Origin of the sequence: Pseudomonas sp. EA_5y_Pfl2_R50, from assembly GCF_963970475.1 — a bacterium.
Classification (GTDB): Bacteria; Pseudomonadota; Gammaproteobacteria; order Pseudomonadales; family Pseudomonadaceae; genus Aquipseudomonas.
On the sequence record NZ_CAXAPT010000002.1, the window covers coordinates 458,839 to 622,972 of the forward strand.

At 60.8% G+C, this 164,134-nt stretch carries 139 protein-coding genes and 1 pseudogene (1 of these 140 cut by a window edge); 60 read left to right on the forward strand and 80 right to left on the reverse strand.

The genetic code is table 11. The features are described 5' to 3' along the window. Positions 1–619, reverse strand: the 5' portion of a protein-coding gene (locus tag AACY19_RS05260) for a LysR family transcriptional regulator (RefSeq protein ID WP_339448619.1). 278 nt of this gene lie to the left of the window's left edge; 619 of the gene's 897 nt are visible here — the first part of the coding sequence; its start codon is at positions 617–619; its stop codon lies off the left edge, out of view. Positions 620–782: 163 nt separating this feature from the next. Here AACY19_RS05260 and amaB point away from each other — a divergent pair, with 163 nt between their 5' ends. From amaB to AACY19_RS05300, 8 genes are all read left to right on the forward strand, one after another. Beyond that, positions 783–2,273, forward strand: coding sequence for an L-piperidine-6-carboxylate dehydrogenase (gene amaB / locus AACY19_RS05265; RefSeq protein WP_339448621.1), 1,491 nt, complete (start codon positions 783–785; stop codon positions 2,271–2,273). A gap of 90 nt (positions 2,274–2,363) precedes the next feature. Further along, positions 2,364–3,647 (forward strand): L-pipecolate oxidase, encoded by a 1,284-nt coding sequence (gene amaA, locus AACY19_RS05270; protein ID WP_339448623.1) that lies wholly within the window; start codon positions 2,364–2,366, stop codon positions 3,645–3,647. Between the two features lie 367 nt (positions 3,648–4,014). Further along, entirely contained in the window at positions 4,015–5,148 is a 1,134-nt protein-coding gene (locus tag AACY19_RS05275) for an ABC transporter substrate-binding protein (protein WP_339448625.1), read from the forward strand. A gap of 241 nt (positions 5,149–5,389) precedes the next feature. Continuing rightward, positions 5,390–6,304, forward strand: a complete 915-nt coding sequence (locus AACY19_RS05280) for an ABC transporter permease subunit (RefSeq protein WP_095047314.1) — start codon at positions 5,390–5,392, stop codon at positions 6,302–6,304. A gap of 3 nt (positions 6,305–6,307) precedes the next feature. Next, a complete protein-coding gene (gene livM, locus AACY19_RS05285) occupies positions 6,308–7,609 on the forward strand; it encodes a high-affinity branched-chain amino acid ABC transporter permease LivM (RefSeq protein ID WP_339448631.1) in 1,302 nt (433 codons plus the stop codon). Further along, positions 7,606–8,478 (forward strand): ABC transporter ATP-binding protein, encoded by an 873-nt coding sequence (locus AACY19_RS05290; RefSeq protein ID WP_339448633.1) that lies wholly within the window; start codon positions 7,606–7,608, stop codon positions 8,476–8,478. The genes livM and AACY19_RS05290 overlap by 4 nt, the downstream gene beginning before the upstream one ends. Next, positions 8,475–9,191, forward strand: coding sequence for an ABC transporter ATP-binding protein (locus AACY19_RS05295; protein ID WP_339448635.1), 717 nt, complete (start codon positions 8,475–8,477; stop codon positions 9,189–9,191). Before AACY19_RS05290 ends, AACY19_RS05295 begins: the two co-directional genes overlap by 4 nt. A gap of 750 nt (positions 9,192–9,941) precedes the next feature. Beyond that, positions 9,942–10,706: an SDR family oxidoreductase gene (locus AACY19_RS05300; RefSeq protein WP_339448637.1), complete on the forward strand. Its 765-nt coding sequence runs from the start codon at positions 9,942–9,944 to the stop codon at positions 10,704–10,706. Between the two features lie 92 nt (positions 10,707–10,798). On the opposite strand, the gene AACY19_RS05305 is transcribed toward AACY19_RS05300, so the two are convergent. The 7 genes from AACY19_RS05305 to AACY19_RS05335 all read right to left on the reverse strand — a co-directional run bounded on the left by AACY19_RS05305 (position 10,799) and on the right by AACY19_RS05335 (position 15,954). Then, the gene (locus tag AACY19_RS05305) at positions 10,799–11,932 is read right to left on the reverse strand and encodes an AGE family epimerase/isomerase (protein ID WP_339448638.1); all 1,134 of its coding nucleotides are present in this window, start codon (positions 11,930–11,932) and stop codon (positions 10,799–10,801) included. A gap of 193 nt (positions 11,933–12,125) precedes the next feature. After that, on the reverse strand, positions 12,126–12,698 hold the full coding sequence (locus AACY19_RS05310) for a HupE/UreJ family protein (RefSeq protein WP_339448639.1): 573 nt from the start codon (positions 12,696–12,698) through the stop codon (positions 12,126–12,128). Between the two features lie 27 nt (positions 12,699–12,725). After that, complete coding sequence (ureG, locus tag AACY19_RS05315; RefSeq protein ID WP_339448641.1) at positions 12,726–13,340, reverse strand: urease accessory protein UreG; 615 nt, start codon at positions 13,338–13,340, stop codon at positions 12,726–12,728. Positions 13,341–13,351: 11 nt separating this feature from the next. Next, positions 13,352–14,026: an urease accessory protein UreF gene (locus AACY19_RS05320; RefSeq protein WP_339448643.1), complete on the reverse strand. Its 675-nt coding sequence runs from the start codon at positions 14,024–14,026 to the stop codon at positions 13,352–13,354. Then, the gene (gene ureE / locus AACY19_RS05325) at positions 14,023–14,523 is read right to left on the reverse strand and encodes an urease accessory protein UreE (protein WP_339448645.1); all 501 of its coding nucleotides are present in this window, start codon (positions 14,521–14,523) and stop codon (positions 14,023–14,025) included. The genes AACY19_RS05320 and ureE overlap by 4 nt, the downstream gene beginning before the upstream one ends. Positions 14,524–14,740: 217 nt before the next feature. Continuing rightward, positions 14,741–15,373 (reverse strand): TetR family transcriptional regulator, encoded by a 633-nt coding sequence (locus AACY19_RS05330; RefSeq protein WP_339448647.1) that lies wholly within the window; start codon positions 15,371–15,373, stop codon positions 14,741–14,743. 155 nt (positions 15,374–15,528) lie between these two features. Beyond that, positions 15,529–15,954 carry a hypothetical protein gene (locus AACY19_RS05335; RefSeq protein WP_339448649.1) on the reverse strand — a complete coding sequence of 142 codons (426 nt, stop codon included), beginning with the start codon at positions 15,952–15,954 and terminating at the stop codon, positions 15,529–15,531. Between the two features lie 380 nt (positions 15,955–16,334). Here AACY19_RS05335 and AACY19_RS05340 point away from each other — a divergent pair, with 380 nt between their 5' ends. Then, positions 16,335–18,410 carry an AsmA family protein gene (locus AACY19_RS05340; protein WP_339448651.1) on the forward strand — a complete coding sequence of 692 codons (2,076 nt, stop codon included), beginning with the start codon at positions 16,335–16,337 and terminating at the stop codon, positions 18,408–18,410. Between the two features lie 116 nt (positions 18,411–18,526). Here AACY19_RS05340 and AACY19_RS05345 read toward each other — a convergent pair whose 3' ends face one another. Together AACY19_RS05345 and AACY19_RS05350 are read right to left on the reverse strand one after the other, a co-directional pair. Then, the gene (locus tag AACY19_RS05345; protein WP_339448653.1) at positions 18,527–19,060 is read right to left on the reverse strand and encodes a ferritin-like domain-containing protein; all 534 of its coding nucleotides are present in this window, start codon (positions 19,058–19,060) and stop codon (positions 18,527–18,529) included. Positions 19,061–19,149: 89 nt separating this feature from the next. Beyond that, positions 19,150–20,079 (reverse strand): LysR substrate-binding domain-containing protein, encoded by a 930-nt coding sequence (locus AACY19_RS05350; protein ID WP_339448655.1) that lies wholly within the window; start codon positions 20,077–20,079, stop codon positions 19,150–19,152. 109 nt (positions 20,080–20,188) lie between these two features. On the opposite strand from AACY19_RS05350, the gene AACY19_RS05355 reads away from it, so the two are divergent. Both AACY19_RS05355 and AACY19_RS05360 read left to right on the forward strand, forming a co-directional pair. Continuing rightward, entirely contained in the window at positions 20,189–20,827 is a 639-nt protein-coding gene (locus AACY19_RS05355; protein WP_339448657.1) for an FMN-dependent NADH-azoreductase, read from the forward strand. A 129-nt stretch (positions 20,828–20,956) separates the two neighbouring features. Beyond that, positions 20,957–21,835: a triacylglycerol lipase gene (locus AACY19_RS05360; RefSeq protein ID WP_339448659.1), complete on the forward strand. Its 879-nt coding sequence runs from the start codon at positions 20,957–20,959 to the stop codon at positions 21,833–21,835. A gap of 114 nt (positions 21,836–21,949) precedes the next feature. Here the strand turns inward: AACY19_RS05360 and AACY19_RS05365 are convergent, their stop codons facing one another. Continuing rightward, the gene (locus AACY19_RS05365; RefSeq protein ID WP_339448661.1) at positions 21,950–22,837 is read right to left on the reverse strand and encodes a DMT family transporter; all 888 of its coding nucleotides are present in this window, start codon (positions 22,835–22,837) and stop codon (positions 21,950–21,952) included. A gap of 96 nt (positions 22,838–22,933) precedes the next feature. On the opposite strand from AACY19_RS05365, the gene AACY19_RS05370 reads away from it, so the two are divergent. The 3 genes from AACY19_RS05370 (at position 22,934) to AACY19_RS05380 (ending at position 25,448) form a co-directional block, all read left to right on the forward strand. Beyond that, entirely contained in the window at positions 22,934–23,728 is a 795-nt protein-coding gene (locus AACY19_RS05370; protein WP_339448663.1) for an AraC family transcriptional regulator, read from the forward strand. Between the two features lie 63 nt (positions 23,729–23,791). Further along, complete coding sequence (locus AACY19_RS05375) at positions 23,792–24,097, forward strand: PsiF family protein (protein ID WP_339448665.1); 306 nt, start codon at positions 23,792–23,794, stop codon at positions 24,095–24,097. A gap of 337 nt (positions 24,098–24,434) precedes the next feature. Further along, the gene (locus tag AACY19_RS05380; RefSeq protein ID WP_339448667.1) at positions 24,435–25,448 is read left to right on the forward strand and encodes an AI-2E family transporter; all 1,014 of its coding nucleotides are present in this window, start codon (positions 24,435–24,437) and stop codon (positions 25,446–25,448) included. A gap of 137 nt (positions 25,449–25,585) precedes the next feature. Here the strand turns inward: AACY19_RS05380 and AACY19_RS05385 are convergent, their stop codons facing one another. Beyond that, positions 25,586–26,860: an Hsp70 family protein gene (locus AACY19_RS05385; protein ID WP_339448669.1), complete on the reverse strand. Its 1,275-nt coding sequence runs from the start codon at positions 26,858–26,860 to the stop codon at positions 25,586–25,588. Between the two features lie 292 nt (positions 26,861–27,152). Between AACY19_RS05385 and AACY19_RS05390 the strand changes: the two genes are divergently transcribed. From AACY19_RS05390 to AACY19_RS05400, 3 genes are all read left to right on the forward strand, one after another. After that, positions 27,153–28,103 carry a DnaJ C-terminal domain-containing protein gene (locus AACY19_RS05390; RefSeq protein ID WP_339448671.1) on the forward strand — a complete coding sequence of 317 codons (951 nt, stop codon included), beginning with the start codon at positions 27,153–27,155 and terminating at the stop codon, positions 28,101–28,103. A 23-nt stretch (positions 28,104–28,126) separates the two neighbouring features. Continuing rightward, the gene (locus tag AACY19_RS05395; RefSeq protein ID WP_339448673.1) at positions 28,127–28,432 is read left to right on the forward strand and encodes a chaperone modulator CbpM; all 306 of its coding nucleotides are present in this window, start codon (positions 28,127–28,129) and stop codon (positions 28,430–28,432) included. Positions 28,433–28,632: 200 nt separating this feature from the next. Further along, complete coding sequence (locus AACY19_RS05400; RefSeq protein WP_339448675.1) at positions 28,633–33,900, forward strand: NEL-type E3 ubiquitin ligase domain-containing protein; 5,268 nt, start codon at positions 28,633–28,635, stop codon at positions 33,898–33,900. A gap of 54 nt (positions 33,901–33,954) precedes the next feature. Here AACY19_RS05400 and ureC read toward each other — a convergent pair whose 3' ends face one another. From ureC to cbiE, 20 genes and pseudogenes are all read right to left on the reverse strand, one after another. Further along, positions 33,955–35,655 carry an urease subunit alpha gene (gene ureC / locus AACY19_RS05405; RefSeq protein WP_339448677.1) on the reverse strand — a complete coding sequence of 567 codons (1,701 nt, stop codon included), beginning with the start codon at positions 35,653–35,655 and terminating at the stop codon, positions 33,955–33,957. 123 nt (positions 35,656–35,778) lie between these two features. Next, positions 35,779–36,084, reverse strand: coding sequence for an urease subunit beta (locus AACY19_RS05410; RefSeq protein ID WP_339448679.1), 306 nt, complete (start codon positions 36,082–36,084; stop codon positions 35,779–35,781). Continuing rightward, positions 36,081–36,617: a GNAT family N-acetyltransferase gene (locus AACY19_RS05415; RefSeq protein ID WP_339448681.1), complete on the reverse strand. Its 537-nt coding sequence runs from the start codon at positions 36,615–36,617 to the stop codon at positions 36,081–36,083. The genes AACY19_RS05410 and AACY19_RS05415 overlap by 4 nt, the downstream gene beginning before the upstream one ends. A gap of 4 nt (positions 36,618–36,621) precedes the next feature. Continuing rightward, positions 36,622–37,155 (reverse strand): GNAT family N-acetyltransferase, encoded by a 534-nt coding sequence (locus AACY19_RS05420; RefSeq protein WP_339448683.1) that lies wholly within the window; start codon positions 37,153–37,155, stop codon positions 36,622–36,624. Positions 37,156–37,164: 9 nt separating this feature from the next. Next, positions 37,165–37,467 (reverse strand): urease subunit gamma, encoded by a 303-nt coding sequence (gene ureA / locus AACY19_RS05425; protein ID WP_007915951.1) that lies wholly within the window; start codon positions 37,465–37,467, stop codon positions 37,165–37,167. A 224-nt stretch (positions 37,468–37,691) separates the two neighbouring features. Next, positions 37,692–38,531 (reverse strand): urease accessory protein UreD, encoded by an 840-nt coding sequence (locus tag AACY19_RS05430; protein WP_339448686.1) that lies wholly within the window; start codon positions 38,529–38,531, stop codon positions 37,692–37,694. A 43-nt stretch (positions 38,532–38,574) separates the two neighbouring features. Beyond that, complete coding sequence (urtE, locus tag AACY19_RS05435) at positions 38,575–39,273, reverse strand: urea ABC transporter ATP-binding subunit UrtE (RefSeq protein ID WP_339448688.1); 699 nt, start codon at positions 39,271–39,273, stop codon at positions 38,575–38,577. A gap of 109 nt (positions 39,274–39,382) precedes the next feature. Next, positions 39,383–40,252 (reverse strand): urea ABC transporter ATP-binding protein UrtD, encoded by an 870-nt coding sequence (urtD, locus tag AACY19_RS05440; protein ID WP_339448690.1) that lies wholly within the window; start codon positions 40,250–40,252, stop codon positions 39,383–39,385. After that, positions 40,249–41,328, reverse strand: coding sequence for an urea ABC transporter permease subunit UrtC (gene urtC, locus AACY19_RS05445; protein ID WP_339448692.1), 1,080 nt, complete (start codon positions 41,326–41,328; stop codon positions 40,249–40,251). The genes urtD and urtC overlap by 4 nt, the downstream gene beginning before the upstream one ends. After that, positions 41,328–42,830, reverse strand: coding sequence for an urea ABC transporter permease subunit UrtB (gene urtB / locus AACY19_RS05450; RefSeq protein WP_339448694.1), 1,503 nt, complete (start codon positions 42,828–42,830; stop codon positions 41,328–41,330). Before urtB ends, urtC begins: the two co-directional genes overlap by 1 nt. 231 nt (positions 42,831–43,061) lie before the next feature. Then, the gene (gene urtA, locus AACY19_RS05455; protein ID WP_339448696.1) at positions 43,062–44,327 is read right to left on the reverse strand and encodes an urea ABC transporter substrate-binding protein; all 1,266 of its coding nucleotides are present in this window, start codon (positions 44,325–44,327) and stop codon (positions 43,062–43,064) included. A gap of 331 nt (positions 44,328–44,658) precedes the next feature. Beyond that, positions 44,659–46,035 carry a PepSY-associated TM helix domain-containing protein gene (locus AACY19_RS05460; protein ID WP_339448698.1) on the reverse strand — a complete coding sequence of 459 codons (1,377 nt, stop codon included), beginning with the start codon at positions 46,033–46,035 and terminating at the stop codon, positions 44,659–44,661. A gap of 137 nt (positions 46,036–46,172) precedes the next feature. Next, the gene (locus AACY19_RS05465) at positions 46,173–48,293 is read right to left on the reverse strand and encodes a TonB-dependent copper receptor (RefSeq protein ID WP_339448700.1); all 2,121 of its coding nucleotides are present in this window, start codon (positions 48,291–48,293) and stop codon (positions 46,173–46,175) included. An 84-nt stretch (positions 48,294–48,377) separates the two neighbouring features. Next, positions 48,378–48,836: a DUF2946 domain-containing protein gene (locus tag AACY19_RS05470; RefSeq protein WP_339448702.1), complete on the reverse strand. Its 459-nt coding sequence runs from the start codon at positions 48,834–48,836 to the stop codon at positions 48,378–48,380. Between the two features lie 21 nt (positions 48,837–48,857). After that, entirely contained in the window at positions 48,858–49,337 is a 480-nt protein-coding gene (locus tag AACY19_RS05475) for a copper chaperone PCu(A)C (RefSeq protein ID WP_339448705.1), read from the reverse strand. 48 nt (positions 49,338–49,385) lie between these two features. Continuing rightward, complete coding sequence (locus AACY19_RS05480; protein WP_339448707.1) at positions 49,386–49,784, reverse strand: DUF2946 domain-containing protein; 399 nt, start codon at positions 49,782–49,784, stop codon at positions 49,386–49,388. A 97-nt stretch (positions 49,785–49,881) separates the two neighbouring features. Next, positions 49,882–50,080, reverse strand: a pseudogene (locus AACY19_RS05485) (addiction module antidote protein). Positions 50,081–50,111: 31 nt separating this feature from the next. Continuing rightward, positions 50,112–50,891, reverse strand: coding sequence for a cobalt-precorrin-6A reductase (locus tag AACY19_RS05490; RefSeq protein ID WP_339448709.1), 780 nt, complete (start codon positions 50,889–50,891; stop codon positions 50,112–50,114). Further along, positions 50,888–51,985, reverse strand: coding sequence for a cobalt-precorrin-5B (C(1))-methyltransferase (locus tag AACY19_RS05495; protein ID WP_339448711.1), 1,098 nt, complete (start codon positions 51,983–51,985; stop codon positions 50,888–50,890). Before AACY19_RS05495 ends, AACY19_RS05490 begins: the two co-directional genes overlap by 4 nt. Beyond that, positions 51,978–53,189: a precorrin-6y C5,15-methyltransferase (decarboxylating) subunit CbiE gene (cbiE, locus tag AACY19_RS05500; RefSeq protein ID WP_339448713.1), complete on the reverse strand. Its 1,212-nt coding sequence runs from the start codon at positions 53,187–53,189 to the stop codon at positions 51,978–51,980. The genes AACY19_RS05495 and cbiE overlap by 8 nt, the downstream gene beginning before the upstream one ends. Before the next feature lie 245 nt (positions 53,190–53,434). On the opposite strand from cbiE, the gene AACY19_RS05505 reads away from it, so the two are divergent. The 9 genes from AACY19_RS05505 to AACY19_RS05545 all read left to right on the forward strand — a co-directional run bounded on the left by AACY19_RS05505 (position 53,435) and on the right by AACY19_RS05545 (position 75,138). Beyond that, on the forward strand, positions 53,435–54,100 hold the full coding sequence (locus tag AACY19_RS05505; RefSeq protein WP_339448715.1) for a hypothetical protein: 666 nt from the start codon (positions 53,435–53,437) through the stop codon (positions 54,098–54,100). Between the two features lie 139 nt (positions 54,101–54,239). Next, positions 54,240–55,055: a hypothetical protein gene (locus AACY19_RS05510; protein WP_339448717.1), complete on the forward strand. Its 816-nt coding sequence runs from the start codon at positions 54,240–54,242 to the stop codon at positions 55,053–55,055. 53 nt (positions 55,056–55,108) lie between these two features. Beyond that, on the forward strand, positions 55,109–55,771 hold the full coding sequence (locus AACY19_RS05515) for a hypothetical protein (RefSeq protein WP_339448718.1): 663 nt from the start codon (positions 55,109–55,111) through the stop codon (positions 55,769–55,771). A 144-nt stretch (positions 55,772–55,915) separates the two neighbouring features. Beyond that, the gene (cobG, locus tag AACY19_RS05520; RefSeq protein ID WP_339448720.1) at positions 55,916–57,214 is read left to right on the forward strand and encodes a precorrin-3B synthase; all 1,299 of its coding nucleotides are present in this window, start codon (positions 55,916–55,918) and stop codon (positions 57,212–57,214) included. After that, positions 57,207–57,833: a precorrin-8X methylmutase gene (locus tag AACY19_RS05525; RefSeq protein ID WP_102899398.1), complete on the forward strand. Its 627-nt coding sequence runs from the start codon at positions 57,207–57,209 to the stop codon at positions 57,831–57,833. Before cobG ends, AACY19_RS05525 begins: the two co-directional genes overlap by 8 nt. Continuing rightward, complete coding sequence (locus AACY19_RS05530; protein WP_445262286.1) at positions 57,830–58,564, forward strand: precorrin-2 C(20)-methyltransferase; 735 nt, start codon at positions 57,830–57,832, stop codon at positions 58,562–58,564. The genes AACY19_RS05525 and AACY19_RS05530 overlap by 4 nt, the downstream gene beginning before the upstream one ends. Next, positions 58,564–60,264 (forward strand): precorrin-3B C(17)-methyltransferase, encoded by a 1,701-nt coding sequence (gene cobJ / locus AACY19_RS05535; RefSeq protein WP_339448725.1) that lies wholly within the window; start codon positions 58,564–58,566, stop codon positions 60,262–60,264. Before AACY19_RS05530 ends, cobJ begins: the two co-directional genes overlap by 1 nt. Before the next feature lie 544 nt (positions 60,265–60,808). Continuing rightward, complete coding sequence (locus tag AACY19_RS05540) at positions 60,809–67,804, forward strand: TcdA/TcdB pore-forming domain-containing protein (protein WP_339448727.1); 6,996 nt, start codon at positions 60,809–60,811, stop codon at positions 67,802–67,804. A 464-nt stretch (positions 67,805–68,268) separates the two neighbouring features. Then, positions 68,269–75,138: a TcdA/TcdB pore-forming domain-containing protein gene (locus AACY19_RS05545; RefSeq protein WP_339448729.1), complete on the forward strand. Its 6,870-nt coding sequence runs from the start codon at positions 68,269–68,271 to the stop codon at positions 75,136–75,138. Between the two features lie 72 nt (positions 75,139–75,210). On the opposite strand, the gene AACY19_RS05550 is transcribed toward AACY19_RS05545, so the two are convergent. The 13 genes from AACY19_RS05550 to gcbA form a co-directional block, all read right to left on the reverse strand. Further along, positions 75,211–75,807 carry a MarC family protein gene (locus AACY19_RS05550; RefSeq protein WP_339448731.1) on the reverse strand — a complete coding sequence of 199 codons (597 nt, stop codon included), beginning with the start codon at positions 75,805–75,807 and terminating at the stop codon, positions 75,211–75,213. A 63-nt stretch (positions 75,808–75,870) separates the two neighbouring features. After that, complete coding sequence (locus AACY19_RS05555) at positions 75,871–78,648, reverse strand: hybrid sensor histidine kinase/response regulator (protein WP_339448733.1); 2,778 nt, start codon at positions 78,646–78,648, stop codon at positions 75,871–75,873. Between the two features lie 98 nt (positions 78,649–78,746). Then, positions 78,747–80,042 (reverse strand): phosphoribosylamine--glycine ligase, encoded by a 1,296-nt coding sequence (gene purD, locus AACY19_RS05560; protein WP_339448735.1) that lies wholly within the window; start codon positions 80,040–80,042, stop codon positions 78,747–78,749. A 171-nt stretch (positions 80,043–80,213) separates the two neighbouring features. Continuing rightward, positions 80,214–81,821 (reverse strand): bifunctional phosphoribosylaminoimidazolecarboxamide formyltransferase/IMP cyclohydrolase, encoded by a 1,608-nt coding sequence (purH, locus tag AACY19_RS05565; RefSeq protein WP_339448737.1) that lies wholly within the window; start codon positions 81,819–81,821, stop codon positions 80,214–80,216. Between the two features lie 83 nt (positions 81,822–81,904). Beyond that, the gene (gene fis, locus AACY19_RS05570) at positions 81,905–82,225 is read right to left on the reverse strand and encodes a DNA-binding transcriptional regulator Fis (RefSeq protein ID WP_002555375.1); all 321 of its coding nucleotides are present in this window, start codon (positions 82,223–82,225) and stop codon (positions 81,905–81,907) included. Further along, positions 82,222–83,232 (reverse strand): tRNA dihydrouridine synthase DusB, encoded by a 1,011-nt coding sequence (gene dusB, locus AACY19_RS05575; RefSeq protein WP_339448739.1) that lies wholly within the window; start codon positions 83,230–83,232, stop codon positions 82,222–82,224. Before dusB ends, fis begins: the two co-directional genes overlap by 4 nt. Before the next feature lie 185 nt (positions 83,233–83,417). Next, positions 83,418–84,686 (reverse strand): DUF3426 domain-containing protein, encoded by a 1,269-nt coding sequence (locus AACY19_RS05580; protein ID WP_339448741.1) that lies wholly within the window; start codon positions 84,684–84,686, stop codon positions 83,418–83,420. 30 nt (positions 84,687–84,716) lie between these two features. Beyond that, positions 84,717–85,595, reverse strand: a complete 879-nt coding sequence (gene prmA, locus AACY19_RS05585; protein ID WP_339448743.1) for a 50S ribosomal protein L11 methyltransferase — start codon at positions 85,593–85,595, stop codon at positions 84,717–84,719. A 193-nt stretch (positions 85,596–85,788) separates the two neighbouring features. Next, positions 85,789–87,147, reverse strand: a complete 1,359-nt coding sequence (gene accC / locus AACY19_RS05590) for an acetyl-CoA carboxylase biotin carboxylase subunit (protein ID WP_339448745.1) — start codon at positions 87,145–87,147, stop codon at positions 85,789–85,791. Between the two features lie 17 nt (positions 87,148–87,164). Continuing rightward, the gene (accB, locus tag AACY19_RS05595; protein ID WP_339448747.1) at positions 87,165–87,629 is read right to left on the reverse strand and encodes an acetyl-CoA carboxylase biotin carboxyl carrier protein; all 465 of its coding nucleotides are present in this window, start codon (positions 87,627–87,629) and stop codon (positions 87,165–87,167) included. Between the two features lie 48 nt (positions 87,630–87,677). Next, a complete protein-coding gene (gene aroQ / locus AACY19_RS05600; RefSeq protein ID WP_007914604.1) occupies positions 87,678–88,130 on the reverse strand; it encodes a type II 3-dehydroquinate dehydratase in 453 nt (150 codons plus the stop codon). A 241-nt stretch (positions 88,131–88,371) separates the two neighbouring features. Beyond that, positions 88,372–90,318 carry a methyl-accepting chemotaxis protein gene (locus AACY19_RS05605; protein ID WP_339448750.1) on the reverse strand — a complete coding sequence of 649 codons (1,947 nt, stop codon included), beginning with the start codon at positions 90,316–90,318 and terminating at the stop codon, positions 88,372–88,374. Positions 90,319–90,370: 52 nt separating this feature from the next. Then, positions 90,371–92,041, reverse strand: a complete 1,671-nt coding sequence (gene gcbA / locus AACY19_RS05610) for a diguanylate cyclase GcbA (protein ID WP_339448752.1) — start codon at positions 92,039–92,041, stop codon at positions 90,371–90,373. A gap of 324 nt (positions 92,042–92,365) precedes the next feature. On the opposite strand from gcbA, the gene AACY19_RS05615 reads away from it, so the two are divergent. The 12 genes from AACY19_RS05615 to AACY19_RS05670 all read left to right on the forward strand — a co-directional run bounded on the left by AACY19_RS05615 (position 92,366) and on the right by AACY19_RS05670 (position 103,386). Then, positions 92,366–93,514, forward strand: coding sequence for a DUF2515 family protein (locus AACY19_RS05615; RefSeq protein ID WP_339448754.1), 1,149 nt, complete (start codon positions 92,366–92,368; stop codon positions 93,512–93,514). Continuing rightward, positions 93,511–94,269 carry a hypothetical protein gene (locus AACY19_RS05620; RefSeq protein ID WP_339448757.1) on the forward strand — a complete coding sequence of 253 codons (759 nt, stop codon included), beginning with the start codon at positions 93,511–93,513 and terminating at the stop codon, positions 94,267–94,269. Before AACY19_RS05615 ends, AACY19_RS05620 begins: the two co-directional genes overlap by 4 nt. Next, positions 94,269–94,724, forward strand: coding sequence for a hypothetical protein (locus AACY19_RS05625; protein ID WP_339448759.1), 456 nt, complete (start codon positions 94,269–94,271; stop codon positions 94,722–94,724). Before AACY19_RS05620 ends, AACY19_RS05625 begins: the two co-directional genes overlap by 1 nt. Beyond that, complete coding sequence (locus AACY19_RS05630) at positions 94,703–95,209, forward strand: Hcp family type VI secretion system effector (RefSeq protein WP_339448761.1); 507 nt, start codon at positions 94,703–94,705, stop codon at positions 95,207–95,209. Before AACY19_RS05625 ends, AACY19_RS05630 begins: the two co-directional genes overlap by 22 nt. Further along, complete coding sequence (locus AACY19_RS05635; protein WP_339448763.1) at positions 95,206–95,682, forward strand: hypothetical protein; 477 nt, start codon at positions 95,206–95,208, stop codon at positions 95,680–95,682. Before AACY19_RS05630 ends, AACY19_RS05635 begins: the two co-directional genes overlap by 4 nt. A gap of 139 nt (positions 95,683–95,821) precedes the next feature. Further along, the gene (locus tag AACY19_RS05640; protein WP_339448765.1) at positions 95,822–96,889 is read left to right on the forward strand and encodes a DUF2333 family protein; all 1,068 of its coding nucleotides are present in this window, start codon (positions 95,822–95,824) and stop codon (positions 96,887–96,889) included. A gap of 3 nt (positions 96,890–96,892) precedes the next feature. Further along, positions 96,893–97,450, forward strand: a complete 558-nt coding sequence (locus tag AACY19_RS05645; protein ID WP_339448766.1) for an NUDIX hydrolase — start codon at positions 96,893–96,895, stop codon at positions 97,448–97,450. 187 nt (positions 97,451–97,637) lie between these two features. Beyond that, entirely contained in the window at positions 97,638–98,009 is a 372-nt protein-coding gene (locus AACY19_RS05650; protein WP_339448768.1) for a translation initiation factor Sui1, read from the forward strand. Positions 98,010–98,228: 219 nt separating this feature from the next. Further along, positions 98,229–100,142, forward strand: a complete 1,914-nt coding sequence (speA, locus tag AACY19_RS05655) for an arginine decarboxylase (RefSeq protein WP_339448770.1) — start codon at positions 98,229–98,231, stop codon at positions 100,140–100,142. A 231-nt stretch (positions 100,143–100,373) separates the two neighbouring features. Next, the gene (locus AACY19_RS05660) at positions 100,374–101,708 is read left to right on the forward strand and encodes a type VI secretion system Vgr family protein (protein ID WP_339448772.1); all 1,335 of its coding nucleotides are present in this window, start codon (positions 100,374–100,376) and stop codon (positions 101,706–101,708) included. Further along, complete coding sequence (locus AACY19_RS05665) at positions 101,705–102,499, forward strand: DUF4123 domain-containing protein (RefSeq protein WP_339448774.1); 795 nt, start codon at positions 101,705–101,707, stop codon at positions 102,497–102,499. Before AACY19_RS05660 ends, AACY19_RS05665 begins: the two co-directional genes overlap by 4 nt. A gap of 11 nt (positions 102,500–102,510) precedes the next feature. Beyond that, positions 102,511–103,386 carry an alpha/beta hydrolase gene (locus AACY19_RS05670; RefSeq protein WP_339448776.1) on the forward strand — a complete coding sequence of 292 codons (876 nt, stop codon included), beginning with the start codon at positions 102,511–102,513 and terminating at the stop codon, positions 103,384–103,386. Here the strand turns inward: AACY19_RS05670 and AACY19_RS05675 are convergent. Then, a complete protein-coding gene (locus AACY19_RS05675; protein WP_339448778.1) occupies positions 103,380–104,729 on the reverse strand; it encodes an MATE family efflux transporter in 1,350 nt (449 codons plus the stop codon). The two genes, AACY19_RS05670 and AACY19_RS05675, sit on opposite strands and share 7 nt — an antisense overlap. A 150-nt stretch (positions 104,730–104,879) precedes the next feature. Continuing rightward, entirely contained in the window at positions 104,880–105,173 is a 294-nt protein-coding gene (locus tag AACY19_RS05680) for a hypothetical protein (RefSeq protein ID WP_339448780.1), read from the reverse strand. A 181-nt stretch (positions 105,174–105,354) separates the two neighbouring features. On the opposite strand from AACY19_RS05680, the gene AACY19_RS05685 reads away from it, so the two are divergent. The 5 genes from AACY19_RS05685 to AACY19_RS05705 all read left to right on the forward strand — a co-directional run bounded on the left by AACY19_RS05685 (position 105,355) and on the right by AACY19_RS05705 (position 109,772). Next, the gene (locus AACY19_RS05685) at positions 105,355–105,657 is read left to right on the forward strand and encodes a MazG-like family protein (RefSeq protein WP_007914625.1); all 303 of its coding nucleotides are present in this window, start codon (positions 105,355–105,357) and stop codon (positions 105,655–105,657) included. Next, a complete protein-coding gene (locus tag AACY19_RS05690; protein ID WP_339448785.1) occupies positions 105,657–106,406 on the forward strand; it encodes a methyltransferase in 750 nt (249 codons plus the stop codon). Before AACY19_RS05685 ends, AACY19_RS05690 begins: the two co-directional genes overlap by 1 nt. Before the next feature lie 12 nt (positions 106,407–106,418). Then, positions 106,419–107,030, forward strand: coding sequence for a DUF4136 domain-containing protein (locus AACY19_RS05695; protein ID WP_339448787.1), 612 nt, complete (start codon positions 106,419–106,421; stop codon positions 107,028–107,030). Between the two features lie 54 nt (positions 107,031–107,084). Then, positions 107,085–107,642: a DUF4136 domain-containing protein gene (locus AACY19_RS05700; RefSeq protein ID WP_339448789.1), complete on the forward strand. Its 558-nt coding sequence runs from the start codon at positions 107,085–107,087 to the stop codon at positions 107,640–107,642. A gap of 141 nt (positions 107,643–107,783) precedes the next feature. Continuing rightward, the gene (locus tag AACY19_RS05705) at positions 107,784–109,772 is read left to right on the forward strand and encodes a pilus assembly protein TadG-related protein (RefSeq protein ID WP_339448791.1); all 1,989 of its coding nucleotides are present in this window, start codon (positions 107,784–107,786) and stop codon (positions 109,770–109,772) included. Here AACY19_RS05705 and AACY19_RS05710 read toward each other — a convergent pair. Together AACY19_RS05710 and AACY19_RS05715 are read right to left on the reverse strand one after the other, a co-directional pair. Then, the gene (locus AACY19_RS05710; protein ID WP_339448793.1) at positions 109,769–112,522 is read right to left on the reverse strand and encodes a PAS domain-containing sensor histidine kinase; all 2,754 of its coding nucleotides are present in this window, start codon (positions 112,520–112,522) and stop codon (positions 109,769–109,771) included. The genes AACY19_RS05705 and AACY19_RS05710 overlap by 4 nt on opposite strands. Continuing rightward, the gene (locus AACY19_RS05715; RefSeq protein WP_339448795.1) at positions 112,519–112,980 is read right to left on the reverse strand and encodes a TadE/TadG family type IV pilus assembly protein; all 462 of its coding nucleotides are present in this window, start codon (positions 112,978–112,980) and stop codon (positions 112,519–112,521) included. Before AACY19_RS05715 ends, AACY19_RS05710 begins: the two co-directional genes overlap by 4 nt. A gap of 75 nt (positions 112,981–113,055) precedes the next feature. On the opposite strand from AACY19_RS05715, the gene AACY19_RS05720 reads away from it, so the two are divergent. From AACY19_RS05720 to AACY19_RS05730, 3 genes are all read left to right on the forward strand, one after another. After that, entirely contained in the window at positions 113,056–113,526 is a 471-nt protein-coding gene (locus AACY19_RS05720; RefSeq protein ID WP_339448796.1) for a prepilin peptidase, read from the forward strand. Between the two features lie 116 nt (positions 113,527–113,642). Continuing rightward, complete coding sequence (locus AACY19_RS05725; protein WP_339448798.1) at positions 113,643–114,431, forward strand: response regulator transcription factor; 789 nt, start codon at positions 113,643–113,645, stop codon at positions 114,429–114,431. 225 nt (positions 114,432–114,656) lie between these two features. Then, the gene (locus AACY19_RS05730; RefSeq protein WP_339448800.1) at positions 114,657–115,115 is read left to right on the forward strand and encodes an EF-hand domain-containing protein; all 459 of its coding nucleotides are present in this window, start codon (positions 114,657–114,659) and stop codon (positions 115,113–115,115) included. A 602-nt stretch (positions 115,116–115,717) separates the two neighbouring features. Here AACY19_RS05730 and AACY19_RS05735 read toward each other — a convergent pair. Genes AACY19_RS05735 through cpaB form a run of 8 tightly spaced genes read right to left on the reverse strand, consistent with a single transcriptional unit; the run spans position 115,718 to position 123,168 of the window. Then, positions 115,718–115,990, reverse strand: a complete 273-nt coding sequence (locus tag AACY19_RS05735; protein WP_339448802.1) for a DUF3613 domain-containing protein — start codon at positions 115,988–115,990, stop codon at positions 115,718–115,720. 10 nt (positions 115,991–116,000) lie between these two features. Further along, positions 116,001–116,735: a tetratricopeptide repeat protein gene (locus AACY19_RS05740; protein WP_339448804.1), complete on the reverse strand. Its 735-nt coding sequence runs from the start codon at positions 116,733–116,735 to the stop codon at positions 116,001–116,003. A 22-nt stretch (positions 116,736–116,757) separates the two neighbouring features. Then, positions 116,758–117,642, reverse strand: coding sequence for a type II secretion system F family protein (locus AACY19_RS05745; RefSeq protein WP_339448806.1), 885 nt, complete (start codon positions 117,640–117,642; stop codon positions 116,758–116,760). A 1-nt stretch (position 117,643) separates the two neighbouring features. Continuing rightward, positions 117,644–118,528, reverse strand: a complete 885-nt coding sequence (locus tag AACY19_RS05750; protein ID WP_339448808.1) for a type II secretion system F family protein — start codon at positions 118,526–118,528, stop codon at positions 117,644–117,646. A 17-nt stretch (positions 118,529–118,545) separates the two neighbouring features. Next, entirely contained in the window at positions 118,546–119,811 is a 1,266-nt protein-coding gene (locus tag AACY19_RS05755; protein ID WP_339448810.1) for a CpaF family protein, read from the reverse strand. Beyond that, a complete protein-coding gene (locus AACY19_RS05760) occupies positions 119,808–120,998 on the reverse strand; it encodes a pilus assembly protein (RefSeq protein WP_339448812.1) in 1,191 nt (396 codons plus the stop codon). Before AACY19_RS05760 ends, AACY19_RS05755 begins: the two co-directional genes overlap by 4 nt. Further along, positions 120,995–122,212, reverse strand: a complete 1,218-nt coding sequence (locus AACY19_RS05765) for a type II and III secretion system protein family protein (RefSeq protein WP_339448814.1) — start codon at positions 122,210–122,212, stop codon at positions 120,995–120,997. Before AACY19_RS05765 ends, AACY19_RS05760 begins: the two co-directional genes overlap by 4 nt. A gap of 20 nt (positions 122,213–122,232) precedes the next feature. Further along, complete coding sequence (gene cpaB, locus AACY19_RS05770; protein ID WP_339448816.1) at positions 122,233–123,168, reverse strand: Flp pilus assembly protein CpaB; 936 nt, start codon at positions 123,166–123,168, stop codon at positions 122,233–122,235. A gap of 331 nt (positions 123,169–123,499) precedes the next feature. Between cpaB and AACY19_RS05775 the strand changes: the two genes are divergently transcribed. Both AACY19_RS05775 and AACY19_RS05780 read left to right on the forward strand, forming a co-directional pair. Further along, entirely contained in the window at positions 123,500–123,715 is a 216-nt protein-coding gene (locus AACY19_RS05775; RefSeq protein ID WP_339448818.1) for a Flp family type IVb pilin, read from the forward strand. A 70-nt stretch (positions 123,716–123,785) separates the two neighbouring features. Then, a complete protein-coding gene (locus tag AACY19_RS05780; RefSeq protein ID WP_339448820.1) occupies positions 123,786–124,193 on the forward strand; it encodes a response regulator in 408 nt (135 codons plus the stop codon). A 152-nt stretch (positions 124,194–124,345) separates the two neighbouring features. Here the strand turns inward: AACY19_RS05780 and AACY19_RS05785 are convergent, their stop codons facing one another. The 4 genes from AACY19_RS05785 to AACY19_RS05800 form a co-directional block, all read right to left on the reverse strand. Continuing rightward, entirely contained in the window at positions 124,346–126,016 is a 1,671-nt protein-coding gene (locus tag AACY19_RS05785) for a ShlB/FhaC/HecB family hemolysin secretion/activation protein (RefSeq protein ID WP_339448822.1), read from the reverse strand. A 133-nt stretch (positions 126,017–126,149) separates the two neighbouring features. Continuing rightward, positions 126,150–127,745, reverse strand: a complete 1,596-nt coding sequence (locus AACY19_RS05790) for a collagen-like triple helix repeat-containing protein (protein WP_339448824.1) — start codon at positions 127,743–127,745, stop codon at positions 126,150–126,152. 367 nt (positions 127,746–128,112) lie between these two features. Further along, the gene (locus AACY19_RS05795; RefSeq protein ID WP_339448826.1) at positions 128,113–128,967 is read right to left on the reverse strand and encodes a MaoC family dehydratase; all 855 of its coding nucleotides are present in this window, start codon (positions 128,965–128,967) and stop codon (positions 128,113–128,115) included. 2 nt (positions 128,968–128,969) lie between these two features. After that, positions 128,970–130,322 (reverse strand): 3-oxoacyl-ACP reductase, encoded by a 1,353-nt coding sequence (locus AACY19_RS05800; protein ID WP_339448827.1) that lies wholly within the window; start codon positions 130,320–130,322, stop codon positions 128,970–128,972. 221 nt (positions 130,323–130,543) lie between these two features. On the opposite strand from AACY19_RS05800, the gene AACY19_RS05805 reads away from it, so the two are divergent. From AACY19_RS05805 to AACY19_RS05815, 3 genes are all read left to right on the forward strand, one after another. Further along, a complete protein-coding gene (locus tag AACY19_RS05805) occupies positions 130,544–131,821 on the forward strand; it encodes an acetyl-CoA C-acetyltransferase (protein ID WP_339448828.1) in 1,278 nt (425 codons plus the stop codon). Between the two features lie 236 nt (positions 131,822–132,057). Beyond that, entirely contained in the window at positions 132,058–132,954 is an 897-nt protein-coding gene (locus AACY19_RS05810) for a PA4780 family RIO1-like protein kinase (protein WP_339448830.1), read from the forward strand. Positions 132,955–133,282: 328 nt separating this feature from the next. Beyond that, on the forward strand, positions 133,283–134,491 hold the full coding sequence (locus AACY19_RS05815; RefSeq protein ID WP_339448832.1) for an MFS transporter: 1,209 nt from the start codon (positions 133,283–133,285) through the stop codon (positions 134,489–134,491). Here AACY19_RS05815 and cueR read toward each other — a convergent pair. From cueR to AACY19_RS05830, 3 genes are all read right to left on the reverse strand, one after another. Beyond that, entirely contained in the window at positions 134,445–134,858 is a 414-nt protein-coding gene (gene cueR, locus AACY19_RS05820) for a Cu(I)-responsive transcriptional regulator (RefSeq protein WP_095122009.1), read from the reverse strand. The genes AACY19_RS05815 and cueR overlap by 47 nt on opposite strands. Continuing rightward, positions 134,855–137,248, reverse strand: coding sequence for a heavy metal translocating P-type ATPase (locus AACY19_RS05825; protein WP_339448837.1), 2,394 nt, complete (start codon positions 137,246–137,248; stop codon positions 134,855–134,857). Before AACY19_RS05825 ends, cueR begins: the two co-directional genes overlap by 4 nt. Before the next feature lie 194 nt (positions 137,249–137,442). After that, positions 137,443–137,826 carry a hypothetical protein gene (locus AACY19_RS05830; protein WP_339448838.1) on the reverse strand — a complete coding sequence of 128 codons (384 nt, stop codon included), beginning with the start codon at positions 137,824–137,826 and terminating at the stop codon, positions 137,443–137,445. A gap of 147 nt (positions 137,827–137,973) precedes the next feature. Here AACY19_RS05830 and AACY19_RS05835 point away from each other — a divergent pair, with 147 nt between their 5' ends. Beyond that, a complete protein-coding gene (locus AACY19_RS05835) occupies positions 137,974–138,171 on the forward strand; it encodes a cation transporter (RefSeq protein WP_339448840.1) in 198 nt (65 codons plus the stop codon). Between the two features lie 89 nt (positions 138,172–138,260). Further along, positions 138,261–139,463: a multidrug effflux MFS transporter gene (locus AACY19_RS05840; RefSeq protein ID WP_339448841.1), complete on the forward strand. Its 1,203-nt coding sequence runs from the start codon at positions 138,261–138,263 to the stop codon at positions 139,461–139,463. Between the two features lie 5 nt (positions 139,464–139,468). On the opposite strand, the gene AACY19_RS05845 is transcribed toward AACY19_RS05840, so the two are convergent. From AACY19_RS05845 to AACY19_RS05855, 3 genes are all read right to left on the reverse strand, one after another. Then, complete coding sequence (locus AACY19_RS05845) at positions 139,469–139,642, reverse strand: hypothetical protein (RefSeq protein WP_339448843.1); 174 nt, start codon at positions 139,640–139,642, stop codon at positions 139,469–139,471. A 151-nt stretch (positions 139,643–139,793) separates the two neighbouring features. Continuing rightward, the gene (locus AACY19_RS05850) at positions 139,794–140,807 is read right to left on the reverse strand and encodes a zinc-binding alcohol dehydrogenase family protein (RefSeq protein ID WP_339448845.1); all 1,014 of its coding nucleotides are present in this window, start codon (positions 140,805–140,807) and stop codon (positions 139,794–139,796) included. Between the two features lie 32 nt (positions 140,808–140,839). Beyond that, positions 140,840–141,133, reverse strand: a complete 294-nt coding sequence (locus AACY19_RS05855; protein ID WP_339448847.1) for a putative quinol monooxygenase — start codon at positions 141,131–141,133, stop codon at positions 140,840–140,842. A 119-nt stretch (positions 141,134–141,252) separates the two neighbouring features. Here AACY19_RS05855 and AACY19_RS05860 point away from each other — a divergent pair, with 119 nt between their 5' ends. The 3 genes from AACY19_RS05860 to AACY19_RS05870 all read left to right on the forward strand — a co-directional run bounded on the left by AACY19_RS05860 (position 141,253) and on the right by AACY19_RS05870 (position 144,746). Beyond that, the gene (locus AACY19_RS05860) at positions 141,253–142,182 is read left to right on the forward strand and encodes a LysR family transcriptional regulator (RefSeq protein ID WP_339448849.1); all 930 of its coding nucleotides are present in this window, start codon (positions 141,253–141,255) and stop codon (positions 142,180–142,182) included. 317 nt (positions 142,183–142,499) lie between these two features. Beyond that, entirely contained in the window at positions 142,500–143,234 is a 735-nt protein-coding gene (locus tag AACY19_RS05865) for an ArsR/SmtB family transcription factor (RefSeq protein WP_339448851.1), read from the forward strand. Between the two features lie 129 nt (positions 143,235–143,363). Further along, positions 143,364–144,746, forward strand: a complete 1,383-nt coding sequence (locus AACY19_RS05870) for an MFS transporter (RefSeq protein WP_339448853.1) — start codon at positions 143,364–143,366, stop codon at positions 144,744–144,746. A gap of 120 nt (positions 144,747–144,866) precedes the next feature. Here the strand turns inward: AACY19_RS05870 and AACY19_RS05875 are convergent, their stop codons facing one another. From AACY19_RS05875 to AACY19_RS05885, 3 genes are all read right to left on the reverse strand, one after another. Further along, positions 144,867–145,820 carry an adenosine deaminase gene (locus AACY19_RS05875; protein WP_339448855.1) on the reverse strand — a complete coding sequence of 318 codons (954 nt, stop codon included), beginning with the start codon at positions 145,818–145,820 and terminating at the stop codon, positions 144,867–144,869. 80 nt (positions 145,821–145,900) lie between these two features. Then, positions 145,901–146,866, reverse strand: a complete 966-nt coding sequence (locus tag AACY19_RS05880; RefSeq protein ID WP_339448857.1) for a 2-oxoglutarate and iron-dependent oxygenase domain-containing protein — start codon at positions 146,864–146,866, stop codon at positions 145,901–145,903. 144 nt (positions 146,867–147,010) lie between these two features. After that, positions 147,011–148,084: a BMP family ABC transporter substrate-binding protein gene (locus AACY19_RS05885; protein ID WP_339448858.1), complete on the reverse strand. Its 1,074-nt coding sequence runs from the start codon at positions 148,082–148,084 to the stop codon at positions 147,011–147,013. Between the two features lie 288 nt (positions 148,085–148,372). Between AACY19_RS05885 and AACY19_RS05890 the strand changes: the two genes are divergently transcribed. Further along, positions 148,373–149,464 (forward strand): calcium:proton antiporter, encoded by a 1,092-nt coding sequence (locus AACY19_RS05890; protein WP_339448859.1) that lies wholly within the window; start codon positions 148,373–148,375, stop codon positions 149,462–149,464. A gap of 123 nt (positions 149,465–149,587) precedes the next feature. Here AACY19_RS05890 and AACY19_RS05895 read toward each other — a convergent pair whose 3' ends face one another. The 3 genes from AACY19_RS05895 to AACY19_RS05905 form a co-directional block, all read right to left on the reverse strand. Further along, positions 149,588–150,946: an 8-oxoguanine deaminase gene (locus tag AACY19_RS05895; protein ID WP_339448861.1), complete on the reverse strand. Its 1,359-nt coding sequence runs from the start codon at positions 150,944–150,946 to the stop codon at positions 149,588–149,590. A 256-nt stretch (positions 150,947–151,202) separates the two neighbouring features. Then, entirely contained in the window at positions 151,203–151,886 is a 684-nt protein-coding gene (locus tag AACY19_RS05900) for an SDR family oxidoreductase (RefSeq protein WP_445262287.1), read from the reverse strand. A 25-nt stretch (positions 151,887–151,911) separates the two neighbouring features. Continuing rightward, positions 151,912–152,262 (reverse strand): MerR family transcriptional regulator, encoded by a 351-nt coding sequence (locus AACY19_RS05905; protein ID WP_339448863.1) that lies wholly within the window; start codon positions 152,260–152,262, stop codon positions 151,912–151,914. A gap of 84 nt (positions 152,263–152,346) precedes the next feature. On the opposite strand from AACY19_RS05905, the gene AACY19_RS05910 reads away from it, so the two are divergent. After that, positions 152,347–152,499, forward strand: coding sequence for a hypothetical protein (locus AACY19_RS05910; RefSeq protein ID WP_339448907.1), 153 nt, complete (start codon positions 152,347–152,349; stop codon positions 152,497–152,499). 95 nt (positions 152,500–152,594) lie between these two features. Here AACY19_RS05910 and AACY19_RS05915 read toward each other — a convergent pair whose 3' ends face one another. The 7 genes from AACY19_RS05915 to AACY19_RS05945 all read right to left on the reverse strand — a co-directional run bounded on the left by AACY19_RS05915 (position 152,595) and on the right by AACY19_RS05945 (position 160,547). Beyond that, complete coding sequence (locus AACY19_RS05915; RefSeq protein WP_339448865.1) at positions 152,595–153,521, reverse strand: ABC transporter permease; 927 nt, start codon at positions 153,519–153,521, stop codon at positions 152,595–152,597. Then, positions 153,521–154,627 (reverse strand): ABC transporter permease, encoded by a 1,107-nt coding sequence (locus tag AACY19_RS05920; RefSeq protein WP_339448867.1) that lies wholly within the window; start codon positions 154,625–154,627, stop codon positions 153,521–153,523. Before AACY19_RS05920 ends, AACY19_RS05915 begins: the two co-directional genes overlap by 1 nt. 13 nt (positions 154,628–154,640) lie before the next feature. Beyond that, entirely contained in the window at positions 154,641–156,188 is a 1,548-nt protein-coding gene (locus AACY19_RS05925) for an ABC transporter ATP-binding protein (RefSeq protein WP_339448869.1), read from the reverse strand. A 599-nt stretch (positions 156,189–156,787) separates the two neighbouring features. After that, the gene (locus AACY19_RS05930; RefSeq protein ID WP_339448871.1) at positions 156,788–157,369 is read right to left on the reverse strand and encodes an IMPACT family protein; all 582 of its coding nucleotides are present in this window, start codon (positions 157,367–157,369) and stop codon (positions 156,788–156,790) included. 7 nt (positions 157,370–157,376) lie between these two features. Next, entirely contained in the window at positions 157,377–158,027 is a 651-nt protein-coding gene (locus tag AACY19_RS05935) for a TetR/AcrR family transcriptional regulator (RefSeq protein WP_339448873.1), read from the reverse strand. An 89-nt stretch (positions 158,028–158,116) separates the two neighbouring features. Beyond that, positions 158,117–159,505, reverse strand: a complete 1,389-nt coding sequence (locus tag AACY19_RS05940) for a uracil-xanthine permease family protein (RefSeq protein ID WP_339448875.1) — start codon at positions 159,503–159,505, stop codon at positions 158,117–158,119. Positions 159,506–159,626: 121 nt separating this feature from the next. Next, positions 159,627–160,547 carry a LysR family transcriptional regulator gene (locus tag AACY19_RS05945; RefSeq protein WP_339448877.1) on the reverse strand — a complete coding sequence of 307 codons (921 nt, stop codon included), beginning with the start codon at positions 160,545–160,547 and terminating at the stop codon, positions 159,627–159,629. 138 nt (positions 160,548–160,685) lie between these two features. Between AACY19_RS05945 and AACY19_RS05950 the strand changes: the two genes are divergently transcribed. Next, a complete protein-coding gene (locus AACY19_RS05950; RefSeq protein ID WP_339448878.1) occupies positions 160,686–162,035 on the forward strand; it encodes an aspartate aminotransferase family protein in 1,350 nt (449 codons plus the stop codon). A 76-nt stretch (positions 162,036–162,111) separates the two neighbouring features. Beyond that, positions 162,112–163,605, forward strand: a complete 1,494-nt coding sequence (locus tag AACY19_RS05955; protein ID WP_339448879.1) for a CoA-acylating methylmalonate-semialdehyde dehydrogenase — start codon at positions 162,112–162,114, stop codon at positions 163,603–163,605. Positions 163,606–164,134 lie beyond the last annotated feature (529 nt).

The following is a 164,134-nucleotide window of genomic DNA, read 5'->3' on the forward strand; positions in this document are numbered from 1 at the left end:
ACCAGTCGTGCCACGCCTGCGGGCGCGAGGCATTTTGCAGCAGGACCAGATCGGTCAGTTGCGTCGGATCGTTGAACGGTGTGGTTGGCAGACTGCCCGGCGCGCACACCGGCACCAGTTCTTCGCCGAACAGCTTCAGGCATTCAGTGCCGGGCCGCGAGCCCTGACCGAAATAGAACGCCAGATCGCTGCGCCCTTGCAGCAGATCATCCGCCTCCTGTTCGTTGCATAAATCCAGATGAATAGAGGGATGACGCAAGCGCCAGCCCTTCAGCCTTGGCACCAGCCAACGGGCGCCGAAGGTCGACGGGGTAGAAACGCGTAAGACTTCGGTCTCGCCACCATAGGAGCGCAGGTAATGAGTCGACATTTCCACCTGCGTGAGGATTTTTCTTACTTCAACCAAGTACAAATCCCCGGCCGGGGTCATCTGCAAACGTCGACGCACGCGGCGGAACAACAAGTGCTGCAATAACTCTTCAAGCTGCGCGACCTGCTTGCTGACTGCGCTCTGGGTCAGGTTCAGCTCCTCGGCGGCGCGGGTGAAACTGAGGTGTCGGGTGACGGCCTCGAAGCACTGCAACGCGGTAATCGAGGGCAAGTGGCGTTTGTTCAGCATGGCCAATCCTTTTCTGGTCTTTCTGTGCGCAGCATGAATAAACGGAATGATATCTCGCGTAAAGGTCGTTTGTTGCCTGGCCATTGTGACGCTACAACTAAAGGCCTGCCCGGTCGCGAAAAAGCGTCCGCACACATTCAGTTTTTTGCTTGAGGAGTGACCCATGGTTGCCGCATTGCTTGATCGTCTAGGTGTGAGCCCGGCCCTTTATCAGAACGGCAAAGTGCCGGTGCATTCGCCCATCGACGGCAGCCGCATTGCCGCCGTCAGTTGGGAGGGCCCGGCCGAAGTCGAGCAGCACATCAGTCGCGCAGATCATGCGTTCGAGCAATGGCGCAAGGTGCCAGCCCCGCGTCGCGGTGAGCTGGTGCGCCAGTTCGGCGAAGTGTTGCGTGAGTACAAGGCTGATCTCGGCGAACTGGTTTCGTGGGAGGCGGGCAAGATCACCCAGGAAGGTCTGGGTGAAGTACAGGAAATGATCGACATCTGCGACTTCGCAGTCGGCCTGTCCCGTCAACTGTACGGTTTGACCATCGCCTCCGAGCGTCCGGGCCACCACATGCGTGAAACCTGGCATCCGCTGGGCGTGGTCGGCGTGATCAGTGCGTTCAATTTCCCCGTTGCGGTGTGGGCATGGAATACCACGCTGGCCCTGGTCTGCGGCAACCCGGTGGTGTGGAAGCCGTCGGAGAAAACCCCGCTGACCGCACTGGCCTGCCAGGCATTGTTTGATCGTGTGGTGAAGAATTTTACCGATGCGCCAGCGAACCTTTGCCAAGTGATTATCGGTGGTCGCGACGCTGGCGAAGCGCTGGTCGATGACCCACGTGTCGCGCTGATCAGCGCCACCGGCAGCACACGCATGGGCCGCGAGGTGGCGCCGAAAGTCGCCGCGCGTTTCGCCCGCAGCATTCTTGAGCTGGGCGGCAACAACGCGATGATCCTCGGCCCGAGTGCTGACCTCGACATGGCGGTGCGCGCGATTCTGTTCAGCGCCGTCGGCACGGCCGGCCAGCGCTGCACCACGCTGCGCCGTCTGATCGCTCATGAGTCGGTGAAAGAAGAAATCGTCACTCGCCTGAAAGCCGCGTACTCGAAAGTGCGCATCGGCAACCCGCTGGAGGGTAACCTGGTCGGCCCACTGATCGACAAGCACAGCTTCGACAACATGCAGGATGCGCTGGAGCAGGCGTTGAGCGAGGGCGGCCGGGTGTTTGGCGGCAAGCGCCAACTGGAAGATCAGTTCCCCAACGCCTACTACGTATCGCCGGCGATTGTTGAAATGCCGGAACAGAGCGATGTTGTCTGCAGCGAAACCTTCGCGCCGATTCTCTACGTGGTCGGCTACAGCGATTTCCAGGAAGCGCTGCGCCTGAACAATGCGGTGCCGCAAGGTTTGTCATCGTGCATCTTCACCACTGATGTGCGCGAGGCCGAGCAATTCATGTCGGCGGTCGGCAGCGACTGCGGTATCGCCAACGTCAACATCGGCCCGAGCGGTGCCGAGATTGGCGGCGCGTTTGGTGGCGAAAAGGAAACCGGTGGCGGTCGGGAATCGGGCTCGGATGCGTGGCGCGCGTACATGCGCCGCCAGACCAACACCGTGAACTACTCGCTGGAGCTGCCGCTGGCGCAGGGCATCACATTCGATTAAGCAGCCGCGAGCCTCAAGCCCCAAGCTACAAGCAGATCGGCTTGCTGCTTGTAGCTTAAAGCTTGCAGTTGCTCCGACAGGAGCTTGGCAATGCCGTTACGCGAAGAATGTCTGTGGGAAAAACTCACGCCGCAAAGGCCCGATAACACCGCGCTCAAGGGCGAAGTCAACGTCGATGTCTGCGTGATCGGTGCCGGGTTCACCGGGTTGTCGGCGGCGCTGCATCTGTTGGAAAAAGGCAAAAGCGTCTGCGTGCTGGAAGCTCATCGCGCGGGGCACGGTGGTTCCGGGCGCAACGTCGGGCTGGTCAACGCCGGCATGTGGATTCCACCGGACGAGATCGAAGCCGGTTTCGGCGAAGCGGTTGGCAGTCAGCTCAACCGCATGCTCGGGGCAGCGCCGGCGCTGGTGTTCAGCCTTGTGGACAAATACAACATTGATTGCCAGTTGCGCCGCGAAGGTACGCTGCACATGGCGCACAACGCCAAGGGCGAGGCGGATCTGCGCAGTCGTGAACAACAATGGAAGCGCCGCGGAGCGCCGGTCGAGTTATTAACCGGCAAGGCTTGCGAACACGCTACGGGCACGCAAAAAATCGCCGCCGCACTGCTTGATCGTCGTGCCGGCACACTCAATCCAATGGCTTACGTCAGCGGTTTGGCCAACGCCGTAACCGGTCTCGGCGGGCAGATGTTCGACCATTCGCCGGTCACGCGTCTTGAGCGCCAGGGTTCGAACTGGTCGGTGCAGACCGAGCACGGCGCGGTGCTCGCCGAGCAAGTGGTCATTGCCTCCAACGCCTACACCGAAGGCGACTGGACAGCGCTCAAGCGCAATTTCTTCCCCGGTTATTACTATCAGGTCGCTTCGGTGCCGCTGACCGAAGACGCCGCGCAGGAAATCCTCCCGGGCGGTCAGGGCTCGTGGGATACCCGACAAGTGTTGAGCAGCATCCGCCGCGATAAAGAAGGACGGTTATTGCTCGGTAGCCTTGGCAACGGCAATCAAAAGCCAGCCTGGTTTCTCAAAGCCTGGGCCGACCGCGTGCAGCAGCATTACTTCCCCAATCTGAAGCCGGTTGAATGGGAATGCACCTGGACCGGGCGCATTGCGTTCACCCCCGACCACCTCATGCGTTTGTTCGAACCCGCTCCGGGACTGGTCGCCGTCACTGGCTACAACGGCCGGGGCGTCACCACCGGAACGGTGGTCGGCAAAGCCTTCGCCGATTACTTGTGTGACGGCAATCCCGAGGCACTGCCGATTCCTTTTGCACCGATGCAGCCCTTGGCTGGCGTGGGCTTGCGCAGTTGCCTTTACGAGGCCGGGTTCTCGCTGTATCACGCGGGCCAGTGCCTGCGCATTGTCATTTGAGTGTTGAAATATGTTGCCAGAAGCGGCGCTTTTCGAAGCAGCGACTAGCCTGTAATGGTGCGGGTTGTAGCAGTCCCGCACCAGCAGTGTGCAGTTCGGTGACGCGAGCTGTTACAGGCTGGTTGCACGTCGTTTGGTGCCGCGGTTGCAATGATGGCGCAAGCGGGTTGCGCCTGAAAAAATAAATGGTTTCACCTTCCGCGGTTTAGACGGTTGCACGCCCAATGAAAATGGGAACGAAACAGTCGAAATAACAAGAAAGCAGCGACTTTTTGAAGAATAAAAAACCGATGGCACGGCCCTTGCTCTGAGCATTCAGTGAAGTGAAGTCGCAGTGCCAACTAAAAAAACCTTGGAGCACCACCTCATGTCCCAGACGTTTTACAAGAAAGGCTTTCTGGCCCTCGCAGTGGCTACTGCGTTGGGTGTTTCTGCGTTTGCTCAGGCTGATGTCAAAATCGGCGTAGCGGGTCCAATGACGGGCGCCAACGCGGCATTTGGCGAGCAGTACATGAAGGGGGCACAGGCGGCGGCGGACGCGGTCAACGCGGCTGGCGGCGTCAACGGGGAGAAAATCGTACTGGTCAAGGGCGATGACGCCTGCGAACCGAAGCAGGCCGTGACGGTCGCCAAGGACCTCACCAACCAGAAAGTTGCCGGTGTGGTCGGTCACTTCTGCTCATCTTCGACCATTCCAGCGTCGGAAATCTACGACGAAGCCGGGATCATCGCGATCACCCCGGGTTCGACCAACCCGCAGGTCACCGAGCGTGGCCTCAGCGCCATGTTCCGTATGTGCGGGCGGGATGACCAGCAAGGCATCGTGGCCGGCGACTACATCGTTGACGTGCTCAAGGGCAAGAAAGTCGTCGTGCTGCACGACAAGGACACCTATGGCCAAGGCCTGGCGGATGCTACCAAGGCACAGCTTGAAAAGCGCGGCGTGAAGCCGGTGCTGTACGAAGGCCTGACCCGTGGCGAAAAAGACTTCAGCACCATCGTCACCAAGATCCGTGGCGCCGGTGCCGACGTCGTCTACTTCGGCGGCCTGCACCCGGAAGCCGGCCCGCTGGTTCGCCAATTGCGTGAACAAGGCCTGAAAGACGTCAAGTTCATGTCCGATGACGGCATTGTGACCGACGAACTGGTGACCACTGCCGGCGGTCCGCAATTCGTCGACGGCGTATTGATGACCTTTGGCGCTGACCCTCGCATGCTGCCAGACAGCAAGGCCGTGGTAGACGCTTTCCGCAAGGCCGGTACCGAGCCTGAGGGTTACACCCTGTATGCCTACGCTTCGGTGCAGGCCCTGGCGGCTGCTTTCAACGGCGCGAAGAAAAACGACGGCGAAGCCGCTGCCAAGTGGCTGAAGGCCAACCCGGTGAAAACCGTGATGGGCGAAAAAGCCTGGGACGCCAAAGGCGACCTGAAAGTCTCCGACTACGTGGTTTACCAGTGGGACAAGGACGGCAAATATCACCAGCTGGAAAAACAGAAGTAAGGGCTGACGCGACCCTTTGAACTGCGCAAATCCCTGTGGGAGCGGGCTTGCCCGCGATGACGAGCTGACAGTCGACAACTGTGTTGAATGCTCTACCGCTATCGCTGGCAAGCCAGCTCCCACAAGGTCCTGTGGTGTTCGAACTGTTCGCGCTCTGACGTTGCTCCGACGTAAATCTGTATTTTTCCTAGAAGAGCCGCACATCACAGGTGTGCAGGTTCTCACTGCGTGAGATTGCGTTATGGATGGTATTTTCCTGCAGCAACTGGTCAACGGCCTGACCCTCGGGTCGGTCTATGGCCTGATCGCCATCGGCTACACAATGGTCTACGGCATCATCGGCATGATCAACTTCGCCCATGGCGAGGTTTACATGATTTCCGCTTACCTGGCGGCAATCAGTCTCGCTCTGCTGGCTTACTTTGGTATTGAATCCTTCCCGCTGCTGATGCTCGGCACGCTGATTTTCACCATCGTCGTCACGGCGGTGTACGGCTGGGTCATCGAGCGAGTCGCTTACAAACCCCTGCGCAACTCCACCCGACTGGCACCGCTGATCAGCGCCATCGGTATCTCTCTGATCCTGCAAAACTACGCACAGATCGCTCAAGGCGCCAAACAACAGGGCGTGCCTACCCTGCTGAGCGGTGCATGGCGTGTCGAGATCGGCACAGGCTTCGTGCAACTGACCTACACCAAAGTCTTCATTCTGGTGGCCGCATTCGTCGGCATGGGGCTGCTGACCTACGTGATCAAGTACACCAAGCTCGGACGCATGTGCCGTGCCACACAACAAGACCGCAAGATGGCTTCGATCCTCGGCATCAACACCGATCGGGTCATTTCCTATGTGTTCATCATCGGTGCAGCCATGGCGGCGCTGGCCGGCGTGCTGATCACCATGAACTACGGCACCTTCGACTTCTATGCCGGCTTCATCATCGGCATCAAGGCCTTTACCGCTGCGGTACTCGGCGGGATCGGTTCATTGCCCGGTGCAATGCTCGGCGGGATCATCCTCGGCATTTCCGAGTCGCTGTTCTCCGGTCTGGTCAACTCCGACTACAAAGACGTGTTCAGCTTCTCGCTGCTCGTACTTGTTCTGGTCTTCCGGCCGCAGGGCCTGTTGGGCCGTCCTCTTGTGTCGAAGGTGTAAGCGATGTCTTCAACCACTCAAAAAAACATCGATATCAAAAAAAGCCTGGTTGAGGCGGTTCTGGCCGGCCTGATTGCCCTGATCGTATTCGGGCCGATTGTCGGCGTCGTCCTCGACGGTTACAGCTTCAACCTCGAAACGACTCGTGTGGCTTGGATCATCGGTATCGTCATGGCCGGTCGCTTTGCCCTCAGCCTGTTCCTGCAAACACCCAAGGGCCTGAACATTCTCGACGGATTCGAGAGCACCGGTTCCGGTGTGCATGTGCTGCCTGCCGATCACAAGTCACGCCTGCGCTGGATCATCCCGCTGCTGATTGTGCTGGCCGTCATCGTGCCGTTTGTTTCCAACTCCTACCTGCTCGGCGTGGTCATCCTCGGATTGATCTACGTGCTGCTGGGGCTGGGTTTGAACATCGTGGTCGGTCTGGCCGGTCTGCTCGACCTTGGCTATGTGGCGTTCTACGCCATCGGTGCCTACGGTCTGGCGCTCGGCTACCAGTATCTCGGTCTGGGCTTCTGGACCGTGCTGCCACTGGCGGCGATCATGGCTGGCCTGGCAGGTTGCATCCTCGGTTTCCCGGTGCTGCGTCTGCACGGCGACTATCTGGCCATCGTGACGCTGGGGTTCGGTGAAATCATTCGCCTGGTTCTCAACAACTGGCTGTCCCTGACCGGCGGCCCGAACGGCATGCCGGCGCCGCTGCCAACGTTCTTCGGTCTGGAGTTCGGCAAGCGGGCGAAGGATGGCGGAGTGCCGTTCCATGAGTTCTTCGGCATCGCCTACAACCCGGATGTGAAGTATTACTTCATCTATGCGGTTCTGTTCCTGGTGGTACTGGCCGTGCTGTACATCAAGCATCGTCTGGTGAAGATGCCGGTCGGCCGCGCCTGGGAAGCCCTGCGGGAAGATGAAATCGCCTGCCGCTCGATGGGCCTCAACCACGTACTGGTCAAACTCTCGGCGTTCACCATCGGTGCTTCGACGGCGGGGCTGGCGGGTGTGTTCTTCGCCACCTATCAAGGCTTCGTCAACCCGACCTCGTTCACCTTCTTCGAGTCGGCGCTGATCCTCGCCATCGTTGTGCTCGGCGGCATGGGCTCGACCATCGGTGTGGTGATTGCCGCGTTCGTGCTGACCGTTGCACCGGAATTGCTGCGCGGCTTCGCTGAATATCGCGTGCTGCTGTTCGGCATCTTGATGGTGTTGATGATGATCTGGCGACCGCGCGGGCTGATCCGCATCAGCCGTACCGGGGTCACTCCACGCAAAGGTGCCATTCACTACGAGAGGACTGCGCCATGAGTGAAGTCGTACTCTCTGTTGAAAAACTGATGATGCATTTCGGTGGCATCAAGGCTTTGAGCGATGTCAGCCTGAAGGTCAAGCGCAACTCGATCTTCGCGCTGATCGGTCCCAACGGTGCCGGCAAGACCACGGTGTTCAATTGCCTGACCGGGTTCTACAAGGCCACCGGCGGCAAGATCGAACTGAACGTGCGCGGCCAGCAGACCAACGTCATCCAGTTGCTCGGCGAGTCGTTCAAACCGACCGACTTCGTTTCGCCGAAATCTTTTCTCAGCCGCATGTACTACAAAATGTTCGGCGGCACCCATCTGGTGAACCGTGCGGGCCTCGCGCGCACGTTCCAGAACATTCGCCTGTTCAAGGAAATGTCGGTACTGGAAAACCTGCTGGTGGCCCAGCACATGTGGGTCAATCGCAACATGCTCGCCGGCATCCTTAACACCAAGGGCTATCGCAAGGCTGAAAGCGAAGCGATGGACTGCGCGTTCTACTGGCTGGAAGTGGTCGATCTGGTCGACTGCGCCAACCGTCTCGCCGGTGAACTCTCCTACGGTCAACAGCGTCGCCTGGAAATCGCCCGGGCCATGTGCACGCGGCCGCAGATCATCTGCCTCGACGAACCGGCCGCCGGCCTCAATCCTCAGGAAACCGAAGCGCTGAGCGCGATGATCCGGCTGCTGCGCGACGAGCACGATCTGACCGTGGTGCTGATCGAACACGACATGGGCATGGTTATGAGCATTTCCGACCACATCGTGGTGCTGGACCACGGCATCGTGATCGCCGAGGGCGGGCCTGAAGCGATTCGCAACGACCCGAAAGTGATTGCCGCCTACCTGGGCGCCGACGAAGAGGAGCTGGTATGACGCAGCCGATCCTCGAACTCAAAGACCTCGACGTGTTCTACGGACCGATCCAGGCGCTCAAAGGGGTTTCGCTGCAGATCAACGAAGGCGAAACCGTCAGCCTGATCGGTTCCAACGGCGCCGGCAAGTCGACGCTGCTGATGTCGATCTTCGGTCAGCCAAGGGCGGCAGGCGGGCAGATTCTTTATCAGGGCGTCGACATTACCCACAAGTCATCGCACTACATCGCCTCCAACGGCATTGCGCAGTCGCCGGAAGGACGGCGGGTATTCCCCGACATGACCGTTGAGGAAAACCTGCTGATGGGCACCATCCCGATTGGCGACAAGTACGCCAAAGAGGATATGCAGCGCATGTTCGAGTTGTTTCCGCGACTGGAAGAGCGCCGCACCCAGCGGGCGATGACCATGTCCGGCGGTGAGCAGCAAATGCTCGCCATTGCCCGCGCATTGATGAGCCGGCCAAAGTTGTTGCTGCTCGATGAGCCGAGCCTGGGCCTGGCACCGATTGTGGTGAAACAGATCTTTGCGACCCTGCGCGAACTGGCGAAAACCGGGATGACCATCTTCCTCGTCGAGCAGAACGCCAACCATGCGTTGAAACTGTCGGATCGTGCGTATGTGATGGTCAACGGCGAGATTCGCCTGAGCGGCACCGGTCAGGAATTGTTGGTGAACGAGGAGGTGCGTAACGCCTATCTGGGCGGGCACTGATTCTTTGAATGTTATACACAGCCCCGGCGACGCAAGTCCCGGGGCTTTTTCATATCTCAAATCCAACACAAATCCCCTGTGGGAGCGCCAGATTCCATAATTGTGGAAAACAAATTCCCCAAGCTGCCAAAGCGCGACATATAGACGCTGCAAATGGCTGTTTTTCCACAGTTTCGACTTGTCCCCGTTTGCTGTGGAGCTGGCTGTGAATAACGTGGGTGTATCTGGCTGAAGGCCTTGTAGAACGTGGTCTGCAAGTGCATGGTTGTTTTTTGATCAGGCATTTTTGCAGAGCTGGAAGTGGTCGTTGTCAACCTTTTTGTAGAGCCGGGCAGCGCGGCAATCAATGCCTGGCAAGGCTGTGGATAAGTCTGTGATTAAACTCTGGAAAGACTTCGCTAAGGGCCGTAATGACTGGCCTCGCGCGATCACTGTGCTGACCGGGCAATCGTGCAAAATGCCATCTCCCGCACATTCGCGGCTTCAGGGTCAAGCAAAAAACTTTCTATTTCCCCCGCAAAGCCTTGTGTGGCGCGGGTTTGGGCGTTTCCAGTTGCCCCCGGAAACTGTGGAAGGGGCTGTGGATAACATGCGCGCACATGGCTACAGGCCACGGTGGCTATGGCGTTGCTGAGGTTGATTGTTTTTTGAACATCTTGTGGGTGTTGCCCGTGAATGCGCAGGCGGGCATGCTGCCTGCTGATTTTCTATTCCAAGGGCTGCCGCGGTGGCCGAAGCAAGGAGAACACGATGTCCAACACCCTGTTTATTACCGGCGCGACGTCCGGTTTTGGTGAAGCCTGCGCCCGCCGTTTTGCCGCCGATGGCTGGAAACTGGTGCTGACCGGTCGTCGTGAAGAACGCCTTAACGCGCTGTGCGCCGAGTTGTCGCAGCAAACCGAAGTACACGGTCTGGTGCTCGACGTGCGTGATCGCAAGGCGATGGAAGAGGCGATTGCCAATCTGCCGCCATCGTTCGCCAAGCTGCGTGGCCTGATCAACAACGCGGGTCTGGCGCTGGGCGTGGACCCCGCGCCGAAATGCGACCTGGACGATTGGGACACCATGGTCGACACCAACGTCAAAGGCCTGATGTACGCCACGCGCTTGCTGCTGCCGCGTCTGATCGCCCACGGTCGTGGCGCCGGCATCGTCAACCTCGGCTCCATCGCCGGCAACTATCCGTATCCCGGTAGCCATGTGTACGGCGCGACCAAGGCGTTCGTTAAGCAGTTTTCGCTGAACCTGCGTTGCGACTTGCAGGGCACTGGCGTGCGGGTCAGCAACATCGAGCCGGGGCTGTGCGAAAGCGAGTTCTCGCTGGTGCGTTTCGCTGGCGATCAGGAGCGTTACAACGCGACCTACGCCGGTGCCGAGCCGATCCAGCCGCAGGATATCGCCGAGACGATTTTCTGGGTGATGAATGCGCCGGCGCACATCAATATCAACAGCCTGGAATTGATGCCGGTGAGCCAGACCTGGGCCGGTTTTGCCATTGAGCGAAACAAGGCGTAACACCGCGCTGAGGCCCTTCGCGAGCAAGCCCGCTCCTCCATTTGGAATGCATTCCCCCGTGGGAGCGGGCTTGCTCGCGAAAGCGGTAACGGTCAGCGAAGATATTCAGCCAGGCCGTGGTAGCAGGTTGCAAGGTGATACGGCGTGGTCGACGGCATGTCCTTGCGACTGACTTCACCCAGCTCATCCCGGCACTCATGCCAGCCGCCGGCATACAGAAACCGCTGCTGCAACGCCTGCAATTGGCGCAGCACCACCGCTTCACTGCCCTGACGCAAGGTCAGCGCGCGCAGGTATTCCGCCTGCGCCCAGATTCGCTGGGTCGAATCTCTCGGGCGTCCATCGGTTTCCAGATCGAGCATCGCGCGCACCGCGCCGCAAGACTGCAGCACGCCGTATTGTTCGGTGAACGCAAACGCACGGTCCAGCGCCGTATGCAGTTTCGAACCACGCAACAGCGCGGACGATTGCAGCAGGAAATACCACTCGAACTGATGCCCCGGCTCGTACCAGTTATCCACAGAGCCGAGCGGTTTCTCCATCAACACGCCATGTTGCGGGTCAACAAAGTGCCTGTGCATGGCTGTGCATAAGTGGAGCAGCGCCTTTTGCGTGTCGGCGTCTTCCCGCACGGCCAGCGTGGCGAGGAAGGCTTCAGCCAGGTGCATCAAAGGATTTTGCAACGGACCGGTTTGCAGCGTGATCCAGTCGCGCTGCAGGCAGGCTTCGTACAAGCCATCACCGGTGGCGAAGCGGCGCCCGATGATTTCCAGCGCGGCATTCAACGTCGATTCCACCAGGGAGTCGCGAGACTTTGCCCAATAATGCGCACAGGCGAACAGGATGAATGCGTGGGTGTAAAGATCCTTGCGCTCATCCAGCGGCTTGCCTTGGGCATCGATGCTGTAGAACCAGCCGCCATGCTCGGCATCGTGGAAGTGCCGTTGCAGGGACCGGAACAACGTCGCTGCACGAACATCAGCGTTATCCACAACCCCGATCAGACCGGAAAACAGGTACAACTGCCGTGCGCAGGCCATCGCCCGATAGCGCTGCGCAGGCAAAGGCTGATGCGCGGCGTCCAGCGCTTCATAGGGCAGCGCCATGTCGGCGTTCCAGCCCGGGCCTTGCCAGAGGGGCACGATCACGTTGACGAAGTGCTGTTGCACATCGCGGAACAGGGCGGTCAATTCAGGCAGGCAGGCGGAGCGGGAAGCGTGGGGCATGGGCGGACGTCGTCACGGGCTGGGGCGATTGCGCGACATGGTAGCAGAGAGCACCGCTTGAGAGAGGCGGTGTCTGTCAGTCCGGTTTCGCGAGCAAGCCCGCTCCCACAAGGTGAACCGGTTCCATCAGAACAAATGCGTTCAAATGTGGGAGCGGGCTTGCTCGCGAAGAGGCCCTTTCAAACAATAGAGATCAACCCGCCAGCAACCAGGCACCGGTCACCGCCGATGCCGCACCCGCCAAACGCACCAACGGTGCGGCAGCCTGAGGCAAGAAACGCACCACGGCATAACCGGCGGCATGCAGCGCAGCCGTCGCTGCAACAAACCCGACCGCATACGCCCAAGGACTGCTCATGTCTGGCAGTTCCAGGCCATGCGCCACGCCGTGGAACAACGCAAACAGCGCCGTCGCGGCCACCGCCATCACCAACGGCGGACGCACCGCCAGCGCCACCGCCAGACCCAACGCCAGCACCGACGCGGCAATTCCGCTTTCCAGCGCCGGCAGCCCCAGCCCTTCAAAACCGAGCAGGCCGCCAATCAGCATGGTGCCGACGAACGTGCACGGCAGTGCCCAGCGCGCTGCGCCTTGCTGCTGCGCGGCCCACAACCCGACCGCCACCATCGCCAGCAAATGGTCGAGGCCGCCAATCGGATGGCTGATACCGGCGATCAAACCGCTGTCGCCGTGGCCGGGGTGAGCGAAGGCCAGCGCCGGTGTCATTAGAAGCGCAACCGCGCCAAGCATGCGTTTGAGTGTCATGAATAAGCTTCCTTGTTGATGAGTAAATCAGGCTGCGGTCAGCAGACCCTGGCGTTCGATGAAGGCGATGATGTCTTCCAGGCCCTGACCGGTTTTCTGATTGCTGAAGACGAACGGCTTGCCGTTGCGCATGCGTTTGGTGTCGCTGTCCATCATTTCCAGCGAGGCGCCCACCAGTGGTGCCAGATCGATCTTGTTGATCACCAGCAGATCGGACTTGCAGATCCCCGGCCCGCCCTTGCGCGGCAGCTTGTCGCCGGCCGAGACGTCGATCACGTAGATGGTCAGGTCGGACAGTTCCGGGCTGAAGGTCGCCGAGAGGTTGTCGCCGCCGGACTCCACCAGAATCAGATCGAGCCCCGCAAAGCGCCGGTTCAGTTGATCGACCGCTTCAAGGTTGATCGAGGCGTCTTCGCGGATTGCCGTGTGCGGGCAACCGCCGGTCTCCACGCCGATGATCCGCTCCGGCGCGAGGGCTTCGTTGCGCACCAGAAAATCGGCATCTTCGCGGGTGTAAATGTCGTTGGTAACCACGGCGAGGTTGTAGCGCTCGCGCAGCGCCAGGCACAGGGCCAGGGTCAACGCGGTTTTGCCGGAACCGACCGGGCCGCCGATGCCGACGCGCAGAGGTTGTGTGTTCATGGTTGTTTCTCCTAGGAGCGGAAGAGGCGGCTGTACTGGCGCTCATGGGCCATGCACGCCAGTGACAGACCAAACGCTGCGCTGCCCATGTGTTCGGGATTGATTCGGGTGGCGTCCTGCTGCGCCTGTTGCAGCAGTGGCAGCAGTTCGCTGGTCAGGCGCTGCGCCGCTTGCTGGCCCAGCGGCAAGGTTTTCATCAATACGGCCAACTGGTTTTCCAGCCAGCTCCACAGCCATGCGGCGAGGGCATCCTGCGGGCTGATGCGCCACGCGCGAGCGGCCAGCGCCCAGCACAGGGCCAGGTGCGGTTCGCTGCATTGTTCGAGAAAGCTTCGGGCGGGCGCATCAAGTTCCGGCAAACCGTTGAGCAGTTGCTGCAACGAATAGCCCATCTGCCGGCTCTCCAGATGCAACTCGCGGGTTTCGCGGCTGGCGCGATGGCTTTCGCAGAGGCTAAGCAGCTCGGCCCATTGTTCATCGGCGGCTGCCTGGCAGTGGGCGAGCAACAGCGGCGCTTCAAAACGCGAAAGATTGAGCAACAACTGATCGCTGATCCAGCGCCGGGCGCTGTCCGGGTTGTGCACGCGCCCGTTATCCACCGCCATTTCCAGGCCTTGTGAATAGCTGTAGCCGCCAATCGGCAATTGCGGACTGGCCAGGCGCAGCAGCGCCCAGGCCGGGTTCACAGGCGCACGCCGAACTGATGGAGTTTTGGCGCGTAGTTGAAGTCTTCATCGCCGTGGCGTGAATGATGGTGGCCGCCGCCATAGGCGCCGTGTTCCGGCTGGAACGGCGCTTCAACGGCTTCAACGTGGGCGCCGAGTTGTTCGAGCATGGCCTTGAGCACGTAATCATCGAGCAAGCGGAGCCAGCCATCGCCGACCTGCAGGGCGACGTGGCGATTGCCCAGGTGATAAGCCGCGCGAGTCAGCTCAAACGCGTTGGCGCAGGTGACGTGCAGCAATTGCTCAGGACGGGCACAGACTCGCACGACGCGACCGTCCTCGGCCTGCAGGCATTCGCCGTCATACAGCGGTGGCTGACCGCGCTCCAAAAACAACCCGACGTCTTCACCCTCGGCACTGAAACAGCGCAAACGGCTCTTGCTGCGCGCTTCGAAGTTCAGGTGCAATTCGGCGGCCCAGACGGGTTGAGGGTCGGTTCTGCGGTGAATCACCAGCATCGGAAAGCTTCCAGCTATGGACAATACTCAGGCTAGAGCAAGGGCCTTGCCAATTGGACGGGATGTAGGAAATCCCTGTCGGATTGGGGTGGATGTTTCAAGAAGCTGCGCAAATATGGAAGGTTTTGGTGCGTGAAGATTTTTTAATGCACCAAATCAGAGCTTTGGCACATGAGCCAATTGTGGGAGCGACGGTGTGTCAGGAATCGAAGGGGAATTACTCGGTACTGCCTAAACCCTGCCAGTGTTTGAGGCCGATAAAGATAAAGCGCAACTGCTGGGTGATCTTCGCCTGCGGAGTCAGATGCTCCGGCAGGGCTTCGGCGGGCGGGTCGATGATGTCGGGGAGGGTGGCGAAGACCGATTTGACGATCAAGTCCGCGATCACGCTCAGGCCTGCGGCATCCAGATGTTGCAGTTTGGGCATCATCGTCAGGTCAGAGGCGAGGTCGGAGCTGATGTTCTCGCGCAAGCGCCCGATGGCCTGACGCACTGGCAGCGAACCGCCGTACTGCTCGCGAGCGAGAAACAGGAATTGCGAACGGTTGGCGCTGACCACATCAAGGAAGATCCGCACCGACGCATCGATGATGCCGCCCATGACGAATTCGTTATGGCGCACCAGGCGAATGGTCTCGCGGAAGGTCTGGCCGACTTCGCTGACCAGCACCAGGCCCAGCTCGTCCATGTCGGCGAAGTGGCGGTAGAAACCGGTGGGCACGATACCGGCGGTTTTCGTCACTTCACGCAGGCTCAGGCTGCCGAATCCTCGGCCGCTTTCCATCAAGTGGCGGGCAGCGTCCATGAGGGCGTTGCGGGTCTGTTGCTTCTGTTCGGCGCGGGGCAGCATCGCAGGGTGTGTTCTTCGGCAGGACAAGCGCCGCACTCTAGCAAATCGGCTTTGTCGGCGTCGAACGGGAGGGCATGCAGTGCAAGATTTCAGCAGGACGTAAAAGTCAAAAGCCCAATCCGGTGATTGGGCTTTTTTTCCAGGCCGCCATGGGCTTAGCTCAATTTGCTGTTGCGTTCGATCACACGGTCACCACCACCTTCGGCGAGTGCTTGACCCAGTGGGGTTTTGTCGAAGCCGTCATCCGCCAGGGTCTGGCCTTGTGGAGTGCGTTCGGTACCGTCGGATGCCAGGGTCTGGCCTTGTGGGGTGCGTTCGGTGCCGTCGGATGCCAGGGTCTGGCCTTGTGGAGTGCGCTCGGTGCCGTCGGATGCCAGGGCCTGGCCTTGTGGTGTGCGATCGGAACCGTCTTGAACCAGACCTTTCTCTTCGAGGCGATCACGGCCACCTTCGGCTACGGTTTGGCTGAACACCGAGTGGCTGGATTTCACTTGTGGAGTTGCTTGATCAGCAGCTGGCAGTGCGAAAGCAGTGCTGGCTAGCATCGAGAGGGTAAGGCTGAGCAGTAATTGGCGTTTCATGATGGTTGCTCCTTGGGAGGGCGATAAAGTGGGTACGAGGGCAATGCTACTCTCGATAAGTCGATATAAAAGTTCATAAACGCAATGGTAATAATCAACAGAATTGATTGTTCTGCCGGGAGGCTCTAGATCGCGCCTTTCAGAGCATCGGTTTTGCACCGAGGTGGGTATTTTCGACCCACTTGTGCTTCGCAAAAGTGCGCGTCGCGGTAACGTTGCTCGACTGGTCGGTCAGAAATGACCCGGTTTTTCCGTCTTGACCGGTTATTCGGTTAAACCTGCGGGCCTTTTGCCAGTCACAGACTTCACAGGGGCTGTTTAGTCCACCGTTTCATCCGTGCGCCGCGATAACAAAGCGCACGTGATCAGGAGTTTTGTGCATGACGCGCATTGGAAAAATCTTCAGTTGGACCTTCGCTATCCTCGTGCTGCTACTGGCCGTGCTGGTCTTGATCATCGTGTTCTTCGACTGGAACCGGATCAAACCGCCGATCAACGCGAAAGTCTCGCAAGAGTTGCATCGACCGTTTGCCATCAACGGCAACCTCGCGGTGATCTGGCAGCGCGAGCCGGATGAGGGCGGCTGGCGCGCCTGGGTGCCTTGGCCGCACGTGGTCGCTGAAGACCTGAGCCTGGGCAATCCTGACTGGTCGAAACAACCGCAGATGGTCACGCTCAAACGTGTCGAGTTGCGTATTTCGCCGCTGGCGTTGCTGGCGCAACGGGTGGTGATTCCGCGCATTGATTTGACGGAGCCGAATGCCGACCTGCAGCGCTTGGCCGATGGCCGCGCGAACTGGACGTTCAAATTCGATCCGAAAGACCCGAATGCCGAACCGTCGAACTGGGTAGTCGACATTGGCGCCATCGGTTTCGACAAGGGCCATGTCACCCTCGCTGATCAAACGCTGAAAACCAGTCTCGATGTGTTGATCGATCCGCTGGGCAAGCCGATTCCCTACAGCGAAATCGTCGGCGACAAAGCGGCAAAAACTGCGCAGGACAAGGGCGGTGCGCCACAGGACTATGCGTTTGCCTTGAAGGTCAAAGGCCAATACCACGGCCAGAACCTCACCGGTCAAGGCAAGATCGGCGGGCTGCTGGCGCTGCAGGACGCGAGCAAGCCATTCCCCCTGCAGGCGCAGGCGAAGATCGGCGACACCCGCATCGAACTGGCCGGCACACTGACCGACCCGCTGAACCTTGGCGCGCTGGATCTGCGTCTGAAGCTGGCCGGCGCCAGCCTCGGCAATCTTTATCCGTTGACGGGTGTGACCCTGCCGGATACGCCGCCGTATTCCACCGACGGTCATCTGATCGCCAAGCTGCATGACGCGGGCGGGGCGAGATTCACCTATGAGCAATTCAACGGCAAGATCGGCAGCAGTGACATCCATGGCGACCTCACCTACGTCGCCAGCCAGCCACGGCCAAAGCTCAGCGGCGCGTTGCTTTCCAATCAGCTGTTATTCGCTGACCTCGCGCCGTTGATCGGCGCCGACTCCAATGACAAGCAAAAGGCGCGCGGCGGCGAGAGCAAGCAGCCCGCAGACAAAGTCCTTCCCGTCGAGGCGTTCAAAACCGACCGCTGGCGGGCAATGGACGCTGACGTCGAATTTACCGGCAAGCGCATCGTCCATAGCGAAAAGCTGCCGTTCAATGACCTCTACACCCACCTCAAGCTCAACGACGGCGAACTGAGCCTCGAGCCGCTGCGTTTCGGCGTGGCCGGCGGCAACCTTGATGCGCAGATTCGTCTCAACGGTCGCACCGAGCCGCTGGAGGGCCGGGCCAGGCTAACCGCGCGCAGGTTCAAACTCAAAGAGTTGTTCCCGACGTTCGAACCGATGAAAACCAGTTTCGGCGAGCTCAATGGCGACGCCGATATCAGCGGTCGCGGCAACTCGGTGGCCAAGCTTTTGGGCAGTGCCAACGGCAATCTGAAGATGTTGATCAACGACGGCGCGATCAGCCGTGAGCTGATGGAACTGGCCGGGCTCAATGTCGGCAACTACGTGGTCGGCAAGATCTTTGGCGACAAGGAAGTGAAGATCAACTGCGCTGCCGCTGACTTCGATATCAAGACCGGTCTGGCGACCACGCGGCTGTTCGTCTTCGATACCGAGAACGCGATTATCTACATCGACGGCACGGCGAACATGGCCACCGAGCAGCTTGATCTGACGGTGAACCCGGAATCGAAGGGTTGGCGTTTGATCTCGTTGCGGTCGCCATTGTATGTGCGTGGCAAATTCATCAAGCCGGATGCGGGTGTGAAGGCTGTGCCGCTGATGTTGCGTGGGGCGGGGATGGTTGCACTGGGCGTGATTGCTGCGCCGGCGGCGGGGCTGTTGGCGCTGGTGGCGCCGAGTGGCGGCGAGCCGAATCAATGTGCGCCGTTGCTGGAACAGATGAAGGCGGGCAAGGCGCCTGTGACCGTGAAACCCACTCAATAATCGGTGCCCGTAAGGGCCCCTTCGCGAGCAGGCTCGCCCCCACAGAGGACCGCATTCCTTCAGATGGAGGCGGTCGAGTGTGGGAGCGAGCCTGCTCGCAAAGGCGATTTGAAGGATTACAGGTCTTTCAGAATGTCAGCCATGTCGTCGGCATGCTCTTCTTCCTGCGCCAGGATATCTTCGAAGATCCGGCGTGTAGTCGGGTCTTTCTCGCCGATGTACTGGATGATTTCACGGTAGCTGTCGATGGCGATTCGCTCGGCTACGAGGTCTTCGTAGACCATCTCTTTCAAAGTGTTCCCGGCCACGTATTGTGCGTGGGACATTTTTGACAGCATGTCGGGGTTGAACTCCGGCTCGCCGCCCAATTGCACGATGCGCTCGGCCAGGCGGTCGGCGTGTTCGGCTTCCTGTATGGCATGTTCGAGAAACTCTTCGGCAGCTACGCTGGCTTTTACGCCGGTTGCCATGAAGTAGTGGCGCTTGTAGCGCAACACACAGACCAGTTCGGTGGCCAGCGATTCATTCAGCAAGCGCAGCACCTCTTCACGGTCGGCGCTGTAGCTCTCGGTGACCGCGCCGTTTTCGACGTGTTGCCGGGCACGGTCGCGCAGGGTTTGGACATCTGACAGGTGCAGGTCGTTGCTCATTTCAGTCTCCTGGAGGCTAATCCGATTGCGCCACGCTCTTGGGACGTGGTCGCTACCTGAACTGTGAGTAATGAGCGCTGCAAAAAGTTTTATGCGATTTCCCGCGACCTGGGCGTCAGCCCCGAAAGCCGTGCTTCTTCCCGCAACCACGCAAAAAATGCGCGTACCGGCGGGTGCCGCTCGCGCCCCGGCACACACAACGCGCTGTAACCGGCGCCATCGACCTGCACCTCGCCCTTGTACGGCATCAGCAAGCCACTGGCGACGCTTTGCGAGACCAGAATATTGCTCGCCAGCACTAGCCCTTGTCCGGCAATGGCCGCTTGCAGTGCGTAATGTTCCTCGTCGTATTCGCGGATCGCCGGCGGCTGCTTCAGCCAGTGTTCGCCGGATTTCGCACACCACGCTTCCCAGCCGTGGGCATAGAGTTTCGAGTTGTGCCAATGCACGCTGATCAACGTTGGAGTGTGCCGCGCGGCCAGCGCCACCTGCTCGGGCGAGCCGTACACGCCGAACGATTCATCGAACAGGCATACACCGTAGAGGTTCGGGTAATCGTCGAGGCTGTAGCGCAACACCAGATCGACACTGGCGTCCTGATGCAGATCGATGACTTCGCAATGGGTGTCGAGGCGCACGTTGATGTTGGGATGTTGCGCGTAAAACCGTCCCAAGCGCGGCACCAGCCACAGCGCGGCAAACGCGGCGGTGGTCGACAGCGTCAGCGTGCTGCCGCTGCGTTGCGGGCGCAGGGTGTCGACGCTTTGCGCCACCTCCAGCAACGCACCGTGCAGGCTGCGGAACAGGCGCTCGCCACCCTCGGTCAGGCGTACCTGGCGTGGCAGGCGTTCGAACAGAGCGACACCGAGCCAGTCTTCCAGCGCGCGGATCTGGTGCGAAATGGCCGTGGGCGTCACCGAAAGCTCTTCGGCGGCCGCTTTGAAACTCAGTAGTCGTGAAGCTGATTCGAAGGCGCGCAGGGCGGTGAGAGGCAGCGAGGCGAACATTGATGGCTCCATGGATGAAATGAATTCATCCCGACTGATTTTTGCTCATTTGAGAGTAGGCGGTGACGAGCTTCAAGCTGCGAACCACAAGTAGTTTGATTCTAGTACGGAGGTTTTACAGATGAGCAGGATTCTTGCAATTCATGCCAGCCCACGCGGTGACCGTTCGCACTCGCGGCGCTTGGCGGAAGGCTTTCTCAGCGCCTGGCAGGTGCGTCATCCGCAGGCGCAAGTGACTCGCCGTGAGGTCGGGCGGGCGCTGATTCCGGCGGTCAACGAAGCCTTCGTCGCTGCCGCGTTTCATCCAGAGCCTGAAGCGCGTCCGTTATCGATGCAGGCTGATCTGGCCCTAAGCGATCAACTGGTCGGCGAGTTGTCTGACCACGACCTGCTGCTGATTTCCACGCCGATGTACAACTTCAGCGTGCCCAGCGGTCTCAAGGCCTGGGTTGATCAGATCGTGCGTTTGGGCCTGACCTTCGACCACACGCTGGACAACGGCGTCGCCCGATACACACCCTTGTTACAGGGAAAAAAAGCCCTGATCGTCACCAGTCGCGGCGGTTTCGGCTTTGGCCCGGGCGGCGATCTGGAAGCCTTGAACCATGCCGATCCATGGCTGCGCACGGCGCTGGGTTTTGTCGGCATCAACGATGTCACCGTGGTCGCGGCCGAGGGCGAAGAATCCGCCGAACGCACCTTCGCGGTGTCGCTGGCCGAGGCCGAGCAACGCTTGCTCAGCCTGGCGCGGGCGTTCTAGCTGGCTGGTTTCTGGCGGGGGTGGAGGGCCTGAAGTAGGCTGGTGGTTGAGTTGTCATCATCAGGGAGGATGCTTGGCGGGCGTTTTGCACGCCTCGCATCCACTTACCGATCACAAGGATGTTTGCCCATGTCGACGCGTTATCCACTCGTTCTGGTGCCGGGCATGCTCGGGTTTATCCGGCTGATTCTCTATCCGTACTGGTACGGCATCATCAAGGCGTTGCGTCGCGGTGGTGCAACGGTGATTGCCGTGCAGGTCTCGCCACTCAACTCCACCGAAGTGCGCGGCGAGCAATTGCTGGCGCGGATCGATGAGATTCTACGGGAGACCGGTGCGGCCAAGGTCAACCTGTTCGGCCACAGCCAAGGTTCGTTGACGGCCCGTTATGCGGCGGCGAAACGACCGGATCTGGTCGCCTCAGTCACGTCGGTGGCCGGGCCTAATCACGGTTCGGAACTGGCAGATTATCTGCAACAACACTACCCCGCGGACAGCGCCAAGGGACGCCTGCTCGAGGCGCTGTTGCGTTTTGTCGCAGGGTTGATGGCGTTACTGGAGACCGGTTATCACGGGCCGAAACTGCCGGTGGACATCCACGCCTCGCACCAGTCGCTGACGACCGAGGGCGTGGCGCTGTTCAACCAGCGTTATCCCCAAGGCTTGCCGCAAACCTGGGGCGGGCACGGGCCGGAAGAGGTCAACGGCGTGCGGTATTACTCGTGGTCGGGAACGTTGCAGCCAGGCAAGACCGATCGCGGCGGCAATCTGTTTGACGGGACCAATCGCAGCTGCCGATTGTTCGCGAAAACCTTTGTGCGGGAGCCGGGGCAGTGCGACGGCATGGTCGGGCGTTATAGCTCGCATCTGGGCACGGTGATTGGCGATGACTATCCGCTGGATCACTTCGACATTGTCAACCAGTCGCTGGGGCTGGTGGGCAAAGGGGCTGACCCGGTGCGGCTGTTTGTCGAGCATGCGGCGCGGCTTGAGGCTGCAGGCCTTTAACCGCAAGACCTGGTCATCGTTCTTCGCGAGCAAGCTCGCTCCCACATTGGATCGCATTTCAACTGAAGGAATGCGCTCACCTGTGGGAGCGAGCCTGCTCGCGAAGAGGCCGGATCAGGCGACGCTTAATTTGCGGCCCAGCACGGTGGTCCAACGCTCGGACAGAATCACCCCACCCAACGTCAACAAGCCGCCCACAAGGTGGTACATCGCCAACTGCTCCTTCAACACCACCGCCGCAATCAGCGCGGTTATCAGCGGCAGCAGGTTGAAAAACAGCGTCGTCCGACTAGGCCCCAGCCGCTGCACGGCCTGCATCCACGCCAGCGGCGCCAGCATTGAAGCCAGCAGGCACGCATACAGCACCAGCGGAATGTTCTGCACGGTCAGACCGGTTTTCGGCGAGGCGGCATACAGAGGAAACAACACGACAATCGCCACCAGCACCTGCAAGTACAACAACACCAATGGCGGCAAGCGCAACTGCCATTTTTTCAGCAGGGTGCTGTAGATCGCGTAAGCCAGGGTGGCGATCAGCATCATCGCATCCCCCATGTTCACGCCGTGCTGCAGCAGCGCGCCGAGGCTGCCGGATGACACCACCACCAGCACGCCGGCGAACGACAGCACTGCGCCGACCAGTGCGCCCGCCGTCAGGCGCTGACCAAGGCTGATGATCGCCATGGCCAGCGACATCAACGGCATCAGTGACAGAATGATGCCCATGTTGGTCGCGGTGGTCAGGGTCGCGGCGAAGTAGGCGAGGCTTTGGTACACCGCCATGCCGAGCACGCCAAGCACTAAAATCCTGCCCAGGTTCGGGCGAATCTGCGGCCAGTGCGCAATCACCGCTTTGAGCATGAACGGGGTGAACAGCAAACCTGCCAGCAGCCAGCGGTAGAAACCGATCTCGGCGGGGAAAATCGCCCCGACCGCGAGTTTGTTGATCACGGTGTTGCCGGCCCAGATAAAAATCGCCAGCAGCGGAAACGCGTATTGCATGAGTTGAAACCAGTACGTTGATGAAACGCAATTATCCCTTGTCTGGATGCAGGCCTATACTTCGAACCGGACAACCTGCCACTGAAACCGGACAGCATGAACAGTAAACACATCGACCTGCTGGAATTCAGCGAGCTGCCATCGGCGGTGTACTTCCGCTACGCCGATTTCAGCGCCCACGAATTCGCCGCGCCGCATCGGCATCCGTGGGGCACGCTGGAGTACGCGGCCCATGGCGTGCTGCACATGGACGTCGACGGCAGCCGCTTCATGTCCCCGCCGCAATACGCGGTGTGGGTGCCGCCGCAGGTCGAGCACAGTTTCTACAGTCATCAACCGGTCAACTATCGGGCGGTGTGCCTTGATCCCAAGGTCTGCGTCGACCTGCCAGCGCGGGCCTGCACGCTGGCGATCAGCGATATCCTCAAGGCGATCCTCAAGGATTTTGCCGCCCGTGACGTCAAGATCCCCGAACGGGATGCTGACCAGCGTCTGGCCCAAGTGCTGGTCGACCAACTGCAACAGGCCCCCGTGCACGAGTGTTATCTGCCTTATGCGAGCAGCCCCGGTTTGCTGGCAATTCTCGAAGCGCTGCAGGCCGAGCCGGGCAGTAACCAGCCGTTGGCACACTGGGCCCTGCAGGTGCATGTCAGTGAGCGCACCCTGGCCCGGCAATTCGTGCGTGAACTGGGGATGAGTTTCGGCGAGTGGCGTCAGCGTCTGCGTTACCTCGCCGCCATCGAGGCGCTGGAAACCTCGCGCAGCGTGCAGGAAATTGCTTTCGATCTGGGTTACAGCAGCGGCTCGGCGTTTATCGCCATGTTCGCCCGCCAGGCCGGTTGCACGCCGGAGCAATACCGGCGCAGCCACCTGGATGGCAGGAAGGTGTAACAAGATTTGGCTACACTCCAGCAGAGGCCGCTCCCATCGGTGCGGCGACAAGGAGAAAACTCCATGAAGATGTTGCGTGTGCCTTTGTTGATGATTGGTTTGCTCCTGTGTTCCCAGGGTTTCGCCGCCACGGCGCAACAAAACAAGATGACCACCTGCAATGCCGATGCGACCGCCAAGAGTCTGAAAGGCGATGAGCGCAAAACCTTCATGAGTACCTGCCTCAAGGCAGCGCCAGCGGCCAACGATGGCAAGACCCTGACCCCGCAGCAGCAGAAAATGACCACGTGCAATGCCGACGCGAAAACCCAAGCCCTGACCGGCGATGCGCGCAAGGCGTTCATGAGTGATTGCCTGAAGAAAAAGTAACCTGGTTCTGTGGGGGTGTCGGGGTCGAGGCGTTCGCTTGAGATTTGCCCTCACCCTCACCCTAACCCTCTCCCAGAGGCAGAGGGGACTGACCGCGCTGTTTTCAGATATCCATCGACCTGAACTATCTGGCCGATTCTGGATTCAATGCAGCACTGGCATGTCGCCGGATTATTTCGCCACTCCTTGATCGGTTCCTTCTCCCTCCGGGAGAGGGCTAGGGTGAGGACTGGATCTCAAACCGTGCAGCAAAACCCGAAACACCGCATATACCTAGTGCTCCCCCCGGAACGCTGGCAGACTGCCCATCCTTTTACGCCGTTCGTTTTGAGGCTGTATGCCAACGTTTTCTGAGCGTCATGTAGTGTTCTGGGTCAGTTGCATCATCATTTTCGGCGGATTGCTGCTGGTGCTGCCGCTGCGCTTGTTGCCCAGTCTGTTGGCCGGACTGTTGGTCTATGAACTGGTCAACATGCTCACCCCGCAACTGCAACGGCTGATCGAAGGCCGTCGCGCCCGCTGGCTGGCGGTGGCGTTGCTGGGCACGCTGGTGGTGAGTGTGCTGGCGCTGATCTTTGCCGGTGCGATCAGTTTCCTGCTGCATGAAGCTGAAAATCCCGGGGCCTCCCTCGACAAATTCATGGGCGTGGTTGATCGCGCGCGCGGGCAATTGCCGCCGTTCATCGATGCTTATTTACCAGCCAGTGCTGCCGAGTTTCGCATCGCGATTGGCGAGTGGATGAGCAAACACCTCTCCGATCTGCAACTGGTCGGCAAGGACGCGGCGCACATGTTCGTCACGCTGCTGATCGGCATGGTGCTCGGCGCGATCATCGCTTTGCAGCGCATCCCCGACGTTACCAAACGCAAACCATTGGCGGCGGCCTTGTTCGACCGTTTGCACCTGCTGGTGCAGGCGTTTCGCAACATCGTCTTCGCACAGATCAAGATCTCCTTGCTCAACACCTTCTTCACCGGGATCTTCCTCGCGGTGATCTTGCCGTTGTTCGGGGTCAAGCTGCCGTTGACCAAAACCCTGATCGTGCTGACCTTCCTGCTCGGCCTGTTGCCGGTGATCGGCAACCTGATGTCGAACACGCTGATTACTATCGTCGGCCTGTCGTTGTCGATCTGGGTGGCGATTGCGGCGCTGGGTTACCTGATCTTTATCCACAAGCTCGAATACTTCCTCAACGCGCGGATTGTCGGCGGGCAGATCAGTGCCAAGTCGTGGGAGTTGCTGCTGGCGATGCTGGTGTTCGAAGCTGCGTTCGGTTTACCGGGGGTGGTGGCGGGGCCGATTTATTACGCGTACCTGAAGAGTGAGTTGAAGCTGGGCGGGATGGTTTGATCCGGTAGAACTGTGTTGCCTGAACTGACGCCTTCGCGAGCAAGCCCGCTCCCACATGTGACTGCATTTCAACTGAAGGAATGCGGTCAGAATGTGGGAGCGGGCTTGCTCGCGAAGGCCGTGCCGACGATTTCAGGTCAGTTCATGGCGCCGTAGCGCTTCATCGCTTCAATCGCCAAACCGCTACCAATGCTGCCAAAAATGTTCCCTTCGACATGCCGTGCATTCGGCAGCATCGCCGAGACGCTGTTGCGCAGCGCCGGAATGCCGCTCGAACCGCCGGTGAAGAACACCGTATCGACCTGTTCAACCGCGACACCCGCATCGCTCAACAGTTGGGTGACACTGCCGCGCACGCGCTCCAGCAACGCATCGATGGCCGATTCAAACAGCGCACGGGTCAGCTCAACACTCAAACCCGCCTCGATCCGGTCCAGCGGCACATGGCGGCTGTCGGTGTGGGTCAGCTGGATCTTGGTTTCTTCGACTTCCATCGCCAGCCAGTGTCCGGCGCGCTGTTCGATCAACTTGAACAGACGGTCGATGCCGCCAGTGTCTTCGATGTCGTAGCGCATGCTGCCCAGCGCCAGGCTGGATTTCTGCGAGTACACCGAGTTGATGGTGTGCCAGGTCGCCAGGTTCATGTGGTGGCTGGTCGGCATGTAGGCGCCGCTCTTCATGCGGCTGCCGTAGCCGAACAACGGCATCAGGCCTTGCAGGCTCAACTGTTTGTCGAAGTCGGTCCCGCCGATGTGCACACCGCCGGTGGCGAGGATGTCGTCGTGACGGTTATCCAGACCACGGCGCTCGGGCGACAGGCGCACCAGCGAGAAGTCGGACGTACCACCGCCGATGTCGACGATCAGCACCAGCTCTTCTTTCTCGATGGTCGACTCGTAGTCGAAGGCTGCCGCAATCGGTTCGTACTGGAAGGATACGTCCTTGAAGCCGATCTTCTTCGCCACGTCGACCAGGGTGTCTTCGGCTTCCTGGTCCGCCAGCGGATCGTCATCGACGAAGAACACCGGACGCCCGAGCACCACTTGTTCGAATTCCCGACCGGCGGTGGTTTCGGCGCGGCTCTTGAGCTGACCGATGAACAGGCCGAGCAAATCCTTGAACGGCATTGCCGTGCCGAGCACGCTGGTGTCGTGCTTGATCAGCTTGGAACCGAGCAGGCTTTTCAACGAGCGCATCAGCCGGCCTTCGTAGCCCTCCAGGTACTCATGCAGCGCCAGACGGCCGTACACCGGACGGCGTTCCTCGAGGTTGAAGAAGACCACCGACGGCAGGGTGATCTTGTCGTCTTCCAGCGCGATCATCGTTTCCATGCCGGGGCGCAGCCAGCCGACGGTGGAGTTGGACGTGCCGAAGTCGATGCCGCAGGCACGGGCTGGAGAGGCGTCTTTCATGTCTTTCGGTTCCGGTCAAAAAAACGGCCGCGCAGTGTATGTCAGTGCGCGGCAGATTCGTAGGCCGGTCATCAGCTATTTCGCGACTAGACTGGGTTGAAAGTCGCAGCTTTGCCCCAAACTTGCTGGCATGGGCCGGCAGACATGCCGGCGGTCGCAAGAACCGCCGCCCACTGCCGATAAACTTCTGTAGCGCCACCCGGTCACAACCTTGAGATCGGTCAACCTGGCACGCGCGAATCGGCGCATGCTGGCATCGGCGCGAAATCGATAACGGACGGTGACTCCTTCGATGGACTTCAAAGACTATTACAAGATACTCGGCGTGGAGCCGACAGCAGACGACAAGGCGATCAAGGCTGCCTATCGCAAGCTAGCGCGCAAATACCACCCCGATGTCAGCAAGGAAAAAGACGCCGAGGCCAGGTTCAAGGACGCCTCGGAAGCCTATGAAGCGCTGAAAAGTGCCGACAAACGCGCGGAATATGACGAACTGCGCCGTTACGGTCAGCACGGTCAGCCGTTCCAGGGACCACCGGGCTGGCAGAGCCGTGGCGGTTTTGGCGGCGGCGGTGGTGACACCGGTGACTTCTCGGACTTCTTCAGTTCGATCTTCGGCAATCGCGGCCCCGGTTTTGGTGGTGGCGAAGGTCGGCAACAACGCAGTGCTGGGCGCCGAGGGCAAGACGTGGAAATGGAACTGCCGATCTTCCTCGAGGAGACGCTTTCGAACGAGTCGAAGAAAGTCACCTTCCAGGTGCCGCAATACAACGCCAACGGCCAGCACGTCAGCAACACCAGCAAGAGCCTGAACGTGAAGATCCCGGCGGGCATCACCGACGGCGAGCGTATCCGCCTCAAGGGCCAGGGTGCACCGGGTATCGGTGGCGGGGCGAATGGCGATCTGTACCTGACCATTCGTTTTGCGCCGCACCCGAAATTCGATGTCGAAGGTGAAAACCTGATCATCACCCTGCCGCTGGCGCCGTGGGAACTGGCGCTTGGCGCCGAGGTGGTCGTGCCGACCCTGACCGGCAAGATCAATCTCAAGGTCCCGGCCGGCAGCCAGAACGGCCAGCGCATGCGCGCCAAGGGCCATGGCCTGAGGAACAAGGCCGGCGAGCGTGGTTACCTGTTCGTCCAGCTCAAGGCCGTGATGCCGAAAGCTGCGGACGACGAGGTCAAGGCGCTGTGGCAGGAACTGGCGAAAAAAGCCGCTTTCAACCCGCGAGAGAACTTCTAAATTCGACGACGGAGTAGCCCATCATGAGCAGCCCCCTGATCGTTCAACTGGACATGGCAGAATTCTGTGAGGCGGCCGATTTGTCGGACGTCTACGTGATCGAAATCGTCGAGCACGGCATCCTCGAACCTCAGGGCTCGCAGCCCCGGGATTGGCGTTTCACCGATTACGAACTGGTTCTGGCCAAACGCGCTGCCAAGCTGCGGCGCGATCTGGAACTTGAGTGGGAAGGGGTCGCCCTGGCCCTGGACCTGCTTGAAGAGGTGCGCGAATTGCGCGCCGAGAATCGCATGTTGCGCCAGCGCCTGGGGCGCTTGGTGGGCGAATGACACCTGTGTGTGAGCTGCCGCAGCGTGCCGCACGTACACAAAACGCTCCGGCACAGGCGGTATATATCTATTTTCAACTCTCTGATTTTCGAACCATCGAAGGCCTTTTGGTGCGCGCGGCCAGCAGCAATTTCGGCTTTTCTCCTGCGCCAGGGTGAATAGGCTGGTAGTTCCTTACCGGTCACCAGAGTGATGAAAAAATGACTGATTTGCATGGACGCAAATTGCCCCCGGCGGGCGCTGCCGATACTGGCGTGCACTACCGTCGCGTACACGATGCCATACCCGCCGCAATCAAGAACGCACCATTATCAAGACTGCAAGCGCTGCCGGTGTCCGGAGCACCCGCACCCGCCTGGTACAGCGCCGCACGGGCGATTGACCGGCAATTGCTCACGCAGGTGATCGACGAGCGCTGGCGTCTGCAAGGAATGCTGGAGCAGACCCAAGGCGAATGGCAGCACGACATCGAAGCCTTCGCTGAACCCCTGCTCAAGACCATGATGGATAGCCATTTCGGCCCCCTCGCGAACCTTGATCAGCTCACCGTGCAGCTTGAAATACCCAGTCCCCTGAGCGTCGGCATCGATACCGGCGCCAGTCGGGTTCGACAATCCTCGTTGTTGCACGCGGCGCTGCATAACTTCGAAGCGGCCGAGACCGTCGACGGCGCGTTTCGCAGCAGCTCGGGCATCTATCGCCGTGACGAGCGCGGCGCTCTCAGCCTGGAGCCGGCCATTGCGCTATCACCATTTGCGACGCTGTGCCGGGAGCTGGACATCGGTGGGCAGTATCAGAAACACCTCAAATCGATCCTGCTGCCCGAAAGCGCCAAGGCACAGAAAACCTTGCGCCAGGCAGCAGTGGCCAGCGAGCAGGCGGCGTTCCATCTGGCGGCGCTGATTGCGCGACTGAAGGGTGACATCAGCGACCATGCATATGGCGCGTTGAAGGGCGTGCGCGAGAGCAAGGTCGGCGTGACGCTGTATGACCAGCCGTTGCTCGCCCATCACCTGTCACTGATGGGCGTTCGCCTATCGGGCATCGTGCTGTTCAGCGCGGTGGTCGAACCGGCGCAGATCAAAGCCGAGATCGGTGGATTGACCCCGGCGCTGCTGCGCTTCTGGATTGACTGGTCGCAACGCATTCCATTGCTGCGCGGGCAGGAATATGACCAGTACAAGCTGTTGCAGGCATTTTTTGCCAACGGTGCTCAAGGTCTGAGCGATGAACTATTGCGCCGGCAGGATATTTATCAGCAAAGTCGCTTGGCCGGGCCGTTGATCGCCTATGTGCCGGAGGACCCCGAGCATCCCTTGAAAGAGTACCCGTCGCTGACCGCGTTCATGCAAGCGCTGCTGGGGCAGTTGAGAACGGCAGACTATCAGGCCTTTTTCAGCCGCTTCGTTGCGCAGAAGGACAAAGGTGTGTTCTTCACGCGGGTCAACGAGCGCCTCACCACGGTCACCTGGCGCGAGCGCGAACCCCTCGATATGGGCCCGTGGTGGCGTGAGACCGCAGCGGAAAACGCCGCAGCAGAACCCATCACCGTTGCCATTACCGGCGACCTGTGGCGGGCGCTGTTTCGCGAGCGCCGCGACAAGGCCATTGCCGATGCCCGACTGATCGCCGTGCCCACCGACGACGAAGATGCCAACGCGCGCTTCAAGCGCCTGACCGGGTATGTGTCCATCGGCTGGAACCTGTTCAATTTTGCCACGATGTGGGTGCCCGGCCTCGGCGAGGCGATGCTCGGCATCATGGTGGCGCAAATGCTCGCCGAGGTGGCGGAGGGGGTTGAAGACTGGAGCAAGGGTGACAAGGACGAGGCCTCGGCGTACTTCAACGGGGTCTTGATCAACTTCGCGCAGTTGGCGCTGATGGGCGCCGGACATGGGCTCCCCGGTGGCAGTATCGCGCCGCTCAAGGTTTCGCCGTTTGTCGAACGTCTGAAACCGGTGGACGTCGCGGGGAAGGTGCGTTTGTGGAACCCCGATCTTCGCCCCTATGAGCATGCAGTGACGTTGCCCCAGGAGGCGAAGGCCAACGCGCAGGGACTTTATCCTCACCAGGGGCGCGATCTGCTGCGCCTTGACGACAAATGCTTTGCGGTTCAGCAAGACCCGTTGACGGGCGAGCACCGTATGCTGCATCCCTCCCGCCCCGATGCCTTTCAGCCGCTGCTGGAGCACAACGGAGCGGGCAGCTGGAAAACTGAACTCGACCGACCGCTTGAATGGGATAAACGCTTGCTGCTCAGGCGTCTTGGCGCTCGCGTGGACGGGCTCTCCGATGCAACCCTCGCACAGATTCTGACCGCCAGCGGTGTTGACGAGACGCTGCTGCGCAGGCTCCACGTTGAGCACGACCTGCCCCCCGCGCTGCTGACCGATACCCTCGAACGCTTCAAGGCCGATGCCGATGCCAGCGTCTGTGCTGAACGGATTCAGGCCAGTCGCATAGACGCTGAATGGGCCGATTACGCGGTGCGCGTCATGACGCAAATGCGTGGCTGGCCGGCTGACCGGGCCATCGAGGTGTTTGAAGGGCCAGGCCTGACTGGCAAATCCATCAAGGAGGGCTACAGCGATGCAGCGCCCGACAGCACATTGCAGTTGACCTGGCCCGATCTGCTGGCCGGGAAGTTGCCCGAGCGGGTGCTCGGCTTCCTTGACGAACACGCTCAGCGAGAGCTGCTGGGCGACTGGTTTTCCGGTGATGTACCCAAGCGTACCGAAGCGCTGCGCGATCAATGGGCGGAGCAGTTCCTGGTGCGCAAAAGCCAGTTGTTCGAGCTGTTGTATCAGCGTCGGACGCGCTCGGACAAACCGTTGGTCAGCCTGCTCAAGAACGATTTTGCCCAGATATCGACTCACCAGGCAGAGGCACTACTCAAAGAGGCGCAGCCCTCGGACCTGCGTCACCTGCGCGAGAAAAAACGCGTGCCCTTGCGCCTTGCCGCCCGCGCCGCAGAGGCCGCCGAGCAACTGCGGCTGACGCGTGCCTATGAAGGCCTGTACCTCGACGCCGTGTACAGCGCCGACACCGCACGTCTGCAAGTGCACTCGCTGGCAGCCTTGCCGGGCTGGCCGGGCGATCTGCGCCTGGAAATTCGCGACTACTCATTCGATGGCGCCTTGGCCGACAGCCTTGGCCCCGCCGACGCGGCGATCCGCAAAGTGCTGGTTCGCGATGAAACGGGCCAGTACGAAGCGCGGGACGCCAGTGATCGCCATCTGCATGGACAATCCGATCTGTACGCGTCGGTACTGCACGCCTTGCCGGACGCGCAACGGGTTGCCCTGGGTTTCGATATCAATGACGCGCAGCGGTTGGCGCAGGCGATAAGGGCGCGGCCACTGGAGCGTTCTCTGTTGGCGCCAATCCTGCGCGACAATCCGAATTACAAACCGGCGTTCGACCCGGTCACCATGCGCCTGCGGGGTGGCATGCAAGGTTATGCACAGCAGGCACCGCACAGCGCCGGCTTGCAGCGCAGGGTGCAAGCACTGTATCCGGCGTTTACCGCGCAGGAGGGCGAGACTCTGCTCGCGCAATTGACGGCTGACGGCAGCACCGCGCACGACGGGCTGGCCGCTCTGGAGGCCGAATACATGCAGATGGATCGCACCCTGAAAAGCTGGGTCAAATCGCCGATGCAAGGCGGTCGTCTTACCTCGCAGGGTGAGTCGGAGTGGCTCGCCCGCACTCAGTTGTGCAAAGTCATTCGCCAATGCTGGCAACGCACGGGGCCTGAAGAATTACCCCTGGCCAATGTGATGCGCCCGCAGGCGTTGAAGCTTGAAGACATTGCGCAGATGGGCAGGCTGCTGGAAACCTTCCCGAAGCTTGAGGCGAACTTCGATCACGTCACCAGCCTGAGCATGCGCGGGCTCGGCCTGCAGGCTAAACACATGCACTTTCTCGACAGCTTCAAACAACTGCGATACCTCAGTCTGCAAGACAATCGGCTGGCGACTTTGCCGCAGGTGGTGACGGACATGCGTCATCTCACTCAGCTGTTTCTCAACGACAACCACATCGAGCTGGACGCAGCGGCGGTAGGCGCTCTCAAGCGAATGACGCGTTTGACGTCCCTGGGCTTGCGCGGCAATCCACTCAAACTCATGCCGGACATCAGCCGGATGCCCTACCTGCAAATAGTCTTGCTCGACGGCACGGGGCTCGAAACCTGGCCCACCGGGCTGTTTGCCCAGTCACGCCCGCGCAGTATTTACCTGGACCTGAGTCGCAACCCGCTGCGACGGATTCCGGACGTCGCTCCCGGTTCCTTTCGCGCCGAGTTGCTCGCCCGCAGCGTAGTCAGCCGCCATCCACAATGGATGCCGCCGGACGTTCTGGAAAAGCTCAAGTTCTACGCCGAGTCGCTCGGCATGGACCCGGAGCGGCCGTACCCACCGCGAGGGACCCTCGACAGCGTGGATTGGTCGCAGGGCATGAGCGAGAAACAATGGCAGGAACGGCAGTCGATCTGGAACGCGGTGGAAGACGAGTTCGATTCCGTGCCGTTTTTCAACGAGTTGCGCAAGCTGACGCAATCCGCCGATTTCCGTGCCGGTGGCACCTACCAGACAGAACTGACGGCCAAGGTCTGGCGCATGCTCGACGCCATGAGCCGCAACGATGAGCTGCGCATCAAGTTGTTCAACGAAGCCGCCACGCCGACTGAATGCGTCGATGGTGGCACGCAACTGTTCAATGCCATGGGCGTGCAGGTGCTGATCCACGAAGCCTATGCCCTGGCGCGAGCGGACCTGATCGAGAAAAATTTGCTGGAACTGGCACTGGGCAAATCACGCCTCGACGAACTCGGCGCCATCGCCCGTCAGCGCGTGGCGGCGCGGCTGGCCAACGGTGAGCGTTTTCGGCGCATCGACGCGCTGGGTCAGGTGGTCGGCGAGATCGATGAAGTGGAAGTGCACCTGGCTTACATGACCGATCTTGCCGGGCGTCTGAATCTGCCATGGCAGGCGCGGGGGATGCAGTTTCGCAAGATTGCCGGGGTCAGCCAGGAGATGATCGAAGCGGCGTATCAGCGCATCAAGGCACTGGAAGAAGGTGATCTGCTGACGGAGCGAATCCTCGAACAGCCGCTCTGGCGAACCTGGCTGGAGAGCACATACCGCGACGAACTGGAGGGTTTGAAGAAGCGTATCGTCAGCGCGCTGGATTTGCAGGAAGCGTTGCAGCGCAGGGTCGACAGCACTCGGTTGACGCCGCAGGAGACGGCCGGGGTCGAGGCGCAGATCAAGGCGTTGTGTCGCGAGTTGGGCAAGCCTGAAAGTGATTTCCCGCTCGGCGAGCCGATGACCGATGCGCAATATGATCAGACCCTGAAAGACATTGACCGGCAGATCACCGCGCAGATGAAAACCCTGACCCGCGAGGCGGCTGTGCGCGCCAGACTGGAGAGCTTGCGGGTGGGTGCCCAACCGCCTTCGCGCTGAAGGAAGGCCCCGCACCGTGCGTGTGGGGCCTGTTTTTTTCGTGCTGCCGGCGACTCAGAACAGGAAGTAACGCTGGGCCATCGGTAACGTCTCGGCAGGTTCGCACCACAGCAGAACGCCGTCGGCCTTGACCTGATACGTCTGCGGATCAACGTCGATATTCGGCAGGTAATCGTTGTGGATCAGGTCGGTTTTCTGCACGTCGCGGCAGCCTTTGACCACGGCGATTTTCTTCTTCAACCCGAGGCTTTGCGGCAAGCCTGCGTCCTCTGCCGCCTGACTGATGAAGGTCAGACTGGTGGCGTGCAGCGAACCACCATAGCTGGCGAACATCGGGCGGTAGTGCACCGGTTGCGGCGTCGGGATCGACGCATTGGCATCGCCCATCAGGCTCGCGGCAATCGCACCGCCCTTGAGAATCAGCGTCGGTTTCACGCCAAAGAATGCCGGGCGCCACAGCACCAGATCGGCCCATTTGCCGACCTCAATCGAGCCGACTTCGTGGCTGATGCCATGGGTGATCGCCGGGTTGATCGTGTACTTGGCGATGTAGCGTTTGGCGCGGAAGTTGTCGTTGCCTTCTCCGTCCTGGGGCAGCGGGCCGCGCTGCTTTTTCATTTTGTCGGCGGTTTGCCAGGTGCGGGTGATGACCTCGCCGACACGGCCCATCGCCTGGCTGTCGGAGCTGATCATCGAGAATGCGCCGAGGTCGTGGAGGATGTCTTCGGCGGCAATCGTTTCGCGGCGGATGCGGCTTTCGGCGAACGCGACGTCTTCGGCAATGCTCGGGTCGAGGTGGTGGCAGACCATCAGCATGTCGAGGTGTTCGTCGATGGTGTTGCGCGTGAACGGCCGCGTCGGGTTGGTCGAACTCGGCAGCACGTTAGGGAAACCACAGGCCTTGATGATGTCTGGTGCGTGACCGCCACCGGCGCCTTCGGTGTGATAGGTGTGGATGGTGCGGCCCTTGAACGCGCCGAGGGTGGTTTCGACGAAACCGGACTCGTTGAGGGTGTCGGTGTGGATCGCCACCTGCACGTCGAACTGGTCGGCGACACTCAGGCAGTTATCGATGCTCGCCGGGGTGGTGCCCCAGTCTTCGTGCAGCTTGAGGCCGATGGCGCCGGCCTTGACCTGCTCGATCAACGGTTCCGGCAGGCTGGCGTTGCCTTTGCCGGTGAGGCCGATGTTCATCGGGAAGGCATCAGCGGCCTGGAGCATGCGCGCCAGGTGCCACGGGCCCGAGGTGCAGGTCGTGGCGTTGGTGCCGGTGGCCGGCCCGGTGCCGCCACCGATCATGGTGGTGACGCCGCTCATCAGTGCTTCTTCGATCTGCTGCGGACAGATGAAGTGAATGTGCGTGTCGATGCCGCCGGCGGTGAGGATCATGCCTTCGCCGGCGATCACTTCGGTGCCGGCGCCGATGGCGATGGTCACGTCGGGCTGCACGTCGGGGTTACCGGCCTTGCCGATGGCGGCGATGCGTCCGTCCTTGAGGCCGACGTCGGCTTTGACGATGCCCCAATGGTCAATGATCAGCGCGTTGGTGATCAACGTGTCGACCACTTCGGCGGCCAGCAACTGGCTCTGGCCCTGGCCGTCGCGGATGACTTTGCCGCCACCGAACTTCACTTCTTCGCCGTAGGTGGTGAAGTCTTTTTCGACTTCGATCCACAGTTCGGTGTCGGCCAGGCGCACCTTGTCGCCGACCGTGGGGCCGAACATGTCGGCGTAGGCTTGACGGGAGATCTTCATTTCCTCGTTCCTCGGAATTGAGCTGCAAGCTTCAAGCTGCAAGCCTCAAGTAAAAGCGAATGTGCGGGCGCCACAAAACTGCTTTCTCTTGCAGCTTGAGGCTTGCAGCTTGAAGCTGCTTTTTTAGAGGTCACCCATGATCCGTCCGGCAAACCCGAACACCCGCCGATGCCCGGCGTAATCCACCAGCTCCACCTCCCGGCTCTGCCCCGGCTCGAAGCGCACCGCCGTGCCCGCCGGAATATTCAGGCGCATGCCCCGGCTGGCCGCGCGATCAAACGTCAGCGCGTCATTGGTTTCGAAAAAATGAAAGTGCGAGCCGACCTGAATCGGCCGATCGCCGCTGTTGGCGACTGTCAGGCTGAGGGTGCGACGGCCGGCGTTGAGTTCGATGTCGCCGGGCTGGATCTGGTACTGACCAGGAATCATCTGTGGGCTCCTTGCAGAATCTTGTAATAGAGAGCAGTCGGGCGATACGTGCCGTTGGGGTCACAGGCGTAATCGGGAATTTCGCCGGCACGGCTGTAGCCCAAGGCCTTGTAGAAATCTTCGGCGGGTGAGCCCGCCTCGGTGTCGAGGTAGAGCATGCCGCGTTTGTGCTTGGGCGCTTCGAGTTCCAGCGCACTCATCAATTGTTGCCCGAGACCGCGACGGCGCGCGTGTTCGCGTACCAGCAGTTTCTGCACTTCGGCGCGATTGAGACCGTTGGCCTTTTGGCACAACCCCAACTGCACGCTGGCCAGCACCTGTTCGTCCTTGACCACCACCCAGAGCAGCACGCTGCCCTTGTTCACGTTCTCTTGAACCTCATCGAAATAGGCGCGCGCCTGCGCGGCATCAAGGTCGGCCATGAAGCCGACGCTGGCGCCATAACCCACCGCGTCGAGCAGCAGATCGATCAGGCCCTGGCGATAGTGCGCAAAACTTTCGGCGTTGACGCGGCGCAGTTGGGCGGCGTTCATCGTGTCACTCCTTGTTGGCGTCAGGCGGCTCCGCGCCAGGATTGAGGGTCAGTTGCATGAAGGTCAGGTCAAGCCAGCGACCGAACTTGGTGCCGACCTGCGGCATCTGCCCGGTGATGCTGAAACCGGCGCGTTCGTGCAGTCGAATCGAGGCGGCGTTAGCGCTTTCAATGGCGGCAACCATGATGTGTTTGCCGCAGGACTTCGCTCGTTCGATAAGCGCTGTCATCAGTTGCGGGCCGAGGCCGTTGCCGCGCTGGTCGCTGCGCACATACACCGAGTGCTCGACGGTGTGGCGAAAACCGTCGAACGGCCGCCAGTCGCCGAATGAAGCGTAGCCGAGCACGCTGTTGTCGCCGTCGACGATCACCAGAATGGGATAGGCCTGGGCCTGACGGGCGCTGAACCATGCCTGACGGTTGCCGAGGTCGACAGCCTGTTCATTCCAGATCGCCGTGGTGTTGAGCACGGCATCGTTGTAGATGTCGCGGATTGCCGGCAGATCGGCATGGACGGCATCGCGAATGGAGTAAGTCATGACGCGACCTCAGACGATCGGTTGGTGGACGGTGACCAGTTTGGTGCCATCGGGGAACGTCGCTTCGACCTGAATCTCCGGGATCATTTCCGGGATGCCTTCCATCACTTGTTCGCGGCTGAGCAGGGTGGTGCCGAAGTGCATCAGCTCGGCCACGGTCTGGCCGTCACGGGCGCCTTCGAGCAGCGCGGCGGAGATGTAGGCCATGGCTTCCGGGTAATTGAGTTTCACGCCGCGGGCCAGACGCCGCTCGGCAACGAGGCCGGCGGTGAAGATCAGCAGCTTGTCTTTTTCGCGTGGGGTCAGGTCCATTGTGGGGTTCCATCAGGGCAGATTTTTGAGGTTCTTGCGGGCGCGGGGTGCCCCTTGGAGCAATCCCTCACCCTAGCCCTTTCCCGAGGGAGAGGGGACTGATCTCGGTTGTTTTCAATGGCCGGTTCAGTCAGCAGTATTCGTTCAGGCAGTTAAATTCATTTCAAACGACTCGGTCAGGCTCCCTCTCCTTCCGGGAGAGGGCGGAGGGTGAGGGTCGCTTTTCAGGTGCTCCATATTCTGGGGGATACCGCGTCGCGACCCAGCAAGGCGGGTCTGAGCAAACGCCACAAATCGATGAGCCACGCACGGGCGAGCAATGCTTCGCTGGCCAGACAACGGGCCACCAACAGCCCCGGCAATTGGGTCAGATCCCCACTTACTTCCTGGCCCAGCGAGCGGCAACGCTCCAGCAGCGGAGCGTCGATTTCCCCGGTCACCAACAATGTGGCGAACACCGGGTTGCCATCCAGCCCGATCGGCGAATCAAGCAAACCGTCATCACCGACAATGCGCTGGCGCTCATGCCATAGCAATCGACCATCACGGCGAATATCCAGGTGCGCTTGAAAATGCCCGCGATCAAAACGCTCGCCACTGGCCGGGCGACCCAGTGCCACCACGTCCCAGTAGAACAGCCGTGCATCGCCTTGAAGGTCAATCGAAGTCGTCAGCTCAGCCTGTGCAGCGCTGTAAACGATGGTTTCCTGCGGCAGCCATTCCAGCGTCCCGCCGGCAGCGACTTTCAAGTCGAGTTTTTGATAAGCCGGCCCACCCGCGCGATACCACTTCGCCGCGCCGGGGCTGGTGATCTGCGCCCAGGCGTCTGGTTCGACGCGCGCGCTGATGTCCAGCCGATCACCGCCGGCAATCCCGCCCGGCGGGTGGACGATGATGTGCTGGCAGACCTCCGGGCCTTCGGCGTACAGATGCTTCTGCACGCGCAGCGGGCCGAGGTGCCGGCGCATGACCGGGCGCGTGCAGTCGCCGAAACGGGCGTACGCGAGTTCCAGCTCGGCGTGCCAGCTCGGGGTAAACAGGGCAGGTGAAACAGTCGAATTCATGGTGTGCAATTATCGTTAGGAAGCTACAGATTAGTTCGTTGTACTAGATCGTTACCAGCCCGCGTACACCTTCGGCCTCCATATTTTCACCGCGACCTTGCTGGACGATTTCGCCCCGAGACATCACCAGGTATTGATCGGCCAGTTCCGCGGCGAAATCGTAGAACTGCTCGACCAGCAGAATCGCCATGTCGCCGCGCTCTGCGAGTTTCTTGATCACGGCGCCGATCTCTTTGATCACCGAGGGTTGAATGCCTTCGGTGGGCTCATCGAGGATCAGCAAGCGCGGACGGCTGGCCAAGGCGCGGCCAATTGCCAACTGCTGTTGCTGACCGCCGGAGAGGTCACCGCCGCGACGCTGCTTCATTTGTAGCAGCACCGGGAACAATTCGTAGATGAAACCCGGGACTTCCCTGGCTTCGCTGCCGGGAAAGCGCGACAGACCCATCAACAGATTCTCTTCTACGGTCAGGCGTCCGAAAATCTCGCGGCCCTGCGGCACATAAGCGATCCCGGCGTGAACGCGCTGGTGGGGCTTGAGCGTGGTGATCGTTTTGCCCTCCCAGTTCACCGCGCCTTCCTTGGCCGGCAGCAGGCCCATCAGGCATTTGAGCAGGGTGGTTTTGCCCACGCCGTTACGACCGAGCAGGCAGGTGACTTCGCCGACCTTCACGTCGAAAGACAGGCCACGGAGGATGTGGCTACCGCCGTAGTACTGATGAAGTTGTTGGACCTGTAGCATTGGAACTCCGTTAGTTGGGCTTCAAGCCGCGAGCTGCAAGCAAGAGCAGGGCTGTTTATGACTTTGCTTCTACTTGCTGCTTGAAGCTTGTCGCTTGCAGCTGGCCGATTCATCGGCCCAGGTAAACCTCGATCACGCGCTCGTTTTCCTGCACCTGCTCAAGTGAGCCCTCCGCCAGAACGCTGCCCTGGTGCAACACGGTGACGTGGTCGGCAATCGACCCGACAAAGCCCATGTCATGCTCCACCACCATCAGCGAATGCTTGCCGGCGAGGCTCTTGAACAGTTCAGCGGTGAACTCGGTTTCGGCGTCGGTCATGCCCGCCACCGGCTCATCGAGCAGGAGCAATTGCGGGTCCTGCATCAGCAACATGCCGATCTCGAGAAACTGCTTCTGACCGTGGGACAGCAGGCCGGCCTGACGATTGACCGAGGTGCTCAGGCGAATCGTTTCCAGCACTTCGCTGATGCGGTCCCTCTGCTCACCACTCAGCCGCGCGCGCAAACTGGCCCACACCGACTTGTCGGTTTTCTGCGCCAGTTCAAGGTTTTCAAACACGCTCAGCGCTTCAAACACCGTCGGCTTCTGAAACTTGCGGCCGATGCCGGCCTGGGCGATCTGCACTTCGCTCATCTGCGTCAGGTCCAGCGTTTCGCCGAACCACGCCTTGCCGTGGCTGGGCCGGGTCTTGCCGGTGATCACGTCCATCAGCGTGGTTTTGCCCGCGCCGTTGGGGCCGATGATGCAGCGCAGTTCGCCGACGCCGATGTACAGGTTGAGATTGTTCAGCGCACGAAAGCCGTCGAAGCTGACGCTGATGTCTTCCAGGGTCAGGATCGTGCCGTGGCGGGTATCGAGGCCCGGGCCGACGCGTTGGCCGAGGCCGATGGAATCGCGGCTGGTGCCGGCATCCTTGTTCGGTTCCACAGGAAAAAAGGCCGGTTCCAGCATGAATTCAGCGCTCGCCGTGACTCTCATTGTTCACCTCGTTTCTTCAGCAGACCGATCACGCCTTTGGGCAGGTACAGCGTCACGACGATGAACAGTGCGCCGAGGAAAAACAGCCAGTATTCCGGGAACGCCACGGTGAACCAGCTCTTCATGCCGTTGACCACGCCGGCGCCGAGCAGCGGGCCGATCAACGTGCCGCGTCCGCCGAGGGCCACCCACACGGCCGCTTCAATCGAGTTGGTCGGCGACATTTCGCTCGGGTTGATGATCCCGACTTGCGGCACGTACAACGCACCGGCCAAGCCACACAGCACTGCGCTCAATACCCACACGAACAACTTGAAACCGCGCGGGTCGTAGCCGCAGAACATCAGACGGTTCTCCGCATCGCGCAACGCCGTGAGCACCCGACCGAACTTGCTCTGCGCCAGCCGCCAGCCGATAAACAGACTCGCCACCAGCAACAACACCGTCGCCAGAAACAGCACCGCGCGGGTGCCCGGCTCAGTGATGCCGAAACCCAGAATCGTGCGGAAATTGGTGAAGCCGTTGTTGCCGCCAAACCCGGTCTCGTTGCGGAAAAACAGCAGCATGCCGGCGAAGGTCAGGGCCTGGGTCATGATCGAGAAATACACGCCTTTGATCCGCGAGCGAAAGGCGAAAAAGCCGAACACCAGCGCCAGCAATCCCGGCGCCAGCACCACCAGGCACATCGCCCAGACAAAGCTGCTGGTGCCGGCCCAGTACCACGGCAATTCGCTCCACGACAGGAAAGTCATGAACGCCGGCAGACCATCGCCAGCGGCCTGACGCATCAAGTACATGCCCATCGCATAACCACCGAGGGCAAAGAACAGACCGTGGCCCAGCGAGAGCAAACCGGCGTAACCCCAGACCAGATCCAGCGCCAGGGCGACGATGGCGTAGCAGAGGATCTTGCCGACCAGCGTCAGGGTGTACGCCGAGACGTGCAGCGCACTGTCCGGCGACAGCAGGGAGAGCAGCGGCAGGGCGATCAGCAGGGCAAGGATCACCGCGCCGACCGCCATCGTGACTTTCGGCCCGGCCTTTTGTGTGGCCGTGACTAACAGAGGCTGGTTCATCAGTCGATCACCCGTCCTTTCAGTGCGAAGAGGCCTTGCGGACGTTTCTGAATGAACAGAATGATCAGCGCGAGGATCAGGATCTTGCCGAGCACCGCACCGATCTGCGGTTCGAGAATCTTGTTGGCGATGCCCAGGCCGAATGCCGCGAGCACGCTACCGGCCAACTGGCCGACGCCACCGAGCACCACCACCAGGAACGAGTCGATGATGTAGCTCTGACCGAGGTCCGGTCCGACGTTGCCGATCTGGCTCAGCGCGACACCGCCGAGGCCGGCGATGCCCGAGCCGAGGCCGAAGGCGAGCATGTCGACACGCCCGGTCGGCACGCCGCAGCAAGCGGCCATGTTGCGGTTCTGGGTGACGGCGCGGACGTTGAGGCCAAGGCGGGTTTTGTTCAGCAGCAGCCACGTCAGCACGACGACGAACAGTGCGAACGCAATGATCACGATGCGGTTGTACGGCAGCACCAGATTCGGCAGCACTTGAATGCCGCCCGATAACCACGCCGGGTTGGCCACTTCAACGTTCTGCGCGCCGAACAACAAACGGACAAGCTGAATCAGCATCAGGCTGATGCCCCAAGTGGCGAGCAGGGTTTCCAGCGGTCGACCATAGAGGTGTCGAATCACCGTGCGCTCCAGGGCCATGCCGATTGCGGCAGTGACAAAGAACGCCACGGGCAGCGCAATCAATGGATAAAACTCGATGGCTTGCGGTGCATAACGCTGGAACATCAACTGCACCACATACGTCGAGTAGGCGCCGAGCATGAGCATCTCGCCGTGGGCCATGTTGATCACGCCGAGCAGGCCGAACGTGATCGCTAGACCGAGTGCTGCCAATAGCAGAATCGAGCCGAGGGACATGCCGCTGAAGGCCTGACCGAGGATCTCGCCGATCAGCAGTTTGCGTTTGACCTGAGCCAGGCTGGTTTCAGCGGCGGTGCGCACGTTGGCGTCTGTTTCGACGCCGGGTTCGAGCATGCCCTCGAGGCGGGTACGCGCCAATGGATCGCCGGTTTCACCGAGCAGGCGCACGGCGGCCAGACGCACGGCCGGATCGCTGTCGACCAGTTGCAGATTGGCCAGCGCCAGGCTCAGCGCGGCGTGGACGCTTTCATCTTTTTCGCCAGCGAGTTGCTGGTCGAGGAATTTCAGCTGCGCGGGTTTCGCGCTTTTCTGCAATTGCTGCGCGGCAGCCAGACGGATTCTGGCGTCGGCGGCGAGCAATTGATGGCTGGCCAGAGCGGTGTCGATCAGACCCCGCAGGCGATTGTTCAGGCGCAGGGTTTTGGCTTGGCCATCGATGGTCAGCTCGCCTTGTTGCAGGGCGTTGATCAGCTCGATACGGGCCGGATCGGGCTGCGCAGCCCAGGTTTCCAAAAGTTTGGCCTGTTGCACGGGATTGGCCGCAACGAAGTCTTCGGCATCGCCGGCGTGGGCCAGGAATGGCAGCAACAGTGCGATGGCTACGAGAAAGCGGTGTATGGCAGTGGGCATGTGTGGTGTCCTGTTCAACCGCCCCCCTCACCCTAACCCTCTCCCGGAGGGAGAGGGGACTGACCGAGGTGTCTGGACGATGTGCTGCGACCTGCGGATTCGAGCCGAACTCAGGCTTTGAAAAGCATGAAGATCGGCTCCCTTTCCCCCTCTCCCTGAGGGAGAGGGCTGGGCGGGCGGCGTTCCGATGAGGGGGAAAATCTCAAGCCCGCCTCAATGACTGAATCCGCCTCAGTTGCTCTTCACCGCATAATCCGGCTTCTTGTCATTGCCATCGATGAACGGGCTCCACGGTTGCGCGCGGATCGGTCCTTCGGTCTGCCACACCACGTTGAACTGACCGTCGCTCTGGATCTCGCCGATCATCACCGGTTTGTGCAGGTGATGGTTGGTCTTGTCCATGGTCAAGGTGTAGCCGGACGGCGCGGCAAAGGTCTGGCCGGCGAGGGCTTCGCGGACTTTGTCGACGTCGGTGGATTTGGCTTTCTCCACTGCCTGCGCCCACATGTGGATGCCCACGTAAGTGGCTTCCATCGGGTCGTTGGTCACCGCTTTGTCGGCGCCCGGCAGGTTGTGTTTCTTCGCGTAGGCTTTCCAGTCTGCGACGAATTTCTTGTTCTGCGGGTTCTCGACGGACTCGAAGTAGTTCCACGCCGCGAGGTTGCCCACCAGCGGTTTGGTGTCGATGCCGCGCAATTCTTCTTCGCCCACCGAGAACGCCACGACCGGTACCTCGGTCGCCTTCAGACCCTGGTTGGCGAGTTCTTTGTAGAACGGCACGTTGGAGTCGCCGTTGACGGTCGAGATGACGGCAGTCTTGCCACCGGCGGAGAATTTTTTGATGTTGGCGACGATGGTTTGATAGTCGCTGTGACCGAACGGGGTGTAGACCTCTTCGATGTCCTTGTCGGCCACGCCTTTGGAATGCAGGAACGAGCGCAGAATCTTATTGGTGGTGCGCGGGTAGACGTAGTCAGTGCCGAGCAGGAAGTAGCGCTTGGCGCTGCCGCCTTCTTCGCTCATCAGATATTCAACGGCGGGAATCGCTTGCTGGTTCGGCGCGGCGCCGGTGTAGAAGACGTTCGGCGACATCTCTTCGCCTTCGTATTGCACCGGGTAGAACAGCAGACCGTTGAGCTCTTCGAACACCGGCAACACCGATTTGCGCGACACCGAGGTCCAGCAGCCGAACACCACGGCCACCTTGTCCTGGGTCAGCAACTGCCGACCCTTTTCGGCGAACAGCGGCCAGTTCGACGCCGGGTCCACCACCACCGGTTCGAGCATCTTGCCGTTCACGCCACCCTTGGCGTTGATCTCGTCGATGGTCATCAGCGCCATGTCTTTGAGCGACGTTTCGGAGATCGCCATGGTGCCGGACAACGAATGCAGAATCCCGACCTTGATGGTCTCGGCGGCCTGGACGGTCCAGGTCATGCCCATCGCGGCAATGGATGCCGTGAGTGTGAAAGCCTTGATCAAACTGCGACGCTTCATTGTGCGATCTCCATGAACATTTGAAGTTTTTCTGGTTGGCAGATGCGGACGACTGAAGGGGGTTTTGCAAGGGCTGTGCCTGGTCGGGTTTTGGCAAGAAAATGTCGCGCTAGAGCGGTTTCGCTGTTGATCGCTGCACCATGAAGGAACGCACAGGAGGCGTTGGTGCATGCAGTCGCGCCAGATTGGGGCGCGATTCGCGATCACTGCAAATTCATTGTGGGAGCGGGCTTGCCCGCGAAGAGGCCGTCACAGCCAACATCAGCACTGGATGACGGCGTCCTTTCGCGAGCAAGCCCGCTCCCACTCGTTGATCAGCCTCACGCACGAATCATGAGGTGGAGGCAGACTCGGTCTGCCGGCCGATCCGCGACAGCAGCAGCCGATCCAGCAACCAGACGACCACCAGCGAAGCGCCTACCAACGGGAACACAACCGCCAGTGCCAACATGATCACCACGCCGGTTTTCCATTTCGGCAGGTCATGGCGCAGCGGTGGCACGCCGAACTTGCCCTGCGGCCGACGCTTCCACCAGATCACCACACCGCTGACGGCGCTGAGCAGAATCATCAGGCAGATCAGCAGCACGACGATCTGGTTGAAGGTGCCGAACATCTTGCCCTCGTGGAGCATCACGCCGATCTCGGTAGCGCGGGCAACGGTGCCGTAATGTTCGAAACGCACATCGGCGAGCACCTTGCCGGTGTACTGATCGACATGCAGGGTCGCATCATTGCGCGGGTCATCGGCGAACACCGCGATGGTGAACACCCCGGTGGCGGTGGTCGGCAGGGTGATGCTGTAGCCCGGTTCGACCTTGCGCTCGGTAGCGATGTCCTGCACGTCCTGCAGGCTGATGCCCGGTGCCGCCGGGCCCGCGTTGGCAACGCCGTGATTCATATGTTCGGCGTGGTCGCCGGACATTGGCATCGGCGTGTTTTCCATCGCCCATGGCACGGTCTGGCGCGTGGCGCTGTTGAGGCTGCGCGCTTCGATGTCGGAGGTCGGCACGTTGTTCCACATTGCCGCCGGGAACACGTTCCACACCTGCGCGTATTGTTTGCCCCAGAAACCGGTCCAGGTCATGCCGCTGAGCAACATCACCAGCAGCAAGGTCGCGCCCCAGAACCCGGTTACCGCATGCAGATCACGCCACAACACGCGACCGCGACTGTTCAGCCGAGGCCACAGAATGCCGGCGGCCTGACCGCGCGGCCACCACAGGAACAGGCCGGACACCACCAGCACCACGCCCCAGCCAGCGGCCATTTCGATGAGGCGGTCACCGACGGTGCCGATCATCAACTCGCCGTGGATGGCGCGGGCGATGGCTTGCAGATTCTGCTTGGCGTCCTGCTCGCCGAGGATGTCGCCGTGGTACGGATCGACGAATACGTTGAGCTCCTGGCCTGCGTTTTTCAGCACAAACTGTGCGCTGCGTTCGGCGTTGACCGGCGGCAGGTACTGGGTGATCTGGCCTTGTGGATAAGCGCTTTTCACCCGTTGCAGCAAGTCATCGGCCGGCACCGTGTGATGACCGGCCGGGACGTTGAGCAGGCTGCTGTACATCAGCGAATCGAGCTGCGGTTTGAACAGGTAAATGATGCCGGTCAGGGCCAGCATCACCATGAACGGTGCGACGAAGAGACCGGCGTAAAAATGCCAACGCCAGGCCAGGTTGTAGAAATTCGGTTTGGGCTGTTTCATCACGTGTGCTCCGCTTGGCTTGGATCTTCTGGTTATTCATTCAGGTCATTCCCTGTGGGAGCGAACCTGCTCGCGAAGGCGTTTGAATGTGCCGCCCTCTTCGCGAGCAAGCCCGTCCCCCCATGGGGGGGTGACTGTTAGAAACTCATGTCCACCTTGGTCCAGAGCGTGCGCCCCGGTTCATTGATCGCTTGCGGGTCGTTGGCCGGATAGCCGAACCCGGCGTTGCCCGCCAGGTTCAGGTGTTCGGCGTAAGCCTTGCCGAACAGGTTGTCGACGCCGCTGCTGACCTTCCAGTGCTTGTTGATCCGGTAGGCACCGTTGAGTGAGAACACGCCGAAGCCCGAACTCTTGTCGTAATCCTTGCCGACCACGTTGCCCTTGTTCTGATCGATACGGTTTTGTGCGGCAACCACCCTCCACAGTGCGCCGGCACTCCAGTTGTCTTCGCTGTAAGTGAGGCCGAAGCGTGCATCCAGCGGCGGCATTTGCGGCAGCGCCTTGCCATCGCTGCTGTTCTTGCCCCAGGCATAGGCCAGGGTCGCGTCGGCTTTCCAGTGATCGGTGAGGTTGTACGCGGCACCGAGTTCACCGCCCATGATTCGCGCGTCGATGTTCTCGGCGCGCGAGGTGCTCATGCCCATCATTCCCGGGGTGTAGTCGAAGAGGATGTAATCGCGCACCACGCCGATGTAGCCCGAGGCCCAGGCTTCGAGTTCGGCGCTCTTGTAGTTCACGCCGAAATCGAACTGAGTGGTTTTTTCCGGTTTGATCGAATCGAACGCGTTGACCGATCCTGCCGGGCCGGACTTCGGCGAAAACAGTTCCCAGTAATCCGGGAAGCGCTGTGCGTGGCCGAGGCCTGCATAAAGCGTGGTCGGGCTGTCGGCGAGGTCATGCTCGTAGCGCACGAAACCGCTGGGCAGGGTGTCGGCGCGAGTATCGTTGGCGGTCGGGTTGGCGCGGCTCATCATTCCCGAGCCGGTGGTCTGCCGGTAATCCTTGGCTGAAGCGCGGTCGAGGCGGGCGCCGCTGATCAGTCGATCACGGTCGGCGGCGTACCAGGTCATTTCGCTGAACACACCGTAGTTATGGAAATCGGCGTCTTTGCTGTACGGCTGATCCTTGTAGGTATCGATGCCCATGCCGCTGCGCTGACGGTGCTCGTTGGTCTGCGCGTCGAGGCCGGTGATCAACTGAATATCAGCCCAGCGCCAGGTGGCCTTGATCCGCGCGCCGAGGGTGCGGCGGTCGACATTGGACGCCATGGGACCTGCCATCATGCCGGTGCCGGACGGCGTGCGCAGGGTGTAGTTGTCCATCACGTGGTCGGCGTAGTTGTAGTAGACCTGCGCTTCGAGCTTCTCCAGAACATCAGTGATGTTGGATTTCTCGAAACGCAGACCAAGGCTTTCGCGCAGGAACTGCGAGCCGTCCATGCCGCGTCCGGCGTAGCGTGCTTCACCGTCGCCCTTGCCGGCGGTGAGTTCGATCAGGGTGTCGACGTCCGGGGTCCAGCCCACCGCGACGTCACCGTTCCACTTGTCGTAGCGCGAGGCGACGATGTCGTTGTTGCCGTCGCGGTAATCGTCGGAGTGCGCGCTGTTGCCGATCACACGCACGTAGCCCAACGGCCCGCCGGCAGCGGCGTCGACAACCTTGTCAAAACGTCCATGGGAGCCGGCCAGAATGCTCGCGTTCACGCGGGTGCCGAGTTCGCCGAAGCTCTCCGGTTCACGATCAAACAGCACCGTACCCGCCGACGCGCCCGGGCCGTAAAGCACGGTTTGCGGGCCTTTTATCACGGTAAGTTTGTCGTAGGTTTCCGGCGAGATGTACGAGGTCGGCGCATCCATCCGGCCCGGGCAGGCGCCGAGCATCATGCTGCCGTTGGTGAGAATGTTCAGGCGCGAGCCGAACATGCCGCGCAGCACCGGGTCGCCGTTGGTGCCGCCATTACGCACCAGGGCAAAGCCGGGAATGGTCTTCAGATAATCACCGCCGTCGCTGGCCGGCACCGGTTGGCGTGGGTCTTTGGGGTTAGTGACGATGGTCAGTGGCGAGCTCGGTGCAATCGCGGTTATCACCGTCGGAGTCAATTCCTGGTCGTGGCCGGCGTGATCATCGGCCAGCACCAGCGGGGACAGCAGGACGCCGCAAAGGATGGCGGTAGCGTGCCTGAAACGAATCCGCGATTCGTTCAAAGCGAAGGACGCCGGGGCAGCGCCCGAGCGTGGAACAGCAGCAAACCTGGACATGACAATTTCCATCAAACAGTCGTAAACGACACGGCCGGCAGCCTGAAGCTGTCTTCTCAACCGTGTGCAATCAGAGGTGCGTGTTTACGCTGCGATGGGCGGGGCGCGGCTGCGCGCGCCGGGGAAGAAAGTCTGGCGGGCATGGCCCAGACGCGGGGCGGGCGGAGTGAAGGTGTTCTGCGGCGGGATATTGAAGGCGACGAAGTCGCCACCGCCGGTCAGCGCCGGGCAATTGAAGAGCAGGCTGCAGTAGCCGCACTTCTCCCACAGCACGTGGTGCGAGGATTGGGGTGGGCAGTGTTCGGCGCTCGGTTTCGCGTCATGCCCCGAGTGATCCATGCCCGACATGTCCATCGACATGTCCATCGACATGTCCATGCTCATCGGCATCGATGTCGAGGCGTGTTGATCCATCGGCATCGACTGAGAAATCAGTGGGCCGATGAAGATCATCAACATGGCGAACAGGGCGATCCAGCTGCCGCGCGTCAGGGGGGGCGTCTGACGGCGTTGCCGCAAGGGCCTGGTGCTCAGCGGGCGCATGGGCGGAATCTGCCGCAAGGCTTACTGAGCGTGTGCGTGAGTCTGTGTGGTTTCCGGCGGTTTCTTCTGCACCGAGACTTCGACGGTAACGTCACCGGCCTTCTCGAAATGCATCGTCAGCGGGAAGCGTTTGCCGTCGCTGAGCAGGCTGCGATCGGTCGGATTAAGCAGCATCACGTGATAGGCCATCGGCGCAAACGTCACGTTGCCGCCAGCCGGAATCTCCACGCTCGGCACTTGCTGCATCTTCATCAGATCGCCCTTCATCACGTGTTCGTGCAGCTGCGCTTCGGGGGCGATGGGCGAGTCGACGCTGAGCAGGCGGTCGCCGGTCTTGCCGGTGTTGTGAATGATGAAATAGGCAGCGACCGTTGGCGCATTCGGTGGCAGTTCCTGCGACCACGGATGAGCGATTTCCAGCTCGCCGGCCTTGTATTCATGGGCATGGGCAAAGCTCGCCGGCAACAGCAGCGCAGCGATTACGATGAGTTTGTTCAACATGGCAGTTCTCCAGAACGATTTGAAACGCAGGTCAATTGCGCGAACAAATCAAACCAGAGGGGAGGCGCGGGGATTGAGACTCGGCCATTGCTGGCGCGGCGTGGGTGTTTGCAGGGTGGCGGGCGCCACGCTGCGATTGCTTTCGTAGTGGGCGAAATACAGCTGCGGCGAATGCCCCGGCAACGCTACCAGCGGCGCCGAGCCCGAGCAGCACCAGCAATGCTGCATGTTCGAATGCGTGTCTTTGAGCGGAGCTTTTTGATCGGTGGTGCCGATGTCGATCGCCACCATCTTGGTCCCGCTGCCGGTGCAGAAACTGCTCCAGAGCAATTGTTCGGCCGGTGAATTGGCCGCTTGCGCCATCGCCCCGGTCATCGGCATGGCGAGCATGTTGAACAGCACTGCAAAGCAGGCGATCCAGGCAATGGCTAGCCGGTGTCGGTTCATGGGACAGATCCGTTGGGTGGGCGATCAGGCGCGGCTATTTAGCCTGATCAGGGCCGATAAGTAAAAAAGCGTCGTGCGGTTTGGTGTCGCAGCGCCTTCACCGTGTTACGGCATGCAATCGCAAACCCAGAGCCTTCATGACTTTCATGATAGTTGCGAATTCAGGATTGCCAGTGCTACTCAGCGCTTTATCAAGACCTTCGCGGCCCAAACCTGCATCCCGCGCCACTTGTGTCACGAATCAGAACACCATCGCCTTTATCGTCGTCAAAACAGGCATCCAGACAGGCCGCCATATCCTCGGGAGTCTTGAGGTACTCGGGCGTTTCAGATCTTCAGTCGAACCCGGGACGTTGTAGGTGTGAGCTGTCCAGATGATTTGTGTACACCGGAGTTCGCGAGGGCCGCGAGAATTTCGTCGACCGAGGCGAACTCCCGGTCAACCCCCGGCAACCCCGGACGTTTCAACACAATCACCGGCACCCCACGCTCGCGCGCGACTTCCAGCTTCGGCTCGGTCGCGGTGCTACCGCTGTTCTTGCTGATCAACACATCGATCTGTCGCCGCTCGAACAGCGCGCGCTCATCCTCCAGCAGGAACGGCCCGCGTGCGCCGATCACTTCGCAGCGTGCGTTGCCGGGATAGACGTCGAGGGCGCGCAGGGTCCAGAACTGGTCGGCAGGGATTTCGTCGAGATGTTGCAACGGTTCGCGGCCGAGGGTGAACAGCGGTCGGTGGAAGGGTTTGAGGGCTGCGATCAGCTCGGCCCAGTCGCTGACTTCGCGCCAGTCATCGCCGGGTTGCGGCTGCCACGCCGGACGGCGCAAGGCCCAGCAGGGAATGCCGGTCAACCGCGCGGCGGTCGTGGCATTCTGGCTGATCTGTGCGGCATAGGGATGCGTGGCGTCGAGCAGCAGATCGATGCCCTCGTCACGAATGAATTGCGCCAGACCTTCAGCGCCACCGTAACCACCGACGCGCACCTGACAGGTCAGATCGGTCGGCACCCGGCCAACGCCAGCCAGGCTGTAAATATGCTCCGGCCCGAATGTCCGCGCGATAGCCAGCGCTTCCGTGACGCCGCCGAGCAGCAAAATCCGCTTCATGCAAAACCTCCGGCATGGCCGACAATCCCGCCCTGACGATCAATCGCAAATACCTCGACCTGGACCTGCGCCGGTACCACGCTGCGGGCGAAATTCAATGCGTGACGACAGACTTCATCACCGAGGGCGATCCCCGCCGCACTCGCCATCGCCAGCGCCTGCTGGCTGGTATTGGCCTCACGAATGCCTTGCTGCAAAACCTCATCGGCGCCAATCGCCGCTGCCCATTCGGCCAGTTGTGGCAAGTCGATACTCGAATGTCGCGAGTGCAGATCCATGTGCCCGGCCGCCAGTTTGCTGATCTTGCCGAAACCGCCGCAGAGGCTGAGTTTATCCACCGGTACTTTGCGCAGATGCTTGAGTACTGCACCGACGAAATCGCCCATTTCGATCAGGGCGATTTCCGGCAGGTTGTAGACCCGCCGCATGGTGTCTTCGCTGGCGTTGCCGGTGCACGCGGCGATGTGCAGATAACCGTTGGTTTTCGCCACGTCGATGCCTTGGTGGATCGAGGCGATGTAGGCCGCGCAGGAGAACGGCCGAACGATGCCGCTGGTGCCCAGGATCGACAAGCCGCCAAGAATACCCAGCCGCGGATTCATGGTTTTCAGCGCCAGCGCTTCGCCGCCCTCGACGTTGACCGTGACATCGAAGCCGCCGGCATAACCGGTTTCGGCGGCGAGCAGCGTCAGGTGATCGCTGATCATTTTGCGCGGCACCGGGTTGATCGCCGGCTCGCCGACGGCAAGCACCAGACCCGGCCGGGTCACGGTGCCAACACCGGTGCCGGCATTGAAACGAATCCCCGGTTCACTCAGCAGCCGCACGTGAGAATAGAGCAGCGCACCGTGGGTTACGTCGGGGTCGTCGCCGGCATCCTTGATCGTCCCGGCTTCGGCGCCGTCGTCGGTCAATCGACAGAACTCCAGACGCATCTGCACCTGCTTGCCCTTGGGCAGAACAATCTGCACCGCATCGGCCGACAGTCCGCCGAGTAACAGGCGGGCGGCGGCGAGGCTGGTGGCGGTAGCGCAACTGCCAGTGGTCAGGCCGCTGCGCAGGGGCGCAGGTTGTTCGGCGGTTTCGTCACGCATCGAGGGGTTTGACCAGATCGAGCAGGGTGATCGGCAACGCCTGACGCCAGGTGTCGAAGTCGCCGAGCGGTTGCGCCTGGGCGACATGGATACGCGTCAGTTCGCCGCCATAGCGCTCGCGCCAGTTCATCAGGGCCACTTCGCTTTGCAGCGTTACCGCGTTGGCGACCAGGCGGCCGCCGGGCTTGAGTTGTTCCCAGCAGGTGTCGAACACGCCATCACGGGTGACGCCGCCGCCGATGAAGATGGCGTCCGGGCGCTCCAGTCCGGCCAGTGCTTGCGGCGCTTTGCCGCGAATCAATTGCAGGCCGGGCACACCCAGCGCATCGCGGTTGTGTTCGATCAGTTGCTGGCGACTGTCATCGGCTTCGATCGCCAGTGCGCGGCAACTGGGGTGCGCGCGCATCCACTCGATGCCGATCGAACCGCTGCCGGCGCCAACGTCCCAGAGCAGTTCGCCGGGAGTCGGGGCGAGGCGGGCGAGGGTGATCGCGCGCACGTCGCGTTTGGTCAATTGGCCGTCATGCCGGAAGGCCGAGTCCGGCAATCCGGCGAGGCGCGAAAGGCGCGGGGCCTGTAAATCGGCCAGGCATTCGATGGCGATCACGTTGAGGTCGGCAATCGGCGGATCGTTCCAGTCATTGGCGCTGACATCAATACGCCGTTCGGCCGCGCCGCCGAGGTGCTCAAGCACCGTCATGCGACTGCCACCGAAGCCGCGCTCACGCAGTAATGCCGCGACCGCCGCCGGGCTCTGGCCGTCATTGCTCAGCAACAATAGCCGCACGCCGCTGGACAGCGCTGCATTGAGCGCCGCCAACGGCCGGGCCACCAGCGACAGGGTCAGCACGTCCTGCAACGGCCAGCCCAGTCGGGCCGCCGCCAGTGAGCAGGACGAGGGCGCGGGCAGGATCAACAGTTCATCACTGGGCAGTTGCCGGGCGAGGCTGGCACCGACGCCGTAGAACATCGGATCACCGCTGGCCAGCACGCACACGGCGACGCCACGCCGTTCCAGCACCGGGGCGAGGGAAAACGGGCTCGGCCACAGTTCACGGTCAGCGCGAATACACACCGGCAGCAAGTCCAGTTGACGCTGACCGCCGATGATCCGCGAGGCGCCCATCAGGGCTCGCCGGGCATGCTTGCCCAGCCCCTTGAAGCCGTCTTCACCGATTCCTACCACCGTCAGCCATGAGCTCATGCTGTTCCTCACCCACACGTGTATTCGTTAACCGGCGGTAATGATAACGCGGCTGCATCGTACTGACTGCTGTGTATTTTCCAGGGGCGACAGACATTTAATGTTTAAGTCGTCTGGTCTGGTCTATTCGGTTTTGTTGTTAGTTTGGTTTTGTTGTCGGATTGTTTTGTGTAGTGCGTTGTTTGCGCTGCGCAGGTCTGGCTTTTTTTGATTTTATTGGATGAGTACTGTGGTGAAGGCAAGTTATGAGTGAGATGAAGAGTCAGGAGGATGCTGTTGTAGGGAATGACGGTTCAGTGGTAATGGGCAACAACTTGTTGTTGTTTTTGCCAGGCACAGATACGCAAGACAGGAAGTTTATCAAGGACAGTCTGTGCTGGGCCGAATACCAGGCTGATCGTTATCATCATCGCCAGCGCGATCCGGCAGCATGGTTTGAAAGATACTCCGGCGAGTTGTGGTCTGTCGGCTGGAGTCTGGAACATGCGCCCGTCATTGTTGTGGACAGGCATTTTTCCGGCGATGTACTGGACGCCTGGGCGAAGTCAGTGGCCAATGAAGTAAGTCGCGTCACGGCTCAACAAATGAAACAGACATTTCAGAAGCTCGAAGATGAACCTCGCGCTGTCGATCTGGTAACAGCCAGTTCAAGCAAGTGGGGCGACTTCCGTTTTCTACCCGCGCGCCGCAACGTTCACAATGAACTGGAAATCGTGCTCAGCAATGTTCGGTTATTGAGTCTGGAATGGAACAGGAATTATTTTTTCTGGAATGTGCCGTATTCGGCCACACAGCTTGATATTCAGTCCCGGCGTTTCGTGACCACGGCCAAAGAAATAAAGAAGCACAGTGCGGCATTAAGTGAGGCAGTTGCCGAGTTGCGCTTCAGGGAAATTGAATTGTCTGTTTGAAGCGCCTGCTCATTAAGTTGGCAAGATTAAAGTTGCTCTGAAACAAGTAGAATCTGTTGTGAGTTGTGCAAGTGTTATGTGTGGTTTAGTTTTGAAGTTCGCCAAGTAGGCGACTATCTTATTGAAAGGAATCGTTGTTATGAATGATCTGTCGAACGCAGTTATGTCTAAAGCCGAACGTGTCGCGTTGTTTGAGGAGTCCCTCAAGTTTGTCAGGGAACAACCGGTAGCCCGCGCGCTGTTGGTTTCCAGCAGCGCTGACCTGCCAATCGACAAGGATGAACTCAACGCAGCCATTATGGGCACCGGTATTGCCGGTTTTGATGCGAGCATGTCCAAGCGAAGCAAGCGTATTGTAAAGAATACTTATATGTATGCGGATCTGGTTGCCTTGCTCAAGTACCCCGGTACGAACCAGAAGGAACAACGTTACAACGAGTTCATGCGCCTTATGAAACTGGCGGGTTGGTTCGCCTTCAGCCAGCCTTACAATCGATACAAGGCCGCCAGCCAGAAACTGACTATGGATAACATTGCGCTGTCGGTTCTGCATACGGCAGTGAGTGCAGCGGTCGGGCAAGGTGCGGCAGCGTTGAAAGTGCTTTCGGATGTAGCGGATTTCACCATGAACGCCTTAAAGAATGAGCCGCAAGCGTTGAAGTTGTTCGAGAACAACTCGAAGAAGGCCGAAGGCGGTAACTTTTGCATGTCGAGTGCTTTGCAGGATGACGACGGCAGCATCACGCTGGCCATCGCTGCCGTGCAGTATTTTGCAGCCGCTCAACCCACCAAAGTCCTGTTCGTCGAGTGGACCACTTCCTCCGTTGATATTTACAACGGTGCGGCGACCATGCACATGGACGAAGAAGACTACGCGATGATTGAACCCTTGATCGTCAAGGCCCTGGCTGAGCAGCGTGCCAAAGCGCTCACCTATGAATTCGGTAACGCCTGAGTGCTGTTGAAGTCAGAGACGCAAGTCTCTGACTTTTTTTCCGGGAGACACAAATGAACAAGGATGCTGGTTTCAAAACTTATATCTGTGCGGGTGCACTTATATGGGTGGCAGACGAGCTCTCGGCAGCGGATCGACTCGATAGCCTCGACGCGCTGCTCTATTGCCAGACAGTCGCCGCGCATAAAACGGCGCAATTTTCGGACAAGCAAGCATGGGCACATGCCAATAAAATGGCCATTAAGGTCACCGGCGCCATGCTGGTGGATAATCCGAATGTCAGTTTTCCCGTGTCGATGCCCGCAACGTTTACCTTGCCTGAACTGGTACAGCGGATCATGCGTCCAGTGATGCCACTGACAATGGTCGATAGCCAGGACTCGGGATGGCAGGTTCCGGCGGATCAAGCGGCGGCAGTTCTCGCCAGCGAGTTATTGCAAACCCATGTGGTGTTTCAGGAGCGATGGATACGCTTCATGTTCAGCATCGTTTCTCCGGGCGTCACCATCACCACGGCGATGATCTCCTTCGAATACGATGAAAACATTGTGAGCGCCGTGCTTGAGCAGCGTTTCAGCACTGAGAAAATCGTCGGCGATCTTTTCGTCGATGCCTATAAGGCATTCACGGAAACCGAGGATTATGACTTCTCCAGAGCGACGATCATTTCGCTGCTCGGCGCTCGGCGGCAGGAGCAGGTTATCGCGCTCGCCTAAGCCGATTCGACGTTCATGCCTGCGCCGGCCATCCGTTCTGGCGGAAGGCTTTTCATGCTGACGGGCAAAGCAGGCATAATACGCCGCCTTCGCCCATGAAGAGCGTCTTCTACACAGCCGGTCAGCCCCTTGAACGAACGCCCGATGTCCACCGCCTTACGCCCCTCGGCCTGTCCGGGGTTGCTTCGCATCGTCCAGGCGCTGGACGGCGGCATCTGCCGGATCAAACTCGATGGCGGTTCGATCAGTGCCGATCAGGCTGATGCGGTGGCCGAGGCCGCCGAGCAGTTCGCGGGCGGAGCCATCGAGGCGACCAACCGCGCCAATCTGCAGATCCGTGGCATCGGTGAGCAGTCCGCAGCGCTGATCGAGCGGCTGATCGCCGCCGGGCTTGGCCCGCGCACCGCCGCCGGTGACGACGTGCGTAACCTGATGCTCAGCCCGGCAGCCGGCATCGACCGGCAGATGCATGTCGATACTCGCACACTGGCCGGGCAGATCCTCGACACCTTGCAACGCCATCCACGGTTTCCTGAGTTGAGCGCCAAGTTCGCCGTGCAACTCGATGGCGGCGAAGCACTGGCGATGCTCGAACATCCGCATGATCTGTGGTTGTCGGCGTTCGAGCGTGACGGTGAAACCCTGTTTGCGTTCGGCCTTGCCGGCTGCCCGACGGCGCGTGCCCTCGGCGCTGTGGCGCTGGAGCACGGCCATGCGCTGGTGGTGGCGGTGCTTGAGCTGTTCCTTGACCTGGCTGATCCCGGACAGACCCGCATGCGGCATTTGCTCGACGAGTTGCCGATGCAGGACTTTCTCGAGCAACTGCGAACGCGGGTGCCGGTCAAGGCGATCAGTCAATGGCAGCGCACAACCATTGCCAGCGATCTGCACATCGGCGTTCATCCACAAAATACGTCGGGTCAGGTGTACATCGGCGCGGTGCCGGCGCTGGGTCGGCTCGATCCGGCCATGCTGCGCGGGGTCGCGAAACTGGCTCGCCAGTTCGGCGATGGCAGTCTGCGGTTGACGCCGTGGCAAAGTCTGCTGCTGCCCAATATCCGCGAAGCCGATGCCGGTGCCGTCCTCGCGGCGCTTGATCAGCTTGGCCTGCTGAGCCAGACCCGCGAGCCGCTGGCACACCTGATCGCCTGCACCGGTTCCAGCGGGTGTGGCAAAGGCCTGGCCGACACCAAGCAGGACGCGCGGCACCTGGCAACCCTGCTGACCAACGGGCTCGACGTGCACCTGTCCGGCTGCCCCCGTTCCTGCGCGGCGGCGCACCGTGCGGCGGTGACGTTGCTGGCCGTCAGTCCCGGACACTACGACCTTTATTTTCGCGATGCGACGCTGCCGGGTTTCGGCGCGTTGCACGCACGCAACCTTACTATTGAAGCGGCCGCGACCCTGCTCGCCGGCCACTCTCGGAGCTCCCTTGATGCTTGATTACATCCGCGACGGTCAGGAGATCTATCGCAACTCCTTCGCGATCATTCGCAGCGAGGCCAATCTGGCGCGTATCCCGGCCGATCTGGAAAAACTCGCGGTGCGGGTGATCCACGCTTGCGGCATGGTCGAGGCCATCGACGGTCTGCAATTTTCCGAAGGCGCCGGCAAGGCCGGGCGCGATGCGCTGGCCGCCGGTGCGCCGATTCTCTGTGATGCGCGCATGGTCTCTGAAGGCGTGACACGCGCGCGCCTGCCGGCCAACAACCAAGTGATCTGCACCCTGCGCGACGACAGCGTGCCGGAACTGGCCCGTGAGTTGGGCAATACCCGGTCGGCGGCGGCGCTGGAACTGTGGCGGCCGCACCTGGAAGGCAGCGTGGTGGTGATCGGCAATGCGCCGACGGCGCTGTTCTATCTGCTGGAAATGCTCGACGCCGGCGCCCCGAAACCGGCGCTGATTCTGGGTTTCCCGGTCGGCTTCGTCGGCGCTGCCGAATCGAAAGCCGCACTGGCCGCCGACAGCCGTGGCGTGCCGTTCGTCATCATGCAAGGCCGCCTCGGTGGCAGTGCCATGGCCGCTGCGGCCGTCAATGCCCTCGCCACGGAGATCGAATGATGCAGGCCAGAGGACGTTTGCTTGGCCTGGGCGTCGGCCCCGGTGATCCGGAACTGATTACCGTCAAGGCCCTGCGCCTGTTGCGTGAATCACCGGTGGTGGCGTACTTCGTCGCCAAGGGCAAGAAAGGCAATGCGTTCGGCATCATCGAGGCGCACCTGCAGGACGCGCAGAACCTGCTGCCACTGGTGTACCCGGTGACCACCGAAGTGCTGCCGGCGCCGCTCTCGTATGAACAGGTCATCAGCGATTTCTACGATGAAGCCGCCGAAACGGTGGCCGCGCATCTGGATGCCGGCCGCGATGTAGCGGTGATTTGTGAAGGCGATCCGTTTTTCTACGGTTCCTACATGTACCTGCACGACCGCCTCGCCAGCCGCTATGAAGCGCAAGTGGTGCCGGGCGTGTGCTCGATGCTCGGCGGCGCGTCGGTCCTGGGCGCGCCGCTGGTGTACCGCAATCAGAGTCTGTCGGTGCTTTCCGGTGTGTTGCCTCATGAGGACCTCAAGCAACGTCTGGCCACTGCCGACGCGGCGGTGATCATGAAACTGGGGCGCAATTTCCCCAAGGTCCGCCAGGTCCTCGAGGAGCTGGGGCTGGCCGAGCGTGCGCTGTACGTCGAACGCGCGACCATGGCCAATCAGAAGATCGTGCCGCTGGATCAGGTCGAACCGATGTCCTCGCCGTACTTCTCGCTGATCATTGTCCCGGGCGAACGGTGGCAAGGCTGATGAACTCTTCAAACCCGGCGATCGTCATTCTCGGTCAGGGCAGCCTGGCCACTGCCCGGCGCATTCAGCAGGTGTATCCGGCGGCGCAGATCCACGGCCTGGCCGGACGGGTCGAAGGCGCCGATCAGGTCTATCAGGCATTCGGCGAGACCCTGCGTGAGCTTTATCAGCAGGACACGCCGATCATCGCCCTGTGTGCCGCCGGCATCGTCATCCGCACGCTGGCGCCGCTTTTGCTGGAAAAAGGCGCCGAGCCGCCAGTGCTCGCCGTGGCCGAAGACGGCAGCGCGGTGGTGCCGTTGCTCGGCGGGCTGGGCGGGGTGAATGTCATGGCCCGGGACATCGCGGCCGGGTTGCAGGTGGCGGCGGCGATCACTACCAGTGGTGAGCTGCGTTTCGGCACCTGCCTGCTCAACCCGCCGAGCGGTTATACGCTGGGCGACCTGGAAGTCGGCAAACGCTTTGTTTCCGATCTGCTGGCCGGCCACAGTGTGCGCATCGAAGGCGCGGCGCCGTGGCTGGATCAGGCGCAATTGCCCGAAGATCCGCAGGCGCAGCGTTCGATTCATGTGAGCAGTGCCGCCCGTCGGGTCAGCGCCAACGAATTGTTGATCTATCCGCGCAGTGTCGCGGTGGCGGTCAATGCCGACGTCGCGGATCTGCCCGAAGCGGTTCGCGCAGCGTTGCAGCAGGCGGACGTCGCGCTGCAATCGCTGGCCTGTCTGCTGGCCGCCGACAGTGACATGGCCTCGGCGAGTTTGCGTGAAGCCGCGCTGGAACTGGGCGTGCCATTGCGGTTTGTTGCTGCCTCCAGTGACCTGCGTACCTTGGCGGCCGTTGCCTTGCCGGCAGCGCAGATCGTCAACGCGAACAACCTCGCCATCGCGATTGCCGGGCAACCGCTGGACGTTGCGCATATCGGTCGTCCGCGCGGGCGTCTCGCGGTGATCGGCCTCGGCCCCGGCGCGGCCGAACTGATGGTGCCGGCGGTCAAAGCGGAACTGGCTCGCGCGACTGATGTGCTCGGTTATGAAACCTATGTGCGCATGGCCGGCCCGTTCCGCGACGACCAGGTGCAGCACTGCACCGACAACCGCGAAGAGATGCAACGTGCCCGTCATGCTTTCCGACTGGCCGCCCAGGGGCGCTCGGTGATCGTGGTGTCATCCGGTGATCCGGGGGTGTTCGCCATGGCGGCGGCGGTGCTCGAAGCGTTGCACGAGTCAGATGACCCGACCTGGCACAGTGTCGATCTGGAAATCCTGCCGGGGGTTTCCGCATCACTCGCTACGGCCGCTCAGGCCGGAGCGCCGCTGGGGCATGACTTCTGTGTGATGTCGCTGTCCGACAACCTCAAGCCGTGGTCGATCATCGAGAAGCGTCTGGACCTGGCGGCTGAAGCCGATCTGGCGCTGGCGTTCTACAACCCGATCTCCCGTGCCCGCCCGTGGCAATTGGGACGTGCGCTGGAAATCGTCGCGCAGCACCGCGATGCGGCAACCCCGGTGGTGCTGGGGCGCGACATCGGTCGTCCGGGCCAGACATTGCGCACCACCACATTGGGCGCCCTGACGCCGGATCAGGTGGACATGCGCACCATGGTGTTGATCGGCTCGTCCACTACCTGCACCTTTCCGCGCGCCGCAGGTGGCGAGTGGGTGTACACGCCGCGTTGGTACGGCGAAAAGCCGCTGTCCTGAGCACTCGCAGCCCTTCGGGGCTGCTGTCCTTTCCGGGCGATTATTTCCGGTTTTGACCGTGTCGGATATTTCACCGGCATTTGTATGATTCGTGTCCGTTTTTCGTAAGCGGTTTCTTGTTACTTATTTCTTGTCTTGCTGAATTTCAAGTTGTATGCGGCTTCTCGAAGTTGCCATGCCTGTGTTTTCGCGTGGGCGATTGGTTTTTAATGTTTTTGTGAAATGTTTGGTGGTATTGGCCTCGGGTTACATTATTTATTAGTTCTCCTTCATCTCTGGTTTCTGAAACTTGTTGAATTTCTTGATGTTTGAGCGAGGCCTGGTGCGTCGGTAGTTTGTTTGCTTCGGAACATTGAATCTTGGAGTCTGGCAGGCTGGTTGCGCGTCTGTCGGGTACGGTGTTGTGCTGAACTCCTTAATGTTCCGGCCGGATTATCACGAACCATCGAATAGGCAGTCGGATTCAATGCAAACAATCGAGCAAAGCAGGAAGCAATTCGTTAACTTCGTCGATCTTTTCAAGTTGGAAGATCTTGAAGAGGCTTTGAAGCCCCACAAAGACAGCAGCGATTGCGAGGCGGTGCTGCGTTATTACTTCGCCTGCAAGGGGAAACTTCGCTCGCCGCAGTTGATAGAGCCCGTTGCTTTGCTCAAACAGACACTGGAGTTGATGCTGGGCGGTTTTCGCCTGCCACGCGAGAGCGCTCAGCAAACGCTTGATGCACCGAATCTGTCGCAGATCTGCGACAGGGTTGAAGACTTTGAAACGCGATTGCGCTTTGGTATCGAGCAGATCAACACCGTGCCCACGGCTGTGCCGAAAAACCTGCATTTCGTCTGGCTCGGCGGCGGCATTGGCGCGATCCAGCGCGACTATCTCAACGTGTGGCGACAGGTAATGGCCGGACAGGGCTACACGCTTAACCTCTGGTATGACAGCGATGCGTTGCTGGCGTACCAGGCCAACAAAGTGATTGTTGAGGCCGCGAAGGCGGATGCCTTGCTCAAGGCCCAGGCCGAGAACATCACCGAAACGCAATTGGCCACGCTGTACGAGGCGCGCGCGATTGTTCTCAAGCAACAAATGTTTGCCCAGATCAATGCCGCCGTTGCGCAGGGGCAAGCGGCGGATGAAGCCCGGATCGATCTGCTGAGCCGCGCCTATGGGCAGGACGCCGAGGCGCTGGAAATGCTGCGCCAGAACAATCGTGACAGCCTGTTGGCGCTGCACGGTGACGACCTGCAACTGCGGGATCTGGGCGATGCCTCGCAGCCATTGCAGTTGCAGTTGAAAGACATTTATCAGCGCGAAATCCGTCTGCGCGGCAATCTCGCCGCAGCGTCGGATGTGGTACGTGCAGAGGTCCTGTTCAATGAAGGCGGCCTCTACGCGGATGTCGACAACCTGCCGCCACTGGCGCAAAAACTGGGTGATACGGACATCAGCACCTGGGGCGTCGACGCGCGGCTGGGCGCGTTGCAGCTGTTGCTTGATCTCAACCCGACGTGGATGCCCGGGCGTGCGGGCCTGCGCAGCGGCTACCCTGCTTATCTGGATCGTATTCCCGCCAAATCGCGCGTGGCGCTGGAGACGTTTGGCCAAAGCGCGCCGCCGCTGAGCCAGGTCTTTCAGCCACCGGCCCAGACGATGGCGCGCCCCCATGAACTACGCGCCGTGACGGAAAGAGCATCGTTGAGCAACGCCTTTCTATTAGCGCATCCCGGAGCAGCGATGCTCGATGCGGTGATCAAACGCATGCGCTTCAACTATGCAGTGCTCGACGAAGTGACGAACCTGACCTTGCGCCTTGACATCGCGCCGACAAACTTTGATGTGATCACTCAGTTCGCTCGTAAAGTGCTGGAGCGCACCTATGGACCGCTCAATCAGCTGAGCATGGAAGACGATATCAACACCAGTCTTCTTGCCAGTGCCGTTGCCGGTTACTTCAGCGATGGCATACGCCTGCAGAGCGACTGGACCATCTACCTGACCGGTCCCACGGCCATGCGCGTAGGCATCGCCGATTATGAACGGCAGCACCTCACGCCTGACGCGTCGGAACGGGCGCGCGAAGAACTGCACATTGACCCACTGACGATGGTCAATCGCGCCACGGAGGAGGAGCTGGATCATTCCTGGAAAGACAACGAAACCGATGAGCACGTATGGCTGGCCAACGAACAGGCACGTTGGCGGGCGGGCCAGTACCCGACACGCTACCAGGGTGATCTGGAAGCACTGCTGATGAACCCTGGCATTGCGTTCGAGGGCGGTTGGCCGGTGATTGAAGGACGTGCGGTGTTGCTGACCGATATCTTGCAGCGTCTGGTCGACGAACTGGGGGAGCCTTTCATTCGGGCGATGCAGCACAGTGCTGATCGCTTTATCAGGTTCGACAAGCCGCTGCCGTTGAGTTTCGACGATCGTCAGGCCATCAAATCCCAACCGACCGGGGTGTTCCCACCCGCGTCGCTAAGCAGTCCGCTGACCGAGGTCATCGGTCTTGACGAAATGCTCGGGCGAATAGCCAAAGGCACCTTTCGACTGGCTCAAGCCAGTCCCCTGCAGCGTCTGACACTGGGCATGCTGCTCGGTGCGCAGGCACTGGATAACCGCAGTCTGGACGAGCTCAGCGAAGACCTCGACAACCTCGCCAACAGCGTGAGTGAACTCGGTGCGTCCAGCCGTTATGCGGTCATCGAACGGCAGATGTACAAGCGGCGCTCAGCGGCGTTCATGGCCGGAATCGAAAGTGTTCTCGATGAGCCGCCAGAACTGCCCGGCAGTGCGCTGGCCCTCAAGGAAATAGCGTTGATGCAGGCCCATACGCCCTATCAATGGGGTCGTCATGTGGCGAAGATTCGTCAGTTGGCGACTCTGGAGTACCGGGAAAAGGTCCTGGATCGGGTCGAACAGGTCCTCAACCAGTTCGACGCCAGCGCCGTCAAACTGGTGCCGCAAGATCTGCTGCTGCAAGGTCCGGGTGAAGCCCTCGGCGGGCGTTGTTACCCGCTGGCGCTGGTGATGAGCGCGGCCCTGAGCCGAGGCGAGTCGGCTTCACGACGCTTGCGCGAGCGTTTTTTCCTGACGGCCATCGAGCCCGGGCAGAACGATTCGCGGGCGTTTCTCGATGCGCTCGAGCAATTGCGCGACGTGCCCGTGAAGGAGGTCGGGACCAGGCTGGGGCGTGTCACTCTGGCCCAAGTGAGTGCTACGTTTGAGCGCTATCCGGACACCTGCACCTTGATGCTCAACTCGGACAATCACGCCATGCTTCTGGCGAAAACCGTTGATGCCGGGCAGGTGACTTTTCACTTCTATGATCCCAACTTCGGCCTGTTCGAGTTTGCTAATGCGACGATGTTCGAACAGGCGCTAAAGCATTTTTTCCTGACCCAGGGCATGGCCGGGTATTACGCCGCCTATGGCACGCCGTCGATGCCCGAATTCGATCTGATCGAGATAAGAGGGCAGGATGTGGCGGATCTCAGTGTCTCGACCGACTTCAAGGTCGCGCAGTTGCTGGAATCAGATGCGCTGCCGCAACACCCATCGTCGCGGCCGATCCGTCGACGCTTGACCAGCGCGCACGGGCAATCGTTGATCGACAACGCTCACCTGGGCCGCTGCCTGCTGGAGCTGGACAGCCGTTGGTGGGGGCAGCAGATCGCCCATGTGACAGCGCAGTTGCAGGATCTGCATGAGTCGCCGTCCCCCCTGGTGCCGGTGTTCGACACCCTGCAGGTCAGAGCCGATGGCGGTTATCAGATGAGCCTGTTCGATCCGTCGAGCGGGGACTTCGTGAGGCAGGTGGTCAGTGATGAGCACCGTCTGTTGCGGATCAAGAACTGGCTCTCGGAGCAGTTCTCCGCCCTGGCGGGAAAACCCGCAACGTTGGGCACATTGCCGGACCCTACGGACGTGAGCAGCGTGCACACCCTCAATGCCGGGTTCACCATCCAGGCTTTGATGAACGCGTTGCGCCACCGTGAAGGCGACGACCGTACCCTGACCCTTTCGGTGCGCCTGCATGCCTACGTCAATTACGCACAATTGGCCCATGGCTCGGTGGTCGATTTGCTCGGTGTTGCCAAGCTGGTCAAGACTGCCTTGAGCGAGGAACGAGTCATTGCCCGCACCTGCGCGCCGGTGGTCGGCGAAGCGCTGGGGCATGTCGCCAACGAAGGGGCTGGCGCCGTGTTGGGGCTGGCTAACGTTGGCTTCGATATCTACCAGTTGGCGACGGCGCAGAGCGACCTGGAAATAGCGCAGGTGGGCACGCAACTGGCGTTCGACGCCAGCGGCCTGGCCTTGACCGGTGCCGGTCTGGTGGCGGCTGCCACCGGTGCTGCGACCGCGGCCGCCGTGCTGGGCGGCGTGGGAGTGATATTCGGCGGCCTCGCCGTTGGTGTGTCCGCGCTTGCTCAGGGTTTCGCCAGCATTGCCCGTGATGCGCAAGCCGTCGGGTTGTTTTTCGACACCCTCCAGCACGGCGCCTATGGCGTTGGCTACCGCTTTGATGATGCGCTGAAGGCATGGGTCGTGGAGCCGTCTTCTCTGGGCATCGAATGCGTAGATCTGAAGGGCGGAGTATTAAAGTTGAGAAGCCCGAAACTGTTCAGGTTGCGCAACCACTTCGGTGTGCCCGGGTACGACCCTAAACTATCGAACGCCCTCGATATCGCTGAGCAGTTGGGTCTCCCTGACCACATCCAGCGGGTTTTGCCGGTGGGACAGCCAGTTGTGCTGCCTTGCCTGCCGCAGACATATTACGGCTATGAGTACAAGGCGTTGCCGTTCGCCTCATCGCGACACGATAGCGGTTTTGATCTCGCCCGCCGCCTGGAGAAAAAGGACCGCGACGGTAACTGGCAATTTCTGTTCTCGTTCTATTCCTTTCCGTCTCATTACATCGTCCATCGCCTGTTTCCTGCCTACCAGCCAACCGTCATCAAAGTGTTGCTGGATGCCGCTGATCGTGAGCTGGTCGTGCCTCGTCTGCCTCAGCAGTGGCAGGACCTTGTGACCTATGCGCTGACGGGCGCCGGGGCCACGTGTCGTCTCAGTCTCAGCCCCGGCGTCAAGGTCAGACTGCTCGCGCCGGAGCAGACGGCCTGCCGCTGGATAGTGACGGCCAGTTGGGTCAGTCAGGAAGACGTGAAGTTCTCCAGGAACGGCACCCTTGATCTGGGCGGAGTCGAGGTGAGATTTGCCGGCGCTGGACGCAGCGAACTGTTCATCAAACTCGCCGGCCAGCGACTGTTGCGGGTCGATCTCGACACACAAACGCTGATCCTGCTGGAAGACACCGCACCTGCTGGCCTGGATGAGTCGGCACTGCTCGAACACTACAAGGGCCTGGCTCGGGACCATCGTCTGACCCTGGCCTATACGCCCGTCCATCGTTACCTGATCCCGTTCGAACCTGCGCAAAAGCCGCGTTACACCACGGCCTGGTATGACGCCACCGAAGATCGCTTTGTCTACGTGCGCAATGAGCAAGTGGAGGGTGACAAGGCGTTGTTGGGCGCGGTCAGTGGCGGCTTTGCCTACTTCTATGAGCCGGACGGTTTCCTGGTCTGGCAAGTCGATGCGGTGAGCGGGCTGCTCAGGCATGTCTATCGTCTGCTGCAAATGCCCGGCACCGGCAAGCTGCGCCGCGTGGAGGCCGATGCCGACGGGGTGATTCATGTCGTGCAGGAATACAGGGACGCAGGTAAGGGGCCCCGGCAGTTCAACTTTCTGATCCACTCAGGGCAACTGCTACTGAGTTCGGCGACTCACGACATGAATCGAGAACTCAGTGCGAAAATGTTTGCCGATGGCATCCTGAGCGACTGGGAGCAGGCGCTGGGCAGCTACCACAAGCAATCGCTGGAGCCCAGCCGGGACGGCGTGACTACCATCGATTGGGAACCGGCCGCGTATGTCTCGGTGTGCTGGAAATTTGCGCCGGACTCAAGAGACATGGTGTGGATTCGCGAGCGCGACCGCTTGCTGATTCATCCGGTGCCGCGTCCCAAACGTGCTCGCGGCTGGGCCGACTCGATCAAGAACCTGAACGATCTGATGCTTCTGACCCTGTCGCCGGACAGCGACGTTTTCATGATTTACAACCGCCTGGCGCAACGTCTGTGCCGACTGGAGCGGACGCTGCTTGAAGGCCTCCCGCACTGGTCGCACCAGTGGGTGCAGCCGCAAGGGTTGCGCGAGGTGCTGCGCGTTGGCAGCGGTTACGTGGCGCTTACCGAAAACGGTTTGTTTTTCAATCTCAATGCTCACGGCGACCTGCAGTTTGGTGGCCTGACCGAAAAGTGGCTGCATGAGCGACCGCAATGGTGGCAGGCACTCGATGCTGTGGCGACGCAACACCCGGTGGATCATTTTGCCGTGTGCGGGTTACGCAACATGCAGGGTGAACCGCATCTGGGCGCCTGGTACGTGGACCAGCGTCTGTTGCTCAATCAGTCGAAACGCAGCGGTGATACGCGACTGCTCGGCGTGACGCCGGATAGGCGCCACGCGTGGTTGTTCGAACCTGCCAGTGGCGAACTCGGAACCCAGGCGTTCGTCGATGCTTCTTTGCTCGCCGAGGCGTTCGGCGATGGCGCCCGCCTGCTGCGCGCCGATGTGGTGCCGCCATCGCAGCAGCCGTGGGACGAATGGCGGTTTGCCGACGTGACGCTCAACGGCAGCCAGTTGCGGGGCGTCACGGTCGACGGGGTGATATTGGCGCTGGCCTTTGAGGAGAGCGAACGGATCACCGGCGTCAACCATGCCTGGGTGGCCAGGCAAGGCGAGCACCTGATTGAGGGGCTGCAACTGTTGCTGGCAGCGGACGAGCATGAAGCGTTTGTGTCGGTGGAGTCCGGGCCGGGTCGCCTGCAATGGTATGACGTGCAGAACGCGCGGCTGATCCAGGTCGCCGAACAAGACCTGCCCCCAGCGTTCAACCTGTTGGGGACCCGGCTGAAGGAGCAGGTCTTGCTGCACGATCGCATTGAGGGCTTCGTGCATGCCTTGCCCAAGGCGCGTCGCATCGGGCCGTTCGATTATCTGCAGAGAAATGCCCAGGTGCTCGTGGTCGAGGGGCACAAGCAGATGGCTGATTTGACGCCGCTGCTGCCGGACGGCGTCGATACGTTGCTGCTGCGTCTGGGGCAGGGGGCGGTGACGTTTCACCTGTCTCGAACGCTCTGGCTCAGACTCGCTTCTGTCATCGTCGATTGCCGGCATGTGGCGAGTGACGCGCTGACGATCCCCGGCAAGCTGAACTGGGCGCTGGACGCGCCGGATAAGTTGCAACTGGAAATGGTGGACGACCATTTGGTGGTAGTTGATCCGGACAGCCAGCATAGCCTGATCTTCCGCGATGCGGGCAGCGCTGATCCGCTGTTGCGCGGTGAAGTGTTCCTCGGCTTCGACGGGAAATTTTCCGTCGCGGTATCGCGATTGGTGCGCATGTTACGCGAGCGTCAGGCAACGAATCCGGTATCAACCCTACAGGCACTGCTGAGCGTCGCTGCCGATCAATGACATCGGTGATGCAAAAGCATATTCAGTCTTTACGCGGATGAAAAAGCCACGGGCAACTTGCTCGTGGCTTTTCCTGTTCAGTTGAGCTGTGCGGGAGCTTGATGAAACTTTTGTTATTGATTGGTTTTAATTGTTTTTATTGGTGGGGGCTTCAAGTGGCGCGGTGTTGTTTTTAATAAGTTTGTTGCAGTTGTTGTTATGACATGTATTGAAAGTCTTTTGATTTGAACGTTTGGCGGCTGGTTGCTAGTTTCCGCTCATTGATTCCTTGGGCGTTTTCGTAGTTATAGATTGATTGTTGCTTGCTGGGTTTATTTTTTTTCAGGGCGCGATGGATAAGTCGTTGCGACGATTGTGTGTGAGTGAAAAGTATGGGGGCTATAAAGATGGAATTGAATCATCTGGATAAGTTTAGTTTGAGTCATGAGTTTTTAAAGAACTTTAATAGAGCCGACTTGAGTTCGATGACTGCAATACTGGGCGCAGGGATGTATCAGGAACAGGCGCTGCGTTATTACGATGCGGCAGTCGCGGCGGAAAGTCTCTCTGAGCAACTGACCGCAGTGAGGCTGCTCAAAGAAAGCTTCGAAGCGGACTTTGTCGATACCTCTAATGTTCAATGGAAAAACTATCACCAGCAACTGGCCGATCATCACCAGCGCCTGACGTCGACGGTGGAGGTGATGGCAACCGGTAAACCGGTGCCGCGCGTCATGCACTTTGTCTGGGTCGGCGGCAGTGAACTCGGGCCCAACCAGCGCGATTACATGAACATCTGGCGCAAAGTGCTCGCGCCACAGGGCTACACATTCAATCTCTGGTACGACAGCGATGCGGTGCTGGCCTTCGAGATGAACCGGGTGATCCTCGACAGTGCGCGGGCGCACGCGATGGAGTCGGGTGGGGCTGAGCTGGAGAGTCAGGGGGCCTTGTCAGCGCTGATCGAAGATCGCGCTCGGGTGCTCAAGCGGCAGATGTTTGACCATCTGAATCGGCCCGAGTGGAACGCACGCGCGGATCTGGGCCGGATCGATCTGATGGTCAGGGCCTACGGCAAGGATCGCGCAACGCTCGAGGCCTTTCGCCAGAAATGCCTGGATTCGCATCGAGCCGTCGTGGGAGAAGATTTGCATCTGCGCGACGTCCGCGACACGTTCTCCGATCACTACCTCAATGATGTCTACCAGCGGGAAATCTCTCTGCGCGGCAACTTTGCCGCCGCCAGTGACGTTGTGCGGTTGCAGGCGGTGCATCTGGAGGGCGGACGTTACAGCGACATGGACTACCTGCCTCCGTTGATCGACAGGCCGGGCGGCGTGGATATAAAGGACTTCAGCGATAGCGCGAAAGTGGGGGTTTTGCAGTTGCTGCTCAACCACAATGACGCCTTGTTACCGGGGCGGGACCGGCAACGTTACGTCGACAGAACCGGAGCAATTGCGGCTGAGCATCTGGAGGCACTGCGTACATTCGCTCAAAGCCGTCCCGATGTGATGGATATCTTCAAGCCGCCGCAGGATACGCCCGTTCCAGAAGATGCCATTCGCCTTGGCGTTTCCGGAGGAAGCGGGGGGCCAAAAGAAATGAACGCGCATTTCCTGGCTCACCCTGGCAGCGGCATGACGGACTCGATCATGCAACTGATTCGCTCCAATTATGACTGCCTGCAGGAGATTGAGCGCAGGCTGCGAGCCGATGGCATTTCCTGGTCCGATGATGTGCATCTGATAAATACGACAGTCAACGTCATTGAAGAGTTTGCACAGGCGGGACGCATTCCGGAAGCTGTTCGGTTGAAACTTTCCAGTGCGATTGCCGAGTACTACCTGGACGGCATCCGCCTGGGGGCCCGAGGCACCATTGTGTTGACCGGTCCAGGGGCTGCAGTCCTTGGCGTGGACCAATACAGCAACAATCACTTGCAGCCCGTGCTGTCGGAAACCATCCGCGAGCGACTGAAGCTGTTTGAAGGCTATAACGTCTTTACCGAAGAAGAATTCATCAGCGGATGGACCGTAAACGGCACGCCCGAAGAATGGCTGGCCAAGGAAAAGGAAAAGTGGACTTCCGGCAAACTCAAGACCCGCTATACCGGCAACCTCAACGATCTGCTCAAGGAACAGACCCTGACGTTCAAGCGCGGCTGGCCGGTTGTTGAGGGACGACCGGTATTGTTGACCCCGGTGCTGCAACAGTTGCTGGAGGATCTGGGTGAACCTTTCAGGCAGGCCATGAATGACCGCTTGAGTGGCGAAGTCACCTTCCGCAAAGCGTGTTACCTGAGCTTTGATCAACGCCAGCAGATCCTCGCGCAACCAGCCGTCGAGGTGCCGGAATCGGTCGGCGCCGAAGCGCTGGGTAATCTGAACGAAGCCTTCACCCGGATCGCAAGCGGCAGGTTGCCGTTGGAGCAGTTAAGTCCTTTGCACCGCGTGGTGTTTGGAGGCCTGTTTGGTGCGCAGCGTCTGGACGACGCGGGGTTTGCCGAGGCGTGGGAGGCAACGCGGTTGTTCGTTGCCAACACCGAAGATCGCGGCATCGCCGCGCGTTATGACCAGATCGAACAGACCTTGCGCGGACGCAGTCCTTCTGCGTTCGAGGCGGGGCTCAAGGCTGCTGCGTCCAGCCCGATACGCACGCAGAATGCGTATCTGCTGAAGGCGCAGGCCCTCGTCGAGCCTTTGAGTGTGCGGCAATGGGGTGAGCACATTGCCCGTGTCGAGTCGGTGGCTAAAGCCGAATATCAGGCATCGATCCTGCAGCGTGGCGGCCCGCTCCGTGCGCGCCTGTTTCAGGCCGGCGCCGTTTCCGCCAAGCAGTTGCCGCAGGACCTGCTGTTGCATGGTGAGGGTGATCCGGGCCGGCGTTGCTATCCGCTTGCCTTAATGATGGCTGCTGCGCTGGAGCAGGGCCGAACCGCACAGCGCACCTTGATCGGCAAACTGGCCACCACCAACCTCGCACCACAAGACCCTGAAGCCCATGCATTGCTGAGGGTTCTGGATGAACTGCGCGGTGTGCGCATGGCGCAATTCGGTGAAAAGCTGGGGGCGGCCGACCTGGCGACGGTCATTCGCACGCTGGAGGCGAAATCATCGACTGCCAGCATCATGTTCAACACTCAGAATCACTCACTGCTCGTGTGCAAAGTGGTCGATTCGAACAGCGCTGCATATTTTTTCTACGATCCGAACTTCGGCGTGTACGAGTTCTCCCAGGCCGAACACTTGCAGCGCGGCATCGAAGCGGCCCTGGCAGACAAACAACTGGCCGCTCTCTACGGCGTCCTGGACGCCAGCAGCGAACAGTTCGACATGATTGTCCTCAATGGATCGAGCATCGCCGACCAGGCATTGCCTTCGCAGGTGACGGCGGGAGACCTGTTGCGCAGCGAACCGGTGGCCGGCAAGCGCACGGTTGTGCCGTGGCAACACCATGCAGCCTTGCGTTCTCGTGCCCTGTCGGAGAACGCGCGACTGGGTCGCGGTCTGGCGGAGCTGGAAGGCACGCGTCTGGCGCAGATCATTGAATCGGCCAATCGCCAGTTGTTCGCGACCCACGCCCTCGATCAGCAGAGTGTGGTGCTGTATGAAACGGTGAAGAATGCCGGCCCGGGGAAATGGACGCTGTCGCTGATCAACCGCCAAGAACCCGCAAAAGTCACCAGCGTCACCGTCGATGATCCACGTTTTCTGGAAATCAAACTCTGGTTGAGCGACCGCTTCGAGGCACTGCAAACACTCCCTGCGCAAGCCAGCCCCCATGGCCCGGAGGCGGTTCACACATTGAACGCAGGCTTCGCGATCATGGCCCTGCTGGAATTACTCAACAAAAAAAATGCAGGTGCCGAACCTTCATCGGCAACACTGGCGGTGCGCCTGCACAGTTTCGTGATGTACGGACAGCTCCTGCACGGCGTGGTGTCCGATGTCGTTTCGGTGGTCAAGCTGGTTCAACTGGCATTGCTTGATGAACGACTGATAGCGCAGGCCTCGGCCAATGCCCTGGCCCCGTCACTGGGCTCGCGGGTGCTCGGCGAGGGCGTCGGGGTGCTGCTGGCACTGGCCAACGTTGGATTTGACATCATCGAGTTGGCGACGGCGGATAACGCACCGGCCCGGACAGCGGCGGCGGTGCAGTTGAGCTTCGACGCGACGGCACTGGCGTTGAGTGCCGGTGCGGTAATCGTTGGCGGAACGTTCGCCGCAATTGCCGGACCTCTGGCGGTCATTGTCGCTGGGTTGGGCTTCGGTTTCGGCGCGCTGGCCCGTAATTACAGTCTGATCCTCGCCCAGGCGCAGCAGGTCGGCCAGTACATCTATACCCTCAAATCGGCCTACAGCGAGGGTGGTTGCCAGGTCGTTCAGGGAACACTTGAGCCCTTGCCGGATGTGGTGATCACGGGCATCGACCTGCGCGCCCGTCGCGTCAGTATGGGCAGTCAATTGCTGTTGAGCGCAGAGCGTCGAGGCTGGGGACTGCCGAGCATCCGCGCCGAAGACCAACTGCCGCCGATCAACATACGCGAGCGTTGGGACTTGCCTGGACAGAGTTCGCTGCCGCGGGATGTTCACTCGCTGATTCTACCCTGCACGCCGACCTGTACCTTCGGTATTGGCTACCAACTGATGCCCGGTGTTACCCACCGCCATGATCAGGGCTTCGACGAATTTCGCGAGCTGGAGAAAGATAGCCGAGGTCACCAGACATTCTGGTTTGATGCCTCGACACCTTTCGAGTACTGCGTTGAAAAGCTCTTCCCGAACTACCACGCGACCTTGGTCAAGGTGGTGCTGGATGAGCAATGCAGGTCGCTTCATGTACCGCAGTTACCGGTCGAGTGGCAGGGAAAAATGTCCTATGACATCGAAGCCGTGACGGGGCAGTATTCGTTGTCGCTCGCTGAGGGCGTCGCCAGCGTTCATTTGTCCACCGCCCAAGTCCCGACATCGTTGCGCTGGGTGCTGGCTGTCACCTGGGCGGATGAAGCGCAGGCCAGCGTCGAGGGGCAGCGCTTGAAGCTGGGCGCAACCGAGGTGAACTGCAGTGCCGGCAGCGAAGTTTACGTCGAACTCGCTCAGGGGCAGACATACCAGGTGGATTGGCTGACGCAGCAACTGATCCTGCTGGAGGAGGACCTGCCGGAGCATAATGACACTGCTGCCATCACCCGGCAGCTGATCCGTCTCAACCATACTCACCGTCTTGCCAGCCCATGGTTGCCGCTGCATAACTTCAAGGTGCCGTTGGCCGATCCTGATTGGCCGGTTCACACCAATGCCTGGTTTGAGAGCGCGACCGACCGCATCCTCTATGGCCGCGATCTGCCCTACGCGCTCAACGCGCAGATGCGTCTGGCTGCGGTGTTCGGCGACCAGGTGTTTCTCTATCACCCCGACCAGCCGACGCTGTGGCGAGTCGATGCGCTGACCGGCCGAGTCAGCCGGCGCTACCGCTTGTTCAACCCGTTCAAACCCTCGCAGGTAATTTCGTGCGAGGGCGTCGGCGAAGCTATCCAGGTGCTTCAGCAGGTCACCGATCTGCAGGGCAACGTTTATCAGTTCCAATACCTGGTGGATCAGGAGAAGGTCGAACTGGTCGCTATTTCCAGCACGCTGGATGCCGGTTTGGCGGTCGACTTCATGGATATCCGCTGGCAGGGTTGGGACAGGTTCTTCGAGGGTTTCAATGCCTATGAAAAGGACGGTGACGGTTCAGTCTCGATGGTCGAAGACATCCGCTCCGCAACTGCAGCAAAGTTCATTTCGATGCAGATTCATCAGAAGGACAGAACCTTCAATGCCTGGATTCGCCGTCGTGATGACTGGTTCGTGAGCGAAAACGATCTCGGTCTCCTGCATCCGCTGCTGATCGCCTCGCCACTGGACGAGGACGGCCAGAACATGGTCTTCCATGACGCTCGGATGAAAAGCTTGTACACAGTGCGGCGCAACGGGGATGCCTCGGGCGGTTCATTGTCGCTGATGCTGAAGAATGTCGACAGCGTGGTGGCAACCGCTGACGGGCACTTGGTGCAGACTACCGAGGGACTGGTGTTCGAGTTGCGCAAAGACATGCTGACGCTGCGCGCAGTGAATGAACAATGGCTGCTCAAACAGGATGATTGGCTCGACGCCCTCACGCGCGTCGTCAAGCAGCATGGGGCCGATGGTTTCGATATTTTCGGACTGTCCGATGCGGTGGCCGGGCCGCTTTCTGCCCGGTATCTGCAGGGGAAGATATTGCTGGTCGGCTCCGGGCAAGGGCGCAATCTGCAGTTCATTGCGCAGACTCCGGATAAAAACGCGGTCTGGTTGTTTGCCTCCGGTACGGGCCATGTATTGCGGCAATCGCTGCAATCACTGGAGCAAATGCGCGTGCTGTTCGGCAACGGCACCCGGCTGTCACGGCAGGGTGCACTGACGTTACCGCAGCGGGTCTGGGGCGAGTGGACGTATGCGGACGTCAGCCCGCTGGACAGCGGTTTGCAGGGGCGCACCCGTGACGGGGTCATGCTCGAACTGAAGGAGGGACAGCCGGCGCGGATCAGCGCGGTGACCAACGCGTTCGTCTCGGCCTCCCCGAATGAGCAGGCGCTGCAGCAAAGGATCGAGGGCCTGATTGAAGGTAATCTCCATGTGCCGTTTCTTCGCGCTGGCTCCCGTGGGGACAGGTTCAGTTGGTATGACACCTCGGCCCGCCGTCTGCATTCAGCCGCCGCCAGGGAAGACGGGCAGTGGGTCAATTATTTGGGCGTGCTGCAAGACAGTCGTTTCCTGATGTACGACGCCATCGAGCCGACCCTGTTCAGCAACGACCGGAAGTTCTTCACGCGGCAGATCAGCGCGCGCCGTAACGGGGCGGTGTTGGCGCTCGACAGCGCGGATCAACGCACCCGATTGCAGGAGCTGCTGGTAGATGGGGTGGAGACTGTGCTGCTCGGTTACGACCATCAGGGGATGAGTTGCACGGTGCTGACTGCCGACTGGAACCAGATGGACAGTCTGATCGTCGACCTGCCGAACTTGCAGGATGCGGAGTACATCAACGGCAGCGAGTTGCTCCTTGAAATGCGCGAGCTGGATAGTTGGCAGTTGGTGATGGCAGGCGAACACCTGGTACTGACGGACCCCGATTCCGGGCGCAGCCTGGTTCTGCGCAATGCGCAATCGCTGGGTATCACCTCCGGGCATCTGCTGAATCTGCAACTGCACCTGTGGGGCGACTATCGGTTTTTCAGAGTGTCGGAACTGATCAACGGCTGGCAACTGGCGGCCATCGACGGTGCTCCCTGTGACCTCGCCGTGGCGATGGATACCTCGAACGAAATCTGACGTTCAGGGGGGCAATCCAGAACCATGAAAAAGGCCGCGAGTGTTTTCACTCGCGGCCTTTTTCACTGTGTCTCAAGGAACCAGATAGCCCTTCACGCCGGTGAAGATGATCTGCGCTGCCAGTGCGCAGACGAACAACCCCATCAAGCGGCTGACGATCTGCAAGCCCTGATCACCGAGAATGCGCTCGATGCGGCTGGACAGATACAGCACCACGCCCACCGTGAAGCTGGCGAGGGCGATACTCATGATGGCGGTGAGTTTGTCGTCCCAGTGCGGCTGACTGACGCCCATGACCAGCAAGGCACCGATGGTGCCGGGACCGACCGTCAGCGGAATGGTCAGCGGCACGATGGTCACGTCCTGCTGCACGTTGTCGGCCTGTACCGCCGGTTTGCCCTGGGCCATGCCCAGCGCGGAGATGAATAGCACGCTGCCGGCACCGATGCGGAAGGCGTCGACGGTAATCCCGAACACATCGAAAATCACCCGCCCGAACAGGTATAGCAACACGCTGGCGATCAGCGTGGCCAGCGCGACTTTCCAGGCCAGGCGCCGTTGCTCCTTGCGCGAATAACCACGGGTCAGGCTGATAAAGCAGGACAACACGAAGAACGGGCTATAGAGCACCAGCATCTTCAGGTAAACGCTGAACAACACGTGGAGCATGGTGCAGGCTCACTGGCGAGGAAGTCGTGACGGAGTCTATCAGGCGCTACGGCGTCTGTCGGCTCAGGACGGTTGCGTCGTGGCGCGATTCTGTTGATCGCGCTGCGCGACCCAGTGTTCGATCAGTTCACGCAACTGCGACAGCTCCACGGGTTTGGCCATGTGCCCATCCATGCCGGCCTGGCGCGCGCGCTCTTTGTGTTCGGCGAGGATGTGCGCGGTGAGTGCCACGATCGGCGTGCGAGTACGCTGGTTGCTGACTTCCCAGGCACGCAGTTGCTGGGTCGCCGAGAAGCCATCGAGGATCGGCATTTCGCAATCCATCAGCACCAGGTCGTAACGCTGGGCTTTCATCGCCTGCAGGGCTTCTTCGCCATTGCTGGCGGTGTCCGGTTGCAGGTTGAGCTTGCCGAGCATGCCGCGAATCACTTTGGTGGAAATGGTGTTGTCTTCGGCGACGAGGATGCGGAAATCGCTCGGCACTTTCGCCGCCGTGGCCGCGGTGATCACTTGCGGCTGGAACACCACCTGACCCTTGTTGCGCTGGTTGAGTTCGTCCGCCAGCGTGGTCTTGAGGGTGTAGCCGGCCACCGGTTTGGCGAGGATGCGTTTGATCCCCGAGTTGCGCGCGATGATCTTGCTCGGCGCATTGCTGATGCCGGTGAGCATGATCAGCAGGATGTCGTGGTTGAGGCTCGGATCTTCCTTGATCTTGGCCGCCAGTTGCATGCCGGTCATGCCGGGCATGTTCTGATCAAGCAGCACCACATCGAAGTAATCGCGCAGGTGCGCCTTGGTGCGCAGCAGCGCCAGCGCTTCCTTGCCCGACGGCACGGCGCTGACGTTGAGCCCCCAGGCGCTGCATTGCTGCACCAGCACTTTGCGGCAGGTGTCGTTGTCATCGACCACCAGTACCCGTGCGCCTTGCAGCGGGCTGTCGAGATCGGAGGTCGGGTGTTCAAGACGATCCGGGTCCAGCGGCAGGGTCAGCCACAGGGTGCTGCCCTGACTGGCGCCGCTCTTGATGCCGAACTCGCCTTGCATCAGGCGGATCAGTTGCCGGGCAATCACCAGGCCAAGATTACCGCCCAGGCGATTGGCCGAGAGGAAGTGCTTGCTGTGCAGTTCGGCGTGCATCAGCGCCTCACGCTCTTCCGGCTCCATCGGCTGTCCGCTGTCCTGGACGGCGATGCGCAGACGGGGCTTGACGCTGCGTTCGTCGAGGGCGACGACAATCAACACTTCGCCTTCGTCGGTTTTCTTCAGGGCGTTTTCCAGCAGGCTCAGCAACGTCTGGCGCAGGCGGGTCGGGTCACCGCTGATCACCCGTGGCACTTGTGGCTGGATGAAGCTGATCAGCTCGACATTCTGTTGCTCGGCCTTGGCGCGATAGATGCTCAGGCAATCGTCGATCAATGCGTTGAGGTCGAACTGCACGTCGTCCAGTTCGATCTGCCCGGATTCGAGCTTGGAGATATCGAGAATCTCGTTGATCAACGTCAGCAGTTCGTTGCCGGCGCTGTGGATGGTTTGCACGTAATCGCGTTGCTTGACCGACAGCGGCGTGCCCAGCAACAGCTCGGTCATGCCCAGCACACCATTCATCGGTGTACGGATTTCGTGGCTGATCTTGGCGAGGAATTCGGCCTTGGCGTTGATCTCGGCATTGCTCGCGGCGAGATCGCGGCTGATGCTGAAACGGCTTTCGGTGATACTGCGCTGGCGCTCGCCAAGGGCGATGCTCATCAACAGGCCGCTGATGCAGATGAACGCCATCAGCGTCATGATCAGGCCTTGTGGCGACACCAGGGTCAGGCCCAGCAAGGCCGGGAGGATGATCAGCGTGCCGATGTTGAACACGACCATCGCGACGACGAACAGACGCGCCGGCCGGTAGCCTTTCTGCCAGTGATAGAAACCGACAAGCAGCATGCTCAGGCCGGCCAGCGCCACCAGCGCATAAGTGATGATGTTCAGCGGCAGGGTGTTGACGAACAACAGCAGCAGGCTGCAGGTCACGATGAACAGAATGTCGCCAAGCAACAGTTTGTTCAGCGGGTGCGGGCCGAGCGGAGCGAAGAAGCGGTAGGCGAACATCAGACCCGCCGGCGCGGTCAGCAGCAGTGCCAGGTAAGCACCCGGGGTCTGGATCGCGTGCCAGTTCGGCAACCACGGCCCGGCGAGATTCAGCAGCAGTAAAAGACTGAGCCCCAGCAAGCCCTCGCACAGTGCCAGCCACAGGCTGCTGCGCGACCGCGAGTAGGCGTAGCGCACCAGATTGTGCAACAGCAGCATGCCGAGGCAGCCGAACAGCAGGCCGAAGATCAGCGTCTGGTTGTGGTTGGCGGCGCTCATCACGGCCGACTGCAGGGTGATGTGCGGACGTAACTGGTGGTCGGAGACCATGCGCAGATAGACGTCCAGGGTTTTGTCGCTCTGCGGCAGCGGCAGCATGAAATCGCTGCTCGGCAGCGGCCGTTCGGCCTGCGGTTGATCGGTGCCGGTATTGCGTTGCTCGATCAGCTTGTCGCCGTCCAGCACATAGAGATTGAGGCTGGACAGGTCGGGGGCGAAGACGCGCAGCACTTGTTCGTGCTTGCCGGGCGCCAGTCTGAAGCGCAGCCACAAGGCACCCTCGGGCTCGGCAGCGGTGAGGCGGTCGAGTTCGATGGGGCTGAATTGATTGGTGTAGCGAGGAGAGCGAATGTCGCTCAGCTGCAGATTGCCCTGATCGTCAAGCAATACCGACCAGCCACTGCCTTGTGCGGCCTGAGTCGCAAGCATGCAGAGCAAGGTCAACAGCGTGACGGTGAAGCTTACGGCAATCCTGAGCCAGCTCACGGCGAAATCCCTTCGTAGGTTGATGCCAGAATATAACGATGCGCAACGGCGGAACAGCCCGGCGAGGAACGGTATCCCACGCCGGACTGAGGCACGGTTTACTGCTGGGTTTCGCCGCGTTCACGGGCAATGGCGCGGTAGCCAATGTCCTTGCGGTAGAAGCAGCCTTCCCAGTCGATGGCCGCAGCCAGCTTGTAGGCTTGCTGCTGCGCTTCGCCGACGCTTGCGCCCATGGCGGTAGCGCAGAGTACGCGACCACCGGCGGTTACCACGTTGCCATCCTTCAGCGCCGTACCGGCATGGAACACTTTGCCTTCCAGCTGTGCCGCCGCGTGCAGACCGTTGATCGCTGCGCCTTTGGCGTAGTCACCCGGGTAACCGCCAGCCGCCAGCACGATCCCGACGCTCGGGCGTGGGTCCCATTGTGCTTCGACCTTGTCCAGCGCCTGAGCCAGAGCGGCCTCCACCAACAGCACGAGGCTCGATTGCAGACGCAGCATCACCGGTTGGGTTTCCGGATCGCCGAAGCGGCAGTTGAACTCGATGACCTTCGGGTTACCGGCCTTGTCGATCATCAGACCGGCGTACAGGAAGCCAGTGTAGACGTTACCTTCCTCGGCCATGCCGCGCACGGTCGGCCAGATCACCAGGTCCATCACGCGCTGATGCACATCATCGGTGACAACCGGAGCAGGGGAGTAGGCACCCATGCCGCCGGTGTTCGGGCCGCTGTCGCCGTCGCCGACGCGTTTGTGGTCCTGGCTGGTGGCCATCGGCAGGACATTCTTGCCGTCGACCATGACGATGAACGAGGCTTCTTCGCCGTCGAGGAATTCTTCGATGACCACGCGCGAACCGGCGTCGCCGAACGCGTTACCGGCGAGCATGTCGCGCACGGCGTCTTCGGCTTCGGCCAGGGTCATGGCCACGATCACGCCTTTACCGGCGGCCAGGCCGTCGGCCTTGATCACGATTGGCGCGCCTTTTTCACGCAGATAAGCCAGGGCCGGCTCGATCTCGGTGAAGTTCTGGTAGTCGGCGGTCGGGATCTTGTGGCGCGCGAGGAAATCCTTGGTGAAGGCTTTCGAGCCTTCCAGCTGCGCAGCACCGGCGGTCGGACCAAAACAGTCCAGGCCACGGGAGCGGAACAGATCGACGACGCCGGCCACCAGTGGCACTTCCGGGCCGACGATGGTCAGGGAAACGTTCTTCTCGGCGAAGTCGGCCAGTTGCTCAAGGGCCAATACGTCGATGGCAACGTTCTCGCACTTGGCTTCAGTTGCAGTCCCGGCATTGCCCGGCGCGACGAAAACCTTCTGAACGCGAGGGTCCTGAGCCACTTTCCAGGCCAGGGCGTGTTCACGGCCACCGCTGCCAATGATCAAAATGTTCAAAGAAAGACTCCTTCGGAGAAGCTGCAAGCTATAAGCTGCAAGCAAGAGCGAATGTGTGGCTCTTAACTACAGCTTATGGCTCTGAATTAATAAGGCTGCATCTGCAAGAAAGAGCGACACATGCCTGCTCTTTCTTGCAGCTTGCAGCTTGAGACTTGTAGCTGCCGTATTTCAGTGACGGAAGTGGCGCATGCCGGTGAATACCATGGCGATGCCAGCTTCGTCGGCAGCAGCAATCACTTCGTTGTCACGCATCGAGCCGCCTGGCTGGATCACCGCGGTGATGCCGACCTTGGCCGCGTTGTCCAGACCGTCGCGGAACGGGAAGAACGCGTCCGAGGCCATCACCGAACCGGCCACTTGCAGACCGGCGTGCTCGGCCTTGATCGCAGCGATACGCGCCGAGTTTACGCGGCTCATCTGGCCGGCGCCGACACCGATGGTCTGACGGTTCTTGGCGTAGACGATGGCGTTGGATTTAACGTACTTGGCAACTTTCCAGGCGAAGATCAGGTCGTGGATTTCCTGTTCGGTCGGGGCACGTTTGGTCACGACTTTCAGGTCATCGGCGCTGATCATGCCGATGTCGCGGCTCTGTACCAGCAGGCCGCCGTTGACGCGCTTGTAGTCCCACGCCGCAGCGCGGTCAGCCGACCACTCGCCGCAGGCCAGCAGGCGCACGTTGGCTTTTGCAGCCACAATGGCGCGGGCTTCTTCGCTGACGCTTGGCGCAATGATCACTTCAACGAACTGACGCTCGACGATCGCTTTGGCGGTCTCGGCATCCAGTTCACGGTTGAAGGCGATGATGCCGCCGAATGCCGATTCGGTGTCGGTGGCGTAGGCCAGTTCATAGGCCTGACGAATGCCGCCTTCAGCGTCCGGGCTGACAGCCGCGCCGCACGGGTTGGCGTGCTTGACGATGACGCAGGCGGGTTTGACGAAGCTCTTCACGCATTCGAGCGCGGCGTCGGTGTCGGCCACGTTGTTGTACGACAGCTCCTTGCCTTGCAGTTGGGTCGCGGTGGCGATACCGACTTCGGCAGGTTTGGCCTCAACGTAGAACGCCGCGCTCTGGTGCGGGTTCTCGCCGTAGCGCATTTCCTGAGCCTTGATGAACTGGCTGTTGAAGGTGCGCGGGAACTCGCTGCGACCTTCGGTGCTCAGGGTCTCGGCAGTCTGATTCACGGTGCCCATGTAGTTGGCGATCATGCCGTCGTAGGCGGCGGTGTGTTCGAACGCCTTGAGCATCAGGTCGAAACGCTGAGCGTAAGTCAGGCCACCGGCCTTCAGGCCTTCGAGCACATTGGCGTAATCGCTGGCATTCACCACGATCGCTACGTCTTTATGGTTTTTCGCTGCTGAACGGACCATGGTCGGGCCGCCGATGTCGATGTTCTCGATGGCGGTCGGCAGGTCGCAGCCTGGCTTGTTGATGGTGGCTTCGAACGGGTACAGATTGACCGCAACCAGATCGATCGGCTTGATGCCGTGCTCGCTCATGATCGCGTCGTCGATACCGCGACGACCGAGGATGCCGCCGTGAATTTTCGGGTGCAGGGTTTTTACCCGGCCGTCCATCATTTCGGCGAAACCGGTGTAATCCGCGACTTCCACAGCGGCTACGCCGTTGTCCTGCAGCAGCTTGAACGTCCCGCCGGTGGAGAGGATCTCGACGCCCAGAGCTTCAAGCTCCTTGGCGAATTCGAGGATACCGGTCTTGTCGGAAACGCTGATCAGGGCGCGGCGGATCGGCAGGCGGGTAGTCTGGTCGGTCATCTCAATTTCCATCAAAAGCAAAGGAAGTCAGCAAAAAAGGCGACCGTTTTTTATGCGGGCGCCTTTCTGGTTTTATTGAATGCTTACAGCAGATCGTACTGCTTGAGTTTCTTGCGCAGCGTGCCGCGGTTGAGACCGAGCAGCTCACTGGCCTTGGTCTGGTTGCCCTTGACGTAGTTCATCACGCTTTCGAGCAGGGGAGCCTCGACTTCGGAGAGCACCAGGTTGTACACATCCGTGACGGACGCGCCCTCAAGGTGGGCGAAATAATTGTGCAGCGCCTTCTCGACACTCCCGCGAAGGGTCTGGCCTTCTTCGCTCGGGGTATTGAGGTGCTGTTTCAAATTCACGTTGTCGCTCACGGGTGTTGTTCCACTCACTAAAGTCTCGGTCATCATCGTCATGCGGCCACCCCTTTTTCGTCCCCTGTCAGGCTCTTGTAACGCTCGGCGAAGAACTCCCGAACGTTGGCGCATTGTGTTTCCGTACCATCCAAACGATTGAAGTGGGCGCGAAACTCCCTGGCGCCCGGCAAGGTTGCGAGATACCAGCCCACATGCTTGCGCGCAATGCGCACGCCCATCACGTCTCCATAGAAAGCGTGAAGTGCAGCCAGATGCTCTAGCAGAATGTGTTCCACCTCGACCAGTTCCGGCGCCGGCAATTTCTCGCCCGTGCGCAGGAAGTGTTCGATCTCGCGAAAAATCCATGGCCGCCCTTGAGCGGCACGGCCTACCAACAGGCCATCGGCACCGGTCGCGTCGAGGACGTAACGGGCCTTTTCTGGCGAATCGATATCGCCATTGGCAAACACTGGAATCGACACCGCCTGCTTGATCGCGGCAATCGTGTCGTACTCGGCGTCCCCTTTGTACAGATCGGCGCGCGTGCGGCCATGCACTGCCAGCGCGGTGATCCCGGCCTGCTCGGCGATTTTCGCCACGGTCAGACCGTTCTTGTTGTCGCGATCCCATCCGGTGCGGATCTTCAGGGTCACCGGCACATCAACTGCCGCCACCACGGCGTGCAGGATCTCGGTGACCAGTGCTTCGTCCTTCAACAACGCGGAACCGGCGGCCTTGTTGCAGACCTTCTTTGCCGGGCAACCCATGTTGATATCAATAATCTGTGCGCCCAGTTCGACGTTGGCCCGGGCCGCCTCCGCGAGCATCTGCGCATCGCCACCGGCAATCTGTACCGAGCGCGGCTCGGGATCGCCTTCGTGGATCATGCGCATGCGCGACTTGCGGGTGTTCCACAGGCTCATGTCGCTGGTGACCATTTCCGAGACTACAAGCCCTGCGCCCAAACGCTTGCACAGCTGACGAAAGGGCTGATCGGTGACGCCCGCCATCGGGGCGAGAATCAAGCCGTTCTGCAATGTGTATGGGCCGATGCGTACCGCCGACATAGGACTTCCCTGAAGTGGGGCCGGATCATGAGAGTTCGAAAAAGGGTTGGCATGATACCCGCTCTCGATGACCGGATAAAGGCTGAATTGAACAAAATCTGAACAGTTATTCTGTTATCGCTGACGGTTTGGTTGTGCGCGGTCCAGTCAGAAAATTGCCGTCAATGCTGAAGCAGTGAAGCGTTTCACTCGGGCGAGTGAAAATTGAGGCTGTAATTCACCGCTTTCGGACCAGGATCGAGAATATCCAGCGCGATATGGATGGGCGTTTGCGGCGGCATTTCCGCCAGTCCCTCAAGATCACCGCTGAGGTATTCGCCGGGTTTGAAGCGACGACTGGCGATCAGATGGCCATTGAGATCGGCGAAACGCAGTTCCAGCAACGGAAACGGCTGGGAGAACGTCGCGCGGTTATAGATGATCGCGTCAACCACCAGCGCGCCGCTGAATTCCGGGTGACTGCGTACCACCAGGTTGCTGCTCTTGATCCGGGCGATGTCGACCTTGGACGGCACCGTGCAGCCGATCTGCGGGCAGATGTCCTGGAACCACGGCCGGTATTGATCCTGACGTGCCAGCTCGTCGAAATGATAGGCGATGTACTGGGCGGCGAGGCCTCCTGCTGCGATCAGCACCAAGGTCAGCCACAGCAGGCGTCGGCCCCACGGCGAACGGCGTTTCTGCCAGTCGAGTTGCAGCGGGTCGTCGGTCAGATCCTGCAGGACTTCGGCGCGCACGCCGGGGTCTGCGCGGTCGCGCTTTTTGCGCAACGGCGTGATCGTTGGCAGGTCGTCGTCTTCGCTTTCGTCGCTGGCAGAAAAACGTTCGCGACGGGTATTCGGGTCGATCGGGTCATGCAGGCGCAGTTGCGGAATCGCCGGCTCGTCGTCGAGATCCACCGGCTCCAGAGAGAGCGAAGGCTCGGTGCGCTCGGATTTGACCGGCTCAGGCTCGACAATGTGCGGCTCATCTGCGGGCTCAGGCGTGCGCTCGTCGACCGGTTCGCTGAACAGGCTGCCCGGCCAGGCAGCGTCGTCCGGCTCGGGACTGTCGCGGCGGGCGCTCAGGGAGTCGGCGCGCGGGCGACCGAATTCGGTGGTCGGCTGTATTTCCCGTTGCTCAAGGCGGGCGAGTTCTTCGTCCAGATCGAGGCTGTCGAGATCCAGCTCCGAGGCGCTCCACTGCTTCTGGCTGATGACGCGGGGCGCTACAGGCTCGACAATGGGCGCCGCTTCAACGGCTGGCGGGCGTTCCGCTGGCTGGTCTGCAAAAGGCGGCGCAACGGGCGTCACCGCATCCTTGCCGGCGTGTTGCTCAAGCAGCTGTCTGGCGGCATTGAACACTTGCAGGCAGGAGCCACAGCGAACCACCCCGCGGGCCACGCTCAATTGAGCATGGCTGACACGGAAACTGGTTTGGCAATGCGGGCACTGGGTGACGAAGCTGTCGGTCATGCGGCGATCCGGATTATGCAGGCGGACATATTAGCGCCGACGGCCAGTGATGCGCACCCAGCCATCGCGATTGGCAATCGGGTCGAGATCGAAGTCCTGCGCATAAGCAGCGGCGACTTCTTCACCTTGTTCGGCGAGGATGCCCGACAGCGCCAGACGACCGCCGGACCTGACCAGCCCGGACAGTTGCGGCGCCAGCGAAACCAGCGGGCCGGCGAGGATGTTGGCGACCAGCACGTCGGCCTGAACCTGCGGCAGATCTTCCGGCAGGTACAGCGGGAACAGTTCGTCGGCGATGTTGTTGCGCCCGGCGTTATCGCGCGATGCTTCCAGCGCCTGCACGTCGATGTCGGTGCCGACCGCTTCTTTGGCGCCCAGCAGCAGGGCGGCAATCGCCAGAATCCCCGAGCCGCAGCCGAAATCCAGCACGTTGCAGTCTTTCAGGTCCTGACCGTCGAGCCATTCCAGGCACAGCGCGGTGGTCGGGTGGGTGCCGGTGCCGAACGCCAGGCCCGGGTCGAGCAGCAGGTTGACCGCGTCAGGCTCCGGGGCGGCGTGCCAGCTCGGCACGATCCACAGACGCTGGCCGAAGCGCATCGGCTGGAAACCGTCCATCCAGCTGCGTTCCCAATCCTGGTCTTCGATCACTTCGCTGTGGTGCTCGGGCAGCGGGCTGCCAGTCAGCAGCTCCAGATGCGCCAGTACCGGGGCGGCTTCGGTGCCGCCTTCGAACAGCGCCAGCAGATGCGTGTGCGTCCACAGCGGGGTGGTGTTGAGTTCCGGCTCGAAGATCGGCTGGTCTTCGGCGTCCATGAAGGTCACCGACACGGCGCCGACTTCAAGGAAAGCGTCTTCGTAGGTTTCGGCTTGTTCCGGGCTGATGGCGAGACGTACTTGCAGCCAAGGCATGGCGGGCACCTTTGAAAAAATATTGATTGCAGCCTAGCGGCCTGCGAGAAGCGCGCAAGTTTACGCGAGCGCGCAAGGTTTGTGGGAGCGGCGTTTGTAGCGCAGATGTTGTGCCGGTTTGGATCTGTGGGAGCGAAACCTGCAGAAACGACAAAGCCGCCCGAAGGCGGCTTTGTCTGGTGCGGGCTGAAGCTTAGTGCTTGTCGCCAGCCAGCTTGTGCTCGAGGTAGTGAATGTTCACACCGCCCTTGCAGAAGCCTTCGTCACGAACCAGATCACGGTGCAGCGGGATGTTGGTCTTGATCCCGTCAACCACGATTTCGTCCAGGGCATTGCGCATGCGGGCCATGGCTTCGTCGCGGGTGGCGCCGTAAGTGATCAGCTTGCCGATCAGCGAGTCGTAGTTCGGCGGAACCGCATAACCGCTGTACAGGTGCGAATCGACGCGAACGCCGTTGCCGCCTGGGGCGTGGAAATGCTTGACCGTGCCCGGGCTCGGCATGAAGGTTTTCGGGTCTTCAGCGTTGATCCGGCATTCCAGCGAGTGACCGCGGATCACCACGTCATCCTGAGTGAACGACAGCTTGTTGCCAGCGGCGATGCTGAGCATCTCCTTGACGATGTCGATACCGGTGACCATTTCCGACACCGGGTGCTCCACCTGAACACGGGTGTTCATTTCGATGAAGTAGAAACGACCGTTCTCGTACAGGAACTCGAAAGTGCCCGCGCCGCGGTAGCCGATGTCGATGCACGCCTTGACGCAACGAGCCAGAACTTCCTGGCGCGCCTGCTCGTCGATGCCCGGTGCCGGCGCTTCTTCGAGAACCTTCTGGTGACGACGTTGCAGCGAGCAATCGCGGTCGCCCAGATGGATGGCCTGGCCTTGGCCGTCGGACAGCACCTGGACTTCGACGTGGCGCGGGTTGGTCAGGAATTTTTCCAGATAGACCATCGGGTTGCCGAACGCCGCGCCTGCTTCGGAGCGGGTCAGTTTCGCCGAGGCGATCAGGTCTTCTTCCTTGTGCACCACGCGCATGCCGCGACCACCACCGCCGCCAGCGGCTTTGATGATCACCGGGTAGCCGACTTCACGACCGATGCGCAATGCCGTTTCTTCGTCTTCCGGCAGTGGGCCGTCGGAGCCTGGAACGGTAGGCACGCCCGCTTCGATCATCGCGTGCTTGGCCGAAACCTTGTCGCCCATCAGGCGAATGGTTTCGGCCTTCGGGCCGATGAAAGCGAAGCCGGAGTTCTCGACCTGCTCGGCAAAATCGGCGTTTTCCGCGAGGAAACCGTAGCCCGGGTGAATGGCGGTGGCACCAGTCACTTCAGCGGCAGCGATGATGGCCGGGATGTGCAGGTAGGACTGAGCGGCAGACGCCGGGCCGATGCAGACGGATTCGTCTGCCAGACCCAGGTGCATCAGCTCTTTGTCGGCCTTGGAGTAAACGGCGACGGTCTTGATGCCCATCTCTTTGCAGGCACGCAGAATCCGCAGGGCGATCTCACCGCGGTTAGCGATCAGAACTTTTTCCAACTTCGCAGTCATCAAAGGCTCTCCGCAGTTCAAACGATGGTGAACAGCGGTTGGTCGTACTCAACCGGCTGGCCGTCTTCGACGAGGATGGATTCGATCACACCGCTGGTTTCGGCTTCGATGTGGTTCATCATCTTCATGGCTTCGACGATGCACAGCGTGTCGCCTTTCTTCACGGTCTGGCCGACTTCAACGAAGGACGGCGAGGTTGGCGAAGATTTGCGATAGAACGTGCCCACCATCGGCGAACGGGCCACGGTGCCGTTCAGCGCTGGAGCAGCAGCGGCAGCCGGGGCGGCGGCAGCAACCGGAGCAGCGGCGGCGACAGGTGCAGCGGCCGGAGCCTGCATCGGAGCCGGCGCGTAGAACTGCTGAGCCGGGGTTTTGCTGTGACGGCTGATGCGTACAGACTCTTCGCCTTCCTTGATCTCGAGCTCGTCGATGCCGGACTCTTCCAGCAATTCGATCAATTTCTTAACTTTACGGATATCCATGAATCATCAACTCCCAAGGGTCGGTCAGGGGCGTTTAACGCTTGTAGATCAAGTCGTTGCCTGTGTTTCAAGCTGTTCTAGCGCAGCCTCCAGGGCCAGTCGGTAACCGCTGGCGCCAAGGCCGCAGATCACTCCCACCGCTACGTCGGAGAAGTAAGAGTGATGGCGGAAAGGTTCGCGTTTGTGCACGTTGGACAAATGCACTTCGATGAATGGGATGCTCACTCCCAGCAGCGCGTCACGTAATGCGACACTTGTGTGCGTAAAAGCTGCTGGATTGATCAGAATGAAGTCGACGCCCTCACCGCGTGCGGCGTGGATGCGGTCGATCAGTTCGTACTCGGCATTGCTTTGCAGATACAGCAGATGATGGCCGGCTTCACGGGCGCGGCGCTCCAGATCCTGATTGATCTGCGCCAGGGTCGTTGAACCGTAAGTACCGGGTTCGCGGGTGCCGAGCAGGTTCAGGTTGGGGCCGTGCAGCACCAGTAGGGTTGCCATCTGCGTAGTCCTTGTTATGAATGAGCAATCGTCAGAACCCGGCGACTATGCCGCAAAGACTTTGTGACTGTCCAGTTCTATGCAATAGCCAGCACGATAGGCGATGTTTGCGCGAAATATGTGACCGAGTGATTTGATCTGGTCATTTGTGGCAATGATGCGGGCCTGTTCGCGATCAGGCTCGCTTCCCCATTGGAATATTTACCCCTGCGGGAGCTTGCCTGCTCGCGCAGGCGATCTGTCAGACGCGAAAGGCCTGAACCGCGGTATGCAGTTGCCCGCCCAATACCAGCAGATTTTCGCCTTGCTCGCGTCCTTGGCCGATACGCACCAGGTTATCCCCGCCCAGTTGATGAATCCGCTCGCTGTGATCGCGAATCTCGCTGACTGCGCCGCTTTGCTGCGCCGTCACGTCGGCGATGCGGATCGCCGTGTCGGAAATGGTCTGGATCGCCCCGACAATCTTGTCCAGCGCGCCATCTGCCGCTTGTGCCTGATTGGCTGTCGCTTCGGCGTGTTCAACTTGCGCGCGCATGCCTTCGACCGATTGTCGGGCAGCGGTTTGCAGGCCGGCAATCAAGGTTTGAATTTCCGCCGTTGCGCCGGCCGTGCGTTGTGCCAGCGAGCGGACTTCTTCAGCGACCACGGCAAAACCGCGCCCCATTTCACCGGCCCGCGCCGCTTCAATCGCCGCGTTCAGCGCCAGCAGGTTGGTTTGATCGGCAATCGAACGAATCACCGTCAACACGCCGCCGATGGTGGCCGACTCTTCGGCCAGATGTTCGATCATCTGGGCGTTGCCTTGCACTTCACCGACGAGCGCATGCAGGCCGGTCAGGCTCTGGCCGATCACGGTCTGGCCATGCTCGACCGCCAGTCCGGCATGACGGCTGGCGTCTGCAGCCTGCTGCGCATCGCCGGCGACTTGCTGGATGGTGGCTTCCAGTTCGCCGAGTGAGTCGCGGATCAGCGCGGTGTCGCCGGCCTGGTGTTCGGCGCCGCTGTGCAAGTCGTTGCTCAGTTCGGCCAGGGTGCGACTGCTGCCTGCCACTTGTTCGGCATTGCCGCGAATGGTCCCGACCAGATCCACCAGATAAGCACGCAAGCGGTTCAGCGATGCTTCGATATCGTGCAGTTCACGGTTGGTTTTGCCCAGACGAATGTCGCGACTGAAATCGCCCTCAGCCCACGTCGAAAGCGCCGGGGCGAGGTTGGTCAGAGTGCGCGAGAGGCGGCGCTGCAAGGTGTCGATCAGCAACGCGATGAGCAGAATCAGGCCGATCATCACGCCCTGTAGCAGCCGCACTTCGTTTTGAATCTGGCCATGTTGTGCACGCACTACCGGTTCCAGGCCGGCGATGGCTTGCTGCACGGCGGCAATTTTCTGGTGGGTTGCCGTGCTGAGATCGGCGCGTTTCTGGATCTGATCACGGGTGCGTGTCAGCTCTGCCGGGTAGCGACCGAGCAAACTGTTGAGTTCACGTTTGAGGCCGACACCGGCGTCTTCGGCGACGGTTTTTTCAGTGCTCTCGATGCCCATCATTGCCGCGAAATCATCGCTGCCCGATTCGTTGCTGGCGACGATGCCGAGTAAGGGCAGGGCATCAATCGCCTGCGCTTGGGCACGAATGTTGTCGACCTCGCGCTCAACGTCGGCGGCCAGTTCGCTGCGGCCACTGCTGACGAGTTTGTCCCGCGCCAACGACAGTTTGCCCACATGCTGGGCGGCGGCGAGCAGCGGTGTCAGATACGTCGCATTCCCGCCGGCGTAGGTGCTGAGCTGATCGAGGCTGGCGCTCAGTTCGCGCTCGGCCTGCAACAGCAAGGCCTGTGGATCGCCCGCCAGTTTGCCGGCAGCCAGCAGGTCGGTTTTGCTGAAGTCATTAAGCTCTGAAAGGCTCGGGCGCAGGGTGTCGGCCAGCGCAGGCGGCAGTTCGGCGAGTTGTTTCTGCAAACCGTCAATGGCCAGGCCGGCGCTGCTCAGTCGCAGGGCATCGCCGCTGGCGAGGTAATCCTCGACGTTGCGCGCGACCTCATTCTGAAACTGCTGCGACAACCCCAGATAGCGCTCCATCAACAGATACGGGCGCTCGAGAGCTTTTTGCGACCACCACAGCGTGGCGCCGAGTGCGAGGCACACGGCGACCAGCAGCAGCGTATTGAGATTGGTGAGCAACTTCAGGCGCATGACGGCTACCAACGGCAGATAATGGTAAGCGCCTGAATTTATTGCGGTTCTGTTACAGGGTTATGACCGAATCAGTGGATTCAGATGAAAAAGTGGCACTTTGCTTTGAGTGTCGCGCAGTCTGCACCCGATTGCGTCCTTCACCCTTGGCGCGGTATAGCGCCTCGTCGGCCTGGCTGGCCATCATCAGGCTGTCGGAGTCATCGCGCATTTCCACCACGCCGGCACTGAAGGTGCACCACAAATCCTGTGGTTGCGCCGGGTAGTGGATTTCGGCGAAGCGCTGGCGGATTTCGTCGAGCACTTTGTGCGCAGCTTCTATATCGGTATCCGGCATGACGATGGCGAACTCTTCGCCACCGTAGCGGCCGATGAAGTCGGTCTTGCGCAGGCGCTGTTTGAGGAACAGCGCGAGGCTTTTGATCACGCGGTCGCCCATCGGGTGGCCGTGGCTGTCATTGACCCGTTTGAAGTGGTCAATGTCGAGCATGGCAAAGCTCAGCGGCTTGTTCTCGCGCCGGGCGCGGAAGGAGCAGTCTTCGAGCAATTGCAGAATGTGCGTGTGGTTGTACAAGCCAGTGAGGCTGTCGCGAACCATCCGCGCTTTCAGATTACGCGCGCGCGCGGCGCGGTTGCGTACAGTGGTGATCAAATGACGCGGCTTGATCGGCTTGGTGAGGAAGTCATCACCGCCCTCGCTCATCGCATCGAGCTGCTTGTCCAGATCGTCTTCAGCCGACAGGTAAATGATCGGTACGCTGACATAACGGTCGTTATGGCGGATCACCTTGGCCAGTTCGGTGCCGGTGCAGGCCGGCATGTACATGTCGAGGATGATCAGATCGGGCTGGAAGTCCGCCAGTTCGGCCATCGCTTGAATCGGTTCGATCAACGTGCGGGTGACGATGCCGGCGCTGTTGAGCAGGCGCTCGGTGTGCAAGGCCTGTGCACGGGAGTCGTCGATGATCAGCACTTTATAAGGTTCGTACTGGGCAACGCAGGTGAGGACTTCGATCTTCTCCAGCAGACTCGACGCTTCGAGGGTGCCGGTGAGGAATTCCTGGCCACCGGCGCGCACGGCGGCGAGACGGGTCGGGGTGTCGGTTTCGTGCAGGCTGAAGAACAGCAGCGGCAGCGGTTCGTCCAGGCCGACCTGGGCTTCGGCGGCGAGTTTCAGGCCAATGCCGGCGCCGCTGAAGTCCACATCCATGACTATCGCGGCGGGCAAGCGCTCGACCATCGAGGAGCGAAACGCCGACACACTGTCCAGCGCCTGAGCGCTGAGACCGAAGAACTCCAGTTGCTTGGCCAGCCGCTCGGCGCGGTCGTGATCCTGCAACATCACGTAGATCGGTTTGCGCAGCGGCGGCAGGAAGGTCTGGTCGAGTTGATCGCCATGGCGCAGGCCGGTGCGCGACAGGCGCTGCATCAAACGATTGAGGTCGGTGATCAGCCCGCTGCTCAGGCGCCCGCGATTGGCGTCCACCGCTTCCAGCGACTGGCTGATGTGGTGTGCGAGCTGAGTGTGTTCCGGCTGTTCGAAACGCTCGGCAAAACGCAGCAGGCGCAGGTTGGCTTCACTCAGTTCGGCGAGATCGGCAGTGGACCACTCACTGCGTTGCAGGCGTTGCCATATCTCAAGAATCTGACGTGCCTGATGAATTACCCGCTGGGCAAAGTGGTGCTTGAGACGCTCACGGCTGGGGTCTTCTGGCTCGGTCATATCCTGACTACTAGTTAGGCTGCATGCTGAGATCGACTGGTGGCTCTATGCTAGCACCTCTTTTCCCTTACACGAGTGTCATACGTCAATAATCTGCAGTGCGGCACAATTCAGTTTCTGACCGTTCGGTTTTTAATTTGACCTGTTCGTCGATGAGCCCCCCGGTTTTTGGGGCTTTTGGACGTTTCCTGTCATTTAAGAGGAAGCTTCGCAGTCATTGAAAGGCATCGTCTGACAGGGTTTTCTGATTTTTCGTTGAGGCGATTTCACAGCGGGTTTTGCTTGGTAGGGTTCAGGGATTCCCCTAGAAGCTTTGTGCCCGACATGAGCCAGTGTTTCAACGAACATGCCAGCGATGGACAACGCCTGAACCACAACAGCGTGCCCGTGGCCGATTGTGAATGCACTGAAGAATTGCTGTATGGCGAAAAGGTGCGCGTGACCGAGGTACCGGTGCTCACGTGCCAGTGCCTGTGGCGCACCTATCAGCGCCAGGCCGAGGAAATCCTTGCGCCCGAGGGTGTGTTTATCGCTGACCCGGTCAAGCGCAACCGCGCGATCAATGCGGCGTATGCCCGACTCTGGCAACACGACAAACGTTTTCAGTGGGCCGGTTTGGCGGCGTTCGCTTCCAAGCAGGTGGGCTGTGGATTGCTTCACGCCGCTGAAAGCATCGAACGTATCCGCGAAGAGTACGAAGCGCGCCAGCGAATGCGGGAGGGGCGGCGTGCGTCCGGATTGCTGACACCGGGAAAAATGCCGGAGCAGGCTGAAGACTTGCGGGAATACGAAAAGGCGCAGGCGCGTAATCCTGTGCCGTCCGTGGATTTTCGCGCCAGCGGCGAAGAGCTTTCATTGGTGCAGCAACAGTTCCAGCATGTGTACGAGATGATGGCGATGGGCAATACCACGCTGTTTCTGGATGTTTATCCGTTGCATCAGTTTTATGCGGTACGTGGGTTGGGGGAGTTGAAGAAGTGTTTGGAAACGAGAAAACAGATTTATGGCCACGCTAAGTTTCCAGTGCTTTGGCCGGCGGGGCAGGAAACGCTTGGGTTTGGGAAGGATTTTGAAGAAATTAGAAAAGCTTTTGAGGCGATAGACGCAGGGGATATTGCCCAAAGCGTGGAACATTTGGCGAGGCATGAGCAGCGAAACATTCTTCAGCCGACCATTTATGAAAATCGCCATCTGGTAACCCTGTTACGTGGCAATCATCTTTCTTTCGTTACTGGTTTTCCTTCCGGCGTTGCGCAGGCCATAGAGTTGACGATGACCAGTCAATGCCAGCGGGTCGATGGAGGACGGACGATCAATTTCAGTAGTCATCCACTCGCTGATTTGTCCGACATTGATCAGCGAATGGAGTTCGTGCTCCGGGCCGCATCTCGTTTTGACCAGATGCTCAATGACGAAAATAGAGATTCATTGGCGCATTCCATTGCTGAAATCGCCGCCATGGAGGGTGTTTGAAGACCTCTGGTAACGCTCTGCTCAGCTGGCGCAGTTGGTCATGGCTGTTGCTGTTGTTTGTTTTGGCACTGGCCGTCGCGCACCGGTTGACGCAGCCATTGTGGGACGACCCCGTGATCGCTCTGGCGCTGGGAGGAACTTATGAAAATATGCGCGAACACTCCACGGCCCCTTTCAGCCCACTAATCCGCGGCCATATCTGGGCCGGCATTCCGAAGACAGATGCGCGTTTGCGCTTTGTTGACCCGCATTACGGTTTCGAGACGCCTCTTGCACGTTTTTTGTCGGTAGGTTTCAACGACAACGTGGTCGATGACATCCGTATGTCCCCGCAAGTCGAACCGTTGCTGATCGACGATGCCATGAAAGTTGTTCTCGACCTGCAAGCTCAATGGTGTGCAAAAGGCTGGAGGCCGGTGGGAACCCGACGCTATCCCACCATTGCTGATACGCCCGAATGGCGAGCCTATCTCAGGCCTGGCGTACTCCAAGGGCATGCCTATTGGCAGGCCGGTGACAAGTACCAGGTGATGTTGATATTGGCGCGATTCAGAGACTCCCGGCATCTCGACCAGGAGCGCTATCTCATCACTCTTGATATCGGTGAAGCATGGCGGCTGTTTGAAGAAGACGAACGTCGCTTCGAACCTCACCATTCCCCCCCGCCACAGCCCAAAGAAGGAGCCGTTCCATGCCCGGCTTCGAATGCATCGGAACAATCCATCCGAAAAGTCGCCGCAATGGAGGGCGCTTGATGATCAAGCGTTTTTCTTTGTCCAACTGGCGCGGTTGGTTGTGGCTGGTGCTTTTGATCGTTTTGGCGCGGGCCGCCACACGTCAGATGGCGCAGTCGTTTTGGGAGGAGCCCGTGATTGTGCTCGAAATCGGCGGAACCTACGAAAGCATGCTTGAGCAATCTACCGCCCCTTTCAGTCCGTTGATTCGAGGTCACATCTGGGGCGGGATCCCGAAGACAGATGCGCGTTTGCGCCTTGTCGATCCGCAGTATGGATTCGATCAAGTGATGCTGATATTGGCGCGATTCAGAGATTCCCGGCATCTCGACCAAGAACGCTACCTCATCACGCTTGAAGTCGCGGATGCATGGCGGCCCTTCGACGAAAGGGAAGAACTCCCCGACGAACCCCATCCTTTCCCCCCACCCCAACCCAAAAAAGGAGCCACCCCATGCCCATCCCAGCCTTCATGACCCTCCACGGCAGCCGACAGGGCCTGATCAGTGCCGGTGCTTTCACCGAGGCGTCAGTGGGCAACAGCTATCAGAGCGGGCGTGAAGACAAGATCATGATTCAAGCGTTGAGCCACGGGATTTTCGTGCCGAAGAACGCCGGGGCAGGGCGGCGGATGCATAAGCCGCTGATCGTCACCAAGACTATCGACAAGGCCTCACCGCTGATCAATACCGCGTTGTGTTCCGGCGAGCTGCTGAGCCAATGCCGGGTGGAGTGGTTTCGTACCTCGGCTCAAGGTGTTCAGGAACACTTCTACACGATGGAGCTGGAAGACGCGGTGATCGTTGGCGCTGAAATACTGATGCCGCACTGCCAGGACCCCGGCACTTCTCATCTCACGCAGCTGGAGAAAATCCATTTCAGCTATCGGCGTATCTATTGGCGCCACGAAGTCAGCCGGACAATGGGTTCCGACGAATGGCAAGGCGAGGGCCAGGGATGAGGCTGGTTCATCACGCGGACCTGAGCGAGGCTGATCGTCAGCATGTCTATCCGCAGGATCAGGCGTTGGAGCGGGTCTGTCAGGCTCTGCTTGCGCGACACTCCCTCGACGGGCTGGATGAATTGCGATCGGGTTTGATGATCAATCTGGACAGCGAAGTGCTGGGCCAAGTCGAGCGTGGCGACTGGCTGCTGCTCAGGTCGCAAGCCGAATTCGGCCAATGGCCGGTCGCAGCGTCGGTCTTCGATCAGGCGGTGCTGGAACTGATGAATAATCCCCCGGCGCAGCCCGCCCGAACCCCGCAAATCTTCCGTCTGGTCGATAGCATGACCGGCGAGCCGCTGCCACAGCAGGCCTACACCGCAACGGTCGACGGTGTCCGCAGCCAGCGCAAGACTGACGCAGCGGGCATTGCACATCTATTTACACCGGAAGATGTCCGGCAGATTTCCCTGAAAGTTTTCAACGTTTGAATCGCGCGTCTATCCTTTCGCTCTCGGGCAGCAGTCACTTGTTTTCCCTCCGCCTCCCAATACCGGGTGCCCGGCCTTGGCACGTTGTTGTATGGTTGTGGTCGAACCGTTGAACCCAAGTGATTGAAAGGATATCGCCATGCTGGACTGGAAAAACCGCGCGGGCAGCGCGCCTGAACGTGCCGCTGAACCCAAGTCGGCCGCCCGCAGCTATGCAGGCGGGCTGTTGTTCAGCCGTGCGCTGGCCACCCTGGTCGGCATTTATCTTATTGTGACCGGTGCCCTCGGCTGGTACTGGAGCCAGGAACCCGCGCTGTTCCCGGTCGCGCAGAATGCCCAGGTTGCGGCCGAGAAAGAAGGCAAGCAAATGGTGGTCGGTTACACCACCGTCGAGACCCTGAAAACCGTCGCCGGCACCTTGCTCGACAAGCCAGGCGGTTACATTTCCAACGACCGTTTCCCGCCGGGTCTGTGGATGGACAACATGCCGAGCTGGGAATACGGCGTGCTGGTGCAGGTGCGTGATCTGACTCGCGCCCTGCGCAAAGACTTCGCCCGTTCACAATCGCAGTCCGCCGAAGATGCCGATCTGGCGAAGGCCGAGCCACGTTTCAACTTCGACAACAGGAGCTGGATTCTCCCTTCCAGCGAGTCGGAGTATCAGGAAGGCATCAATTCCCTGAGCCGTTATCAGGTACGCCTGTCTGATCCGACCCAGAAGAACGCTTTGTTTTACGCCCGCGCCGACAACCTGAACAACTGGCTGGGCGATGTCGGCACCCGTCTCGGTTCGCTGTCGCAACGTCTGTCGGCCAGCGTGGGCCGAGTCAAGCTCAACACCGCGCTGAAAACCGAAGTCCCGGCTGTCGGCGAAGTGCCGCAGGTTGACGAAGAAGTCGTCGAGACCCCGTGGATGCAGATCGACAACGTCTTCTACGAAGCGCGCGGTCAGGCCTGGGCGCTGTCGCACTTGCTGCGAGCCATCGAAGTGGACTTCGCCGATGTGCTGGCGAAGAAGAACGCCACGGTCAGCGTGCGCCAGATCATTCGTGAGCTGGAAGCTTCGCAAGAGCCGGTCTGGAGCCCGATGATCCTCAACGGCAGCGGCTTCGGAGTATTGGCGAACCACTCGCTGGTGATGGCCAACTATATTTCCCGGGCCAACGCCGCTGTGATCGACTTGCGTCAACTGCTCAATCAGGGCTGATTCATGAGCCACAACGCCAAAGAGGCGGCCCATCGTGCCGCCTCGGATGCCGAACAGATCGCCTGGGTTGATGAGCAGGACAACCTGCTCGGCGCCCTGGTGCGTGCCGATTTGCGTCAACGCGGGCTGATCGGACGCGGCACCTACATCATGTTGTTCAATTCTGCCGGTGAGTTGTGCGTGCACCGGCGCACCCTGAGCAAGGCCATTTACCCCGGATACTGGGACGTGGCCGCCGGCGGCATGGTGCAGGCCCACGAGACTTACGCCGAATCCGCTGCCCGTGAGCTGGAAGAAGAACTGGGTGTCAGCGGGGTCGAGCTGACGGCCCACGACCATTTCTACTTCGAAGACACCGGCAACCGTCTGTGGTGCTCAGCGTTCTCAGCGGTCTGGGATGGCCCGCTGAAACTGCAGCCGGAAGAGGTACTGGAGGCGCGGTTCATTCCGGTCGAGCAGGTCATGCAGGAAATTGCGCAAAAGCCTTATTGCCCGGACTCTCTGGCCGCGTTGAAGCGCTATCTGAAGACGCAGCAAAGCGACGTCGCAAAGAACACATAAATTGGCGCCGATTGGCACTTAGCAATCGGGATTTTTGCCGTTACACTGCGCGACCTTTTCAAGCTGTGCCGACCTGCTTCCATGGAAGCGCCGACACAGTAGCGCTGCCCCTGCCTGAGTGGGGCTTCGCGGTCGCTGACCTTGCCCAAGGTTGCGATCAGTCTTTGTCCTCCCAAGAGGATTGCCGGTGGCCAAAAAAGCCGCATCCTTCGCCGCCTTAGGTGGCCTGGTATTTTCCACCGACGCAGGTCGTCATTGTCCGGAATGCAGTCAGCCGGTGGACGCCTGTATCTGCAAAAAAACCGTGATCCCGGCCGGCGACGGCATTGCCCGGGTGCGTCGCGAGAGCAAGGGCCGTGGCGGCAAGACGGTGACCACTATCACCGGCGTGCCACTGGCCGAAGACGCGCTCAAGGCGTTGGCGACAACGTTGAAGAAACGTTGCGGCACCGGCGGGGCGTTGAAAGACGGGATCATCGAAATCCAGGGCGATCATGTCGAGCTACTCTTGGCTGAGCTGACCAAGCACGGTTTCAAAGCGAAGAAGTCCGGCGGCTAGCAGCCTCTGTGAAATCCATCTGCGGCTTGATCCGGCTCTGAGTAGTGTCAGATCCGGCGTCGTCTCCATGGTTTTCACAGAGCCTGTTCATGACCGGTTTCTAAACTCCACGCTGTCAGCATGGTCTACCGCCGCGTTGACGAACCGTCATTTTCATTCTTTAGACTGCGCCGGCCTGCGATCAGGCGACGCACTATGACTTCTTTATAGGGGACTTCGATGTCCGTAAGACGCACACGCAAAGACGATGGCAGCCAATGGACAGTTGCGGACAGCCGCAGTGTTTACGGGATTCGCCATTGGGGGGCCGGATATTTCGCGATCAATGAAGCCGGTCGCGTCGAAGTTCGTCCGAACGGCCCGAGCAGCTCGCCTATCGACCTGTTCGAGCAAGTCGACCAACTGCGCAAAAGCGGTTTGTCCTTGCCGTTGCTGGTTCGTTTCCCCGACATTCTGCAAGACCGCGTTCGCCAGCTGACCGGTGCTTTCGACGCGAACATCGAACGCCTGGAATACCAGAGCAAGTACACGGCGCTGTACCCGATCAAGGTCAACCAGCAAGAAGCGGTGATCGAGAACATCATCGCCACCCAGAACGTTTCCATCGGTCTGGAAGCCGGCTCCAAGCCTGAGCTGCTGGCGGTGCTGGCGCTGGCGCCGAAGGGCGGCACCATCGTCTGCAATGGGTACAAGGATCGCGAGTTCATCCGTCTGGCGCTGATGGGCCAGAAGCTCGGCCACAACGTGTTCATCGTGATCGAGAAAGAATCCGAGGTCGGTCTGGTGATCGAAGAAGCCGCCTCGCTGAAGGTCAAGCCACAGGTCGGCCTGCGCGTGCGTCTGTCATCGCTGGCCTCGTCGAAGTGGGCGGACACCGGTGGCGAGAAATCCAAATTCGGTCTGTCGGCAGCGCAATTGCTGTCGGTGGTCGAGCGTTTCCGCGCCGCCGGTCTGGATCAAGGCATTCGTCTGCTGCACTTCCACATGGGGTCGCAGATTGCCAACCTCGCTGATTACCAGCACGGCTTCAAGGAAGCGATCCGTTACTACGGCGAGCTGCGCAACCTCGGTCTGCCGGTCGATCACATCGACGTCGGCGGTGGTCTCGGTGTCGACTACGATGGCACCCACTCGCGCAACGCCAGCTCGATCAACTACGACATGGACGATTACGCCGGTGTCGTGGTTGGCATGCTCAAGGAATTCTGCGACGCGCAGGGCCTGCCGCATCCGCACATCTTCTCGGAAAGTGGCCGCTCGCTGACCGCGCATCACGCGATGCTGGTGGTGCAGGTGACCGACGTCGAGAAACACAACGACGAAATCCCGCTGATCGAAAACAAGGAAAGCCTGCCGGAAACCGTGCAGTGGCTGGTGGACCTGCTCGGTCCGACCGACATCGAAATGGTCACCGAAACCTACTGGCGCGCCACGCACTACATGAGCGACGTGGCCGCGCAATACGCCGACGGCAAACTGACCCTGGCCGAAAAAGCGCTGGCCGAGCAGTGCTACTTCGCCGTGTGCCGTCGCCTGCACAACTCGCTGAAAGCGCGTCAGCGTTCGCACCGTCAGGTGCTCGACGAGCTCAACGACAAGCTGGCCGACAAGTACATCTGCAACTTCTCGGTGTTCCAGAGCCTGCCGGACACCTGGGCCATCGATCAGGTACTGCCGATCATTCCGCTGCACCGCCTCGACGAAGAGCCGCTGCGTCGTGCGGTGCTGCAAGACCTGACCTGCGACTCCGACGGCAAGATCAACCAGTACGTCGACGAGCAGAGCATCGAAACCAGCCTGCCGGTGCACGGTTTGAAAGAAGGCGAAGACTACTTGCTGGGCGTGTTCCTGGTCGGCGCCTATCAGGAAATTCTGGGCGACATGCACAACCTGTTCGGTGACACCGACTCGGTGAACATCTACCAGAACGCCGATGGCAGCGTGTACCACGCCGGCATCGAGACCCACGACACCATCGAAGACATGCTGCGTTATGTGCACTTGTCGCCGGAAGAACTGATGACCCACTACCGCGACAAGTGCGCCAGTGCCCGCATCAGTGCCAGCGAGCGCACGCAATTCCTCGATGCCTTGCGTCTGGGCCTGACCCGCTCCTCCTACCTGTCTTCCTGAGGCCGGTACCGTTTCGCCGGGTTGTCTGAATGTTTTCTGCGCGCTGCGGAAAATTCAGATAATCCGGTGGGACGTTTCTTCAAACTCCAGCGAAAGACTCGGTCACCCCGGCCAGCAAAGTCATATGGTCTGCTTTTCGCGTAGGTCATTTCCTAAGTTGTACTTCGGCACTCTACTCGGCCATGCCTCTCGGCGAGAATCCCCGGCCGCCCCTCCTGTAGAGATCCGCCAATGTTCGATCCATTCAACGAGTCGTTGTTTCGTCTCGATGTAGAGGGTCTGCCCGACCCCTTCGAAGTCCTGGCCTTTACCGGTAACGAGGCACTCAGCGAACCTTTTGCGTTCGAGATCGACCTGTTGATCGACGACCCGCAACTGGACCTGGCCGGCCTGCTCTACCGCACTGCGTTCCTGCATTTCGGGGCGCCGGGAGAAGGGGTGCACGGGCAGTTGCAAAGCCTTGTCCAGCACGAGCATGGCAACCCCTCGCGGTTATGCCGGGTACGCCTGGAGCCGAAGTTGAGTTGTCTGCAACTGCGGTTCAGCCAGCGCATATTCAGTGGCCGTTCCGTGCCGCAGATCCTTGATCAGGTCCTCAGAGAGCACGGCATTGTCGACAGCCAGCGCCGCTTCGAGTGGTGGGCCGATCATCCGCCGCGCACCTTTTGCACGCAGTACCGTGAGTCGGATTTGCAGTTTCTCCAGCGCTTGTGTGGGCAGGCCCGGATTCACTATCACTTCGAGCATCGCGAGGACGGTCACTGCCTGGTGTTCGGTGATGATCCGGCGCAACTGCCGGCTGTGCCGGTGGCGACGTTTGCCGGTACAGGCAGTGAATCGCCCGCCGTTCAACAGTGGCAGATGCAAGCGCACGCAGAGTCCCTTGCAGAGCAACACGTGACGCGCCGGGCCGAAGGCAGCAGCGACCTGGCGCGCCTGCGTTGCGGGCAATGGCTGCCGCTGACCGGACACCCGTTCGCCGCATGCAACCGCCCCTGGTTGTTGACCCGGGTCGAGCATCGCGCCGACGCCTACAGGGAGCCGGCGTATCGCAATCGGTTCCATGCCGTGGAGCGGACGCCGCTCGCGGAGGCCGAACCCGTGCCGCGACGCATGCACAGTCTGCAACGGGCCTGGGTAGTGGCGGTGGACGAGCCGCGCCCTGAACATTCGCGTCCGGTGGCCGTGCAGTTCGACTGGCTGTATCAAGGCGAGGGCGCGGCAGACAGTCATTGCTGGCTACCCTTGGCACCGATGCTGGCCGAGACGCCGTTGACGGCACTGGCCGAAGGTGTCGAGGTGGTGGTGAGCTTCTTCGAGGGCGATCCGGATCAGCCGATGATCAGCGGTGTGCTGCAAACCGCCGTGGTGCTGGAAGAAGAGCAATGCCCGCCATCGCCGCCGGCGCCAACCCCGCTTGATGAAGGCTTGCGGCATCAACTGCAAGCGGCTGAACCGTTGACGCTGCTGTGCCTGATTCCGGGAGGCGGCAGTTATGTGCATTGTGCCCAGTCGGTGTGTACCTGCCGGCTGGCCAGCTCCTTTGAACAGAGCAGCGGACGATGAGTGGCGAACGGCTCGGCGCCGTCGCGCAGTGGCTGCTGCTCGACAGCGCCGATGCACCGCAGGCAAGGCTGCTACTGCGACAGAGCTTCGCTGACGTGCCGTGTTTCTGGCTGTTCGATGACACCGAGTTCGAGTCGCTGCGTGAGCAAGGGCCACTGCTGATCAACCTGCAGGATTGCCCGGCGTTGAGTGCGTTGTGTCATCACGATCCGCTGACCTGGCGCGGGCTGCGTCTCGACAGCGCGGCGCCGGTCGACGCATTGCTCGCGCATTTGCGGCGCATGCTCACCGTCTCGTTCGGGCTCAACCACCGGGCCTTGCTGGGCTTTTATCAGCGGCAGACCGCCAGTTACTTCTTTGATGCCTGTGATCCCCGCGAGCTGAGCTGCTGGCTCGGGCCGATCCTGCAGGTGCGCTGGTTTGGCGGCACCTGGGCGGATCGCTCGGTCGGCTGCGAAGGCTGGCAACAGTTGCGCAACCCGCGTTTATGCGTCGAGCCGCTGGCGATTGAACAAACCCTGACCCGACGCCAGCGCGAGCGCCTGCAAAGCTGTGTGCTGGAGCAGCACATCTGGCGCTGGAGCCAATCGATGAGCATCGAGTACGCGCCGCTGTGGCGGCATGTGCAGCAGGGAATGAGGCTCGGATTTACGGATCGCACGGTGCTTGATGGCTGGTTGTGGCTACGCTTGCAGCATCCACGCGCGGTTTTGCCGCCGCTACCGGCGGGGCTGACACAACAGGAGCGGCTCGATCATCTGCAGCGACTCTGGCAGAGCAATCAACCTTGAGGTTCAAGCGTATGGCACGGTCTTTCCGGCAATGGTGTGGCGCACTGTTCAGCGCAATATGGCTGCTGGGCCTGGGCGGCTGTTCGCCGGTGAAACTGCTTAATGCGCTGACGCCGGAGGACACGTTCACCCGCACCAGTGGCATTGCCTATGGCGAAGATCCCCGGCAGAAACTCGATGTCTACGTGCCCCGACGGCCCCTCGTCGATGCGCCGGTGGTGGTGTTTTTCTACGGCGGCAGCTGGAACAGCGGCGACCGTGGCGACTACGCCTTTGTCGGCGAAGCACTGGCGGCTCGCGGAATCGTTGCGGTCCTGGCGGATTATCGGTTGTATCCGCAGGTGCGCTATCCACTGTTTCTGCAGGATGGCGCGCGGGCGGTGGCGTGGACCCGCGCGCACATTGCGACGTTCTCGGGTAATCCGCAGCGCTTGTATCTGATGGGCCACAGCTCGGGTGGTTACAACGCGGCGATGCTGGCGCTGGATGGACAACTGCTCGGCGCGGAGGGCATGACGCCCGCCGATATTCGTGGCTGGATCGGTCTGGCCGGGCCTTATGATTTTCTGCCTATCGAGAACCCCGACGTGCGCCCGGTGTTTTTCTGGCCGGACTCACCGCCGCAATCACAGCCGATCAACCAGGTCAGTCGCGGAGCGCCGCCGGCGTTGCTGATCGCCGCAACCAAGGATGATCTGGTCAACCCGACGCGCAATACCGGCGGTCTCGCCCGCAAGCTGCGCGAGGCCGGAGTGCCAGTGCAGGACGTTTACTACTCGCGGCCCAACCACGTGACGCTGGTGGCGAGTTTGTCACGACCGTTGCGCGGATTGGCGCCGGTGCTCGATCAAGTGGTCGGGTTCATCCGCCACACGCCGGCTCAATGAGCCATGCCGCGAAACCAGCCGTCATTGCGCTTGAGCCTCCACGCCATGAGCCCAAGCGTGAGACTGCGCAGCACCATGAACAGCAGGAAACTTATCCACAGTCCGTGATTGCCCAACCCCTGCAACGCCCAGGCGAATGGCAACAGCAGCAGCACGGTCAGCACCATGCCGTTGCGCATTTCCCGCGCGCGCGTGGCGCCGATGAACAGGCCGTCCAGCAGGTAGCTCCACACCGCGATCAAGGGCAGCACCGCCAGATAGGGCAGGTAGATGAACGCGGTGTCGCGCACGCTCTGGATGTCGGTCTGCATCTCGATGAACAAGTGCCCCGCCAGCAGAAACAACGTCGCGAAACCGAGGCTGGCGATCAGCGACCAGCCGCCGGCCACCACCAGTGAGCGGCGCAGCGCCTGCCGGTCGCGGGCGCCGATGGCGTGGCCACACAGGGCTTCCACCGCATGGGCCAGGCCGTCCAGCGCATGGGCGGTCAGCAGCAGCCCATTGAGCAGCAGGGCGTTGGCAGCCACAGTGGCGTCACCCAGGCGCGCGCCCTGTACGGTAATCATGAAAAACACTGATTGCAGCGCCAGGCTACGGATAAAGATGTCGCGGTTGACCGCCAGCAGCGCTCGCCAGCTCTGCCACACCTTCAGCGCTGTCCAGACGATGTGCCCGGGATACGCGCGCAACGCCTTGCGGGTCATGGACAGACCGATCAGGGCGCCGCTCCATTCGGCGATCACCGAGGCCCGGGCCGAGCCGACGACACCCCAATCCAGGCCGATGACGAACCACAGGTTCAGGGCGATGTTGATCAGGTTGGTGCTCAGCAGAATCGCCAGCGGCGCCCGGGCGTTCTGTGTGCCAAGGAACCAGCCGACCAGCGCATAACTGGCCAGCGCTGCCGGCAGCCCGAACAGGCGCGTGTGGAAGAAGTCTCGGGTCAGTTGGTCAAGCTCCGCCGACGGCTGCATGAAATGCAGTGCCAGACCGCTTAACGGCACGCCGAGCGTGCCGAGCACCAGCGCCAGCCCCATCGCCAGCAGCAGGCCTTGCAGCAGAATCTGCCGTAACGCCGCGCCATCACTGCGCCCGGCGGCCTGCGCGGCGAACCCGGTGGTGCCCATGCGCAGGAACCCCATCGCCCAGGCGAGAAAGGTGTACAGGCTGGCGCCGACCGCCACGGCGCCCAATTGATGGGCGTGGGGCAAGTGGCCGATGACGGTGCTGTCGACCAGCGCCACCAGCGGCACGGAAATATTGGAAAGAATCATCGGCGCAGCGAGCGCCCAGACCTTGCGGTGGGTCGGGCGGTCGCGCCAGTCGGCAATCAGGTTGGACATGCGGGCTCCTTGGGGGAGCGGGGATTGTAACGACTCATGCGTTCTATTGTGGAAGCGGGCTTGCTCGCGAAGGCGGTGTGTCAGTCAAAACAGCGTTCACTGACCGGACGCTTTCGCGAGCAAGCCCGCTCCCACAGGGGAGGTGTGGTGTCAGTGGATAATCCAGCTCAGCAACCACAACCCCAGCAGCAACCAGATGATCCCGGCAATGATCGACGCATTCATGAACGCCCGGATCGCCGACCACAACAGCATCAAACCCACGATCAGCGCGATGATGCTGATGATCGAGGTATCCATGCCCAGCGTCTTCGCCAGCCCGTCGACAAAGTTGCCGCCGGCATTGCCCAAGATATTGAAAAGCCCGCTTAGGCCATCGACGATAAACCGGATGACCGACCCGAGCGCCTGGCCGAGCCATTCGAAAAAGCTTTCTACCTGCATGTGTTCATCCTGATGAAAGAGCTGAGCCTTGGGCCACGACGCAGGTGGCCGAGTTCCCTGCATGATAGAAGGTTTGCACCAATCCTGTGGGAGCGAGCAAGCCCGCTCCCACAATAGATCACCGGCGCTGCTTGCCTTCAGGTCGTATCCGCTTGAAGCTATACGCCTTCAGGAGAGCCCGATGAACCTTGTTGAACTGACCGAACGCCTGCATGCCATTCGCGACCGCAATGACTGGCGGCAATTTCACAGCCCGAAAAACCTCGCCATGGCCGCCAGTGTCGAAATGTCCGAACTGGTGGAAATCTTCCAGTGGCTGACAGAGGACCAATCGCGTCAGTTGCCGGCCGACAAACTCGCCCATGCTGGCCAGGAAGTCGGCGATATCGTCCTGTATCTATTGCTGCTGTGCAGTGAGCTGGGGCTGGACATGAACGAAGTGGTGCGCGCCAAGCTCGCCGACAGCGAACGGCGGTTCAGCTGATGAGCGACCGGCATTTCGATCAGTTGGCGACGCGATTCGCCGAAAAAATCTACGGCGGTGCCAAAGGTGCGATTCGCCTCGCGGTGTTGCAGGCCGACCTCACCGAAGCGTTGCCGGATCGCCCCTTGCGCGTGCTCGACATCGGCGGTGGTCTGGGCCACATGTCGCTGTGGCTGGCCGAACGCGGCCACGCCGTGACGTTCACCGAGCCCGCCGAACCGATGCTCGAAGGTGCGCGCCAGCGCTTCGCCGACGCCGGGCAAACCGCGACGTTCATTCAGGCGCCCTGGCAGGAACTGCCCGGCCAGCTCACGGAGCCTTACGATCTGGTGATCTGCCACGCCGTGCTCGAATGGCTGGCCGAGCCCCACGCGATCCTCCCGGTGTTGCACCAATTGACCACACCCGGTGGCTGGCTGTCGCTGGCGTTCTACAACCGTGATGCGCTGATTTACCGCAATCTGCTCAAAGGCCATTTCAAGAAAATGCGCAAGAACGACATGGCCGGTGAAAAGCAGAGCCTGACCCCGCAGCAGCCTCTCGATCCCCGGGAATTGGCAACGCAACTCGACGGCATGTGGCAGGTCGAAAGCCAAAGCGGGATAAGGGTTTTTCACGACTACATGCCGGTGGAGTTCCAGGCCCGCGCCGAACTTGCCGATTTGCTCGAGATGGAGCTCGCTCACCGTCGTCACCCAGGCTTCGCCGGGCTTGGGCGCTATTTGCACTGGATCTGCCGGCCGATCTGATCGGAGCGCGACATGAAAGCTCAATACGGGTTACTGCTGATGTGTCTGGGGTTGGCCGCCTGTCAGGGCAGCAACCCTTACGTGGCGCAGTCGCGGCCCTTGCCGCCGGCCCCCCCGCAAGCCGCCAACACTTTCGACCGCAGCGCTTACCCCGCGCCGCCCCGCGATTACGGGCGCTACCGCAGTTGGGCCTGGCTCAACGGGCAACTGCCGCCGGGCACTGCCTGGGCGGATTCGGCGCAAGTCGCCGAAGCGGTGAGCAACGCCCTCGACCAGCGCGGCCTGCGCCCGCTGCGCGACAATCATCCGGCCGACCTGCTGGTCAGTGCCAGCCTGAGTCTGCAGACCCGTTTGCGCCAGGTGCGGGACGATTACGGCTACTACGGCGGATACGGCGGCTATGATCGTTATGGACGCGGTTACGGCATGTACAACAGCGTGCCGGTGGTGCGCACGTATTCGGAGCAGGTCGTGGTGGTGCAGGTCAATCTGTTCGACGCCGGCACCGGCCAACCAGTGTGGAGTACCCGTGCCGAAACCGCCGCCGAGGGCAATCAGATCGACCGCACGGATTCGATTCGGGACGCTGTAGAAAAGGCCCTGTCGGCGTATCCTCCCGGTTAGCTTCGTGCCGACGAGAAGCTCCAGCAGGTTCATGTCTTCAACCGGAGAAACATCATGTTCCGCCGCCTCGCTTTACTGGCCATGGCCGTCTTGCTCAGCGCTTGCGCCTCGAACCAGGTCAATCATGACTTCGACGCCAGCCGCGATTTTGCCGCCTACCGCAGCTGGAGCTGGAAAGAGCCCGCCCTGCAATACCGTCCCGATGACCCACGGATCAAGAGCGACCTGACCGAACAGCGCATTCGCCAGGCCGTTACCGATCAGCTCGATCAGCGCGGCTTGCGCCCTGCGGCGGCGGGTGCCAAGGGTGACTTGAACGTGCAGGCCTACCTGATTGTCGAGGATCGTCAGCAGCAAGTGACGACCAATTATGGCGGCGGTTGGGGGGGACCGTGGAACGGCTATTGGGGCGCGCCGATGTACAACGAAACGCGCAACATCACCTACAAGGTCGCCACCATTCAGATCGACCTGCTCGACGGCAAGGACGGCAAACTGGTGTGGCGTGGCAGCGATGAGCAAATGCTCGCCAGCCGGCCGAACCCGGAGGATCGCAGCACCGCCATCCGCGAAACGGTCACTCGGATTCTCGCCAACTACCCACCGCGCTGAAACACACGTCCCCCTGGAGGTGCCGCAGGCTGTGATCTTTTGATAGGGCTTTTAAAAAGATCACAGCCTGCGGCCCTCCTGCTGGGGATTGCGCGTCTACACTCAGTTTTACCCATGGAGGTAACGGCAAAGGAGTGCGCCATGTCGCCTCGTTCGCAATGCAACGGCCCGGCCCGGCAACGGGGCGCTATCGGAATGATGGCGGCGGCTACCCTCAGCCTGGCGGTGGTGTTGATGTTGCTGGTGGTCGACACCGGTCGCCTGTACATGGAGCAACGCAAGCTCCAGCGCGTGGTCGACAACGCCGCCCTCGAAGCCGTCAGCCGTGGCGGCACTTGCCTGCCGGGCCTGACCGCTGCGACTTACGCCGGGCAAAGCGCGGCGCGCAACGGCTTCGTCGTTGACGCCAGCAACACCCTCGCCACCACGTGCGGCACCCTCGCCACAGCGGCCACCGGCCTGCGCAGCTTCAGCGTCGATGCAAACCAGGCGGCAGCGGTGAAAGTCGTGGCCAGCCGCACCGTGATCACCAGTTTTGCCAGTGGCGTGCAAGCCTTGTTCAGCGGCTCGGCGGTCAACCTCAACACCACGCTCAACGCCTCCGCCGTTGCCGCCAAACCGCAACCGACCATAGCCCAACTGAACATTCGCAGCACCCTCGCCAGCATCAATACCGCGCAATCGAACATCCTCAATCCGCTGTTTTCCGGACTGCTCGGCGGCAATGTCAACCTCACGGCGCTGGGCTGGGAAGGGCTGCTCAACACCGATATCAACCTGCTCAGGTATCTCGATCAACTGGCGATCAATCTCAACGTCGCGGCGGGCAATTACACCCAATTGCTCAACACCCAGGCGACCGTTACCCAACTGATTCAGGCCGCTGCCACCGTGGTGCAACTCAACGGCGCCACCGCGCAAGTGATCACCGCGCTGGGCCAGTTGCAAGTGGCAGCGGTCAACGCTGCGCCGGTCAGGCTGGGCGAGATCCTGCAACTGCAGAGCGGCACCACGGCGGCAGGGCTGGACGCCAACCTGCAACTGCTGCAACTGATCCAGGGCGTGGTGCAACTGGCCAACAGCAAGAGCGCGGTGGCGGCGACCCTGCCGGTCAACGTGCTGGGGCTGGCGAATGTCGCGGTGCGGGTCAAAGTGATCGAGCCGCCGCAGTTCTCGGCAATTGGCGACCCAGCGCGGGCCAAGGCCGATCCGCTGGGCGCCGACCGCATCTACGTGCGCACGGCGCAGGTTCGCACGATGTTGTCGGTGAATCTGCCCGTGTTGTTGGGGGTGACCGGGCTTACGAATGCCGTGCTGGGACTGGTCGGCACGCTGACCCCGACGCTCAATGCGCTGCTAAGCCTCAATCTGGCGGCGACACTCAATTCAGTGCTCTGCCTACTCGGTGCCGGATGTGAGCAATTGGCCCCGAGGCTGCTGCCGTCACCACAAATCGATATCAGCCTGGACGCCGGCGGTGCGAAAAGCTATGTCACCGATTACAGCTGCCCGACGGGTGACACCGGTAGCAAAAGCCTCACAGCTCACACCGTCACCTCCATCGCCGACCTCAAGCTTGGCAAGATCGACCCCATCAACGCCTTTTCTTCGGCGGCCGAGCCTACGGTCGCGCCATTACCGCTGATTGATTTGGGCATCCAGACTTGTTACGGACTGTTAGGGTGTAATGCCAACTCCCATGTGCAGTTCGGCGCGGGCGGCATTGCGATCAAGCTCGACACCAGCGTCGCGCAAAACTCCCAGGACCTGATCTTCTCCAGCACCACGCCGTTCGCGACCCCGGCCAACCTCAAGTTGCCGCCGAGCGTGCAGACCGCTGTCCCGACCAACGACATCGTCGGCAGCCTGGCCAACACCCTCGCGGGCATCAACCTGATCGTCTACAAACCGTTGGGCAGCAATCCGCTGGGCGCCATCGTCACCGGCGTCGCCTCGTTGATCAGCGACGTCACCAGCAAATTGCTGCCGGTGGTCACCAGCCTGATCACGCCCTTGCTCGACCCGTTGCTGAACAACCTGCTGAAAAGCCTGGGTATCAACCTGATGGATGTCGACGTCGGCGCCAACATGACCTGCGGCCAGACCGGCAAGGCGTATCTGGTGATCTAGGCGTCCCCGGCAATCGGCAACTCGATGCAGAAGCGTGCGCCCTCCGGCGAGTTGCGCACGCTCAAGTGCCCGCCCATGTTGTCGATGATGCCGTAGCTCACCGACAGCCCCAGCCCGGTGCCGACGCCGATGGGTTTGGTGGTGAAAAACGGCTCGAAAATCCGCTCCAGCAAACGCGGGTCGATGCCGCCGCCGTTGTCCTCGACCCACAGCCGCACCTTGTGCTGGTCACGCTCGGCGTAAATCGCGATCCACGGCTTGAACGCTGACGCCATCTCGCGCTTGCTCAGCAGCGCATCCCGGGCGTTGACCATCAGGTTGATCAGCACTTGCTCAAGCTGATCGACATGACCGCGCACGTGGACGACAAATGCCGTCTCGCTGATGCGCAGATCGACACCTTTGCCGCGCATGCCTTCGGCCAGCAATGACAGCGTGCCCTCGATGGCCGAGGCCGGATTGAACAGTTGCTGCTCGATCTCCGAACGCCGGCCGAACACGCGCATGTGGTCGACCACTTTTGCCGCACGCTGCACCTGCGCGTCGATGCGATTGAGCTTGTCGGTCAGGTAATCGACCTGCACATCGCCGTTGCTCAGGCGCTTGAGCACATTGACGATAGCCATGCGCATGACGTTGAGCGGCTGATTGATTTCGTGGGCCAGCCCCGTGGCCATTTCGCCGAGGGTGGCCATTTTCGCGCTTTGGGTGAGCTGTTGCTGTGAGCGCCGGACGTCGGTGTTGTCGCGGCCCACGGCTTGCACTTCGATCAAGTGGCCGTGATCATCGAACACGCCGCGATCCGACCACACCCACCACGCATGCTCGCGTCCGGGCAATTGCAGATTGATTTCAGCGGTGCTCACCGGCGCCTCCGGGGTCAGCGTCGCCAGACGCTGGACGAAGGCGGCGCGTTGTTCGTCGGACATCCAGTTGCCCAGATCGACACCGGGCAATTGCTCCGGCGCGCATTCCAGATAATTCGCCAACGGTTGATTGCCGAATGTCAGGGTCAGATCCGGGCGATAGCGGCAGATCATCGCCGGCGAGTCCTCCACCAGAATCCGGTAACGCTCTTCACTCTTTTTCACCTGCTCGGCGGCGAGGGTGGCGTCGGTCACGTCCAGCCAGAGGCCGACAGCTTCCACCGGCAGACCGAGGTCGTTGCGCAGTAACTTCGCCTCGTCGAGCAGCCAGTGATATTCGCCACGGCTGTCGCGCAGGCGATAACGGGCGCGCACCGAGCCTTCACGCAGCAACTGGCGGGTGCGCTGGAAATACAGGTCACGATCATCGGGATGGATCATTTCCACCAAGGCACCGGCGCTGCAATCGTCCAGACGCCAACCGAGCAACGGTAGCAGGCTGGCGCTGAAAAACGCTGGCACCAAGGCACCTTCGCGGTAGTGCTGCACGTAAATCACCGCGGGCGAACTGGCGATCAGATTGTCCAGGCGCGCGTGGGCGGCAGCGGTCTGTTGCTGCTGGTTTTGGATGTCACTGATATCCAGCATGAAGCCGACAAGGCGGCGGTCTGCGCCGGAGCCGGTCACTTGGCCTTGCACGCGATACCACGTCGGCGCCTGACCGCTTGCAGTGTTGTGCAGGCGCACACTGAGCAGCAGCGCCTCGCCGTGTAGCTGCAAAGCCTGCAAGCGGCTGCGCAGTTCTTCGCGGTCGGCGGGATGAATCTGCGCGAGCCAGTCCTGTAGCGCCAAGCTTGAAGGGGGCAGGTGCAGTGCCGTGGCCAGGGCCGGCGCCAGTTGAATCCGGCCTTCGCCCGCGAGCATTTCCCACCAACCGGTGCCCAGCAACGTTTGCAGCGACTCGATGCGCTCAAGTTGCAATTGATGTTGCTGCGTTCGCAAGCGCGCCAACAGTGGCCCGGCCAAAGCACCTGCCAGCATCAGCCAGTCGCGTTCCGTCAGGTACGGCGCGGCGGTATCCACCGGGTAAAACCCGCAGAGCAACCAGGCCGTTACGCCGCGTTCGTCGCTGTAGGGCACGGCAAAACCTTCGGCGCTGCCGAACACCGTCTGCACCCGCGAGTGCTCGCCGAGGCCGTGATGGCTGTCGATGCCTTGCGGCGCCATGCCGTTCAGGCTGTCCAGTGCTGTGCCCAGACGCTGGCCGTGATGCCACAGGGTGGGAGCATCATGGGCGCTGAACTGGCGATAAATCTGCCAGCCCTGTTGCTCGTCATCGAGCAGGGCCAGCGCCAGACACGGGATTTGCCAGCGCTGGGCGATCACCTGCAATTGTTCATCGACGATGATCGGCAGGCGCAGCAAACTGCAGGCGCGCAGTTGCTCGGCGATGTGTCCGGCAATCAACTGGCAGCCTTCGCGCTGGCGTGATTGCTGGCGTTCGAGCAACAGGTCGGCGATGTCGATCAACTGCATCAACCAGCCATCACCCAGCGGCTGCACCCAGCCGCGCAGGTGCAAGGTCTGATCGCCGAGGCCAGTGAAATCGAGGTCCAGCAACAGACCGCACCACTCCTGTGGCCTCCCTTCAATGACCAAGGTGCTGTGGGCTAGCACATAGTCACGCAGCGGCAATGGCTGGCCGTGGGGTTTTTGTTGCGCGAGCAAATGCCGCAACGGCCCGGCCAGTTGCTGTACAGCCCCGTCTGCATCCAGATAGAGGTGCAGGCCGGTGGCGGGTGTGCCGAGCCGGTCGTGCAGATCTTCGGCGGCGGTCGGTGCGCGCTTGAGAAGGCGTCCGAACAGGTTATCTCCCGCCGTCAAAATTGCAGACTCGAGGTGGCGGTGAGTGTGGTGGGCAGGCTGGGCACCGTGCCAATCCCCGGCAGCACCAGAAACGGCAGAACCTGATTCAGTTTGCTCACCGGGTAGTTCACCGACACGATGAGCGTACCGTTGGGGCCGTAACCGGCGCCGGTGTTGTAGGTTGCGGTTGTGTCGACCCCGATCACCAGGTTGAAGGCCGGCGGCACCCACTGTAATTGTTGGGTGAGCGCGGCATTGGCAGTGCTCACCACCACCGACGCGTAGTCGGGCGTCAGAGGGTCGACGGCCACGCTGCGACGCACCGCTTCTGATGTGGCCTGGTTGAACGATTGCATCATCACGAATGGCAGGCTATAGCTGACCAAACCGTAAAACACCGCGAAAAAGATCACGAACACCAACGCGAACTCTATCGCCACCGCACCTTTTTGCGACTTCCGAACGCCGGTTCTCATGAGTGCGTCTACCCTGACAGTCACTGCCTGATCTCAGCATAGAATCATTCAGCAAAAACGGACGGTTTTTACCGGATGCAGCTTTTTGTCCTCCTTATCTGGCTGGGTTTGTGCGCCGCGCAAGATGCCCGGCAACGGCGAATTTCCAATGGTCTGACCCTTGGCGCGGCGGCGCTGGCGCTGGTCTGGTTGTTGTGCACCGGCACGACATGGCTCGGTGCTGACGCGGAGCAGGGCGGTTGGGCGTGCGTGATTGCCCTGGTGCTGACGTTGCCGGGTTATTGGATGGGCCGCATGGGCGCCGGCGATGTGAAACTAATGACAGCTCTTGGTCTTGCGACGAACGGTTTGTTCGTTCTTGGCGCATTTATCGGCGCCGGGCTCGTCAGCCTTGTCTGGCTATTGCTGGCGCCAAGAGTCTGGCTTCATATGAGTCAAAGACTTACGAATCGATTGCGCCATCTGGCGCAGTATTCGTCAAAAAAGCTGCCATTTGCGCCGTTCGTCCTGATCGGCGTCTTGCTCGCACTTCCTTGGGTCCACTAGTCGCGGTGCCACTACTCCTATGTACATAGTCGGAAAGTGCGTCTACTTTCAAATGAGGTGATTACGCCGTCAAAGTGCAGGAAAAGTCAGCTTTGACCCGAGCAATGGAGTGGTTCGTGAACAAGCCCAAGTCTGCGGTAAAAGTCCTGGTGGTCGATGATCAACCTTTGGTGGTCGAAGAACTGTGCGAGTTTCTGGAAAGTAACGGCTACCGTTGCGTGCCTTGTGAATCGAGCGTGGAGGCCATCGAGCGGTTCTGCGAAGACACGGACATCTGCCTGGTGCTGAGTGATCTGCACATGCCTGACATGGATGGCATTCAGTTGATCCAGGAACTGCAGCGGCTGGCCGGCAAGCATCGGGTGTTCGAGGCGATCATGCTCACCGGGCGGGCCGACAAGCAGGATGTGATCAAGGCGTTGCGTGCCGGGATTGCCGATTACTACCAGAAGCCGGTAGATCTGGAGGAGTTGCTCGAGGGGGTGCAGCGTCAGGAGGCCGCCATGCAGGAGCGGCACAAAAGCATGCAGTTGGGGCATTTGAATCAGAAGTTGCAGTACCTGTCCGAGTCGATTGATGACTTGTATCAGGACCTCGACAAGGTACGACGCAGTCCGGCAACGGTGGTGCGTGATGTGCTGGGCGGGCAGCCAGACGAGGCTGAGGTGCAGGATGTATCGGCAATTTTCAATCAGTTGTCACCACGGCAACTGGATGTGGCGCGATTGGTCGGCAAGGGGCAGACCAATTACCAGATTGCCTGTGAGTTGGGGATTACCGAGAACACGGTGAAATTGTATGTGTCGCAGGTTTTGCGGTTGACGCATATGCACAACCGGACGCAGTTGGCGCTGGCGTTGTCGCCGGGTGGTTCGGCTTTGCGTCAGCGGGTGACGGCTCATTGAGTTGGGTTTTTTGTGAATATCCGTTTCTTTGGGTGGTGCTGATCAGGGTTCCCGCGCTTACGGCGGGTTAGGCGGTAGCTCCAGCAGAGCGCTTGAATTTGAAACCTGTCAACTGTCAGCTCTGTCAGTTGTGCTAACTCGCTCTCCGGTACTAACTTGTCTTCTAGAGGCAGAACATCCCGGTTGTCGTCGCCTTGGAATTTTTAATTCATAGGAGATGACGAAATGGCTATTACCGTCGAAAAACTGGAAACCCTGCGTAACGACTTCGTTAGATATGACCGAAATAATGACGGGAAGCTGACCGTTCGCGAGTATGAACTGGCGATGGAGCCTTACACCTCACCAGAAACATTGGCCAACGCCGTCAAGGAACTCGATGTCGACGATAACGCTGAGATCACCTGGTTTGAGTTCCTCACGGATTACGTGAACGACGTGGTTGGCAGAAAAGCAATTACTTGGCAGGTGATAGAACAATTCGACAAAGACTTCAATCGTTATGATGTGAACAAGGATGGGAAGGTGTCATTCAATGAGCTTTCTAAATCATTGGATGGCTATTCCACCCCCATCCAACTGGTCAATGAGTTGAACCAGCTTTATGAGTGTCATGATGACGACAAAGACAAACAGCTGACTTGGGATGAATTTTTCATCAGTCTGGTAAGGTCTTTTGAATGAAGTTGTGAAGGGTGGTTATTCACAAGAACGTCAGATAACGGTGAAGCCTCAGCACCTGCATGCGGACGTCCGCAAAAATTGGATGGCGCTGCGAGTGACTGGTTATTGTGAGGATGCCTTCGAGCAAGCTCGGCGGATTACCGCGTTATCGTTCTTCGCGAGCAGGCTCGCTCCCACAGATGCAATGCGTTCCCTGTGGGAGCTGGCTTGCCGGCGAAGGCGGCCTGACAGTCGCCCGATCTCTCCCGACGAAACCCTTCGACAGCTCCTGCAGGGTGGGGCGTGCGTTTAAATATGTTTCAAAATTGCTGAACCCTCCCACAGGGTTTTCAGGTTGTCCGTCGGACGTGGGCTCTCTAGTCTCTGGCTGTCGCTGAAGCCTCAGCGATCGGGTGTGAGAACCCGGTACTAATGGTCATACACTTGGCGGTGAACCGGGCGCTGGATCGCGTCGATCCACAGACCTGACCTGGCGGATTACCGCGTTATCGTTCTTCGCGAGCAGGCTCGCTCCCACAGATGCAATGCGTTCCCTGTGGGAGCGAGCCTGCTCGCGAAGGCGGTCGGACAGTCAATCCATTTCTCCCGCCCACAGGTAGGGGCTAGTTCTTGGTCTCGATCTTGCCGCCCGCGTCCGGGTCGTAGAAGTCGGGAATGTCGTATTTGTATTTCTTCAGCCAGCGCTGCATCGCCAGGTCGCGTTCGGTGGCGGTGGCGGTTTGTGGGGTGGGCGAGGCGGCTTTGTTGCGGCTTTGCAGGACCAGCCAGCCTTCGGTTTCCTGTTGTTGCGCCGAGGCCGGGCCGGCGTCGATGGCCAAGGCACTAAGGGGCAGCGTGAGCACGGTCAGGTAGCACAAGCCTTTGATGGGGTTCATGGCTGTCTCCTTATTTGATCGATGATGGCAACGGGTCAGTGACGGCGGCGACCTGGTTGTCGGTCGGTGCATTGTCCTTGGCCGGGGCTTTGACCGGGGCTTTGAGTTTTTCCGCGCGTTCCTGGGCTTCGGTGAATTGTTCCGGGTTCAGTTTTGCGCGGCTGACGATCTCGGCGGCTTGCGGCCAGTTGTTCTGGTACAGCAACAAGGTGACCATGTTCTGCGCTGCCAGTTGGTTGTTCTGCTTGAGTTCGATGGCGGTGAGGAATTCGAAGCGGGCGTCGTTCAGGCGCAGTTGGTTGAGGTAAACCACGCCGAGGTCGTTGCGGATTTTTTCGTCGGTCGGCGCCAGGCGCACGGCACGTTGCAGATGGGCCTGGGCCTGGCCGTTGTCGCCACGGGCGGCATAGAGTTGGCCCAGGCCGTGTTCGGCTTCGGCGGTCATGCAGCCACCGAGCAGGCTTCGGTACAGCGGTTCGGCTTCGTTGCGGCCGAGCAGGCGATAGACCTTGGCTTTGCGCAGGCGCACTTCACTGAGGGTGTCCGGCAGGCTTTGCAGGTTGGCGAGGCTGGCGTGCAGTTTGCCGTCGTTGGCCAGGTCATCCGCCAGGTTCAGCGCAAGCTCTTGCTCCGAGGTCAATTTGCTGCAACTGGACGGCGACAACAGCGCCGTCCACGGTGCCTGACCATCGGTGGCGCAACCGCCAAGCAGCAACAGACTTGCCATGACTATCAGTGCTTTCATCAAACGCTCTCCATGAGCCAGGTCAGGATGCAAATGCCCGGGTAATTGCGGTGAAACCGGGACCGGCCAGTACGATCAGCAGCGCCGGGAACAGAAACAGCATCATGACCACCGACATCTTCGCGGACATTTTCGAGATGTATTCCTGCAGGCGTGTGAGGCGGCGGTCGTCGAGTAATTGCTTGAGGGCGAGCAGTGATTTCATCGCACCGCCACCCTGCTGAATCAGTTGCTGGAGGATCACGCAGGTGTCAGTGAACTCTTCCACGCAGAGCACCACGGCGGCTTTGTGCAGCTCCTGACCGAGCTCCAGCCCGGAGTCGACGCGGGTCAGAATCAGGCGCAGTTCGCTGGTCAGTTCCGGCAGCAGTTTTTGCCCTTCGGTGCTGAGCACACGCAGGGCTTGTTCCACCGCCATGCCGGATTCGAAGAGGATGCGCAGCAGCGGAATGAAGGTCGAGATTTCCACGGCGATGATGGCCTGCCGACGTCCGGCGGCGTAGGCGAGCAAGCGTTTGGGCAGCAGGTAACCGGCGCCGGCGGCGAGCATCGGCACGATCCAGCGATTGGTCGCCTGGGGGAAAAACACTTCTTGCAGGAAGATCGCCAATCCCAGGGTCAGCAGCGGCGTGCCGATCTGGCAGGCGGCGAACAGTGAGCGTTCGCTGGCCCGGCGCCAGCCCAGACGATTGAGCAGTGTCTGGGTTTCGCTGTCCATGCTCACCGAGCGCTGGCCGAAACGGCTGTTGCCCAATGCGCGTAGCCAGTTGCCGAAGCGGTTCTGGCGCACCAGATGACCCTGCAAACGCTGGTTGACCTGACGCACCCGGCGACGCTCCGTGAGCACGTGATTGCCCACCAGTAACAGGGCGCCGAGCAGCAACATGAGGGCGGCAAGGTAGATCATGTCAGACGCTCCGCAACATGCGCCACAGCGCCAGGCAACCGACCACTTGCAGCACCAGTGCGATGATCAGCATGGTCTGGCCGCCGGAGTCCTGCCACATGCCAAGCATGTAGCCGGGGTTGGTGAGCATGAAATAACTGACCAGAATCACCGGCAGCGAGCCGAGTACCCATGCGGTCATGCGCGTTTCCCCGGTCAGCGCGCGCAGTTGCCGGGCGCCCTGATCGCGCTCGCGGATCAGTTTGATCAGGTTCTCCAGCAGTTCGCTGGCGTTACCGCCGTAGCGGTGGTTGACCTTCAATCCGAGGGCGAACATGCGCAGTTCGTCCTGCTCATAGAGTTCGGCGAAGTCGCTGACGGCGTCTGGCAGATTGACGCCCAGTTGCACGTTGCGCTGTACCCGGCCCATGGCATGTTTGAGCGGATCGTCGCTGGTTTCGATGCCGCCCATGACCGCATCGCTTAACGTGCGCCCGGACTTGAGACTGCGCACGGTGTAGTCGAGCAATGGCGGCAGTTGCTCGATCATGCGCTTGACCCGACGTCGATAAAGAAACGCGATGGACAGGCGCAACAGCAGTGGCGGTGCGAGCAGCGTGACCACCAGGCCAATCCATTCGAACAGCAGAAAACCGAGGGCCATCGCCACTGCCCAAAGGCTTATCCACAAACCGAAGCGTTCAGTGGGGCGGCCCAATCCGGCACGCAGGAACATCCGCTCAAGGCCAACCCAGGCCGGCTTTTCGGCGGCCAGTTGCGGCTGCCCGGCGGCGAGGCGGTTGAGCACTTTTTCCGTCGCGTTCTTGCGCAAACCGTGGAGGAACAGGTGGATCGACAGGCCCAGCAGAATCAGGCAAATGGTGATGAGGATGACCGGTCCCAGCATGCTTGCGCTCCTTGCCGTCAGCCGAGGTGGGCGTCGTGGCGCAGCTTGTCGCCAGCCGGATTGACCGCTTCGCGCAGGAAGCCGAAACCGCTGCGGCGGTCGAGGCGGAACAAGGTGTTGGTGACGTAGACGTCTTCGCGGATGCCGACCACTTCCACCACTTCGCTGACGCAGCGGCGGCCATCGGGCATGCGGGTCAGCTGGATGATCACGTCAAGGGCCGCGCAGATCATCTGGCGCAAGGTGCGTTCGGCGATGGCGCGCCCGGTCAGGCCCACCAGTGTCTCCAGGCGCAGCAAGGCATCCTGCGCGTTGTTGGCGTGGACGGTGCTCATCGAGCCGTCGTGGCCGGTGTTCATCGCCGTCAGCACGTCGACCACTTCGACGCCGCGAATCTCGCCGAGGATGATCCGGTCGGGACGCATGCGCAGGGCGTTGCGGATCAGGTCGCTGGCTTTCACTTCACCGTGGCCTTCGGCATTCGGCGGACGGGTTTCGAGGCGCACGACGTGGGGATGACCCAGCTGCAATTCGGCGACGTCTTCGATGGTAACCAGACGTTCGTGGGGATTGATCAACTGGCTGAGGATGTTCAGCAGGGTGGTCTTGCCGGTGCCGGTGCCGCCGCTGATAAGAATATTGCAGCGTTTGCCCACGGCGTCCTGAAGAAACTCGAAGATCGACAGATCGATGGTTTGCATCGCCATCAGGTCGCTGCTTTTGAGCATGTCCTTGCGGAATTTGCGAATCGACAGGCACGGGCCATCGAGGGCAATCGGCGGGATAATCGCGTTGACCCGACTGCCGTCCGGCAGGCGCGCATCGACCATCGGCGAAGACTCGTCAAGCCGCCGCCCGAGGGGCGCAAGAATTCGTTGCATGACCCGTTCGACGTGGTGCGCATCGATAAAGCGCAGGTCGCTTTGATGCAGCACACCATCGCGTTCGATAAACACCCGGTGCGGGCCGTTGACCAGAATTTCCGTCACCGACGGGTCGCGCAACAACACTTCCAGGGGGCCGAAACCGGTGAGCTCATCGACGATTTCTTCGCCGAGGCGCTCCATCTCGTAGCGGGAAATCGCCAGGTGCAGACGGGCGATGTATTCGGCGACTTTGTCGGTGACAAATTGCGCGAGTTGCTGGCGCGATCCCTCCAGCAGGTTCCCCGACTCTTCGAGGGCGTCGATGATGTAGCGATGCAACACCAGCTTCAGGCCTTCGTGGTCGGTGTTGCCGGTGGCGCCACGCTGGGGCGCGCCGAAGAGTTTTTCGGAGCTCATGAGCTGCCTCGCAAGCGGTCGAACCAGGTCACTTTCGGTTTGCTCATGCCTTCGGAGCGCTTGGCCAGTCGCTCACCGAGGGCGCGCAGGCTCTGGGTGAGTTTCTCTCTGGGAGCCAGTTCGAACAGGCTTACGCCCTGGTTTTTTGCGTTCAGGCGTACTTCCGGGGTGAGTGCCAGCACGGCGATGACTTCAAGGTTGAAGGTCTTGCCGAGGGTTTCCGAGTTCGGTGCAACGTTGCCCAGGTAGCGGTCGATCAGCAGGCGCCCGTGGTCGAGCTTCATGCCTTTTTCGCGCCACAGATTGAGGACGTCGAGATTGCGCCGGCAGTTGAGGATGTTCTGGTCGGTGTACCACAGCAGCTTGTCGCAGTGGCTGACGAAGGTGCGCAGGGCTTCGCTGTCGGCTTGCCCTGTGAGGTTCACGACGATGTGCTGGAAGTGCTGGCGCAGGGCACTGAGCAGCATGTACAGCTCGGCGGCGCTGGTGTTTTCCAGCGGCTCGTCATTGCTGGCGTAGGCGAGAATCCGCAGCCCCGCTTCGGCGCTGGTGAAGGCGCTGTCGATCAGGGTCGCATCGAGTCGGCGCAAGTGACGCAGGGCGTCGCCAAAGTGGAACGAGCTTTCCAGCCCAAGCAGCGCGAGGCTGTCGCCGCGCGGCAGGCCAAGGTCGAGCAACAGGGTCTGCTGGCCGCTCTTTTGCACCACCAGCGCCATGTGATTGGCCAGCAGCGCGCCGTCGGAACTGCTCTGCACGCCGTACATCACGGTGAGGCCGCCCAACTGCGTATTGGGCGCGACGGCAGGCAGGCGTTTGCTCAGGCGCCGCACCAGTCCGGCGACTTCACTGGAGCGTGAGCCGTAGGCAACGAAATCCCGAGCCCCGGCGCGCATCGCATTCAGTACAAGCTGATTGTCCATGCCGTCGCCGAGGGCGACGATGGCGAGCAGCGGCTTGGCTTCCAGCGCGCCTTCGATCAGCGCGCTTTGGGCGACCACGTGTTCGCGGTCGAGGCCGACAAACACCAGATTGGCGAAGGTCACGTCAACCAGTGCCAACAGTTCGTCGAGGCTGCCGCCACCAGCGCTGACCACCTGGCCCAGCGGCGCGAGGGCGCTTTGCAGCCATTCCAGATCGGTGCTGTTGCGGGTGATGGCGAGGAAGGTCTGACTCAGGCTCTGGCTCATTGTGACAACCCGCTGCGTTTGTCGAAATTGCCGTTTTCGAGGAAGAACATGCGATAGAAATTCGGGTCGTAGTTGCGCAGTTTCTCTCCCGGCAAGGCCGGCAGTTGCGCATTGGCGGCCAGTGGCTGGACGAGGTGCGGAGTGACGATCATCAGCAGTTCGCGCTCTTCGCGCTTGATCTGCGAACCCTTGAAAAACGCGCCGAGCACCGGGATGTCGCCGAGCCCCGGAAACTTGTTCACCTGCGAGCTGTTGGTGGTACTGATCAGGCCACTGATGACAAAACTTTCGCCATCGCCCAGTGACACGCTGGTGTCGGTGCGGCGGATGGTCAGCGCCGGTACGGTGGTGCCGGCGATCTGCACGGCGTTGCTGAAGTCCAGTTCACTGACTTCCGGGGCGACCTTCAGGGCGATGCGGTCGCGACCGATGATGGTCGGTGTCAGGGTCAGGCGAATACCGAATTCCTTGTACTCGATGGACACGTTGTCGCTGCCGGCGCTGGGCACCGGGATCGGGATTTCACCCCCGGCGAGAAAACTCGCACTCTGGCCGTTCAGCGCCACCAGGCTGGGCCGCGCCAGGGTGTAGGCGAAGCCGCTGCCTTCCAGGGCGTTGATGATCGCCATGGTCTTGCCGCCGATCCACGAGAAGTTGAACAGCGTGTTGTCCACCGGCAGGCGTGGCTGCGGCACACCGTCGATGGGCGGCAGGGTGCCCGGTGAGCCGAAGAGGAAATTGCCCCGGGTGCCGATCAGCGAGGCGGTGGCTTCCTTGAGTTTGGTGCGGCTGACTTCGACGAAGCGGATGTCAGTCTGCACTTGCGAGGGCAGTGACGGATCATCCGACGGCAGCGTGCCGGTCATGGCGGCGGTGGCCGCGCCCTGCACGAACACCATCGCCTGACGCGGCTCGCTCGAACACGCTGTCCACACCATCAGGCTGGTGGCGCCGGGCGCCATGCCGGTGAGCAGAAATGACGAGCTGCCGTTGGCGTGGACATCGGCGATCTTCGGGTCGCCAATCGCCAGGCGCGTGATTGCCACCGGTGACTGCACGTCCTGCTGGAAGCCTTCGCCGATTTCGATCACCGGCGGCAGGCGCCCGAGTGCCGAGCAATTGCCGACAGCGGCGAACGCTGCGTCCATCGACAGTCCCGTCAGTAGCAAGGCGCGAAGTACAGGTTTCAATGTCGGTCCGAGTCGACTCTGCATGCACTTGAATCCTTGCGCAGTCATGGGGTTTGTTGAGTGATCTGGTTGCCGCGAATGATTTCCACCGCTGGCCGCGCGGCACCACCGCCGCCACCGCCCGGAACTTTCGGCGCGGCGCCGAGGGCCAGTTGGGTGAACTGGAAGAGTTGGCTGTTGGCGTTGTCCAGATGCGCCGGCGACTGGCTTTCGCCCGCCCAGTATTTGGCCAGGCGCTGTTCTTCGCTGCTGCGTACCGCCAGGCGCAAGGTGCCCACTTGCGTGGCCAGCATCATTCGGCTGAGCAGTTGTTCCGGCACCGCGAGGACGACGGTGCGCGCGGCGATCCGGCGTTGATCCTGCTTGAGTTTGTCATCGGCGCTCAGGGTCGGTGACGCGGGTTGGCCGTCATTGGTCAGGCCGTATTGATCACCGACGCCGAGCACACGCATGGCCGGCACGACAATCTGCGCCGACTGTTGCAGGTTGCTGGCGTCCTGGCGCAGGAAAAGCAGGACGTCGACGTAGTCGCCGGGGAGCAGTTGCCCGGCGGCGCCGATCACTTCGTCGACAGCGACGGTCAGCGCGCGCTCGTCGCTGTGGATCATGCGGGCCAGCGAACCGCCGGCCTGGAAGCTTTCATCGTTCAGCCAGGTGCCGGCACTCAGGTGCCGCCAGGGCGTGCGGCCGACGGCCTGATCGACACTGCTCAGGCTGCCGGCGGGGGCGCTGCGCAGTTTTTCGACCGCGACGTCGGCGGCGGTCAACGGGGTGAAAGGTGGAACGTCGCGCACCAGCACCACCACCGGTTGGCGGGTCTGGTCTTCAGCGATGGCGACAGTTTGTTCAACAGTGACCGGCGCGGCGGGCGCTTCGGCGACGGGAGCCGGTTGGCGGCTGAGCACCAGCCCCCAGTAACCGACAAAAATTGCGCCGAGCAATAAAACGGCTGCAAGGCCCATGGTGACGCGACTGTTCATGACGGCTCTCCCTTTCCTGCTGCACGACCCACCGCACTGAATCAACGAGAGAAGTTTTCAATTTCGCAGCTATGAACATGCAACCATTTCGCTATTTCAACGCTAGCTGATCCAAGCCAAAACGCCATTACTGACAGAAAAATAACCCACCAAAGTAGTAGCCTTGGCCAATTAACTGCAGCAAATGGCACAGATACGATGGATTAATCCTTTGTGATTAATGCGTTCTTACAGTTGTTGGGAGGGGCTTTGTTGACAATGCTCAAATGGCACGGTGGAACCTTGCCGCTGTAGCGTGACATCGGCGCCAAAGGCGCGAAGGAGTGGACGTATGTTTCGTGTGACTCTCGACTATGTAATGACCAGAGCCCGGGCGTTTTTCAATGATGAAGAAGGCGCGTCGGCAATCGAGTATGCGATCGTGGTGGCGATGGTTGCCGTTGTCGTCGTGGCATTTGTGACACCACTGGGTGATCGGGTTTTAGCGATTTTCAACAACATTTTGACATCGTTGGACGGCGCGGCCGTCACCCGGCCTACGCCTTGATCGACGTCTCCTCGCACTTGGCTGACCGCACCCTACACTGGATTTTCCATTCGGTTTTCAGGTACTGCCTATGAACGCGTCTTCGTCTCCCCGCCAACAGTTGCTTCTGGTTGACGATGAAGAAGATGCGTTATTGGAGCTTGCGGAGTTGCTGGAGGGTGAGGGGTTTGTCTGTCATACGGCGACGTCAGTGAAGCTGGCGTTGCATCACCTGACTCGCCATCCGGATATCGCGTTGGTGATTACCGATTTGCGCATGCCGGAGGAGTCCGGCATGTCGCTGATCAAGCGATTGCGTGAGCATACGGCGCGTCAGCATTTGCCGGTGATCGTGACGTCGGGGCATGCGGACATGGAAGACGTCAGTGATATGTTGCGGTTGCAGGTGCTGGACCTGTTTCGCAAGCCGATTTACCACGTTCGGCTGCTGGAGACGCTGGATAATCTGTTTCCCAAACCCAGGGTTTCTGCCGGGTGAATCTGGCGGGCAATATCCGTTTTTTGGGGTGGGGCTGATAACGGTTTCGCCCTCACAGCCAACCCTTTTCCATCTGTAGATATCCAGTCCAGCCGTACACGCGAGCCTGCTCGCCAATGCGATTTCGCAGGCTCGTTCCGCGCCCGATCCCCCTACAACTGGTAACTGAAACTGATGCTGTAGCGTGGCCGGCGATTGAAGGTATCCAGCGCTTCATCCGACATGGCCTTCGCCGCTTCCAGGGCGATGTTGTAGTACTTGGCATCGCCGAATCTGAGACCGATCGCCGCTGATGACAGGTTGTTGGCTTGCACCGGCAGTTGATTGAACCAGCTGCGCGAGCGGTCCAGCACTACGTAGGGTTGCAGGATGCGCACCCAGTTGCCGTCGCGGTTGAAGCTGTAGTTGACCTCGTATGCCACCCCCCAGCCCTTGTCGCCGGAGGCTTGGTCATCGGGGTAGCCGCGGCCGAAGTTCTGTCCGCCAAACACGGCGCGCTCGCTGTCGGGGAGGGTGTCGTCGCTCCAGTACAGCGCGGCCGAGAGTACGCCTTGCCAGTTGTCGAGAAATTTGTCGCTCTGCACCCCGGACAGTCGCACGCGGAAGAAGTCGAGGTCGAGGCCGTCGTAATTGGTGTGCGCCCCCATGCTGTCAAAACCCTGGTAGACGCCGGCACTGAGAATCCGCAGTTGCCGTTCGTTGGCCCTGCGCCAGTCGCCTTCGAAGGCGAGGGCGCGGACGTCGGTGCGAAATTCGGTGCTGAACGGGAAGTTGATGCCGTCGTAGCGCGTCTTGTCATCAACCGCGTACAGGCGTGAACCGACGGTCAGCAGCTCGTTGGAGGCGGCAATCAGCGGCAAGCTGAAGCCGATGGAGTAGCGGTCGTTTTCGCGGTGGGTGCTCAGGCGTCCACCGCCGTTGACCAGTACTTCGGTGTCGGGGTCAGCGCGGTAGCGGGAGGCGGACAGGTTCAGTTGGGCGCCTTCGGCATTGAGAAACTGGCTGTAGTCGAGGCGATAGTAATGTTCCTGGTCGTCGCCCGGCGGGAACAGGCCGCTGAGGGTCAACTGTTCGCCCATCGAGGTTTGTGAGTTGCTGCTGACACCCAGCAAGGCCTGGGTGCCGTTGCGGTTGTCTTCGGTGGTGCTCAGCGTGCTGGTGAACGGTTTGCGACTGGCCTGGGCAATCAGTGTCGTGGCGCCGTCGGTGGTGCCCGGCGGTGGCACCTGGGCCTGGATCGTAACGCCGGGGAGGCGGCTCATCAGCGTGGTGTAGCGTTCGAAGGTCTTGCGGGTCAACGGGCGTTCGGCCTGGATTTTTGCCGCCATTTCCTCGATCAGCCCTTTGACCCGACCGATGTCGCCCTGCATCTGCACATCGCGCACGTAACCTTCCACCAGCACCACTCGCGCCACACCGTCGTCGAAATTCTGTTGCGGCAGGAAGGCGTAGGACAGCAGATAGCCGTCCTGCTGGTAGCGGCGGGTAATGTTGCGGGTGGCTTCGATCAGTTCGGCAAGGCTGGTCTGTTGGCCGATCAGGGGTTTGTAGAGTTCGGCCAGTTCGTTGAGCGGATAGATCGTGCCGCCTTCGATCTGCACGGTTTTCAGATTGACCTTGGTGCTCATCATCAACGGTTGCGCAGCGGTCGCACCGGCCTCCGGCACTTGCACCGGGGTGGCGTTCGGGCGATAGGCATCGGCCGGCAGGTTCGGCACGGGCAGGTTACGGAGGGTTTCGTTGCTGTTGAGAAAGCTGGGCAAGGTGTCGGCGAGGGCAGCGGAACTGAAGCTGAGGCACAGCAAGGACGCCATTACGCGCATAGGACACTCCGTGGTCAGGTCGCAGCTCAAGGCTGTTTTTTCCCAAGAAAAAAGCGGAAGACTCGTGGGAATCTCCCGCCCTCAACCAAGCGTAGGCGCTGTAGGTAAGGCCGTCGAATCGGCCAGGTGCAAATTAGCGTTTGTTGCCTCCCAGCGTGTTGACCAGGCCACCGACGAGGCCGCCGACCCCGGTGCCTGCGCCACCGGTAGCGCCACCACTGGTACCACCGTTGACCAGCCCTCCCACTGCGGCAACTGTGCCGCCGACGTTGTTGACCAGGCCGCCGACTGCGGTGGTCACCGGATTGTTGGTGGCGGCAATGGTATTGCCGATACCGCTGACCGCCGCACCGACCTGGCTGGTGACGCCAGCCACTGGCGCACCGAGACCGGTCGCGGCGCCGACTTGCTGGGTCACGTTGGTCACGGCGGTGGTCACCGGGTTCAGACCATTGCCGAGGGCCGCGCCGACAGTCGCCAGCGGCGCGGTGGTGGCGGTGATCGGAGTGCCCGAGCCACCCAGAGCCGTGTTGAGTGAGGCGACGGTATTGCCCAGTCCGGCAGCGGTCACGCCACCGGCACTGACCACGCCGTTAGTGTTGCCAGCGTTCAAGCCTGCGCCGACGTTGACCACTGCGCCGCCGACGGTCTGCAGCAGGCCGGTACCGCCGAGACCGCCGCCGAGTGCGCCACCCAAACCGCCGCCAGTGCCCGAGCCGGTGCCGTTGGAGACCAGGCCGCCGGCTTTGCCGACCGCCGTACCGGCATTGCTCAGCGCACCGCCGAGGGTGTTGGTCAGCGCATTGCCTTGACCTGCATCGGTGACTTTGCCACCCAGTCCGTTGACGACGCCGCCGATCTGCGCGATCCCCCCTTTGAGCGGGCTACCCAGGCCGGTGGTACTGCCGATTTTGTCGGTGGTGCTTTCGACCATCGCAATCACCGGAACCAGGCCAGCGCCGAGTTTATTGGTCAGTTGACTGGTTGGGCCATTGCTCAGAGTGGTGTCGAGGGTATTGCCGAGCATGGTGACTTTCACGCCAACACCATCGAGCAATGGCGCGACTTTGGTGACCACGCCACCGACCACTGGAATGCTGCCGGTGGCGCTCGCCAGTTTGCCGCTGAGGTCGGAGACGCCGTTGCCGGCATCGGTGACCACGCCGCCGACCGAGGCGACGGTGGTGGTCAGGCCTTTCGGGTCGGTGGCCAGTTTGCCGATACCGTTGGCGACACCGTCACCCAGGGTGCTGACGACATTGCCGGCGGTGTTGGCGGCGCTCTGCACGACACCCCCTGCTACCGGAAGGCTGCTCAGGGAGTCGCCGATCTGGCCGACGCCATCGCCGACGCCGCTGACGGTGTTACCGACATCCTGCACCAGCGTGGTGGTCACCAGCGACGGCGTGGCTGGATTGGTCGGATTGGTGGGGTCTGTCGGGTTGGTGGGGTTGGTCGGGTCGGTCGGATTGGTGCCGCCGGTTCCACCTGTGCCGCCAGTGCCACCGGTATCCCCCGTGCCACCTGTACCACCAGTGCCGCCAGTGCCAGCGGTGTCACCGGTTCCGCCTGTTCCGCCAGTCCCGTCGGTACCCGCTGCGCTGTCCGGCGAAGAGCTGCCGGAAGTGCTGTGATGGCCGCCACCGCCGCTGCTGCAGCCGGCGAGGCCGAGGGAAAAAATCAATGCCAGAGCGATAGCTGATTTGCACCACACGTCTTGAGTTTTCATGATTGAGATTCCTTGCACCTGTCACAACGTTCGTTGCCTTCGATGGCTCGCCGATCTGTGTCGGTGATGCCTCGTCCGTTGCTTCAATCTCAGTCGATGACGGCAAATCCACCATTCTCAAGTTGGTATTAACGCCTTTATACAGAGGGCTGTGCGCACTGCGTAAGCACTAATCCCGAGGATATAGGGACGCAAAAAAAGGCCTTGAAAATCAAGGCCTGGAATTTTGCCGGGGCGGGCAGGGGCAGGTTGAAAACTTAAGTGATATATACACAATTTACAGGCTCCCCAACCGCGGTAGAGGTGTCTGTGTGGTGAGGGGACAAGTCCCCTCACCACAGAATTGCTGGACAGTCCGGGGCGGTTTTCAGGCCAGCGGTTGCCACTGTCCGACCATGTGCTCCAGATCCTGCGCGCCGGTCAGTCGCAGCTCGCCACTGGAACCCGCAGCCGTCGCCAGCAACGTCACCTCGCTGGGCAGGCGCACCGGTTTGCGAAAGTGCACGGTGACTTCCAGATTGGCCTTGGGCAAGTGATCCGCCAGCGCCGCCAGCGTGCGCGCCTTGTTCCACAAACCATGGGCGATGCCGGTGGGGAAGCCGAACAGCCTGGCGCTCGCGGCGCTGAGGTGAATCGGGTTGTAGTCGCCCGAGACTTTGGCGTATTGCCGACCGATATCTGCCGAGGCCTTCCAGTGCGCCACTTCGCTCAAGACCTGATCAGGCTGCCAATCCTGCGCCAGCACTTCGCCGTCGAGTTTCACTCCACGACACAGCATCTGGCTTTGCGCTTCCCACAGCGGCCCGAGCTGGTCATCCAGCGTGGTCAGCAGATCAAACGTCGCCCCTTTCGGATGCGGCTGCAGGTTGTGTACGCGCACGCTGACCTGCGCACGGCTGATGCCGCCCATCGGGCGCAGCACGCGAATGCGATTGCTCAGATGAATCAGCCCCAGCAGCGGGAAGGGAAAATCCTTGGCGGTGAGCAATTGCATCTGCAACGCAAACGCCAGAATGTGCGGATACGTTGGCGGCAACAGCCCGTCATCGGCAAAGCCGCAGACGTTGCGATAAGCCTCAAGACGTTTGCCATCCACTTCGACCCAGCAGCGCAAACCGCTGGCGGGCAGTTGTGTGCCAGTGATCTTGCGTCGCGTCGCCGCCCGTGCGTACAGCGCCGGCAGACTCGGTTCGCGATCCAGCGTGTGCCATTCGATGCTCATGCCTAAGCCCCCAGAACGCTTTGTCCACAGACCCGCAGCGCCTGTCCGGTAAACGCGCCCGTGCCCGGTTGCGCCAGCCACGCGACCGCTTCGGCGACGTCTTGCGGCAAGCCGCCCTGGCCCAGCGAACTCATGCGCCGCCCGGCTTCGCGCAGGCCGAACGGGATGTGCGCGGTCATCTGCGTTTCGATGAACCCCGGGGCCACGGCGTTGATGCTGATGCCGCGCTCCAGCAGCGTCGGCGCCCACGCCTGGGCCAGGCCAATCAGCCCGGCCTTGCTCGCGGCGTAGTTGGTCTGGCCACGGTTGCCGGCGATCCCGCTGATCGAAGCGAGCAGAACCACTCGCGCGTTGTCGTGCAGCGTGCCGTTGTCGAGCAACGCTTTGGTCAGCACTTGCGGGGCATTGAGGTTGACCGCCAGCACCGCATCCCAGAATTCCGGGGTCATGTTGGCGAGGGTCTTGTCGCGGGTGATGCCGGCGTTGTGGACGAGAATGTCGAGGCCGTCGGGCAAGTGTCCGGTCAGTTGTGCGGCGGCGTCTTCGGCGCAGATGTCGAGGGTGATCGCCCGGCCACCGAGGCGGGCGGCGAGGGCTTCGAGGTCGGTCTTCGCCGGTGGCACGTCGAGCAGAATGACTTCGGCGCCATCACGGGCGAGGGTTTCGGCGATGGACGCGCCGATGCCACGCGCAGCGCCGGTGACCAGCGCCTTGCGTCCAGCCAGCGGACGAGTCCAGTCCGTCACGGGTGTTGCGCAGGCAGTCAGGTGGATGACCTGGCCTGAAACGAACGCGCTTTTCGGCGAGAGGAAAAACCGCAGCGGTCCTTCCAGTTGATCTTCGGCGCCCTCACCGACGTAGATGAGTTGCAGGGTCGCGCCGCTGCGCAATTCCTTGGCCAGCGAGCGTGAGAAACCTTCGAGGGCGCGTTGGGCGCTGGCGGCGAACGGATCGCGCAGGGTTTGCGGGGGCCGGCCAAGAATCACCAGGTGGGCGCTGTGCTCAAGGTTTTTCATCAATGGCTGGAAGAATTCGCGCAGCTGTTTGAGTTGGTCGGTGTGCTGCAAGTCGCTGGCATCGAACACCACGGCCTTGAGCTTCGGGCCATGGCCGGGAATCCACTCGGTGGCGCTGGCCGGTTGTTCGCCATAGCGATAAATGCCATCGGTCAAACGGTTGGCAAACGCACTGACCCGTTCGGCCAGCGCCCCGCCGCCGATCAGCAGTGCGCCTTCCACGGGCCGCAGACGCCCGGCCTGCCAGCGTTCCAGCCGCACCGGCGACGGCAGTCCCAGTGCCCCGACCAGACGATGGCCGAAGGACGAGTTGGCGAAGTCGATATACCGGTCAGACATGGAACGCTCTCCAAAAGTTGGGGTTCAAAGTGTGGACTACCAACGGCAATCAATCGTTCGATCCACGCAATAAGGCCTACGCTAGAACAGCAGAGTAGACCACCGACCTTGGGGGAGCGGGATTGCCAGCGATGGCGCAGAGGCTGGATGTGCGGCCCCTATCGCTGGCAAGCCCGCTCCCACAGGGATCTCAATGAATCCGGATCAACAAGGAGTTATGCATGAGTCAGCTGCGCCGCGTCGCGATCATTGGCGGTAACCGTATTCCTTTCGCCCGCTCCAACGGGCCCTACGCCACGGCCAGCAATCAGGTGATGCTCACCGCCGCGCTCGAAGGCCTGATCGAGCGCTACAACCTGCACGGCCAGCGCATTGGCGAAGTGGTGGCGGGGGCCGTGCTGAAATTGTCACGGGATATGAATCTGACCCGCGAATGCGTCCTCGGCTCGCGCCTGTCTCCGGCCACGCCGGCCTATGACATCCAGCAAGCCTGCGGAACGGGTCTTGAAGCGGCGTTGCTGGTGGCGAACAAGATTGCCCTCGGCCAGATCGATTGCGGCATTGCCGGTGGTGTCGATACCACATCGGATGCGCCGATCAGCGTCAGTGAGGGCCTGCGCAAAATCCTCCTGCAGGCCAACCGCGCCAAGAGCACGGGCGACAAGCTGAAAACCCTTCTGCAACTGCGGCCCAAGCATTTGCTCCCCGAGTTCCCGCGCAACGGCGAGCCGCGCACTGGTCTGTCGATGGGCCAACACTGCGAGCTGATGGCACAGACCTGGAATATCCCTCGCGACGCGCAGGATCAATTGGCCCTCGAAAGTCATCACAAACTGGCGGCGTCCTATGCCGAAGGCTGGCACAACGATCTGATGACGCCCTTCCTCGGCCTGACCCGCGATAACAACCTGCGCCCGGACCTGACACTGGAAAAACTCGCCACGCTCAAACCGGCCTTCGAGAAAAGCGCCAAAGGCACGCTGACGGCGGGTAACTCGACGCCACTGACCGATGGCGCCTCGGTGGTGCTGCTGGGCAGTGAGGAATGGGCAAAAGAACGTGGCCTGCCGATCCTCGCATACCTGCGCGATGGCGAAGCGGCGGCGGTGGATTTCGTCAACGGCGCCGAAGGTCTGCTGATGGCGCCGGTGTACGCTGTGCCACGGTTGCTGGCGCGCAATGGGCTGAGCTTGCAGGACTTCGACTATTACGAAATTCACGAAGCGTTCGCCGCGCAGGTGTTGTGTACGCTCAAGGCCTGGGAAGATCCGCAATACTGCAAGACCCGTTTAGGGCTTGATGCGCCGCTGGGCTCCATTGATCGCAGCCGGCTCAATGTGAAGGGCAGTTCGCTCGCGGCGGGGCATCCGTTTGCTGCCACGGGCGGGCGCATCGTCGCCAATCTGGCGAAGCTTCTCGATGCGGCGGGCAAGGGGCGAGGCCTGATCTCGATCTGCGCCGCCGGCGGACAGGGTGTCACTGCGATCATCGAGCGTTGACCGCGCCTGGAACTGTGGGAGCGCATCGGCATGTCAGATTCTGTCGCAAATGCCCTCGACGGCCGATACCAACAAGTGAGACGGGCTCGGCTATGATTCGCAATGGTCGATTTTTTCGGCACAGTGTATGCATTCATAGGGTTCACAGGTCGGCAACCCCTCCCCGCGGTGCGAGGATTGCCGTATAACGAGTGACATTCGCGTGTTTGGTAATAAAGGACCCACAATAAAAGCTGATGAAGACTCCAAAACGCATTGAACCCCTGATCGAGGACGGTCTGGTCGACGAAGTGCTGCGCCCACTGATGAGTGGCAAAGAAGCAGCTGTTTATGTAGTGCGCTGCGGTAATCAGTTACGTTGCGCGAAGGTCTACAAGGAGGCGAATAAACGCAGTTTCCGCCAGGCGGCCGAGTATCAGGAAGGCCGCAAGGTTCGTAACAGCCGTCAGGCCCGGGCGATGGCCAAGGGTTCGAAATTCGGTCGCAAAGAGACCGAAGACGCCTGGCAGAACGCCGAAGTCGCGGCGCTGTTTCGTCTGGCCGGCGCCGGTGTGCGCGTGCCCAAGCCCTATGACTTCCTCGACGGCGTGCTGTTGATGGAACTGGTGGCCGACGAATTCGGCGATGCCGCGCCGCGTCTGAACGACGTGGTGCTGGAGCCGGATCAGGCGCGCGAATATCACGCGTTTCTGATTTCGCAAATCGTGCTGATGTTGTGTACCGGTCTGGTGCACGGTGATCTCTCGGAGTTCAACGTGCTGCTGACCCCGACCGGCCCGGTCATCATCGACCTGCCGCAAGCGGTCGATGCTGCCGGCAACAATCACGCGTTCAGCATGCTCGAGCGTGACGTCGGCAACATGGCTTCGTACTTCGGGCGCTTTGCCCCGGAGTTGAAGCAGACCAGGTACGCCAAGGAAATGTGGGCGCTGTACGAAGCCGGCACCTTGCACCCGAACAGTGTGCTGACCGGCGAGTTCGATGACCCGGAAGACCTCGCCGATGTCGGTGGGGTGTTGCGCGAAATCGAAGCGGCGCGCCTCGACGAGGAACGCAAGCAGGCGATCCGTGCGGCGGACGACGAGCCGAAAGGCAAGTCCGACGAACCACCGCCACCGCCATGGATGCAGTGATCGCTTGAACAGAAACCCGGCTTCGGCCGGGTTTTTTGTTTGAATCATAATCCCCGAAAGCCCTCACCCCAGCCCTATCCCGGAGGGCGAGGGGGCCGACCGAGGTGTCTTGCGTCATACATCGACCTGAAACACCGGGTCGATCATGGATTGGATGGGGTCAGCATTTGGACCTGTTTGGATTCGGTGAAGAAATTTCAGGTCGGCGTATCTCCACAGCATCCCAGTCCCCTCTCCCCCTGGGAGAAGGTCAGGGTGAGGGCCACTTTCGGATCAACGCAATTTCGCGTCTACTGTCCACCGCTCCAACCACACTCAAGGACTGAATGTGACCACCCCGCGCAACACCCACCTGATCGTCACCGCGCGATTGGTCTCGGATTTCGGCGCTTTCCTCAACATGGTTGCGCTGGCCACTTACGTCTACCTGTTGAGCAACAGCGCCATGAGCGTCGGGATTTTCCTCGCCAGTCGTGTGGGCGGCGGGGTTTTCGCCAGTGTGATCGGTACTGCGTTTTACCGCCGTTGCAGTGGGCGCGCGCCGTTGATCGCGTTCGACCTGTTGCGCGCCAGCGTGCTGGGTCTGTTGTTGATCGTGCCTGTCAGTCAACAGGCCTTGCTGTTACCAGTGATCGCCTTCGCTCTGGGCCTGGGCAATTCGATGTTCGCCATCGGTCTCAACAGTCAATTGCCACGTTTGATTCCCGCCGATCAATTGCTCAAGGCCAACGCCTGGATCACCTCGGCTTCATCCGCCGCAATGGTGGTTGGCAGTCTGGTGTCGGGGTTGCTGGTCGCCGCTTTTGGTTTTGAAACGGTGTTTGCCCTGAATGCGCTGACCTACTTGCTCGCGGCGTTGTTGATCGTGCCGCTGCGGTTCGAACTGGCGACCGTCAACGACGAACCGGAACGCGGCGACTGGTCAGCCCTCAAGCAAGGCCTGCGCGCTGCACCGGTGATTGCCGCCATGCTTGCGGTGACCATGGCCGACACCTTGGGCAGTGCTGCGCACAACGTCGGCTTTGCGATCATCTCCAAGCTGCTCACGCCAGAATCGGCGAGCACCACGCTGGGCCTGATGCTCGCGGTGTGGGCCAGCGGCAAATTGCTGGGAGCGCGAATCGCCAGCCGTCTCGAAGGCTCGGACAACATCAACCTCGAACGGCGGTTTTTCTTCGGCGTGGCACTGATGTCCTGCGGCTTTATCCTGATGTTTCAGCAGCACAGCCTCTACGGTCTGCTGCTGTTTTCCTTGCCGGCGGGAGTGGGGGACGGTGTTTCCGAAGTCGGGCTGATGTCGCGTCTGCAACGCGAACCCGAGCGATTGCGTCTGCCGATTTTCAGCGTACTGACCTTGCTGCAAATGACCGGATTCGGCATCGGCATGCTGATCGCCGCGCCGTTCTACGCCTGGTGGACGCCGGGTGCCGTGGTCATGCTGTTCCACGGCATTCCCCTCAGTACGTTGCTCGCACTGAAGCTGTTGGCACTCAAGCGCGGGCGGGTTGCGCGCAGCAGCCCGACGCCAGTTCCTTGAGGATCGGGCAGTCCGGGCGGTGGTCGCCGTTGCAGTGCTCGACCAGGTCTTGCAGGGTGTCGCGCAGCTCACCGAGTTCGCGAATCTTCTGGTTCAGTTCGTCGATGTGCTGGCGCGCCAGTGCTTTTACATCGGCGCTGGCGCGCTGGCGATCCTGCCAGAGTGTCAGCAGTTTGCCGACCTCTTCCAGTGAAAATCCGAGGTCACGCGAACGCTTGATGAATGCCAGGGTGTGCAGGTCGTCGTCGCCGTAGACGCGGTAACCGCTGTCGGTGCGATGGGCCGCTTTGAGCAAACCAATCGACTCGTAATAGCGGATCATCTTCGCGCTCAGGCCACTGTGTTTGGCCGCTTGACCGATGTTCATCGGTGCTCCTCCAGATCCTTGGGTTTCCAGGTTTTCAACAGTAGCGCATTGCTCACCACGCTGACGCTCGACAACGCCATCGCCGCGCCGGCCAATACCGGGTTGAGGAAGCCGAACGCTGCCAGCGGAATGCCGATCAGGTTGTAGACGAAGGCCCAGAACAGGTTTTGCCGGATCTTCGCGTAGGTTTTGCGGCTGATCTCCAGCGCCGCTGGCACCAGCCGTGGATCACCGCGCATCAAGGTGATGCCCGCCGCATGCATCGCGACATCAGTGCCGCCACCCATGGCGATGCCGATGTCGGCAGCGGCGAGGGCTGGAGCGTCATTGATGCCGTCGCCGACCATGGCGATCACGCCGGTTTTTTTCAGCTCGGCGACGGTGGCGGCTTTGTCCGCTGGCAGTACTTCGGCGTGGACATTGCGGATGCCCAGCGCCTCGGCAACCACCCGAGCGCTGCCGCGATTGTCGCCCGTCAGCAAGTGGCTGTGGATATCCCGTGCGGCAAGTTGCTGCACGGCCTGCAGTGCGCCGGGTTTCAAGGTGTCACCGAAGGCGAACAGACCGAGCACTTTCGGCGTCGGGCTTTGCTCGATCAGCCATGACAGCGTGCGGCCCTCGGTTTCCCAGGCTTTGGCAGATTCGGTGAGGTCACCGGCGCTCAAGCCGCTCTCTTCGAGCATTCGCCGATTGCCCAGCGCAAGGCGTCGGTCATCAAGATTGCCGGCGATGCCACGCCCGGTCAGGGATTGGCTGTCGCTGACATCCGGGACGATCAGTTCGCGTTCGGCTGCAGCATCCAGCACCGCTTTCGCCAGTGGATGTTCGCTGCCGCGTTGCAGGGCGCCCGCCAGTTTCAGCAGATTGTTTTCATCACCATCGACGGCTTTGAAATGGGCGATGCGCGGCGTGCCGGACGTCAGCGTGCCAGTCTTGTCGAACACCACGCTGCTGACTTCATGGGCACGTTCCAGCGCTTCGGCGTCCTTGATCAGGATGCCGTGGCGCGCGGCCACGCCGGTGCCGGCCATGATTGCGGTTGGCGTGGCGAGGCCCAGCGCACATGGGCAGGCGATGACCAGAACCGCGACAGCATTGATCAGTGCGGTTTCCATCGGCGCGCCATACAGCCACCAGCCGATCAACGTCGCCAAGGCAATCAGCAACACGGTCGGCACGAAGACCTGGCTGACTTTATCCACCAGTTTCTGGATCGGTGCCTTGGCGGCTTGAGCGTCCTCGACCAGGCGAATGATCCGCGCCAATACCGTTTCCGCGCCGAGCGCCTGAGTGCGCACCAGCAAGCGACCTTCTCCGTTGATCGCGCCACCGGTGACCTTGTCCCCCGGTTGTTTCGGCACCGGCAGGCTTTCGCCACTGATCAGCGCTTCATCGGCATGGCTCTGGCCTTCGATGACTTCGCCGTCCACCGGGAAGCGTTCGCCGGGTTTGACCAGCACCAGGTCATTCAGGCGCAGGGCGCTGATGGCAACGTCCTGTTCGCGACCGTCGATCACTTGAATCGCCCGCTCCGGGCGCAATGCTTCGAGGGCCCGAATGGCGCTGGCGGTCTGGCGCTTGGCGCGGCTCTCCAGATATTTGCCCAGCAGTACCAGAGCGATGACCACCGCCGACGCTTCGAAGTAAAGATGCGGCATGCGCCCGGCAGCTGTCGCCCATTCGTAGAGACTCAAGCCATAACCGGCACTGGTGCCGAGGGCGACGAGCAAGTCCATGTTGCCGGCGCCGGCACGCACGGCTTTCCACGCGGCGACATAAAACCGTGCACCGAAAATGAATTGCACTGGCGTGGCGAGGGCAAATTGCGCCCAGGCCGGGAGCATCCAGTGGACGCCAAACGGTTGCAGCAACATCGGCGCCACCAGCGGCAGAGCGAGGGTGATCGCGCAGATCAGCGCCCAGCGTTCATGGGTGAGCTTCTGTTGCTGGTTATCCGTCTGCGGGAGTTCGGCTTGCCAGACGCTGGCCGAGTAACCGGCCTTGCTGACGGCGTCGAGCAGGGTTTGCGGTTCGACCTGACCGAGCAATTCGAGGTGGGCACGTTCGTTGGCCAGATTGACGCTGACGCTTTTCACCCCCGTGACTTTATTCAGGGCACGCTCGACGCGACCGACGCAGGACGCGCAGGTCATGCCTTCGATACTTAATTCGATGGACTGCTGCGGCACGCTGTAACCCGCGCTTTCAACCGCTTGCACCAGCGCGTGCAGGCTGTCACCGGGTGCCTGCACGCGGGCCTGCTCGGTGGCCAGGTTGACGCTGACGGCACTGGCGCCGCTGACTTTGCTCAAGGCCCGCTCGACGCGCCCGGCGCAACTGGCGCAGGTCATGCCGCTGATCGGCAGGTCGAAAGTGATGGAATCGGACATCGGTCGTACTCCCTGTAGTAGATGCCTACAAGGATCAACCTTGCCATGCGGGCAAGGTCAAGCGCCATCATTTGACGCGCTGTAAAACAACAGTGGGAGCGAGCGTGCTCGCGAAGGGGGCTTTTCATTCAGCTTCATTGCTGAATGACATACCGCTTTCGCGAGCAGACTCGCCCCCACAGGTCTGGATTTGCTTAGTATTCGAGGGCGGCGGGTTTCAAATAGACACCTTCCGAATTCATCGCCAACCGATACTTCAGCACATCACCGGCACGCAGTTTGATCTCCTGCGAACCCGGTGCGAGCATTCCCGGGTTGCACCCGGCGACTTGGCCCGGCAGCAATTTCAGACGCAGTGACACAGTGCCCGGCGGCAGGTTGAAGGAAATGCTTTGCTCCTGCAGCAACCGCGCCGAAAGCTGATCCTGGATGTACACGCCGATCTCGCATGAGGTCGACACTTCCAGGCGCTCGCGGGAAATGATCAGCACCGCGTAGTCCTCGCCCGCGGCTTGCACTTGGGGGACGGTGGCGAAGAGGCTGAGAAAGCCAAACAGGCTGAAAGCTGACCAGCGCATGGCTGAATCTCCTGAATCGAGTCATTGATGTACGCAGCTTGGCCGAGCGCGGCGCCGATTGCCAGCCCGGCAGTTTTTTCCAGAACTTGACCTTGCCATCGTGGCAAGCTCCAGAGTGCTGGCAACCTCACTCAAAGGAGTCATTCCATGCAAGTGTTCAACGTTCAAGGCATGTCCTGCGGCCACTGCGTCAAGGCCATCACCCACGCGGTGCAGGCCCGTGACCCGGCGGCCAGCGTGCGCGTCGACCTGGCGGCGAAAGAAGTCGGCGTCGAAAGCACGTTGACCAGCGATCAGGTCATCGAAGCGATCAGCGAAGAAGGCTACGCAGTGAAACTCGTCTGAAGTTTTATCGTTAGCGAGCTATCGGAATGTTCAAGGCGTCCGGGCGCAGCTAGACTGTCGGGCTGCCGACTTGCCTGACTGGATGCCTGATGAACTTCCGTACCATTCTGATTCTCGGTGCCTTGACTGCCTTCGGGCCGCTGGCCATCGATTTCTATCTACCCGCGTTTCCTTCGATGGCCCTGGCCTTCGCCACCGACGAAAAACACGTGCAGATGACCTTGGCGGCGTATTTCGCCGGCCTGTCCCTCGGTCAACTGGCGTATGGCCCGGTAGCGGATCGCTTCGGACGGCGGGTGCCGTTGCTGGTGGGGCTGACGCTGTTCACCCTGGCGTCACTGGCCTGCGCCTATGCACCGAACCTCGAATGGCTGATCGGCGCGCGTTTCGTCCAGGCATTGGGCGGCTGCGCGGGGATGGTGATTTCCCGGGCAGTGGTCAGCGACAAATGCGACGCGGTGGGCTCGGCGAAAGTCTTTTCGCAACTGATGCTGGTGATGGGCCTGGCCCCGATTCTGGCGCCGATGCTTGGCGGTCTGCTGGTCAACACCACGGGTTGGCAGTCGATCTTCCTGGTGTTGACCGGGTTCAGCGCATTGGCAGGTCTGGCGGTGGCCCTCGGTCTGCCGGAAAGCATGCCGGCGCACATGCCACGCCAGCCGTTGTCCGGTGCATTGCGTCAATACGGGCGGTTGCTCAAGGACAGGGTTTACCTCGGCCATGCCCTGACCGGCGGCATCGCCATCGCCGGGATGTTCGCCTACATCGCCGGCTCACCGTTTATCTTCATCAAACTCTACGGTGTCCCGGCCGAGCACTTTGGCTGGCTGTTCGGCACCAATGCGGCGGGTTTTATTCTGGTGGCGCAGGTCAATGCGCGACTGCTGGCCAAGCGTGGGCCGGCATTCCTGCTGTCGCGGGCGGTGTGGGTGTATCTCGCGGCGGGGCTGACGTTGTTGGCGGTCAGTGCTTTGCACACTGAATCGCTGTGGCCGCTGCTGATTCCATTATTCATCTGCGTGTCCAGCCTGGGTTGCATCAGTCCCAACGCGGCAGCGTGTGCGATGAACGGTCAGGGCGGGCGTGCCGGCAGTGCTTCGGCGTTGCTCGGTTGCATGCAATTCAGCGTCGCGGCCGGCGCTTCTGCACTGGTTGGTATATTGCACGACGGCTCCGCCGTGCCGATGGCCATCGTCATCAGCCTGTGTGGTGTGCTGGTGGTGAGCGTGGCGCTGCTCACCCGGCGTCTGCAAAATGCCCGGGCGCTGGCACAAGCTCAAGCCGAAGTCTAGGCAACTCAGCCGGCGGCGCGGTGCTGGCTGTGATCGGGAATCTGGTGGGGCGCGCAAAGTCGCGCTTCGAGGGTTCGAGTGAAGGCCAGGGCTTCGGCTTCACTGCGGAATGTCACGGCGTGTTGGTCCAGGCGAACCTGCCATTGAGACTTTGCCACTTCTTTTATCAGGATCTTCATTGCTGACCTCCCATGCGTAAAAGATGTATCGCAGAGGCTTCGATTGTAGTCCTGAATACGATCGCAATTGTGACAAGGGTCAACTGTCGGACTGACGGCAAAAAGCCCTCGCCGCCTTCGCCAGAGCTGCCGAGGGCGGCGATCTTTTGCCTTAGAAACCTTCTAAAACAATTTTCCCCTTGGCTTTGCCACTCTCTAGCAGCTCATGCGCCCGGCGCAGGTTGGCCGCATTGATCGTGCCGAAGTGCTCGCCCACGGTAGTCTTCAACGTTCCCGCATCGATCAACTCTGCCACGCGGTTGAGCAGGGCGTGTTGCTCGATCATGTCCGCGGTCTCGAACAGCGAGCGGGTGTACATGAACTCCCAGTGCAGCGACAGGCTCTTGCGCTTGAGTTTGGTCACGTCCAGCGACTTCGGATCATCAATCAACGCCAGTTTGCCTTGTGGCGCCAGCGCTTCGACCAACTGATCGAGATGCTGATCGGTTTGGGTCAGGCTGGCGACATGGGTGACATTGTCGATCCCGGCACGCTTCAGTTCTTCGCTCAGCGGCTGGCTGTGATCGATCACCTGGTCGGCGCCCAGTGCTTTCACCCAGTCCCGGGTCTGTTCGCGGGATGCAGTGCCGATGACCTTCAGGCCGGTCAGCTGTCTGGCCAATTGCGTCAGGATCGAGCCGACCCCGCCTGCCGCGCCGACGATCAGCAGGCTCTGACCTTCATCGGCAGTGCCTTCGCTGATTTGCAGACGTTCGAAGAGCAATTCCCACGCGGTGATCGCGGTCAGCGGCAGGGCGGCGGCTTCGGCAAAACCGAGGGATTTGGGCATATGGCCAACGATCCGCTCATCGACCACGTGCAGTTCGCTGTTGCCGCCAGCGCGGGCGATGGAGCCGGCGTAAAAGACTTTGTCGCCAGCCTTGAACAGCGTCACTTCGCTGCCGACAGCCTTGACCACACCGGCGACGTCCCAACCCAGCACTTTCGCTGTGCCATGTTCCGGTGCCACGTTCTGCCGCACTTTGGTGTCGACCGGGTTGACCGAGATGGCTTTGACTTCCACCAGCAGGTCACGCGGACCGGCAACCGGCTCTGGCAGCTCGATGTCTTGCAGGGATCGGGCGTCGCTGATTGGCAGGGAGGCGTAGTAGGCGATGGCTTTCATAAGTGGCTCCGTACAGTTAGTAGAAGAAGGATTCAGGCGATAGCGCCGAGTCGTCTGAGCTCGAAGTGCTCGATGGTCTGGCCGGCGCTGGCCTGGAAATTCTGGAAGTGTGGGCTGGCGTTGTGCGCCTGGAGGACGTCTTCGCTGGCCCACTGTTCGATCACATAGAACACCTGCGGGTCGATCAGATCGCGGTGCAGGTCGTATTGGCTGCAACCTTCCTCGGCACGGCTCGGCGCAACCAGCGCGCGCAGCGCTTGTTCGAGGGTGTCCTGCTGGCCAGGTTTGGCGGTCAGGGTGGCGATGGCGGTGAATGACTGGGACATGTGCGGCTCCGGAAAGCGGGACGAATTCGATGGAGCAGATGATTGGCTATTTCTGCGCGAGATAAAACCGGCTAAAAGAGCAGTCTCTTTCAATTTTTTTTTGATAATCGAGGCTGGGAATGCTGCGTTTCGACGATTTGCAGTTGTTTGTTCGCGCGGCGGACCTGGGTAGCCTTTGCGCAGCGGCACGGGTAATGGACATGTCCGCCGCTGTAGCCAGCGCGGCATTGAAGCGCATCGAGCAACAGCTCGGCGCACGCTTGCTGGCGCGCTCGACTCGCAGTCTGCGCCTGACCGCCGAAGGTGAGGGCTTTCTTGAATACGCCCGGGCGGCGTTGAGCAATCTCGATGAAGGTCGGCGTTTGCTGGCCAGCGGGCAGGATCAGGTCAGTGGCGTCCTGCAGTTGTCGGCGCCATCGGATTTCGGGCGCAATCTGCTGTTGCCGTGGCTCGATGAATTCCAGCGCGCGCATCCGAAACTGACCGTGCGCCTGCTGCTCGGCGACCGCATCGCCGACCTGTTTCGTCAGCCGGTGGACATCGCCCTGCGTTATGGCGAGCCGGAAGATTCCAGTCTGGTGGCATTACCGATTGCCCCGCAAAACCGTCGCGTACTCTGCGCGTCCCCGGACTATCTGGCGCGCCAAGGCGAGCCGCGCCAGCTTGAGCAACTGGCCCAGCACAACTGCCTGCTGTATATGCTCGGCAGCCGGGTCCACGACCATTGGAGTTTTCATGACGGCAAGCGCGAGGTCGGCCTGACCGTCAGCGGCGACCGCTTCAGCGACGACGCCGATGTGGTGCGCTTATGGGCGTTGGCGGGCGCGGGTATCGCCTACAAATCGTGGCTGGACGTGGGCGCCGATGTCCTCGCGGGACGTCTCAAAGTACTGATGCCGGAGCTGCTGTGCGAGCGCGCTCCGCTGAATCTGTTGTGCGCCCATCGCGCACAATTGAGTAAGCCGGTGAACCTGTTGAGGGAAATGCTCGCCAGCCGATGCGCTGAATTGAGTAGTCAATTTCCCGTTTTTCCGCAGGATGATCATTAGTCGCACGTAAATAGAGAAATTTCTTTCAGGAACAATCACCACCCGTGCAGGCTCCGGCACGGGACGGGGCGTGCATCCCGCTTATACTAGCGCCCGCCTCATGCCAGTACCGAAACCCCGGCCGGGCGCTGTCACGCGGAGCCGTCCCGAGGTTATTCAGGGGGGCACCCGCGTTGCGGATTCTGTGCCGGAGCATGTTGCGGCAATGGCCTGCCTTGCCCCGGTCCAGGACGTGTTTCGCGTCCTTGGCCGCCGACCCATTACTGGTCAAGATGTCTCCGAGCAGTAGACGATACGATTCCACAGGGAGTGAATACATGGAACATGCACCTTGCATCAGCCAGATCGCCACGTTGCTGGCCGACCCCAAGCGCAGCGCGATGATGTGGGCGCTGATGGATGGCTCGGCCCGGCAAACCGAGGAGCTTGCGCTACTGGCAGGTCTGTCGCCGTCGTCGGCCAGTGCACACCTAGGGCGTCTGTCCGCTGGCGGCCTGTTGAAAGTCGAGATTCGCGGTCGCAAGCGCTTTTTCCGGCTGGCGGCGCCGGAGGTCGGTGCCGCCATCGAGGCACTGGCCAGCGCCACCATCGCCAGCGCTCCCCGGGAGATTCCGCCGGCATTCAAACGCAGCACTGCGATTGCCAAGCCGCAGGCGGCGCCGTCTTCGCTGCTGCGCGCGCGTTTCTGCGACGACCATCTGGGCGGCACGCTGGCGGCGGATCTGTATCAGCGTCTGCTCGATGCCGGCTGGATCGAACAGCTCGAACAACGGGTGGTCGTGACCCATAAGGGTTCCACGCAACTGGCCAAGCGCGGGGTGTTCATCCAGGCGCTGGCTCATCGCAATGTGCACGTGGCGTGCGCCTGCCCGGACTGGAGCGAAAGACGCCCGCACATGGGCGGCTCCCTGGGGGCGGCGCTGTTGCAGTTGTTCCTGCAGTCCGGCTGGCTGACCTTGCCCAACGATTCCCGCGCGTTGCAATTGACTGCGGCGGGGCAGCGCGAAATCCATCGTTTTGCCAAGGAAACCGAGCTGGAATTGGCGTTCTAGAAGGGTTGCTGATCGACGTCAGGGGCTACGGCGTCGTCCATGACTGCGGGCAGGTCGCATCCAGTACCGTCTCTGAATCACCATCGCGCACACTCGTTCCGGGGATTTTTTTCGGAGGGGGAGCACGGCATGGACATTCATCGCTACAGCGCGGCAGAACGACTGGAACGCCTGCCCGTCAGTGGTTATCACCGGATCATTTTCATCATCATCGCCCTGGCGTTTTTCTTCGACTCCATGGACCTGGCGATGATGACGTTTCTGCTCGGCTCGATCAAAACCGAGTTCGGTCTGAGCAGTGCGCAAGCCGGGTTGCTCGCCAGTTCGAGCTTCTTCGGCATGGTGCTGGGGGCGTCGTTGTCGGGCATGCTCGCCGACCGTTTCGGGCGCAAACCGGTGTTCCAGTGGAGCATCGTCCTGTGGGGCGTGGCCAGCTACCTGTGTTCGACGGCACAAACGGTCGAGACGTTGACGCTGTTCCGCATTTTGCTGGGGATCGGCATGGGCATGGAGTTCCCGATTGCACAGTCGATGCTCTCGGAGCTGATCCCGGCGCAACGACGTGGCCGCTACATCGCGTTGATGGACGGATTCTGGCCGCTCGGTTTCGTCGCGGCCGGCGTACTGTCTTACTTTCTGTTACCGGTGATTGGCTGGCGCGACATCTTTCTGGTGTTGGCCGTGCCGGCGGTGTTTGTGCTGGCGATCCGGTTTTTCATTCCCGAGTCACCACGCTGGCTGGAGCAGGCCGGGCGCCACGACGCGGCGGATAACGTCCTCGACGGCATTGAAAGTCGCGTCCGTGCCTCACTGGGAGGCGCTGCATTGCCGGAGCCTGTGCGCCTGCCGCGCACGGTGACGCCACCGGGCAACCTCTTCTCGGCGCTCAAGCAGATCTGGTCGCCGCAATACCGCCAGCGCACGACGATGATCTGGAGCCTGTGGTTCTTCGCGCTGTTGGGGTTTTACGGGCTGACGTCGTGGCTCAGTGCCTTGTTGCAACAGTCGGGTTTCGCCGTGACCCAGTCGGTGTATTACACGGTGCTGATTTCGCTGGGCGGGATTCCCGGGTTTCTGATGGCGGCGTGGCTGGTCGAACGCTGGGGACGCAAACCGGTGTGCATCGTCACCTTGCTCGGCGGCGGGGTGATGGCGTTTCTGTATGGGCAGAGCGCGGTGTTCGGCGGCAACGTGACGTTGCTGATCGGCACGGGCTTGTTGATGCAGTTCTTTCTGTTCGGTATGTGGGCGGTGCTTTATACCTACACGCCGGAGTTGTATCCGACCTCGGCGCGGGCGACAGGCTCGGGGTTTGCCTCGGCGATTGGCCGCGTGGGTTCTCTGCTCGGGCCGTTGGTGACCGGGCTGGTGTTCCCGATTACCGGGCAGGGCGGAGTGTTTGCGCTGGGCGCGGCGTGCTTTGCGATTGCGGCGGGGGTGGTGTGGCTGTTCGGGATGGAGACGCGGGGCAAGACCCTCGAAGAACTGACCGAAGTCCAAATCCCAGGCTAAATACAGAACCAATGTGGGAGCGGGCTTGCTCGCGAAAGCGGTGTGTCAGTCAACATTCGTCTATCTGACATACCGCATTCGCGAGCAAGCCCGCTCCCACAATTTGGATCTTCAGCGGCCTTACGGTTTTACCAGGCGCGCATCGAGGCTGTTTTGCGCCAGGCGCTTGGCCTGATCCTGGGTCATGCCCAGGTGCTCGTACAGCGCATGGAAGTTCTCGGTTACGTAACCACCGAAGTACGCCGGGTCATCGGAGTTCACCGTGACCTTCACGCCACGCTCGAGCATGTCGAGGATGTTGTGTTGCGACATGTGATCGAACACGCACAGTTTGGTGTTCGACAGCGGGCACACGGTCAGCGGGATCTGCTCGTCGATGATCCGCTGCATCAGACGCTCGTCTTCGATGGCGCGCACGCCGTGGTCGATACGCTGGATTTTCAGCAGGTCGATGGCTTCCCAGATGTACTCCGGCGGGCCTTCTTCGCCCGCGTGGGCAACGGTCAGGAAGCCTTCGTGACGGGCACGATCAAACACGCGCTGGAACTTGCTCGGCGGGTGGCCCATCTCGGAACTGTCGAGGCCGACAGCGACAAACGCGTCACGGAACGGCAGCGCCTGATCTAGGGTTTTCTCGGCTTCTTCTTCGCTCAGGTGACGCAGGAAGCTCAGGATCAATCCGCTGGTGATGCCCAGTTGCTGCTCACCATCCTTCAGCGCCGCGGCGATGCCGTTGAGCACCACTTCGAACGGAATGCCCCGGTCGGTGTGGGTCTGCGGGTCGAAGAACGGTTCGGTGTGAACCACGTTCTGTGCCTTGCAACGCAGCAGGTAGGCCCAGGTCAGGTCGTAGAAATCCTGCGAGGTGCGCAACACGTCGGCGCCCTGGTAATACAGGTCGAGAAATTCCTGCAGGTTGTTGAAGGCGTAGGCCTTGCGCAGGGTTTCCACATCGCTCCACGGCAGGGCGATCTTGTTGCGTTCGGCCAGGGCGAACAGCAGCTCGGGCTCGAGCGAGCCTTCGAGGTGCAGGTGCAGTTCAGCCTTGGGCAAGGCGTTGAGCCAGTCGTACATATTCTTTTCTCATCAGGTGCAATGACGGCATTCTACAGATGCGCGCCGAAACAATTGGCAAAACCTGACCAAGCGATCCATCACACGGCCTCCTGCTCACGCCGATAGGCGTAGGTATCGGCGAAGCGCGACAGCAGGAATTCGGCGCAAGTGGTCGTCGGATATTTGGCTGGGTGCTGTGCGTCCTGGCAACCGGGCAGGCATTCGATGCGGGTATCGGGGTGGGGTTCGGCGAAGAACGGCATCGAGTAACGGTCCACCCCGAGTGGACTGATCACCCGGTGCGGGGTCGAGCGATAACGGTCATTGCTCCAGCGCGCCATCATGTCGCCAAGGTTGACCACGAAGGTGCCGTCAATCGGCGGCGCGTCGATCCATTCGCCTTTGACGTTCTTCACTTGCAAGCCGCCGGCGCTGTCTTGGTAGAGCAGGGTGATACAGCCGTAATCGGTGTGCGCACCGGCGCCTTGCTGTTCGACGGAACTGGCGGTGTGGCGGGGCGGGTAATGGATCATGCGCAGGACGCTGACCGGATCAACGAAGCGGCTGTCGAAGAAATCACGTTCGATGTTCAACGCGATAGTCATCGCCCGCAGCAGGGTTTGCGCGAGGGCCTGCATGTCGAGGTAGTGCTGCTCCATCAATGCTTCCCAACCCGCTTGAGACGGATGCCGGTTGGGGCCGCGCAAGGGTTTTTCCGCGAGCACATCGGGGTGATTGGCCGGCAGGTGCAGGCCCATGTCGAAGGTTTCTTTCAGGTCGCTGGGTTTGTTCGGGTCGAGTTGCTCGGTGGCGATGGCGCCATAGCCGCGATGGTGGCGGGTCTGGGTGATGTCGATCCTGAGTTTTTCGGCAGCGGGCAGGGCGAAGAACCGTTGAGTCTGATCGAGCACCGCGTCGATGCGTTGCGGCGAGATCGGATGGCCCTTGATGTAGAAGAAGCCCCACTCGCGACAGGCGTGGTCGATTTGCTCGGCCACGGCGGGCCAGGCGTTTTCGTCGATGGAGTAGAGCGGGCTGATGTCGATGACCGGAAGCTGATCCATACACAATCCTTGAATACGCTGAAGATTCAACTGTGGGAGCGGGCTTGCTCGCGAAGGCGTCGTATCAGTTGAAACATGAGTTACCTGACACTTCGCTTTCGCGAGCAAGCCCGCTCCCACAGGGTTTTGTGTGATGAGTAAAAATTACTTCGGCATCTCGGCCTTCATGCCTTCAACGTAATAGTTCATCGACGCCAGTTCCGCCGTGGTCGCACTTACGCCCGCCGGGATTTTCACGGTGCCGGCCTGATCCTTGATCGGTCCGGTAAACGGCTGGAACGTACCGCTCTTGATGTCGGCAATGATCTGCTCGGCCTCGGCTTTCACGGGCGCCGGCACCAGATCGCTGATCGGCAGTTCAACCGTGCCTTCCTTCAGCCCGCCCCAGTAGTCCTGGGATTTCCACGTGTGGTCGATCACGCTTTGCGTCGCCTGAATGTAGTGCGGCGCCCAGTCGTTGACGATCGAGGTCAGCACCGCTTTCGGCCCGAAGTGGGCCATGTCCGAGGCGTAACCCACCGCGTACACGCCACGGCGTTCGGCAGCCTGGATCGGCGCCGGGCTGTCGGTGTGCTGGAACACCACGTCGACACCCTGATCGATCAGCGCGTTGGCGGCGTCGGCTTCCTTGCCCGGGTCGAACCATGAGTTGACCCACACCACTTTGATCTCGGTGCCGGGGTTGTACTTGTTCAGGGCCAGTTGAATGGCGTTGATGTCGCGGATCACTTCCGGGATCGGGAAGGAGGCGACATAGCCGATCTTCTTGGTCTTGGTCATCTTCGCCGCGAGGAAACCGCCGACGTAGCGGCCCTCATAAGTGCGCGCCAGGTAGGTGCCGAGGTTCTTGTCCTGCTTGTAGCCGGTGGCGTGCTCGAAAGTTACCTTGGGGAATTGCTTGGCGACTTTCAGTGTCGGGTTCATGTAGCCGAAGGAGGTGGTGAAGATCAGGTCGTACTTGTCCTTGGCCATGTTGCGGATCACCCGCTCGGCGTCGGCGCCTTCGGCAACGTTCTCGACGTAGTTGGTGGTGATCTGAGTGCCGAGTTTTTCCGCGAGGGCCTTGCGCCCCTGCTCATGCTGATACGTCCAGCCGTGGTCACCGATCGGGCCGATGTAGACGAAACCGACCTTCAGCGGATCGGCAGCGCTGGCGCTCAGGCTGATCCCCAGACCGAGGGCGGCGCACAGCAGTTTGTGCAGCGGACGTATTTGCATGAATTGGAGCTCCGTTTTGTTGTGTGTGGTCAGGGTCAATGCAAATTGCTGACCAATAGGACAACAAACCGGTTTGAAATCGTGTGAAGGCCTTCGCGAGCAGGCTCGCTCCCACATTCGAGCGCATTCCAATAAGGGAGCGGGCTTGCTCGCGAAGAGGCCGGTAAGGCCAATAAAAGGGCACCTGCCAAACTCGCTGCTATTCGCTGGTGCGCTAATGTGTAACGAAACGTTAGCGCCGCCCCGCAGTCAGTAGCTCATTCGCACTCTTCGGTACAAAGGCACGCCATGTTCTCGATCCTCAAGCAAGAAAGCTTTCTGCTCCTGGCAATCATCGCCGCGTGCGTCGCCTATCCGCTGGAACACTGGCTGTTGCACAGCGGCCAGATCGTCGCGCTGATCGGCGGTCTGGCGCTGATCGCCTTCATCGTCGCCGCCTCGATGCGTGTCGCCCATCAAGCCGAACTGCTCGCCGAAAAAGTCGGCGACCCCTACGGTACGATGATCCTGACCCTCGCTGCGGTGCTGGTGGAAGTGGTGATCCTCGCGATCATGATGAGCAACGAAGCCTCGGCCACGCTGGTGCGCGACACGATCTACTCGGCGGTGATGCTCGACATCAACGGCATCCTCGGCCTCGCCGCGCTGATGGGCGGGATCAAGCACGGTGAGCAGTCCTACAACGACGATTCGGCGCGCAGTTACAGCGTGATGATCCTCACCGCCATGGGCGTGTCGATGGTGGTGCCGGAATTCATTCCCGAAGCCAACTGGAAGATTTATTCGGCGTTCACCATCGGTGCGATGGTGGTGCTGTATGCCTTGTTCCTGCGCATGCAGGTCGGCCCGCACAGTTACTTTTTCAGCTACAGCTACCCGGACAAACGCCGCAAGAAAGAACCGAACGAGGAGGAGCCGAAACCGGTCAGCCTGGCATTGTCGATTGGCATTCTGGTGGCGGGCGTGGTGGTGATCGGCGCACTGGCTGAAGTGATGTCCAAGACCCTCGATCTGGGCCTGGAAGGCACGGGCGCGCCGCCGGTGATCACGGCGATTCTGGTGGCGGCGATTTCTGCGGCGCCGGAGATTCTGACTGCGTTGCGCGCGGCACTGGCTAACCGCATGCAATCGGTGGTGAACATTGCGATGGGCGCGTCGTTGTCGACGGTGATTCTGACCGTGCCGGTGATGGAAGCGATGGCGCTGTATACCGGCCAGCCGTTTCAGATGGCGATGACCCCGGTGCAGACGGTGATGATCTTCATCACGCTGATCGTCAGCGCGATCAACCTCAATGACGGCGAAACCAATGCCATCGAAGGCATGACGCACTTCGTATTGTTCGCTACCTTCATCATGCTGTCCCTACTGGGCCTTTAAGCCCACCACAAAACCCAATGTGGGAGCGGGCTTGCTCGCGAAGGCAGTGTGTCAGGCAATTCAATACCGACTGACACAACGCTTTCGCGAGCAAGCCCGCTCCCACAGTTTTGAACGACGGGGTCAGGTTCCGGCGATCAACTGACGGGCCGCCTGGCTGTGATCGGCGATCAGGCCTTTCAGGTCAAGGCCTTCAACCTGACCGTCGACCACACGCCACTTGCCACCAATCATCACCCGATCCGCACGATCGGCACCGCACAACAGCAGCGCCGAAACCGGATCGTGGCTGCCGGAGAAGCGCAGTTCATCAAGCTTGAACAGCGCCAGATCGGCCTGCTTGCCCACCGCCAGTTCGCCGATATCGGTACGCCCCAGCAAACTCGCAGACCCCTTGGTCGCCCAGCCCAGCACGCGTTCCGGGGTGATCTTCTCGGCGCCGTAACGCAGGCGCTGGATGTACAGCGCCTGGCGCGCTTCCAGGATCATGTTCGACGCATCGTTGGATGCCGAACCGTCGACGCCCAGACCGAACAACGCACCGGCATCGGTCAGTTCGATACTCGGGCATATGCCGGAGGCCAGGCGCATGTTCGAGCTCGGGCAATGACAGATACCGGTACCCGCCTGACCGAGGCGGGCGATTTCGTCCGGGTTGAAGTGGATGCCGTGCGCCAGCCAGGTGCGCGGGCCGAGCCAGCCGACACTGTCGAGATAATCGACGGTGCGCAGGCCGAAACGCTGCAGGCAGAAATCTTCTTCGTCGAGGGTTTCGGCCAAGTGCGTGTGCAGACGCACGTCGAGCTTGTTTGCCAGATCAGCACTGGCCGACATGATTTCCGGGGTCACCGAGAACGGCGAGCACGGCGCCAGCGCGATCTGGATCTGCGCGCCCTCGCCACGTTCGTGGTACTCGTGGATCAGGCGCTGACTGTCGTCGAGAATCACCTGGCCTTCCTGCACGGTCTGCTGCGGCGGCAGGCCGCCGTCTTTCTCGCCGAGGCTCATCGAACCGCGGGTGAGCATGGCGCGCATGCCCAGTTCACGCACGGTGTCGACTTGCACGTCGATGGCGTTTTCCAGACCGTCCGGGAACAGATAGTGATGGTCGGCTGCGGTGGTGCAACCCGACAGCAGCAGTTCGGCCAACGCGACTTTGGTGGCGAGCGCGAGTTTTTCAGGCGTCAGGCGCGCCCAGACCGGGTACAGGGTTTTCAGCCACGGGAACAATGGCTGATTGACCACCGGCGCCCAGGCGCGGGTAAGGGTTTGATAGAAGTGATGGTGGGTGTTGATCAGGCCCGGGAGGATCACATGCTCGCGGGCATCGAACACTTCATTGCACGGCGCCGACGGCTGTTGGCCGGCCGCCAGCACTTCGACGATGACACCGTCTTGCACGACAAGACCGCCACGGGCATCGAGCTCGTTGGAGGTGAAAATGGCGAGGGGATTTTTTAACCAGGTACGGGTCGCGGGCATGTTGCCGGCTCCTCTGAAAGTTGGGTTCAGGGTTGCCAGCTCAGTGATGCCCTGTCTGCTGATCCAGGGTCGCCGCGGGGACGAGGTGCGCAGTTTCAAACAAATTGTTGCATCGGGCAAGCCCAACCCGACCATTCACCACACAACCCCCTGTGGGAGCGGGCTTGCTTGCGAAAGCAGTGTGTCAGGCAATTCAATACCGACTGACACGACGCTTTCGCGAGCAAGCCCGCTCCCACATTGGGATCTTCAGTGTTTACCAGGGAATGGTTTCGCCCTTGTAGTTGATGAAGTGATGGCCGCCCTTGCCGGTATACGCATTCACCTGATCAATCAGCCCACGGGTGCTGGTCTCGACGTCCAGGTCGGCCCCGTCACCGCCCATGTCCGTTTTCACCCAGCCCGGATGCAGCGAGAGCACCGTCATCTTCTGCTCGCCCAACTGCGTGACAAAACTGTTGGTCATCGAATTCAGCGCAGCCTTGCTCGCCTTGTACAGCGCCAGTTCCGGCGCGTCTGGCACGGTCACGCTGCCCAGTCCGGAGCTCATGAACGCCAGCACGCCGCTGCCATCACGAATCTGCCCGACAAACCGCTGGGCCAGATTGATCGGCGCCACGGCGTTGGTGAAAAACAGCTGACCGACTTCCGCCAATGTCGCGCCGCCCGGGGTCTGATCGACCGGGCCTTTGACCCCGGCGTTGACGAACAGCAGGTCAAAGGTTTCGCCCTTGAGCTGTTGGCTCAGGGCAATCACCGCTTGCTGGTCATCCATGTCGAGCTTCTCGATCCGCACCTTGCCCAGCGCTTGCAGCGCCTCGGCGTTTTGCGGATTGCGCACGGTGGCGGTGACCTGCCAGCCGTCGGCCAGCAATGTTTTCACCAGACCGAGGCCCAGGCCCCGGGAGGCGCCGATGATCAGTGCGTTTTTTACAGACATGATGGGCTTCCTTGATGAATGAGGATCATGGATTCAATGGACAGGCCTGACCGAGGCGGAGTTGCGATCGCTGACGCAGCGCGTCGAGCTCGCTCATTCGGGTTTCGATCAGTTGCAGCTTGTCGCGCAGCAATTGCGCCACCGCGTTGTCCGGGGCGGGGGCGATCCACAAGGCGGCGACGCTGTTGCCGATTTCGCCCAGGGTAAATCCCAGACGTTGCGCGGTTTTGATGTAGAGCACCAGTTGCAGCATTTGCGGCGGATAGTCGCGGTAACCGTTGGCTCTGCGTTGCGCCGCGATCAGGCCGCGCTGCTCGTAGAAGCGCAGGGTGTCACGGCTGACGGCGCTGGCCTGGGCTAATTCACCGATGCGCATGGCGGCTCTCGAAAAGGGCGATTGACCTTGGAGCATACTCCAGGCTTTACCGTGCTTGCTCCCTGAATTTCCGGAGCAAGGATGATGTGGACTTCAACGCAGTATCGCAACGTGGTGCGCGGCAGCGCCTGGTACGACCTGATCGTCACGGCAGCGTTTGCCACGCCGTGGAGTTTTGCTTTTTTTCACGACTGGTTGACTGCACTGGACATCCCTGGCGAACTGCGGATGTTTTAGCCTGTGCACATCCGCAGGCGTGGGGCGTTGCTCAGGTCTTGCCTGTGAGTAAGTCTTCGCCAGCAGGCTCGCGAAGAGGCCCGCCCCAACCATAATTAATGCCCTGCCTGCCAAGGCTGCCCCAGCGAGACCGGCGCATACAGCCGCGTGCGCAGCGCATCCCGCGACAACAGCACCAACACCACAATCGTCGCCACATACGGCAGCATCGCCAGCAGACTCGACGCAATCGCCAGCCCCAACCCTTGCGCCACCAGATGCAGGATGCTGGCGAGGCCAAACAGGTACGCCCCGAGCAACAACCGCCACACTCGCCAACTGGCAAACACCACCAGCGCCAAGGCAATCCAGCCGCGCCCAGCGGTCATGTTTTCCGCCCACATCGGCGTGTACGCCAGCGACAGATAAGCCCCGGCCAGCCCGGCCATCGCTCCGCCAAACAGCACCGCGAGCGTGCGCACGGTCAACACCGGCAAGCCCATTGCGCTGGCTGCATCCGGGTTTTCCCCGACCGCCTGAATGATCAGCCCGACACGACTTTTGATGATCACCCACGCCACCAGCGCAAATAGCGCAAACGACAGGTACACCAGCAGATCCTGGGCAAACAGCATCCGCCCGATCAACGGGATCTCACTCAGATAAGGAATCGCCAAAGGCTCGAAACCGGCCAGCGGTTTGCCAACCCATGCAGCACCGACGAAAGTTGAAAGGCCCACGCCAAAAATCGTCAGGGCCAGTCCAGTCGCCACCTGATTGGCGTTGAACACCAGCGCCACCAAGGCAAACAGCGATGACAGCAGCATCCCGGCGAGCATCGCCAGCACCACACCGAGCCACAGGTTGCCGCTGTTCAGCGCGACGATAAATCCGATCACCGCGCCAAACAGCATCATGCCTTCCTGCCCGAGGTTGAGCACGCCGCTCTTCTCGCAGATCAACTCACCCAGCGCCACCAGCAACAGCGGTGTGCCGCAACGCACCATGGCGTAGAAAATATTGCTCAACAGATCGATATCCATCACAGCGCTCCGGCGGTTACGGCAGTGGTCGAAGTGCGCTTGACCCAGCGCAGGCTCAGGCGTGGCCGATAGAGAATCAGCACGTCACAGGCGAGCAGGAAAAACAGCATCATTCCCTGGAACAGCTGAGTGATGGCTTGCGGCAGATTGAGGGTCATTTGCGCGCTCTCGCCCCCGATGTACAGCAGTGCCATCAGCAGACTGGAGAACAGAATCCCGATCGGATTCAGACGCCCGAGAAACGCCACAGTGATCGCCGCATAGCCATAACCCGGCGACACTTGCGGCACCAGTTGACCTATCGGCCCGGTGACCTCGCAAACCCCGGCAAGTCCCGCCAAACCGCCGCTGATCAGCAGCGCGAGCCAGATCAAACGCTTTTCGCGAAAGCCGACAAACCCCGCTGCACGCTTGTCCAGGCCGAGCACTTTGATCTGGAACCCGACAAAACTTTTCTGCAGCAACACCCACACTGCTACCAGCGCGAGCAGGGCGAAATACACCCCGGCATGCACGCGACCATCCTCCATCAACAGCGGCAAACGGCTGGCGTCGCCGAACATCGCCGACTCGGGAAAGTTGTACCCGGCCGGGTCCTTCAGCGGCCCGTGCACGCAGAACAGCAACAGGTTCAGGGCGATGTAATTGAGCATGATGCTGGTGAGGATTTCGTTGGCGTTGAAACGCGTGCGCAACCAAGCGGTCAGTCCGGCCCACGCGGCGCCGGCGAGGGTGCCGGTGAGCAGGATCAGCGCCAATGCCCAACGGCTTTGCATGTCGATGATGTGCACCGCCAAGGCACTGCCGGCCAGTGCGCCGAGCAGCAGTTGGCCTTCGGCGCCGATGTTCCAGATCCGTGCCTGATAGGCCACGGCCAGACCGAGTGCGCACAGCAGAATAGGCAGCGCTTTGACCAGCCATTCGGAGACGCCGTACAAATCGCTGATCGGCGCGATCAGCAAAGTGTGCAAGGTTTGCAGCGGGTCGTGCCCGAGGGCGATGAACAGCAGCGAGCCGCAACCAAGCGTCAGCACAGCCGCCAGTAACGGTGAGCACCACAGCATCAGGCGCGATTGCTGGCCACGGGGTTCGAGGGAAAGCAGCATGGTGAAAACTCCGTTAAACCGTGGCAGCGGAAGGTGAGTGGTCGAACTGGCCGGCCATCCAGCCACCGACATCGCTGAGTTGTGTGTCGCCGGTGTTGTGCAGCGTCGACAGACGGCCGCTGCACAACGCGCCGAGGCGGTCGCTGATCTGGAACAGTTCGTCGAGGTCCTCGGAAATCACCAGGATCGCCGCGCCAGCATCACGCAATGCGATCAAGGCACGGTGAATGGTGGCGGCGGCACCGACGTCCACGCCCCAGGTCGGGTGCGCGGCGATCAACAGTTTCGGACGCTGGAGGATTTCCCGACCGAGGATGAATTTCTGCAAGTTACCGCCAGACAAACTCCGCGCGGCGGTTTGCGTGTCCGGGGTCTTCACGCCGAAGCGCTGGATGATCTGTTGGGCGAGCGCTTCGACTTTGCTGCGCTCGATCAAACCGCAGTTGACCAAACCTTGTTGAAAAGCGGTGAGCAGGGCGTTGTCCGCCAGGCTCAACTCTGGCACTGCGCCGTGACCGAGGCGCTCGGCCGGGACGAATGCCAGCCCGCGTTTGCGCCGCGCGTCCGGGCGCAAATCGGCGACCGCCTGATCCTCGAAACGAATGGTTGCCGCCTCGGCGCGGGGCAGGGTGCGTTCGCCGCTGAGCAGTGCGAGCAATTCATCTTGACCATTGCCCGCTACACCGGCGATGCCGACGATTTCTCCGCTGCGCACCTGCAACTCGATGCCTGTCAGCGAGCAGCCAAACGGATCGGGGTTGTGCCAACTCAATCCGCTGACCTGCAGGAACGCCGCGCCGCCGCTGACCTTCGGATAATCGCCAATCAGCGTCGCCGCTTCGCCGACCATCAACTGCGCCAGTTGCTGATCGGTGCATTGCGCCGGCAGGCAATGGCCGGCCATGCGCCCGCTGCGCAACACGGTGGCGCTGTGGCATAACGCGCGCACCTCCGCGAGCTTGTGGCTGATAAATAGAATGCTGCACCCCTCGGCGGCAAGGCGGCGCAGGGTGATGAACAAATCGTCGGCCTCCTGTGGTGTCAGCACTGAAGTCGGTTCGTCGAGAATCAGCAAGCGGATGTCCTGCATCAGGCAGCGAACGATCTCCACCCGTTGCCGTTCGCCAATCGACAGGCTGTGGACAAGTCGCTCCGGCTCCAGCGCCATGCCATAGCGCCGCGAGACTTCGCGAATTTTCGGTTCCAGTTGTTTCGGTGTGCCGGCCGCAGCGCCCATGGCCAAGGCAATGTTCTGCGCCACGCTAAGGGTTTCAAACAGCGAGAAATGCTGGAACACCATGCCGATGCCCAACTGCCGCGCCTGGGCCGGGTTGCGAATGTCGACCCTTTGGCCCTGCCAGAGCACGTCGCCCGTGTCGGCCTGAGTGACGCCGTAGATAATCTTCATCAAGGTGCTTTTGCCTGCGCCGTTCTCGCCGAGCAGTGCGTGGATTTCACCGGGGGCGATGCTCAGATCAATGGCGTCGTTGGCCAGACAACCGGGGTAGCGTTTGCTGATGTGGCGCAGTTGCAGGCGCGGAATTTCGGGAGCGATGGACATGACAGGCTCGACTTGCTTGGAGTTGTGCCTGTGGATAAAGCAATTTCCTGGCCATTGAGTCAGGAACTCGCCCGGGCCTTGCCCGTTAGCGCTTGGCGCAGAGCATCGAAGACAACATCGGTGGAACTCGCGGCACCAATTCAGAGCGAAACCGTTGATCGAGCTCCAGTTTTGGTCGTCGGCAACTGATCAAAAAACGAACAACTCGCCGGGGGCTAGGCGGAGTCGGCGACTGCGCCCGTCATGAACGGGTTATCCACAGGTTGCTCCACAGTATTTGTGCGCAAGCCGCGAACCCGGGCATAAGCATTGCGGTGCTTTCTTCTAATAGTGATAAACGATGCTAACTGATTGTTTCTACTTGGGAATTACATTTTTTCTGGCGAATTGAACGAAAAGTGAACAAATCGCGCAAAGCCACGTGACAGAAGGGTTACAGCGGTATGTGCTCAGGTTATCCACAGTCGGATACACAGCGGATGTGGGCAAGTCTGGGGAATGAGGAAAACAGGAATGCCCTAAAAGATCGCAGCGTTCCGCTGCGCCTGGAGCGGAACGCATTTCGAGTGAGCTGCGCAAGGCTGCGATCTTTTGATCTTCTATCGCTGAAGCAGAATTCGCCCACGGCTCAAATCAGCAAGCTGCGATTGCAAGACATCGATCTGCGCCTCACCGACTGCCAACTTCAGCTCAACGCCATTGGCGGTGAAGTTTTCCTCCACCACTAACCCGCCCAGATCGGCCACACGCAATTTCACCAACGCCAGTTCGGCAAAACCGCAAGCACAACCCAGCGGCACCCGGCTGATCAACTCGACCTTGGCCGCCGTCTGCAGACACTTGTTCGCTCCGCCGCCATAGGCCCGAGCCAAACCGCCCGTGCCCAGTTGAATACCGCCGTACCAGCGAATTACCAGCACCGCGACCTGATCGCAATCCTGCGCTTCAATTGCCGCGAGAATCGGTCGTCCCGCCGTGCCGCCCGGTTCTCCATCATCGTTGCTGCGATATTGATCGCCGAGTTTCCATGCCCAGCAATTGTGCGATGCGTTCAAATCGCTGTGCTGTTCCAAGAACACTTGCGCATCAGCAGGGCTGCCAATCGGCGTGGCGAAGGTGATAAAGCGGCTTTTGCGAATCTCTTCGCGGTATTCGCAAAAGCCGCTGAGGGTGAAAGGCATAATCGTCTTATAGAGGAGGAGTGAGGCCGCAGCCTTTGAGAATGATGCGGATCAGGTTGTCGCCGGCGTCTTCCATGTCCTGCTTGGTCAGCTTGCTGCGACCGGTGACGCGGCAGATCTGCGTGGCGAAATCAGCGTAATGCTGTGTGCTGCCCCAGAGCAGGAAGATCAGGTGCACCGGATCGATCGGGTCCATTTTGCCCGCATCGATCCACGCCTGGAACACCGCCGCACGGCCAGTAAACCAGGCGCGGTAGTCCTGATTGAAATATTCGGTGAGGCATTCGCCGCCGCTGATCACTTCCATCGCAAAGATTCGCGAGGCTTGCGGCTGGCGCCGGGAGAATTCCATTTTCGCGCGAATGTAGCGGGTCAGCGCTTCGGCCGGATCGTCCTCGGCGGTGAGGGTGTTGAAGGTGCTGTCCCACAGTTCGATGATGTTGCTCAGCACCGCCACGTACAAACCGAGTTTGTTGGTGAAGTAGTAATGCAGGTTCGCCTTGGGCAATCCGGCATTCTGGGCGATGGTGTTCATGCTGGTGCCTTTGTACCCGTGACGGGCGAACTCGTCTTCGGCGGCTTTGAGGATGGTCTCTTCGTTTTTCTGACGAATGCGGCTGGCGGGTTTGCCGCCGTGGGCTGGGACTTCAAAGGTCATAGGCACTTCCGGGATTGTCTGTGGGTGCAACCAAGTTGCGTTGATAGCGCACCCACAGGCATCCGACAAGTCCTTGCGCGATAAAACCGTTACGCCTGTTCGGTCTTGTTCAGTGGAGCATGCACCTCAGCGACGAGGGGTTTTGCCTCCGGCAGCAGCAGGCAGAGGAAAATGGCCGTCAACCCGCCGCTGGTGATGGCCGAGTCGAACAGGTTCTGCACCAGTTTCGGCATCAGGTGCAACAGCCCCGGCTGCGCGGCGATACCGAGGCCGACGCCGAACGAGGTGGCAATGATCAACATACTGCGCCGATCCAGCGGCGACTGCGCGAGGATACGCACGCCGGCAGCGGCCACGGCGCCGAACATCACCAACGTTGCGCCGCCGAGCACCGGTTTCGGAATCTGTTGCAGCACCGCGCCGATCATCGGGAACAGGCCGAGACAGAACAGGATCGCGCCGATGTACAGGCCAACGTAGCGGCTGGCGACGCCGGTCAACTGGATTACGCCGTTGTTTTGCGCGAACGTGGTGTTGGGAAAGGCGCTGAAGGTGGCGGCGATCATGCAGCTCACGCCATCGCCGAGCACTCCGCCACGCAGGCGGCTTATATAAGAAGGGCCGCTGATGGGTTGGCGCGCGAGCATGCAGTTGGCGGTGAGGTCGCCGACGGTTTCGATGGTGCTGATCAGATAAATCAGCGCGACCGGCAGGAAAGCTGTCCAGTCGAAGCTGAAGCCAAACTTGAACGGCGCAGGAATACTCACCAGCGGCAAGTCAGGCAACGGCTGCGGGATCAGTTTCCCACTGAACCAGGCGGCCAGACTGCCGACGACCAGACCGATGATGATCGCCGATAGCCTTACCCATGGCGTATTCGAGCGGTTGAGCAGAATGATCGTCAGCAACACAAATACGCCCAGCGCCAGGTTGCCCGGTGCGCCGAAATCTGCAGCGTTGAAGCCACCACCCAGGTCAGTGATGCCGACCTTGATCAGACTGATGCCGATCAGCGTAATGACGATGCCAGTCACCAGCGGCGTGACCACGCGACGTAATTGACCGATGAAGCGACTGAGCACGATCTGCACAATCGCGCCGAAGAAACACACGCCAAAGACCATCGCCAGAATGTCTTCCGGGCTGCCGCCACGCTGCTTGACCACAAACCCCGCCGACAGCACCGCTCCGAGAAAGGCAAAACTGGTGCCCTGTAAACAGATCATCCCCGCGCCAATGCCGAACGGCCGCCGCGCCTGAATAAAGGTGCCGACCCCGGAGACCATCAGCGCCATGCTGATCAGGTAGGGCAGATGCGCGGTCAAACCGAGCGCCGAGCCAATCACCAGCGGTGGGGTGATGATGCCAACGAAGCTGGCGAGTACATGTTGCAGCGCAGCGAGAATCGCGGCGAGCGGTTTGGGGCGGTCGTTGAGGCCGTAGATCAGGTCGCTGGACGGTGCGGAATCTGGCTGCATGGTTCAGGGCTTCTTGTTGAAAAATCGAGGTTGATCCTTCTTTGCAAAAAGCTGTCCACTTGCTCAGGTTATTGGCCGGATTTTTCGCCAAGGCCCAGCGCTGGCGCGCCTTGGAGGATTTTCACCGCGTCGCTGCAAGACTCTCCAAAAAACTCTCCAGCACCAAATGAGGGCGCCGGCCCTTGCGCGTGACCGATGCGAGGCTCAGGTCGTAGAAACGTGTCTGGGATTTCAGGGCACGCAACCGACCTTGCTGCACCCAGAGACTGGCGTAGTGATCCGGCAAATAGCCAATGTAGCGCCCGGTGAGGATCAGAAACGCCATGCCCTCGCGGTCGGAAGCACTGGCCGTGCAATTGAGCGCCTGGTAATGCGCCTGAATGTCTGCCGGCAAGCGAAACGTCGGGGCAATCGCGTCCTGACTGTTAAGGCGTTCGTCATCGAGCTGTTTGTCATCGACGTAAAACAGCGGATGACCGACTGCGCAGTAAAGCAGCGAACGCTCACTGTACAGCGGCTGATATTCCAACCCCGACAACGCACTGGCCTGTGGCACCACGCCGACATGCAGGCGGCCATCAAGCACACCTTGCTCAACTTCGTTCGGCGCAATCATGCGGATCTGAATCTGCACATCCGGCCCGCGCTCCTTCAGTTGGGCGAGGGCGTGGGTGATGCGCATGTGGGGGAGCGTGACGAGGTTGTCGGTCAGGCCAATGATCAGCTCGCCACGCAAATGCTGGTGCAGGCCGTTGACCTCGGTGCGAAAACTTTCCAGCGCACTCAAGAGTTGCAGCGCCGATTGATAGACCTCGCGACCTTCCTCGGTCAGCGAGAATCCGGCGCGTCCGCGTTGGCACAAGCGTAAACCGAGGCGTTGCTCGAGATCGCTCATCTGTTGGCTGATCGCCGAGCGTCCGATGCCGAGCACGGTTTCCGCTGCGGAGAAACCGCCACACTCGACCACGCTGCGAAAAATCCTCAGCAGGCGAATGTCAAAGTCACTGACCTGGGACAGCGGATCGGGGCGGCGGCTGCTCATCTTATTGTTCTCATTGTTTAGCAAACCTCTAACTGAAGGTTAGAAGAGTTGAATTTCACCGACTTTATCCCCGTGGCAATTTAGCTGCAAGAACGCTTTTCATCTCCCTGACGCTTATGCCCTGCGAGGTTTTGCCCGATGAACATGCCTGAAAACGCGCCGTCGCCACTGGCCAGCCAACTGAAGCTGGACGCACACTGGATGCCGTACACTGCCAACCGTAACTTCCAGCGCGATCCGCGTTTGATCGTTGGCGCCGAAGGCAGCTGGCTGATCGACGACAAGGGCCGCAAGGTATATGACTCGCTGTCCGGTCTGTGGACCTGCGGCGCGGGTCACACCCGCAAGGAAATTCAGGAAGCGGTCTCCAAACAGTTAGGCACCCTCGATTACTCGCCGGGCTTCCAGTACGGCCACCCGTTGTCGTTCCAACTGGCCGAGAAGATCACTGAGCTGACCCCTGGCAACCTCAATCATGTGTTCTTCACTGACTCCGGTTCCGAGTGTGCTGACACCGCAGTGAAAATGGTGCGTGCCTACTGGCGCCTGAAAGGGCAGTCGACCAAGACCAAAATGATCGGCCGTGCCCGTGGTTACCATGGCGTGAACATCGCCGGCACCAGCCTCGGCGGCGTCAACGGCAACCGCAAACTGTTCGGTCAGGCGATGATGGATGTCGATCATCTGCCGCACACTTTGCTGGCGAGCAATGCGTTCTCCCGTGGCATGCCTGAGCAGGGCGGTATCGCGCTGGCCGATGAACTGCTGAAGCTGATCGAACTGCACGATGCGTCGAACATCGCTGCGGTATTCGTCGAGCCTATGGCCGGTTCTGCCGGCGTGCTGGTTCCGCCGCAGGGTTACCTGAAACGTCTGCGCGAGATCTGCGATCAGCACAACATCCTGCTGGTGTTCGACGAAGTGATCACCGGTTTCGGTCGTACCGGCACCATGTTCGGCGCCACCACCTTCGGCGTCACCCCGGACCTGATGTGCATCGCCAAGCAAGTCACCAACGGTGCGATCCCGATGGGCGCAGTGATTGCCAGCTCCGAGATCTACCAGACGTTCATGAACCAGCCGACCCCGGAATACGCCGTGGAATTCCCGCACGGTTACACCTATTCGGCGCACCCGGTGGCTTGTGCCGCGGGCTTGGCGGCACTCGACCTGCTACAAAAGGAAAACCTGGTGCAGAGCGTCGCCGAAGTCGCGCCGCATTTTGAAAACGCGCTGCACGGTCTGAAGGGTTCGAAGAACGTTATCGACATCCGCAACTTCGGCCTGGCCGGTGCGATCCAGATTGCCCCGCGTGACGGCGACGCCATCGTGCGTCCGTTCGAGGCGGGCATGGCCCTGTGGAAAGCCGGGTTCTACGTGCGCTTCGGCGGCGACACCCTGCAGTTCGGCCCAACTTTCAACAGCAAGCCGCAAGACCTTGATCGTCTGTTCGACGCGGTCGGCGAAGTGCTGAACAAGCTCGACTGATTTTTCCTTCTATATATACCTACAAAAACGGGCATGCCTTAACGGCTGCCCGTAGACAAGAATTCAGGAGTTTTCGATGAGCGTTATCCCGCATTTGATCAATGGTGAACTGGTGACCGAGAACGGTCGCGCGGTTGATGTGTTCAACCCGTCCACCGGTCAGGCGATCCACAAGTTGCCGCTGGCCAGCCAGGCGACCATCCAGAAAGCCATTGATGCCGCCAAAGCGGCGTTCCCGGCGTGGCGCAACACGCCACCGGCCAAGCGCGCCCAAGTGATGTTCCGCTTCAAGCAACTGCTGGAGCAGAACGAAGCGCGCATCTCGCAGTTGATCAGCGAAGAACACGGCAAGACCCTCGAAGACGCCGCCGGTGAATTGAAGCGCGGCATCGAGAACGTCGAGTTCGCCTGCGCTGCGCCGGAAATCCTCAAGGGCGAATACAGCCGCAACGTCGGCCCGAACATTGACGCATGGTCGGACTTCCAGCCGCTGGGCATCGTGGCCGGTATCACCCCGTTCAACTTCCCGGCCATGGTGCCACTGTGGATGTACCCGCTGGCGATCGTCTGCGGCAACTGCTTCATCCTCAAACCGTCCGAGCGCGATCCAAGCTCGACACTGCTGATTGCTCAGTTGCTGCTGGAAGCCGGTCTGCCAAAAGGCGTGATGAGCGTGGTACACGGTGACAAGACTGCGGTGGACGCGCTGATCGAAGCGCCGGAAGTCAAAGCGCTGAGCTTCGTCGGTTCGACGCCGATTGCTGAATACATCTATGCCGAAGGCACCAAGCGCGGCAAGCGCGTGCAAGCACTGGGCGGCGCGAAGAACCATGCGGTATTGATGCCGGATGCAGATCTGGATAACGCGGTCAGCGCACTCATGGGCGCGGCGTATGGTTCGTGCGGTGAGCGTTGCATGGCGATTTCGGTTGCAGTGTGTGTGGGCGATCAGGTCGCGGACGCGCTGGTAGCGAAACTGGTTCCACAGATTCAGGCACTGAAAATCGGTGCGGGCACTTCGTGCGGTCTGGACATGGGCCCTCTGGTGACGGGGCAGGCGCGGGACAAAGTCAGCGGGTATGTCGATGACGGCGTGGCCGCAGGCGCGACTCTGGTGGTCGATGGTCGTGGTCTCAGCGTCGCGGGTCACGAAGAAGGCTTCTTCCTCGGTGGCTGCCTGTTCGACAACGTCACCCCAGAGATGCGCATCTATAAAGAAGAGATCTTCGGGCCGGTGCTGTGCGTGGTTCGAGTGAACAGTCTGGAAGAGGCCATGCAACTGATCAACGATCACGAGTACGGCAACGGCACCTGCATCTTCACCCGTGACGGTGAAGCGGCGCGTCTGTTCTGCGATGAGATCGAAGTAGGCATGGTTGGCGTCAACGTGCCGCTGCCGGTACCCGTGGCTTACCACAGCTTCGGCGGTTGGAAGCGTTCGCTGTTCGGCGACTTGCACGCTTATGGTCCGGATGGTGTGCGGTTCTACACCCGTCGCAAGGCAATTACGCAGCGCTGGCCGCAGCGTGCGAGCCACGAGGCTTCGCAATTTGCATTCCCTAGCTTGTAAGTAGAGGGGCAGTGCAGCGAAGGCCGACCCGTTGGGGCGGCCTTCGTGTTTTCGGGGTTTTTTGACCGATATGACAGAATTATGAAAATAGGTGTTGACGGCAGATTTCAGATGTCTATAATTCGCCCCACTTCCGGCGCAGTCGAAACGGAAAACTCCTTGAGATTCAATGAGTTATTTAGGTTTCGGCAGCAGGTTGCTTCAGTTCATCGAAGTCGAAAGGAAGTTGAAAAAGAGGTGTTGACAGCAGCGTGTAACGCTGTAGAATTCGCCTCCCGCTGACGAGAGATCGGAAGCGCAAGTGGTTGAAGTTATTGAAGAATTCTTCGAAAGCTTCTGAAAATAATCACTTGACAGCAAATGAGGCTGCTGTAGAATGCGCGCCTCGGTTGAGACGAAAGGTCTTAACCAACCGCTCTTTAACAACTGAATCAAGCAATTCGTGTGGGTGCTTGTGGAGTCAGACTGATAGTCAACAAGATTATCAGCATCACAAGTTACTCCGCGAGAAATCAAAGATGTAACCAAC

Excerpts from the sequence above, each read along its gene's own strand:
- AACY19_RS05680 (WP_339448780.1), bottom strand. The coding sequence starts at position 105,173 with ATGCAGGTAGAAAGCTTTTTCGAATGGCTCGGCCAGGCGCTCGGGTCG.
- ureA (WP_007915951.1), bottom strand. The coding sequence starts at position 37,467 with ATGGACCTGACCCCACGCGAAAAAGACAAGCTGCTGATCTTCACCGCC.
- cueR (WP_095122009.1), bottom strand. The coding sequence starts at position 134,858 with ATGAACATCGGTCAAGCGGCCAAACACAGTGGCCTGAGCGCGAAGATG.
- AACY19_RS05735 (WP_339448802.1), bottom strand. The coding sequence starts at position 115,990 with ATGAACCCCATCAAAGGCTTGTGCTACCTGACCGTGCTCACGCTGCCC.
- AACY19_RS05885 (WP_339448858.1), bottom strand. The coding sequence starts at position 148,084 with ATGCAAATACGTCCGCTGCACAAACTGCTGTGCGCCGCCCTCGGTCTG.
- AACY19_RS05835 (WP_339448840.1), top strand. The coding sequence starts at position 137,974 with ATGCAAGTGTTCAACGTTCAAGGCATGTCCTGCGGCCACTGCGTCAAG.
- AACY19_RS05415 (WP_339448681.1), bottom strand. The coding sequence starts at position 36,617 with ATGAACGCCGCCCAACTGCGCCGCGTCAACGCCGAAAGTTTTGCGCAC.
- AACY19_RS05860 (WP_339448849.1), top strand. The coding sequence starts at position 141,253 with ATGCTGCGTTTCGACGATTTGCAGTTGTTTGTTCGCGCGGCGGACCTG.
- accC (WP_339448745.1), bottom strand. The coding sequence starts at position 87,147 with ATGACTGCGAAGTTGGAAAAAGTTCTGATCGCTAACCGCGGTGAGATC.
- AACY19_RS05950 (WP_339448878.1), top strand. The coding sequence starts at position 160,686 with ATGAACATGCCTGAAAACGCGCCGTCGCCACTGGCCAGCCAACTGAAG.
- AACY19_RS05630 (WP_339448761.1), top strand. The coding sequence starts at position 94,703 with ATGCCCATCCCAGCCTTCATGACCCTCCACGGCAGCCGACAGGGCCTG.
- AACY19_RS05865 (WP_339448851.1), top strand. The coding sequence starts at position 142,500 with ATGGAACATGCACCTTGCATCAGCCAGATCGCCACGTTGCTGGCCGAC.
- AACY19_RS05410 (WP_339448679.1), bottom strand. The coding sequence starts at position 36,084 with ATGATTCCTGGTCAGTACCAGATCCAGCCCGGCGACATCGAACTCAAC.
- AACY19_RS05510 (WP_339448717.1), top strand. The coding sequence starts at position 54,240 with ATGAATGATCTGTCGAACGCAGTTATGTCTAAAGCCGAACGTGTCGCG.
- AACY19_RS05645 (WP_339448766.1), top strand. The coding sequence starts at position 96,893 with ATGAGCCACAACGCCAAAGAGGCGGCCCATCGTGCCGCCTCGGATGCC.
- AACY19_RS05930 (WP_339448871.1), bottom strand. The coding sequence starts at position 157,369 with ATGCCTTTCACCCTCAGCGGCTTTTGCGAATACCGCGAAGAGATTCGC.
- gcbA (WP_339448752.1), bottom strand. The coding sequence starts at position 92,041 with ATGACCGAGCCAGAAGACCCCAGCCGTGAGCGTCTCAAGCACCACTTT.
- AACY19_RS05280 (WP_095047314.1), top strand. The coding sequence starts at position 5,390 with ATGGATGGTATTTTCCTGCAGCAACTGGTCAACGGCCTGACCCTCGGG.
- AACY19_RS05775 (WP_339448818.1), top strand. The coding sequence starts at position 123,500 with ATGTTTCGTGTGACTCTCGACTATGTAATGACCAGAGCCCGGGCGTTT.
- ureC (WP_339448677.1), bottom strand. The coding sequence starts at position 35,655 with ATGAAGATCTCCCGTCAAGCCTACGCCGACATGTTCGGCCCCACGGTC.
- AACY19_RS05905 (WP_339448863.1), bottom strand. The coding sequence starts at position 152,262 with ATGCGCATCGGTGAATTAGCCCAGGCCAGCGCCGTCAGCCGTGACACC.
- AACY19_RS05460 (WP_339448698.1), bottom strand. The coding sequence starts at position 46,035 with ATGAAACAGCCCAAACCGAATTTCTACAACCTGGCCTGGCGTTGGCAT.
- ureG (WP_339448641.1), bottom strand. The coding sequence starts at position 13,340 with ATGAACACACAACCTCTGCGCGTCGGCATCGGCGGCCCGGTCGGTTCC.
- AACY19_RS05625 (WP_339448759.1), top strand. The coding sequence starts at position 94,269 with ATGATCAAGCGTTTTTCTTTGTCCAACTGGCGCGGTTGGTTGTGGCTG.
- AACY19_RS05830 (WP_339448838.1), bottom strand. The coding sequence starts at position 137,826 with ATGCGCTGGTCAGCTTTCAGCCTGTTTGGCTTTCTCAGCCTCTTCGCC.
- fis (WP_002555375.1), bottom strand. The coding sequence starts at position 82,225 with ATGACGATGATGACCGAGACTTTAGTGAGTGGAACAACACCCGTGAGC.
- AACY19_RS05750 (WP_339448808.1), bottom strand. The coding sequence starts at position 118,528 with ATGCTGGGACCGGTCATCCTCATCACCATTTGCCTGATTCTGCTGGGC.
- AACY19_RS05855 (WP_339448847.1), bottom strand. The coding sequence starts at position 141,133 with ATGTCCCAGTCATTCACCGCCATCGCCACCCTGACCGCCAAACCTGGC.
- AACY19_RS05890 (WP_339448859.1), top strand. The coding sequence starts at position 148,373 with ATGTTCTCGATCCTCAAGCAAGAAAGCTTTCTGCTCCTGGCAATCATC.
- AACY19_RS05355 (WP_339448657.1), top strand. The coding sequence starts at position 20,189 with ATGAGCAGGATTCTTGCAATTCATGCCAGCCCACGCGGTGACCGTTCG.
- AACY19_RS05870 (WP_339448853.1), top strand. The coding sequence starts at position 143,364 with ATGGACATTCATCGCTACAGCGCGGCAGAACGACTGGAACGCCTGCCC.
- AACY19_RS05340 (WP_339448651.1), top strand. The coding sequence starts at position 16,335 with ATGACGCGCATTGGAAAAATCTTCAGTTGGACCTTCGCTATCCTCGTG.
- AACY19_RS05495 (WP_339448711.1), bottom strand. The coding sequence starts at position 51,985 with ATGCGTGACGAAACCGCCGAACAACCTGCGCCCCTGCGCAGCGGCCTG.
- AACY19_RS05665 (WP_339448774.1), top strand. The coding sequence starts at position 101,705 with ATGAGTGGCGAACGGCTCGGCGCCGTCGCGCAGTGGCTGCTGCTCGAC.
- AACY19_RS05690 (WP_339448785.1), top strand. The coding sequence starts at position 105,657 with ATGAGCGACCGGCATTTCGATCAGTTGGCGACGCGATTCGCCGAAAAA.
- AACY19_RS05875 (WP_339448855.1), bottom strand. The coding sequence starts at position 145,820 with ATGTACGACTGGCTCAACGCCTTGCCCAAGGCTGAACTGCACCTGCAC.
- AACY19_RS05840 (WP_339448841.1), top strand. The coding sequence starts at position 138,261 with ATGAACTTCCGTACCATTCTGATTCTCGGTGCCTTGACTGCCTTCGGG.
- purH (WP_339448737.1), bottom strand. The coding sequence starts at position 81,821 with ATGACCGACCAGACTACCCGCCTGCCGATCCGCCGCGCCCTGATCAGC.
- AACY19_RS05745 (WP_339448806.1), bottom strand. The coding sequence starts at position 117,642 with ATGATCTACCTTGCCGCCCTCATGTTGCTGCTCGGCGCCCTGTTACTG.
- cobJ (WP_339448725.1), top strand. The coding sequence starts at position 58,564 with ATGAACTCTTCAAACCCGGCGATCGTCATTCTCGGTCAGGGCAGCCTG.
- AACY19_RS05490 (WP_339448709.1), bottom strand. The coding sequence starts at position 50,891 with ATGAAGCGGATTTTGCTGCTCGGCGGCGTCACGGAAGCGCTGGCTATC.
- AACY19_RS05470 (WP_339448702.1), bottom strand. The coding sequence starts at position 48,836 with ATGCGCCCGCTGAGCACCAGGCCCTTGCGGCAACGCCGTCAGACGCCC.
- amaB (WP_339448621.1), top strand. The coding sequence starts at position 783 with ATGGTTGCCGCATTGCTTGATCGTCTAGGTGTGAGCCCGGCCCTTTAT.
- AACY19_RS05810 (WP_339448830.1), top strand. The coding sequence starts at position 132,058 with ATGAAGACTCCAAAACGCATTGAACCCCTGATCGAGGACGGTCTGGTC.
- AACY19_RS05720 (WP_339448796.1), top strand. The coding sequence starts at position 113,056 with ATGCAGCTTTTTGTCCTCCTTATCTGGCTGGGTTTGTGCGCCGCGCAA.
- cobG (WP_339448720.1), top strand. The coding sequence starts at position 55,916 with ATGTCCACCGCCTTACGCCCCTCGGCCTGTCCGGGGTTGCTTCGCATC.
- AACY19_RS05825 (WP_339448837.1), bottom strand. The coding sequence starts at position 137,248 with ATGTCCGATTCCATCACTTTCGACCTGCCGATCAGCGGCATGACCTGC.
- AACY19_RS05935 (WP_339448873.1), bottom strand. The coding sequence starts at position 158,027 with ATGACCTTTGAAGTCCCAGCCCACGGCGGCAAACCCGCCAGCCGCATT.
- AACY19_RS05760 (WP_339448812.1), bottom strand. The coding sequence starts at position 120,998 with ATGAGCCAGAGCCTGAGTCAGACCTTCCTCGCCATCACCCGCAACAGC.
- AACY19_RS05605 (WP_339448750.1), bottom strand. The coding sequence starts at position 90,318 with ATGCGCCTGAAGTTGCTCACCAATCTCAATACGCTGCTGCTGGTCGCC.
- AACY19_RS05765 (WP_339448814.1), bottom strand. The coding sequence starts at position 122,212 with ATGCAGAGTCGACTCGGACCGACATTGAAACCTGTACTTCGCGCCTTG.
- cpaB (WP_339448816.1), bottom strand. The coding sequence starts at position 123,168 with ATGAACAGTCGCGTCACCATGGGCCTTGCAGCCGTTTTATTGCTCGGC.
- dusB (WP_339448739.1), bottom strand. The coding sequence starts at position 83,232 with ATGTCGGCGGTACGCATCGGCCCATACACATTGCAGAACGGCTTGATT.
- ureE (WP_339448645.1), bottom strand. The coding sequence starts at position 14,523 with ATGCTGGTGATTCACCGCAGAACCGACCCTCAACCCGTCTGGGCCGCC.
- AACY19_RS05780 (WP_339448820.1), top strand. The coding sequence starts at position 123,786 with ATGAACGCGTCTTCGTCTCCCCGCCAACAGTTGCTTCTGGTTGACGAT.
- livM (WP_339448631.1), top strand. The coding sequence starts at position 6,308 with ATGTCTTCAACCACTCAAAAAAACATCGATATCAAAAAAAGCCTGGTT.
- urtA (WP_339448696.1), bottom strand. The coding sequence starts at position 44,327 with ATGAAGCGTCGCAGTTTGATCAAGGCTTTCACACTCACGGCATCCATT.
- AACY19_RS05675 (WP_339448778.1), bottom strand. The coding sequence starts at position 104,729 with ATGTCCAACCTGATTGCCGACTGGCGCGACCGCCCGACCCACCGCAAG.
- AACY19_RS05465 (WP_339448700.1), bottom strand. The coding sequence starts at position 48,293 with ATGTCCAGGTTTGCTGCTGTTCCACGCTCGGGCGCTGCCCCGGCGTCC.
- AACY19_RS05295 (WP_339448635.1), top strand. The coding sequence starts at position 8,475 with ATGACGCAGCCGATCCTCGAACTCAAAGACCTCGACGTGTTCTACGGA.
- AACY19_RS05350 (WP_339448655.1), bottom strand. The coding sequence starts at position 20,079 with ATGGAGCCATCAATGTTCGCCTCGCTGCCTCTCACCGCCCTGCGCGCC.
- AACY19_RS05290 (WP_339448633.1), top strand. The coding sequence starts at position 7,606 with ATGAGTGAAGTCGTACTCTCTGTTGAAAAACTGATGATGCATTTCGGT.
- AACY19_RS05715 (WP_339448795.1), bottom strand. The coding sequence starts at position 112,980 with ATGAGAACCGGCGTTCGGAAGTCGCAAAAAGGTGCGGTGGCGATAGAG.
- AACY19_RS05910 (WP_339448907.1), top strand. The coding sequence starts at position 152,347 with ATGTGGACTTCAACGCAGTATCGCAACGTGGTGCGCGGCAGCGCCTGG.
- AACY19_RS05515 (WP_339448718.1), top strand. The coding sequence starts at position 55,109 with ATGAACAAGGATGCTGGTTTCAAAACTTATATCTGTGCGGGTGCACTT.
- AACY19_RS05895 (WP_339448861.1), bottom strand. The coding sequence starts at position 150,946 with ATGCCCGCGACCCGTACCTGGTTAAAAAATCCCCTCGCCATTTTCACC.
- AACY19_RS05740 (WP_339448804.1), bottom strand. The coding sequence starts at position 116,735 with ATGAAAGCACTGATAGTCATGGCAAGTCTGTTGCTGCTTGGCGGTTGC.
- AACY19_RS05580 (WP_339448741.1), bottom strand. The coding sequence starts at position 84,686 with ATGACCGACAGCTTCGTCACCCAGTGCCCGCATTGCCAAACCAGTTTC.
- AACY19_RS05695 (WP_339448787.1), top strand. The coding sequence starts at position 106,419 with ATGAAAGCTCAATACGGGTTACTGCTGATGTGTCTGGGGTTGGCCGCC.
- AACY19_RS05525 (WP_102899398.1), top strand. The coding sequence starts at position 57,207 with ATGCTTGATTACATCCGCGACGGTCAGGAGATCTATCGCAACTCCTTC.
- AACY19_RS05880 (WP_339448857.1), bottom strand. The coding sequence starts at position 146,866 with ATGGATCAGCTTCCGGTCATCGACATCAGCCCGCTCTACTCCATCGAC.
- AACY19_RS05375 (WP_339448665.1), top strand. The coding sequence starts at position 23,792 with ATGAAGATGTTGCGTGTGCCTTTGTTGATGATTGGTTTGCTCCTGTGT.
- AACY19_RS05545 (WP_339448729.1), top strand. The coding sequence starts at position 68,269 with ATGACTGCAATACTGGGCGCAGGGATGTATCAGGAACAGGCGCTGCGT.
- AACY19_RS05920 (WP_339448867.1), bottom strand. The coding sequence starts at position 154,627 with ATGCTGCTTTCCCTCGAACCCCGTGGCCAGCAATCGCGCCTGATGCTG.
- amaA (WP_339448623.1), top strand. The coding sequence starts at position 2,364 with ATGCCGTTACGCGAAGAATGTCTGTGGGAAAAACTCACGCCGCAAAGG.
- AACY19_RS05385 (WP_339448669.1), bottom strand. The coding sequence starts at position 26,860 with ATGAAAGACGCCTCTCCAGCCCGTGCCTGCGGCATCGACTTCGGCACG.
- AACY19_RS05660 (WP_339448772.1), top strand. The coding sequence starts at position 100,374 with ATGTTCGATCCATTCAACGAGTCGTTGTTTCGTCTCGATGTAGAGGGT.
- AACY19_RS05530 (WP_445262286.1), top strand. The coding sequence starts at position 57,830 with ATGATGCAGGCCAGAGGACGTTTGCTTGGCCTGGGCGTCGGCCCCGGT.
- AACY19_RS05730 (WP_339448800.1), top strand. The coding sequence starts at position 114,657 with ATGGCTATTACCGTCGAAAAACTGGAAACCCTGCGTAACGACTTCGTT.
- AACY19_RS05850 (WP_339448845.1), bottom strand. The coding sequence starts at position 140,807 with ATGAAAGCCATCGCCTACTACGCCTCCCTGCCAATCAGCGACGCCCGA.
- AACY19_RS05420 (WP_339448683.1), bottom strand. The coding sequence starts at position 37,155 with ATGACTTACTCCATTCGCGATGCCGTCCATGCCGATCTGCCGGCAATC.
- AACY19_RS05505 (WP_339448715.1), top strand. The coding sequence starts at position 53,435 with ATGAGTGAGATGAAGAGTCAGGAGGATGCTGTTGTAGGGAATGACGGT.
- AACY19_RS05705 (WP_339448791.1), top strand. The coding sequence starts at position 107,784 with ATGTCGCCTCGTTCGCAATGCAACGGCCCGGCCCGGCAACGGGGCGCT.
- AACY19_RS05845 (WP_339448843.1), bottom strand. The coding sequence starts at position 139,642 with ATGAAGATCCTGATAAAAGAAGTGGCAAAGTCTCAATGGCAGGTTCGC.
- AACY19_RS05795 (WP_339448826.1), bottom strand. The coding sequence starts at position 128,967 with ATGAGCATCGAATGGCACACGCTGGATCGCGAACCGAGTCTGCCGGCG.
- AACY19_RS05945 (WP_339448877.1), bottom strand. The coding sequence starts at position 160,547 with ATGAGCAGCCGCCGCCCCGATCCGCTGTCCCAGGTCAGTGACTTTGAC.
- cbiE (WP_339448713.1), bottom strand. The coding sequence starts at position 53,189 with ATGAGCTCATGGCTGACGGTGGTAGGAATCGGTGAAGACGGCTTCAAG.
- speA (WP_339448770.1), top strand. The coding sequence starts at position 98,229 with ATGTCCGTAAGACGCACACGCAAAGACGATGGCAGCCAATGGACAGTT.
- AACY19_RS05370 (WP_339448663.1), top strand. The coding sequence starts at position 22,934 with ATGAACAGTAAACACATCGACCTGCTGGAATTCAGCGAGCTGCCATCG.
- AACY19_RS05805 (WP_339448828.1), top strand. The coding sequence starts at position 130,544 with ATGAGTCAGCTGCGCCGCGTCGCGATCATTGGCGGTAACCGTATTCCT.
- AACY19_RS05955 (WP_339448879.1), top strand. The coding sequence starts at position 162,112 with ATGAGCGTTATCCCGCATTTGATCAATGGTGAACTGGTGACCGAGAAC.
- urtE (WP_339448688.1), bottom strand. The coding sequence starts at position 39,273 with ATGCTACAGGTCCAACAACTTCATCAGTACTACGGCGGTAGCCACATC.
- AACY19_RS05640 (WP_339448765.1), top strand. The coding sequence starts at position 95,822 with ATGCTGGACTGGAAAAACCGCGCGGGCAGCGCGCCTGAACGTGCCGCT.
- AACY19_RS05940 (WP_339448875.1), bottom strand. The coding sequence starts at position 159,505 with ATGCAGCCAGATTCCGCACCGTCCAGCGACCTGATCTACGGCCTCAAC.
- AACY19_RS05615 (WP_339448754.1), top strand. The coding sequence starts at position 92,366 with ATGAGCCAGTGTTTCAACGAACATGCCAGCGATGGACAACGCCTGAAC.
- AACY19_RS05480 (WP_339448707.1), bottom strand. The coding sequence starts at position 49,784 with ATGAACCGACACCGGCTAGCCATTGCCTGGATCGCCTGCTTTGCAGTG.
- AACY19_RS05670 (WP_339448776.1), top strand. The coding sequence starts at position 102,511 with ATGGCACGGTCTTTCCGGCAATGGTGTGGCGCACTGTTCAGCGCAATA.
- AACY19_RS05400 (WP_339448675.1), top strand. The coding sequence starts at position 28,633 with ATGACTGATTTGCATGGACGCAAATTGCCCCCGGCGGGCGCTGCCGAT.
- AACY19_RS05365 (WP_339448661.1), bottom strand. The coding sequence starts at position 22,837 with ATGCAATACGCGTTTCCGCTGCTGGCGATTTTTATCTGGGCCGGCAAC.
- AACY19_RS05345 (WP_339448653.1), bottom strand. The coding sequence starts at position 19,060 with ATGAGCAACGACCTGCACCTGTCAGATGTCCAAACCCTGCGCGACCGT.
- AACY19_RS05635 (WP_339448763.1), top strand. The coding sequence starts at position 95,206 with ATGAGGCTGGTTCATCACGCGGACCTGAGCGAGGCTGATCGTCAGCAT.
- AACY19_RS05800 (WP_339448827.1), bottom strand. The coding sequence starts at position 130,322 with ATGTCTGACCGGTATATCGACTTCGCCAACTCGTCCTTCGGCCATCGT.
- AACY19_RS05335 (WP_339448649.1), bottom strand. The coding sequence starts at position 15,954 with ATGAAACGCCAATTACTGCTCAGCCTTACCCTCTCGATGCTAGCCAGC.
- AACY19_RS05550 (WP_339448731.1), bottom strand. The coding sequence starts at position 75,807 with ATGCTCCACGTGTTGTTCAGCGTTTACCTGAAGATGCTGGTGCTCTAT.
- AACY19_RS05755 (WP_339448810.1), bottom strand. The coding sequence starts at position 119,811 with ATGAGCTCCGAAAAACTCTTCGGCGCGCCCCAGCGTGGCGCCACCGGC.
- AACY19_RS05300 (WP_339448637.1), top strand. The coding sequence starts at position 9,942 with ATGTCCAACACCCTGTTTATTACCGGCGCGACGTCCGGTTTTGGTGAA.
- AACY19_RS05475 (WP_339448705.1), bottom strand. The coding sequence starts at position 49,337 with ATGTTGAACAAACTCATCGTAATCGCTGCGCTGCTGTTGCCGGCGAGC.
- AACY19_RS05925 (WP_339448869.1), bottom strand. The coding sequence starts at position 156,188 with ATGTCCATCGCTCCCGAAATTCCGCGCCTGCAACTGCGCCACATCAGC.
- AACY19_RS05390 (WP_339448671.1), top strand. The coding sequence starts at position 27,153 with ATGGACTTCAAAGACTATTACAAGATACTCGGCGTGGAGCCGACAGCA.
- urtD (WP_339448690.1), bottom strand. The coding sequence starts at position 40,252 with ATGAGAGTCACGGCGAGCGCTGAATTCATGCTGGAACCGGCCTTTTTT.
- aroQ (WP_007914604.1), bottom strand. The coding sequence starts at position 88,130 with ATGGCAACCCTACTGGTGCTGCACGGCCCCAACCTGAACCTGCTCGGC.
- AACY19_RS05310 (WP_339448639.1), bottom strand. The coding sequence starts at position 12,698 with ATGACACTCAAACGCATGCTTGGCGCGGTTGCGCTTCTAATGACACCG.
- urtB (WP_339448694.1), bottom strand. The coding sequence starts at position 42,830 with ATGCCCACTGCCATACACCGCTTTCTCGTAGCCATCGCACTGTTGCTG.
- urtC (WP_339448692.1), bottom strand. The coding sequence starts at position 41,328 with ATGAACCAGCCTCTGTTAGTCACGGCCACACAAAAGGCCGGGCCGAAA.
- AACY19_RS05380 (WP_339448667.1), top strand. The coding sequence starts at position 24,435 with ATGCCAACGTTTTCTGAGCGTCATGTAGTGTTCTGGGTCAGTTGCATC.
- AACY19_RS05430 (WP_339448686.1), bottom strand. The coding sequence starts at position 38,531 with ATGAATTCGACTGTTTCACCTGCCCTGTTTACCCCGAGCTGGCACGCC.
- AACY19_RS05360 (WP_339448659.1), top strand. The coding sequence starts at position 20,957 with ATGTCGACGCGTTATCCACTCGTTCTGGTGCCGGGCATGCTCGGGTTT.
- AACY19_RS05900 (WP_445262287.1), bottom strand. The coding sequence starts at position 151,886 with ATGTCTGTAAAAAACGCACTGATCATCGGCGCCTCCCGGGGCCTGGGC.
- AACY19_RS05330 (WP_339448647.1), bottom strand. The coding sequence starts at position 15,373 with ATGCTGCCCCGCGCCGAACAGAAGCAACAGACCCGCAACGCCCTCATG.
- accB (WP_339448747.1), bottom strand. The coding sequence starts at position 87,629 with ATGGATATCCGTAAAGTTAAGAAATTGATCGAATTGCTGGAAGAGTCC.
- AACY19_RS05700 (WP_339448789.1), top strand. The coding sequence starts at position 107,085 with ATGTTCCGCCGCCTCGCTTTACTGGCCATGGCCGTCTTGCTCAGCGCT.
- AACY19_RS05785 (WP_339448822.1), bottom strand. The coding sequence starts at position 126,016 with ATGCGCGTAATGGCGTCCTTGCTGTGCCTCAGCTTCAGTTCCGCTGCC.
- AACY19_RS05685 (WP_007914625.1), top strand. The coding sequence starts at position 105,355 with ATGAACCTTGTTGAACTGACCGAACGCCTGCATGCCATTCGCGACCGC.
- AACY19_RS05395 (WP_339448673.1), top strand. The coding sequence starts at position 28,127 with ATGAGCAGCCCCCTGATCGTTCAACTGGACATGGCAGAATTCTGTGAG.
- AACY19_RS05275 (WP_339448625.1), top strand. The coding sequence starts at position 4,015 with ATGTCCCAGACGTTTTACAAGAAAGGCTTTCTGGCCCTCGCAGTGGCT.
- prmA (WP_339448743.1), bottom strand. The coding sequence starts at position 85,595 with ATGCCTTGGCTGCAAGTACGTCTCGCCATCAGCCCGGAACAAGCCGAA.
- AACY19_RS05915 (WP_339448865.1), bottom strand. The coding sequence starts at position 153,521 with ATGGATATCGATCTGTTGAGCAATATTTTCTACGCCATGGTGCGTTGC.
- AACY19_RS05790 (WP_339448824.1), bottom strand. The coding sequence starts at position 127,745 with ATGAAAACTCAAGACGTGTGGTGCAAATCAGCTATCGCTCTGGCATTG.
- AACY19_RS05305 (WP_339448638.1), bottom strand. The coding sequence starts at position 11,932 with ATGCCCCACGCTTCCCGCTCCGCCTGCCTGCCTGAATTGACCGCCCTG.